Here is a 224,634-nt window from a genome sequence, read left to right as displayed (position 1 = left end):
TGGCGCCGCTCGTCATCGTGTGCCTGGTGGCGTTCACGCCCGACACCACGCTGACCGTGCCCACCACCCGTTTTTCGCTGCGCTGGTTTCGCGCGGTGTTCGATCACCCGAACTTCATGCAGGCGTTTCAGAACAGCCTGTGGCTGGCCTTGCTGTCGGCCACGATCGCCGTGTGCCTGGCCGTGCCGGCCGCCATCGCCATTACGCGTTACCGCTTCCCGGGCCGCGATGTGCTGAATGGCCTGTTCCTGTCGCCGCTGATGATTCCGCACCTGGTGCTGGGCGTGGCGCTGCTGCGCTTCTTCGCGCTGATGGGCATGGCCGGCAGCTTTTCGTGGCTGGTGGCCGCGCACGTTGTCGTCATCACGCCGTACGTGATGCGGCTGGTGATTGGCGCGCTGGTCGGCTTCGACCGTTCCATTGAACACGCGGCGCTGTCGCTGGGCGCCAGCCGCGCCACCGTGTTCTTCCAGATGACCTTGCCGCTGATCATTCCCGGCGTGTCCGGCGGCTGGTTGCTGGCCTTCATCAACAGCTTCGATGAACTGACCATGTCGGTGTTCATCACCGCGCCTTCCACCATCACGTTACCCGTGCGCATGTACATGTACGCCACCGAATCCATCGACCCGATGATGGCGGCCGTGTCGGCACTGGTCATCCTGTTGACCGCCGTCACCATGCTGCTGCTGGACCGCGTATACGGCCTGGACCGCGTGTTGGTGGGGCAGAAATGAAACCCTTGCCGTTGGCGAAAAGAGAGGCGCCGGCATCATGGCAATACTGAAACGCCTGGCGGAATCAGGCCGGCCCGCCGTCCCGTTCAGCTTGAACGGGCAAGCCTGTACCGCGCTGGCCGGCGACACCGTACTGACCGCCGTGCTGACCCAGGCAGACTGCGTGCGCCATTCCGAATTCAGCGGCGCCCCGCGTGCCGGTTTCTGCATGATGGGCGCCTGCCAGGACTGCTGGATGCAGCTTGAAGACGGCTCGCGCCTGCGTGCCTGCTCAACCTTTATCGAACCCGACATGCGCCTTTTGAACGTGCCCATGGCGCCCGCCGCCGTGCCGGGCACGCTGGCGGCGGCACCCTGGCCCGAGGACGACATCGCATGAGTATCGTGATGCCCGTCATCGTAGGTGCCGGCCCTGCCGGCGTGCGCGCCGCCCAGGCCCTGGTCGCGCATGGCCTGCGGCCTGTCATCCTGGACGAAGCGCCGCGCGCCGGTGGCCAGATCTACCGCCAGCCGCCACCCGGATTTCAACGCCCGAAGTCCGCGCTGTACGGCTTTGAACATCGCAAGGCCGACGCCGTGCATCGCGCCATGGCCGCCTTGCAGCCGCACGCCGACTATCGCCCCGGCAGCCTGGTGTGGAATGTGGAAGGCAAGACGCTGGACGTCGTGCAAGACGGCGTCAGCACCGCCGTGCCCTACACCCACCTGATCCTTGCCACCGGCGCCACCGACCGCGTGCTGCCCTTTCCCGGCTGGCTGACGCCCGGCGTCTACACCCTGGGCGGTTCGCAGGTAGCGTTGAAATTCCAGGGCTGCGCCATCGGGTCAAGCGTGGTCTTCATGGGCACCGGGCCGCTGCTTTACCTGGTGGCCTATCAATACGCCAAGGCCGGCGCCCAAGTGGCCGCGGTGCTGGACACCGCCCGCTTTGCAGACCGCCTGGCCGCGTTGCCCGGCATGCTGCGCGCGCCCGGGCTGCTGGCCAAGGGGCTGTACACCATGGCCTGGCTGCGCGCGCATGGCGTGCCGCTGCATAGCGGCGTGCGACCCGTTGCCGTGCACGGCAAGGACCGCGTGTCGGCCGTGACCTATCGCCAAGGCAAGCGCGATCACACCGTGCCCTGCGACGCACTGGCGTACGGCCTGGCGCTGCGTTCCGAAACCCAGCTGGCCAGCCTGGTCGGCTGCGAATTTGAATTCAATGCGCGCGATAGAAACTGGACGCCCCGCCGCGACGTTGCGGGGCGCGGCAGCGTGCCCGGCGTCTATGTCGCCGGTGACGGCGCCGCCATCGCCGGCGCCGACGCCGCCGAACTCGCGGGCGAACGCGCCGCGTTGGCGCTGCTGCAAGACATTGGCCAACCCATCGACGCGGCCCGCGCCCGCGTGCTGGAAGCGCGTTTGGCCGCCAATGTCCGCGTGCGCGCGGCACTGGAACGCGCCTTTCCCTTCCCCGAGGACTGGGCCGCAACCATCGCCGACGACACCGTCATCTGCCGCTGCGAAGACGTAACCGCCGGCACGGTGCGGCGCGCCGTCATCGACACGGGCGCGCAAGAGCTGAACCGCCTGAAAGCGCTGACACGCGTCGGCATGGGCCGCTGCCAGGGCCGCATGTGCGGCGCGGCGGCGGCCGAGGTGCTGGCGCAAGCCTGCGGCCTCAGCCCGGCCCAAGTGGGCCGCTTGCGCAACCAGCCACCCGTCAAGCCGGTGCCCGTGCGCGTGGTGTGCCTGGAGCGCCCGGACAAGGTGTCGGCATGACGCAGCGCATCGACACCGAAGTGGCCATCATCGGCGGCGGCATCGTCGGCGGCAGCGCCGCGCTCTTCCTGCGCCGCGCCGGCGTGCCCGTTGTGTTGCTGGAAGCCGCCCTGTGCGGCGCACGCGCCAGCGGCGTCAACTACGGCGGCGTGCGGCGGCAAGGGCGCGGGCTGGAACAGATGCCCCTGGCCCGACGCGCACACGAACTGTGGGGTCAACTGCCATCCCTGATTGGCATCGATGGCGAATACGTCCGCTCAGGCCACTTGAAACTGGCTGCTTCCGATGCCGACATGGTGCTGCTGGACACCTATCGGCAGCGCACGCGCGGCTACGGCATGCACCTGCAAATGCTGGACCGCCGCGACCTGGCGCGCCGCTTTGGCTGGCTGGGCCAGGACGTCGCGGGTGGGTCCTTCTGCCCCGAAGACGGCCACGCCAATCCCAGGTTGGTGGCACCGGCGTTCGCGCGCGCGGCGGCGGCGCTGGGCGCCGATGTGCGCGAAGGTGCGCGCGTCACTCAAGCCGACCACGACGGCACGCACTTCATCGTGCGCGCGGATGGGCTGGAAGTGCGCGCGCGCTTTCTCTTGAACTGCGCCGGTGCCTGGGCCGGCCGCTTTGCAGAGCACTTCGGCGAAGCCGTACCCGAAACGTCCATCCACCCTTTGATGATGGTTACTGAACCGCTGCCCGTCTTCATGGACGTCAGCCTGGGCATACAAGGCGGTGGCATCTACGCGCGCCAGGTCGCGCGCGGCAATTGCGTCATCGGCGGTGGCCGTGGCGTGTCCACCGACCCCGACTACGCACGACCCGGCCGCGCCGGCCTGGGCACGCTGATGGCCAACGCCACCCGGCTGCTACCCGTGCTGCGCGGCGCGCAGGTTATCCGCTTCTGGACCGGCGTGGAAGGCAACATGCCCGACCACAATCCCGTGCTGGGCCCCAGTGCCCGAGTCCCGGGATTGTTCCACGCCTTCGGCCTGTCCGGTGCCGGTTTCCAGATCGGCCCCGCCGTGGGCGAAGTGCTGTCCGACCTGGTCCTGCACGGCCAGTCCCCGATTCCTATCGATGCCTTTTGCATTGAACGATACGCGGCCGCCGCTCACGGCGCCGTGGCTCGGCCTGAACGTATTCGTGAGCAAACGCAGGAGTCACCATGATGCATAAGAAACAGGGCGCATCGCGCCTGAGCAAGGGGAAGCGGCTGCTGGGCGCGGCAACGTTGGCGTTGCTGTCCGCAGGGGCCATGGCGCAGCAGAAGACCTTGTACGTCGGCATGAACGGCGGCGACATGGAACGCGCCTTCACGCAATACGTTTTCCCCGATTTCGAGAAAGCCAACAACGTGAAGATCGTCGTCGTGCCCGGCACGTCGACCGACGTGCTGGCCAAGGCGCAAGCCTACAAAGACAACCCGCAGATGCACGTCATGTTCCTGGACGACGGCATCATGGCACGCGCCATTTCCATGGGCCTGTGCCAGCAGCTGAACGATGACCCCGTCCTGAAAGAGCTCTACCCCACCGCCGTGATGAAAGACCGCATGGCTGCCGGCATCGACATCGGCATGACCGGCCTGGGCTACAACACCAAGATGTTTGCCGACAAGGGCTGGGCTCCGCCCACGTCCTGGATGGACCTGGCCGACCCCAAGTACAAAGGCAAGGTCGTATTTCAGTCCGCATCCGGCAGCACCTTCGGCCTGCACGGTTTCCTGATGTTCAACCGCATCCAGGGCGGCGACGACAAGAACTATGAACCCGGCTTCAAGAAGTGGCCCGACACCATCGGCCCCAACGTGCTGGAATACATTCCCAACTCGGCCAAGCTGGCCGAAATGATCCAGTCCAACGAAGCCGCCATCTTCCCCCTGACCCCCACCGCCATCGCCCGCCTGAAAAAGCGCGACATTCCGGTGGAATACGCCCAGCCCAAGGAAGGCTCCGTCATCCTGATGGTGGGCGAATGCGTCATCGCCAAGAACAGCGAACCCGAACTCTCGCAAAAATTGGCGCTGTACCTCTTGTCCGCCAGCGCGCAGGCCAAGGCGCTGGAAATGGGCGGCCACTTCCCGTCCAACAAAAACGTCAAGGCGCCCGCCGACAGCGCCGACGCGCTCAAGCGCTTCCAGGGCTACATGGAAAACGCCAAGATCCTGGATTGGGACCAGATCAACACTGCGCGCCCCGCCTTCAACGCCCGCTGGAACCGCACCGTCGAACGTTGATAAGATCTTGCAGCGCGCGCCTGTGGATGAACCGCAAGCGCGCTCGCAAGCAAGCGCCTGCCAGCGTGCGCCCGGTACGCGCGTCTGCTACACGCGTCTGCTACGCGCGTCTGCTACGCGCGTCTGCTAACGCGCGTCTGCTAACGCGCGTCTGCTAACGCGCGTCCGCCAACAAGGAACCTCTGCATGCGGCTCATCATCAATTCCGGCGGCCCCGCCGCCATCGACGCGTGGCGCGCACAGTTCCACGCCTTCGCGCCGCAGTTGGACGTGGTCGGCTGGCATGAAGACGTCGCGCCCGACAGCGTCGATTACGCGTTGGTGTGGGCGCCCGAGGCCGGCCGCCTCGCCACGTTTCCCAACCTGAAGCTGATCATCAGCGCCGGCGCCGGCGTCGACCACATCCTGGCCGACGCCGAGCTACCCCGGCACCTGCGCATTGCCCGCATGGTCACCGCCCGCACCCAAACCGAAATGGCCGAATTCGTGCTGACGTCCGCGCTGATGCTCACGCGCGACATCAAGCGCGTGGTGAACAACCAGGCACGCCAACATTGGGAACTGTTCGACTCCCTGCGCGTTGCCGCGGACGTACGCGTCGGCATCATGGGCCTGGGCCACCTGGGCGTCGCCGCCGCGCAACTGCTGTCACGCGTCGGCTTCCCCGTCAGCGGCTGGTCACGCGGCGCCAGCCAACTCGACGGCCTGCCGTCCTATGCGGGCCAAGCCCAGTTCGGCCAATTCCTGGCCAACACCGACCTGCTGGTCTGCCTGCTGCCCGCCACCGAGGCCACCAAAGGCATCCTCAACGCCACCACGCTATCGCAACTGCCGCGCGGCGCCAGCCTGATCAACGCCGGCCGTGGCACGCATATGGTCACGCAAGACGTCATCGCCGCGCTGGACAGCGGCCAATTGCACCAAGCGGTGCTGGACGTTTTCGAACAAGAGCCGCTACCGGCGGATTCCCCCTTGTGGACGCACCCGCAGATCATCGTCACGCCCCATTGCGCGGCGATCCCCGACCGCAAGGAACGCGCCCGTCACACCGCCTGGCTGATCGAGGCCAACGAGCGCGGCGATGCGCTACCCAACATCTACGATCCGCTGCGCGGATATTGAGCGCACACCCAAGAGGCGTCCATCCCGGCCGGCCCGGGGCGGGCCCCGCAAGATTTTCCCGCGCACCACCACCGCCGCGCCTTGCGTCAAAAGAACCCCACAACAAAAAAAAAACCGCAAAATCCGCAAATCCCGCGAAGCTACATTGCCCTCCAAGGAGCAAGCATGAAGCCCGAAACCCGATCCCTCTATACCGACCGCCTGGACCCCGTCCTGCGCTGGCTTGCCGCCCACCCTGACGCCGACCCCGATCTGCACCAGCTGGCCGACCTGGCCTGCCTGTCGCCGTATCACTTTCACCGGGTCTACCGCGCCATGATGGGCGAAACGGTCAACGCCACCGTCCAACGCATCCGCATGCATCGCGCCGCCGCTGCATTGGCCGATTCCCAGGCGCCGTTAAGAGCCATTGCACAACGCGCCGGATACGATTCCGACGCGGCCTTCAATCGGGCATTCGGCAACTTCTTCGGCACCCCGCCCGGGCGCTACCGCGCCGCGCGTTCCCAACCCCTAGCCCTTCAGGAGCATGCCGTGTACCCCATCGCCATCGAAAACTTCCCCGGTGCCACCCTTGCCGTTCTGCCCCACCAAGGCAGCTATCAAGACATCGGCCCCGTCTTCACCCGCGCCTTCATGCTGGCCTACGGCCGTGGCATCGCCGACCCCGCAGCCCCCGGATTCGGCGTCTACTTCGACGACCCCGAACAAGTCCCCGAAAACAAATTGCGATCCCTGGCCGGCATGGCCGTCAACGTTGACGCCGACCTGGGAGAAGAACTGCAACGCCACATCATTGCCCCCTGCCGCTGCGCCATCCTCACCTACACCGGCCCCTACAACGAAATGGCCAAGCCCTACCAATGGATGTTCTCTGAATGGCTACCCGCCAGCGGCCATCTGCCCGCCGACATCCCCATGTTCGAGCAATACCTGAACGACCCCCGCAGCACCCCGCCCGCCCAACTGCAAACCCGCATCTGCCTGCCCCTGAAATAACGCAGGCGCACGGCACCACTCGCTACCCCAGCACGCCGGCCAGGTACTGCCTGAGCCACGCGTGCGCCGGGTCATCCTGATAGCGCTCGTGCCAGTACAACGACACCGTGATCTGCGGCAACGTCAACGGCACCTTCTGCGTTACGATCCGCGCCGCGCCCGACATCGCGCGTGCAACGCTCACCGGCATCGTCGCTATCAAATCCGACCCTTCAACAATGAACGGGCACACCAGATAACTCGACAACGTCGCCACGATCTTGCGGCTGCGGTTCTGCCCCATCAGAATGCGATCGATCGCCGTGCTGAAATAACGCGTGTGCGCGGCCAGGTCCAGATGCCCATAGCTCAGGTACGCGTCCAGATTCCAACGCTTGCGCAAACAAGGATGCCCCTCGCGCACGATGCACACCGCCGGCTCCTGGTACAGAAAACGCGTGCGCAGATCCGGCGCCGGGTCCGGGAAATAGCCCGCGATCAACTCCACATGATTCGTGTCCAGCATGCTCAAGCCATGTTGCGGCCGCGCCGGAACAATCTGCAATTGGAAGTGTGGCGCATCCACCGCCAACCGCGGAATCAACTTCGGCAGCAACGTGTATTGCACATAGTCCGTTGCATACAACGACAACGTGCGCGATGAATGCGCCGGGTCGAACGCCTCGCGCGTACGCGTCGCGCGATGCCAGCTTTCCAGCAAGGGCTTGAAGTTCTGATGCAGTTCCATCGCGCGCAACGTCGGCTGCCACGCACCGCCCTCGCGCACCAGCAACGGGTCGCCGAACAGTTGACGCAGCCGATTCATCGCCGCGCTCATCGCCGGCTGGCTGATGTTCATCGCCTCGGCCGCGCGCGACACGTTGCGGCACCCCATCAGCGCGTCGAAATGCAAAAGCAGATTCAAGTCCGGATTCTTCACGGCCGCGCACCTATAAATAGCGTTTATACAAATATAAACCCGCAGGGCTGCTGCCTTTGAAGCCAGAAGCCTAGGATGACCCTGTTGTTGCAGCGAACCAGGACCGGACACGCATGATCCGGCCACAAGGAAGTTCTATCAACAAGGGGAAACCAAGCCATGAACCAAGGGCTGATACGTCGTTGCTGTCGCATTGCCGCCGGACTCGTGATCTTCGCCACCGCCAGCGCCGCCCAAGCGGCCTGGCCAGACAAAGTCATCCGCATCGTCGTGCCGTTCGCGGCGGGCGGGTCCACCGATTTGATCGCGCGCAAAATCGCCGAAGGACTGGGCCAGCGCCTCTCGGCCAACGTCATTGTTGAAAACCGACCCGGCGCGGGCGGCACCGTCGGCACCGAATACGTCGCCCGACAGCCCGCCGACGGCTACACCATTTTGATGGGGTCGGTCAGCACGCACGGCAGCGCGCCCTGCGTGTATTCCAAACTGCCCTACGACGCCGTCAAGGACTTCACGCCACTGACCGTCATCGCCACGATTCCGAACGTGATGTCGATCAACCAGTCAGTGCCCGCCAACAACCTGCAAGAGTTCGTCGCGCTGTTGAAGAAGGAACCCGAGAAGTACTCCTTCGCGTCCAACGGCCAGGGCACCTCCAACCACCTGGCCGCCGAACTATTCAAGTCCACCGCCGCCGTCTCCATGGTGCACGTGCCGTATCGCGGCTCGGGCCCCGCGCTGATCGATTTGGTGGGCGGCCAGATCAACATGATGATGGACGTAGTGATGACGTCCTACCCCTACATCAAGGACGGCAAGATCAAGGCGCTGGCCGTCACCTCGCCGCAACGCTCCGCGCTGCTGCCCGATGTGCCCACCGTCGCGGAATCCGGCTACCCCGGCTACGAAGCCATGGTGTGGTTCGGCATGTTGGCGCCCGCCAACCTGCCCGAGCCGCTGCGCCAGAAACTCACCGACGGCCTGGTGCAGACCCTGCACGCACCCGCCATGAAAACGTACCTGGAACAACAGGGCGCGCAGGTGTCCGACGTGGCCGGCCCCGCCTTCGCCACGATGATCAGAAGCGAGATCAACAAATGGTGCGGCGTCGTCAAGCAGGCCGGCATTCGCCTGGACTGATCTTGCGCGACGAGTCCTTTTCTTTGGAATCAACGATATGTATCGCATAGGGATAGACGTCGGTGGCACGTTCACCGACTTCACGATGATCGACGAGGACGCGGGCGTCGTGCACTTTCACAAAGTGCCGTCCACCCCGCATGACCCTTCCGAAGCCATTGCCACCGGCATCGGACAGATGTTGGCGGACCACGGCGTGCCGCCTTCGCAGGTGTCGCACGTGGGGCACGGCACCACGGTTGCCACCAACCTCATCATCGAACGCAAGGGCGCACGCGTCGGCCTCATCACCACGCGCGGCTTTCGTGACGTGCTGGAGATCGGCCGGCAGACCCGCCCGCACCTGTACGACTACAGCGTCGGCAAGCCGCCCGTGGCGGTGCCGCGCGAGTTTCGCATTGAAGTGAGCGAGCGCGTCAGCGCATCGGGCGAGGTGCTGACCCCGCTGGACGAGGACCAGGTGCTGGCGGCCGCGCGGCAATTCGCCGCCGCCGGCATCGAAGCCGTCACCGTCTGCTTCCTGCATGCGTACCGCAACCCCGACCACGAACGCCGCGCCGCGAAGATCGTGGCGGAGGCCATGCCGGGCGCCTACATCAGCCTGTCGTCCGACGTGCTGCCTGAATTCCGCGAATACGAACGCCTGTCCACCACCGTGCTGAACGCCGCCGTCGGCCCAAAGATGGCGCGCTACCTGGAACGTTTCATGCAGCGCGTGCGCGACCTGGACATCCGCCATGAACCGCACACCATCCATTCCAACGGGGGGCTGATGTCGATCGGCACCGTGCGCCAGTATCCCGTACGCACTTGCCTGTCCGGCCCGGCGGCGGGCGTCGTGGGCGCGGCGGCCGTGGGCCGCGCCATCGGCAGCTTGAACCTTGTCACGTTTGACGTCGGCGGCACCAGCACCGATGTGTCCTTGGTATGCGAAGGCCGCCCGCTGTTCACCTCGCATCGGCATGTGGCCGGCTACCCCGTCAAGACCCCCATGGTCGATATCCACGTCATCGGCGCGGGCGGCGGCAGTATCGCGTGGCTGGACGATGCGGGCGCCTTGAAGGTTGGGCCACACAGCGCGGGCGCGGTGCCCGGCCCGGTCGGTTACGGCCGTGGCGGCCAGGAACCCACCATCACCGACGCCGAGATCGCGCTACAGCGCCTGAACCCCGTCGCCCTGCTGCGCGGCCGCATGCCCGTGCACGCCCAGGCCGCGCGCGACGTGATCGCGCAGCGCGTGGCGCAGCCGCTGGGCATGGAACTGGAAGCGGCGGCCGAAGGCATCCTGCGCATTGCCGCGGCCAACATGAGCCGCGCCATCCGCGCCGTGTCCACCGAACGTGGCTACGACCTGTCCAACTTTGCGCTGTACGCCTACGGCGGCGCCGGGCCGCTGCACGCGGTCGAGGTTGCCGAGGAATGCGGCATTCCCGTGGTCATCGTGCCGCAGGAACCCGGCACCATGTGTGCACGTGGGATCTTGCTCAGCGACATTTCCTTTGACTTCGTCCAAAGCGAAATCTCCTTGGCCAGCGAGGCCACCTGGCCTGCCATCACCGCCATTTTTGATGGCTTGCGTCAGCAGGCAGAGCGCTGGCTGGAGCAAGAGCGCGTCGACCCCGCGCTGCGCGTCTGCCACAGCGCCATCGACGCCCGCTACGAAGGGCAGAACTTTGAAGTGCAGGTCAGCGCCGACGGCATGGGCGCGGGTGGCTACGCGGAATTCGCGCGCCGCTTTGCCGAGGCGCACGAGCGCGAATACGGCTACACGGTCGATGACCGCAAGGTGCAGATCATCAACTGCCGCATGCAAGCCGTGGGTCAGGTGGTGAAAGCGCCATTGGCGCCGCGCCACATCGACGGCGCCCTGCAAGACGCCAGCCTGGGACGGCGCAAGGTCTACTTCGGACCCGTGCATGGCTGGCTGGAAACCCCCGTCTACGATCGCGACCGGGTGCCGACCGGCGCGCGCTTCGCCGGCCCCGCGCTGCTTGAAGAAATGAGCTCGACCACGGTGGTCGGCGTGGGCCATGAGGCCAGCGTGGACGACTACGGCAACCTGATCATCCGTTTGCAAGGAGGCTTGCATGGCTAAGCCCGACAACTTCACGCAGCACAATTTTCAGCCCGACACGGCTGACGCCGGCTTGGCGCTGGCCGATCCGATCGGCATGGAGGTCTTCTGCAACCGCCTGCTGTCCATCACGGAAGACATGAACAACACGCTGGTGCGCGCGTCGTTCTCCACCAACATCAAGGAACGCAAGGACTGCTCGGTGGCGCTGTTCGACGCCGCTGGGCGGCTGGTGGCGCAGGGCACGCAGATTCCGCTGCACCTGGGCTCGCTGGACGGCGCCATGGGTGCGATCCTGCGCACCTATCCGATCGACCAGATTCGTGAAGGCGACGTCTTCGTCTGCAACGACCCTTACCTGGCCGACGGCAGCCACCTGCCCGACATCAACATCGTCACGCCCGTGTTCTGGGACGGCGTACTGCGCTTTTTCGCCGCCAACATCGCGCACCATTCCGACGTGGGCGGCGCGGTGCCGGGCTCTATCGCGGGCGGCCTGAAGTCCATCTTCGAAGAAGGCATACGCATCCCCGCCTGCCGCATCGCCCGGCACGGACAAACGGACGAAGACCTGCTGCGCCTGATCTGCGCCAACACCCGCGACCCTGAAGAACGCGTGCTGGACCTGCGCGTGCAGATGGCCACCAACCGCCGTGGCGCCGCCGCTGTGCAGGGCCTGATCCGCCAGATGGGCCTTGAAGCCGTGCTGCGCTCCGTGGATGACGTCATTACGTACACGCGCCGCCGCCTGCTCAACCGCATCGCCGAATTGCAGGAAGGCAGCTACACCTTCCGCAGTGATCTGGATGACGATGGCATGGGCGGCGATCCGGTGCCGATCCAGGTCACGCTGACCGTGCGGCGCGACAAGCTGCATTTCGATTTCGAAGGCTCGGGCAAACAGGCGCGAGGCGCGATGAACCTGCCGTTCAACGCCTTGCGCGCCTGCGTGTACTACGCCGTGAAGGCGCTGCTGGACCCCGACCTGGCGCCCAACGCGGGCCTGTTCGATCCCATCACCTTGTCGGCGCCCGTGGGCACCATCACCAACCCAGAGCATCCCGCCGCGGTGGGTGCGCGGTCGATCACCGCGCAGAAAGTCGCGGGCGCGATATTCGGCGCGTTCCGTGGCCTGCTGCCGCCGCAAAAAACCATGGCGTCCAGCAATGATTGCTGCCCGGCCATTGTGTTCTCCGGCCGCTGGCGCGAGCGCGCCGGCCACTTCGTGTATCTGGAAACGCTGGGCGGTGGTGCCGGCGCGCGCTTCGATACCGATGGCATGGACGCCGTGCATGTGCACATGACCAACACGTCGAACCTGCCGGTGGAAGCGTTGGAAAACGAATACCCGCTGCTGATGGACGAGTACGCGATGATCCCGGATTCGGGTGGCGCGGGGCGCACGCGCGGCGGCATGGCGATAGCCAAACAGATACGCGCGGTGGGGCCGGGCATCGTGTTCTCCGCGCGGTCCGACAGCCACACGGTGGGCGTGGCGGCCGGCGTGGATGGCGGGGGAGACGGACGCCGCGCGCGGCTGGTGCGCAACTTCGGCACGCCGCAAGAGGAAGAGCTGTTTTCCAAAACCGCCAACATCGCGCTGGCGTCCGGCGAAAGCGTGCGCATCGAAACGCCGGGCGGCGGCGGCTATGGGCCACCCGCCGAACGGCCCCAGGCGCGCATCGAGCAGGACCTGGCCGACGGCAAGATCACGGCTGACGCGGCGCGCACGGCCTATGGCGCGCGTGGCACCAAGGCCGTCATCGCCACAAGCCAGCCTACGCCACGTTGAGCGTCATCGAATACTTCATTTTGTCGTGCGGGAAGGTGGTGATGGTGGCCAGCAGCAACAGGCCGCCTTCGCCGTAATAGCGGCGGGTGATGACAAAGCCCGCCGTCTTGGGCTCGACCTTGAGTTGCCTGGCCACCGTTGCATTGATGGGCGTGGCCGAGAACTCCTGGTTGACCTCCGTAATGCGGTCGCCGAAGTGATCTTCGATCAGCCGCAGCAGCGAGATGCGGGACTTGACCTCGACCTGCACATTCGAATGTTCGGGGTCGGCGTAGATCAGCGTGGTGGCGGCCGCCGTGTCGGCGTCGTCCAGCGTCTTGATGGAGTTGATATGCAGCCAGGTTTTATCGGCCGCGCAGCCCAGCGTTTCGGCCAGCCGCTTGGGCAGCTTGATGGTGCGCACGTCCTGCACCAGCAGCGCGGCATTGCGCGCGTATTGCAGCAGGTCGGGAAACTGCGAGATGCGCTGCGTGAAGCGGGTGCTGGCGCGGGCTGTTTCAACGCGGGTGCCCACCCCCGGGCGGCGCGACACCATGCCGGCCACGGTCAACATTCGGATGGCTTCGCGAATGGTGTGGCGGCTGGCGTTGAACTGGTCGCACAGCTCGTGTTCGGTGGGCAGCAGCGTCATGACGGGGTAGCGGCCGGTGCTGATGTCGTGCGACAACGCCTGGAAAATGCTCTTGTAGCGGGGGCCGCCGGCATCGCCCCCGGGCGCGGGCGATTCAGGTTTGCCACGCGCCTGCCGGGCTCCGGCGGGGCCGGCCGCGCGCTCGGAGGATCGGGTCATGGGGGTGCTCCTTGAATTGTTATATGGGGTTTGTACGGACAATAACCGATTGACAACGGTGTCTAGTCGGATTCATTATTTGTCCGGACATTCATGTACGGACAAAGTGTACCAACAATCGGGGGTTCTCATGGGCAAGGTACTTGCAGTGATCGCGGCGACGACGGTAGCCGTCGGGCTCAGCGCAAATGCAGCAGCGCAGCAGAAGTTGGTGGTGGCCGGCTACGGCGGCTCGTTCGAAGACATCATGCGCAAGGACATCTTCCCGCCCTTCGCCAAGCAGCACGGTATCGAGCTGGACTACGTGGCCGGCAACTCCACCAACACGGTGGCGCGCTTGCAGGCGCAAAAGAGCAACCAGCAGATCGACGTGGCGATCATCGATGACGGCCCCATGTACCAGGCCATCGCGCTGGGCTTTTGCGAGCCCATCAAGGGCCTGCCGGGCGACGACATCTACAGCACCGCGCGCTACAAGGACGACAAGGCCGTGGCCATCGGCATCGTGGCCACCGGCATCATGTACAACAAGAAGGCCTTCGACGAAAAGAAGTGGGCCGCGCCCACGTCGTGGAAAGACCTGAAGGACCCCAAGTACAAGAAGCAGCTGGTGGTGCCGCCGCTGAACAACACCTACGGCCTGCACGCGCTGGTGGAATACGCACGCGAAGGGGGCGGCGGCGAAAAGAAGATCGACGCGGGCTTCACCACCTTCAAGAACGAGGTCGGCCCCAACGTGCTGGTATACGAGCCTTCGCCCGGCAAGATGACGGAATTGTTCTCGTCTGGCCAGGCCGTGATTTCCGTGTGGGGCAGCGGCCGCGCCAAATCGTTCGCCGACACCGGCTTCCCGGTGGGCTTCGTGTATCCGCGGGAAGGCGCGTACGCGCTGCTGTCCTCGGTATGCCCCGTCGCCAAGCCGAAGACCAATCCCATGGCGCAGGCGTTCGTGCAGTACCTGGTGACGCCCGAAGTACAGGAAAAGCTGGCCAACGCCTATGGTTACGGGCCGGTCAACAAGAAGGCCAAGGTGACCGATGACCCGCGCGTGCCGCTGCCTATCGGCAAGCGCGCTGCCGATTTGATCGTGATCGACTGGGACACGGTCAACCAGAACCGCGACGACTGGAACAAGCGCTGGACGCGGGAAATCGAGCGCTGATACGCGTAGCCGGTAGTGCAATACGGGGCGGCGCGGCGCGTCGCCCACGGGAGCCTTCATGAGTTATCTAGTGCTGAACCGCCTGTGCAAGCGCTATGGCGACACGACCGCCGTGGAAGAACTGAGCCTGTCCGTCAATCGCGGCGAGTTCATTTCCCTGCTGGGGCCTTCGGGTTGCGGCAAGACCACCACGCTGCAAATGATCGCCGGCTTTGTCGAACCCACCAGCGGCAGCATTGTGCTGGACGGGCGCGACGTCAGCCGCGTGCCGGCCAACAAGCGCGGGCTGGGCCTGGTGTTCCAGAACTATGCCCTGTTCCCGCACATGACCGCCTTTGAGAACGTGTCGTTCGGCCTGGAGATGCAGCGCGTCAAGAAAGAAGAACGCGAGGCGCGCGTGGCCGATGCCTTGAAGCTGGTGGGCCTGTCCCATCTGGCGGACCGGCATCCGGCGCGCATGTCCGGCGGCCAGCAGCAGCGCGTGGCATTGGCGCGCGCGCTGGTGATTCGGCCCAGCGTGCTGTTGCTGGACGAACCGCTGTCGAACCTGGACGCCAAGCTGCGCGAGGAAATGCAGCTGGAACTGCGCAGCATCCAGCGCACGATCGGCACCACCACCATACTTGTCACGCACGATCAGTCCGAGGCACTGGCGCTGTCGGATCGCATCGTGGTGATGAACCAGGGGCGGGTCGAACAAGTGGCCGAACCCTTCCAGGCCTACGAGGGGCCGGCCAGCCACTTTGTCGGCGGCTTCCTGGGCAAGGCGAATGTGTTCACGCCCACGGCCGAGCAATATGAAAACGAGACGCGCGCGCGCATCGGTGAAGCGCATATCCCCATGGCCGGTGCGCCGGTGCCGCAGGGCGCGGTGATCGTGCGCCCGGAAAAAATCCTGTTCTCGGAACCCGCCGCCTGTGCGTTGCCCGGCCGCATGAAGACGCGCGTGTTCCAGGGCAACCACTGGCTGTGCCAGGTCGACACGTCGGTGGGCGAGGTGATGGTGATACGCCAGAACGATGGCGTGGCCGTGCCCGCCGAGGGTGAGCCCGTGCACTTGCGCTGGCGCGCGCAGGACATGTGCGAAGTCGCGGCAGCACCCAAGGGCCTGGCGTCATGAGCGCGCGCGCCAACCCGTGGGTGTTGAGCGCCCCGGCGCTGGTGGTCTACGCCACTTTCCTGGTGGTGCCGATGGCGCTGGTGTTCCTGATCAGCTTCTTCGATTTCCAGTTCTATGGCGGCATGCAGGTGACCTTCACCTGGAAGAACTACGTCGAGATATTCAGCGACGGTTATTACTACGAAATCTACGCGCGCACCTTTGGCGTGGCAGCGGCTGTGACGGTGGCCTGCCTGGTGCTGGGCACCGCCGAGGCTTACGTGCTGTCGCGCATGGCCAACCCGTGGAAGGGCTTGTTCCTGATGGTGGTGCTGGGCCCCCTGTTGATTTCGGTGGTGGTGCGCACGCTGGGCTGGGCGTTGCTGTTCGGCTCCACCGGCCTCATCAACAAGGCATTGATGGGCCTCGGGTTGATCAGCACGCCCGTGGACCTGATGTACAGCAACCTGGGCGTGGGCATTGCGCTGACGCACGTGCTGGTGCCCTTCATGGTGATCTCGGTGTGGGCGTCGTTGCAACGGATCAACCCCGCCACCGAAGCCGCCGCCCTGTCGTTGGGCGCGTCCCAGTTCACGGTGATCCGGCGCGTGATCGTGCCGCAGGTCATGCCGGGCATTTTGTCGGGCGCGATCATGGTGTTCGCGATGGCGGCCAGCTCGTTCGCCACGCCGGCCATCATCGGCGGCCGGCGCTTGAAGAACGTGGCCACGGCGGCCTACGACGAATTCCTGAACACGCTGAACTGGCCGCTGGGCGCGGCGCTGGCCGTGGTGTTGCTGCTGGCCACCGTCGTTGTGCTGCTGTCGGCCAACCGGATCATTGAACGCAAGTACGGCGCCGTCTTCAACCAGGCAGGAGGCTGACATGCAATTCCGTAACGGCCCGATCGGCCTGGTCTTCCACACGCTGTTCATTTTGTTCATCCTGGCGCCCATTGTCATGGTGTGCGCAGTGGCGTTCACGTCCGAGGGTTTTATATCTTTGCCCACGGGCGGCTTGTCCTTGCGCTGGTTCCGCGCCATCTTGGACAACCCGCGTTTTGTCGAAGCCTTCTGGTTCAGCCTGGGGCTGGGGACCTTGTCGGCGACGCTGGCCATCGGCTTGGCCGTGCCCAGCGCGCTGGCCCTGGCCCGCAACCGCTTTCGTGGCCGCGAGGCGTTGGTGGCGTTCTTCCTGTCGCCGCTGATGATTCCGCATGTAGTGCTGGGCCTGGCCTTCCTGAAGTTCTTCACCACCGTGGACCTGGCCGGCACCTATGTGGGTCTGGTGGTGGCGCACGTGATCCTTGTCATGCCGTATGCGCTGCGCCTGGTGCTGGCGTCGGCCACCGGCATCGACCCCGCGCTGGAGCGCGCCGCACAATCGTTGGGCGCGTCCAACTGGACGGCGTTCCGGCGCGTGGTGCTGCCGCTGCTGCTGCCGGGCGTGGTTAGCGGCTGGGTCATTGCATTCATCACCAGCTTTGATGAACTGACCATGTCGATCTTCATCGCCTCGCCGTCCACGACGACGCTGCCGGTGCGCATCTTCCTGCATATCGAAGACACCATCGATCCGCTCGTGACCGCCGTGTCGGCCGTGCTGATCTACGTGACGATCATCGCCATTTTCATTCTGGACCGCGTGGTCGGCCTGGAAAAGCTGTTTGTAGGAAAGGGACGCTAATGACGGACGAGAAAGAACTGGCGCCCCGCGCGCCCGTGCATCGCGGCATTTATGACGCCGCGGTGATCGGCGGTGGGCTGGTGGGATCAGCCATTGCCTATGGCCTGCGGCGCGAGCTGGACCATGTGGCCGTGCTGGACGAAGGCGACGTGGCCTACCGCGCCTCGCGCGGCAACTTCGGGCTGGTGTGGGTGCAAAGCAAGGGCATGGGCCTGCCGCGCTACGGCGTGTGGACGATGACGTCCGCGTCCGGCTGGCCGCGCCTGGCCGCGCAACTGCTGGAAGAAACCGGCGTGGACGTGCACCTGGAACAGCGCGGCGGCCTGCATGCGTTGCTAAGCGACGAAGAGGTGGAAGCGCGCGGCACGTTCATGAAGACCTTGCTGGCGCAGCCGGGCATGGCGCAATACGACTGGAAGCTGCTGGACCGCGCGGAAGTGGCCGACCTGGTGCCGGGCATCGGTCCCGATGTGCGCGGCGCGACATGGACGCCGGTCGACGGCATCGCCAATCCGCTCAAGCTGCTGCGCGCCTTGCACGCGAGTTTTGCACAGCGGGTTGTGGATTACCTGCCGCGCCGTCCGGCGCAAAGCATCAAGCAGCGCGATGGCGTGTTCGACATCGCCACGCCCTCGGGCACGGTGCGCGCGCGCAAGGTAGTGCTGGCATCGGGCTTGTCCAACAAGGAGCTGGGCGCACAAGTGGGCCTGACCGTCCCGGTGCGCCCGCAACGCGGCCAGATCGTGGTGCTGGAACGCACGCGCCGCCTGCTGGAAACGCCGCTGTCCACCTTGCGCCAAACCGATGAAGGCACGTGGCTGATCGGCGATTCGCAGGAAGAAGCCGGCTATGTGGATAACCTGGTGGGGCTGCCGATTCTGGGCACGCTGGCCGACCGCGCCGTACGTACGCTGCCCGCATTGCGCGATGTGCGCGTGGTGCGCAGCTGGGCGGCGCTGCGCGTGATGTCCAAGGATGGCTTTCCGATCTATCAGCAATCCGAAACGTGCCCGGGCGCCTTTGTCGCCACCTGTCATAGCGGCGTGACGCTGGCCGCCGCGCACGCCCTCAATCTGGCGCCCATGATCGTGGCCGGCAAGCTTGCCGACGACATGGCGCCCTTCTCGACCCGGAGGTTTCATGTTCAAGAGGCTTGATGAGGCGCAGCGCCAGACGCAAGGCGCGCCGGTGCGCGTGACGGTCAACGGGGTCGAGCTGCAATGCCGCCAGGGCGACAGCGTGGCGGCCGCCTTGTTCGCGGGCGGCGTGTCGGCCTGTCGCGACACCGCCGTGAACGACGTGCCGCGCGGACCCTATTGCATGATGGGCGTGTGCTACGACTGCCTGGTCACCATTGACGGCCAGGCGAACCAGCAGGGCTGCATGACGGTCGTGCGCGAAGGCATGAAGATCGAGCGCCAGCTGGGCGCGCGCAAGGTGCAGGCATGATCGAAACAACGCAATGCGATTTGCTGGTGGTGGGCGCGGGCCCGGCCGGGCTGGCGGCAGCGACGATGGCGGCCGGGCTGGGTGTGGACACCGTGCTGCTGGACGAACAGCCTGCGCCGGGCGGACAGATCTATCGCGCCATCACGACCACGCCGGTGACCGATCGCGGCATCCTTGGCGAAGACTACTGGCATGGTGCATCCCTGATTACGCCCTTCAAGCAATCGGGCGCGCGCTACGTGCCGGGCGCCACGGTGTGGGCGGTGGCCGAGCGCACCGCGCCGCATCCGGAAAAGGGGTTTGAAGTGGCGTATTCCGTCGCGGGCGAAGCGCGCATCGTCCATGCACGCCGCTTGTTGCTGGCGACGGGTGCGCAAGAACGCCCCTTCCCCATTCCGGGCTGGACGCTGCCGGGCGTGATCACGGCGGGCGCGGCGCAGATTCTGTTGAAGTCGGCCGGTGTGGTGCCGGCGGATCGCACCGTGCTGGCGGGCAGCGGCCCGCTGCTGTACCTGGTGGCGTGGCAATACCTGAACGCGGGCGTGAAGATCGACGCGCTATTGGAAACCACGCCGCCCGGACGCATGGGGCAGGCCTTGCCGAAGGTGTGGGGCTTTCTGCGTTCGCCGTATCTGGGCAAGGGCTTGAAGCTGCTGCGCGCGGTCAAGGCGGCCGTGCCGATCACACGCGGCGTCACTGCGCTGGAGGCGCAGGGCGACGGCAAGCTGCAAAGCGTGCGCTACACGGCGGGCGGCGTCACCAAGACCTTGCCCGCCGAACAGCTGATGCTGCATCAGGGCGTGGTGCCCAACGTGAACCTGTCGCGCGCCGTGGGCGCCGAGCATCGTTGGAACGACGCCTTGGACTGCTGGGAGCCGCAGGTGGATGAATGGGGCCTGACGACGGTGGAGGGCATCGGCATGGCGGGTGACGGCGCGGGTATCGCGGGCGCCCTGGCGGCGGAACACCGGGGCCGGCTGGCCGCCTTGCAGGCGGCGCATCTGTTGGGCCGCATCGACGCCGCGAAACGCGATAGCCGGGCCGTAGCGCCGCGCGAGGCGCTTGCCCGTGCCGTCAGAGGTCGCGAGTTCTTCGATGCGCTGTACAAGGCGCCAGACGCCTTCCGGCGGCCCACCGGCGACACCATCGTGTGCCGCTGCGAGGAAGTCACCGCCGCGCAAGTGCGCGAGACGGTCAAGCTGGGCTGCACCGGTCCGAACCAGATGAAGGCTTTCCTGCGTTGCGGCATGGGGCCGTGCCAAGGGCGCTTCTGCGGGCTGACCGTGGCCGAGATCATTGCCGAGGAACGCGGCGTGCCGACACAGGAAGTGGGCTATTACCGGCTGCGCTTCCCGACCAAGCCGCTGACGCTTGGCGAGCTGGCGTCGCTGCCGCAGACGGACGATTCCCGCCAAGCCGTTGTCCGCCTGAAAAAGTAATGCCATGACCGGTTCACCGCGGTCGGCGGCAGTCATCATCATCGGCGGGGGCCTGCACGGCAGCTCGGCAGCGCTGCATCTGGCGCGTGCCGGCGTGCCCGCCCTGGTGATCGAAAAGAACTACGTGGGTCGGCACGCGTCCGGCGTGAACGCGGGCGGGGTGCGCACCTTGTCGCGGCATCTGGCCGAAGTGCCACTGGCGCTGGCCTCGCGCGAACTTTGGTATCGCATCGGCGACCTGGTGGATGACGATTGTGGTTTCGAGCAGCACGGGCAGGTGCGCGTGGCCGAGAACGCCGCCGACGCCGAAACGTTGCGGCAACGCCTGCGCACGATGACCGATCACGGCTACACGCACGAAGCGTGGATCAGCGCCGAGGATTTGCGCCACATGATCCCCGCTATCGCGCCCACCATCCAGGGCGGGATGATCGCGCGTGAGGACGCGGCGGCCGATCCGTATCGCACGACGCTGGCGTTTCGCACCAAGGCCGCGCGCCTGGGCGCGCGCTTTCTGGAAGGCGTGCGCGTGGACCGCGTCTCGCACGACGGCGGCCAATGGCGGGTGGAGACGGATGCGGGTACCTATACCGCGCCGCAAGTGTTGAACTGCGCGGGCGCCTGGGCCGACCGCATCGCGGCGCAATGGGGTGAACCGGTGCCGCTCTTGGCCATCAGCCCGATGATGTTGGTGACGTTACGGATGGAGCACTTTCTGGACCCCGTCGTGCTGGGCACCGGGCGCGCGCTATCGTTCAAGCAGCGCGCGAACGGCACGGTGCTGATCGGCGGCGGGCGGCGTGCCTGGGTGGACCGCGACGCGGAGTGGACCGAGCTGGATTTCCGCTCGCTGGCGGAAGGCGCACGCACGGTCTGCGACCTGTTTCCACACATGCGTGACGCCATCGTGAACCGGGGCTGGGCGGGCATCGAAGCGGCCATGCCGGACGAGATTCCAGTGATCGGACGCAGCAGCCGCCACGAAACCGCGTTCCATGCGTTCGGCTTTTCGGCGCATGGCTTTGAACTGGGCCCCATCGTGGGCCGCATCATGGCCGATCTGATTACCACCGGCGCGACGGACATGCCGATCGCGCCCTTCCGGATTGACCGTTTTTCGGACGCGGCCAACGCGTCCGCCCCATCAGAAAAGGAGCAAGACGAATGAACGACGACATCGTGCGCAAGCAAACCAACCAGCGCCTGAGCCGCATCGTGATCCATGGCGATACGGTCTATGTGGCGGGCGTGACGTCTGCGGCCGAAGGCGGCATCGTGGCGCAGACGCGCGATGCGCTGGCCAAGATCGACGGCTATCTGGCCGAGGCGGGCACCGACAAGTCGCGACTGCTGTCGGTGCAGATCTGGCTGAAGGATATCGACCGCGACTTCGCGGGCATGAACAGCGTCTGGGCCGAGTGGGCGCTGCCCGATGCGATGCCCACCCGCGCCACCTGCGAGGCCAAGCTGGCCGCGCCGGAGCTGCTGGTGGAGATCATCGTGACGGCCGCCAAGCGGCCGCCGTATGTCAGCGGGCCGGTGTCTGAAAGCTGACCTGACCCGGGCGGCCCGGCAGGTTCAGGGTGGCGGTGGCGGGCGGCGTGGTGGCAATCACCTGCCCCGCGCGCAGCACCATCAGGCGGGTCGCGCGCAGGCGTAGCGCTTCGACGGGATCGCGCGCTTGCAACAGCACCAGGTCGGCGCGCTTGCCGACCGCGATGCCCGTGTCGTCCAGCCCCAGGATCTTGGCGGGCGTGGCCGTCACGGCGTCGAAACAGGCGCGCATGGCGTCCTGGCCCGTCATCTGGGCCACGTGCAGGCCCATGTGTGCCACTTCCAGCATGTCGCCCGAACCCAGGCTGTACCAGGGGTCCATCACGCAGTCATGGCCGAAGGCCACCGGCACGCCGGCCGCCAGCAATTCGGGCACGCGGGTCATGCCACGGCGCTTGGGATAGGTGTCGTGGCGGCCTTGCAGCGTGATGTTGATCAGCGGGTTGGCAATCGCCGCGACGCCGGCCTCGCGCATCAGCGGGATCAGCTTGGACACGTAGTAATTGTCCATGGAGTGCATGGACGTCAGGTGCGAACCGGTAACGCGGCCGTGCATGCCCAGGCGTTGCGTGTGGTACGCCAGCGTTTCGATATGGCGCGACAAGGGATCGTCGCTTTCGTCGCAATGCATGTCCACGCGCAGGCCCCGTTCGGCGGCCAGTTCGCACAGGATGCGCACGGATTCGGCGCCGTCCTGCATGGTGCGTTCAAAGTGCGGAATGCCGCCCACCACGTCCACGCCCATGTCGAGCGCGCGCTTCAGGTTGTCCAGCGCACCGGGCGCGCGCAGCACGCCGTCTTGCGGGAAGGCGACCAATTGCAGGTCCAGATAGGGTTTGACCTTTTCGCGCACGTGCAGCAGCGCCTCGGTGGCGAGCAGGCGCGGGTCACAGACATCCACGTGCGAGCGAATGGCCAGCAGGCCACGGGCAACGGCCCAGTCGCAATACGCCAATGCGCGTTCCACCAGGGCTTCCTGCGTCAACAGCGGCTTGAGTTCGCCCCACAGCGCGATGCCTTCGAGCAAGGTGCCGGACTGGTTCACGCGCGGCAGCCCGAAGGACAGCGTGGAATCCATGTGAAAGTGCGCGTCCACAAAGGGCGAGGACACCAGCTGACCGGCGGCATCGATCACCTGCCCGGCTTCGGCCTTCAGAGCAGGGTCGACAGCGGTGATGCGACCCTGCGCCACGCCAATGTCGATGTTCGTGCGCCCATCGGGCAGCGTGCAATTCTTGATAATCAGATCGAGCATGGGGTGATCCTAATGGAAGTTCAGTATTTCACAATGCCGCAAAATTACCCCGACATCGGGGTCGGACGGAGCCGGCTCCGCCGGTCCGTCGCGACGCCCCCTCTAGCGTTCGCCCTTGCGGTACGGCTTCATCAGCGCTTGGGGGTAGGCCGCGCGGCGCGCCATCACTACCAGGGCGAGGATAGACAGGATGTAGGGCAGCATCAGGTACACCTGATACGGTAGCTCGGGCAGGCCGGGCAAGGCCGCGCCGCCTTGTTGCAGGCGCAGTTGCAGCGCGTCGAAGAACGCGAAGATCAGTGCGCCAAGCAATGCCTTGCCGGGCCGCCAGGACGCGAACACGACCAGCGCCACGCACACCCAGCCCCGGCCGTTGACCATATTGAAAAAGAACGCGTTGAAGGCTGCCAGCGTCAGGAAGCTGCCGGCCACGCCCATCAAGGCCGACCCGGCCACAATGGCGCCGATGCGCAACCGCGTCACGGACAGGCCCTGCCCTTCGGCGGCGGCGGGGTTTTCGCCCACCATGCGGATACCCAGGCCGACCGGCGTGCGGTTCAGCACCCAGGCCAGAATGGGCACGGCGGCCAGCGCGATCAGCGTCATGGGCGTCTGCCCCGCCAACACCGGGCCGATCAGCGGAATGCCGTCCAGGAACTTCATTTCGGCAAACGGCGTGATGGTGGGCGGCGTGGTCACGCTGGGAAACGTCACGCGGTAAGCAAAGTAAGACAGGCTGGTGGCAAGCAGCGTCACGCCTAATCCCGACACGTGTTGCGACAAGCCCAGCGGCACCGTCAACACCGCATGCAGCAAACCGAACACGGCGCCGGCAAACGCCGCCGCCAACACGCCCACATACAGGGGCGCGCCCAGGTACACCACCAGCCAGCCGGTAAACGCACCGGCGGCCATGATGCCTTCGATGCCCAGGTTCAACACCCCCGCGCGCTCGCACAGCAGCACGCCCAAGGTGCCCAGAATCAACGGCGTCGCCAGGCGCAGCACGGCGACCCAGAAGGCCGAGGAACTCAACAGATCCATCCATTCCATGGCGTGCTCCTCAAGCCCGGTTGCGGCGCAGGCGGTACTGCGCAAATAGCGTCGCGACCAGCATGGCAAGCAACGAGGTCGCGACGATGACGTCGGCGATGTAGTTCGGCACCGCGATGGCGCGGCTCATGCTGTCCGCGCCCACCAACATGCCGGCGACGAAGATGCTGGCCAGGATCACGCCCAGCGGATGCAGCCCGGCCAGCATGGCGACGACCACGCCGGTGTAGCCATAGCCCGGCGACATATCCAGCGTGACGTAGCCGGTGCGGCCGGCCACTTCGATGGCGCCCGCCAGGCCGGCCAGCGCGCCGGACAACATCGCGGTGCCCAGCATCACGCGGGTGACTGGCAGCCCCAGAAAACGCGAAGCATGCGCGTTGGCGCCCACGGCGCGCATCTGGAAGCCGAACACGGTGTAGCGATTCAACAGCCACAATCCCAGCGCCAGGCCCGCGGCCCATAGCAGCCCGGTGTGCGCGCGCGTGCGTTCGATCAGCTTGCCCAATTCCAGGTCGCCGTTTAGCGCCACGGACTGCGGCCACCCCATGGCCATCGGATCCTTCATCGGGCCGTCCAGCATCATGGACACGAACAGCAGCACGATGAAGTTGCCCAGCAAGGTGGTCACCACTTCGTCCACGCCCAGGCGGGTCTTGAGCAGCGCGGGAATCAGCAGCAGCAAGGCGCCGGCCAGCGCGGCCGCCAGCATCATGCCGCCAAACAGCACGGGTACGGGCAGGTCAAATCCCGTGCCGTCGTGCAGTCCGCCGATGGCCACTGCCGCCAGCGCGCCCAGATACAGCTGGCCTTCGGCGCCGATGTTGTAGAAGCGCGCGCGAAACGCCACGGCACAGGCCAGGCCCGTCAGCATCAAGGGCGTGGCGCGGGTCAGCGTTTCAGACAGCGCGAAGCGCGAGCCGAACGCGCCTTCGAACAGCAGCGCGTAGGTGCGGCCCACGGGCGCGCCGGCCCAGGCGACCAGCAAGGTGCAGACCGCCAGGGTGAAGAGGATGGCCGCGATGGGGGCCAAGGCCAGCGCCAGGCGGCTGGGCTCGGGGCGGCGTTCCAGGATCAGTTTCATGCGAGTAATGCTCGGTAAAGGGGGGCGCGGGAGGCGCGGCGCGTGACGGTGCCGGTCGTCACGCGCGAGTTCCCGTCATGGCCAGGCCGACGGTGGCGGGCGTCCATTCGGCCACGGGTTTGACGGCCACCAGCTTGCCGCCGCACAGCACGGCGATGCGGTCGGCCAGCGCAAAGATCTCTTCCAGGTCTTCGGACACCAGCAGCACGCCGGCGCCGCGCGCGCGGGCGGCCAGCAGCTGCTCGCGCACATAGGCGACGGCGCCGATGTCCAGGCCCCAGGTCGGCTGGTCGGCCACGATGAAGCGCGGCTCGCGGGCCAGCGTGCGGCCCAGGATCAGCTTTTGCATATTGCCGCCCGACAGGCTGCGCGTGCGCACCTCCAACGAGGCCGCGCGCACATCGAACTGCTTGGCCAACTGCGCCGCGTACGCGCGGCCGGCGCGTGCGCGGATCAAACCGTAGCGCGCGAAGCGCTTGTCCTTCAGGTCTTCAACGATGGCGTTTTCCCAAAGCGGGCTGTCGCCGATCATGCCTTCGCCGTGGCGGTCTTCGGGGATGCGGCCGACGCGGGCCGCGGTCCAGCCGGCCGGTGTGGTGGGCGCGGCCGCGTGCTCCGCGCCCAGGCGGATCGTGCCGTCGCTGGGGTGGCGCAGTCCGGTCAACACCGACACCAACGCCTGCTGGCCGTTGCCGGCCACGCCGGCGATCGCCACGATTTCATGTTTGTGGACGGTCAGGTCCAGGCTGTCCAGGCGCGTCGTGCCATCGCGGCCGTCGCGCACGGTGACTTGCGACAAGGTCACGACCGGCGCGGCCTGTTCGGCGGCGGCCACGGCCTCGGCGCGCGGCATGACGACCTTGCGGCCCACCATCAATTCGGCCAATTCGGCGGGGCTGGTGCCGGCGGTGTCGCGTTCGGCCACCAGCTTGCCCTGGCGCAGCACGGCCACGCGGCGCGATACGGCCATGACTTCGTCCAGCTTGTGCGAAATGAAGATGACGGCCAGGCCGTCGTCAACAAAGCCGCGCAAGGTGGCGAACAGGTCCTGCACTTCCTGCGGGGTGAGCACCGCGGTGGGTTCGTCCAGGATCAGCACGCGCGCGCCGCGATACAGCGCCTTCAGGATTTCAACGCGCTGTTTTTCGCCGACGGACAAACCGCCTACGCGTGCATCCGGATCCACGCCCAAGCCGAAGCGCTGGCCCAGTTCAACCAGGCGGCGGCGTGCCTGGGCGCGGCCGGAGGCCAGCTTCCACAGCGATTCCGTGCCGACCATGATGTTGTCCAGCACGGTCAGGTTGTCGGCCAGGGTGAAGTGCTGATGCACCATGCCCACGCCCGCCGCCAACGCGGCGTCGGGCCGGCCGGGCGGCAGGGGTTTGCCAAAAACGTCGATGCTGCCGGCATCGGCCACATAGTGGCCGAACAGGATCGACACCAGGGTCGATTTGCCGGCGCCGTTCTCGCCCAGCAAGGCCAAGACCTCGCCCTGCCGCAGCGTCAGCGAGATATCGTCGTTGGCCGTCAGGCTGCCGAACCGTTTGGTGATCCCTGTCAGTTGCAGGGCGAGAGGCGCTTGGTTCATCGTGCCGAGGACTTGGGTTCTTTGTCGTTGACCTTGACGGTGAAGCTGCCGTCCAGAATGGCCTTCTGCTTGGCGTCGACCTTGGCGATGAGATCGGCGGGGATCTTCTTTTCGAAGGTGCCCAGCGGCGCCAGGGACGAGCCCTTGTGCTTCATCAGCGAATACTGGCCGTAGTCATCGGCCTTGAACGTGCCGGCCTTGACCTGCTTGAGGGCTTCGTCGATGGTGGGTTCCATGCTCCACAAGGCGGATGCCACGACGGTCTCGGGGTACTGCGGCTGGGTGTCGATGACGTTGCCGATGGCCAGCTTGCCGCGTTCCTTGGCGGCGTCCGACACGCCGAAGCGCTCGGCATACAGCACGTCCGCGCCCTTGTCGATCATGGCGAAGGCGGCTTCCTTGGCCTTCGGGGGATCGAACCACGAACCGATGAAGGTCACGGTGAATTCTGCCTTCGGGTTCACTTCCTTGGCGCCTTCGATGAAGGCTTGCATCAGGCGGTTCACTTCGGGAATGGGGTAGCCGCCCACCAGGCCGATCTTGCCGGACTGGCTCATGCCGCCGGCGATCATGCCGGTCAGGTACGCGGGTTCCTGGATGTAGTTGTCGAACACCGAGAAGTTGGGCTGCTGCGGCTTGCCCGACGAACCCATCAGGAAGGCGGTCTGCGGATAGTCCTTGGCCACCTTGCGCGCGGCGGCTTCCACGGCGAAGGCTTCGCCCACGACCAGCTTGTTGCCCTGCTCGGCGTACTGGCGCATGACGCGTTCGTAGTCGGCGTTGGTGACGTTTTCCGAGAAGGTGTAGTCGATCTCGCCACGGTCGCGCGCGGCGGTCAGCGCCTTGTGGATACGCGACACCCATTGCTGCTCGACCGGCACCGTGTAGATGGCGGCAACCTTGGTCTTGGCGGGGGCTTGGGCTTGCGCCGCGCCCGAGAACAGCAGCACGCCGGTGGCGGCGGCCGCGGCCAGCTTGAGCAGGCCACGGCGGGCAATGCCGCCTGCGGACGAGGGGGACAGGGATTTCATGCGGGTGACTCCTTCGCGGGGGATGGAAACGTAAGGGGATGGCAGCGATGCGGCGGCGGCACGGTCTGTGCGGGACGGCGCCGGGCACGGCCGGCAATGCGGGTGTCGCGCGGATTCGCGGTCCAGCGTTCCACGGTCCCGGCCGCCGGCGGACAAGCCGGGGCAATCGGACAAAAACGTGGGCGTGGGATCGGTCATCGGATGGGGGCGCCAGAAGGCGCGTCCCATCCACATGGTCGGGTTCGCTGCCAGTCCTGGCGAAGCAAGTTGTATGCCATGGGCTTGCCCCGCACTAGTCGGGGAAACCTGATGGCCGGGCGGAATTATAGGCACCCTGGCGGGCAAGCGTGGCACCAAATTGGTGCCTGCCGTCCCAGGGAACGGACAGGAGGTGTGGAAAATCCGCGTTTCGGCCTGTGCACGGCACGGCCAAGCGCCGCGCGGACGGCCCGCCCATTAAAATCGCCGCTTCAGCCGTGCGTGGCGCGGCAAGCTGGAAGATCCATGCAAGACATTCAATTGCTGCTCGAGCAATACGGCGGGTGGCTAGTGTTCGCCAACGTCCTCGTCGAACAGGCGGGCTTGCCCGTGCCTGCCTATCCCATGTTGATCGCGGCCGGTGCGTTGGGCGGCGCGGCGGGTTGGCTGGCGCCGTGGTTGGCGGCAACGTTTGCCTGCCTCCTGGCCGACACGCTGTGGTATGTGGCCGGCCGCCGGTATGGCGCGCGGCTGTTGGGCGTGGTTTGCAAGATGTCCTTGTCGCAGGATTCCTGCATCCGCCAGACGCAGCGCCTGTATCTGCGCATCGGCGTGCGGGCCTTGCTGGTGTGCAAGTTCCTGCCCGGCGCGGGCGCGCTGTCCACCGTCATGGCGGGCCTGACGGGCACGGCGTATCGGCGCTTCCTGGTTTACGACCTGGTGGGCGCGATGATCTGGGCGGGGTCCGCGCTACTGCTGGGCGGGCTGTTTCACAGCGTCATCAACGACGTGCTGGATGTGCTGGGCACCTACGGCCCGATGGGCCTGGGGGTGCTGGCGGCGGTGCTGGCGCTGTACATCGTGGCGCGCTTTTTGCGCCGCAAGATCCTGCTGCGCAGCCTGCGCGTCATCCCGCGCGTGTCGGTCGACGAGCTGATGCAATGGCGCCAGGACGGCCGCAACACGCTGGTCTTTGACGTGCGCCCCGACGCGCAAGGCGACGGCGCGCGCATTCCCGGCGCCATCGCCGTGGACCTGAAGGCGCCCCTGCCCACGCTGGACGCGCAGGCGCTGGACTCAGACATCGTGGTCTATTGCGCCTGCCCGAACGAAGTGTCGGCCGCACTGCTCGCCTCGCGCCTGCGCGCGGCCGGATATCCCAAGACGTGGGCGCTGCGCGGCGGCTACGAGGCGTGGATGGAGCGCAATCAAGAGGCTTGATGCGAAGGGGGCGACACGTGGGACCGATGACCCGTGGCATCCGGTTGCCCGGTCTAGTCCCTGGCCGACCGTCTTGCGCCATGTCGGAATCCGGCTTCCCCTGATACGCGCTATCAGACTCCTCCTATAGACCTGCCCCGCGTCTATTGCGCAAGATCTTCGCTTCGGGTTGAGGTCCAGGGCCCCGTGCATCTTGCATGCCGGCCTGGTTCCCGTCGACAAGGAGGTCTTGCATGGCAGCCCCTGTTGTCGGTGCGCTTATCTGGGGATATCGCGCCTATCGTGCTTACGCCGCCTACGAAACTGCGCAAACCGCCATCGAAACGGCCGAGACGCTGGCGCAGATCGGCCAGCGCAAGAAAGAGGTCCAGACCATCCTGAAAGATGCCATCAGCGGCATGAAGAAAGAGATCGACATCAAGAGCTCGACGTTCGTGCGCACTGGCGGCAACGTCACGGTGTCGCGCGGCCGCCGTGAAAACGTGACATACCGCCAGTACATCGAACGCAAGATCCCATTCCGGCCGGTGATCAGCATGGTGTGCCAGTGGGCGCTGAAGTCGCCGCTGATCGTGCCCAGACGGATACGCAAGAAGATCCCGGGCGACGTCATCGAAACCACGATCGATATCGCGCTCAAGCAGACAACGGCGTCGCTGGTGTTTGAAGCGGTGGATGACCTGCTGGCGTGGCAAAGCCCTTTGAAAGCGGAACCTAACTACAACGCCGCGTCGCGCGCGGCGATGCTGGGTGAGCCGGCGACGCGGCCCATGCGCATCAGTGAATATTTCCCCTTCTGGCCAAGGCCGAAAGGCAGCTTGGCGCCGGATTTGGTCATCGTGGAATACCGCCAGCAGCCGTTTGAGGTCGACAACGTGTTCGCGGCGGTGGAGATCAAGTTTCCGAACGACTGGGTCAAGGATGTGCAGATGCAGGACTATGTGAGGCTGATGAACAGGAATACCGACAAGGTTGCTTTGCTTCGCGTCCCGGAGGACTGCACCGGATTCCGCCCCGCAAAGGACTCCAGCGGCGCGCAGCCGCCAAGGAAAAGACGATGAGTACGAGCCATCGCTTGATTGACGACGATGACCTGTCCGGCATGATCGACGATCTAAAAAAGTGGCCGCACACGTCCATTGACTACAGTGACTTTGAACTGTCGACCACGCTGTTCTTGACGTTCTACTTGAGCTACGAGCCAGCGCACTGTCTTCAGACAACGCTGGCGATGATAGAAGTGAAGGAAGCGTTCGAAAAGTTGCTGGGCCACCCTTTCACAATCGCGACGCATCCCCAATCCGAACGTCCACACTCCTATGGATCAAAGCGGCTTGGCGACATACGGGAATGGGCGAGGTTGATTCCGGTCGAAAAGACGTTTTCAGCGAAGTTCACCGACGAAAAGAACCATCAAAGTTCGCCGCTTCATTCTGCGTACTTGTGGCGAACGGCCGACTGGCGCGATGGAGGAGAGGACTACTCATCAATCCAGTTTTATTACCGCTGGCAATGGTGGCTGGAGAACAAAGACGCGTGGCGGCGGTTCGTGCTTGATACTATCGGCCGCCTGAAGCCGGCCCAGGTCTACAGCGGCTTTTCAATGGGAAACCCGCTTGAATTCGGCATGCGTGCCGAAACAGCGGTATGGGATCGCGCGTTGGCGCCACACTTTTATGGCCTGGATACCGATTATCCGTTCGGCATGTCGCTCACGCCGCAGCTGCCCTCCGGCATCCGTCCACCCACCTGGGGCTTCTTCCTGTCCGACATCTGGCGCAATAAGGCGTCTCTTTCCAGCGAAGACGTGATCGCGCAACTTGCCGATCCGCGTATCCGTATCGACGCCCTCAGTGGCGGTCATTGGATCGAGCTGGGGCCGCAACCCGAGCTCTATCCGGTGGAAGACGGCGTGCCCGCGCTGCCCGTTTTGCTCAACCGGCTGCTGCGCAGAATTCGCCACCCGCAGCTGGATCTGGTTGGCTTCGGCGAATGGGACGGCGACCCGAACGAACGCTTCAACCGTCGCGACACTCAGCGTTGGCTGGCGCGGTTCGACGATGACAGCGATTGGCCCAAGCCGGAAATTCGTGGTCATGAACCGGGGGCGCCGGCGGTCGATCCCGTACCCACCCACGTCGTCGTGGGCAGCACGATTCCGTCTGAGGGCTGGTGGTACACGCTGGCGCAAGACCAGTCACGCCGCTACTTCAAGGCCGACGACGTCGCGCCACCCATCTCCCAGGACACCTCGCGCGGGCGCGTCATCTGGCAACGCGATATCGACCAGCGGGCGCCTGAACCTGAACCGGCGCGCCGCGCCGAAACGGGCCAGCTTGCCCCTCGCGCCGGTCAGTGGCGCGCGCACGAAGTGGCCGACGTCTTGTGCGTCGTGGCCAAGCATGAGCCCTTGCCGGCGTACCAAGGGCGGCCAATAACGTGGCGGTGGATGCACGAAGCCGTGGCCGCGCCCGCGGGCGCCGCGCACGGTCGGTCGGGCCAGGCCTGCCCCTATCCCGGTACATGGACGTGCCAGGAATTTGCCACGGGCCCCCAGACCTTCATGTATCAGACGATCTTCCCGCAGATCAATGGGCAGGACGTCACCTGGGTAATGGTGACATTCATGAAATAACCGGCCCAGGTTGGTGATCGGCCCTGCCACGCGTTGTAGACGTGCAGGCATCCTTCGGATGCACGCCGGGGTGGGCGAGGCTTCTTGCCAAGCGCATAATTCCAGTTCAGCCCGCAATACAGGCGGGCGGCTACAGGAGAGACGAATGCGGTTGTTGTTTTTGGGTGCCGGCGGCACGGGCGGATATTTCGGCGGGCGCGCCGCGCAGGCGGGCGCGGATGTGACCTTTCTGGTGCGCGAACCGCGTGCCGCGCGCTTGCGCGAACAAGGCTTGCGCATCAAGAGCCCGTTGGGTGATGCCACCCTGCATCCGAAACTGGCCACCCAGCAGACGCTGCAAGGCGCCTATGACGTGGTTGTGCTCAGCTGCAAGGCGTACGACCTGGCCAGCGCCATCGACGCCATCCGTCCCGCCGTCGGCCCGGACACCGCCGTGTTGCCCATCATGAATGGCGTGCTGCAATACGACGTGCTGGACCGCGAGTTTGATCCGCATCGCGTCTTGGGCGGGCTGTGCCAGATTAACGCCACGCTGGGCCAGGACGGCGAAGTCGTGCACCTGGGCAAGCACGCGAACATCGTCTTTGGCGAACGTGCGGGCCCGGCGCGCAGCGAGCGCTGCGTGGCGCTGGAACAGGCGCTGGCCGGTGGTGAATATGTCAGCCGCCTTAGCGAAGACATCCACCAGGACATGTGGGAAAAGTACGTGATGCTGACCACGCTGGCCGCCGCCACCTGCCTGATGCGCGGCTCGATCGGCCAGATCGCGTCCACCGATGACGGCATCGATATCCTGAAAAGCCTGCTGCAAGAATCGCAGGCCGTGGCCGCCGCGTCCGGCCATGCGGTGCGTCCCGAAGCTGATGCGTTTGTGCAGAACTTGATCAGCGACCGCACGCAGCCGATGACGGCGTCCATGTTCCGGGACTTGCGCCAGGGCCTGCCGGTCGAAGCCGATCACATCGTGGGCGACATGGTGCATCGCGCACACACGCTGGGTGTGGATGCCACCTATCTGCGCGTGGCGTTTTCGCATTTGCAGGTCTATCAAGCGCAGCGCGCGGCGGGTTGAATCCGTAGCGGGTCCAAATCGAGTCCCCGGTCGATTGATGCACGGATTGCAAAAAACTCGTCGCGATAATCGGGTTTTTTGTTCGGATTTGACCGAATAGTATGGATTGCCAGATTCGGGGCGGCAGGCGGCGCATCGTGCACCGGCTGCCGCCCCGCCCCTTTCCCAGGAGCAAGACCATGAAAATCGCATTGATCGGAATCACGGGCCGTGTGGGCTCGCGCGTGGCGGACGAACTGCTCAAGCGCGGCCACCAGGTAACGGGCATTGCCCGCAACCCGGCCGACGTCAACGTCCAACCCGGATTGATCGTCCAGCAGGGCGACGCCACCGACCCCGCCACCTTGACTCCCTTGCTTACCGGGCACGATGCGGTGGTCAGCGCCACGCGCTTCGTGTCGACCGACGCCAAGCCCCTGATCGCCGCCGTGAAGAACGCGGGCGTGCCGCGCCTGCTGGTGGTGGGCGGCGCGGGCAGCCTGCTGGTGGCGCCCGGCACGCTGCTGATCGATACCCCTGAATTTCCGGATGCCTACAAGCCCGAGGCGCGCGCCGGCGTCGTGTTCCTGGACACGCTGCGCCAGGAAAAGGTGCTGAACTGGACGTTCCTGTCGCCCTCGGCAATGTTCGAGCCGGGCGAGCGCACCGGCAGCTTCCGCCTGGGCGAAGACCACCTGCTGGCTGACGACGAAGGCAAGAGCTGGATTTCGATGGAGGACTACGCGATTGCGCTGGCCGACGAAATCGAAACTCCCCAGCATGCGCGCCGACGCTACACCGTCGGCTACTGAAGCGGCCGCCGGCCACTGCCGCCAAGGTACTTGGGAGCCCGTCAAGGGCTCCTTTTTCAATTGTGCAAGCCTGCCGGAACCCGCCGTTTTGTTTGTAAACTGGCAGGCCGCCAGCCGGCGTATCCAGAAGTTGTCCGTATGCGTATGAAGTGCAAATCCTTGGCCGCCTGTGTGCTGCTCGCGTCTCAAAGCCTGGCCTGCGTGCCGGCGCTGGCGGCCGCGCCGCAGTCGAACAAGGAGATCGTCGTTGCGTTTTTTCGCATGATGTTCCAGGACCGCGACATCGACGAGGCCGTGCGCCTGTACGTCAGCCCCAACTATGTGCAGCACAACCCGTACATGCGCGATGGCGTCAGCCCCATGGTTGATTTCTTTCCGCCTTATTTCGACCAGCATCCGCAGGCCATCGTCGACATCAAGCGGGTGATCGCCGAGGGCGATCTGGTGGTGATCCACAATCAGTGGCGTGATTCGCCTGAGGATCGCGGCCAGGCCATCGTTGACATTTTCCGGGTCGACAAAGGAAAGATCGTCGAACACTGGGACGTCAGCCAGGAAATTCCCGAGAACCCCGCCAATCAGAACGGCATGTTCTAACAAGGCCGCCATGTCACGCATCGAAGCCGTAGAGTTGCCCCGTTCCTACCTGCTGTTGAACCACGGCCCCACCGTGCTGGTCACCAGTGCCCATGGCGCATCGCGCAACGTGATGGCGGCCGCGTGGGCCATGCCGCTGGATTTCAATCCGGCCAAGATGCTGGTGGTGGTGGACAAGAACACCTACACGCGCGAACTCATCGACGCATCGGGCGAATTCGCGCTGTGCATACCCTCGCGCGCGCAAGCTGCCGCCACCTTGAAGGTGGGCTCTGAAACAGGCCGCGGCGTAGACAAATTCGAGCACTGCGGGCTGACCACATTTGCCGCCAGCAAGATCGGCGCGCCGCTGGTCAGCGATTGCCTGGGCTGGCTGGAATGCAAGGTGGTGCCCGAACCGCACAACCAGCAGGCTTATGATCTGTTCATCGGCGAGGTCGTTGCCGCCTGGGCCGCGCCCGATGTGTTCTCGCAAAACCGCTGGCACTTCCCCGAAGACGAGCGCCGTTCGATTCACTATGTGGCGGGCGGTTCGTTCTTTGCCACTGGCCAGCCCTTCAACGTTTCAGAACCGGAGTAGCCCCTATGCGCAGCGTGTATCTTGCGGGGTTCGAGGTCTTCCTGCCCGATGCCGTGGCGCATGGCCAGCGGCTCAAGGCCCTGTGCGCCACGTACGGCTTCGAGGGGCTTTTTCCCTTGGACAATACGGCGCCGCAAGACTTGTCGGGTGCGGCACTGGCACAGTGGATCTACCGCGAGAACGTCGCGCTGATCCGACGTGCCGACATGGTGATGGCCAACCTGAACGCGTTTCGGGGTACTGAGCCGGATTCGGGCACGGCCTTCGAAGTGGGCTACGCCATCGCCTGCGGCAAGCCGGTATGGGGCTATACCAGCCAGGCGGGCTCGCTGATCGATCAGGTGGCGGTCGGGGCGGCGGCCGATGACGGCGCCGCGCGCATGGTCGACGCCGATGGCTACACGGTGGAAGACTTCGGCTTGAACCTGAACCTGATGCTGGCATGCAGCGCGCGCATCGTGGTGGGCAAGGCTTCTGATTGCCTGGCCCGCATGGCGCAGGACGCCAGCGGGGGCCGGTAATAGGGCCAGTCGCGGCCGCTTACTTCGCCACCTTCTTGCGCGCCGCCTTCCTCGCCACCGGCGTCCCCAGATACCCCATCACCGCATCCACCACGGCCTCTTCCAGCTGCTTGGTGGAAAAGCCCGCGGGCGGCTCCAGCGCCGCCGCGTGCACCAGCGATTCCATGATGCGCAGCACCACATAGGTCGCCAGATCGCGATCCTGCTGTGCGATTTCGGCCCGGTGCAGTTCCAGCAGATGCCGCATGCGGCGGTGGATATCCTGATCGGCCATGCTGTGTTCGCGCGGCGTGTCGAACAAGGGAAATTCCCGTTCCAGCACGCGGTGCAGCGCGGGTTCCAGCAGGTGCGCGTGCAACATGGCCTGCACGATGGCGGCCACGCGTTCTTTCAGCGTCGCGGCGGGGTTGCTGTTGAGCACATCGTCGATGACGTCCAGCATCTGGTTGTCATGGCGCTGGTGCAGCGCCGCGATCAGCGCGTTCTTGTTCGGAAAGTACTGATACAGCGAGCCGACGCTGACACCCGCCGTTTCAGCGATCAGGTTGGTGTTGGTGCCCGCGTAGCCGTGCGTGGCCAGAACGCGAGCCGTCGCTTGCAGGATCGTATCGACGGTGTGCTGGGAACGGAGCTGGCGCGGCGATTTTCGGGGCTGGGGAATGGCGGTCATGGATGCGTTGAAAGGCGAGTATCAAACCTGAGCAATGGCTCATGGAATTTACGGCAGGCAATCTGGTTTTTTACCCGCAAGCGCGGATTATGCCATCGACAAATTCTGTCGCGATGGTGTCAGATCGCCACGCCCTTTTCACGCACTCTTTCTCAATGCCCGACGTCAGACCGTGGCGGCCATTTCCAGCACTTCGTCGTCCACGGGCTGTGTGTGACCGTCTTTCAGCAGTTGCAGGTGCTCGGCTAGTTCGGCGATGGTCAGCGCGACCAGGCCGTGCTGGGCAGCGTAGCGCTCAAGCGACGCGCCGCGCATCATGGTGCCGTCGGGGTTCATCAGTTCGCACAGCACGCCGGCGGGGCGCAGGCCGGCCAGCACGGCCAGATCAACCGAGCCTTCGGTGTGGCCGCGTCGCGTCAGCACGCCACCGGGCTGCGCGCGCAGCGGGAACACGTGGCCGGGGCTGACGATGTCTTCGCTTTGCGCGGTCGGCGAAATCGCCGCGCGGATGGTGGTGACCCGGTCCACGGCGGACACGCCGGTGCTGACGCCGTCGCGCGCCTCGATCGACACGGTGAATGCGGTGGCGAAGCGGCTTTGGTTGCGCGTGACCATGGGCGCAAGTTCCAGGCGGTCCAGCGTTTCGCCGGGCAGGCAAAGGCAGACGATGCCGCTGCCGTCGCGGATCAGTTGCGCCATGACCGGCACGGTCAGCTTGTCGGCGGCGACGATCAGGTCGGCTTCGTTCTCGCGATCGAAGTCGTCCATGAGGATGACGGGACGGCCCAGGCGCAGATGATGCAGCGCGCGCTGCAAACGGGCGGCGAACGGTTGCGAAGCCAGGCTGGGCAGGGACTGCGGGGTATTGAGGTTGGACATTGAAACGCTCTCGCAAAATGAAGGGGGCGAAAAACGTTTCAGGGCTAATCGACAGCCAAGCGCAATACAACGTTCCAGGCGCAAGCGCGCCTGGTGACGGGGTGTTGTGCCGGCACATCTTCTCTCATCCGGACTATGACCGTCGGCTCTGGCATCTCACCAGATCTGCTGACCCCGATGTCCGTGAAGGACGCCGGGCGCTCGCGGGCTTGCCACATTGCATGGCATACCGCCGGTGGGGAATTACACCCCGCCCTGAAGACGTACTGCATGTCGTGTTAACGACATCGGCGATTGTACGCCTGTCCGCGCGCGCGGTGGAACAGGCCGGGCGGGGCCGCGTACGAAGGCCTTCAGGGGACGGACTTGTCGGCCGGGGCCGCCTTGGTCGGGGCCTTTTTCGTCGTCTTCGTCGTCGTCGTCGCCTTTTTCGTCGTCGTCGTGTTCGTTGCCTTCTTCGCCGCCTTTTTCGCCGCCTTTTTCGGCAGCGCCAGCATCGTGCCTCGGCACGGCGGGGTGCCGCACAGGCAGCGGTAGCCCTCTTTCAGCGCCTTGGTGATGCGGCCGTCCAGCACCAGCCCGTAGTCATACGACAGCTCGGTGCCGCGCGGGATGTCCTGCAAGGCCACGATGTAGACGCGCTTGCCGTGCTTGCCTTCCTGCGCTTCGCAGTTGGGCTGACAGGAATGGTTGATCCAGCGCGCGTCGTTGCCTTCGTCGCCACCGTCGATCACGCGGCCGGAACTGAGCGCGAAGAAGAACGTGTGAAACGGATCGTCCGGGTTGGTCGGGTGGCGCCGGTCGGCTTCCTTGGCGCTGATGCGCGCGCCGCCGTACTCGATGATGCGCGTGCCCGCGGGGATCTTGCGAGCGGCGAAGACGCCGTTGCCATGCAACTTCGAGCGGCGAACGACGTGCCAGGGCTTGATCGGGGTGGCTTCGGTGGTCATGGAGGCGTGGGGCGAGACGGTGGGGGGATGAGACGAAACAGAATTATATCGACGCGCCGGTGACACGGATGACAGGCGTATAGTGAGCGCCGCCTTGTCTTTACTTGATATTCATCATGATCGTCCGTCCGCGGCCTTCCGCGTTGGGTTTGTTCTTTGTGTTGCGGGGTTCCATCATCCCGCGCATTCTCAGCAGGATCATCGTCATCACGCTGTTGTCCTGCGTGGTGGTGTGGATGTACCACCGCCAGTGGTTCTCGCCCGCGCACCTGACGGCGGTGCCGTTTTCGCTGTTCGGGCTGGCGTTGTCGGTGTTCATGGGGTTTCGCAACAACGTCTGCTATGACCGTTGGTGGGAAGCCCGCAAGCAGTGGGGCGACCTGATCGTGCAGGCGCGCAGCCTGGCGCGCGAAAGCGCGGTGCTGCTGGCCGCCAGCACGGCCAACCCCATCCAGGAACGGCTGGTACGGCGCTGCATCGGCTTTGGCTATGGCCTGGCGGCGCGGCTGCGCGGGCAAGACGTGGCCGATGCGGTGCGCCCCTGGGTGCAACAAGACGAGCTGGATACGCTGGCCGGTTGCCGCAACGTGCCCGACGCCCTGCTCATGGCCATTAACCGCGATCTGGCCGGCTGCCTGCGGCGCGGCGAACTCAGCGACATTCTTTACCAGGGCCTGACCCAACGCGTGGCCCAGTGCGCCGCCATCCAGGCCGCCTGCGAACGCATCAAGTTCACGCCCTGTCCGTTTGCGTATTCCTTGCTGCTGCATCGCACGGCATGGCTGTTCTGCCTGCTCCTGCCCTTCGGGCTGGTGGGCACGCTGGAATATCTGACGCCCGTGGCGGTCATCATCATTGCCTATACCTTCTTCGGGCTGGACGCGTTGGGCGACGAGCTTGAAGACCCCTTCGGCCTGGAAGAAAACGACCTGCCTTTGTCGGCGCTGGCCCGCGTGATCGAGATCGACCTGCTGGAAGGCCTGGGCGTGCGCCCGCTACCGGAACCGGCCGTGCCGCAGGACTACGTGCTGCGCTGACGACGCCTCAGCTGACCGGCCCGGTCAGCGGCAGCATCGTCTCTTTCAAGCGGCGCAGCACGAAGCAGGACTTGCTGTGGCGGATGCCAGGGATGCGGTACAGCTGTTCGCGCAGCAGCCGTTCGTAGTCGCGCGTATCGCGCACGGCGATGCGGATGTAATAGTCGTAGTCGCCCGACACCAGAAATGCTTCCAGCACTTCGGGAATGGCCGCCAGCGCGCGGCCGAACTCGTATAAGGTTTCTTCGCTGTGGCTTTCCAGCGTGACGTGGACGATGACCGTGTCCATGAACCCCAGGCTGGCCGGGTCGATGTCCACGGTGTACCCGCGGATGACGCCGGCGCCCTCCATCCGCTTGATGCGATTCCAGCACGGGGTAGACGACAGGCCCACCGCCGCACCGATCTCATTCAAGCTGGCGCGCGCGTTCTCTTGCAGCACCTTCAAAATGGCGAGGTCAAACTTGTCCAGGTTCATTTTCTTTGATTCCTCCAAATCAAAGATGAATTTACTCCGGCAGACCCGTATTCGTGGAAAAGAAGATAAAAATTCTGCGCGCCTACGAATAAGATAGATAGCATGAACGATCGCCTGCACCCCACCGCCGCCGCCGCGCTAGCCGCCACCGAAGCCCCTCTTGCGAACGGGGCCAAGATTCTGCTCGATACGCTGATTGCGAACGGGGTCGATACCGTGTTCGGCTACCCGGGGGGCGCGGTCCTGCCGCTGTACGACGCCCTGTACGCCGAGCCGCGCCTGCGCCACGTGCTGGTGCGCCACGAGCAGGCCGCCGTGCATGCCGCCGAGGGCTATGCCCGCAGCACCGGCCGCACGGGCGTGGTCTTTGTGACCTCCGGCCCCGGCATGGCCAACACCACCTCCGGCCTGCTGGACGCCATGTGCGATTCGATTCCGGTGCTGTGCATCAGCGGCCAGGTCGCTACCGCCGCGATCGGCACCGACGCCTTTCAGGAATGCGACGCCATCGGCATTTCGCGTTCCGTCACCAAATGGAATACTCAGATCCGCGCCGTGGACGACGTGGCCAACGTGGTGGCGCGTGCCTTTGAACTGACCCGCCAGGGCCGGCCCGGCCCGGTGCTGGTGGACTTTCCTAAAGACGTGCAGCTGGCCGTGCCGCGCGATGCGGACGACGACGTGCCCGGCCTGCCGTCGCAGCAAAAGCTGGCCGCGCTGCGAGCGCGCCGGCAGTCGGGCAAGCTGGCGGCCAAGTTGCCGCAGTCGGCCGTGCGCCGCGCCGCCGCGTTGGTCGCACAGGCCAAGCGGCCCATCTTCTACGGCGGTGGCGGCCTGGTGAACGCAGGCCCCGAGGCCTGCGAGGCCTTCACGGATCTGGTGCGCCACACCGGCGCGCCGTGCACCCTGACGCTGATGGGCCTGGGCGCCTTCCCCGCGTCCGACCCGCAGTTTGTCGGCATGCTGGGCATGCATGGCACCGTCGAAGCCAACCTGGCCATGCACAACGCGGATCTGGTGGTGTGCATCGGCGCCCGGTTCGACGATCGCATCACCGGCAAGCTGTCCGAGTTTTGCCCGCACGCGCGCAAGATCCATATCGACATCGACCCTGCTTCCATCAACAAGGTGGTGCGCGTGGACGTGGCGCTGGTGGGCGACTGCCTGCCGCTGGTGCGCGCGCTGCGTGCTGAACTGGGCGACGCACCGCTGGAGCCCGCGCGCCTGGCGCCGTGGTTCAAGCGCATCGAGGCCTGGCGTGCGCAGGACTGCCTGGGCTTCACGCCCGCCGCCGACGCCATCTTGCCGCAGCACCTGATGTCCAGCCTGAACGCCGCGCTGGCCGATCGCGACGCCATCGTGTCCACCGACGTGGGCCAGCACCAGATGTGGGCCGCGCAATACCTGCGTTTCGACAAGCCGAACCGCTGGTTGACCTCTGGCGGCGCCGGCACGATGGGCTATGGCGTGCCCGCCGCCATCGGCGCGCAGGTGGCGCATCCGGACAAGACCGTGGTGTGCGTCAGCGGCGATGCGTCGGTGCTGATGAACATCCAGGAACTGTCCACCGCCATGCAGCACCAGACGCCCGTGAAGGTGGTGCTGTGCAACAACGGCTACATGGGCATGGTGCGCCAATGGCAGGAACTGATCCACGGCGGGCGCTACAGCCACAGCTATAACGCGTCGCTGCCCGACTTCGTGGCGCTGGCGCGCGCGTTCGGCTGGGGCGCGGCGCGCGTGGATGATCCGGCCAAGCTGGACGCCGCGCTGGCCGAATGCCTGGCGCATGAAGGGCCGTACTTTCTTGACGTGGCCGTGACCGCGCAAGAGAACTGCTTTCCGATGATGCCGGCCGGCCATGGCCACCAGAAGATGATGCTGGCCGAAGGCGTCTGGTACCAGGACGAGACGACCTGATCGCCTAGAACTGGATCGACAGGCCGCCGTCCACCACCAGCACGTGTCCGTTCACGTAGGACGCGGCCGGTGACGCCAGGAATACCGCCGCGCCCGCGATTTCTTCCGGCTCGCCCCACCGGCCCGTTGGATTGCGCGCGGCGATCCGCGGGCCGAAGTTCGGGTCCGCCACCATGGCCGCGTTGGTTTCCGTGGCGAACGTGCCCGGCGCGATGGCGTTGCTGGTGATGTGCTGGCCACCAAATTCTGCCGCCAGCGCGCGCACCATGCCCGTCAGCCCCTGCTTGGCGGCGGGATAGACGGCGTCGCCCGCGCGCGCCAATTCCCCCACCACCGACGTGATCGCGATCAGGCGTCCGCCGCCCTGGCGCACCATGCGTTCGGCCGCGAACTTGGCCAGCAGTATGCCGGTCACCAGATCGGTGTCGATCAATTCGCGGATTTCGGCCGGCGTCGTGTCGCGCAACGTCTTGCGGTTGCGTGCGCCCACGTTGTTGACCAGCACGTCCAGCCGGCCATGTTCGTCGTCGATGCGCTGGAAGGCGCGCGCCATGTCGGCGTCGTTGCTGACGTCGAACGGCAAGGCATGCGCATCCAGGCCCGCGTCGGCGAGCTCGGCCACGGCGGCGTCCACCGACGCGCTGTTGCGGCCGTTGATCAACACGCGCGCGCCGCAGCCGGCCAACGCCCGCGCGATGCAAAAGCCCAGCCCGCGCGCGGACCCGGTTATCAGCGCCACCTGGCCCGTCAGGTCGAAGTTACGTAAATAGGGAAGAGTGCTCATCAATGCTGTCCCGAATTTTTCATGGTCATTCCCTGAACTCCGGCGCCCAATGCAGCAGCCGCCGTTCCAGCCAGGTCACACAATAAACCAGCGCGATACCGACGATGGACAGCAGCGTCACGGCCGCGAACATGTCGGTGGCGTTCAAGGTGGCCAGCGCGGTGATCATCAGATAGCCCATGCCCGTGGTCGACCCGACGAATTCGGCCAGCACCACGCCGATCAGCGCAAAGCTGATAGCGTTGGGCAAGGCGGCGAACGTCCAGGCCGCGGCGGTGGGTATGCGCACGCGCCACAGGATCTGGCGCGGCGAGCCGCCCAGCGTGCGGCAGAAGTCCACCAGTTCACGTTCGACGCTGCGGCCGCCTTTGTAGGTGTTGAAGAACACCAGGAAGAACACCACGAACCACGACGTCACCACCTTGGAGGCCAGCCCCAGGCCGAAGAACATGGTGATGAGCGGCACGAAGGCGATGCGCGGCATCGAGTTGAACGCCACGATGAACGGGTTGAAGACATCGGCCAGGAAGCGGCTGCGGCTAAGCGTCATGCCGACGATGAAGCCGCTGCCCACTCCCACCACCAGGCCCACCATCGTGGCTTGCAAGGTCAGCCAAAGATGCGGCCAGACCGAGCGTGGGCCGGGTTGCAGCCATTCCCACAAACGCACCGCCACGCGCGACGGCTGGCTGATGAAGAACGGATCGAACAAGGTGTTCTGCGTGAACCACGGAATGCGCGTCAGCGTTTCCCATGACCCAAGAATGATGGCAAGAATCAGCACCTGCCACAACGTGATGCGCACGCGGCGCTTGATGCCGGCGCGGCGGTCCAGCCGCAGCTGGTCCTGCAAGGAATTTGAGGTTTCAGTCGGAATCATGGGGCGGGAAGAATCAGGCGGCGGCGCGGAACTGCTGGCCCAGCACGCTCCAGAGGCTTTGCACGTGGGCCACGAATTGCGGCGTTTCGCGCAGCGTGAAGACGTCGCGCGGATGCGGGATGCGGATGCGTTCGTCCAGCAGCACGCGGCTGGGTGGGCCGGACAGCACCACCACCCGGTCCGACAGCAGGATGGCTTCGTCCAGGTCGTGCGTGACCATCACGATGGTCTGGCCCAGCTTGCGCCAGATCTCCATCAGCTCGCGATGCAGGTGCGTTTTGGTGTGCGTGTCCAGCGCGCCAAAGGGCTCGTCCAGCAGCAGGATGCGCGGCTCGACGGCCAGGCTCATCAATAGCGCCACGCGCCGCCGCATGCCGCCCGACAGCTGGTGCGGGAAGGCGTCGGCGAAGTCGGTCAGGTGGCCAAGCGCTAGCAGCTCTGCCACGCGCTGCGCGATCTTGTCGGCGGCCACGCCGTGAAACTTCAAGCCCAGCGCCACGTTCTTCCTGACGCTGAACCACGGCAGCAAGGTGTCTTTCTGAAAGATGTAGCCCAGCGCAGGAGGCACCTGCCCGTCAACTTGCCGGCCGTCCACGTGAATGGTGCCGGTGGTGGGCCGCAAGAAACCGGCGATCATGTTCAGCAGCGTGCTTTTGCCGCAACCCGAGGGGCCGACGATCGAGACGAATTCACCCGCTTCGATGCTCAGGCTGACGTCGCCCACCGCATGCGTCGTGCCCTGGCGTGACTGGTACGCCTTGCCGACCTTGTCCAGCGTAATCATCAAAGGCCCCGCGCTTTGCGCACGAAGCTCATGTCCACGCATTTGGCATAGGGCACGGTCTTGATTTCGTCATTGGAAAACTGGCGGCCGTCGCCCATGATGGCCGTCATGCGGTTGTACGCGTCTTCGGTGATGATGTTGTCTTTCAGGAACACCGTGTCTTTGTAGACGCCCAATGTCTTCTCAATGGCGGCGCGCGGGAACGCGCTGAGGTAGTCGTCGTAGATCACGTCGGCAATGCCCGAGGCCGGCGTGGCGGTGATGAAGTCCTGCGCCTTGACCATTGCGCTGACGAAGGCCTGCACCACTTCCGGGCGCTTCTGGATGGTGTCTTGCAGGGTCAGCGCGGCAATGCCGGGCACGTCGCCGCCCATGAATTCGTTCCACGACGCCTCGGTGGTGGCGTCGAAAATGGGCACGCCCCAGCCTTCCTGGCGGGCCTGTTCCATCATGGACATGGTGGCCATGCTGGCGGATACCGAGCCCGTCTTCAACGCGCCCAGCATCGTGGCCAGATCGCCCAGGGGGCGGATGTCGACCTTGTCCGCCACGCCGGCTTTCTGCATCAGGTACAGCGCCATCAGCCAGGTGCTGGACTGCGGTTGTGTGGCGCCGACGCGCTTGCCGGCCAGGTCTTTCAACGATTTGATCTTGCCGCTTTCGAAGTCTTCGCGGCGCACGATGATGTTGGCGTACGTCAGCTTGCGGTCAAAGCCGAACACCAGCGTGGCGGCCTTGCCGGCAATGGTCAGCGCGGGCGCGGCGGTGGCGGCGGTGGCGCCGAACACGATCTGGCCGGCCGCCAGCAATTGGTTGGTGCGCGGGCCGCTTTGCGAATTCAGGTATTCAACGTCCAGGCCGCCTTCGGTGAAGTAGCCCTTCTTCAGCGCCACGTAGCCGGCCGCGAAAAAGGGGTCGATGCTGCCCTGCCCGTAGACGACGCGGCCCAGCTTGGGCTGGGCAAACGCGACGCGCCCGTCAAGCAGGGCCACACCGGCCAAGGCGCCGGCGGAGGTCAGGATGCGGCGGCGCGTGGTGAAGCGGGGGCTGTGGATCATGTCGTCCTCGGATTGATTTTTGGGTGGCGCTGTTTGGCGTAAACAATACCCCAGCGTGTGCGGCCCAACAATGGAAAACGCCCGGGTTGTCCGGGCGTGGGTCGGCAAGGGGTGACCGGGTTGGGGACCGGGCGTGATCGGGGCGGATGGTTCCGCCCTTTTCGTCGCGCCGGATTCCCGCTACGAAGCGGTTTTCTTCGGCGCGGCCTTTTTGACTGCCTTTTTGGCGGCGGTCTTGGTGGCCGTCTTAGTGGCTGTCTTGGTTGCCGCTTTCTTCACCGCCGCCTTCTTGGCGGGCGCTTTTTTCGCTGCGGTCTTCGTCGCCGTCTTCGTTGCCGTTTTCGAGGCGGTCTTGGACGGCGCGCGGCCCGGCTTTTCAGGACGCGGCTCGAATTCGAAGCCGATCTTGCCGTCGGGCTGGCGCACCAGGAAAGCCTTGAACTTGCGGTTCGTGCGGCTGGACACAAAGCCGTCCAGCAGGTCGGTGCGGCCGGTGTTCAGCAGCTTGCCCATCTGTTCGGCCGAGATCTCCTGTTGCAGGATGACCTTGCCCGAGCGGAAGTCGCAGGTCTTTTCAGGCCCGACCGACTTCTCGCACACGTAGCTCATGCCGTGCTCGAACACGCGCGACTGGCACTTGGGGCAGGGGCCGACCGGCGTGTGGCCCGAGAAGTCCACCGCCTCGGTATCGTCTTCGTCGTTCTGACCGAAGTCGAACTCCAGCTTGTACTCGTCGCTGATGCGCAGGATGGCTGCAAACGGACGGCCCATCTTGCTGATGAAGCCTTGCAGCGGACCGATCTCGCGCTTGGCCAGCAGCTCTTCGACTTCCGGCAGTTCGAACGTGCGGCCGCCCGGGTGCTTGCCGATCGAGAAATCGCAGGCGGTGCAGGCGAAGCGGCGATAGTTTTCCTTGACCACCGCGCCGCACTTGGGGCACGGCGTTTGCAAGGTGGCGTAGTCGCCCGGCACCGTGTCGCGCTCGTATTCCTTGGCGCGCTTGACGATCACCTGGGTCATCTGCGCAATCTCGCGCATGAAGGCCTCACGGCCCAGGCCGCCCTGCTCGATCTGCTTGAGCTTGTGTTCCCATTCGCCGGTCAGTTCTGGCGAGGTCAGTTCGGTCACGTCCAGGCCCGACAACAGCGTCATCAGCTGGCGCGCCTTGGCGGTGGGCACCAGGTCGCGGCCTTCACGGCGCAAATACACCTCGTTGAGCAGGCCTTCGATGATGGCAGCCCGCGTGGCCGGCGTACCCAGCCCGCGTTCGGACATGGCTTCGCGCAGCTCTTCGTCGTCCACCAGCTTGCCGGCGCCTTCCATGGCTGACAGCAAGGTGCCTTCGTTGAAGCGGGCGGGCGGCTTGGTCGACAGGCCGACGGCTTCGACGTCTTCCGTGCGCACCGTTTCGCCGTCGGCAACCGGCACCAGGTTGGCGTCTTCGCCTTGGGCTTCCTTGCCGTACACGGCCAGCCAGCCCGGCGTGACCAGCACCTTGCCGTCGGTGCGGAAGCGATGCCCCTGCACTTCGGTCAGGCGGGTGGTGACGCGGTATTCGGCGGCCGGGAAGAACACGGCCAGAAAGCGCTTGAGCACCAGGTCGTACAGCTTGGCCTCGGCCTCGCTGAGGTCATGCGGGATTTGCAGCGTGGGAATGATGGCAAAGTGATCCGACACCTTCTTGTTGTCGAAGATGCGGCGGTTTGGCTTCACCCACTGCTGGCTGACGACGGTGTCCGCGTGGCGGGCCAGGCCGCCCACGGCGTTCGAGCCGCCCTTGGCCAGCGCGCGCATGGTTTCCTGCACCGTGGTGATGTAGTCCTCGGGCAGATAGCGGGAATCGGTACGCGGATAGGTCAGCGCCTTGTGGCGTTCGTACAGGGTCTGCGCCAGGGCCAGCGTGGTCTTGGCCGAAAAGCCGAAACGGCCGTTGGCCTCGCGCTGCAACGACGTCAGGTCGTACAGGGCCGGCGACATCTGGGTCGACGGCTTGGATTCTTCAGTGACGTTGCCCGGCTGGTCGCGGCAGGCTGCCACCACGCTCTGGGCGGCGGCGGCGGACCACAGGCGCGATTCGCGCTTTTCCGGGTCGCGGTCGTCTTTCTTGAATTGCGGGTCGATCCAGCGGCCTTCGTACAGGCCGGCGGCGGCGATGAAGGTGGCGCGCACTTCCCAGTAGTCGCGCGGCACGAAGCGGCGGATGCGCTCTTCGCGCTCGGCCACGATGGCCAGTGTGGGCGTCTGCACCCGGCCGACCGGCGTCTTGAAGAAGCCGCCGTCCTTGCTGTTGAAGGCGGTCATGGCGCGCGTGCCGTTGATGCCTACCAGCCAGTCGGCTTCAGCGCGCGAGCGGGCGGCCGCTTCCAGCGGCTTGAGCTGCACGTCGTCGCGCAGGTTGGCAAAGGCTTCGCGGATGGCGGCCTGCGTCATCGATTGCAGCCAGAGGCGCTGAATCGGCTTTTTCACGCCCGCATACTGAATGATGTAGCGGAAGATCAGTTCGCCCTCGCGTCCCGCGTCACAGGCGTTGATGATCGAATCCACGTCCTTGCGCTTGGCCAGGCGAACCAGCAGCTTCAGGCGCTCCGCCGACTTCTTGTCGGTGGGGCCCAGTTCGAATTCCGGCGGAATCACGGGCAGGTGCGCGAAGCTCCACTTTCCCTTGACCGGATCATTGGGCGCGACCAAGCTCAGCAAATGGCCGATGCTGGACGCGAGTACGTAACGTTCGCTTTCAAAATAGTCGCCCTCGCGCGCAAAGCCTCCCAAGGCGCGTGATATATCAAGGGCCACCGAGGGCTTCTCGGCAATAATCAGCGTTTTATTCATGTGTATCCAGTGGCGGTAGTCCCGCCTTAGTAGCGCGGATAATAAGATCGGAGATTCGCCAGATGCAAGTCGGCACTGAAAGGCAAGCGGGATCCGAACTGCACGCTTGGCGTCAATTCTTGGCGCGAAGCACCTTGTGGCTAGGCGTTTTGCTGCTGGGCAGCGCTGCGATTTGCTGGGTTGCCGCCAACTGGCAAGACATGACAAAAGTGCAACGCTTTGCCGGCACGCAGGGTTTGCTGGCGATCTCGGCATTGGCTGCGGCCTGGGCCGGTTTGCGCCTGCGGGCCTCGCCTGGCGTGCGGCGCAGCATCCCCGGCGCGCTTCTGGCTTTGGCCGGCATCTTGCTGGGCGCCTTGCTCGCGTTATTGGGTCAAACTTACCAGACTGGCGCCGATACCTGGGAATTGTTCGCCTGGTGGGCGGTTCTGCTGCTGCCCTGGGCGCTGGCCTCGGCCAGCCAGGCGGTGTGGCTGTTGTGGGCGCTGGTGCTGAATGTGGCGGCCGCATTGTGGTTGGGCGAACGCGTCTTCACCTGGTATGCCATCTATGACGGCTCGGGCCTGCCCAACCTCATCATGGCGGCGCTGAACCTGACGCTGCTGTTGGGCTGGGAACTGGCGGCGCGACGCTGGCGGGCCAGCACGCTGATCGGGCCGCGCGTCCTGGCCGCCATCGCCATCAGCGCCCTGGTGCTGTCCTTGATGTTCGGGGACTTCATCCTGCGCGGCGTCGGGTCCCTTAACGGCGTTGCCTGGTTGGCCGCGACGTTGGGGCTGGGCCTTTACTATCAGCGCGGTCGGCGCGACCTGGTCATTCTGGCGATGCTGGCGGCGGGCGTCATCTGCGTGTCGCTGCGTGTAGTGGGCGAATGGTTGCTGCGCCTGGAGCCCGGCGTGTGGGCCGCGCTGCCCCTGGCCGCCCTGCTCATGGCCGAGGCCGTGCTGGCCGCGCGCTGGCTGCGCAAGCTGGCGGCCGAACCCGGGGCCGCCGTGGTGGCCGCCGATGCCGAACCGGCCGCCGCATCGGCCGGCAACGCGGTCGAATCCGGCGATGCCGGCACCCCTGTCGTGCAGCTGGCCCCTGCCGCCAAGCCACATGCCGAACCGCCTTGGTACGTGCAATGCCTGCTGGGCCTGAGCGCCTGGCTGGCTACCCTGCTGCTGCTGGTGTTCGTGGCGTTCTCGGGCATCGTGACGTCGGAAGAAGGCGCGCTGGTGGCCGGGCTGGTGCTGTGCGGCGCTGGCGTGGCGGTGCTGCGCAGCGACGCCGGACCGTTCTGGCGCCAATGCGGCACCGCGATGGCCTTCACGGGCCAGATCCTCATCATCTACGGGCTGTCCAGTTCCACGTCGTTCACCAGCGCCTGCTTCTTTGTATTGCTGCTGGCGGCGGTGGTCTACGCGCTGGGCCCGGATGTGATCCTGCGCTTTTTGTCGGGCCTGTTGATCGCGGCGGCGGGCGCTGCCCTGATCTGGCGCGGGCTGTCGCCCGAGTTGATGCGCGACGACCTGCTGGACGCCTGGCTGTACTTCGACGCGGGCCGCGCCGGCTTCGTCTGGCTGCCGATTGCCGTGATCGGCGCCTGGGCCACGGCCGTCATCCTGACCTGGAGCCATCGCGTGGGCGGCAAGCGCGGCCACGCGATGGAGCCGCTGGCCTGGGCCTTCCTGCTGTCCGTGCAAGGCATGGTCTGGCTGGCGGGCGGCATCTCGGCCCTGCACCTGCCGGCCATGTGGAAGCTGAACCCCCAGGGCGCGTTCCTGGTGGTGGCCGGTGCGCTGTTGCCGGCCGCCGCCGCGCTGGCGGTGCTATGGCCGCGCCGCCACGTGCTGACGGGCGGCGTGACCTGGGGCGTGCCCATCGCCTTGCTGGCCCTGGCGCTTTTCTGGCTGCCCAGCCCGGGCGTGGGCTTTGCGCTGGCCTGGCTGTTGCTGGGCTTTGGGCTGAACCAGCTGCGGTTGGTCATCTTTGGCGTGTTGAGCCTGCTGGCTTATCTGGGCGTCTATTACTACCAGTTGGATGTGCCGCTGCTGCAAAAGGCGCTGTGGCTGGGCGGTGGCGCCGCGCTGCTGTTCGTGCTGCGCGGCCTGGTCTGGCTGGTGCCGCGCTTGATGCGTACGCAGGCGCCCGACCGGCGCGCGCCGCTGCCGCCGGTGTCAGGTCCGCTGCGCTGGCGCACGCTGGCCATTCTGGGCGGTCTGGCGCTGGTGCTGGTGGTGGCCAATGGCGGCATCTGGCAGCGCGAAAAGCTGCTGGCTACCGGCAAGGTCGTGATTCTGGAACTGGCGCCGGTCGATCCCCGGTCGCTGATGCAGGGCGACTACATGGCGCTGAATTTCGCCGCCAGCCGCGACATCACCCGGCTGCGCTTGGGTGGCGATCGCCTGGCGGACGAGGACTCCCTGATGGGGTTTGAGCCCGACGGATACGTGATGCTGCAAGCCGATGCGCGCGGCGTGGCCACGCCGCTACGCATCCAGCCGAACGCGCAGCCGCATGCGCCGGGCGAAGTGCCGTTGCGATACCGGGTGCGCGATCGCGGCGTGCGTATCGTCACCAACGCCTGGTTCTTCCAGGAGGGCGAGGCCAAGCGCTTTGAAGTGGCGCGATATGGCGAACTGCGCGTGGCGGAAAACGGCGAAGCCTTGTTGGTGCGGATGCTGGGCGAAGACCTGCAACCGCTGTAGCAGCGCGCTATTTTTGAAGGGATGGCAGCGGAAAGCGCCGCGCCCAGTGCGCGGTGGCCGCCGACAGGAATGCTTCCGGTTCCGCCGCCGAGATGGGCGCGAAACCCAAACCACGCCATGCTTCTTGCAGCGCGTTAAGGGGAGCGCCGATGTCGATGGGAGGCGCGCCGTTCTGCTTGGACAACTTCAAGCCGCTGGCCGCGTCCAGCATCAACGGCACGTGCAGGTAGCGCAGCGGTGGCAAGCCCAGCAGGCGGCCCAGCACGCGCTGGCGCGCGGTGGAACTGAGCAGATCCGCGCCACGCACCACATCGGTCACGCCCTGCTCCCCGTCGTCCACTACCACTGCCAATTGATACGCCCACAAGCCATCGGCGCGCCGCAAGGCAAAGTCGCCCACGGCGGCGGCCACGTCCTGCTCTTGCGGACCCAGCCAGCGGTCTTCGAAATGTTCAACGCCGTCAGGCACGCGCAAGCGCCACGCGCGCGCCTGCCGGCCGGGCGGCAAGCCGTGACGGCAGGTGCCTGGATACGGACGTTCACCGTCGGCGCCAGGCGCGGTCTGGCCGCGCAAGGCGGAATCGGCGATTTCACGGCGCGTGCAGCCGCAGCCGTAGATCAGGCCACGGGCGGCAAGCGAGTCAAACGCGGATTGATAGGCGGCGTTGCGCTGGGACTGCCACAGGACGTCGCCGTCCCAGTGCAAACCCAATGCGCGCAGTTGCGCCATGATGGTGTCGGCGGCCCCTGCGACGGTGCGGGGGGTGTCCACGTCTTCCATGCGCAGCAGCCAGCGCCCGCCGTGGGCGCGCGCGTCCAGCCAACTGGCCAGCGCGGCCACCAGCGAACCCGCGTGGAGCGGGCCGCTAGGGCTGGGGGCGAATCGGCCTACGTACGGCATGGCAACCGCTTACAGCAACCGCAAAAAACCTGCGCGCCGCTTCAATGCAACAACCGCACGCCCTCTTCGTCCAGCAGCTCTTCCAGGACCAGGTTGTCGATCTCGGCTTCCTGGCTCCAGAGAACCATGAGGGCGATGATCTTGATCTTGGATAGCGGCACGGGCGTTTCGGGCGAAGCGAGGCCTCGGTCGATGACGATCTCACGCAGGGGCGCCGGCAGCACGCCGGCCGATTCCAGGAAGGCGATGAAGCCGATGGATTCGGAGCCGAGCTGGCTGTATTCGTTGTCGGTGTAGATCCGGGTTCCGGTGTTGGGCGCCTGAGCGAGGTCGACACATCGTTCGGTGGTCTCGGCAAGGCCATACAGCCAACCGAGCGCGTCGTCGATGTCTTCGTGCTCGAAACCGGCGGCGGCTAGCCGCTTTGCGAGCACATCGGCCGCAGGACAGGCTTGCGGCGTGTAGTAATTCTCGAACAGATAAACCAGGATATCGAACATATGGCGCAGTGTTGTGCCTGTTTGCACAGTCGGCCCGCATATCGGCAGACCAGCAAACATGAATTTTACTTTACGCTGATTTATTTAGCCGGGCAACCGGCGAAAAGGCGGAATGTTGTATGGCGTCACCCTGTCGTGGACGGCCCCCATTCTGCCCTTATTTGCTGCCGAAATGCGCGATAGCGCAAAAGAAAACAGGGGCGGACAATCGGGTCCGCCCCTGTTTTTATCCCTTGCCGGACCGCGCCGGCAGAGCGGTTCTCAGGCTGCCTTGGCCGCATTCTCCAGCTTCAGTCCGGCAAACTGGCGGATGAACACCGGGATGCAGATGGCCAGCCCGATCACGCCGCTGGTCACCCCCGGCACGATCGTCAGCAACGCGCCCAGCGTGCACAGCCACCGTTCCCAGCTCTTCATGCCGACCAGCATGTAGCGCGAGAACGCCGCCGACAGCAGCACCAGGCCCACCATGCAGCCGATCAGCGTCACGAAGAAGTCGTACCAGGTGAAGCCCTGCACCGAAATCAGCAGCGACGGCGAAAACACGAACACGAACGGCACGATCAGCTTGGTGATGCCCAGCCTGAATGCCGTGTTGCCCGTTTGGAACGGGTCACTGCCCGCCATCCCGGCCGCCGCGTAGGCCGCTAGCGCCACGGGCGGCGTGATGTCTGCCAGGATGCCGAAATAGAACACGAAGAAGTGCGCCGCAATCGGCTGCACGCCCAGCTGCACCAGCGTGGGCGCGGCCACCGCCACCATGATCAGGTAATTGGCAGTGGTGGGAATGCCGCAACCCATCAGGATGCAGACAATGCCCGTCATGATCAGCGCGGCCACCAGCGTCAGCGACTGCGTATTCGCGATGGCCTCCGGAATCACCGCCGAGGCCACGCCGGCGATGGACTGCGCCGCCGAGATCACGATGTACGACACCTTGAAACCCACGCCCGTCAGCGTCACCACACCGATCACGATACCTACCGTGCCGGCAGCGGCCCCCACGGCCAGCGCGTACTTGGCGCCGGTCTCGAAGGCTTCGTACAGATCACGCCAACGCAAGCGCTGGTACGGATTGAGCAGCCCCACCAGGACGCAGCCGGTGATGCCCGCGAATGCCGCCAGATACGGCGTGCGGCCGCTGGCCAGCACGCCGATCAGCAGGAACAGCGGGATCAAGGTCGGCCAGCGCATCTTGAACGACTGCTTCAGCTTGGGCATTTCCTCGGCCGTCAGGCCGCGCAGCCCTTCGCGCTTGGCCTCGAAGTGCACCTGCATGAACAGGCCGAAGAAGTACAGGAAGGCCGGAAAGATACCGGCGATGGCGATCTGCTGGTACGGGATGCCCAAGAATTCGATCATCAGGAACGCCGCCGCGCCCATGATGGGTGGCGTGATCTGCCCGCCGGTGCTGCTGGCGGCTTCGACCCCGGCCGCGAAGTGGCGCGGATAGCCCACGCGGATCATCGCGGGAATGGTCAGCGACCCCACCGTGACCGCGTTGGCCACCGATGAACCGGACAACATGCCGAACATGGCCGAGCCAAACACCGACACCTTGGCCGGGCCGCCGGCATAGCGGCCGGCAACTTTCGAGGCCACGTCCAGGAACAACTGGCCAAGCCCGATGCGGGTGGCCAGCACGCCGAACAGCACGAAGTGAAATACGTAGGTCGCCACCACGCCCACCGCCACGCCGTACACGCCCTGGCTGGTCAAATACATGTGGTTGACGATCTGGGACCAGCTGTTGCCCGCATGTTGCAGCAGGCCCGGGAAGTACGGGCCGAACATGGCGTAGGCCATGAACACCAGGGCGATGATCGGCAGCGGCCAGCCCATGGCGCGGCGCGTGGCTTCCAGCAGGCCGATCAGCAGGATGGACCCCATGAACACGTCGATGGGCAACGGATTGCCCACGCGGAACGCCAGGTCTTCGAAGATGTACGGGATGTACATCACCGACAGCGCCAGCGCCACGGCGATGACCCAGTCATACAGCGGGATGCCGCCCGGCGCGTACCAGGTGGATTTCGGCTCGCGCTGATAGTGCGATTTCGAAAAACCGAACACCAGGAAAATCAGGCTGAGCACAAACGCCAGGTGCACGCCCCGATGCGTGGCTTCGCGCAGCAGGCCAAAGCCCGCGGTGTAGTAATGAAAGATCGAGAGCGTGACCAGCAGGCCCGAGACGATCCAGGTGGCGGTCTTGTCCAGCGGCCGGAAGCGGATTTCGGAATCGTATTTTTCCGCCAGCTGCTGGGTCTTTTCGTGGTCTATTTCCATCGACGTATTTCTCAGGTGAATCCGCAAACAGGGCCGCACGAGGCGGCCCTGCGCAATGCCGGCGCAGCACCGGGGGTACCCGGCGCGCCGGTGTATCGCCGTCGCGAGTACGGCTTGGGCTTACTTCAGCAGACCGATTTCCTTGTAGAACTTCTCGGCGCCCGGGTGGAACGGAATGCCGGCGCCCTTGATGGCGTTGTCGCGCGTGATCAGCTTGCCCTTGGCGTGGCCGTTGTCCAGCGTCTTGCGCGTGGCGTCGCTGTACAGCGCCTTGGTGACGTCATACACGACCTGTTCCGGCAGCTTGGCCGACGTGACCATTTGCGCGTTGACCGAGATGGTCTTGACCTCGCCCACGTTCTGGTAGGTGTTGGCGGCGATGGTGTCGGGCGTGAAGAACTCCTGCTTGGCGCGCAGCGCGTCGATTTCCGGGCCGACCAGCGGCACGATTTCGATGCCCCCGCCGCTGGAGGCCAGTTCGGCGATGGCGCCGGCCGGCGCGCCGCCCACGAAGAAGAACGCGTCCAGCCCGCCGTCCTTGAGCTTGTCGCCCGCCTGGTTCGGCTTCAGGTATTCGGCTTTGATGTCCTTGTCGGTCATGCCGTAGGCGCCCAGGATCAGGCGCACGTCAACCAGCGTGCCCGAGCCCGGTTCGTCCATCGAGACGCGCTTGCCCTTCAGGTCGGCCACGCTTTTGATGCCCGCGCCCTTGCGCGTCACCAGGTGGATGCTTTCGGGATACAGCGTGGCGATCAGGCGCAGGTCTTGCGCCTTGGGCTTGCCTTCGAACGTGCCCGTGCCGCTATAGGCCCAGTACGCCACGTCCGACTGCGTGAAGCCGGCTTCGAACGAGCCGCCCAGAATGCCGTTGATGTTGGCCACCGACCCGTTGGACGCCACGGCCGTGGCCACCAGCTTGCCCGGCTGCGACACGGCGTTGGCGATGATGCCGCCGATCGGGTAGTACGTGCCGGCCGTGCCGCCCGTGCCGATGCGGAAGAACTGCTGGGCCTGTGCGGAACCCACGGTGCCGACGGCGGCAACCGCGACGGTCAGGGCGGTGATCCAGTGTTTGAGTTTCATGCGAGCTTCTCCGGTGTTGTCAGGTAGGGTTCGTGTGACGGAAATCGTCTTGTCATTCCTGTGCCGGGCGGTTCCAGAAAAGCGCCGTCCGGGCACAAAAATGGGCCTCCCCTTGGGGGCCGTTTTCATGTTGAAATTCTGGCATGCGTGGCATCCGTAGCCAATGGTTACGGAGCTATCGTTTACCTGGGGGTGAATAAGCCTTGGGGTTATGGAAGGTCGTGCTTTAGTTATGGTGTGGCCGCTGGCGGTTACATCCCACGCGCTGTAGATCACGGAGTTATCCCGATGTCCCAGGAAGTCATACGCGGCATTGCGCTGCCCCCGCCGGCGCAGCCGGGCGATCCGTTGGCCCGCGTCGATACGCCCAGCCTGGTGCTGGACCTGGCGCCCTTCGAGGCCAACTTGCGCGCTATGCAGGGCTGGGCGGACCGCCATGACGTCGCCTTGCGCCCGCACGCCAAGGCGCACAAATGCCCCGAAATTGCGCGGCGCCAATTGGCCCTGGGCGCGCGCGGCATCTGCTGCCAGAAGGTCAGCGAAGCGCTGCCTTTCGTGGCGGCCGGCATCCACGACATCCACATCAGCAACGAAGTCGTCGGGCCGGCCAAGCTGGCCCTGCTGGGCCAACTGGCGCGCGCGGCCAAGCTGAGCGTCTGCGTGGATAACGCGAAAAACCTGGCGGACATTTCCCAGGCCATGGTGCAAGCCGGCGCCCAGATCGATGTGCTTGTCGAAGTCGACGTCGGACAAGGGCGCTGTGGCGTCTCGGACGACGCCCTGGTGCTGGCGCTGGCCCAACAGGCGCGCGATCTTCCCGGCGTGGACTTTGTGGGCCTTCAGGCCTATCACGGCTCGGTGCAGCATGCCCGCACGCGCGAAGAGCGCGCGCAGATCTGCCGCCAGGCCGCGCGCATCGCCGCGTCTTACGCCCAACTGCTGCGCGAAAGCGGCATCGCGTGCGACATCATTACCGGCGGCGGCACGGGCAGCGCGGAATTCGATGCGGCAAGCGGCGTCTATACCGAGTTGCAAGCGGGCTCGTACGCGTTCATGGACGGCGATTACGGCGCCAACGAATGGGACGGTCCGCTTACGTTCCAGAACAGCCTGTTCGTGCTGTCCACCGTCATGAGCGTGCCCGCGCCCGACCGCGTGATCCTGGACGCGGGGTTGAAGTCGACCACCGCCGAATGCGGCCCGCCCGCCGTCTTCGACGCGCCGGGCCTGACCTATGCCGCCATCAACGACGAGCATGGCGTGGTGCGCGTGGCGCCCGAGGCCGCTGCGCCGGCGCTTGGCGACGTGCTGCGCCTGGTGCCCTCGCACGTGGACCCCACGTTCAATTTGCATGACGGCCTGGTCGTGGTGCGCGATGGCGTGGTGCAAGACATTTGGGAAATCGCCGCGCGCGGCTTTTCGCGCTGATTCCCTTCCCATTACATCGCCAGGTTCGTCATCCCCAGGAATTGCCGCAATTCGGGGGTGGCGGGCGATGCGAACAATTCCTCGGGCGGCCCGATCTCATGCACGCGGCCCTGGTGCATGAAGACGACGCGGTCGCAGACCTCGCGCGCAAAGCGCATTTCGTGCGTGACCATCAACAGCGTCATGCCGTCGGCTGCCAGTTCCCGCACCACCGCCAGCACTTCGTTGACCAGCTCCGGGTCCAGCGCCGACGTGATTTCGTCGCACAACAGCGCCAGCGGCTGCATCGCCAACGCGCGTGCAATGGCCACGCGCTGCTGCTGACCCCCCGACAGTTCCTCGGGCCACGCATCAAACTTGTGTGCCAGGCCCACGCGCGTCAGCATGGCGCGCGCCATGTCGGCCGCGGCCGCCTCCGGCATGCGCTTGGCCACCATGGGCGACAGCATCACGTTGCGCCCCACCGTCAGGTGCGGAAACAGGTTGAACTGCTGGAAGATCATGCCCACCTTGAGCCGCAGCGCGCGCAGCCGCAATTCGTCGTCGCCCAGCTGCGCGTCGGCCACCATGATGGCGCCGCCGTCAATCTGCTCCAACCCGTTCACGCAGCGCAGCAGCGTGCTCTTGCCCGAGCCGCTCTTGCCGATGATGGCGATGACCTCGCCGGGTTCAACGCGTAGCGTCACCCCCTTGAGGACTTCGTTGTCACCGAATTTCTTGCGGACGTCTTCAAGGGCGATGAGGGGCATGCAACTTCCTTTCCAGCCGGAGGCTGAGGCGCGACAGGGGCCAGCACAGCGCGAAGTAGATCAGCGCGGCGCAGGCGTAGACGGTGAAGGGACTGAACGTGGCGTTGGTGATCACCGTGCTGGCCTTGGACAGCTCGGTGAACCCGATGATGGAGGTCAGCGCCGTGCTCTTGACGATCTGCACGGCGAAGCCGACGGTGGGCGCAATGGCGATACGCAGCGCTTGCGGCAGCACCACGTAGCGCATCTGCTGCACGTAGCCCAGCGCCAGGCTGGCGGACGCTTCCCACTGGCCTTTCGGAATGGCTTCCACGCAACCGCGCCAGATCTCGGCCAGGAAGGCGCCCGACCACAGCGTCAGCGCGGCGCCCGCCGCCAGCCAGGGCGGCACTTCCAGGCCCAGCAGCGACAGCCCGAAGAACGCCAGGAACAGCTGCATCAATAGCGGCGTGCCCTGGAACAGTTCGATATACGCCCAGCTGGCGCGGCGCATCAGCGCCACGCGCGACGTGCGCATCATCAGCGCCAGCATGCCCATCAGCGCGCCGCCCACAAACGCCACCAGCGACAGCACCACCGTCCAGCGCGCGGCCAGCAGCAGGTTGCGGACGATGTCCCACATTGAAAATTCAATCATCGCGCCGCCTTGCGAAACAGGCGCCGGCCCGCCAGGCGCAGCAACTGGCGCAGGACAATGGCCAGCGCCAGGTAGATGCCGGTGGTGACCAGGTACACCTCGAACGCGCGGAAATTGCGCGACTGGATGAAGTTGGCGGCAAAAGTCAGGTCTTCGGCCGCGATCTGCGAGCACACCGCCGAGCCCAACATCACAATCACGATCTGCGACGACAGCGCCGGCCAGATGCGTTTCAGGGCCGGTTTCAGCACCACGTGCCGAAACACCTGAAAGCGCGTCATCGCCAGGCTGGCGCCGGCCTCGTACTGCCCCTTGGGCGTGGCGTCGATGCCGGCGCGGATGATCTCGGCGCTATAGGCGCCCAGGTTCAGCGCCATCGCCAGGCAGGCCGCCTGCATTTCGCCCAGCTGCACGCCCAGCGATGGCAGGCCGAAAAACACAAAGAACAGCTGGATCAGGAACGGCGTGTTGCGTATCACCTCGACATAGGCGGCCACGGGCGCGCGCAGCCAGCGCGGCCCCTGCGTGCGGACCCAGGCGCAGGCGATGCCCAGCGCCACGCCCGCCACCGCGCCGAAGGCGATCAGTTCCACCGTCACGCCGATGCCTTTCACCAGCACCGGCGTGTAGTCGAATACCGACGCGAAGTCGTATTGGTAAGCCATGATGGCCGCCGTCGGAACTTACAGGTCCTTGGGCAGCTCGGCCCCCAGCCATTTCTGCGAAATCGCCGACAACGAACCGTCACGCTTGGCGGCGGCCAGGATGTCGTTGACCTTGGCGCGCAGCTTGGCTTCGTCTTTGTTCATGCCGATGTAGCACGGCGAATTCTTGATCAGGAATTTCGTCTCGGGCTTCTTGGGCGGATTGCGTGCCAGGATGGCGGCAGCCACCACGTTGCCCGTGGCAATCATCGGCACCTGGCCCGACAGGAAGGCCGTGATGGTGCCGTTGTTGTCCTCATAGCGCTTCAGGGTGGCAGAAGCCGGTGCGATCTTCGACAGCTCGATGTCTTCCACCGCGCCACGCGTGACGCCGATCGTCTTGCCGGCCAGGTCCGCCGCCGACGACACCTTCAAGTCCGCCGGGCCGAACACGCCATTGAAGAAGGGCGCGTAGGCATCGGAAAAGTCGATGGCTTTTTCGCGTTCCGCATTCTTGCCCAGGCTGGAAATCACCAGGTCCACCTTGCGGGTCTGCAAGTAAGGCACCCGGTTGGCGCTGGTGACCGGCACCAGTTCCAGCTTCACGCCCAATTGCTTGGCGATCAGCGCGGCCGTATCAATGTCGTAGCCCAGCGGCTTCATGTCGGCCCCCACCGAGCCGAACGGCGGGAAGTCCTGCGGCACGGCGATCTTGATGGTGCCGGCTTTGACGATGTCATCCAACGTGTCGGCGTGCGTCAGCGGCGCGGCCAGCAGGCTGGCGGCGGTGCAAAGGGACAACAACAGGGTTCTACGGTTCATGAGGAACTCTCCAGGGCGCGCATCGCCCGGGGCGGGTCGATGCGTTGCACACCGATTCGGTATACAAAGCTGGAAAAGCAAGTTCCGTGCCGTTTGGCGTGCGCCCGGCACGGCGTTGTAGCGCGTTTACGTTCGCCCTGATTTGGTGCGTGCCGTGCGCTCAATGCGGGATGAACGGCACCGGTTTGGGGGCGTGAATCCGTCAGCATCATGGCGGCCATATCCAGCATTGCCCACAAACGATCCATATGCCGCAAGTCGTGGTGATCGCCCACCCAGATGTCTCGCGTGGACGGTTGATCCGGCGTGTCGATGCGGCCAGCCCGTGGGGATTGGGTTGGCGTAGCGTCTTTCTGAGCAAGCTTCCCATCATCCTGCTTGCCGTTCCCGCCGCGCTCGATCAGCGCCGCCGTAAGCGTCGCCCTGGCCGGCGGGTTGTTCATCGCCATCGCGCCCGACGGCGCCAGTGCCCAAGACGGACGTTCGGCTTGGTTTTGCCGCGACCTCGGTGGCCATAAGCGTGGCGCTTGCTCTGGCGGCCGGGCTGGTCTGGAAGCGGCAGGCAACGGGAAAGACCAACCAAGCTTTGGCCGGCAAGTTGAGCGGGGGGCTGACGTTGCGGTGAAGTAAAAAAAGCCGCCCCGGGGAAGGAAAAAACCCCGGAACGGCTTCTCGGCGGCGCCTGGATGCTTAGTCCACCTGCGCGCCCGACTGCTTGACCGCGCGGCCCCACTTGTCCACTTCGGTGGCGATGAACTTGCCCGTGGCCTCGGGGCTGAGCGGCATCGGTTCGGCGCCCCGGTCACGCAGGAACTTCTGCATTTCCGGCGTATTCAGCGCCACGCCGATCTGACGGCTCAGGTAGTTGGTGACGTCGGCCGGCGTATCGCGCGGGGCCAGCACGGCGGCCCAGCCGATGGCCTCGAAACCCGGGTAGCCCGATTCGGCCACCGTCGGCACGTCCGGCAACTGCGGCAGGCGCTTGGCGGTGGTCACGGCCAGCGCCACGGCTTTTTTGTTCTGCACGTGCGGCAGGCCCGCGGTCACGGAATCCACCATCAGCGGCACCTGGTGTCCCAGGAAATCCGCCTGCGCCGGGCCACTGCCCTTGTACGGAATGTGGCGGATATCGATGTTGGCCGCAGCCTTGAACATCTCGGCCGACAGATGCTGCGTGCCGCCGATGCCGGCGCTGGCGTACGCCAGTTCGCCCGGATTGGCGCGCGCCTGCGTCACCAGCTGCGTCAGGGACGTGATGCCGGACGCCGGCGTGGCCAGGAACATCAACGGCACCGAGAACACGCCCGACACCGGCGCGAAATCCTTGGTCAGGCTGTAGTTGATGGTCTTGTACAGCGTCTGGTTGACGGCGGCGGCGCTGCCCGCGATGACCAGCGTGTAGCCATCGGCGGGGGCGCGCATGGCTTGTTCCATGCCGATGTTGCTGCCCGCGCCGGCGCGGTTTTCCACCACGATCGGCTGCTTGACGGCGGCGCCCAGCTTTTCAGCCAGCGCGCGGGCAAAGATATCGGTGGCCTGCCCGGGCGGGAACGGCACGATCAGGCGGATGGCGCGTTCGGGATACTCGGCGTGCACCGGCGCGCCGGCCGCCGCCAGCGCCAGGCCGGCGGCAAGACTGGAAAGAATACGTTTCATGATTGGTCAGTAAAAAGCGACAAGGGCTGCGCGCGAGGGGCGCGCCCCTTCTCATAAAATAGAGCGCCCGAACGGCGGCCCTTTTGAGGCGGCCCGGGGCGATTCGGCGGGGGGTGCGTCACGATAGCATCCCTCTGTCGGTGCTACATTTGCCTTTTCGCGCTTTGCCCGCGAAGTTTTTCCTTCACCGCTGTCCTTACCCCGCAGGAACCGCCATGGAATTCAGCCAGTTCAACGTCAACACCCTCATGGACATCACTTCCCGCCCGGACCTCGTGTTCGTCAGCGGCAAGGGCTCCTGGCTGGAGGATCATGCGGGCAAGCGATACCTGGACTTCGTGCAGGGCTGGGCGGTGAACACGCTGGGCCACTCGGCGCCGGAAATGCAGCGCGCGCTGGTCGAACAGTCGCAAAAGCTGATGAACCCGTCGCCGGCGTTCTACAACATCCCCTCCATCGAGCTGGCCCAACGCCTGACCGGCGCGTCGTGCTTTGACCGTGTCTTCTTCGCCAACAGCGGCGGCGAAGCCAACGAAGGCGCCATCAAGCTGGCGCGCAAGTGGGGCCAGGTCAAGAAGAACGGCGCCTACAAGATCATCACGATGAACCACGGCTTTCACGGCCGCACGCTGGCCACGATGTCCGCATCGGGCAAGCCGGGCTGGGACAAGATGTTCGCCCCGCAAGTCGAAGGCTTCCCCAAGGCGGAATTGAACGACCTGGAATCCGTGAAGAAGCTGATCGACGACAAGACCGTCGCCATCATGCTGGAGCCGGTGCAAGGCGAAGGCGGCGTCATCCCCGCCACCAAGGAGTTCATGCAGGGCCTGCGCAAGCTGGCCGACGAGAACCAGCTGCTGCTGATCGTGGACGAAGTCCAGACCGGCATGGGCCGCACCGGCAAGATGTTCGGCTACCAGCATTCCGACGTCACGCCGGACATCATGACGCTGGCCAAGGGCATCGGCGGCGGCGTGCCGCTGGCCGCGCTGCTGGCCCGCCAGGACGCCTGCGTGTTCTCGCACGGCGACCAGGGCGGCACGTACAACGGCAACCCGCTGACCACCGCCGTGGGCGTGGCCGTGTTCGACACCCTGGCCGCCCCGGGCTTCATGGACGCCGTCAACGCCCGCGCCAAGCAACTGTCCGAAGGCCTGCTGGCCCTGTCGGCCAAGTACGGCATGAAGGGCGAACGCGGCCAAGGCCTGCTGCGCGCCCTGGTCATGGACCGCGACGACGGCCCCGCCATCGTCGAAGCCGCCCGCAACCAGAACCCCCAAGGTCTGCTGCTGAACGCCCCGCGCCCCAACCTGCTGCGCTTCATGCCCGCGCTGAACGTCACGGCCGAAGAAATCGACCTGATGCTGACGCAACTGGACGCGCTGATCGCGCAGGTGCGCAAGGCTTGATTGATTCAGGCTGGCAAGAGTGAGCAAGGGCCGCGGATTCGCGGCCCTTTTTCTTGCGCGGACAGGCTCGCGGGGCGCGGAGACGGGGCTCGCACCTTCATCGTTAGCCTATAGTGCAGCAATCCCGCAAAAGCTGTTGCACTATAGGCTAATAGAATCTGCGGTTTTGCTGCGCTATAGGCTAATATTCTCCTAACTTATGACTGCGTATAGGCTAGGAAATGTCCCCCGAACTCAACCAACTTCGCTTGGAACAACTGCAGGCCGCGCTCTCTGCTTACGCAAACCTGTTGGGGCGAAAACCGCCTGCTAGCGGTTGGTTGAAGCTGATCCGTGAGTCGCTTGGCTTGACTCAGCGGCAGCAAGCCGAACGTTTGGGAATTTCGGCGCCCACGCTTCATAAATCAGAGCAAGCGGAAGCGGACGAACGCATCACGCTCAGGCAACTGCGCAAGCTGGCGGACGGGCTTGATTGCGAACTCGTTTATGCCTTGGTGCCTCGCAAGCCGCTTACGGATAGGGTTCAAGAGCGCGCCCGCGCTGTCGCGCTGGAAGAGGTCGGAGGCGTTGCGCACACCATGGGCCTCGAAGACCAGCGCCCAACAGAGGACCGGCTCCGTAAACAAGTAGAGCGCAGAATCGATGAACTGCTACGGGGCCGATGGTCCGAGCTATGGCGCTAGATCTTGACTATGAAAACGGCCAGACACCACTGGACCCCGATGATCGGGCGGGCCTCATCCCCGAGCACCTGAGCACCAAGGGCGACTTGAATGATTGGGAGCAGGAAAACCTGTTGCGTGCGGTGCGCTGGTTGAAAAGGGCTCGTTCGCCAGATGTTCTAAGCGAAGGATTCTGCCGAACGCTCCATTCCAAAATGTTTGACCAGACCTGGAGCTGGGCAGGGACCTTCCGTCGGTCAGACAAGAATATCGGTTGTGACTGGACGCAGGTCAGCACACGTCTATCGCAACTGCTTGCCAACACCCGTTGGGGAATCGAGCGTGGCGCCTATCAACCTGACGAAATCGCTGCCCGCTTTCACCGCGACCTGGTCTGGATTCACCCATTCCCCAACGGCAACGGGCGGCATTCCCGAATGATGGCTGACGCTCTTCTACGTAGCCTGGGGCAAGCGCAGTTTTCCTGGGGGGGCGCGGGAAATCTTGTGAACGCCTCCAACGCTCGGACTCGCTATCTCAACGCGCTACGCGCCGCGGACCAGGGCGAATATCACTTGCTGCTTGCGTTTGTTCGCAGCTAAAAGCGCCTTGCCCAACGGGCCGATCTGTCGCAGCACCCTGGACAAGCGGTAGCCCCCGACGTCAGTGCGACGACACATAGGTGGCGTCGGCAAACGACGCAGGAATCGCGAAGCTTTCGCGCATGCGTCTCGCCTCGGCCGCCGGCGTCAAGCCGAACAGCCGCTTGAACTCTCGGCTGAATTGCGATGTGCTTGTGTAGCCTACGGCGTGGCCCGCGGCTTCAGCGGTCAAGTCCTGGCGCACCATTAACAGCCTTGCCTGATGGAGCCGCGTCGATTTCACGTACTGCATCGGGGACACTTGCGTGACCGCCTTGAAATGGCTGTGGAAGCTGGGAACGCTCATGCCCGCCTTCTGCGCAAGCTGCGTCACATCAAGCGGTTCGGCGTACGCGGCATGAATATGCCGTAGCGACATCCCTATCCTGCCAAACTGCCCTTGCATCGCCAGTGCCTCGCGCATCGCCCCGCCTTGTGGCCCGGTCAACACGCGGAAGTACCGTTCGCGCAGCAGGCCCGGTCCCAGCACGGCGGCTTCGATTGGCTGGTGCATGGCTTCAAGAAAGCGCAGAACGCAGGTGCGCATCCTGTCGTCCATCCGAGTCGACATCATGCTCTTGGGCACCTTTGCCCCATCGCCCGTGCCTGCGTTGCCGATCTGCGCGGCCAGCTCGGCAGCCACCGTGAAATCAAGGTGCGGATAAAGCGCCAGCAACAACGTCGTCACGTCGATGGGCGGACACGTCACCATGCCGGGAATCGCGTACTACTGCGGCAGCAAATTCGCGCTGGAAGGCACAAGCCTCCGGCGCATCTATTGCTGGGCAGCGATGCGCTGATGCTGGTGCGAGCCAAGCTTGCTGCGTTGGATGACGAGTTTCGAGCGTGGGAGGCGACTACGGTGTCGACGGATGCCTGATACGCTGTAATCAAGACATGCCTTCATAGGAACCACCAGGAGAACCGCCGATGAGCCGACCGGAATTCATCAAGCACTGGACCGAACTCGAAGCGTCCGACGCGCATTCCTACCAGGGCGATACCGAAGCCATGGCGCTGGACGCGCCGCTTTCCGCGGCACTCGGCATCACACGCGTCGGCATTCATCACGTCAGGCTGTTGCCCGGTCGACGTACGTCATATCCGCACGCCGAAAGCACCGAGCAGGAATTCGTGTTCGTGCTTCAAGGCAAGCCCGATGTCTGGATAGACGGCGTGTTGCATCCGATCGCCGAAGGGGACTGCGTTGCGTTTCCCGCTGGCACCGGCATCTGTCATACCTTCATCAACAACACGCAGGACGAAGTCAGGTTGATGGTGGTCGGCGAACCGACACGCGCCGACAACCTTGTGCGCTTCCCGCTTAACGAAGCGTACGAACGTACCCGCGTGAACCGCTGGGTAGACTGGCCCGCCAGGCCGCTGGGCGACCATGACGGGAAGCCTGACTGAGTGGTCCCGGCAGATGCCCTCACACGCCGATAACGTTATCGCGCTCTATCAAGACCACGTAGCGGCGTCTGGCGGCGCCCGGGGCGGTGTTGATGTTCACCAGCGCGACGTCGCTGGGAGAAGCCATTGGCCGCTCGAAGGCAAGCCGCTTTATCACGGCGGTGTGGACCGCAATGAATATCGGCAACTGCTCAAGGCCTATGGGTTTACCATCCGCTACCCTGCTTCTGCCGCCACAATCCCCAGTTCCGCCGCATACCCCGCCAGCTGCGCGCCCACGTGCAGCTTCAACGCGTCCACGAACAACTTGATCTTTGCATCCACGAATTGTCGTGATGGGTACAGCGCATACACGTTGCGCTGGTTCGTGTAATAGCTGGGCAGCACCCGCACCAGCGTGCCCCGGCGCAGATCCTCGATTGCCGAGAAACCGGCAAGCAGGCCGATGCCCGCGCCATCGCGCAGGGCCGTCGCCATGGCGTCCATGTCGTTCACGCCGAAATGCGCGCCGGGCGGGCAGTGGGTGTACGTGCCGTTCGCGCTTTCCAGATGCCATTCGTCCGGGGCGTAGTCCACCGTGCTGAGCAGCACGCAGTCATGTTGCGCCAGGTCTTCGGGGGTTCGCACCGGCGGACGCTGTTCAAGGTAGGCGGGCGATGCGGCCAGGATGCAGTGGCTGACGCCGATTTTCTGGCTGACGTAGGTGGAGTCCGGCAAGGCGCGCGCGATCACGATTCCGACGTCCAGCTGTTCTTCCAGCAGGTTCGGCATGCGCTGCGATAGCAGCAGGTCAACGGAAACATCGGGGTATTCCTTTCTGTACGCGAGGGCCGCGCGGGTGACCAGGGTGCGGCCCAGGCCCGGCACGGCGTGAACGCGCAAGACGCCACGTGGCGAGATCGTTGCATGGCCTGCTTCGGCCTCCGCCCGTTCGACGTCGCCCAGGATCGCCACACAGCGGTCATAGAACCGATGCCCCACATCGGTGACGACCAGGCGGCGGGTGGACCGCTGGATCAGCCGGGCGTTCAGCCCTTCTTCCAGCGTCGTGACCGCGCGTGAAATGTTGCCGACCGTGGTGGAAAGGTGGTTGGCGACGGCAGTGAAGCTGCCCATTTCGACCACCTTCGCAAACACCGACATGTTGTAAAGCTTGTCCATCGTGGGTCCATTGTGTGGGGGCGACTTTCCCTCTGGCAGAGAAAGTCATTCCTTCGCCAAGGGCTAAATCCGCGCCTGTCTCGCGCCTAGACTTCGTTCCATGGTCAGGCCCCTGGCCCGGCAGGAAACGAACAATCTTATCGGAGTTTGCAGCCATGAACGGCAACTATGATCCGCTTTACCTCTTCATCAACGGCGAATGGATAGGCGCTGGCGAGCGCGACACCGCCGCCGTGATCAACCCGGCCACGCGCCAGGAACTGGGCCGCGTGCCGCTTGCGACGCCTGCCGACCTGGAGCGCGCGCTTGACGTGACGCAGCAGGCGTTCAACACATGGCGCACCGCCTTTCCCAACGAGCGTGCCCGGGTGCTCAAGCGCGGTGCGGAATTGATGCGCGAGCGGGCCGAGCACATCGCCACGCTGATGACGCTTGAAGAAGGCAAGCCGCTGGTTGAAAGCCGCGATGAAGTATTGCGCGCCGCCGATTACTTCGACTGGTTTGCCGAAGAAGCCAAACGCATAGACGGCCGCGTTGTGCCCGCCAACCGTCCCGGCGTGCAACAACTGGTGAAACGGCAAGCAATTGGGCCGGTGGCGGCTTTCACGCCCTGGAACTTCCCGGCCATCACGCCGGCACGCAAGCTGGCCGCCGCGCTTGCCGCCGGGTGCAGCGTCATCATCAAGCCGGGCGAAGAAAGCCCCGCCACCGCGCTGGCACTGGCCCGTGCCCTGGACGACGCCGGCCTGCCCAAAGGCGTGCTGCAAGTGGTTTTCGGCGTGCCCGACGACGTCTCGCGGCAGTTGATTGCGTCCCCGGTCATCCGCAAGGTGACGTTCACCGGGTCGGTGCCGATCGGCAGGTTGTTGTCGGCACGCGCCGCCGAAGGGGTGAAGCCCATCACGCTGGAGCTGGGCGGGCACGGGCCGGTTCTGGTGTTCAACGATGCCGACGTCACGCGCGCCGCGGTCGAAGGCGCGGCCAACCGGTTTCGTGGCACGGGCCAGGTCTGCATTTCGTCGACACGCTTTCTGGTTCAACGCGGCGTCTATGACGAATTCCGCGAACACTTCGTCAAGGCCACGCGCGCCCTGAAGGTGGGCAACGGGCTTGATCCGGCCACGCAGGTCGGCCCGCTGGCGAACCCGCGCCAACTTGAGAAGATGCAGGCCTTGATCGCGGATGCGGTGGCATGCGGGGCCACGGTGCTGACTGGCGGCAAAGCCATCGAAGGGGAAGGCTATTTCTTCGAACCAACGGTGCTGGCCGATGTACCGATGCAAGCCAGGATCATGCACGAAGAGCCCTTTGGCCCCATCGCGGTGCTGATGGCCTTTGATGAGCTTGCGGACGGTTTGCAGGAAGCCAACCGCTTGCCCTACGGCTTGTCCGCCTATGCGTTCACCCGTGATGCACGCACGGCGATCGACGTGGCCGATGGGCTGGAAGCCGGCATGATCGGCATCAACCAATATCGCATCGTCGCGACCGAGCTGCCGTTCGGAGGCATGAAGGAAAGCGGACACGGTTCTGAGGGCGGCGTTGAAGGTATCGAGTACTACCTCACGCACAAGTTCATCAGTCAGGCTTGAACCGGGAACAGCACATGTCCAACATCGATTTCAGCCAGCCGCGTGAGGCCGCGCGCGCCTTTACGCCCACGCTGTCGGCCTTCGTCGACAACACGCTTTACCCCGACGTCTGGGGCGACCCCGCGTTGGCGCCCCGAGACCGCAGCCTGGTCACCGTGGCCGCGCTGATTGCCGCCGGCCACGCGGACGAGCTGCCCGCGCATTTGCGCCGCGCCGTCAGTAACGGCGTGACGCGCGAAGAGCTGGCGGCCGCCATCACGCACCTGGCGTTCTATGTCGGCTTTCCCGCAGCAATCACCGCATCGGCGATTGCACAACACACACTGGCCGCATCATCCGAAAGCGGCGCGAAGGACAAGCAATGAAAGCGATTACTTTTGAACAGTTTGGCGAGGCCGACGTGCTTGAAGTGGCCGACGTTCCGCGGCCTGAAATGCGACCCGATGACCTTATCGTCCGCGTGCATGCCGCCGGCGTGAACCGCGCCGACCTGACGCACCGCCGGGGTGGCTATGGCCGCCCGGATTTTGGCGACTCCACCATCATGGGCCTGGAGATCGCGGGCGACGTGCTGCAAGCAGGAAGCGCCGTGCGTGGATTCAAGGTGGGCGACCGCGTGATGGGCGTGGTGGGCGGCGGCGCCTACGCGGAAGTGGCGCGGCTGGACTGGCGCATGGCTTTGCCCGTTCCCGACGCACTGGACTACGTGCATGCCGCCGCGATCCCCGAAGTGTTCGTCACCGCGCACGAAGCCATGTTGCACCTTGGGCGTTTGAAGGCCGGCGATTCCGTGCTGATCCACGCGGCGGCGGGCGGTGTCGGCTCTGCGGCAGTGCAGCTTGCCAGGGCGACGGGAGCCACCGTATACGCCACGGCCGAGGCCAGCAAGCTGGCGCAGGTCCAGCAACTGGGCGCCGATTGCGTCATCGACTATCGCACGCAGGACTACGCGCGGGTCGTGGCCGAACAGACGTCGAAGCGCGGCGTGGACGTGGTCATCGACTTCATTGGCGCGCCCAACTTCGCGCGCAATATCGCGTCGCTGGCCAACGGCGGGCGGCTGGTTCAGGTGGGCATCCTGGGCGGCGGAGGCCAGGTCAACATCGCTCTTGAGGACATCCTCTATCGCCACCTGCAAATTTTCGGCACCGTGATGAAGTCGCGCCCACAAGCCGAAAAGCACGCGATGGTGCAGCGCTTTCGCGAGCATTGGCTGGACCGCTTTTCCAGTGGTGCCGGGCTGGTTCCCGTCGTGGACAGCACCTATCCACTTGAACGCGCATCGGACGCGCATCGCCGGATGGAATCGTCTCAGAATGTGGGGAAGATCATCTTGACGATGGGGGCGTAGGGCCACAGCGATGGCGCGCGCGGGGCCGTGGCGCGCCAATCGGTTGTATTCTTTTGCCCGTCGTCATCATTCACGAGAGAACGCGCGTGCATTGTCAAACTTGTGGGGCGGCGCATCGCGGTCGGGGCCGTCTTTGCGACGAATGCAGCAAAACCTTGTCTGGCTTGTCGGACGCCAAGCAGGCGCCGCCGCCCTTGGGTGGCTTCGATGTGGAAAAGGAGCTGACTGCGCCCGCGTATCAAAAACCGCTCTCGCAGGAGGGCGGCTGGGATCGGCCGCAGCTCGTTCGCATGGACGTCATACCCATCGCGCTGGCGGGCCGTTCGCTACAGCGGGGATGGCTTACCGCGTTTGGCGCGGCGGGGCTGGCCGTCACCATTGGCGAAGTGGCTTTCAAGTGGGGCGTGTGGTGGTTCTGGTTTGTTGTGCCCAGCGCGATTGCGTTTCTGATCGGCCATGGTCTGATGAAGAAGCGGTTTGTACGGCTTGCCGGCTTGCTTAACTTCGAAGCCGATAAGTCGGGGCGGGTCTACCTCACCACGATGGGCGGAAGCTGCCCCGTCTGCAATGCGGAAATCAAGCTGAAAGACATCGGGCCACAGAAGCGCAGCAAGACGGTCATTCAGTGTGCGGACAACAAGACGCATCAATGGGCGTTCGACCCCAGGCAGCTGGAGTCGCTGTAGCCGGGTGGTTCATTCATCCACCGAACGCATGTCGCACGTCGTCTCGGCGGACGCCTCGGCGCGCATCGGTATTTCGGGCTTCAGGTTGGTGGTCCACCCCGAAAAGCCGCATGTGGCGGGGCTGGTGGCGTCCAGGCGGAAACGCTGGACGGGGCTTACGCGCCAACCACGGGCGGCAGCGTCAGCGCGGCAAGCAGCACAGGCGTACGTTGAACGGACATCGGGAATTACCGCTCAAGGCAGCTGCTGATGTCGGAAGTCAGCCGGGCCATTTCCTTGTCCACGCCCAGGTCCGTGCAATAAGCGCCCGCGCCGCGCAAAGACAGATTCAGGGTGGACGTCTTCTTTGAGACCTCGGCCCGCAGACGGAAGCCGCCGGTGTTGGGCGTGCTGTAATTTTTTGACTCCAGCACGCCGGATTGCGTGTCGCGGATGGCGTAGCCGCTGTCGAACAGCGCACTATGGTCTTTGCCGGAGACGCTTGCCTGATCGATGCAGGCGAACACCGCATCAACGGATGCGTTTTGCGGCACTGCGATCGACGCGCTTGTGCTGGGACCTAACGCGTCGCACATGCCGGAGGACATAGAACAAGCGCCCAGCAATGCGGCAATACCCAACGTCAATGCCAGGCGGCCCGATCGTTGCCAGCTTGCCCACGCCTTGCGATTGCAGTGCATATCCTTGATCTCCTGAAACGCCATGAAGTGCCATGAAGTGGCACCGTAGTTACCGTGTAGCAGCGATATTCGCGCGCCGCAACGAAGCGCGCAACGTGTGTTCCAGCTGGCCCAAACCCACATTGCCGCAGCCAACCAAGGTCAGTTCCTGCAAACGTCGCAACGTTGCCAGTACGCTGATATCCGCAATCCGCGCGCAGTACTGGATGTTCAGAAATTCCAACTTGGCAAGGGTCGCGATCGGGCCGATCGTATCGAGCAAGGGAAGGTTCTTCAGACGCAGCGAACGCAGGCCGGGCAGCTGTTCAATGCCGGATAGCGTTGTCAGGGTCCGCCCACCCAACAGGCCAAGCGCGACCAGCGGCAGCGGCGCCAGGCGATTGAACAGCGACGAATCGAACGGCACGTTCCACAGGTTCAGTTCTTTCAACGCCAGCTGCAACGCGCTATCCACCAACGCGCCGCGCCGATCGGGAATGGCCGATAGCGATATCAACGCGGGGAAGTCCTGTGGGTCCAAGCGCAGCGTTGCGCCGACGGTCAGGGATTCCAGGCGGGGCATCGGACCCGCCTGCCAGGTATAGGTGCCCGATTGGGGATGCATGGACAAGTGGCGCAGGCTGGCGGGCAGCATATCGGCGCGCAGCCCCTTTACGACGCTGGGCAGGATGACGCCCGGTCCAATCGACAAATGGACCAGCGAAGGCAGCCGGGCGATGAGCTCGGGCAGGCCTTGCAGGGGATCTTCGTGCGGCGCCCACAGGTGCACGTCTGTGATCTGGGCCAGCGTGGCCTCGTCCGGTGGCGCATCGTAGAACACGATGCGCGCATCGTCGCCGGGAAAGTGCGCGGACTGGCGGCTATGCATGAAGCGCCAAGTCTGATCCCGACCGGGCAGGGGCGTCGAAAACGGGATGGGCGACATGCGGTTTTCCAATGGAATTTGGATCGCCAGTTTACGAGGCGAATCAAGGCCGCGATCACCCATGTGTAGCGCGGCCTGGGCTCTTTGGACCTTAAGGGGCCGACCTGTCAAAAACGTGAACGACGCGAAAGCGCTCGCACACCAGCATCATGTCCGGCGAGTAACCGCCATTGCGTTCGAAGTAGGCAATGTGTTCGTCGCGCCAGACCGGGTACGGGCCTTCGCCTTCGGCGACGGCGAACGCTTCGTCGACCTGGTCAAAGCGCTGGATCAATACGCCGGTCGTCTCGATGACGCAGGCGGGGCGGCCCTGGCCGTCCAGCACGACATCGCGCCGGCCCGCTTGGGGTACGGGCTCTTCGTCGCCAAAGTGGTCAAGCGCGCCGCAAGTGGCGGTCTTGGTTCCGGCCAGCACAAGGGCCAGCAAGGCGTCGGCAAGTTCCGGCGAATCGCCGAATTGAAACGTCACGGCGTCTTCAAAGGGGGCGGGTGGTTTCATGGTTGGCATGGGTGCTGCACCTGATTCGGGTCGGGGATGGACGTTGTGCGGTCCACGGCCAGGCGCCACTTTTCAACGCGGGCCGAGTACGAGACTGAAACGTGATGATGGCATTCTAGTGACTTTGATGCGGGCGAGCGGTGACCCGCCGGCATGCCCATTACCTGCCACCGCCCAGAGGCCGCCCAGCCACCGCCCAGCCCCTACGCGCCTGCCGCCGCACGCGCGTGCGACCGTGACGTCAGGGTGGCCAGCATCGCCGCCACCAGCAGCACCACGGCGCTGACTGCAAAGGTGCTTCGATACCCGCTGTGGTCGAACAGCAGCCCCCCTATCGTCGACCCCAGCGCGATGGACAGCTGGATCACCGCCACCATCAAACCGCCCGCGGCTTCGGCGGACCGGGGCATGGCTTGTGCGACCCAACTCCACCAGCCGACGGGCGCGGCAGTGGCCAGCAGCCCCCACAAGCCCAAGAGTATCGCGACCTCGGTCAGCGAGGCGCCGAACGGGATCAGCGCCAAGGCGATGACCGCCATCAACACGGGGATGACGATCAGCGGCGGATACAGGCCCTTTCTGAGGACCGTGCCAATCAGGCCGGTGCCCACGACGCCCGCCACGCCAATGGCCAGCAAGACCAGCGACAACGACGACACGCCCACGTGCGTGACGGTTTCCAGGAAAGGCCGCAAGTATGTGAACAGCGCGAATTGCCCCATGAAGAACGCACCGCAAGCGGCCATGGCCAGCGCAACGAAGGGGCGCTTGAGCAGCGTGAATGCGTTGCCCGACGCTCGCGCGGGCGGCTCGGCTTGCATGGCGGGCAGGCTGACCCATTGCCACGCCAGCGCCAGTGCCGCCACCGGAACCAGGCACAGGAAGGCGCCGCGCCACCCTATCGCCGCCGCCAGGTAGCTGCCCAGCGGTGGCGCCACGACGGTGGCCAGCGCATTGCCGCCGTTGAAGATGGCCAAGGCGCGCGGCACCTGGCGCGCCGGCACCAGGCGCATGGCGGTCGCAGCCGACATCGACCAGAAGCCGCCGATGACCACGCCGATCAGCGCGCGGCCCACCATGTACACCGGGTAATTCGGCGCCAGCGCCACGGTGGCGCCAGAGACGGCCATCAATGCCGTCAAACCCAGCAACAGCGTCTTGCGGTTCATGCTGCCGGCCAGTCTTCCGATGGACAGGCTGGTCAGCACCGCGAACGCGCCCGAAATGGCAATGCCCTGCCCCGCCAGCCCTTCGCTGACTTGTAGGTCGGTGGCGATCAGGGTCAGCAGGCTGACCGGCATGAATTCCGAGGCGATCAGCGCAAAGACACACAACGTCATCGCGAAGACGCCGCCCCAATGCGCGGGCGCATCGGGGCCGACGTGCCGACTGCGGGGTGCGTCGTGTTCCGGCTTGCCGGCCGCCGTGGCCTGCTGCGTGGATGTGGTCATGACGCCTCCACGCGCCCCAGGTGCTTGTCGAAGAATGCGTTCAACGTCGCCCACGGAATCAGCGTGACGCGGTCGTAAAGGTCGACATGGCCGGCACCGGGAACGATGTGCAGGGTCTTGGGCTCGGCGGCCCGGCGATAGGCGTCTTCGCTGAACTCGCGCGAATGCGCCTGGTCGCCGGTGATCAACAGCAGCGGGCGGGGCGAAATCGTTTCAATGTCGTTGAACGGATAGAAGTTCATGAACTTGACATTGCTGGTCAGCGTGGGGTGCGTCGTCAACGCGGGTGATGAGCCGGCGGGCGTGAATTGCCCACGCGGCGTGCGGTAGAAGTCGTAGAACTCGCGGTCCACAGGCGTCGAATCGGCAGTCAGCTGATGCACGCTGCCGCTGGTGTACTTTCGTTCGCCACCGGCGAATTCCACATCGCGCTGTTGCGCGGCGTCGGCAATGATGGCCTGGCGTTGCGCGGGCGTCAGCGTGCGGTTCAACGCGTGGCGGTTGGCGGCGCCCATGTCGTACATGCTGACCGTGGCAATGGCTTTGATGCGCGGGTCGATCTTGGCCGCGCTGATGACGAAGCTGCCGCTTCCGCAAACGCCGATGGCGCCGACATTGTCCCGATCAACCAGGGGTTGCGCCCGCAGGAAGTCCACCGCCGCGCTGAAGTCTTCGGCGTAGATGTCCGGCGATACGGCGTTGCGCGGCTGGCCCGCGCTTGCGCCCCAGAACGACAGGTCCAAAGACAACGTGACGAAGCCCTGCTCTGCCATCTTGGTGGCATACAGGTTTGCGCTTTGTTCCTTGACGGCGCCCATGGGGTGGCCGACCACAATCGCGGGCGCTTTTTTGCGGCGGTCCAGATCTTTGGGGGTGAACAGGTTGCCAGCCACCTCCATCTGGTATTGGTTCCTGAACGTCACCTTCTGGACCGTGACGCGGTCGCTGGTGTAGAAGTTATCGGCGCCTTCGGGCGTTGCGCCTGCCGGTTGCGCGGCAGCGGCCCACGCGGCGGTGCCGGTGGACGACAACGCCCCGAGCGCTGCCATGCCGGTGCCGATGCCCGCGGCCTTTAGCAAGGTGCGGCGGTTGGCATCGGGTTGACTAGCCGGGTCGACGGCGGTGGTTTCAAAGGGGTCGGACGCTTGCATGGCGGCTTGCTTCACGGGAATGGACGGGATGGTCGCCATTTTGAAGATGAGCGATAAGCTAGACTAGGTAATGAATCCTTAATTGCCTTATTAGCCGGGCTAGTAAATCAAACGAGCCGCGCGCATGGCGAAACGCAACCTGAACGATCTGCTGGCCTTTGTTACCGTGGCGCGGGAACGCAGCTTCACGCGCGCGGCGGGCACGCTGGGCGTGACGCAATCGGCGTTAAGCCAGGCGGTGCGCGGCCTGGAAGAACGGCTGCAAATCCGGCTGCTGACGCGCACCACGCGCAGCGTGTCGCCCACGCCGGCCGGCGAGCGGCTGATGCAGGCCATTGGCCACCGCTTTGACGAAATCGAAGCCGAGCTGGATGCGCTGACTGAACTGCGCGACAAGCCCGCCGGCACGGTGCGCATCACCTGCGGCGATCACATCTTGCGGTCCGTGCTGTTGCCCCGGCTGGCGCCCGTGCTGCGCGACTATCCCGAAATCAATGTCGAGTTCGACGTCAGCTATGGGCTGCGCGATATCGTTGCGGACCGCTTCGATGCGGGCGTGCGCCTGGGTAGCACCATCGACAAAGACATGATCGCCGTGCCGATCGGGCCGGTGTTGCGCATGGCGGTGGTGGGCTCGCCCGACTACTTTGCCCGGCATGCGATACCGTTGACGCCCGACGACCTGACCGCGCACCAGTGCATCAATCAGCGCATGCCGACCTCTGGCGGTTTGTATGTGTGGGACTTTGAGCGACGCGGCCGTCAGGTGAATGTGCGCGTGGATGGGCAGCTGATCTTCAACACCGCACCGCCGCAGGTGGACGCGGCGCTGGCGGGGCTGGGCCTGGCCCTGCTGCCGGAAGACGAGCTGATGCCGCATATCGAAGCCGGCGAACTGGTGCGCGTGCTGGAAGACTGGTGCCCGACGTTCACCGGCTATCACCTTTACTATCCCAGCCGCCGGCAGCCCTCGCCGGCGTTTTCCCTCGTGTTGAAGGCGCTGCGACGCGGGTGATGCGTGATCGGCGCACATCCGCCGCCAGCTTGATGCTCAGGCCGATCAACGCCAGCCGACCAGCCGCGTCGCTACGGTCCGGCGCCGGCGCAGGGTGCCGACCGGCGTCGGCAAGCGAACTTGGCGTCCGCCCACTGCCGCCGATACGCGCCGTGCAGACCTCTGGTCGAACGCCTGTTCCTCTGGCAAACTTCCCGCCATGCTACGCATCGACAACCTCAGCAAGCGCTACGGCGACTACGTCGTATTCCAAGGCCTGACTCATACATTCGAGCCCGGCTGCATGGCGCTGTGCGAAGAAGACAGCACCGGAAAATCCAGCCTGCTGGGCATCATCGCTGGCGTGATCCCGCCTGATGACGGCGACGTCTGGATAGACGGGCATTCCCTTCGGCTTGCGCCGCAGCAAGCCCGGTTGCGCGTGGCCTATGTGCCGGACAACTGCCTGGAATTTCCCATGCAGACCGGACGCGAATTCCTGTTGAAGGCGGCGGCTCAAAAAAATGTCAGCCTGGACGACGGCGTGCTGGATCTGGCATCGCGCCTGGGGCTGGAACCGCATCTGGACAAACGCTTCGAGCAGATGTCCACCGGCACGCGCCGCAAGGTGTATCTGACGGCTGCCGCGCTGGGCGAGCCGGCCGTTATTGTCGCGGACGGCGCCAGCAACGGCCTGGACGCCCAGGCGCGCGGGGTGCTGGCCGACGTGTTTCAAACGTGGGCGCGCGACCGCGTCGTGCTGTTTGCCAGCCACGACCCCGAACTGGTGCAAGCCTGCAACGCGCGCATGCTTGACGTCGCCGATCTGCGCTAGGCAGCAAGGGGTTGCTGGCCGTTGCCGGTTGATTGCCGACTGTTGATGGTTCATCACCGGCCGCCACCCGCCTCGCTCCTAAAAACACATCAGCGCTTGGCCGCCTGCAAGACCTCGATGAATGCCTTGCTGAATGCGGGGATGTCGTCGGGTTTGCGGCTGGATACCAGCGTGCCGTCCACCACCACTTCCTGATCCACCCAGTTGGCGCCGGCGTTGCGCAGGTCGTCCTGTAGCGACGGCCAGCTGGTCATGGTGCGGCCGCGCACCACGTTCGCGGACACCAGCAGCCACGGCCCGTGGCAGATGACGGCCACGGGTTTGCCTGCGTCCAACATGGCGCGCACAAAGTCCTGCGCCTTGGGATGCATGCGGATCTCGTCCCCGTTCATCACGCCGCCGGGCAACAGCAGTCCGTCAAACACCGAGGGTTCCGCTTCGGCCTGCGTGAACGTCAGGTCCACGGGAAAGCGGTCGCCGGGTTTGTCGTGATGCATGCCTTGGATCGGCTCACTGCGGGCCGATATCAACACGGTGCGCGCGCCTTCTGCTTGCAGACGGTCGCGCGGACCGGTCAGTTCTACCTGTTCGAAACCATCCACGGCCAGAATGGCGATGGTCATGTCGTTAAGTGTTGCCATGATTGCTCCCTGTGCGGGGCCCCGCGCGAGCGACACGCGGCGGGCCGGGGCCACACCCGCCGAGTCGCTGGCGCAGCAAGTGCCATGCCGAGAGCGCGGGTGGACAGGGGGATATCCGGCGGAGTCCGCTCAGGCCACGTTGGCGAAACGCTTGTCCAGGTAGGCAATGATCTCGCTGGATTCATACATCCAGCGCGTGCCGCCGGCTTCTTCGATACGCAGGCAAGGCACCTTGACCTTGCCGCCGCCAGCCAGCAGTTGTTCACGCGCCTGCGGGTCGTTCTTGGCGTCGTGCAGCGTTACCGGCACGTTCAGGCGGTGCATGGCGCGCCGCGTCTTCACGCAGAAGGGGCAAGCGTGGAATTGATAGAGCGACAGCGCGGCGGCTTCCGCGTTGACGGTGGCCTGGCCTTGGGCGGATCGCTGTTGCGGGCGCGGACGAGTCAGCGCGTCGCCAATCACGATCAGTTGACCCAGGCCGACACGCAGGGCTTTGACTAGCATGGATGGGGGACTCGAAACGAAGGAAAGAGGCGGTCAGTCTACTCTTTCGCCGCGCGCCGCCTTTAGGTCCGCGCCGATTCGTGGCCGTGCAGGGTCTTGAGCCTTCGTAATTCCGGGAACCAGCGCATCCACAGCCCGGCAACCGCAATCGTGCCCAAGCCGCCCAGCACCACGGCGGGCACCGCGCCGAACAGCTCGGCCGTCAAACCGGATTCGAATTCGCCCAGCTGGTTCGACGCGCCGATAAACAAGGTGTTTACCGCGCTGACGCGGCCCAGCATGTGGTCGGGTGTGTTCAGCTGCACCAGGGAGGACCGCACTACGACGCTGACCGAATCGGCCGCGCCCAGCACGACCAGGGCCACCACGGACAACGGAATCGACGTGGACAAGCCAAATACGGTCGTCGCCAACCCGAACACGATCAGCGAACCGAACAGCAGGCGCCCCACGTTGTCGCCCAGGCTTAAGCGCGCCAGCGTCAAGGACATCAAGGCCGCGCCGCACGCGGGTGCGGCGCGCAAGGCGCCCAAGGCCCACGGCCCGGCATTCAGGATGTCTTTGGCGAACAGCGGCAGCAAGGCCGTTGCGCCGCCCAGCAGCACGGCAAACAGATCCAGCGATAAGGTGCCCAGCAGCAGGCGGCGTTGAAAGATGAAGGTGATGCCGGCAAACAGTGTGTGCCAGGTCGTGGGCTCCTTGCGCGGCGGCGCGCGTTCGATGACCAGCGTGGCAATGGACGCGAATGCCGTCAGGTACAACGCCGCCGCCACGCAATAGATCCACCCCGCGCCCAGGCTGTAGCCGATGCCGCCCAACGCGGGGCCGGCGATCTGGGCGATCTGCCCGCCCGATGAAGATAGTGCCGTGGCGCGCGGCAACCATACGCGCGGCACCACGGCGGGGATCAGCGTGGACAAGGTGGGGGCCTCGAAGGCGCGCGCCGAACTCATGATGATGATGGTGGCGTAGATCAGCGTCTTGCCGCCCACGCCATGCAGCGCGGCAATGGCCAGCACCAGGGTCGCCAGCGTTTCCATGGCCATGCACAGGGCAACGATCTTGCGGCGGTCGTAGCGGTCGGCCACGTGGCCCACCACCAACGTCAGCGCGGCCATGGGCAGGAACTGGGCCAGGCCGATCAAGCCCAGGTCCATGGCGCTGCCGGACAGCGCGTAGATCTGCCAGCCGACCGCTACCGAGACGATCTGGAACGCCAGCGAAGCGCTGACGCGGGCGAACAGGAAGTGCAGGAATGGCGGGCGGGTAAGCGGACTGGGGGAATCGGGGGCGGGCATGACAGCGTGCGCGGCAGGCGCGCGGGCGGCGCCGGAAGGCACATTCTAGTGACAGCCGGCTGACGCGAAACTAAAGCGCCAGCCGGCGGGGCGATGCGCGGCGGGTCATTGCGGCAGAGCGCGCCGCGATGGCCATGCCGACGGGGTTGCCATCGGGAAACTGCTTAGCGACATCGCGCCGCCCGTCCGCGCCACCACTCCGCGCCACCACTCCGCGCCACCCCTCCGCGACCGCGAGCGGCGACTCTTGCTTACGCGCCGATCGACACCAGCTCGGCGCCCTCGGTGACCTGGTCGCCCACGCCGTAGAACACTTCTTCCACCTTGCCGTCGGCGGGCGCGGAAATCGTGTGCTCCATTTTCATGGCTTCCATCACCAGAAGTGGCTGGCCCTTTTCAACGGTGTCGCCCGCCTTGACCGAGATCGAGATGATCTTGCCCGGCATCGGCGCGGTCAGGCCGCCGGCATGCTCGCCCTGCGTGTCCTGCGCGTGTGCCAGCGGGTCGTACAGTTCCAGCACGTGCACGCCGTTGTCGCCAAAGACGTGGGCGCGGTCGGCATGCAGCACGACGGTGCCGGCGTTTTCATGGCCGGCCAGCGTAATGCGCAGTCCGTAGGCCAGATTGGGATTCGCGCTGGCGTGCGCGCGCCACAGGAATGGCTGCGGCCCCGCGCCGGTGTCCAGCGTCCAGGCGCCGCCCTGGCGCGCAACGGTGACGCGGCGCGTCTCGCCGTTGTCCACCCATTGCAGGTGACGCTGATACTGGCCGCCCAGGCGCCAGCCGTCGCGTGCGTCCCAAGGGTCGGCGGGGCCTTTTCCGGCAGAGCTTGCGTTCGGCTGGGCCAGGCCCTGCCGCACCAGCACGGCGGCCGATGCCAGCGCCAGCGTGGCGGGGTCGGCTGGCTGCGGTTCGGGCAGCAGCGTGGCGCGCTGGCGTTCGATCAGGCCGGTGTCCAGGTCGGCGGCGGCAAACGCGGCGTCTTTCATCAGCCGCGACAGGAAGGCCACGTTGGTCTGCACGCCCACGGCCTGCGTTTGCGCCAATGCTTGAAGCATGCGCTGGCGGGCCTGGTCGCGGTCGGCGCCGTGCACGATCAGCTTGGCGATCATGGGGTCATAGAACGGCGTGATCGTGTCGCCCGTGCGCACGCCGCCATCGACGCGGATGTCGGCGTTGGCAAACGCGGTGTGCGGGGGCAGGCCCAGGTAGGCCAACGTGCCGATTGACGGCAGGAAGCCCTTTTCAGGGTTCTCGGCGTAGATGCGGGCCTCGATGGCGTGGCCGTTGATGCGCAGGTCTTCCTGGCGCGCCGGCAGCGGCTGGCCGGCGGCCACGCGCAGCTGCCATTCCACCAGGTCGTGGCCCGTGATCATTTCCGTGACCGGGTGTTCGACTTGCAGCCGCGTGTTCATTTCCATGAAGTAGAAGCGGCCGTCGGGCTCGGCGATGAATTCCACCGTGCCCGCGCCCACATAGCCCACCGCGCGCGCGGCGGCCACGGCGGCTTCGCCCATGGCGCGGCGGCGTTCTTCGGTCATGCCGGGGGCGGGGGCTTCCTCGATGACTTTCTGGTGGCGGCGCTGCACGGAGCAATCGCGTTCGAACAGGTAGACGCAATTGCCCTGCGTGTCCGCGAACACCTGGATTTCAATGTGGCGCGGTTTTTGCAGATAGCGTTCGATCAGCACGCGGTCATCGCCAAAACTGGATGCCGCTTCGCGTTGGCACGAGGCCAGCGCGTCCAGGAATGCACCGGAAGATTCCACGACGCGCATGCCCTTGCCGCCGCCGCCCGCGCTGGCCTTGATCAGCACGGGGTAGCCGATGCCGTCGGCCTGCGCTTTCAGGAATTGCGGGTCCTGGTTGTCGCCGTGATAGCCGGGCACCAGCGGAACGCCGGCTTTTTCCATCAACGACTTGGCGGCCGACTTGCTGCCCATGGCGGCAATGGCGGATGCCGGCGGGCCCACGAACGCGATGCCGGCCTTTTCAGCGGCTTCGGCAAAGGCTTCGTTTTCCGACAGAAAGCCGTATCCCGGGTGGATGGCGCCCGCGCCCGTGTCGCGCGCGGCTTGCAGGATGGCGTCGGCCCGCAGATAGCTGGCGCGCGGTTCCGATCCGCCGATGTAAACGGCTTGATCGCAAGCGGCCACGTGGCGCGCGTTGGCGTCCGCGTCCGAATACACGGCGACGGTGCGGATGCCCATGCGGCGGGCGGTGGCGGCGACGCGGCAGGCGATCTCGCCGCGATTGGCAATCAGCAAAGTGTCGAACATGAATGTCATCCTGGCTGTAATTCTTCTTGAACTGCAAGCGCTGGCGCTGCGGTAGGGGCGCGATCGGGGCCGATGCCCTACATGCGGAAGACGCCGAAACGCGTGTCTTCAATGGGCGCGTTCAACGCGGCGGACAACGCCAGGCCCAGCACGCGGCGCGTGTCGGCGGGCGCAATGATGCCGTCGTCCCAGAGGCGCGCGGTGGCGTAGTACGGATGGCCTTCGTGTTCGTACTGTTCGCGGATGGGGGCCTTGAACGCGGCTTCTTCGTCGGCGGACCACTGGCCGCCACGCGCTTCGATGCCATCGCGCTTGACGGTGGCCAGGACGCTGGCGGCCTGCTCGCCGCCCATGACCGAGATGCGCGCGTTGGGCCACATGAACAGCATGCGCGGGGAATAGGCGCGGCCGCACATGCCGTAGTTGCCGGCGCCGAACGAGCCGCCGATCAGCACGGTGAACTTGGGCACGGCGGCGGTGGCCACCGCCGTCACCATCTTGGCGCCATGGCGCGCAATGCCTTCGTTTTCATATTTGCGGCCGACCATGAAGCCGGTGATGTTCTGCAGGAACACCAGCGGTATCTTGCGCTGTGCGCACAGTTCGATAAAGTGCGCGCCCTTTTGTGCCGACTCTGAAAACAGGATGCCGTTGTTGGCGACGATGCCCACGGGCATGCCCTGGATATGTGCAAAGCCGGTCACCAGCGTGGGGCCGAAGCGCGCCTTGAATTCGTCGAACTCCGAGCCGTCCACGATGCGCGCGATGACTTCGCGCACGTCATAGGGCTTGCGCGTGTCGGCGGGAATGATGCCGTTCAGTTCGCTGGGGTCGTAGCGCGGATCGCGCGGCGCGATGGTGGCCAGTTGCGCGGGCTTCTTGCGATTAAGCCGCGCGACGGCGTTGCGCGCCAGTTGCAGCGCGTGCATGTCGTTGGCGGCCAGGTGGTCCACCACGCCGGACAGGCGCGTGTGCACGTCGCCGCCGCCCAGGTCCTCGGCGCTGACTTCTTCGCCCGTGGCCGCCTTCACCAGCGGCGGGCCGCCCAGGAAAATGGTGCCCTGGTTCTTCACGATGATGGATTCATCGCTCATGGCGGGCACGTAGGCGCCGCCGGCGGTGCACGAGCCCATCACCACGGCGATCTGCGAAATGCCCTGAGCGGACATCTGCGCCTGGTTGTAGAAGATGCGGCCGAAGTGTTCGCGGTCGGGGAACACTTCGTCTTGCTGCGGCAGGTTGGCGCCGCCGGAATCCACCAGGTAGACGCAGGGCAGATGATTTTGCGCCGCGATTTCCTGGGCCCGCAAATGCTTCTTGACGGTCATTGGGTAGTAGGTGCCGCCCTTGACCGTGGCGTCGTTGCAGACGATGACGCATTCGGTGCCGGACACACGGCCGATGCCGGTGATGACGCCCGCGCCGGGCGCGTCGCCGTCGTACATGCCATGCGCCGCCATGGGCGACAGCTCCAGAAACGGGGTGCCCGGATCGATCAGGTTTTCGACGCGGTCGCGTGGCAGCAGCTTGCCGCGCGCCACGTGCTTGGCGCGCGCGGCTTCGCTGCCGCCCAGCGCGGTCTGCGCCAGTTTCTGATTCAGATCATCCAGCTGCGCCTGCATGGCGCGCGCGTTATCGGTGTAGTCCTGCGACCGCGGATTGATGCGGGATTCGATGATGGGCATGGGGTTCCACCCGTCCTGCGTGATTGGAATTTGAAGGCGCTCTGGTCGAGCGGTTTGTCTCTGCTTCCCGGTGGGCCGGGCATTCTTGTCAAATGGGTTTTCGTTGCGCCTTTCCCGGCGCGCGCGGCTTGCCGTCGCGCCCGCAAGCCTTGTCGACAGGCGCAGCGAAAAACCAGGCTGGAAGACGGAACGCGTCCGTCTTCCAGGTACCGGCTTAGACCATTTCGATAGCCATCGCCACGGCTTCACCGCCGCCGATGCACAGCGTGGCAACGCCGCGCTTGCCGCCGGTCTTGCGCAATGCGCCGACCAGCGTGGCCATCAGGCGCGCGCCCGATGCGCCGATCGGGTGGCCCAGGGCGGTCGCGCCGCCATGGACGTTGACCTTGTCGTGCGGCAGCTTGAAGTCGTTCATGGCGGCCATGGTGACCACCGCGAAGGCTTCGTTAATTTCGTACAGGTCCACGTCCTCGGCCTTCCAGCCCGTCTTGGCGAACAGGTTCTTCAGCGCGCCGACCGGCGCGGTGGTGAACCAGCCCGGCTCTTGTGAATGCTGGCTGTGGCCAACGATGCGGGCCAGCGGTTTGACGCCGAGTTTTTCGGCGGTGGACGCGCGCATCAGCACCATGGCGGCCGCGCCGTCGGAAATCGACGACGAGTTGGCGGCGGTGATGGTGCCGTCTTTCTTGAAGGCGGGCTTGAGCGTCGGGATCTTTTCCGGCATGGCCTTGGTGGGGGCTTCGTCGGTGTCGATCACCGTGTCGCCCTTGCGGCCGGCAACGGTGACGGGCGCGATTTCCCACTTGAAGCTACCGTCTTCGGTGGCGGCGCGGGCGCGGCGCAGCGATTCCAGCGAGAAAGCATCCTGCTGTTCACGCGTGAATTCATACTTGGCCGCGCAGTCTTCGGCGAACACGCCCATGGCCTTGCCCTTGTCGTAGGCATCTTCCAGGCCGTCCAGCGCCATGTGGTCATACACGGTGTTGTGGCCGAAGCGGTAGCCCTGGCGCGCCTTGAGCAACAGGTACGGCGCGTTGCTCATGCTTTCCTGGCCGCCCGCCACCACCACCTGCGCGCTGCCCGCCGCCAACAGGTCGTGGCCGAACATGGCTGCCTTCAGGCCTGAACCGCACACCTTGTGGATCGTGGTGCATGCCACGCCCAGCGGCAGGCCGGCACCCAGCGCGGCCTGGCGCGCGGGCGCCTGGCCCTGGCCGGCTTGCAGCACGTTGCCCATGATGACTTCGTCGACCTGGTCCGGCTTGATGCCGGCGCGTTCGATGGCGGCCTTGATGGCCACCGAACCCAGCTCATGCGCGGCCAGGCCGGACAGGCTGCCCAGCATGCCGCCCATGGGGGTGCGGGCGATGGAAACGATAACGATGGGATCTGACATGACTAACTCCTGTGGGGGTCGGGACAGCGTCTGGGTGTCGGCGCTGCGCGGTCGCCAGAAAGGCGTGCCGGACGCAGGCGTCTGTCCGTATCGTAAGGGAAAAATTCTTCAATACGGCCCTGCGCCACTTGGGCGCGGCAGGCCTGCCACCAGTCCGGTTCCAGCAGGTCGGCATGGTGACGCATGAAGGCGCCGCGCACGCGCGCGTCGCCCAGCAGGAAGCGGCCGAATTCTTCGGGGAATACGTCGTTCGGTCCGATGGCGTACCAGGGTTCGGACGCCATTTCCGCTTCTTCGTTGGGGGCCGGCGGGATGCGCCGGAAATTCATCTCGGTCATGCGCTGGATTTCGTCGTAGTCATAAAAGACGACGCGGCCCAGGCGCGTCACGCCGAAGTTCTTGTAAAGCATGTCGCCGGGGAAGATATTGGCGGCGGCCAACTGACGGATGGCATCGCCGTATTCGCGCACGGCCGGGTCCAGCAAGGCGTCGGACGCCTGGCGCAGATAGATATTGAGCGGCGTCATCCGCCGTTCGATGTAGACGTGGCGGATGACGACCGTGTCGGCCGTTTCTTCGATCAGGCTGGGCACCAGGCGGCGCAGTTCGTCCAGCAAGGCGGGCGCAAAACGGCTGCGCGGCAATGCCACCTGTGAATACTCCCAGGTATCGGCCATGCGGCCCACGCGGTCATGCAGCTTGACCATCTGGTACTTGCGCCGCACGGTGGCGTGGTCCATGCCGTCTTTATCGATGCGGTCCTTGATGAGCTTGAACACATAGGGATAGGACGGCAGCGTGAAGACGCACATCACCATGCCCTTGATGCCGGGCGCGATGTCGAAGGCGTCGCGCGAATGGGCCAGGTGATGCAGGAAGTCACGGTAGAACAGCGTCTTGCCCTGCTTTTGCAGGCCGATCATGGTGTAGAGCTCGGCCTTGGGCTTGCGCGGCAACAGGCTGGCCAGGAAGTTCACCACGGCGGCGGGCGTTTCCATGTCCACCAGGAAATAGGCGCGTGTGAAGCTGAACAGCGTGCTCAGGTCGTCGGCGCCCAGCAGCAGCGCGTCCAGCGTGACCTGGCCGGCCGGGTTGCGCGTCAGCGCCACGGCAAAGGGGTAGACGGTGGTCTGGTTGATCAGGCGGCCGACGATGTAGGCGCCCTTGTTGCGAAAGAACAGCGAGCCCAGCGCATGGATCTGGCAATCGCTGGCGATGCGCCGACCCACATGGCGGGGCAGCAGCGTGCGCAATTGCGCGACGGCGGCGCGCGCCAGCATGCGCGTATCGCGCGGCAGGTCTTCGAAAGGCAGCGCCAGGCCGAAGTCGGCCACCATGCGGATCAGGCTTTTTTCCAGGCCGTCGGTCGCCGGGTAGTACACCCGGTACGACGGGGTGCTGCTGTCCAGGTAGTCGGTCGCAACCGCGGGCCGCACGAACAGGAAGTCGTTATGGAAATAGTCGCGGTGCAACAGGCGGCACGAGACGGAATTGAAGAAGGTCTCGGCGCATTCGGGCTGCTTGTGGTCGCCCAGCAGGCCCACGAATTCCTGCTTGATCTGTTGCCAGTAGGCGGTCTGCGCGTCGGTCAGGGCGGGTACGGCCGCGCCGTTGCCGTTGGCGTTGCCGTTGTGGCCGGGGATGTCGTTCAGCGCGCCTTCCGGGCGGCCGCGCAGCACCCCTTCCAGCTGCGTGGCGCATTCGCGCACACGCATGTCGTAGTACTCGATGCGTTCGCGCGACAGGTGCTGGATGCCATGCCAGTCGCCCGATTCGAACAACGCCTTGGCCCGTTGCGCGCTGTAGCGAAACAGCGCGTAGTGGCGGTCGAAACCGGCCAGGATGATCCGCGCCACGTCCAGCGCCGAGGGCCCCGGGGCGGGGGCCTGCTCGATATGCTGGACGTCGGACATGCGGATCATGGCGGGGCGCTCGGCCGGCGTGTCAGGCGGTTTCGTTGAACAGTTCGCGGCCGATCAGCATGCGGCGGATTTCGCTGGTGCCCGCGCCAATTTCATACAGCTTGGCGTCGCGCCACAGGCGCCCCACCGGATATTCGTTGATGTAGCCGTTGCCGCCCAGGATCTGCACGCCCTCGCCCGCCATCCATGTGGCCTTCTCGGCCGTGTACAGGATCAATGCGGCGCAGTCCTTGCGTACCTGGCGCACGTGTTCTGTGCCCAGCTTGTCCAGGTTCTTGCCCACCTGGTAGCAAAACGCGCGGCTGGCTTGCAGCGTGGTGTACAGGTCTGCCACCTTGCCCTGGATCAACTGGAATTCGCCGATGGCCTGGCCGAATTGCTTGCGGTCATGGATGTAGGGCACGACCACGTCCATCACGGCCTGCATGATGCCCAGCGGTCCGCCGGACAAGACGGCGCGTTCGTAGTCCAGCCCGCTCATCAGCACCTTGACGCCGCCGTTGACCTGGCCCAGCACGTTTTCTTCGGGGATCTCGCAGTCCTGGAACACGAGTTCACCCGTGTGGCTCCCGCGCATGCCCAGCTTGTCCAGCTTTTGCGCCACCGAGAAACCCTTGAAGCCCTTTTCGACCAGGAAGGCGGTGATGCCGCGCTGGTGGGCCTCGGGGTCGGTCTTGGCGTAGACCACCAGCGTGTCGGCGTCGGGACCGTTGGTGATCCACATCTTGGTGCCGTTCAACACGTAGCGGTCGCCCTTCTTGTCGGCGCGCAGCTTCATGCTGACCACGTCCGAGCCGGCGCCCGGTTCGCTCATGGCCAAGGCGCCCACGTGTTCGCCGGAGATCAGCTTGGGCAGGTACTTGGCCTTTTGCGCCGTGGTGCCGTTGCGGTTGATCTGGTTCACGCACAGGTTCGAATGCGCGCCGTACGACAAGCCGACCGAGGCGCTGGCGCGCGAGATTTCTTCCATCACCACCATGTGGGCCAGATAGCCCATGTTGGCGCCGCCATATTCTTCGTCGGCCGTCATGCCCAGCACGCCAAGCTCACCGAATTTGCGCCAGAGGTCCATCGGAAACTGGTCGCTGCGATCCACCTCGGCAGCGCGCGGAGCGATCTCGGCCTGCGCAAAATTACGCACGGCGTCGCGCAGCATGTCCAGGTCTTCGCCCAGGTCGAAGTTCAGGCCGGGAAGGTTCATCGATGTCTCCGTGATAGTGGGTGCTTACATTCTTATGAGCGCCTGTGGCCTGCGCCGCGCCGCCATCGTGTGGCTCATCATGCGCCGATCCGGTGTCGCCGCGCAATGATGCACCGCAAATATTACGTTTACGTAAACGTAAATTGGAGTCGGGTAATCCCTAGGAAATTGCCGCTTTCATGGGGAAGAACGCTGTTTACTATTCGCCTCTGTCCCCCGAATTAGCCTGATCGAAGCGGAGTGTGCCGTGCTTGAACTATCCAATCTGGACGAAATTGTGGCGCTGCGGCGCGATATCCATATGCACCCGGAGCTTTGCTACGAAGAGCACCGAACCGCCAAAGTAGTGGCGGACACGCTGCGTGGCTGGGGCATCGAGACGCATACGGGCATCGCCAAGACCGGCGTGGTGGGCGTGATCAAGCGTGGCACGTCGGACCGGGCCATCATGTTGCGCGCCGACATGGACGCCCTGCCCATGCAGGAAGAAAACCAGTTTGAACACCGCTCGCGCCATGACGGCAAGATGCACGGTTGCGGCCACGACGGCCACACCGCCATGCTGCTGGCGGCGGCGCGGCACTTGCAGGCGGCCGGCGGCTTTGATGGCACCGTGTACCTGTGCTTCCAACCCGCCGAGGAAGGCGGTGCGGGCGGCCGCGCCATGATCCAGGACGGTCTGTTCACGCGCTTCCCCTGTGAAGCCGTGTTCGGCATGCACAACTGGCCGGGCCTGCCGGCCGGGTCGTTCGGCGTGTGCGCCGGCCCCATGATGGCGGCGGCCAATGGTTTCAAGATCACCGTCAAGGGCAAGGGCGGCCACGCCGCCGCGCCGCAGGATTGCAATGACCCGGTGCCTGCCCTGTTCGCCATCGGCCAGGCGCTACAAACCATCCTGACCCGCAGCAAGCGCCCGCTGGACGCGGCCGTGCTGTCGATCACGCAGGTGCAGGCCGGCGGCAGCGTCATCAACGTCATTCCGAACACGGCCTGGCTGGGCGGCTCGGTGCGCGCGTATCGCACCGAGGTCGTCGACCTGATCGAACGCCGCATGAACGAAATTGCCGGCAACATCGCCGCCGCGCATGGCTGCGAAGCTGACGTGTTCTTCGAACGCCGCTACCCGGCACTGGTCAACACCGTGGCCGAAACGGAATTTTGCATGCAGGTCATGCGCGATGTGGTCGGCGACGACCGCGCGCTGACGATCGAGCCCGCCATGGCATCGGAAGATTTCGCGTTCCTGTTGCAGGAAAAGCCGGGTTGCTACGTCTTCCTGGGCAATGGCGACGGCGAACACCGCATGGCCGGCCACGGCCTGGGCCCGTGCATGTTGCACAACGCCAGCTATGACTTCAATGATTCGTTGATACCGGCGGGCGCGTCGTACTGGGTTCGCCTGGCGCAACGCTATCTGACGGCCTGACGGGCTGGTCCGCCTGACGCTTTACCTCACGCAGTGCTACGCAACATCACCAGGACAATATGAAAAAGAAGACTTTGCTGATCAAGGCCGCGGGGGCGGCCCTGGCAATCGTGGCAAGCGGCGCCATGGCCCAAGGCTGGCCCGCCAAACCCATCACGTTGGTGGTGCCGTACACGGCGGGCGGTAGCGCGGACGCCATCGGACGCCGTTTGGGCGACGTGCTGCGCAAGGAAGCCAACGTAACCGTCATCGTTGAAAACAAGCCGGGCGCGGGCGCCTCGGTGGGCACCGACTTCGTTGCGCGCTCGCAGCCGGACGGCACGACGCTGCTGCTGGCATCGACCAGCCCGCTGACGATCTTCCCGCATCTGGCCAAGACCAACTACGACCCGATGAAGGACCTGACGCCGGTGGCCAGCGTGGCCGTCGCACCCGTGGCCATCGTTGCCACCAAGGCCCTGCCGGTCAAGGACTTTGCGGGCTTGATCGACTACGCCAAGTCGCATCCGGAAGGCGTGCGTTACGGCACGCCGGGCCAGGGTACGGTGGCGCATATCGGCATGGCCGCCGTCACCAAGCAGACCGGCACGCAGATGCTGCATGTGCCCTATCGCGGCAACAGCCAGGCGCTGACCGACGGGCTGGGCGGCGTGGTGGAATTGCTGGTGGTCAATAGCGACGTGGTGCTGCCGCACGTGGCCAACGGCGCGTTGAAGCCGCTGGCGGTGATGGCGCCGCAACGCCTGGCCGCATGGCCCGACGTGCCGACGATGGCCGAACTGAAGTTGCCGCAAGCGCAGTACTACTCGAACTTTGGCGTGTTCGCGCCCGCCAACCTGCCGCCCACCGTGTCCCAGCCGCTGCTGGCCGCGCTGACGCGCGCGGTGGCCAGCGCTGATTTCCAGGACCTGCTGGCCAAGTCGTATCTGCAACCCGGCACCGCGACCGGCGAAGCCTTCGCCAAGCAGGTGCAGGCGGAATTCACCAACAACGCCCGCCTGATCAAAGAGGGCAATATCAAGGCCGATTAAGCCGTGGCTTGTGGGGCAGCCCGCGGTCGTCCACCGGCAGCCCCATCACCCGATAACGCATGGCGGCCAGCGATTTGGCGTTGGTGATGCGGGCCATGTGGGCGCATTGCGCGCACCAATGGCCCGCGCGAATCGACGCGAACGGCGCGTGCCAATCGTGGCCGCGATGGCATAGCCAGTGCATCTTCCGGGTGGTGTTCAAATACACGGACGTGAGGCATTCGCCACCGCGATCGCGGGCCGCCTGATGCGCGGCTTCGATGCCCAGCCGCTTGTTCAGGTTGGCGCACACGCCGCACCAACTGCCCAGCAGAACCTTGCCGCCGGTGGTCAGCCATTCGTGGCCGTCGGCGCAGCGGAATCGATACCGCACGCCCAGCCCGCGATAGGCATCCGACAGGCACAGGCCGCCGCGCTCTTTGGCCTTGCGTTGCAGCCGCGCCAGGCCGTCGGGATGCCGATAGCCTTCGACCTTGCGCAGGCGCGCGCATTCCGGGCACCAGGTTCGACGCAGCACATCCGCACCCGCCGCCTCCCATTCGTGCCCCGCGCCGCAGCGGAATTGGAAGCTCTTTTGCCCGCGCGGGCTGGCGGTATCCAGGCACTGTCCGCCGCGCGCGACCGCGGTCTTGTGGATACGCCCAAGCAGGTCGTCGCGCCGGCGTCGGTAGCCCGCGTCGCGCCCACACACGGCGCAACCGACACGTTGCAGCGCTTTGTTGCCCTTGCGGTTCCAGGCGTGGCCGGCGTCGCATTGAAAACGATGCGGTACATCCCAGCCCAGCCAGTGGGGTTCCAGGCACGTGACCCCATTCTTCTGCGCCAGTTCGCCCAGGCGGGCGAAGTTGGCGCCGGCCGCGCATAGCGGGCACTTGACTTGCAGCGCGCGGCCGAAAGTTTGCAGCGTCCGCTGGAATTGGTGGCCCACGTTGCATTGAAAACGGTACATCGCCGACAAGCCCCGCCAATGCGTATCCAGGCATTCAAAGCCGGCCGCATCGGCGGCGATGCGCAATTGCGGTTGGCGGTCGAGGATGGGGTGTTGGGGCTTCGTGTGCATGAGGAATCCTGTTGCCAGAGACACCGCCATTGACCACCGTGCGCCGCCGCAAGAACCCGGCAAGACAGAAGCAAAGCCGAAGGAAAGGCGCAAGGGCTTCGGGCGATCACGGCCGCGATGCAGCGGCGATGGCGATTGCCGATCTTGCCTTCCTGTCGGACGCAAAGATATTGGAAAAGTCTTATTTTTGGTCGGAACTTTCTGAGGCGGCGCCGGGGTTAGACCAGTGCCGCGCCAGGCCAGGCCACGCTTCAGGCCGGTCGGGGCCCGAACATGATCACAAGCATGCCGGCCAGGCACAGGCCGACGCCCAGCCAGTCGCTTGCGCTGGGCCGCAGGCCGTCCACTGCCCACAACCACATCAGCGCCATGCCGATGTACACGCCGCCGTAAGCCGCGTAGACCCGGCCGGAGGCGGCCGGGTGCAAGGTCAGCAGCCAGGCGAACAGCGCCAGGCTGGCCGCGGCCGGGGCCAGTAACCAGATGGAATGGCCCTTGCGTAACCACAGGTACGGGAGGTAGCAGCCGATGATTTCGGCCAGCGCCGTCAGGACGAACAGCGCAAGGGTCTGCAAGGCGGCCATGAGCGCGCCTTCAGGGTTTTTGCGCCAGCAGCGCGCGGCATTCGCGTTCCTGCTGGGCAATTTCCTGCAAGGTGTCTTCGATGTCGCGGCGCTGCTGTTCCAGCGTGTCGCGATGCTGTTCCAGCACGCTGAGGTACTGGCGCAATTGCACTTCGGTATCGCCGGGGCCGTCGTACATGTCGATCAGCGTCAGGATTTCAGACAGCTGCAATCCCAGGCGTTTGCCGCGCAGCGCCAGTTTCAGGCGCGTGCGGTCGCGCGGACCAAAGATGCGGTTGCGGCCCTCGCGCGCCGGGCTGACGATACCCTGGTCTTCATAGAAGCGGATCGTGCGGGGCGTGACGTCGAACTCGCGGGCGAGTTCCGAGATGGTCCAGGTTGACGAGGGCATGCGGCGTGTGGCAGTTTACGTAAACGTAAATTATGATGACTTGACGTCAACGTCAAGCGTGGAGCAAGAGGCAATGAACCCCAACGAACAGAAATTGCAGTACCCCTGGGCGGACTTCCAGCCCGAAGCCGGCCGGGCCCATGTGGTGGCGGAAGGCGTCAAGTGGATCCGGATGCCGCTGCCGTTCGCGCTGGATCATATCAACCTCTGGCTGCTGCGCGACCGCATCGATGGCCAGGACGGCTGGACCATCGTTGACTGTGGCATCTCGCGCGACGAGGTCAAAACGCTGTGGGAAGACGTCTTCAAGAACGAACTTGAAGGGCTGCCCGTGCTGCGCGTGCTGGTCACGCATATGCACCCTGACCACGTCGGCCTTGCCCATTGGCTGTGCGAACGCTGGAACGCACGGCTGTGGATGACGATGACGGACTTCATGGTGGCCTCGTTGTGGTCGTCGCGCCGCAACGAAGCGGGCGGTGGCCCGGGCGGCCAGTCCGCCGTCGAACACTTTGCGCGCCACGGCCTGACGGACCTGGACGCGCAAGAGCAGATCCGCCAGCGCGCCAACTACTACCCCAACCTGGTGCCGGCTGTGCCCGCCCGCTACACGCGCATCATGCACGGCGATCAAGTTCGCATCGGTGACCATGACTGGCGCGTGATCGTGGGTTACGGCCATGCGCCGGAGCATGCCTCGCTGTACAGCCCCGACCTGAACGTGTTGATCTCGGGCGACATGGTGCTGCCGCGCATTTCCACCAACGTCAGCGTGTTCGATTACGAGCCGGACGCCAACCCCTTGCCGCTGTACCTGCGGTCGCTGGACGGCTACGCCGGCCTGCCCCGCGACGCGCTGGTGCTGCCCTCGCACGGCCGGCCGTTCAAGGGCCTGCACGAGCGCATTGCGCAGCAGCATGAACACCACCGCGATCGTCTGGCTGAAGTGCTGGAGGCTTGCGCCGCGCAGCCGCGGTCAACGACGGACATCCTGCCCGTGTTGTTCAAGCGCAAGCTGGACCTGCATCAGCTGACCTTCGCCATGGGTGAAGCGCTGGCGCACCTGCATGCGCTGTATTTCGAAGGCAAGCTGCGTCGTGCCACCGGCGACGACGGCATCGTGCGGTTCACGGCTGCGTGATCGACAAGCGCGGCGGGTTCCTGGCAGGACCCGTCAGCGCGTCGCCGTGGCCAGTCTGACGGCCAGGCCCACGAACACCAGCGCGGCGATGCGATTCAACCAGCGCTTGGCCGTGACCGAGCGTTGCAGCAGTTCGCCGAACGCGCCGGAAAAGAACGCGATGGCGCCGAACACCAGCAACGTCGACACCATGAACACCGCGCCCAGCTGCATGACCTGCAAGCCGACCGGGCCCAGGGCGGGCGTGGTGAATTGCGGCAGGAAGGCAAAGAAGAACAGCAGCACCTTGGGATTGGTCAGGTTCATGACGATGCCGCGCCGGTACAGCGCGCCGGGCTTGAGCGGTTCGGGCCGCTTGCCGTCGTCCGATTCGACCGGCGCGCGCAGGATTTGCCAGGCCAGGTACGTCAGGTACGCCGCGCCCGCCAGCTTAAGCGCCGTGAACGCCATGGGCGACGCGGCAAACACCGCGGCAAGACCGAGCGCGACGGCGGCCGTGTGACCCAGCAGACCGGTGCACAGCCCCAACACCACCAGCATGCCCGCCTTGCGTCCCCAGATAGCGGACTGCATCAGCACGAACACATTGTCCGGCCCGGGCGTCAGCGCCAGCAGCACGGCAATGCCGAAAAAAGCGATCAGGGTGTCGAAGGGCAGCATGGGACGTGGCCTGGTGGAGGTGGGCGCCGGGTAGCCGGAGAATGGCATCATAAGGGCAATTTCCCCGCTGTTCAGCCTTGCCATGCAACCCCAAGGACAGAGAGAGACACACACCATGACGACAAACGCCGCGCAGGCATCCCAGGCATCCCAGGCATCCCAGGTATCTCAAACCGCTCGGGCGCAACATGCCACCCACGATGCAACGCAATCCGCGATGCACGACGACGCCGCGACGCATCCCGGCGACGCAACGCGCGCCGATGCCGCGCTGCAAGCCCTGCTGCTGGCGCGGCACAGCTGCCGCGCCTTCCTGCCCACGCCGGTGCCGCGCGACGTCATCGAACGCATCCTGACGCTGGCTCAGCGCACGGCGTCATGGTGCAACTGCCAGCCCTGGCGCGTCGCGGTGACCGAAGGCGCGGGTACCGAACGCTTGCGCGCCGCGCTGCTGGCGCGAGCGCAACAAGCCGATGCGCCGTCAGGCTTTACCCCCGACTTCCCCTTCCCCCGCGAATACCGCAACGAATACCTGGCGCGCCGTCGCGAATCCGGCTTTCAACTGTACGGCGCGGTGGGCGTGGCGCGCGGTGATCGTGACGCCTACCGCCGGCAGGAAATGCGCAATTTTCAACTGTTCGATGCGCCGCACGTGGCCATCATCACTACCGACGAAGCGCTGGGCGAATACGGCGCCATGGATTGCGGCGGGTACGTCGCCAACTTCCTGCTGGCCGCCCAGGCCAACGGCGTGGCCACGGTGGCCCAGGCGTCGCTGGCGATGTATCCCGAGGTGTTGCGCGACGTGCTGGGCATCGATGCCGACCGGCGCGTGGTCTGCGGCATTTCGTTCGGCTATGCCGATGCCGATCATCCCGCCAACAGCTACCGCACGCGCCGCGCCGACCTGTCCGAAACGGTCCGCTGGGTCACCGGCTAGGGACAGGCGCCGCCGCGCCTGATAAGGTTCAGCCTGTTCGCCCCGAGTCCGGCCCCTGTTCATTTCTCCAGCGTTCCTTCGAAGATGACCTCCAAACACATCGATACGGTTTTGCAGCACGCGGGCACCGCCCCGTTCGACCCCCAGACCGGTACCGCGCCCGTGCCGCTGCCGCCCATGCGCGCCAGCACCGTGCGCTTTCAGAACCTGGCCGCCCTGGAACAGGCGCAGCGCAGCAAGGCCGAAGGCGGCCGCGCCACGACCTATGGCCGCATGGGCATGGACACCCACGCCGCGCTGGAACAGGTCTTTACGCAGCTGGAGGGCGGCACGCATTGCTACCTGGCGTCGTCGGGCTTGTCCGCGATGACGATGGTGATGATGGCGCTGTGCTCGGCCGGTGACCACGCGCTGATCTCCGATTGCGTCTACGGCCCGATGCGGGAACTGGACGATGCCGTGCTCAAGCGCATGAACATCGACATCACCTACTTCGCGGCCGACGAAGACCTGGACGCGCTGGTGCGGCCCAACACAAAGTTGCTGTACGTCGAGTCGCCGGGCTCGCTGCTGTTTGAAATGCTGGACATGGGCGCCATGGCGGCCTTCGCCAAGCGCCACGGCTTGGTGCTGGCCACCGACAACACCTGGGGCTCGGGCTACATCTACCGTCCGTTGACGCTGGGGGCGCAGGTGTCGATCATTGCCGGCACCAAGTACGTGGGCGGGCACTCTGACCTGATGCTGGGCGCGGTGGTGACCAACGACGAAGCCATCGCCAAAAAACTGAACCGCACGCAGTACGCGATGGGCTATTCCATCAGCGCAGACGACGCCTGGCTGGCGCTGCGCGGCGTGCGCACGATGCCGATCCGCATGGCGCAGCACGCGCGCCATGCCTTGCAGGTGTGCGAATTCTTCAAAAGCCGCCCCGAAACCGTGCGCCTTTTTCACCCCGCATTGCCCGAAGATCCCGGCCACGCGTTGTGGCAGCGCGATTGTTCCGGGTCCAACGGCATGCTGTCGGTTGAGTTGCGGCTGTCGCCCGCTGCCGCGCGCGCGTTCGTGGACGCACTGACCTTGTTCGGCATCGGCTTTTCGTGGGGCGGCTACGAAAGCCTGGTGCAGTTGGTGTCGCCCAAGGATTTGTCCAAGCACCGCTATTGGGGCGAAGGCGAGAACGCGCTGGTGCGTTTGCACATCGGCCTGGAAGCGCCCGAGGACATCATCGCGGACCTGACCCAGGCGCTGGAAAAGGCGGCGGCGGTCAGCGCATAGCGACGCGCGCCACTGTGACGCCGCGGCGCCGCGGCGCCGGATGCGGCATGGCGGCGCCGGATGCCGCGACGCTGCGCCGGGCATCGCGGCGCGCGTAGTCCCCCTGCGTAGTCACCGGCGTAGTTTCCCCGGGCTTAGTCGCCCCGGCTTAGTCGCCCCGGCTTAGTCACCCGCGACCGTGCCGCGTATCCACGCGCCGATGCGCGCGGCAATGTCGTCGCTGTTGTCATCCATCATCGGCATGTGCGAATTGCCGGCGATACCCATGTCGGCCAGCCTCCACGTGTCTACCCGGGCGCCGTGGCCCGCCAGCGAGTCGGCGTAGTCCTGCCCGCTTGCGCACAGGCGTCGCCATAGCGGCGTGGCGTCCAGATAGTCGCCATAGACGAACAGGAACGGCTTGTTTGCCACGGCGGCGGCCGTGACGTCGGCGGAGTAGCCCGACGGTTCGATACCGATCACGGCGCGCACCAGGTCGGGCCGCGCGTGCAGCGCCCGGTAAGCGACCTCGCCGCCATGGCTGTGCGCCACGACCAAACAGGGCCCGATGCGATCCAGCGCCGCGCAGAAACCGTGCAATGCCGCCTCGTTGTTGCCCAGCCAGCGCGGCACTGCGTGTCGGATGAAATCGTCGAACGCACCCACCGGAAAGCGCTGGCCCGCGAATGCACGACGCGTCTCGAAATCCTCCGCGCGGCCCAGGCGAAACAACGACCAGCTTTCTTCGGCGGTGCGGATGATGGGCGCCTCGGGCCACACCTGCTCAAACGGCGCCCAGCCGGCGCGGCCGCGTTCGACGTTGTCCACGACATACACCGCATGGCCCTGGCGCAGAAAGTGCTGCATCCAGCCCGCCCGGCCGTCCGGCGTCTGTTCCCACATCGCTCCCGTCATCCCGCCGCCGTGCAGCAACACGATGGGCAGCGGATGCGCCAGCCGTGCCGGGACGAAATACTGCACATAGGCCTGCTCGAAGTGGTACAGGCCGTTAGGGTCATACGCCAGCGACGCGCTTTTTGTGAAGGCGATCTCGCGCTGCGGCAGCCCGGCCACGCGCACCGGCCTGCCGCCCGCGTAGAAGCTGCCGAAGTCGGCCAGTGTGACGGCATCGCCCCGGGGCTGCGCGCGCGGGGCAGCCCCGGTTTCAGGCTTGGGCCGCGTCATCGCTTGACCAGCGGGCATTGGCTGTCCGACAGCGGCCAGGCCAATGTGTCGCCGGGAATGCTGCGCACGATGTTGTAGTAGTCCCAGGGCGCCTTCGATTGCGCGGGCGTCTTCACCTGCGCCAGCATCATGTCGCGCACCACCAGGCCGTCTTCGCGAATGCGTGCATTCATGCTGAACGGGTCGTCGATGGGCAGCGACTTCATCTTGGCCATCACCGCGTCCGGGTCCGCCGTGCCGGCCGCCTTCACGGCTTGCAGGTAGTGCCGCACCTGGCCGTACACACCGGCTTGCAGGAAGGTGGGCGGGCGGCCGACGCGCGCCTCGAACTTTTTGGTGAAGGCGCGCGTGCCGTCGTTCATGTCCCAGTACGACGGCACGGTCAGGTAGGTCTTCTGCGCGGCTTGCAGCCCCAGGCTGTGCACGTCGGTGATCAGCAACAACATGGCGGCCAGCTGCTGTACACCGCCGATGCCGAATTCCGCCGCCTGCTTGATGGCCGAAATCGTGTCGCCGCCCGCGTTCGCAATGGCGATGATCTGCGCCTTGGAGCCCTGCGCCTGCAACAGGAACGAGGCAAAGTCCGACGCGTTCAGGGGGTGGAACACGGTGCCCACGATTTCACCGCCGTTGGCTTTCACGACGGTTTCCGTGTCCGCCGCCAACTGCTTGCCGAAGGCGTAGTCCGACGCCAGGATGAACCAGCGCTTGTTGCCTTCATTGACCACGGCGGTGGCGGTGCCGCGCGACAAGGCATAGGTGGTGTACGTCCACTGCACGCCGTAGGGCGAGCACTGCGCCTGCGACAGCGCGGTGGTGCCGGGGCTGGAGAACAGCACCAGTTTCTTCTTTTCGCGCGCGATGCCCTGCACCGCCAGCGCGACCGAGGAATTGGGCACGTCCACCACGACGTCCACGCCGTCGGTGTCGTACCACTTGCGGACCATGCTGCTGCCGATGTCGGGGCGGTGTTGGTGGTCGCCCGAGACCAGTGAAATCGGCTTGCCCAGCACCGTGCCGCCCATCTCTTCGATGGCCAGCCGGGCGGCTTCCACCGACCCCTTGCCGGTGGCGTCGGCGGTAACGCCCGCCATGTCGGTCAGTACGCCGATCTTCACGCCGTCCGCCGTATTGGCGTGCGTGGCAATGGCGGTCAATGCCAGGCACAGGCCCAGCGCTCGTGCCGCGCGTATGCGCAAAAATTGCTGCTTCATTTGTCTTCCACCCTTTTGATGCCGTCGTCGCGGCGAATTCTTGTGGCAAAAGTGTAGCCCCGGCACATCAGAAAGTTGGAAGACTTTCTCAACGATTTCCCAAAGAAAAACGCCTCGGCCATGTGGCCGAGGCGTTTTGCACAATGAAGCGAGATGAACGCGTGACTTACTTGTTGCGCGCCATCGGGATCAGCTTGTCGACTTCCTTCAGGGCGCCTTCGTAGCTGTTGCCCGCCATGACCGGCGAGGTCATGAACTTGCCGCCGACGGCAAACGACGGGGTGCCGTCGATGCGGTAGGCCTCGGCCAGCTGCGTGGCGCGCTGCACTTGGGTCTGCACGCTGAACGAGTCGAACACGGAATCGAACTTGGCGCGGTCCACGCCTTGCGAGGCGGCCCATTCGCCCATGGACTTCTTGTCGAACAGGCGCTTGTTTTCACCGTGGATGGCGGTGAAGAATTTGGCGTGCAGGTCGGGGCGTTCCAGGGCCATGAACGTGTAGTAGACCTGTTGCAGCGGCTTCATGCCGGCATTGAACGCAATGGGAACCTGCTTGAGCACGACGTCGGCCGGGGCGGATTTGGCCCAGGTTTCCACCATGGGTTCCATGGCGGCGCAGTGCGGGCAGGTGTAGGCGAAAAATTCCAGTACTTCCACTTTGCCCGGGGTGTCGGAGGGCAGCGGCGGGTTGATGGCCACGTAGGCTTGGGTGCCTTGGGCGTGGCTAACCGGGCTGAAGAACGCGGAGGCGGTCAGCGCGGCCGCGGCCATGATGCGTACGATCTTGGGGGACAACATGGATGAGAGGTTCCTGAGTAAAAAGTTACAGACAGGCCCAGGGCCGGATTAGTTCAATGAAAAAATGGCGCCGCATTGCGCTACTGGCGCACCACGGCGGTCTCGATCTTGTTTTCGCCCAGGCGGCCACGCGCCCGGTTCATGTCGTCCAGCCGCGCAAACGGGCCGACACGCACGCGGTTCAGCGGCTTGCCGTTCACTTCGGCCTTCTGCACGGCAACCGGCAAGCCCAGCAGAATAATGCGGGCCTTGAGCGATTCCGCGTCGTTCTCGCCCCGGAATGCGCCGGCTTGCAGGTAGTACGTGCCGGTTGCGGCCGGCGCGGCGGCCTTGGCGGCAGGAGCCGGCGTGGGCGCTGGTGCGGGCTTGGACAAAGGCGTGGGGGCGGTGCCGGGGGCGCTGGCCGCGGGAGCGGCAGCTTGCGGCTTGGCGGTGGACGGCAGCGTGGCGATCAGGGCGCCCAGGTCGTCCAGCCGGGACGGGGTCTCATCAGGCTTGGACGCGGTGCCCGAGCCCGTGCCGGCGCCCGGCAGCGGCGCCGGAGCGGTGGCGGTGGGACCGGTGGGCGGCGCGCCCGCCGCGCCGTCGCGGCCGTACAGGCCCGCGTTAGGGTCCGGCGCCTGACGCGGGTCGGGCAGCTTGCCGGGGTCGCCCTGACGGGTGGCCCGGTCCACGAACGGGATCGGGGCCTTGGTGACGTAGAAGGCCACGACGGCGGCCACGATCAGACCGATGAGCAGGCCGGCCAGCGCCCCGTAAAGGGTGCTGCCGCTTTCGCCAGAGGAACGGCGGGTGGTTTTGCGCTTTGTTGCCATGAACCGATGTTACATCCGCTCGGGCGCGGAAACGCCCATCAGCTCCAGGCCGTTGGCCAGGACCTGACGCGTGGTGGCGGCCAGGCGCAGGCGCGCCAGCTTCAGGGGCACGTCGTCCACCAGCACGCGCTCGGCGCTGTACCAGGCGTGGAAGTCCGAGGCGCAATCGCGCAGCCAGAAAGCGATGTGGTGCGGCGACAAATCTTGCGCGGCCAGTGCCACCACGTTGGGGAATTCGGCCAGGCGTTGCATCAGCGCGAATTCGGACGGCGCGGTCAGCAAGGACGTATCGGCAGCGGCCACGTCGGCAGCGGGCATGCCGGCGTTGTTGATCATCGTGCAGATGCGGGCGTGCGCGTACTGGATGTAATAGACCGGGTTTTCGTCGCTTTTCGACAAGGCCAGGTCCACGTCAAATACAAATTCGGTGTCGGCGCGGCGCTGGATCAGGAAGTAGCGCACGGCGTCGCGGCCAACCCAATCGATCAGGTCGCGCATGGTGACGTAGCTGCCGGCGCGCTTGGAGATCTTGACCTCTTCGCCGCCGCGCATCACCTTGACCATCTTGTGCAGCACGTACGACGGGTAGTCCTTGGGGATGCCCTCTTCCAGCGCCTGCAAGCCGGCGCGCACGCGGGCCACGGTGCCGTGGTGGTCGCTGCCCTGGATGTTCACGGCGCGATGAAAGCCGCGTTCCCATTTGGCCTTGTGATACGCCACGTCCGGCACGAAGTAGGTGTAGCCGCCTTCGCTTTTGCGCATGACGCGGTCTTTGTCGTCGCCCGTGCCCAGTTCGGTGGTGCGCAGCCACAGCGCGCCGCCTTCTTCGTAGGTATGACCGCCGGCAACCAGCGCCTTGACGGTGGCTTCGACGCGGCCCGACGTGTACAGCGAGCTTTCCAGGTAGTAGTTGTCGAACGCCAGGCCGAACGCCTGCAGGTCCAGGTCTTGTTCGCGGCGCAGGTACGCCACGGCGAAGACGCGGATGTCGTCCAGGTTGTCGATATTGCCGGTGGCGGTGACGGGTTCGCCGTCGGAGGGCTGGATGGTCTTGCCGGCCTGGAAGTCGCGCGCGATGTCGGCGATGTAGTCGCCCTTGTAGCCGTCTTCCGGCCAGTCAGGAGATTCTGTGGTGAGGCCACGGGCGCGCGCCTGCACGCTGATGGCCAGGTTGTGGATCTGGTTGCCGGCGTCGTTGTAGTAGAACTCGCGGGTGACGTCCCAGCCGATGGCGTCGTACAGGCGGCACAGGGCGTCGCCCAGCGCGGCTTGGCGCGCGTGGCCCACGTGCAGCGGGCCGGTGGGGTTGGCCGACACGAATTCAACCAGGATCTTCTCGCCGCTGCGCGGAGCGCGGCCGAAACTTGCGCCCTGCTCGGCCACGGCGGCGATGACGGCCTGGCGCGCGGCGGCGGTGATACGCAGGTTGATGAAGCCGGGGCCGGCGATTTCAGCGCTGTCGACCAGATCTCGGGCGCCGGGGGCGGCCATCAGCGCCTCCACGATGGCCTGGGCCAGTTCGCGCGGGTTGCGGCGGGCCGGCTTGGCCAGCTGCATGGCCACGTTGGTGGCGACGTCGCCGTGCGCGGCAACCTTGGGGCGCTCAAGCAGCACATTGGCCTGGGCGTCGGGAAGGCTCTGCGCAACGGCGGCCTGGATCAGGGAGATAAGCTGTTTTTGTTGCTCGGGGAGCATGGGCGTCTGAAGAAGTTCTGGGTGAGTGACCAAGGCGGGGATCAAACGGACGGTGTCCGGGCCGGCAGTGTCACGGGAATCATCCGGAATGATAGTTGATTTGGCGGCCCAACCGGGCGGATCGGGCAGGCAAACCGTCCGGCAAGCGTTCGGGCAGCGGGCGGAACTCTGAACAAAATCAAACGCCTAGACGGTGGCGCGCGTGCCCGGTGTCCAGGCCGTGTCGCGCGTGCGAGGGCGCCAGTTGGCATCGCTGGGGCGTTGCGGTAGTGTATGTAACGTATTCAATAAGGGAGACCGCAATATGCTGATTACCTTTCACTCCAAGGTCGTGGCCGAGGTCCTGATGCTGTCCGACCACGCCGGTCCCATTCTGCAGGCAGCGGGCAAACCCATCGGCGACAAGATCCCCGAACGCGGTGTTTTCACGGTGGAGCAACTGGGCCCCGCCATCGACGGCATCGAAAGCGCGATCGCGGATGCCGAGCCGCCGCTTGACGACGAAGACGACGAAGACAAGGCGCCCCGCGCCGCCATGGCGCGCACGGTAGGTTTGAAGGAACGCGCGTTTCCGTTGCTGGACATGCTGCGGCAGTCCCAGGCCGCGGGCGTTGAAGTCACTTGGGAAGCCTCGCGCGGGTGGTAGGCAATGTCGCCGGGCGGACAATCCGACCGGCGTCTTTTGCCTTACGCTTGCCGCCTGACGCCCTTTCAAGGAAACCCTTATGCGCAGCGACATCACCATTGTTTTCGACCCCCGCCGGTCGCTGGACCTGACCGCCACGGTTGAACCGTCCCCGCAACGCCAAAGCGACGCGCGCGATTGGTTTGACGGCGCCTGGGAAACCCTGGGCTGCGAACCTTTGCGGCCCAGCGGCAAAGTGCTGTTGCTGGACAAGGTGCTGGGCGTGGCCGATGCCTTGGGCTACGACACCCTGTCCACCGACACGAAGGAAGCCCGCGAGTTCGCGGAGCACCTGGCGCTGGCGTTAGAGCGCCCGCGCATCACGGTGGACCTGCCGGGGCTGACCGTCGGCTACTGACGGCACTGCGGCGGCCAGCGCCCAAAAAGCAAATCCCCGCTCAAGGCGGGGATTTTTTTCGGGTGCGCGGCATCAGCCCCACTGGGCACAGGCCACAGGCTACCGGATCCCCGCCCGCATGAACGACTGCACGAATTGCCGTTGGAACAGCAGGAAGGCAATCAGCAACGGCGCCGCCGACATCAGCGTGGCGGCGGTAATGACCGACCAGTCGATGCCCTGGTCCGTGGACGAGAACACCTGCAAGCCCACCGTCAGCGGCCGGGATTCCACCGAATTCGTGATGATGAGCGGCCACAGGAAGTTGTTCCAGTGGTGGCTGACCGACACCAGCCCGTACGCCACGTAGATCGGTTTGGCCAGCGGCACATACACCTTCCACAGGATCTGCATCGGACCCGCGCCTTCCATGCGCGCCGCTTCTTCCAGTTCGCGCGGCACCGTCTTGAAGGTCTGGCGCAGCAGGAAGATGCCGAACGCCGACGCGAAATACGGCAGGCCGATGGCGAACACGGTGTCCCGGATGCCCAGCTGGCTCATGGAGCGGTAGTTCTCCACCAGCAGCACGTCGGGCATGATCATCAGCTGTAGCAGCACCAGCATGAAGACGAAGTCGCGGCCCCGGAATTCAAAGCGCGCGAAGGCGTATCCGGCCAGTGTCGACAGCACCAACTGCGCCGCCAGCACCATCGTGACCAGCAGGAACGTGTTCAGGAAGTAGCGCGGAAACGGCGCCGCGTGCCAGGCACGCACGAAGTTATCCAGCGTCAACGGCGCGAACAGCTCGAAGCGGGTTGCATAGGCGGGCGGGTGGAAAGCCGCCCACATCGCGTAGGCCAGCGGCAGGATCCACAACAGGCCAAGCGCCCAGGCGCCCAGGGTATCTAGCTTGTCTTTCATTGATAGTGCGTCCTGCGATCCAGCCAGCGGAACTTGAACAGCGCGGTCAGCGCCAGTACCACCAGCAACACGACGGTCAGCGTGGCGGCGTAAGCCGTGTCCCAGAAACTGAAACCCACCTGGTAGATGTAGTACAGCAGCAAGGTGCTGGCGTTGTCCGGGCCACCGCGCGTCATGACCACCACATGGTCCACCAGGCGGAACGCGTTGATCAGCGCATTGATCAGCACGAACAGCGTGGTGGGCATCAACAGCGGCCACAGAATGCGGCGGAAATACTGCCAGCGCGAGGCGCCTTCCAGCATGGCCGCCTCGCGCAGCGACGGCGATACCGTCTGCAAGGCGGCCAGGTAGAAGATCATGAAGAAGCCGGCTTCTTTCCACACCGTGACCAGCATCAGCGCGGGCAAGGCGGTTTCGCGGTTGCCCAGCCAGTTCGGGCCGGGCGAACCGAACCACCCCATCACCTGCGCGATCAGCCCGTACTGCGGCGTGTAGAAGAACAGCCAGATGTTGGCCACCGCCACCATCGGCAGTACCGTGGGCGTGAAGTACGCCATGCGTAAAAAGCCGCGACCGCTCAGGTTGCGGTTCACCCACAGCGCCATGATCAGCGCAATGCCGATGGACGTGGGGATCGTGCCCAGCGCAAACCACAGGTTGTTCCACAGCGACTGCCAGAACACCGGGTCGTCACGCATGACGGCGTAGTTTTCCAGGCCCACGAAACGCGCCGGACGCGCGCCCTTGGGCGTGGAGAAAAAGCTGTGCCAAAGCGTCGCCACCGCCGGGTAATGCGTGAAGGCGGCGAGCAGCACGATGGCTGGCAGCAACAGCAGCCAGCCATAAAGCGCATGTAAAGAGCGGCTCATCGTGCTTGTCGGTCTATTTGTAGGAACGCAGGATGCGGTCGGCCTCGCGCTGTGCGTCGGTCAGCGCCTGCTGCGGCGTCTTCGAGCCCGTCAACGCCGCTTGCAGAGCGTCGTTCAGGGTCTTGGTGACGCGCTGGTTTTCATGCGTGGAAAATTCCGCCACGCTGACTTCCAGCTGGTCGCGCGCGACCGCGGCGGCCGGCACTTCCTGCGCGTACTTCTTCATCTTCTCGGTTTGCCAGGCCGCCGGCGTCACGGCGACGTAGCCGGTGGCGATGCTCCAGTCGGCCGCGCGTTCGGGCGTGGTGACCCACTGCGCGAACTTGAGCGCGGCCTGCTGCTGCGCCGGGGTGCCGCTCTTGAAGATATAGAAGTTGCCGCCGCCCGTCGGGCTGCCGCCGCGCTTTTGCTGCGGCATCATCGCCACGCCGAACGGGAAGTCGGCGTTCTTGCGGATGTTGGTCAGGTTGCCGGTGGTGGTCCAGACCATGGCCGCCTTCTTTTCCAGGAAGTCCTTGGGCGTGGTGCCCCAGTCGATGGTGCCGGTGGGCATGATCTTGTGCTTGGCCGACAGGTCGCGCCAGAACTGCGCGGCTTCCACCACCGCCGGCTTGTCCAGGTAGACCTCGTTGCCGGCTTCGTTCATCAGGATCGCGCCGTTCGGCGTGGTCAGCGCCTGGAACAGCCAGTACGCAAACGCGCCGCCCGACGGGATCTCGATGCCCCACTGCGTGGTGTTGCCCGAGGCGTCCTGCTTGGTCAGCTTCTTGCCGTAATCGACCAGCTCGGCCCAGGTTGCGGGCGCGCGTTCGGGGTCCAGGCCCGCTGCCTTGAACAGGTCCTTGTTGTAGTACATCACGATGGTCGAACGCTGGAACGGCACGCCCCAGGTGTGGCCGCCCGTGCGGCTGTTCTGCATGAAGGCGTCGTAGAAGCTGCCCAGCCACTTTTTGTCGGCGTCGCTTTTCGCCAGCGAATCGATCGGCACGATGGCGTCTTCATCGATCAGCGTGAACATGTCGGTGGACAGCAGCACGGCCAGTTGCGGCGGCGTGCCGCCCTTGAGCGCCGTCAGCGCCTTGGCGATCGAATCCTGATACGAGCCGGCGTAGATCGGCTTGATCTTGATGTCGGGATTTTCCTTTTGGAAGTCCGCGACCATGTCGTCGACGATCTTGGTGATCGGGCCGCCGACGGCGACCGGGTAATAGAACTCAACTTCGACGGGTTTGTTTTGCGCCTGTGCCGGCAGGGACAGGCAAGCGGCGGCCAGGCTGGCGGCCAGGGTCTTCAGTACGATGCGTCGCATGGTGGCGTTTCCTTTCCTGTGCAATGGGCGTCTTCTAGCGCCCGACGGTGTTGATCACCGCCGAATCGGCGGCAAAGAAATGCTGTTGCCCGTCCTGCCAGGACAGGTTCAGGGCTTCGCCGGCGCGGGCGCGCAAGTGGCCGCCCACTCGCACGGCCACACCGCTGGTGTCGCCGACCCGGCACACCACGATGGAGTCCGCGCCGAAGTATTCGACGCTTTCCACCACGGCCGGTATGCCGGTGCTGTCGATGCGGATATGTTCCGGACGCACGCCCAGCTTGACGGCGCCGGCCGGCGCGTTCGCAATCACGGGCCCTTGCGTGCCGGCGATGACGGCGGCGCCGTTCGCGGCGGCAAGCCCGATCAGGTTCATGGGCGGCGTGCCGATGAAACGCGCGGCAAACTCGGTGGCCGGCCTTGCATACAGGCCGTCGGGCGTGTCGTGTTGTTCGATCTGACCGCCGCGCAGCAGCACCACCTGGTCGGCCATGCTCATCGCCTCGGTCTGGTCGTGCGTGACGTACACCATCGTGATGCCCAGGTCCTGCTGCAAGGCGCGGATCTCACGGCGCATCTCGTGGCGCAACTGCGCATCGAGGTTGGACAGCGGTTCGTCCATCAGGCACACCGGCGCTTCGGATATCACCGCGCGCCCCAGCGCCACGCGCTGCTGCTGGCCGCCCGACAATTGCGAGGGCTTGCGGTCCAGCAGATGCTCCAGGCCCAGCAGACCGGCCACGCGCTGCAAGCGGCGGTCGAAGTCGCGCGCGGGTTCCTTGCGGACCTTCAGCCCGAACAGGATGTTCTCGCGCACCGACAAATGCGGGAACAGCGCGTATGACTGGAACACCATGGATATGCGGCGCTTGGCCGGCGGCAGTTGCGTAACGTCGCGATCGCCGATGCGGATGGTGCCCGATGTGGGCGTGTCCAGCCCGGCGATCATGCGCAGGGTGGTCGACTTGCCGCAGCCGGATGGGCCCAGCAGCACCGTAAAGCTGCCCGCCGGCACCGTGAAGCTCACGCCGTGGATGGCGGCGGCGCCGCCGTACTGTTTGGTGAGGTTATCCAGAACGATGGATGACATGCTGTCTCGACGATCTAATTGTTAGATCCGCATTGTTGCCTGTTATGAAAACCTTTTCATTGTGCAGCGCAAACATGACGGATTCGTGGCAAGCCAAACGGCTTCAAACAACGCTGCGCGCCCCTTTGGCGCAGCGCTCAGGCAAACGGATACGGGCCGGGATATTCCCCAAGCACCGCGTGGTGCGTCACCAGGTTCGTGCCTTGCCACCAATGCAGCTGGTAGCCCGGCGGTTCCATGATGTACTGCAACGTGGGACGCGGCCCCAGCTCCAGCGCTAACTGGTGCGCGGTGCCAGGGCAGGTAGACGCGATCGTGCCGCCGAAGCGCTGGAAGATGGTGCGGTGCAAATGGCCGCACAGCACCCGCTCTACATGGGGAAAGCGCGACACCACGCGTTCAAGCTCCGGTGCGCCGGCCAACAGGCCGATGGCGTCCATGTGTTCAATGCCGGTCAGAAATGGCGGGTGGTGCATCAACACCAGCGTCGGTCGGTCCGGCTGTTCGGCCAGGCGCGCGGCCAGCCAGTCCAGGCGGTCCTGGCAGAGTTCGCCATGGCTTTTCATCGGCACCACCGTGTCCAGCGCCAGCAGGCGCAGCGGATAGGTTTCGATGGCGTACTGGATGAACGGGCCGCCGCCTTGCAGGTAATCGTGGTCAGGAAAGGCTGCGCGCAATTGGGCGCGGTCGTCATGGTTGCCGGGCAGCAGGAAGTACGGAATCTCCAGCGCTTGCAGGTGGTCGCGCAGCACCTGGTATTCGTGCGGGCGGCCCAGGTCGGTCAGGTCGCCCGTGATCAGTACGCAGTCGGGTCGCGGCGCCAGCGCATTCAGCGCGCGCACGGCGGGCGCCAGGAATGCGGCGGGGTCGATGATGCCGTAGGCCTTGTCGCCCGGGGTGCGCATGTGCAGGTCGGTGATTTGGGCAATGAGCATGATGCGTGCGGTTGTCGGAATTGAAGTGGGGTCAGCGGCGTACGGACGCTGCGGTACCGCCCACCACGATGCAATGCGGCAGGCGATTCGATTGGGCCGGTTGGCCATGGATCTGCGCTAGCAGGTTCGAGCACGCCGTCTGGCCGATGCCGTCGCTGGGTTGTGCAACGGTGGTCAGCGGGGGCGTCAACAAGGCGCCGAACCGCATGCCGTCAAAGCCGCACACCGAAATGTCGGTGGGCACGCGCAAGCCCAGCGCCACCAGGTCGGCGATGACGGCGGTGGCCAGCAAGTCATTCGAGCAGAACAGCGCGGTAGGCGCTTGTTTACCGCGCAATGCGGCTTTAAGCACGTCGGCGTCGCTGCCGGTGTGCGAGCTCATCGCGATGTGCTGCACGGTGTCCAGATCCAGCTTCTTGGCGCAGGCGCGGGCGCCGGTCAAGCGGCGGCGGGCGCGGTCGGAGGCGGTCAGCGGGCCAGTCACCAGCGCGATGCGGCGGTGCCCCAGCGCGGCCAGGTGCGCCACCATGTCGCTGGCGGCCGCGCGGTTGTCCACCGACGCGAACGGGTGTGTGGATGACTCGTTATAGACCAGCACATAAGGCATGCCGGCGCTGTCCAGATCGTCCAGCGTGGCGCTTTTGTTGACGTCGGCCACGGTCAGGATCAAGCCGTCGACCTGATGGTCGATCAGGCCCTGGACGGCGGCGGATTCAACGGCGGGGTCATACCCGGTGGCGGTCAGCATGACGCTGTAGCCGGATTCGCGCGCACGGCGCTCGGCGCCTTCAAAGCACTCGGCGAACACGGGATTGGACAGCGTGGGCAAGATCAACCCGATGGTGCGGGTGCTGCCGGAACGCAGGCTGCGGCCAACGCGGTTTGGCCTGAACCCCGCGCGCTTGGCCACGTTGCGGATGTGCGCCAACGTGTCGGGATGGACGATCTCGGGTTGGTTGAACGCGCGCGAAACCGTGGCCGGCGATACGCCTGCCTTGCGGGCCACTTCGATGATGGAAAAGCGGGGCGACGGGCGCGTAGCCATACCGGGGTTACTGTCGATTTGCTGAAAACGTTTTCATCTTACAAGACAAATATGACCTTTGTGTTGCACGGGTTTGCGCTATGCTGGTGTGAACGCAACAACATAAAGCCTAGGCGCGGCGCAGTCGTTTTACCCGGGAAAACACGGTGTTTTTGGTGTTTTTCCTAATTGACGCGGCGCGCACAATGGCAGGGATCGGTCCGCATTGCCCACGGCGCAACAACGCCGCCGGTAACGCAAGGGCAGACCCCTCGGTCAAGGGGACCGGGTGCGTAATCAGCTGCCACGCCTGGCGCGGCGCCGGTAAAGAGGAAAGGAAAATGTCTACTGCCTTAAACAGCCTTGGCGCGGTTCAAGCCGCGCGCAAGCTGCAACGGCGCGAGTTAACCGCGGTGCAATTGGTACGGGCCTGTTTTGCCCGTATCGAGCAGCGCGAAAATACCATCCACGCCTGGACCGCCCTGCAAAAGCAGGCGGCGCTGGACGTTGCGCAGGCTTTGGACGATGGCCCTTTGCAAGGGCCGCTGCATGGCCTGCCGATCGGCGTGAAAGACCTGTTCGACACCGTCGATCTTCCCACCCGCTACGGCTCGCCAATTTATGAACGCCACCGCCCCGGCCTGGACGCCGCCGCCGTGGCGCTTTGCCGTGGCGCGGGCGCTGTCGTGGTGGGCAAGACGGTCACGACTGAATTCGCTACCTATCAGGCCGGTCCCACGCGCAATCCGCGCAACGAGGCCTACACCCCCGGCGGCTCGTCCAGCGGGTCGGCCGCCGCGGTTGCGGATGACATGGTGCCCTTCGCATTGGGTTCGCAGACGGCGGGTTCGATCATCCGCCCCGCTTCCTATTGCGGCATCGTCGGCTTTAAGCCCACGTTTGGCGCCATTCCCCGCGCGGGCGTCAAAAGCCTGGCCGAATCGCTGGACACAGTGGGCGGGTTTGCACGATCGGTGCCTGATGTGGCCTTGTTTGCGTCGGTGATGATGCGCGATGCCCGCATGCAGGACCTGTCCTACGACGCTAAACCGCGCGTGGGCATGTGCCGCACCTTGCAGTGGCGGCACGCGCAGGCAGAAACGAAAGAAGCGTTCGCACAGGCGGCAGCCACCTTGTCGCGCGCGGGCGCTACCGTGAAAGAGGTGCCGCTGCCGTCGCAGGACTGCATGCTGGTGCAGTTGCACGCCGACATCATGGCGTACGAAGCGTCGCAGTCGCTGGCTTTCGAGCGCCTGCAACACGCCGGCCAACTCAGCCCGAAGATCCAGGCGGTGCTGGAAGCGGGCGCGCAGATTTCGGCCGAGCAACACATCAAGAACCTGGCGCGCGCCGAAGAGTCGCGCATTCGGGTGAACAGCTGGTTTGACGACTACGACGTGTTGCTGGCGCCCAGCGCCGCCGGCGAGGCGCCGTTTGCAGACCTGGGCACCGGCGATCCGCAGTTCTCGCGGCCCTGGACGCTGTTCGGCCTGCCCTGCCTGAACCTGCCCTTTGCCACCGGCCCGCAAGGGTTGCCCGTGGGGTTGCAACTGATCGGCCAGCGCTATGACGACTACCGCACGCTGGCGATAGGCGCGTGGGTGCATGAGCGCCTGCTTGAGGCCAATGCGCCGGATGTCGGCGCGTCGGATATGTGGCCGCGAGGCTGAACGCGGCGCGCGTTCAACGTGTGACCACACGTCAAAAGCAGAAAGCCCGCCGATAAGGCGGGCTTTTTTTTTGCCGGTCGCGCCAGGAAGAGGTGTGTCCCTGGGTGTTGGCCAGCCCATGTTTCGGGCTGGCTTGGGGCGTTCAGTTCAGAAGGCGGGCGCGGATCACGCGGCCTCGGCGGCTTCCTGCTCGGCGGACGCCACGGCGCCCGCGTTGATGTGGCGGTTCACGGCGCTAAGGACTGCCTGGAACGAGGCCGTCACGATGTCGCGGTCGATGCCTACGCCAAAGCCCGTGGACGACTCGCCCACGCGCAGTTCGACATAGGACGCGGCGCGCGTGTCGGTGCCGGTGCCGATGGCGTGCTCGTGGTAGTCCATGATGCGCACCGGCACGTCCAGCGCGGCCACGAAGGCCGAGATGGCGCCATCGCCCTTGCCCGTTACGATGCGGCGTTCGCCGTTGTATTCGAGTTCGGCTTCGATGCTGAAATGCTGGCCTTCACCGGCCGACGGGTTGCCGTCGATGCGGTGGCGGATCAGCTTCCAGGGCGCCTTCTGTTCCAGGTATTCGCGGTTGAAGATGGTGTGCACGTCGTCGGCGGTGACTTCGCTGCCCGTCTCGTCCGTCACGCGCTGGATGGCGCGGCTGAATTCGATTTGCAGGCGGCGCGGCAAGACCAGGCCGTGTTCCTGCTCAAGCAGGTACGACACGCCGCCCTTGCCCGACTGGCTGTTCACGCGGATGACGGCGTCGTAGCTGCGGCCCAGGTCGGCCGGGTCGATCGGCAAGTACGGCACTTCCCAGACGGCGTCGGCCTGTTGCAGCGCGAAGCCCTTCTTGATGGCGTCCTGGTGCGATCCGGAGAACGCGGTGAAGACGAGATCGCCCGCATACGGATGGCGCGGATGCACCGGCAACTGGTTGCAGTATTCCGCGCAGCGGCGCACTTCGTCGATGTCGGAAAAGTCCAGGCCGGGATGCACGCCCTGCGTGTACAGGTTCAAGGCAAGCGTGACGAGGTCGACGTTGCCGGTGCGTTCGCCGCTGCCGAAGAGGCAGCCTTCGATGCGGTCGGCGCCGGCCATCACGGCAAATTCAGCGGCGGCCACGGCGGTGCCGCGATCATTGTGCGGGTGCACGCTAAGCACGATGCTGTCGCGGCGCGCCAGGTTCTTGTGCATCCATTCGATCTGGTCGGCGTACAGGTTGGGGCTGGTGGCCTCGATCGTGGCGGGCAGGTTCAGCACCATCTTGTGCTCGGGCGTGGGCTGCCAGACATCGGCCACGGCGTTGGACACTTCCAACGCGAATTCGGGCTCGGTGGTGCTGAAGACTTCGGGCGAATACTCGTAGCTCCATTTGGTTTCGGGGCGCTGCGAGGTGTATTGCTTGATAAGGCGCGTGCCGGTCGTGGCGATGCCCTTGATTTCGTCCTTGGACATGTTGAACACCACCTTGCGGAAGGCCGGTGCGCAAGCGTTGTACATGTGGACGATGGCTTGCTTGGCCCCCGCCGCGGCTTCCACCGTGCGGCTGATCAGGTCTTCACGCGACTGCGTCAACACGATGATGGTGACGTCGTCGGGGATGCGCTTTTCGTCGATGAGCTTGCGGACGAAATCAAAGTCGGTCTGCGACGCAGACGGGAAACCCACTTCGATTTCCTTGAAGCCGATCTTCACCAGTTGTTCAAAGAAGCGGAGCTTGCGCTCGACGCTCATGGGCTCGATCAACGCCTGGTTGCCGTCACGCAGGTCGGTGCTCATCCAGATGGGCGCCTTGGTGATGCGGCGGCTGGGCCACGTGCGTTCGGAGAAGTCGCGGGTGAACGGCGCGAAGGGGACGTATTTGGTGGCGGGGTTGGCAAGCATCATGACTACACCTCGATCGATCGGTTTCTTTTGAATCCCGTGAGCACTGAGTCTCGGCGGCGCTATGACCGGATGACGGTTTTGCGCGTGGGGTTGCCGTGATTAACCGGCAGGATTCACAACTAAAAGGGGGAAATCGCGTGTGGCAAACGTGGCTGCCGAGCTACCACGGGGACACTAGGCCCGGCAACCGATCGGTAGGTATAGCGATAGCGCGGCAGCGAAGAAGGAACGAGCGCGCAGGCCGGCGACCGGAGCGACGAAGCGTCCGGTGGCAATCGCGGGGAGGGTGCGGTGAGCGGCCATAGGGTGCTAGTCAAACATATTTTCTTTGCCAGCGCAAACGAAAACGTTGAAAAAAACGGGGGGCAGAGCGCGCTGCGATCTTTGATCGAAAGTGGCGCGGGCCGAAAAATCCGGCCCGCGCCGCACGTCGCGCGCCCACCTCCGTTGCCGCATTGCGCGGCGGGGCCGGGCCGGCCGCGGGCATGCGACTACTGCGTTTGCATGTGGCCGTTCTGCACGATCTTGCCCAGGCGTTCGCGTTCGCTGGCCGCGAATTCCACAAAGCTCGCGCGCGAGCCGCCACCGGGCTCGATGCTGCTCTGGCGCAAGGCGTCCTGCACTGCTTTGGTCTGGAGCGACTGCTCGACCGCCGCGTTCATCTTGTCCAACACGTTTGCCGGCGTGCCGGCGGGCGCGTACAAGCCCGCCCAGTGTCCGATGCGCACGGCGGGAAAGCCCGCTTCGGCCGTGGTGGGGATATCCGGCGCGCTGGCCATGCGCTTATCCCACGTGGTGGCCAGCGCCTTCAACTTGCCGCTTTGGATCAGCGGCAACGTCACGATGCTGGCTTCCGACGTGGCGTCGACCTGGTTGCCGATTACCGCCGTCACGCCTTCCGAGCCGCTTTTGTAGGCGATGGGCTCGATGGGCAGGCCCGTGGCCTCCTTGACCATTTCCGCCACGAAATGCGGCGTGCTGCCGTTGCCGGCGGTGGAAAAGGTGATGCGGTCGGTCTTGGCCTTCTTGGCGCGCTCGACGAAGTCCTTCAAGTCCTTCGCCGGGTTGGACGGGTTGGCCACGATCACCGAGGGCGTGATGGTCAACAGCGCCACGGGCGTCAGCTCGTCGTCCTTGTAGGGCTGGTCCGAGCGGATCAGGCTGTTGGTGACGGTGCCGTTGCTGCCCACCAGATAGGTGTAGCCATCCGCCGCGCTGCGAGCGACATGCGCGGCGCCCACGACGCCGCCGGCGCCGGGTCGGTTTTCCACAATGACGGACTGCTTCAGCGTCGTGCCCACTGCCTTGGCGATGATGCGGGCGACCAGGTCATTGGCGCCGCCCGCGCTGAATGGCGCGACGAAGGTGATGGGTTTGTCGGGCCATTCGGCCATGGCGGGGGTAGCGGCAAACGCGGCCGAGCAGGCCACGAGCAAACCGGCGGCATACCGGACGGGGGGGCGGAACATGGTTGTCTCTCCAGGGGCCGGCCGCGCATCGGCAGGTCTGGGCTGCCGTTATGGTTTTGCTGGGTCTGTTGCGCGGCCCGCGGTTGCGCGAGCCTGGATGCGCCAGTATAGAAGGCGGAGCTGGCGCCGGACTGAAACAAAAAAGGCCGCCTGGGCGGCGGCCTGTGTGGCAATGAAAAGGTCTGGCGCGGCGTTAGCGGGCCGGGCCGATGCGGGGTTCAACGTAGCGGTCGGTGCGAGTTTCGCCCCGGACTTCGGTGCGGGGGGCCCGGCGGCCGTCATCGCGCGGGTCGCGCGAGGGCGGGATGGCCGTGCCTTCCAAAATCTGCGCCTGTTCGGCCACCATGGCGATCTTGCCGCTGCGATTGTGGCGAATTTCAGACAGTGCGCGTCGCAAGTCGCCTACAGTGAAGGGCTCTTGGCGGTCGCCCCAGGTCCAGCGCAGCACGCCCAACGATTCTTCGGACAAGTTTGGCGCCAGATCGGCCAGTGTATCCGTGCCCACCGGCGTTGCCGCGCCCGAGGCCAGGCTGGCCGCAAACCAGGCACGGACCGAAAAGAAAACGATCAGCGTCCAGATGCCGGCAACGACCCACCAGATATAGGGATTGACCTTCTGCGCCATATCCTGGGTCGGCTGGCCCAGGGTATGCAGGAAGTCATAGTTCATGCGTTTGCCGAAATCCAGTATCCACGAGGCAACGAGATACCAAAGGACGACGGCGACGGCGATGACTATCGCGCGCACAACGATTCGGGGTAGCGCCAGTTTGAGCAGGGTCTGGCCGATAAGTCGGCTGTCCTGGCGAACGCTTGCGGGCGAAGTCAGATTCATCATGCAAAATATTGTACCTATGACCCGTCCAATTTTAGAACTGCGACCTGGCCAGCACCTGACGCTGACCCCTCAATTGCAGCAATCGATACGATTGTTGCAGTTGTCCACGCTCGACCTGGAAGCCGAGATCTCGCAAGTGCTTGCGGACAATCCCCTGCTGGAACGGGAAGACGACACCCCCGCCGCCGAGGCCCAAGCCGAATCCGAACGCGAATCCTCGGTGGACGACGACACTCCCGCAGCGGAGCGCGATGCGCCCGTCGAAGAAATGCCCGGTTCGGGCGGCGTGTATTCGGATGATGACTCCGGGCTGCCCGAGGCGGCGCGCCCGGACACGTTGCGCGAACACCTGCTGGGTCAGTTGATGCTGACGCGAGCGGCCCCGCGCGATGCCGCCCTGGCGGCCCTGCTGATTGATGAGCTGGATGAAAACGGCTACCTGGGCTCGCCGCTTGAGGAAATCCTGACCTGGCTGCCGCCCGAAGTGGAGCCCGATCTGGACGAGCTGCGGGCGGCGCTGTCGCTGCTGCAATCGTTCGACCCGGTTGGCATCGGCGCGCGCGACATGGCCGATTGCCTGGTGTTGCAATTGCGCCACCCTGACCTTGCGCGTTTGCCCGAAGCGGCCGATGCGGCCGTCCTGGCCTGCGCCCGCGAGATCTGTGCGCGCCATCTGCCCTTGCTGGCCACCGGTAACGCTGCGCGCCTGTGCGCCGCCGTGGGCTGCGACGAGGCGATTTTCCGCGCGGCCCACACCCTGATCCTGCGGCTGGAGCCCCGTCCCGGCCGCGCGTGGACCGTGCCGGCGGCCGACTACGCCGTGCCCGACGTCATCGTGCGCAAGGCGCGGCGCGGCTGGCAGGTCACGCTGAACAGCGCCGCCGTTCCCAGGCTGCAAATCAACGGGCTGTATGCGCAGATGCTGGGCAATCAAAAGGAATCCGCACACGCGGGCCTGCAAACCCAGTTGCAGCAAGCCAAATGGATGATTCGCAATGTCGAGCAGCGCTTCGACACGATCCTGCGGGTGGCGCAGGCCATTGTCGAACGCCAGACGGCGTTTTTCAGCCAGGGGCCATCGGCCATGCGTCCGCTTATCCTGAAGGACATCGCGGGCGAACTCGGGCTGCATGAATCCACCATTTCGCGCGCCACAACGCAGAAGTACATGCTTACTCCGTTCGGCACGCTGGAGCTCAAGCGTTTCTTCGGGACGGGGGTGTCCACGGACGGCGGTGACGCCACGTCGGCCACGGCGGTGCAGACTTTCATCCGCCAGATGGTGGCGGAAGAGAACCGGGCCAAGCCTTTGTCTGACAGCCAGATCATGCAGAAACTGGCCGATCAGGGGATAGTCATCGCCCGTCGGACGGTGGCAAAGTACCGCGAAGCGCTGCGTATTGCCCCCGCTACGCTGCGCAAGGCGCAAGCCTCGGCGCGTTGAAATAGGGGACGAATCTTTGAGGATTCGTCCTTTGTTTCAAGGGCTTGCGTGACAATTGCGCTACAAATTTTTTTGCGGTCAGGGCTTGTCATCCGCCGAATAATTTTCGATAATCATTCGCATGTACATTTGCGTATGTAATGCCATCACCGAACGCCAAGTCCGCGCCAGCGTGGACGGTGGCGCGACGACGCTGTCCGACCTGCAATTCGAGCTGGGCGTGGCCACGTGCTGCGGCTGCTGCGCGGCAACCGCCGCCGAATACCTGCCGGGCGGCCGCTGCTCCAGCGTGTGCGACGTTCGCTCCATCGCCGTTCCGGTCAATGCGCCCGCTACCCTGGTTGAATCGGGTTCGGCTGCCAACAACAGCAGCTTCCCGATTCCGCTGGTCGCCGCCGGCTAACGCATTGCCGTCCCCTCCGGCTCGCTGAGTTCTTCGGCGGGCCGCGCTGCTTTCCGGACGCAGCCATTTCCAAAATATTTGTCAACGCACCAGGGCGCGAGCAGAATGCTTGATCCCTGCGCCATGCGTGGCGTGCCGTTCTCTTGGACTCCCGATGAAGGCCACGCCCGCCACCTGCCCCCCGAACGCTCCTGCCGCCTCGGGTATCAGTTGGATGCCGATCGCCGCGTTCTGCTTTCTGTGGAGTTCCGCCTTCGCGGCGGCCAAGATCGCGGTGCGCGATTGCCCCCCATTGACCCTGCTGACCATCCGCTTCCTGATTGCGGGCGCGTTGATGCTGGGCATTGCCGCCTTCAGCCGCCGGGGCAGGCCACTGCAAGCGCGCGACATCGCCTCCCTCATCCTGCTGGGTGTCTTGAACAATGCGTTGTACCTGGGGCTGAGCTGGTCCGGCATGACGACCGTGTCGTCCGCGTTTACCGCCGTGCTGATCAGCACCAACCCCTTGTTGATCGGTGTGCTGGCCGGCCCTGTCCTGGGCGAGCGGCTGACGTGGCGAAAGCTGCTGGGCCTATGCCTGGGGCTGGCCGGGGTGGCCGTGGTGCTGCGGTCACGCCTGACTGGCATGCAGGAAGACATGCACGGCACGTTGCTGGTCACGGGTGGCCTGGTGGCGCTGGTGGCCGGCACGCTGCTCTATAAGCGGCTCAAGCCGGCGGCAGGGCTATGGACGTCGACCGGCATCCAATCCCTGGCAGCGGCCGCCACGCTGCTGCCATTCGCCCTGATGAATGAAAACCTGGGCGATGCGCGCCTGACGGCGAGCCTGCTGGCCAGCATGGCCTACATGATCGTGGCCGTGTCGATGGGCGGCTACTACCTGTGGTTCATGATCCTGAGCCGGGCCACTGCCACGTCGGCCAGCGCGCTGCATTTCTTGATGCCGCCGCTTGGCCTGTTGTTTGGCTGGCTGGTGCTGCGCGAACCGGTATCGTGGCTGGATCTGTTGGGCATCGTGCCTATCGCCTTTGGGATCTGGTTGACGACGCGCAAAGCGGGCTGAATCGCGCATTAAGCAAAATAGCGCTAATAAGGTTGCGGATATGCAACCTAATGGCATCAGTGATATTTCGATGGAATATCGTCCGTCCAAGACGGGCTTATCGACGCCATTCAAGAAAAGTGCCATGCGAATGCGGTAGTTGACTCAGCGCTACGCCGCATAGGGGCTGCCTTGTGTGCGCAAAGCATCACGCACGCATACTCATTCTCATTGGCTTGTCGCTTTCTGGTAGCGGTCCTAAAGCCGTTTACCAAATGCGGCGCAAGGCTAGGCGCGCCCCTGCGGCAGGTGGTAGTCTGCCGGGGTTGCGTACGCGCGGCATCGTGCGCTCCTTTGTCGCGATGCACTCGCGTCGCGCCTGACTGCAAGGAGTCCATTATGAAAGGCGACAAAACCGTCATCCAGTTCTTGAACAAGCAACTGACCAACGAACTGACGGCCATCAACCAATATTTTCTGCATGCCCGCATGCTGAACCATTGGGGCTTCGACAAGCTGGGCAAGCACGAATACGAAGAATCCATCGGTGAAATGAAGCACGCGGATCGCCTGATCGCGCGCATCTTCATGCTGGACGGCCTGCCCAACCTGCAAGACCTGCACAAGCTGCTGATCGGTGAAGACGTGCCCGAGCTGCTTTCCTGTGACCTGAAGCTGGAACAAGCCGCACACGCCACCGTCGTGGAAGCCATCGCCTATTGCGAATCGGTGCGTGACTATGTCTCGCGCGATCTGTTCCAGGACATTCTGGACGACACCGAAGAGCACATCGATTATCTGGAAACCCAGATCGATCTGATCGACAAGGTTGGCATCCAGAATTACCTGCAAAGCCAGATGTCCGTGCCCGAGTAATCGGCCGGGCCGCCAGGCAATAAAAAGGCGCCCCTTGGGGCGCCTTTGTCATACCCGCGTCAATAAAGCGCAGCGTATGGACGGTTATGTGAGACCGTTATTGCGGGCGGGCCGGGCATTCGGCCATCGTGCCCCAGGCGCGGTTCGGCGCACAGTATTTGTTGCGCGCGTTCCACGAGCATGAAGGCCGTTCGAAGAAGCCTTGCGTGGCGCATTGCGCCAGTTCGCGCTTGAGCGCGTCTTGCCAGCCCGGAGCACCCGGCGCGGGCGACGTATTGGGCGGGGGCGGAGGCGCTTGCACCATCTGCGGCGTACCGTAGCCGTTGGCCTGCATCTGGCCGCCGTTGATGGCGGTGGACGTGCCGGGCACCTGCAAGTCCATGGTGGTGACGTCCGAGGTGCCGGAAGGCAGCGGCACTTCCGAGGCGGCCGCGATTTCGCGGGCTTGCTCGGGGGTGATGCGTTCACGCGAAAGCTTCACGGCGGGATCGCTGACGGTGTCGAACAGCGACACCGTATTGACCTGCCATTGGCGGTCGGCCGGCTTGTCGGGAACCCCCAGTGTGCCGTCGATGCGCGGCTGCGGCGGCTGCGCCACATAAGGGCGTCCGTTGGCGTCCAGAACGGGCTGCTGCGAAGCTGCCGCGTCCTGACCAGGAGCCGGTGCCGCGGGCGGCGCATGCGCCACCAGCCAGTCACCCAATTGAATACCGCCCCAGGCCGACGCGCCAAGCGCGATCAGGAGCGTTGCGAATAATAAACGCCAAGACATTGCTACCCTCATCTGCCGTGCGGAACCCGAACGGGTCTACGCCTTGTCCCCGAAAACCTTGCCGCCGTGTTCGCGCATGGCATGGAATTTCACCTCGGGATACAGGTCCTCGGCCACGCGCAACTGCGCAGGGGAACTGATCAAAAACGCCGCCGCATCGACGACATCATAGGCGATATGAGCCGCATTGGCATCCATGAACTTGCGCAGCGCCTTGGGGTTTTCAGACGTAATCCAACGTGCCATTGTGTAGCGCGAAGCCAGCATTCTGGCGTCCGCGCCGTACTCGGTTTTGAGGCGGTGAGCCACCACTTCAAACTGCAGCTGACCGATGGCGCCCAGCAGCAAAGAGCCGCCCGCGGCTTCGGGGCGGAACACCTGAATCGCGCCCTCTTCGCCCAGTTGGGTCAGGCCGGTACGCAGCTGTTTGGTGCGCAGCGGATCCTTCACTTCAACCGCCTGGAACAGCTCGGGCGCGAAGAACGGCAGGCCGGTGAATTGCAGCGTTTCGCCTTCGGTCAGCACGTCGCCCAATTGCAGCACGCCGTGGTTGGGGATACCGATCACGTCGCCGGCATACGCCTCGTCCAGAAGCTCGCGCCGTTGCGACAGGAAAGACACCACGTTGTTGGGGCGCATTTCTTTGTTGGTGCGGGCCACCTTCAAACGCATGCCCCGTTCAAAGCGGCCCGAGCTGACGCGCACGAATGCCACGCGGTCGCGGTGGGCAGGGTCCATGTTGGCCTGCACCTTGAACACGACACCGGTGAACTTGGGTTCTTCGGGCAGCACTTCGCGTTGCAGGGCGACGCGCGGGCCCGGGGGCGGCGCGTGGTCGACCAGCGCGTCCAGCACTTCCTGCACGCCAAAGTTGTTGATGGCGGACCCGAAGAACACGGGCGTCTGCTTGCCGGCCAGGAACTGGTCACGCTCGAACGCGGGCGCGGCTTCGTTGATGAGTTCGATCTCGCCGCTGGCCTGTTCGAACGCCGAGCCGAATCGGCGGGCGATTTCAGGATTGCTCAGCCCTTCGATCACGTCATCATTGTCCGAGCGGCGTTCCTGCCCGGGGCGGAACACGCGCATGCGGTCGCGGCGGATATCGAACACGCCGCCGAACGACTTGCCCATGCCCACCGGCCACGAAAACGGCACGGCGTCCATGCCCAGGTGGCCTTCGATCTCGGACAGCAATTCCAGCGGCTCGCGCACTTCGCGGTCCATCTTGTTGATGAACGTGATGATGGGCGTATTGCGCGCGCGGCAAACCTGCAGCAGGCGGATCGTCTGCGGCTCGACGCCATTGGCGGCATCGATGACCATCAGGGCGGCATCCACCGCCGTCAGCACCCGGTAGGTGTCTTCAGAGAAGTCCTGGTGGCCTGGGGTGTCAAGCAGGTTGATGACGCAGTCGCGGTATTCCATCTGCATGACCGACGAGGCCACGGAAATGCCGCGTTGCTTTTCGATTTCCATCCAGTCGGACGACGCATGGCGAGTGGCCTTGCGCGCCTTGACGCTGCCGGCGATCTGAATCGCGCCTGCGAACAGCAACAGCTTTTCGGTCAGCGTGGTCTTGCCCGCGTCAGGGTGGGAAATGATCGCGAACGTTCGGCGCCGCGCTACTTCGTGAGGGATGTTCATGGTCGGGGGATTGTACTTAACGCCGCTTTTGGAGCCGGCGCGGTACGGCATCGTGCATGAAAAAGCCGTGGGGCACCCGCCGTCGCCAGCGAGCGCCCCAAGGCCGGAAAATTCAGGAATGGCGGCGGAACGACGCCAGGAAAACGCCCGCCAGGATGAACAGCGACCCGAAGGTACGGTTCATCCAGCGGATGTGCTTGGCATCGCGCAGCAAGCGCAACACGCGGGCCGCCAGCAGCGTGTACACGCCCATGGCGACCAGATCGGTAAATGCCAGCGTGCCGGCCAGCGCCATGTATTGCGGCGTCAACGCCATCGCCGGGTCCACGAATTGCGGCACAACGGCCAGCAGGAACACGGTGCCCTTCGGATTCATGGTGTTGATCAGGAAACCGCGCATGACGAGATCGCGGATCGACGCCTGCTTCGGGTCGCCCGCGTCTACCGCCACGGGCGCGGCGTCAGTACGAAACTGCCGCACGCCCAGGTAGATCAGGTAGGCCACGCCCAGGTACTTGACCACATTGAAGGCCATTTCGGACGTGGCCAGCACGGCGCCCAAGCCTACGGCCACCACGACGAACTGGAACAGGATGCCCATGATGAGGCCGGCCGTGTTCCAGTAGCCGCGTGCAAAGCCGTATTTCAATCCAGAGGACATCGCGGAAATCGCGCCCGCCCCGGGTGAGAACGAAATGGCCCAGGAGGCCAGGAAGAACGTCAACCAGGTGGATAAGGGCATGATGGCGCGGGTCCTAGGATCGCAGTATGGGGGTGCCGGGATATTACTCGCTTGGCTTTACTTGCCCAGCAACGCCGCGCGCGGACGGCCCGAACCGCCGTTGCCCGCCGGGCGCTGTGCGTTCTCGGGACGGCGCGGGGCCTGCTGCGGACGGCCATCGCCACGGCCGGCATGCGTCGGACGGTCGGCGGGCTTGGCGTCACGCTGGCCACCATTGCCACGGCCTTCGCCGCCGGCGCGAGCCGGTGCGGGGGCACGGCCGCCGGTGGCGGCGCGAGCCTGGCCTTGGGCCGGGCGCGAACGGCCGGCGCCGGCGTTGCCGCCACGGCCGGCGTTACCGCCGTTGCCACCACGACCGCCATTGCGATTGCCACCGCGCGGGCTGCGCGCGTCTTCATCGCGTTCCTGGCGTTCGAAGGCGGCGGCGCTGGTGGGCGACGGGGTCCAGCCTTCAACGGGCTTGCGCTCGATCGTCTTCTTGATCAGGCGTTCGATGTCCTTCAGCAGCTTGATTTCGCTGTTGTCGACCAGCGAGACGGCAGCGCCCGTGGCGCCGGCGCGGCCCGTACGGCCGATACGGTGCACGTAGTCTTCGGGCACGTTCGGCAGTTCAAAGTTCACCACTTGCGGCAGTTGGTCGATGTCCAGGCCGCGGGCGGCGATGTCGGTCGCCACCAGCACCGTCACGGTGCTGTCCTTGAAGCCGGCCAGCGCGCGGGTGCGGGCCGATTGGCTCTTGTTGCCGTGAATGGCGGCGGCGGTCAGGCCGTCCTTGACCAGCTTTTCAGCCAGGCGGTTCGCGCCGTGCTTGGTGCGCGTGAACACCAGCACCTGGTGCCAGCCGCTTTCACGGATGATGTGGCTGATCAGGTCGCGCTTGTGATGCTGTTCCACCATGTGCACCGTCTGGGTGACCAGTTCGGTGGCGGTGTTGCGCGGGGTGACGGACACTTCGCCCGGGTTGTTCAGGACGCCGCGCGCCAGCGTGCGGATTTCATCCGAGAACGTGGCCGAGAACAGCAGGTTCTGGCGTTGCTTGGGCAGCAGGGCAAGGATCTTGCGGATGTCGCGGATGAAGCCCATGTCCAGCATGCGGTCGGCTTCGTCCAGCACCAGGATTTCAACGCCCGACAGGTCTACCGTCTTCTGGCCGCAGTGGTCCAGCAGGCGGCCCGGCGTTGCCACCAGAATGTCCAGCGGCTTGCGCAGCGCGGAAATCTGGGGGTTGATGTTGACGCCACCGAACATCACCATGGACGTCAGCGAGGTGTACTTGCCGTACGTCTGCACCGATTCGGCCACCTGCGCGGTCAGTTCGCGCGTCGGGGTCAGGATCAGGCAACGGGGGCGGCCGGGCTTGCGCGCTTCGGGCTTTTGCTGCATCAGCAGATGCAGGATGGGCAACGTGAAGCCGGCGGTCTTGCCGGTACCCGTCTGCGCGGCGGCGAGCAGGTCGCCGCCTTTCAAAACTTGGGGAATCGCCTGGGCTTGAATAGGCGTGGGTGCGGTGTAGCCGGTATCGGCAATGGCGCGCAACAGGGAATCAGCCAGCCCGAGGTCGGCGAAAGGGGAAGAGGTAGTCAAAACAACTCCAGCGGCAGCCCGTCGCTCAAGTTGAGAGACTCCAATCCAGGCGGACGAATAAGGAGAAAAGGGAAGCGCCCTGATGGGCGAAGCTTGGCAGCGAAGGGCCATAGCGGACGTGTGCAGATTGGCAAAGCACACTCGGCGATTGTAGCTGATGTGGCGGTGCAGCAGCGGACAGCATTCCACTGTGCTGTATCGCTAAGTAACAACTTGCAGCGCTTATGAACCAAATACGTGTTTTCCCTAGGGCGCTCTCCCTATAATCGCTGCGCATCTATCCATTTGAAGAATAAAGGGTCGCTATGAAGAAATCGGCAATCGTGGGCCTCGTGGTCGTTCTGGGCGCGGCGTGGACCGGCACCGCCTGGTACACGGGCCAAAAGGCCGAGGCTTTCGTCAACCAGTCCATTGGCGAGGCCAATGTTGAACTGAAGAAGTTCAGCGATCAGTGGGGCATCGCCTCCGCTGTGGAGCTGGTGTCGTTCGAGCGCGGTGTGTTTTCGTCCACCGCCCGCTACCGCGTGAAGTTCACCACGCCGGCCGAACAAGGCAAGCCCGCGCAAGATCGCGACGTGCTGTTTGTGGAACACCTGTCGCACGGCCCCCTGCCGCTGTCGAACCTGAAGTCCGGCTCGTTCGCGCCGGCCATGGTTGCCAGCGACTTTGTCATTGAAGAGACGCCGACCGTCAAGGAATGGTTCGCCGCCACCAAGGGCGCAACGCCGCTGTCGGGTCACTACAGCGTCAGCTACGCCAAGAACATCACCGGCAAGTTCAACCTGGCCCCCGCCGACGTCACCAAGGGCGACACCAGCCTGTCGTTCTCGGGCATGACGGGCAACGTCGACTACACGACGTCGAACAAGCACGGCGTCTTCGACCTGAAGACCGACAAGCTGGTGCTGTCCGGCCAGAGCGAAAACAGCGACATCGTCAGCATGGCCCTGCAAGGCATTTCGCTGACCAGCGACATGACGCCGGCGTCCAACGACATGTACGTGGGCAGCCAGAAGCTGACGCTCAAGGACTGGACCATCACGTCCAAGGAAAAGCCGCCGGTTCAGTTCAAGGACACGTCGATCGCCGTCGACATGACCGAGAACGGCCCCGCCATGGGCGCCAAGATGGCCCTGGACTTCGGCATGATCAACGTGCAAGCCAAGGACGTTGCCGGCCTGAAGCTGGCGCTGGACGTGCAGAAGCTGGACTCCAAGGCGTTCAAGGCGCTGAACGACGTCTACGAAGCCGCCTCGCGTCGCATGATGCAAAGCAACGGCCAGGAACAACTGCCGCAGTTCACCGCTGAAGAGCAGCAGGTCATCAAGACCAACGTGGCGCAGATTCTGGCGGGCAACCCCACGCTGGCCGTGTCGCCGCTTGAAGTGCGCACCGCCAACGGCACGTCCACGTTCAACCTGAACCTGGACTTTGCCAAGCCGGCCTCGATGGACGGCGAAGTGGCCGACACGCTGACCGAAGCCGTGAAAAAGCTGGATGCCAAGCTGGTGCTGTCCAAGGGCAACCTGAGCGACCTGATGGCCGTTGAACCGCAAATGCGTGGCGTGCCGGCCGAACAAGCCGTGCAAACCGCCAAGGGCCAGGCCGAAATGGTCGGCACCATGGCTGCCGCGATGGGCGTTGCCAAGGTCGAAAACAACAACATCGTCACCTACGTGAACTACGCCGACGGCCAAGTCGACTTCAACGGCAAGAAGATGCCGGTTGAACAGTTCCTGATGATGGTGATGAGCGGCGCGATGGGTGGCGCGCGCTAAGGCGCACACCACGAGCACACGACCCCGGTCGTTGCCAAAGTAAAAAAGCCGCCGCGCCGTTGGGCGCGGCGGCTTTTTGTTGTCGTATCCGTGCCGGGATCAGAACGGCAACGCACCCGCCGCCAGTTCGCCGTTGCGCAGCACCGCCACGTGAAAGCGCTTGTCGGCCGCTTTCAGGATGTCTTCGGTCGGGTCGCCTTGCACCAGCAGCAGGTCGGCCACCTTGCCCTGGGCGATGACGCCGTGCTGGGTCAAGCCCATCAGGTCGTGGCCGCGCGACGTGCCGGCGATCAGCGCGTCGACTGGCGTCATGCCGAACTCCACCATGTACGCCAGCTCCATGGCGTTTTCGCCGTGCAGGTTGAACGGCGTGCCCGCGTCCGTGCCCATCGCAATGCGGCCGCCGGCCTTGTAGTACATCTGGAACGATTCCCGATGGCGTTGTTCCACCGCGCGCGCCTTCTCCACCGCGTACGCCGGAATGCCGTTGTCCGCGTTGGCGATGATGTTGCGCACGGCGGCGATGGTGGGCACCAGATAGGTTTCGGCTTCCAGCATTTCGCGCAGGCAATCGTCGTCCATGAAGATGCCGTGTTCGATGGAATCGATGCCCGCGCGCACGGCGTTCAGAATGCCCTGGGTGCCTTGCGCATGGCTGGCCGTGCTTTTGCGAAAGCGCTTGGCTTCGTGCACGCCCGCCTTCAGTTCATCGAAGCTGTAGTGCGCGTCCATCGGGCTGACCCCGGGCGTCATCACCCCGCCCGTTGCCATGATCTTCACCAGGTCACAGCCCGCGTGCACTTGTTCGCGCACGGCCTTGACCACGTCATCAACCCCATCGGCAACGCGGCCGATGCGGTTGCCGTGCCCGCCCGTCATGCAGATGATGCGGCCGGACGCCTTGATGGTGGGGCCGGGAAACACGCCGCGCGCAATCGCGTCGCGCACGCCGAATTCCAGGTAGTCCTTGCCGCCGCAATCCCGCAAGGCGGTCACGCCGCCCCGCAGGCTGGCTTGCGCGTTTTCCAGCGCGGTCAGCGTGATCTGCGCGGGCCCCTGCTTGCTGAGCAAGGCGTTGGGGTCGGCGCCGCCGGTGTAGACCAGGTGCACATGGCAGTCAGCCAGGCTGGGCATCAGCGTCATGCCGGTGGTGTTGATCTGCAACCCCGCATAGCCTTCGAACGCGCCGGCCGGCGCCACGCGCGCCACCTGCTTGTCTTCGACCAGCACGCCGTGGTCGCGCAATACCTTGCCCTCGCCATCGAATACCAGGCCGCCGATGAAAAGAGTCTGTCGTGTCGCCGTCATGTCTTGCTCCGGTTGCGCTTCGCCGTCAGCCTTCGACCACATCCAGCCCCTCGCGGGACATAGTTTGCAGGCGCGGCATCAGGCCAAGCAGGTGCTGGCTGTAGGGGTGTTGCGGCTGCTGGAAGAGCGTTTCCGTTTCCGCCACTTCCAGCAATTCGCCATAGCGCATGACGCCGACGCGATCGCACATCTGGCGAATCACCGGCAGGTCGTGGCTGATGAACAGCATGGTCAGGCCCAATTCTTCTTGCAGGTCTTTCAGCAGATTCAGGATCTGCGCTTGAATCGATACGTCCAGCGCGGACGTGGGCTCATCGCAGATCAAAAAGCGCGGGCGCGTGGCCAGCGCGCGGGCGATGCAGATGCGCTGGCGTTGACCGCCCGAAAATTCGTGCGGAAAGCGTTCGGCGGCGCGGTCGCCCAGGCCCACGACGTCCAGCAGATCCGCCACGATGCGGCGCGCTTCGGCCTCGGATGCCGCCAGCTTATGAAAGCGGATCGGTTCGGCAATGATGTCCAGCACGCGCATGCGCGGATTCAGCGACGAAAACGGGTCCTGGAAAATCATCTGGATCTGGCGGCGGAACGGGTTGAGTTGTTTCTCGCCCTTGAGCGCCGTCAGGTCGGTGCCGCCGAACGTAACCGAGCCTTCCGACGGCGTGTACAAGCCCGAGATCAGCCTTGCGACCGTGGACTTGCCGGAGCCGGATTCGCCCACCAGTCCGAACACCTCGCCTTCGCCGATGGAAAAGTTCACGCGCTTGACGGCGTCCAGCGTGCGTTGGTTGCGCTTGAGCAGCGCACTCTTGAGCACGAAGCGCATGGACAGGTCACGCACCTGCACCAAGGGGCCATCCGTTTGCGCGCCGAAGTCGCGCCGCTGCCCCAGCCAATGCGTGGCCAGGTCCAGCGGTTGCGACGGCGTCTTCACGTCTTCGATATACGTGACCAGCGGAAAACGCTTGAGCTTGATGTCCGGGCGCGGCACGGCCGATATCAGGCTGCGCGTGTAGGGATGATCGGGGTCGCCCAGGATCTTGGTGGTGGGGCCTTGTTCGACCAGCTTGCCGTGATACAGCACCGCCACACGATCGGTCACGTCGGCAATCACGCCCATGTCGTGCGTGATGATGATCATGCCGACCTGCTCTTCGCGGCACAGCTTCTTCAACAGCTCAAGAATCTGCGCCTGAATGGACACGTCCAGCGCGGTGGTGGGCTCGTCGGCGATGATGACTTCGGGTTCGCAGCACAAGGCCAGCGCAATCACCACGCGCTGGCGCATGCCGCCCGAGAACTGATGCGGATATTGCTTGACGCGCAGTTCCGGCTGGTCGATGCCAACCTGCACCAGCAATTGCACCGCCCGCTTCCTGGCTTCCGCATGCGTCAGGTTCAGGTGCACCTGCATGGTTTCCACCAGCTGGCTTTCCACCGTTTGCAGCGGGTCCAGCGACGTCAGCGGGTCTTGGAAAATCATGCCGATGCGGCGGCCACGCACCATGCGCTTTTGCGCGGGCGTCAGCGTGTCGATGCGTTCGCCGTTCAGCAGCACCGAGCCGCCGGCCAAGCGACCGGGCGCTTCCAGCAGGCCGATCACCGCGTTGCCGATGGTGGACTTGCCCGCGCCGGACTCGCCGACCACGCCCAGGATTTCGCCCTTTTCCAGCGATAGCGATACGCCGTCCACCGCGACCAGCGTGCCACGGCGGCTGGGGAATTCGATGCGGATGTCTTCAATGTTCAACAGGGCCATGACGTCCTCAGCGCAGCTTGGGGTTGAGCGCGTCGCGCAGCCAGTCGCCCAGCAGATTGACTGATAGCACCAGCGCAACCAGCGCAATGCCCGGAAAAATAGAAATCCACCACATGCCCGAAAACAGGTAGCTGTTGCCGATACGAATCAACGTGCCCAGCGACGGCGCCGTCGGCGGCACGCCCACGCCCAGGAACGACAGCGTGGCTTCCGTGATGATGGCAATCGCCAAATGGATGGTGGCAATGACCAGCACGGGGCCCATGACGTTGGGCAGGATGTGGCGGCGCAGGATGGTGATCGGGCCGATGCCGATCAGCCGTGCCGCCTGCACATATTCCTTGTTGCGTTCGACCAGCGTGGAGCCGCGCACGGTGCGCGCGTACTGCACCCAGCCCGAAATCCCGATGGCGAAGATCAGCACGTAAAGCGCCAGTTGATCGTGCATGTCGCGCGGCAAGACGCCACGCGCCACGCCGTCGATCAGCAGCGCCACCAGGATGGCCGGAAACGACAACTGCACGTCCGCGATGCGCATGATGAAGCTGTCGATGCGGCCGCCGGCGTAGCCGCTGATAAGGCCCAGCGTCACGCCCAGCACCATCGAAAACAGTACCGATGCAAACCCCACCAGCAGCGACACGCGCGAGCCGTACAACACGGCGGAAAGAATGTCGCGGCCCTGGTCGTCGGTGCCCAGCACGAAGTCCGGGCTGCCGCCCTCTTCCCAGGCGGGCGGCGTGTTGGCGTCCATGATGGACAGCGATGCCAGGTCGAAGGGGTTGTGCGGGGCGATGATGGGCGCGAACAGCGCGCCCAGCAGGATGGCCAGCGTCACGATGGCGGCGATGATGGCGCCTGGCGACCGCTTGAAGCTGTGCCAGATATCGCTGTCGGCCGCGCGGGCAAACAGGGGAGCGATGCGAGCAATCATGTTGATTCCTTTACTTGCTCTGCACGCGCAGACGCGGGTCCACGGCGAAATACAGCAGGTCGACGACCAGGTTGATGACCACGAACATGAAGGCGATCAGCACCAGATAGGCCGCCATCACCGGGATGTCCACCATGCTGATGGCCTGGATGAACAACAGCCCCATGCCTGGCCACTGGAACACGGTTTCGGTGATGATGGCGAACGCGATGATCGAGCCCAATTGCAGGCCGGTAATCGTGATGACCGGTACCATCGTGTTCTTCAAGGCGTGGCGAAAGTTGATCAGCCGTTCAGGCAGGCCGCGCGCCCGCGCGAACTTGATGAAATCAGCGCGCAGCACTTCCAACATTTCTGCGCGCACCAGCCGCATGATCAGCGTCATCTGAAACAGCGCCAGCGTGATGGCCGGCATGATCAACGCCAGCCATCCGGACTTGGTCAGAAAGCCGGTGGTCCACCACCCCAGGCTGACCACGTCGCCGCGTCCGAAGCTGGGCAGCCATCGCAGCTGCACGCCAAACACAAGAATAAGCAGGATGCCGATCAGGAAGGTGGGCAACGAGATGCCGGCCAGCGACAACGCCATGAACGCCTTGGACAGCACGCCGTGGCGGCGCAACGCCGTGTAGATGCCCATCGGAATGCCCAGCGCCAGCGCCATCACGGCGGACACGAAGGACAGTTCCAGCGTGGCGGGCATGCGCTCTTCGAGCAGCTCGCTGACGGGGCGGCGCTGCCGGTACGAAATGCCGAAGTCGCCGTGCGCGGCGTTGCCGACAAAACGGGCGAACTGCACGACAAAGGGGTCGTCCAGGCCCAGCTGTTCGCGCAACTGCGCGCGTTGTTCAGGGGTGGTGTCCTGGCCTACCATGCTGGCGATCGGGTCGCCCACATAGCGAAACATGGAGAACGCGATCAGCGCCACCGTCAACATCACCAGCACCGACTGGATAAGCCGTTGCGCAATAAAGGAAAGCATTATCGGGTGCCCTCGTTTGCAGATAACGCCGGGCCGCGTTTCCGTTGACAGCCGGAACCGGGGCTGGGCCGGGCGCGCCCGGACGGCTTGCGCCATCCGGGGCTCAACTAGTCAGATAGGTGTGGGTCAGGCGGTTACGGCAACACCACGTCACGCAGGTCAAGCACGTCGTCGGCGCGTTGGATCACCTTGATGTTGTCCTTCACGCCCCACGACATCGGCTGCTGGTGCAAGGGCAGATAGCCGTAGTCGCTACGCACGATCTCGAAGGCTTCCTTGATCATGGCGTTGCGCTTTGTCTGATCAGTTTCGACGCCGATCTTGTTGGTCAGATCGTCCACCTTTTTATTGCAGTAGCCGCCCAGGTTGAACTGCCCGGCCGCCGTCTTCGCATCGCGGCACGCCGCCAGATTCAGCAGCGCGTTGTGTGCGTCGGTGGAACTGGGCGTCCAACCCAGCATGTACATGCTGGTCTGGTTGCCCGCTTGCAGCAGGATCTTGCCGAAGTACTTGGACTTGGTCTGCGCCAGCAGATTGATCTTGATGCCCACGCGCGCCAGCATGCCGGCCACGGCCTGGCAGACCTTTTCGTCGTTGACGTAGCGGTCGTTGGGGCAATCCATGGTGACGGTGAAGCCCTTCGGATAGCCCGCTTCGGCCAACAGCTTCTTGGCGCGTTCGGGGTCGGGCTTGTACGGCGCGCCATACGAATCCGCGTAGCCGTTGATGGCGGTGGCGACCAACGAGCCCAGCGGCTTGGCCGCCCCGCGCATGATCTTGTCGTTGATGGCCTTGGTGTCCACGGCCAGCACGACGGCTTCGCGCACCTTGGCGTCCTTGAACGGGTTCTTGCCCTTGACGTCCGAGAACAGCAGTTCGTCGCGGTCCTGGTCCATGCCGATGAAAATGGCGCGCGCTTCGGGCGCCGTCAGCGGCTTGACGCCCTTGGCGTCTTCCAGGCGCTTCCAGTCTTGCACGGGCACAGGCTGCACCAAGTCCATTTCGCCCGAGATCAGCGCGGCCACGCGCGTGGCTTCCTGGGTGATCGGCTGGAAGATGACTTCATCGACGTTGGTCTTGATGTCTTTGTTCCAGTAGCCGTCATAACGCTTGAGCACCGTCTTCACATCGGGCTGGCGCGACACCAGCATGAACGGACCGGTGCCGTTGGCGTTCAAATTGGCGTAGTTGCCCTGGTTGTCGCCCTTGACGTTGGTGGCTTCGGTGGTCTTGTTCTTTTCCGCCCAGGTCTTGCTCATGATGTACAGAAACACCCATTCGCGCGGCAGGATGGGGTTGGGCGTGGGGGTGGTGACTTCGACGGTGTAGTCGTCGACTTTCTTGATGTCGGATGCCTTGGCGCCGTAGCCCTTCATGTCCGAACCGGGCGTCAGGCTGCGCTTCCAGGAAAAGATCACGTCGTCGGCGGTGAACGGCGAGCCGTCATGAAACTTCACCCCTTTGCGCAGCTTGAAGACCCATTTGGTGGGCTCGGGGTTTTCCCAGCTTTCGGCCAGCAGCGGTGTCAGTTTCAGGTTGCCGTCATAGCCGGCCAGCGTTTCGTAGATGTTGCCCTGGAAGCCCAGCGTGAACGTCTCGTTCAGCGCCATCGGGTCCATCGAGGTGGCGTCGCCCTGGTACGCCCAGTGAAAGGTCTTGGCGGCCGCGCCGGCGCTGAACGCCAGTGACGCGGCAATGGCGGTCGCCAGCGCAGCTTGCTTCAAGTGAGGAAAAGTACGCATAGCCCTCATGCTCCGTGTGGTGCGCGGATTGCGCGACAGAAGTGACAGGGCCCCAGCCCCAACGGGTTCCGGGGCATGGCGTTGCTGCTTACGACGAAAGGCGGTGCGGGGTGGCGCGGCACGCGGGGCGTACCGCGCGCAGGCCGTGAAAGGCGATGCCGGGAATCACTGCAGAGGACTTCGACTTCACGATAGATCCAACCCCTTGTGATTGTCATGGCGGGGGCAGGCCCGCGCCGATGCAGATCGAATCTTATAGACGCATTCGTTTAAGCGTCAATCGGTTTGGATTGGGGTTAGTCCGCGCTTGCCGTCCGCCTGGAATGGTGCACTTTCGCGGTGCAAATGGGGGCGCCGCGCACTGCGCAATGACGGGCTATTCGATGGCCGGGCCGGACGATGCGGCAGATGCGGCAAGCGTGCGCGCCAGCTCATGGACCGTGCGTTTGCGCCGGTCGCTGTCTTCGTAATGCTTGCCCAGCGCGGACCATTCCGGACGGCTGCGCGCTTCCTTCAAGGCTTCCGGCAAAGGGCCCTTGCGCCAGGCCTCATCATCCGGAAGGGCTAGTTTCAATGGCTCGCGCGCGGCGTGTCCGCGACGTTCCAGCGCGTCGATCAATTGGCGCTGGCGCAGCGCCAGCAAGCGCAGCACGGCATCGTCGACGCTGATCTCGCGCCAGCCGCGCAGCTTGCCGGCCACGCGCTTGCCCAGCTTTTCAACGCCCTGCCACAAGCCGCCCGCCGCCGCGCCGATCAGCATGCCGGTGCCCAGGCTCAGGCCCGCGCTAAGCAAGTCGACCGCCGCGCCGGCCATGGCACCGGCGGCAGCGCCCATGCCCACCTGTACGCCCATGTCCTTGAGCGCCTGGGGGTGGAACAGGTCCATGCCCCAGCGTTCGCCTTGCAAGGGCAAGGCGTCGTCGGTGAAGTCAGCGGCGCGAAAGTTGTAGAGCGCCAGCAGCGCGTTCACGCAGGTCTGTTCGCGTTGGCGCACGTGGTCGCGCAACTGGCTGGACGCAGCGGCCAACGCGGTGTCGTCGCTGGGGCTTGCCAGGCGCAGCGCCGCCACGTCGATCAGCAGATCGGCCAGTAGCTCGTAGGCGGCGGCATGGCGTTCGCGGCGTTGCGCGGACAGGCTGTCGGACAAGCGCGCCAGCGCACCGGCATGGCGGTCCAGTAGCACGCCTAGCTTGGCGTACAGCTGCTGCTCGCCATCCAGCGGCGGGGCCACTGTGTCGAATTCCACAACCGCATGCAGGCCCAGCCGCGCCATGGCGCCGCGCCATTCATCCGCGCGGTGGGCGGGCGCATTCACGAAATTAAGCACCGGCAGCAAGGGCCGCCCGCAGGCCGCAAGAATGGAGAGCTCGTCCCGATGCTTGCCCAGCACGGGGTCGCGCGCGTCGATCACGTACAAGGCCGCGTCGCACTCCAGCATCTTCGTCAGCACGCGCGCTTCCTGCTCGAAGCGGCCGTGCGCCTCGGGTGTATCCAGAAAACGCCGGATGCGCGCCGGACCGTCCAGCCGTTCATCGGGCCGGTCCAGGCGTTCCAGGTATTCCAGCAGCGCGATGCTGTCTTCCATGCCGGGGGTGTCGAACCATTCCAGCACGGCGCGGCCATCCAGGCGCAAACGCGCGCCTTCGACGTGGCGCGTCGTGCCGGGGCTGTCGGCCACTTCGCCAAAGGTCGTGTCGCGCGTCAGGGTGCGCAGCAGCGAGGTCTTGCCGGTGTTGGTGTGGCCGACCAGCGCGATCTTGATAATGTCGTCAGCCATGGTGGGCCTGTAGCCACGTCAGCGGCGCGTTGGGCGTTTGCAAGATGGCGTCGGCGGGCAGGCCAAGCGCCAGCAGGCGTTCACGCCACAGTGCGGCGCGGGTGTTGTTGTTGGCGTTATTGCGGCTGGCGTCGCTGCCGCCTTCGGAATTGTTATTGCCATCACCGCCGTCTTGATCACCGCTTGCGCGCGGAGCGATAAGCCAGACGGCCGTATGGCCCGCGTGGGCGGATAGTTCGGCGATCAGCGACAGGGTGCCGCGATCCGGCGTTTGCCGCGCGTCGCAGGCGATCAGCAAACGCGATGCGGCCGCTTGGGCCAGCGCGTCCAGCACGCGATTGCGCTCTTCGCGCGTGTCCAGGTTGCCCGCCATCTGCACGGCAGCGGGCAGGTTGGCGGGCGGCCAGGCCACGTCGCCCGGCAGTTCCAACCCCAACAGCACGGGCTGCCCCGCCAGGCCGGACAGCGGCGCGGACTGCATTCGCGGTTGGTGCAGCGCATCCACCGGGCGGTCGATGCCGGTGGACTGGGCGGCGGGTTCCAGGCGGTCGCGCAAGGGAGAAAAGCCTGCCAGCAAGGGGTCGATGCGCAAGCGACCCAGCGCCCGCAGCGTGGCGGCCACGCAAAGCGCGGCAGCCAGCAGCCGAGGCAGGATGCCGTAGACCACGACGACGCCGATCAGCCACAACGACCATTGCACCTGCGCGTCGGCGGACAGCGTCTGGCTGCCGTCGCTGGCGCGGATGACCGTCGCGTCCGGCATCGCAAAGCCCAGGTGCGCCGGCAACCAGCCGATGGCTTGCGTCAGCCAGACGAAGGTGTCGGGCGCCAGCAGCGTGGTGGCCCAGACAAAGCGGTAACTGGCGGTGGACAGCACCACCAGCAAGGCGGCCAGCGCGGCGCATAGCGCGGTCAACCACAGCAGATGGCTGACCGCGCCGAACAGCCAGCGCAAGGCGCCCGCGCGCGCCAGCAGATTCAAAAAGGCCTGCGGCACCAGCGCGCTGTCGGGGCCGCGCGCCAGCTTGCGGGTGGCCCACAGCCATAGCCGCCCCAGGCCGGTGGCGGCGGTGGGCTTGAGCAGAAAGCTGCCCAGCCACAGCAGGAAGGTCAGCGCATGCAAGCCCAGCAATGCGCCCAGCGCCCACAGCACATTGACCGGGCGCGTGCCGTCGCCCAACGCGCCCAGCGCCACGGCGATGCCCGACATCAGGGCCAGCACGAACAACGCCGCCAGAATCGCCTGCGCGCTGCGGCGCCAGCCATCCACCAGCGGGCCAAGATTCTCGCGCTGTGCAAGCAGGTCGGCGCGGGCCAGGATGCGCGCAGGCAGATCGGTGTCCAACTGCCGTACGCGGCGCACGGCATCGGCGTCGTCCAGCGGACCCCAATGGGTTTCGCGCAGGCGGATGAGTTCGGCCAGCCAGTGCGCGCGCAACGGGCGGTGGCCGGCAGAGCCGGTCGGCAGGTCAAAAGCGCGAGAGGTCGAAGGCGGCATCGCGTTGGTAGGCGGCGCGGACGGACCGCGGTGTAAGGCCGCAAAGGGCGATGCGACATTGTAGACCTGCACCCTTGGCGCACCTGGCGCATTCGGCGCACTCCATCGGCCCGTAAGGTCCGGCGACGCCGGTTCAGTGCTGGCGCCGGGCCTGCCGGTATTGGCCGGGCGTGACGCCGACGGCCTCGCGAAACACGCGTGACAGGTGGCTGGCATTGCCAAAGCCGCTGGCCTGGGCAACGCCGGCCAGGTCGCCCTTGCCGCTTGCCAGCAACCCGCGCGCATGCGCCAGCCGCCGCGCCCGCACCCATGCATGCGGCGGTTCGCCGAACGAGGTGTGGAACATGCGGGCGAAATGGTAGGTGGACAAGGCGGCCACGCCCGCCAGCTCGTCCAGCGTCAAGGGCGCATGCAGGTGCGCGTCGATGTAATCCATGATGCGCCGGCGCACGGCCGGGGCCAGCCCGCCGCGCGAAGGCTGCACCGTCTTGCGCGCCACGCCTTGTTGCAGCAGATGGTGCAACACCGTTTCGGCCGCGCTGCTGGCGGCCAGGCGGTCGGCGGGCTGCGCCCAGTCGGTGCCCAGCAGTTGCCGGCAGACGTCGATCAGCGATTCGTCCTGGATGTAGGTGCGGTCGCGCAATTCCAGCGTGCGCGGCTCGCAATCCAGGCGCATGACGGCTTCGCGTGCCAGGCGTTCGGGCGCAATGTACAGGTGCAGGAAATGCACGGTGTCGTTCATGCACCAGCGCGAATAGTGTTCGGCCGGCAGCACGCAGAACTTGCCGGCGCCGCCGTGCAGCGTGTCGCGGCCTACACGGAACGATTTGTCGCCGCCATGCAGGTATAGCGACAGCGTGTGGTGGCCGGGGGTGTCGTAGCCCAGCGTTTCGCGCGCGCTGCGGGCCCATTGCGAAATGGCGATGCCTTCGCCCAGGGCGGCGGCGCGTTCCAGCGTGGCGGTGGAACGCGACAAGGTGCGAAAGACGGAGAAGTCGGCCGGGGCCGAAGCGACGATTCCCATAGAAGCGAAATGCTACTGCGATCCCGCGCGCGCCGCGCGCGAGGCGGCATAAAAACCGCAAGATCCGGCAATCTCGCCATCCGCCGCCGGCGCACACTGGCGGCCAGACAAGCGGCCATCGCCGCGCGTACCGCGTCCCTTTTTCCTTGCCGATTGCACCGTGAATCTCTTCCTGTATTTCCTGACCGTCGTTATCTGGGGCACGACCTGGATCGCCATCAAGCTGCAATTGGGCGTGGTGGCCATTCCGGTATCGATCTTCTACCGCTTCGCGCTGGCGGCCCTGGTGCTGTTTGCGATGCTGCTGCTGAGCCGCAAGCTACAGAAACTGGATCGGCGTGGGCATGGGCTGTGCGTGGGCCAGGGGCTGTGCCTGTTTTGCTTGAATTTCCTGTGCTTCTACACGGCTACGCAGTGGATTCCCAGTGGTCTGGTGTCGGTGGTGTTTTCGGCGGCTACGCTGTGGAACGCGTTGAACGCCCGCCTGTGGTTCGGCACCCGTGTCGCGCCGCGCGTGATGCTGGCCGGCGCCATCGGCTTTTCGGGTCTGGTGCTGCTGTTCTGGCCCGAGCTTGCCGGTCAGGAGGCCAGTCACGAAACGCTGTTGGGATTGGGTTTTGCGCTGTTGGGCACGTTCTGCTTTTCCACGGGCAACATGCTGTCGTCGCTGCAACAACGCGCTGGCGTGCGGCCGTTGACCGGCAACGCCTACAGCATGTTCTACGGGGCGACGATCCTGCTGGCGGGTTGCTTGTTGGCAGGCCTGCCGTTTCGGTTCGACACGTCCGAGCAGTACGTCGGCGCCCTGCTTTACCTGGCGATTCCGGGGTCTGTGATCGGCTTTACGGCGTACCTGACCCTGGTGGGGCGCATGGGGCCCGCGCGCGCCGCGTACTGCACGGTGCTGTTTCCGGTGGTGGCGCTGGGCGTGTCCACGGTGGCCGAGGGCTACCAGTGGACGCCGCCGGCGCTGCTGGGGCTGGCGCTGGTGATGGTGGGCAACCTGCTTGTATTCACCAAGTGGACGCCGTTCATGCGGCGCGTGGCGGGATGAAGGCTGAGGGGTAATCGTTGGGGGTCCAGGTCCAGGTCCAGGCCCTGGCCCAGGCGCTACGGCGCCGCGCGCGCCACGTCGCGCAGGGCGTCCAGCAAGCGATCGATCTCGTTGTCGCTGGTCAACGGGCTGACCGACACCCGCGCAATGTGAGCCAGGCCACGCGCCTGCATGTCCAGCGGCGTGTACGGCACGCCATTGCTGCCGATCGTCACGCCTGCTGAAGCCAGCGCGCGCTGAACGTCGGCGGCGTTTCGCCCTTGCAGGTTGAACGAGATCAGGCTGGATTTTTCACGCCCCTGGTCCAGCACCGTCAGCCCCGGGATGGCGGCAAGTTCGGTGCGCAGGCGCTGGGCGGTGGCGTCCAGCGTGGCGCGGATCGAACCCAGGCCCAGCGCCAGTGCTTCTTGCAACGCATTGGCCAGGCCGCAACGCAGCGCCAAGGAGTTCTCGGCCGATTCCAGGCGGCCGGCGTCGGCGCGCAACACGGGGCGGCCGTCGGCATCCAGCGGCGCGGAATAGGTGTCGATGAAGGCGGGCGTCAACTGGTCCAGGAAGCGGCGCCGCACATACAACAGGCCCGTGCCTCGGGGGCCGCGCAACGCCTTGCGCCCCACGCCGCTCAAGACGTCACAGCCTACCTCGGCGACATCGATGGGCAATTGCCCGACTGCCTGCGCGGCGTCCACGAAGTAAGGAATTCCGTGCCGGCGCGCTACGCGGCCGATGGCGGCGGCCGGGTTGATCAGGCCACCATTGGCGGGCATCCAGGTCAGCGCGATCAGGCGCACGCGGTCGTCCACCCTGTCAGCCAGCGCGTCGGGGTCCACGCAACCGCTGTCATCCGACGCTATGGTTTCGAGCACAGCGCCCGCACGTTCGGCGTGCAGCCGCATGGCGGCCAGGTTGCCCCCCCATTCATGACGACCAACCAGGATGCGGTCGCCGGGTCGCCATGGGCCAAGCGCCGCGAAGGCCGCGCCCCAACCGGCGGAATTGCCGGTGGTCAAAGCAATTTCATCGGGCTGCGCGTTCAATAGCTGCGCGGCAAGCGTGCGCGCGTTTTCGGTCAACGCGCGCGAGGCCACCCCTGCTTCCATGGGGCCAAGCGTGGCCTCGCGTTGCAGGTGCTCGTGGATGGCGTGCAACGTGCCGGAGGACGGCAGCGACGAGCCGGCGTGATTGAAATGGACGCTGGTTTGGACGCCCGGCGTCTGGGCGCGCAGGGACTGGATGGTGGCGGCGGTCAGGGGGGCGGACATGGTCGATTCCGTTGGGCGCGGAACTCAGGCGGGGGTCAGGGCGACGACGGCTTCGATTTCCACCGACACGCCTTGCGGCAGGGACGCCACGCCCACAGCGCTGCGCGCATGGCGGCCGGCGTCGCCGAACACCTCGACCATCAGGTCGGAGGCGCCGTTTGCGATGGCGCTTTGGCGGTTGAAATCCGGCGTGCTGGCCACGAAGACACCCAGGCGCACGATGCGCGCCACGCGGTCCAGGCGGTCGCCCGTGGCGGCGGCGATCTGCGCCAGCAGCCCCAGGGCGGACAAGCGGGCCGCTTCGACGCCGTCGGCATCCGACACTTGGTTGCCCAGCTGGCCCAGGTATTGCGGCTTGCCACCCTTGCGCGAAATCTGGCCCGAGATGGTCAGCAGATTGCCCTCAAGGACGAAAGGCACATAGTTGGCGGCGGGCGCGGCGGCGGCTTCCAGGGTGTAGCCCAGTTCGGCCACGCGGCCGGAGATCGTACGGGTCATAGCGGATGTCCTGTGAAATGTCAGAGAGTCAAAAGCGGGAAGCCCCAAACCGCTGGACTCCAAGGCCGCTTTAAAAGCGTAACGCAGGCCCTGATGCTATCGGCCGCGCCGCCGCCTGACCAATCAATTCTTGTCGGCGACACATGAGTAAAACTAATGCGTCGCGAGGAAAGCCGGCTCGTCCGTTTGCGCCGCGTCCGTCAGCCAGTCGCGCAAGGCGGCTGCGGCGGGCTGCAACGCGCCACGTGGCGCGACAAACCACCAGCCGATGCGCGGATCTTCCAACATCGCGCCGGGCAGCGCCTGCACCAGCGCGCCGCTGGCCAGGTGCGGTGCGATCAGTCGGTGCCGACCCATGGCCAGCCCCTGCCCCGCCAGGGCGGCTTCCACCACGATGTTGTAGTCATGCAAGCGCACCGTCTGGGCACGGCCCAGGTCCATGCCGAAGCGGCGCGCCCACGCATCCCATTCAAAAGGCTGTTTGGCGTGCGAGGTCAGCAGCGGATGGCGCAACAGATCTTCAGGCGTGCGCGGGCGCTTGCGGCCGGCGATGCGCTGGGGGGCGCCAACAACCGACAGTTGCTCGGTCATGAGCAGGCGCGAGGCCACGCCGGGCCAAGAGCCGCGGCCATAGCGTATGGCCACGTCCACGTCGCCGCCGGCCACGTCGGCCAAGCCGATGTCGGGCAGCAACTGCAATTCAATGTCGGGATGCGCGGCGGCGAATGCGGGCAGGCGAGGCGCCAGCCAACGCGTGGCGAACGAGGCCAGCAAGCCCACCTTCAGCGTTACGCGCGCGGCGGCGGGCGCGCGTAGCTGGTCCGTACCCTGCCGCAACAGCTCGAAGGCCGCGTGCACGTGTTCAAAATAGGCCTGGCCAGCGGGCGTCAACGCGACGGCTCGCGTGCGCCGCTCAAACAGCGCCACGCCTAACTCGCTTTCCAGCCGCTGGATGTGATGGCTGACCGCGCTTTGCGAGACGAACAGTTCCTGCGCGGCCAGCGAAAAGCTCAAGCGGCGCGCGGCCGCTTCAAAAGCGCGCAGGGAAACCAGGGCAGGCAGGGATCGCGTGGATCGCATGGTGGGGCAAGACAAGGCCGTCGACAGGGATGCGCGATTATCCTACGCGCTCTTGGCTCAGGCATGCAGACGGCACGCCCCAATGCAAAAAGCCCGCAAACAAGTTGCGGGCTTTTTTAGGGGTACTGCAAGCGGTGCGGATACGGCATGCACTGCTGAAATTTTGGCTCCCCGAGCTGGGCTCGAACCAGCGACCTGCGGATTAACAGTCCGTCGCTCTACCGACTGAGCTATCGGGGAACAGGTAGAGGGGCCGAATTATGCACAAAAAATCGAAAGAATGCAAAGCGGCCACAGAAATTCTGTTCAAGCGTGCTGAATCGCGTGGGCGGTGCGCAAGAGTTGCGGCACGATATCGCGCAGCAGGCGGTCGCCGGGGTAGTCGTGGCGCGGCGCGCTGACGCTGATCGCGGCCAGCGGCACATCACGCGCGTCGCGTAACAGCACGGCCGCCCCAACCTGGTTTTGCAGCACCTGGTCTTCGGTCAACGCGTAGCCGTCAGCGCGCGCCTGGCGGATCAAATTCAGCAAGGCGGCCGGGTCGGTCACTGTGCGCGGCGTAAACGCGCGCGGCGGCGCCTGATGCAACGCCCGCAAGATGGTGTCGTCGTCCTGCTGGGTCAGCAGCATGCGCCCGCCGCTGTTGCACCAGGCGGGCATGCGGCGACCCGGCAGCATCTCGGCCAGCGTCAGCTGACGGCTGGGCAGGCGCAGCAGATAGATCATGTCGGTTGCAACCAGCACGCTCATGTGCACGGCCAGCCCACAGCGATCGCGCAGCGCCACCAGATGCGGCGCGGCCATCGACACCAGCCGGTCGTTGCGCAAGAAGAAGTAGCCCAGCTCAACCACACGGGGACCCAGGCGATAGCGGCGAGATACCGGGTCCCTGGCCAGATAGCCCAGGCGTTCCCAGGTGTGCACGAAGCGCTGTGCGGCGCTTTTTCCCAAGCCGGTCAACGTGGCGATATCGGTCAACCCCAGGGAATCCGTGGCGTCCCGAAAGGCGTCCAGCACGCGCATTCCTTTTTCCAACGACGCGACAAACAGCGGGTCGTCCGCGTCGGGCGTGGCAGTGTTGGTCGGGTGTGCGATGCGTGTCGTCATGGCTGAGATCGGGGGGAACGCGGGCGAGAACGGGCAATGGCGCGCGGGCCCGGCAAGGATTCAAGACGGGTCCGACGCTAGTTTCCCCGAATTGTCCGGGGGGCGAATAGCCACTATAAAGTTGATTATTCAATACTTTGTATCGCATAGCAATACACATGAACGCCCACACTCCACGTCGTTTTCCTTCCCCATGACGCATTCTTCATCGCTCTGCGAGGTGAGCGCCGTAGCGCTGCGCGCCGAAATCGCCGCCGGCCACGCCAGCGCGCGTGACGTCATGGCGGCCCACCTGGCGCGTATTGATGCGTGCAACCCCCACGTCAACGCCATCGTGACCGTGGACGCGGAAGAAGCCATGGCTCGCGCCGCGCTGGCGGACGAACGCCAAGCCCGGGGGGACGCGCTGAGTTTGCTGCACGGCCTGCCGATCGTGCACAAGGATTCGTTTCTGACGGCCGGCATGCGCACCACTTACGGCTCGCCGCTGTACCGCGATTTCGTGCCTGAGCGCGATAGCTTGATCGTCACGCGGGAACGCGCCGCCGGGGCCATCACGCTGGGCAAGAGCAATCTGCCGGAGTTCGGCGCGGGCTCGCAGACCTTCAATGCGGTGTTCGGCATCACCCGCAACCCTTACGATTTGCGCATGACGGCGGGCGGCAGCAGCGGCGGCGCGGCTGCTGCGCTGGCCGCGCGCATGACGCCGCTAGCCGACGGCACGGACATGGGCGGCTCGCTACGCAACCCCGCGTCCTTCTGCAATGTGGTCGGCCTGCGTCCTTCGCCCGGCCGCGTGCCGCAATGGCCCACGGCCAGCCCTTATAACGCGTTGACGGTGGCGGGCCCCATGGCGCGCACGGTGGCCGATGTGGCCTTGCTTTTGGCGGCCACGGCCGGACCGGACGCACGCGATCCCTTGGCGGTCGATCAGGACCCCGCGCGTTTCCTGGCCAGCCTGGAGCGCGACTTCAAGGGCGTGCGCATCGCGTACGCGCCCAGGTGGGGCGGTCTGCCCGTGCAGCGCGACGTATTGCAGGTACTGGAAAGCCAGTTGCCGGTCTTCGCGGATCTGGGTGCGAAGGTTGAGCAGGCCTGCCCCGACTTCACTGGGGCCAACGACGCCTTCCAGGCCTTGCGCGCCCAGGTCTTCGCGATCGGCTACGAGGCCGCGTTGCGCCAGCATCGGCATCTGCTCAAGGACACGGTGATCTGGAACATCGAACTGGGCCTGACCCAAGCGCCCGCCGTCGTTGTGCAGGCCGAACGCGACCGCGCGGCCCTGTTCGCCCGCATGCACGCCTTCATGCAGACGCATGAATTCCTGATCGGCCCGGTCAGCCAGGTGGTGCCCTTTCCGGTGCAAGAAGAAACGGTCAGCCATATCGACGACACGCCGATGCACAACTACATCGACTGGATGCGGTCCGGCTATTACCTGTCGCTGACCGGCCACCCGGCGATTTCAGTGCCATGCGGCTTTACCGAAGAGGGCTTGCCGGTAGGCATCCAGATCGTTGGACGCTATCGCCAGGAACACGCGCTGCTGCAACTGGCGCACGCCTTCGAATCCGCCACACAGCATTGGCGCCGCGCGCCGGTGCTGCCCGACTGAGCAATTCAACAATACAAGGGGAAATCCATGAACAAAACGATATCGCGCGCGCTGGCCCTGTGCGTCCTGGCCGCCACGCCGCTGTTAGCCACGGCCGACACGTATCCGTCCAAGCCCATCACCTTGGTGGTGCCGTTTCCGCCGGGCGGGTCCACCGATGTGATCGGCCGCCTGTTCGCGGCCAAACTCGGTGCGCGCCTGGGCCAGACAGTGGTCATCGAGAACAAGCCCGGCGCCAACACCAGCATCGGCGCGGTGGCCGTGGCACGCGCGGCGCCCGATGGCTACACGCTGATGATCACTGGCGCGCCCACCTTCACGCTGAATTCGCTGCTGTATTCAAACCTGAACTACGACCCCGTCAAAAGCTACGAATACGTCGCCGTGGCGGGCAGCACGCCGTTCGTTATCCTGACCAATCCGCAATCCGGCATCGGCACGGTGGCGGACATCACCAGCAAGTCGGCCGCGCAGGCGCTTAGTTTCGGTTCGTTTGGCAATGGGTCCACGCCGCATATCGCCGGAGAATCGCTGGCCCAACGCACGGGCGCCAAGCTGTTGCACGTGCCCTATCGCGGCAGTGCGCCGGCGATGACGGATTTGATCGGCAACCAGATCCCGCTGTCGATCGACACGCTGGTAGCCAGCCTGCCGCAGATCAAGGCGGGCAAGGCGCGAGCGGTGGCGTTGACGGGCAGCGCGCGGTCAACGCTGGTGCCCGAGGTGCCCACCGTCGCGGAAAGCGGCGTGTCGGGCTATGACTTCGAAACCTGGTTTGGTGTCGTCATGCCCAAGGGCACGCCCGCGCCCATCGTCAATCGGATGTCCAAGGAGATCCAGGCGGTGATGGCCGAACCCGATACCCGCGCCAAGCTGCAAGAGCTGGGTTTCGACGCCACGTACCAGGATCCGGCGGCGTTCCGCGCCAAGGTCGACAGCGAACTGGCGCGCAATGTCGCGGTCATCAAGGCGGCGGGGATCAAGCCGGACTGAGCGCTGGGGCGCGGCAAGGCGCGGGGCGCGCGGCTTGCCGATCCCTTATCATGGCACCCAGAAGGTTCGCGACCTCTCTCGTCTTTACTGGGTTAATCCATGTCTTCGTTTGACATTCAATTGCTGCTCACCGCCCTGGTGAGCGTCTTGGTGCTGGTCGCCCTCATCGTCTCGCGCATTCGCATGCATCCGCTGCTGGCGCTGTTGATCGTTTCGATCGGTGTGGGTTTTGCAACGGGCATGTCGCCGGTTGCCATCGTTAAAAACCTGACCGACGGCGCCGGCAAAACGCTGGGCGCGGTGGGCGTGGTGATCGCGCTGGGTGCGATGCTGGGCAAGATCCTGGCGGATTCCGGCACGACGGAACGCCTGGCCAACGCCATCTTGCGGCGCACTTCGGTGCGCTTGATTCCGTGGGCCATGACGCTGGTGGCTTTTGTCATCGGCATTCCCATGTTCTTTGAAGTGGGTCTGGTCGTCATGCTGCCGCTGATCTTCAGCGTGGCGCGCAAGCTGGAAAGCCAGGAACGCTTCAAGGGGTCGGCTTACGTCTATGTGGGCGTGCCCGTCATTGCCGCGCTGGCCGCCATGCACGGCATGGTGCCGCCGCATCCCGGCCCGCTGACCGCCATTGCAACCCTGAAGACCACCGTGGGCCCCACGATGATCTACGGCTTTCTGGCCGCGCTGCCCGCGATGGTGCTGGGCGGCCCGCTATATGGGGCTTTCATCACGCCCCGCATGACGACGCGCCCCGATGAGGCGCTGCTGGAACAGTTCACCGTCACGCCGGAAAATGGCTCGGCTACCGCTGCGCCCAGCGTGGGCCTGGGCGTGCTTGCGGCCCTGCTGCCCGCGCTGCTGATGCTGGTGCACGCCCTGGCCGAGATGCTGTTGCCCAAGGATTCCAGCCTGATGCACGTAGCCGCCTTCCTGGGCAATCCGTTGGTGGCCATGCTGTTGGGCGTATTGTTCGCCGCGGTCACGCTGGTGTTCATGCGTGGCGGTGACGCCGAGAAATTGCGCGACGGCCTGGGCAAGAGCCTGAAGCCCATTGCCGGCATCATGCTGATCATCGCGGGCGGCGGCGCCTTCCAGCAGGTGCTGACCAGCGCCAAAGTGGGCGACGCCATCGTGCACCTGACACACCAGTTCGCCTTCCCGCCGCTGATCCTGGGCTGGCTGATCGCCATGCTGCTATCGGTATCCACCGGCTCGGCAACCGTCGGCATCGTGGGCGCCGCGGGCCTGCTGGCCCCACTGGCCGGCGCCGACCCCACGCTGAACCTGCCCCTGCTGGCGCTATCGATCGGCTGCGGTTCGCTGTTCTTTAACTACGCCAACCACGCCGGCTTCTGGATGGTGAAGGAATCGTTCGGCATGACGATGGGCGAAGCGACAAAAACGATTTCGGTCGTGCAGTCGATCGTGGCGGTGGTGGGCCTGCTGATGGTGCTGCTGTTCAACATGCTGCCGCCGCTGGGATAGGGGGCGGCGTTTCCTGGCGCCCGGAATAAAAAAACCCGACGAGAGATCGTCGGGCTTTTTTTGGAAACTACAGGGTGTTCATGGTGCCGGTGAAAGGAATCGAACCCTCGACCTTCTCATTACAAGTGAGCTGCTCTACCAACTGAGCTACACCGGCACGGCGTGCCGGGGCACGCGCAGGGACTGCATTGTAATGAATATTGCCGCGTTTGTAAGGTCAGCGGCCGGCTCATGGATATCGGCTCGCCGACCGCCCTTATCGCGCTATGTCCTGAGGCTGGCCGTGGTGCAGCGATGCCGTGACGGCGCGGGCAATACGGGTTGCTTCGGTGGCGTCTTGCAGCGACAGCGGCGAGATGGCGCCCCTGCGGCAGGCATCCACGAACGCCGCGAGCTCGTGCCGGAAGGCGTCCGAAAACCGTTCGAAGAAATCGCCTGTGGCCTGATGGCGGACGCCTTGCCCATCGCTGCGCACGATGTGGTCGCGCGGCGCGCCTTGTCCAATGAGAAGCTTGCCCTGCGTGCCGATGATTTCGGTGTGTTGTTCGTGTCCATGCAGGAACGTGCGCGAGGCATAGAACACCGCACGGGCGCCACCCTCGAATTCGACAATGGCCATACCGTTGTCCACATCGCCCATGGCGGCCAGGCCCTCGTGAACCGCGATGGTGCCGCTGGCGAACGCGCGCGTGGCCTTGGGATTGCCCAGCATCCAGCGCGCCAGATCGATGTCATGCACACTGCAATCCATGAAAATCCCGCCCGACGTGGGCGCAAAGGCAAGAAAGGCCCCGTCCGGGTCAAGGCGGTCGCAGGTTTGAGAGCGCACGAGAAAAGGCCTGCCGATATCGCCCTGCTGAACACTGTCGAAGGCGCGGGCATGGCTGGGGTCGAAGCGCCTGACGAAGCCCACCATGGCGATCAGATCGGGCCGGGCCGATGCGGCCGCTTCGACCCGCAGGCAGTCCGCCACATCAAGCGCCAGCGGCTTCTCGATGAAGACATGTTTGCCGGCCTGGAGCGCGGCAATGGCTTGGTCCGCATGCATCGACGTGGGCGTGACCAACACGATGGCGTCCACATGTGGGTCGCGCAAAAAGGCGTTGAAATCGCTGTAAGTTTTTTGTACGCCGAGCTTGGCGCCGGCAAACGCGCGTTCGGCTTGGACGGGGCTGCACGCGGCCGTCAAGACGCAGTCAGGCGTATGAAGCGCCAGGTTTTCGGCGTGTCTGCGCCCAAGCCGGCCCAGGCCGGCGATACCGACACGCAAAGCGGCTGTTGCGGTGCTCATGGTGGGTCTCTTAAAGTGCGACCGGCTGGCCGGTGGACAGGGATTGCGCGGCGGCATCTGCAAGCCGTTGCGCGGCGACGCCATCGGCGATCGTGGTACTGATCGAACCGCCCGTGCTCAGCTGCGTGAAGAAATGGTCCAATTCCAGGCGATAGGCTTCGCGGTAGCGTTGCAGGAAAAAGGGTTCGGGCAAGTCATGGTTGAGGCCCGCTGCCGTCCAATGCGCGACCTCGGTGGGGCGATGGTTGCCGCAGGCCAGCAAGCCGTCGGACCCCAGTATTTCGAAGCGCTGGTCGTAGCCGTAGGCGGCCCGGCGCGACGCGTTGATCTGGCACAGCTTGCCGCTCGCCGTGCGCAGTGTCACCGCGGCGGAATCGATATCGCCGGCCTCGGCAATGCGCGGGTCCGTCAGGCAGGAGCCGGTTGCGTGGACCATCGTGGCCTCTTCGCCGAACAACCAGCGAAAGACGTCGAAGTCGTGGATCAGCATGTCGCGAAAAATACCGCCCGATTGCCTCACATAAGAGGGGCTGGGCGCGCCGGGATCGCGACTGGTGATGATCAGCATTTCCGGCGTCCCGATCGCCCCGTTCGCCAGGCGATCGCGGGCAGAGGCGAAGGTGGGATCGAAGCGGCGTTGGAAGCCGATCATGCAACGGACATTTGCCGCTGCCACGGCGTCCTGGCAGCGAACCGCGCGTTCGGTGGACAAGTCCACCGGCTTCTCGCAAAACACGTGTTTGCCGGCCTGCGCGGCACGCATGATCAGGTCGCTGTGCGTGTCGGTGGATGAGCAGATCAGCACTGCCTGGATGTCGGGGTCGCGCAAGGCATCTTGTTCGCTTGCTCGGCGCGCGCCATGCCTGTCGGCCAGCGCATCCGCCAGGCCCGTGGCGGGATCGCACACCGTCGCCAATGTCAGGCCTGGCATGGCGGCCAGGTTGGCGGCGTGGATGGCGCCAATACGTCCAGCGCCAAAAAGTGCGACTTTCATTGTGCAACCTCCGCGAAAAGGGTCAGGGGCTGGCACGCGCTTGCGCGGCGCCGGTTTCGCTGGCGTCAAACCTCAATTCCAGTTTGTACGCCAGCGCGATAAACAGGGATTGCACCAGGCTCATGGTGCTGGTCAGGGACCGAAACCCGAACGTGGAACTTTCCTGAACGACCAAGGTGGCGGTGGCCGCCTGCGCGATCGGGCTCATTTGACTGTCGGAAATGGCGATGACGCGAGCGCCGCGGGCCACTGCTTCCGTTACGGTGGCAACGGTTTCATCGGCATAGGGGATGAACGAAATGGCGATCATCACATCGCGCGCGCCCAAGCCGCGTAGCTGGCCTTCCTGCATGTGGCCCACTCCGCTCATCCAATGCACCGCCTTGCTAGTGTGTTGCAGCGCATAGGCCAGATACGCGCCCACCGGAAATGAGCGCCGCGATGCCACGATCCACACGGCGGGCGCTTCTTCCAGCAGGCTTACCGCCGCGTCGAAGGCGCGCGGGTCCAGGTCACGCGACAGGGCTTCCAGGCTGGCGATGCCCCCGCCGATGACCTCGTGCGACAAGGTCGACAACGAGAGTTTTTCGGGCGTGGATTCAATCAGGTCTCGGATTCGGTCCTGATAGCTGCGGCCCGGCGCAATTTGCTGCGCCATGCCATCGCGAAACAGCTGCTGCATGTCCGTGAATCCGGAAAACCCGAAATGCTTGGCGAACCGAACGATCGCCGACGGTTGCGCCAAGCATCGCTCTGCCATGTCCTGGATGCGGTCCAGGGCGACATGGTCGCGATTTTGCTCGATGTACCGGCCCACCGCCTTGAGTTGTCGACTGAGGCTTGGATATTGCTGCGAGATATCGCTAAGGAATTGTGCAACGGTGGTGTACGGGCAGGTCTTGGGCACGGATTTCGGCATGGCGGCTCGGGCGGGGTCTTTGAGGCGAGGCGATAGAAAGAATTATAGAAAGCGCTAAGAATATTTAGAAAATTATTTCCATAGGGTTTTCGATGACAAATTAATTTCTATCCTGGCCTATCATGGCTCGCACATTGATCGGCCAGACGCCGGACGGGACGGGTTTGACAACACAAGCCCGCCCTCTTGCCGCAACGCCGCACGGAGAAGACAGATGACGTACCCGCGACCGACGCTGCACCGCAGGCTCAAACTCACCCTGAGCGCCTTCATGTTCAGCGCAGTGCTGGCGGGCGCCACGCCAGCGGTGGCCGACAAATACGTCTTGATCAGCCATGCGCCTGACTCCGATTCCTGGTGGAACGTCATCAAGAACTCGTTGAAGCAGGCGGGGGACGATTACGGGGTGCAGGTGGATTACCGCAATCCCGCCACCGGGGATATCGCTGAAATGGCGCGGCTGATCGAACAGGCGGCCGCCGCCAACTATGACGGCGTGATGGTGACCATCGCTGACTTCAACGTACTGCAGCGCGCGTTGGAAAAAGTTCGCGCCAAGCGCATTCCGCTTATCACCATCAATTCCGGGTCGGCGGAACAGTCCGAGCGGCTGGGCGCCATCATGCATGTAGGGCAACCCGAGTACGACGCCGGTCACGCCGCGGGCCTGCGTGCCAAAGCGGCCGGTGTACAGCGTTTCCTTTGTGTCAACCACTACGCCACGAACCCGGTGTCCTTCGAGCGTTGCAAGGGCTTTGCCGACGCAATCGGTGCTGATTTCCGCGCCAGCACGCTGGATACGGGTGGTGTCGATCCCAGCGCGGTGGAGTCCAAGGTGTCCGCGTATCTGCGCCAACACCCCGACACCCAAGGCATTCTGGCGTTGGGGCCCGATGCCGCAGGCCCCACCCTGCGTCTGCTGGAAAAGGCCGGCCTGACGAACAAGATCTGGTTCGCCACGTTCGATTTGTCCGACGATATTGCTCGCGCCATCAAGGCCGGCACCGTGCAGTTCGCAATCGATCAGCAGCCCTTTCTGCAGGGTTACATCCCCGTGGCGGTGATGGTGAGGATGAAGGCGGATCGCGCGCGAGGCGCCGCTACGGCGGATTCGGTTCAAGCGGCGCTAAAGGCTGATCCGAAGGCCGCCGCGCGCTTTGAGGAATACGGCGTGACGCCCGTGTACGGGCCCCGCCACATCAGCTCGGGCCCCGGCTTCATCACGGCAGGGAATCTCTCGAAAGTGGAGAAGTACGCCGGTCAGTATCGCTAAGCGCAAAGGAACACGACATGACAGAAAGCTCGGCAGCGATGGCGTCACCGGCCGACGAACGCGTGCAATCCCTGGCCTGGCCGCAGCGGCTACTGGGCCGCCCGGAAGCGGCGTCGGTGTCCGGGACGGTGGCGGTCTTTCTCATCTTCGGTCTGGTGGCCGGCAACTCCGGCATGTTCAGCGCCGAAGGCATTGTCAACTGGGCGACGGTGGCGGCCTTCATCGGCATCCTGGCCACAGGCGCTGCCTTGCTGATGATTGGCGGCGAATTTGACCTGTCCATCGGATCGATGATCGGCTTCGCGGGCATGGGGCTGGCCATCCCGGTGCTGTACTGGGGGTGGCCTCCTTGGCTGGCGTGTCTGTTCCTGTTCGGCCTTTGCATGGCCATTGGTGCGCTCAACGGGTTTCTGGTCATCCGCACGGGTCTGCCGTCTTTCATCGTCACGCTGGCGTTCTATTACATCCTGCGCGGGTTGACGCTGGCGTTGTCCACCCTGTTCACCGGCAAGACCATCATCAGCGCCAATGGGCCCTTGATCCTGCGTGACTTGCTGGAAGCGGACTGGCTCATGCAGACGCTGTTCCAGGGCTATTTGCTGACAGGCCTGTTCGACGGCCTGGCGACAGTAGGGTGGATCGATGCGCGCGAAGGAGGCGGTGCGCTGGCCATCGGTCTGCCCAAGGTCGTCGCATGGTGGCTTGGCGTGGCGGCAGTCGGCGCGTTTGTGCTGGCCCGCACCCGATTTGGCAACGCGGTGCTGGCCGCCGGCGGGCACGCCACGGCGGCCAAGAACATGGGCATCCCCGTTGCGCGGGTCAAGCTCATCCTGTTCATGATCATGGCGTTCTGCTCGGCCTTGTTCGCTGTCCTGCAAGTCATGGACGCCGGCTCGGCGGCGGCCGACCGCGGCCTGCAAAAAGAGTTCGAAGCCATTATTGCGGCCGTCATCGGCGGCTGCTTGTTGACGGGCGGCTTTGGCTCGGTCATCGGGGCGGCGTTTGGCGCGGTGATATTCGGCGTCGTACAGATCGGCATTGGCTACACCAGCATCGACAACAACTGGTATCGCGTCTTCCTGGGCATCATGCTGCTGCTTGCGGTGGTGTTCAACAGCCTTGTGCGCCGCCGTGTCGCCGTGGCCGCGCGGTAAAGGAACCGCCATGAGCGAATACATCATTGAACTGGAAAGCATACGCAAGACGTTTGGCTCGGTGATTGCACTGAACGGCGTGACTTTTCAACTGCGTGCCGGTGAAGTGCATTGCCTGCTCGGCGACAACGGCGCCGGCAAGTCGACGCTGATCAAGACGCTGGCGGGCGTACACCCGCCGGATGAAGGACGCTACCTGCTGGATGGCAAACCCGCCCGCTTCACCTCGCCGCGCGATGCACTGAACGCCGGTATCGCCACGGTCTACCAAGACTTGGCGCTTGTGCCATTGATGAGCATCGCCCGGAATTTCTTCATGGGTCGCGAGCCCACGCGCCGTTGGTTGGGCCTGCTGCCGGTAATGGATCATCGCGGCGCGGCGAACACGGCGCGCGAGAAGCTGAGTGAAATGGGGATACGGGTGCGCGACCCGCATCAGGCCGTGGGCACGCTGTCGGGGGGTGAAAAGCAATGCCTGGCGATTGCGCGCGCCATGCACTTTGGCGCCCGGGTCCTGATTCTGGATGAGCCCACCGCGGCGCTCGGCGTCAAGCAATCAGCCAATGTGCTCAAGCTGATAGCCACGGCGCGCGAACGCGGCATCGCGGTCATTTTCATCACGCACAACGTCAATCATGCCTACCCCGTCGCCGACCGGTTCACGCTGTTGAATCGCGGCCGTTCGTTGGGTTCATACCGAAAAGACGCCATCTCCAAGGAAGAGGTTCTGGACATGATGGCGGGTGGGGCCGAGATGAAGGCCCTGATGCGTGATCTTGAAGGCGTGATCGTCTGAGGGTGCCATGAACCAACTATTCTTTCCCGAAGGACGCCGCTTTGACCTGGCTTGCCTGGGCCGTCTGGCGGTGGATTTGTATGCGCAGCAGATCGGATGCGCGTTGGAAGAGGTCTCGAGCTTTGCGAAATACCTGGGTGGCTCGTCTGCCAACATCGCCTCGGGCGCGGCGCGCCTGGGGCTGAGGTCCGCGATGATTTCCCGCGTGGGCGACGAACAGATGGGCCGCTTCCTGCTTGCGCAATTGGAAGGCGAAGGATGCGATGTCAGCCAGGTGCGCAAGGATCCGCAACGGCTGACGGGACTGGCGATGCTTGGCATCAAGGATCGCGATACGTTTCCGCTGCTGTTCTATCGCGAAAACTGCGCCGATATGGCGCTTGACTCGGACGACATCGACCCAGGATTCATTGCGCAATGCCGCGCGTTGCTGACCACGGGCACGCACCTGAGCACAGCAGGGGTGCGCCAGGCGTCCGTGCGCGCGTTGCAACTGGCGGCTCGGCATCGCGTGACACGCATCCTGGATATCGACTTTCGCCCGGTGCTATGGGGCTTGGCCGCCCGGGGCGATGGAGAACGCCGCTACGTGCCGGACGCTGACGTCAGCGTTCAGTTGCAGGCAATGCTGGCGCATTTCGATTTGATCATTGGTACCGAAGAGGAATTCCTGATCGCCGGCGGCGCGCCGGGAGACCTGATGGCCTCGTTGCGGACGGTGCGCGCACATTCGGCGGCCGTGCTTGTGGTCAAGCGGGGGCCTTATGGCTGCGCCATCGTGGTGGGCGACGTACCCGAGCATCTCGACGCCGCCCTAGTGGCCGAGGGTGAAAACGTGCAGGTTCTGAATGTGCTGGGGGCAGGCGACGCCTTCGCCGCCGGCCTGATGGCGGGCTTGCTGCAAGGCCGGGGCTGGCAGGAGTCGGCGCGCATGGCGAACGCTTGCGGGGCCATCGTGGTGTCGCGGCACGGCTGCGCGCCGGCGATGCCGACGCAAGCAGAACTGGACTACTGGCTGTCGGGCAATAAGTCTCGACGCCCGGACACGGACGCCACGCTGTCGCATCTGCATCGCGTGACCACGCCGCGTCCGGATTGGCACGAACTCTACGTGCTGGCGTTTGATCATCGGTCGCAATTCTACGAGCTGGCCGCTCACCACGGGCGTACCCATGAAGACGTTGCTGCGCTCAAGCGTTTGATCGTGCGCGCGGTCGATGTGGTGGCCGAGGCCCCCGCCGTGCAAGGCCGCATTGGGGTACTGATCGACGACGTCTACGGCGACCAAAGCCTGCACGACTCCACCGGCCGAGGCTGGTGGGTGGGCAGGCCCATCGAACTGCCGGGCTCGCGCCCGCTGCGTTTTGATGGCGGCCGATCGCTGGCATCGCGCCTGCGGCAATGGCCTCGCGAACACGTGGTGAAGTGTCTGGTGCATTACCACCCCGATGACGATGCGCTGTTGCGCGTCGAGCAAGAAAACCAATTGCGGCACGTCTGGGAAGCCACGCGCCATAGCGGCCACGAACTACTGCTGGAGATCATTCCCCCCGACGAAATGCTCATGGGCGAACCGGCGGATGACGCCGTGCTGCGCGCGGTGCGGCGCTTGTACAACCTGGATATCCGCCCGGAATGGTGGAAGCTCGGCATGATGGAACCCGAGTCCTGGGAGGCGCTGGACCAGTTGGTGACGCAACGCGATCCGCATTGTCGGGGCGCCGTCATCCTGGGCATGAACCTGCCGGTGCCGGCCTTGCTGCACGGTTTCTCAGCGGCACGGGCACAAGTGGTAAAGGGCTTCATGATCGGCCGCAGCGTCTGGTACGAGCCTGCCGCAGCGTGGCTGCGCGACGAGATTGACGACACTGAATTGGTCGAGCGCGTGGCCGCGGGCTTTCGCGCGTTGATCGCCGGGTGGCAACAAAGCCGTGCCGCCGTCGGCAGGGCGGTGGACGTGGGCGACGATCCCGCCTCGACGCCAGCCGAGAGGGCGGCGTCATGAGCGCCCGGCAAACCGTGCGCCTGACGATGGCGCAAGCACTGACACGCTATCTGGCCGCATTGCGCGTCCAAGAGCCGGATGGCTCGCTGACCCCGTATGTAGGGGGCGTATGGGCCATCTTCGGTCATGGCAATGTGGCGGGCATGGGCCAGGCATTGGCGGATACGCGCGATGCGTTGCCTGTCATGCGGGCTCACAACGAGCAGGCGATGGCGCATGCGGCCATCGCCTATGCCAAGGCGCATATGCGCCGACGCATCATGGTCGCCACCACGTCTATCGGCCCGGGCGCCACCAACATGGTGACTGCCGCGGCGCTTGCGCATGTCAATCGCCTACCGGTCTTGTTGCTGCCCGGCGATACCTTTGCCTCGCGCGCGCCCGATCCCGTCCTTCAGCAGATCGAGTCGTTTGATAGCGGCGATACAACGGCCAATGACGTGTTCCGTCCCGTGTCGCGCTACTTCGATCGGCTGGTCAGGCCCGAGCAGATCCTGACCGCTTTGCCGCGCGCCATCCAGGTCATGACGGATCCCGCCCAATGTGGACCCGCCACGCTGGCTCTGCCGCAGGATGTACAGACGCAGGCGTTCGATTGTCCGACTTCATTCCTGCAACCCGCACCCTTGCACTTCCTGCGTCCGCCCCCGGACGCGGGCGCGCTTCAACGCGCGGCGCAGGCCGTTCGCGGCGCCCGCCGTCCGCTGTTGGTGGTGGGGGGCGGTGCGCTCTATGCGCGGGCATCGCAGACGCTGGCCGCGTTTGCCACGACCTGTGGCGTACCCGTGGCAGAGACGCAAGCCGGCAAGGGCACGCTGGCATGGGACCATTCCTTGAACCTGGGCGCCATCGGCGTTACCGGGTCCCCCGCGGCGAACGCCGTTGCCGAACGCGCGGACCTGATCATCGCGGTGGGCACGCGCCTGCAGGACTTCACAACCGGCTCGAACGCGCTTTTCGGTGATACGCCATTGCTGTCCATCAACGTGCAGGCGCTGGATGCCGGCAAGCGGCGTGGCCAGGCTCTGGTGGCGGACGCTGCGCTGGCCCTGGCCCAATTGGGCCAGGCGTTGACGGGCTGGCGCGCCGATACCGACTGGACTGCTGATGCCCGACGGCTTGCTGCGCAATGGCGTGATCGGGTCCTGGCATTGACGACGGCGGTGCCTGAGGGCTTGCCCTATGAGGCCGACGTGATCGGTGCGGTGCAGTCCTCCGATGCGACATCGGCAAGCGATGACATTGTCGTGAGCGCCGCCGGCACGCTTCCCGCCGAGCTGCACAAGCTGTGGCGCAGCAGCCAACCCGGCGGCTATCACGTGGAATACGGCTATTCCTGCATGGGATACGAAATTGCCGGAGGCCTTGGCGTCAAGCTGGCCCGGCCTGGCAAGGAAGTCATCGTGCTGGTGGGCGACGGATCCTACTTGATGATGAATTCCGAAATCGCCACAGCGGCCATGTTGGGGATCAAGCTGATCATCGTGGTACTGGATAACCGGGGCTTTGGATGCATCAACCGCCTGCAGCGCGCCTGCGGCGGCGAAAACTACAACAACTTGTTGGATGACTGTGTCTTGCCCGCGGGCGTCGCGCCACGCATCGACTTCGCAGCGCACGCCCGCAGCCTGGGCGCACATGCCATGCACGTGCACGACGTGGCCGAACTCACGCAATGCTTGCGCGAGGCGCGCGCCAGTCCACACAGCACGGTATTGGTCATTGACACGTCGGCCTCGCGCACCACATCGGACGGCGGTTGCTGGTGGGAGGTGGCAGTGCCCGAAGTCTGCGACCGTGTTCAATCAAGGGCGGCCCACGCGGCTTACGTGGCCGATAAACGCCGACAGGAAATTTGAAGGAGCTGGCAACGTGAATGCAGAGACCACCTGGAACGTGCGCATTGGCGTCAATCCCATATCGTGGAGCAATGACGACCTGCCTTCCTTGGGCGGTGACACGCCGCTTTCCACCGCGTTATCTGAAGGCGCCAGAATCGGTTACGCGGGCTTCGAGCTGGGCAACAAATTTCCGCGGTCGCCACAGCACCTGAAAGCCGTGTTGGCCCGGCATGGCGTGGTGTGCGTGTCTGGCTGGCATTCCGGCAGACTGGCGCATCAGGGGCTGGACGCCGAAATCCGCGCCGGCGCGGTGCATATGGAAAAGCTGCGGGCGCAGGGTTGCAACGTGGTGGTCTATGGCGAGGTCGCCGATTCGATCCAGGGAAACCGCGGCACGCCGTTGGCCCAGCGGCCACGCTGGCGTTGCGACGCTTCATGGAACGACTATGGCAAGCGCTTGAACGCCTATGGCGCGCACCTGAAAGCGAACTACGGTCTGACCCTGGCGTATCACCATCACATGGGCGCCTATGTTGAAACAGCCGATGACGTCGATCGATTGATGGCGGTCACGGACGAGAACGTCGGTCTGTTGTTCGACACAGGACATTGCTATTTGGCGGGAGCCATCGCCGGCGAGGACATCGATGTGGTGGCTCGGTTGGCGCGGCATGCGGATCGAGTCGTGCATGTGCATTGCAAGGATGTGCGGCCCGGCATCGCAAGAGCGGCGCGCAACGAGGGCTGGTCATTCCTGGATGCGGTGATGAACGGCGTGTTCACCGTGCCCGGAGACGGGTGCATCGACTTTGGCGCGGTATTGGCGACGTTGCGCAATGCGGGGTACGAAGGCTGGCTTGTCGTTGAGGCCGAGCAGGACCCCGCCGTTGCGCCTCCCTACCAATATGCAAAGCTGGGCTATCAAACCCTGTCCGCCGTTGTGCGCGACCTTCAAGGAAATCAAGGATGAGCTTATTGATCAAGGCCAACGCGGAGGGCCGGCAAATCGTGGAAGTCACGCCGGCCAGCGCGGGGTGGAAGCATGTGGGGTTTCGCGCCGTGCGCATGCTGCCGGGCGAGGAAGAGCTGTTCAGTACGGACGCGCGCGAATGCTGCATCGTGGTGTTGGCGGGCGAAGTGGACGTAAGCGTTGGCGCGCATTGCTATCGGGCACTGGGCAGCCGCGCGTCCGTGTTCGAGCCCGTGTCGCCATATGCCGTGTACGTGCCGCCGGGCAGGGGCGTGTCGATACGCGCCGTTGCCAATGCCGAACTGGGAATTTGCTTTGCCCCGGCGCTCGGGCGTCACCCTCCGCGCGTGATCGAGCCGATGGCGATGCAACGCAGGGTGCGTGGGCAAGGCAGCAATGCGCGGCACGTGTGCGACATCCTGCCTGAAGCCGATGTGGCCGAACGCCTGCTGGTGGTTGAAGTGGTCACGCCGGCCGGGCATGCTTCAAGCTATCCGCCGCACAAGCACGACACGGCAGGCGTGGGCGAAACGCAATTGGAAGAGACGTACTACCACCGCCTGAATCCGCCGCAAGGGTTCGCGTTCCAGCGCGTGTACACAGATGATCGCAGCCTGGACGAGGCGATGGCGGTCGAAGACCATGATGTCGTGCAGGTGCCGCGCGGCTACCATCCTTGCGTCGCGCCCCATGGCTACGATCTTTACTACCTGAACACAATGGCGGGTCCGCGTCGAGAGTGGGCGTTTCGCAATGACCCCAGGCACGAGTGGCTCCTACAGACGTAAACCGGATCCGCTTGGTTGAATGGCGCCCGTGGCCGGACGCAGCTCTACGCACCCCTTCCGCCGTTGCGTGGGATGCCTTGAATCGTGGATGTATCGGAAAGCAAAGACGGCGTGCCAGGCACGCCGTCTTTGGGTAGCGGATGCTATTTGACGATGGTCAGGCGCGGACGCTTGGGTTCGTCGTCGTTGCCGCCGTCGTCGCCGGTCGGGGCGTCGGATTGGGCATCGGAGCCTTCGGGGGCGGCGGGTTCCGCCGCGCCCTGGGCGCCGGCCTCCGGCGGTTCATAGGGCTGAACTTCAAAGCCCATGCCCGCGCCGGTTTCGCGTGCGTAGATGGCGCTGACGGCGCCAACGGGAACGTAGACGTTTTCGGTCACGCCGCTGAAGCGGGCTTGGAATTCAATGAATTCGTTGCCCAGCACCAGACGGTTGGTGGCCAGCGTGCCGACATTCAGTGTGATCTGACCGTCACGCACATGCGCGACGGGCACCATGGTGTGCTCATCGACCTGTACGGTGATGTACGGCGTGTAGCCGTTGTCGGTGCACCACTCGTGCAGTGCGCGGATCAGATACGGTTTGGTCGAAGTTTCACCCATCACACAACCAGCCTTAACGACGCATCACTTTTTCCGAAGGCGTCAGCGCTTCGATGTAGGCCGGGCGCGAGAAGATGCGTTCGGCGTACTTTTGCAGCGGAGCAGCGTTCTTGGGCAGTTCAATGCCGTAATGGTCCAGGCGCCACAGCAGCGGAGCCACGGCCACGTCCAGCATCGAGAATTCCTCGCCCAGCATGTACTTGTTCTTCAGCAGCATCGGGGCCAGTTGGGCCAGACGGTCGCGAATGTTCTGGCGCGCGTTGGCCAGCTTCTTCTCGTCGGGCTTGGCGCTGCGGTCTTCCAGCGTCGAGACGTGAACAAACAGTTCTTTCTCGAAGTTGTACAGGAACAGGCGGGTGCGGGCGCGCATGACGGGGTCGGCCGGCATCAGTTGCGGATGCGGGAAGCGCTCGTCGATGTACTCGTTGATGATGTTGGACTCGTACAGAACCAGGTCGCGTTCGACCAGGATGGGCACTTGACCGTACGGGTTCATCACCGCGATGTCTTCGGGCTTGTTGTACAGGTCGATGTCACGGATCTCGAAGTCCATACCTTTTTCGAACAACACGAAGCGGCAGCGTTGCGAAAACGGACACGTGGTTCCGGAATAGAGCACCATCATGGTGAAAGTCCTTTATGAAAAACGAAAGGCCAGCGCCTAAATCTAGCAGGCGCTGGCCCCAATTGCCAGACGGGATAGGCGTACGGCCCTATCCTCCGTTGCCGTCCCTTATTAAGAATAGGTAGCGGCTTGCATGCCTGGCGGGGCGTTGCGGTTAGCGCACGTGTTTCCAGTACGAGGCGTTCAAGCGCCACGTAACCAGGAAGAACAACAGCAGGAACAACATGACGCCAACGCCGAGACGGACGCGGAAAGTCTGGACGGGCTCTGCCATCCAGGACATGAACGCGGTCAGGTCTGCGACGTCGTTGTCGTATGTTGCGACTTGGGCCGGGTTGGCGGCCTTAAATTTGGCATCAAAGGTGGCATGGCCCCGGTAATCAGCTACCGGTTCGGCCTTGACCGTGGAAAAACCTTGAGCATCGTACACCGTCGTGACGCGTTCCCAGGTTTTGGGTGCGCCTTCCTTGGCATCCTTCACTTCCACTTCGTGCATGGCCGTGGTGGTCAGCTCGCGCGGGCCCTGGCGTTCCCAGAGCGCGTGGGGCATGCCCACGGCCGGGAAAACCAGGTTGTTCCAGCCCGTCGCGCGCGACGAGTCACGGTAGAAGGTGCGCAGGTAGGTGTAGATGTAGTCGGCGCCGGACGGGCCGGCGTTGACCGATTTGGCACGGGCGATGACGGACAAGTCCGGGGGCGTCGTGCCAAACCATTTCTTGGCGTCCTTGGGTGACATGGCAACCGTCATCATGTCGCCCACCTTTTCGCCGGTGAACAGCAGGCTTTCCTTGATTTGCTGGTCGGTCAGCCCGATGTCCTTGAGCTTGTTGTAGCGCATCGAGGACGCGCTATGACAGTTCAAGCAGTAGTTGACGAACAACTTGGCGCCGTTTTGCAGCGACGACATGTCGTTGACGCGGTACGGCGCCTTGTCCAGCGGGAAACCGCCTTCGGCGGCAAATGCGGTGGTACACGTGAGCATCAAGGCCACGGCACCAATCAGCTTCTTGATCATGGTTAATCCGTTATCTGGTGGGCTCAGTGGGCGTGGAACGTAACGCGATCGGGCACTTGCTTGAAGGTGCCAAGGCGGCTCCAGACCGGCATCAGGAAGAAAAATGCCAGGTACAGCAGCGTGCCGATTTGCGACGTGATGTTCAACGGCGGACTGGGCGGCTGCGTACCGATGTAGCCAAGCACCAGGAAGTTGACCATGAAGATGCCGTAGATCCACTTGTGCCACGTGGGGCGGTAGCGGATCGACTTGACCGGGGAATGGTCCAGCCAGGGCAGGAAGAACAGGATGACGACGGTGCCACCCATGGCGACCACGCCCCAGAACTTGGCGTCGATCACGCGCAGCAGCACGGCCACGGCGATCAGGATGCCCGGGACCACAAAGCGCAGGATGCCGCGCATATTGCTCTTGATCAGCAATACCAGCGCACCCAGCACCGATGCACCCGCCAGCACCCACGTGAATTCGTCGGTGGTGGCACGCAGCATCGAGTAGAACGGCGTGAAGTACCAGACCGGCGCGATGTGCGGAGGCGTCTTCAGCGAGTCAGCAGGAATGAAGTTGTTGAACTCGAGGAAGTACCCGCCCATTTCCGGCGCGAAGAACACGATGAACGCGAACACGAGCAAGAAGCCCGCCACGCCCATCAGGTCATGCACCGAATAGAACGGGTGGAACGGAATGCCATCCTTGGGCCGGCCGTACTTGTCCTTCGGGCCCTGCTTGATCTCGATGCCGTCCGGGTTGTTCGAACCGACTTCGTGCAGCGCAACCAGGTGGGCCGCGACCAGGCCGACCAGCACCAGCGGAATCGCGATGACGTGGAAGGCGAAGAAGCGGTTCAAGGTGGCGTCCGACACGACGTAGTCGCCGCGGATCCAGATCGACAGCTCGGGGCCGATGAACGGAATGGCGGCGAACAGGTTCACGATCACCTGGGCACCCCAGTACGACATCTGGCCCCAGGGCAGCAGGTAGCCGAAGAAGGCTTCCGCCATCAGACAGAGGAAAATCGCCACGCCGAAGATCCACACCAGTTCGCGCGGCTTGCGGTACGAACCGTAAAGCAGCCCGCGCAACATGTGCAGGTAGACGACGACGAAGAACATCGATGCGCCGGTTGAATGCATGTAGCGCACGAGCCAGCCCCAAGGGACCTCGCGCATGATGTATTCAACGGATTGGAACGCGCGTTCGGCGTCCGGCTTGTAATGCATGACCAGGAAAATGCCGGTCACGATCTGCAGCACCAGGACCAATAAGGCCAGAGAGCCAAAGAAATACCAAAAGTTGAAATTCTTTGGTGCGTAGTACTCGGACAGATGGGCTTTCCAGGTGGATGTCACCGGAAAACGCCGGTCCAGCCACCCCAACAGGCCTGTTGTCTCGACGGTTTTCTCGCCAGCCATGTAACGGCTCCTTCTCTAATACGTGGCGTATTTGTTTTACTTACGTAATCGGGAAAAAAGCGCGACGCGAGCGTCAGGCCTTGTTGTCTTCATCGACGCCCACAATGATGCGGGTGTCGCTCAGATACTGGTAGGGCGGTACTTCGAGATTATCGGGAGCAGGCTTGTTCTTGTAGACCCGGCCAGCCAGGTCGAACGTGGAGCCGTGGCAGGGGCAGAGGAAACCGCCTTGCCAGTTGGCGCCCATGCCGCCACCGCCGCCCGTTTCGAAGTGCGAGGTGGGCGAGCAGCCCAAGTGGGTACAGATGCCGACGCAAACGAAGATCTCGGGCTTGCGCGAACGAGCCTCGTTTTCGGCGTATTTGGGAGTGAAGCCAGGCCGCTTGGAGTCGGGATCGGCCAGTAAAGGGTCTAGCGTCTTGAGGGCGGCGAGCTGTTCGGGAGAACGGTGAATGATCCACACCGGCTTCCCACGCCATTCCACGGTTTTCATGGTGCCGACGGGTATGTCGCCGATATCCACTTCAACGGGGGCCCCGGCCGCGCGGGCCTTTTCAGAGGGAGAAAACGTGCTCACAAGCGGCACTGCCGTTGCGACACCTGCTACGCCACCCACAGCACAGGCGGTGGTAACCCAGAAACGTCGCGAAGGATCAGGTGGCAGGTTGGGATCAACCGCACCGTCATCATCGTGTACCAGCGTATCCTGACTCATCTTCCTATCCTTGTTGATGCGCCCGCTCTACGAGTAGCATCACTTCTGCGGCATCGGGTTCGCGGGAATATGTAACAACATAGCAACCGCGTATTATAGCGCCAGCCCACTCAAGGGCGTATCACGAAGGGAGTGCTTTTATGAGCAAAAAGACTGGTTTCGTCAAAGAATTCCGAGATTTCGCTGTAAAAGGCAACGCAGTTGACCTAGCTGTTGGTGTGATCATCGGTGCGGCGTTCGGCAGGATCGTCGATTCGTTGGTTAAAGACATCATCATGCCGCTGGTCAATTTCATCCTGGGTGGCTCCGTTGATTTCTCGAACAAATTCCTGGTGCTGTCGATGCCTGCCGGCTACAACGGCCCGATGACGTATGCCGACCTCACCAAGGCGGGCGCCAATGTGTTCGCATGGGGTAATTTCGTCACCATCATCATCAACTTCGTGTTGTTGGCGTTTGTGATTTTCTGGATGGTCAAAGCCATCTACAAGGCCCGCACCAAGGCCGAGGAAGCACCGGCCGCGCCGGCCGCAACGCCCGAAGACGTGGCGCTGCTTCGCGAAATTCGCGACCTGCTCAAGAAATAAGACACCGCACCAGCCCGTGTGGCCCATGCGCCACGGGCTTGCTGCCCGCTGGGTAATGTCCGCGGCGGGCGTCACCGCTTTATGCCGGTTTAGCTTTATGCCGGGTTATCAAGGTCGATGAATTCGACCTTGATGCCGAAGTGCTCGGCCACCGCCTGGCCCAGCGCCTGTGCGCCGTATCGTTCGGTGGCATGGTGGCCCGCGGCAATGAAGCCCACGCCGGTCTCGCGCGCCAGATGCACGGTGGATTCGGACACTTCGCCGGTGATGTAGGCGCTGGCGCCGGCATCCACGGCGTCGGCCAGCATGCCTTGCGCGCCGCCCGTGCACCAAGCCACGGTGGACAAGGGCTGGTCAGGGTTGCCCACAACCAGCGGTTGCCTGCCCAGGCGTTCAGCCACGCGTTCGCCCAACTGCCCCAGCGTTTGCACGCCGGCGGCCTCGCCCAGCCACACCAGATTGTCTTGCCCGCAGGTGCGCGGGGAACCGTCGTCGCGGCGCGCGGGCGCAAGGCCCAGCACGCGGGCCAGCTGCGCGTTGTTGCCCAGCGTGGGGTGCGCGTCCAGCGGCAAATGATAGGCGTACAGGTTCAGGTCGTTCTTCAGTGCCAGCGCCATGCGCGTGCGGCGCGTGCCGATGATGCGACGGTCTTCGTTGCGCCACATCCAGCCGTGATGCACGAGCACCGCGTCGGCGCCCCGCTCAACGGCCGCGCGCAGTAACGCTTCGCTGGCGGTGACACCGGTGATAATGTGTCCGACTTCGGATCGGCCCTCCACTTGCAAGCCGTTCGGACAGTAGTCCTTGAAGCGCGCGGCTTGCAGGGTGTCGTCCAGCCAGCTGGCCAGCACGTGGGAGTCCACTTTTTTCATTGCTTGTCCTATCAGAATCATGCGCCGATATTGGCTGATATTTGCTCAGGCCGTCACGGTCTGCCTGGCTATTCTATTCGTGGTCACGACCTTGCGACCCGACCTGCTGCGCCTTGCCGGCCCAGGCGCGGCGGCGCCTGCCGCCGCGACGGCCGCCCGGCCCCCGGCCGGCACCGGGATGGGCCCCGTGTCTTACGCCGATGGCGTGGCCCGCGCGGCGCCGTCCGTGGTGAACGTGTACACCACCAAGCACGTCAATGTGCCGTTGGTGCCGCTGCCCGATGACCCGGTGCTGCGCCAGCTGTTCGGGCAGGTGCCCGGCATGAGCCGGCGGCAGGCCACGACCAGTTTGGGGTCGGGAGTTATCGTCAGCCAGGACGGCCATGTGCTGACCAACTACCACGTCGTGCAGGCGGCCGACGCCATCGAGGTGGCGCTGGCGGACGGCCGGCGCGACACGGCAAAAGTGGTGGGCGCGGATCCGGACACGGACCTGGCGGTACTGAAGCTGAGCTCGTTGCGCACCTTGCCGGTGGCCACGCTTGCGGCCGACCGGGGCTTGCGCGTGGGCGACGTGGTGCTGGCGATAGGCAACCCGTTTGGCGTGGGCCAGACCACCACGCAAGGCATTGTGTCGGCGTTGGGGCGCAACGGGCTTGGGCTGAACACCTACGAGAACTTCATCCAGACCGATGCCGCCATCAACCCCGGCAATTCGGGCGGTGCGCTGGTTGACGCGCAAGGCAATCTGGTGGGGATCAACACGGCGATCTATTCGGAATCAGGCGGGTCGATGGGCATCGGCTTTGCCACGCCGGTGGAGATTGCGCGCAAGGTCATGGACGACATCGTCAAGACGGGTTCGGTCAAGCGCGGCTGGTTGGGCGTGGAGCCGCAGGACGTGACGCCCGAGCTGGCGCGCGCGTTTGAGCTCAAGGGCGAGACGCGGGGCGTGATCATTGCCGGCGTGATGCGCGATGGCCCCGCCGCGCGCGGCGGCCTGCGCGTTGGCGATATCGTGCAATCGGTCAATGGCAAGCGCATGGCCGATACGTCGCAGCTGTTGCCCGAGATAGCGCAGCTGCCGCCCGGCCAGCGCGCCACGCTGGGCATCTTGCGCGCGGGCAAGCCTGCCGAAGTGGCGGTGGTGGTGGGCACGCGCCCGGGCAAGCCGCGCTAGCCATGGCGCCAGCTACAACGCTAGCCATTGCGCGACTTATCCGCTAACAGTCGAACCACCGACAGCACGGCCCGCTTCGTGGTGTCGGGCTGGTGTTGCAGGATGGCGCCGATTTCGGCGCAGTAGCCGTCCACCACGGGCTTGCACGACTTTGGCATGGCGGGCGGCTGTGAGCCGTACCCGGGCGGCAGGCTGCTGGCGCCCGATTCCGTGGGGCCCAACACGCCGTCGCTCAGCCAGGGCACGCTGGTGTCCAGCGCTTTGGCCAGACGTAGCAGCGTCGTGCGGGACGGCGAGTAATCTTCCCCACGCGTTAGGATCCGATGGATGCAGGATTGCGGCACGCCGGAAAGGCGCGCCAACTGGTTTTGACTATGGATGCCACGCCACCGCATCAGGGCGCGTAGCCTTTGAGCAGGCGACATGCCTGCAATGTAGAGTCGCGCGCGGCAGCCCACAAGGGTGAAACAGTCCTATACCGGCCCCCTTCGTGCGATGCGCGAAGCAAAAACGCAAAGGGCCGCCGAAGCGACCCTTTCAGACGATGCCATGCCAGCCGGTGTCAGTGCCGTTCGGTTAGCGAATCGGACACGGCGTCGTCGGCCGCGCCGGGCTTGGGCTGCACCATGCGGGCGCAGATCAGCCCCACTTCGTAAAGCAGGCAAAGCGGCACGGCCAGCATGAACTGGCTGACCACGTCCGGCGGCGTGACCACCGCCGCGATGATGAAGGCGCCGACCACCACGTAACCACGCGCGGCCCGCAGCTTGGACAGCTCGACTATGCCCATCTTCACCAGCAACACCACGGCCACGGGCACTTCGAACGTGATGCCGAATGCCATGAACATCGTCATGACGAAGCTGAGGTAGGCCTCGATGTCCGGCGCCGGGGTGATGGACTGCGGCGCGAACGTGGCAATGAAATGGAACACCGTGCGAAACACGACGAAGTAGCAGAACGCCATGCCCGCGATGAACAGGAACGTGCTGGAGACGATCAGCGGCAGCGCCAGGCGCTTTTCGTGGCGGTACAGACCGGGCGCCACGAAGGCCCACGCCTGGTACAGCACCACGGGCAGCGCCACGATGAAGGCCGCCATCATGGTGACCTTGACGGGCACCATGAACGGCGTGATGACGCCCGTGGCGATCATGCGCGTGCCTTCGGGCAGCGAGGCCAGCATCGGCGCGGCCAGCACGTCATAGATGGCCGAGGCGCCGGGGTAGATGAACAGCACGATGAACACGGCCACGACGGCGCCCACGGCGCGCAACAATCGGGTCCGCAATTCGACCAGGTGAGAGATGAAGGTCTCTTGCTGGCCTTCTTCTTGAGAGGCGTCCTGGGTCACGTCGGTGTTCCGGAGGGCGGGACGGGCTTGGCGGCGGGCGCGGCGTCGTCAGCCGTGGGCGCGCGGGGCGCCGGGGCGGGTTGTGATGGGATGGGCGCGGCAGGCGCCGTGGCGGTATCGGCCGCCGGCGGCAAGTCCAGGTCCAGGCTGTGGTTCTGGCTGGGCGGCGCGATGGTGCGGGCGGGCTCGGTGGCGGCTGCCAGCGGGGCTGCGGGCGTGGCGGCGGCGGCGGGCGCATCGCCCACGATCACCGGCGCGACCTTGCCATTGGCCTCGCGGGCCACTTCGTCCAGTTCGGCACGGAACTGCTGCACCGGTTCCTGCAAGGACGCGTGTGTTTCGTTCAGCGACTGCTGCACGCCCTGCGCGGCGTCTTCCATTTCGCTTTTGAATTTGCGCAGCTCGTCGATTTCGATTTCGCGCTGGATATCGGACTTCACGTCGTTGACGTAACGCTGCGCTCGCCCCAACAGGTGACCGACGGTGCGGGCAACCTTGGGCAGGCGTTCGGGGCCAATGACGATCAAGGCGACGACGCCGATCACCATCAGTTCAGTGAGGCTGACATCAAACATTCGACGGCCGCTCGGGAATTGAAGCAATAAGGGCCGGCCCCGTTGGGGGCGGGCCCGGGAGACGAGCCGGGGGCTCAGGAGTTGGTCTTTTCCTTGGCTTGCACGTCGATGGTTTCACCGGACACGCGCTGTTGCGCGATCGGGTCGGCGGGCTTGTCGCCGTTGGCGTCCTTCATGCCTTCCTTGAAACCCTTCACCGCACCGCCCAGATCCGAGCCGATGTTGCGCAGTTTCTTGGTGCCGAAAATCAGCGCCACGATGACCAGAACGACCAACCAATGCCAAATGCTGAAACTACCCATGATGTTTCTCCGAATTACGCGGTGGGGGCCACGCGTCCTTTCCAGGGTCGCGAGCCGCCGATGATGTGGAAATGCAAATGCGGGACTTCCTGGCCGCCTTCGACGCCAGAGTTGATCATGATGCGAAATCCGCCATCAGGGCCCGGACGGCAACCGTTTTCGGCTGCTAGCCGCGGCGCCAACGACATCATTCTACCCAACCAACCTGCGTCCTCGGCCGTAATATCCTGCATGGATGTGACATGACGTCGAGGGATCAGCAGCAAATGTACCGGTGCTGCCGGATTGATATCGTGAAATGCAACAAAGTCCTCGTTCTCATAGACCTTCTTGGACGGGATGTCGCCAGCGGCGATCTTGCAAAAAAGACAGTTGTCGCTCATTTTCCGGGCTCCGGGGTCAGTCTTTGGGGCGGCTGGCTTTTTCCGCCAGGCCCGACAGGCCTTCGCGGCGGGCCAATTCGGCCAGTACGTCTTCCGGCCGCAGCTTGAAGTGCGTCAGCGCGACCAGGCAGTGAAACCACAGGTCGGCCGTTTCGCTGACGATGCGATCCGGCACGCCGTCTTTGGCGGCCATGACCAGTTCCGTGGCTTCTTCGCCGATCTTCTTCAGGAAGGAATCGGGGCCCTTGGCCAGCAGCTTGGCGGAATAGGACGCGGCCGGGTCGCCGCCGTTTTCGGGGCGGCGGGTTTCCAGCGTGTCGGCGATGCGTGCCAGGATATCGGCGGCGCTTAGCGTTTGATCGGTCATTTGTAGATCAGTTCGGGGTCTTTCAGCACCGGGTCAACCGTGACCCAGGATGCCTGGTCCGTCGGCCCTTCCAGGCGGCGGAAAAAACAGCTGGCGCGCCCGGTGTGGCAGGCGATGCCGCCTTCCTGGTGCACTTTCAGCAAGATCACGTCGCCATCGCAATCCAGGCGCAATTCGTGCACTTCCTGCACGTGGCCCGACTCTTCGCCCTTGCGCCACAGGCGCTGGCGCGAACGCGACCAGTACACGGCGCGGCCGGTGGCGGCCGTTTCGGCCAGGGATTCGCGGTTCATCCAGGCGACCATCATGATCTGGCCGTTTTGGGCATCTTGGGCGATGGCGGGGATCAGGCCGTTTTCGTCAAAGACGACGTCGGCCATCCAGGCGGGTTCGGTGCTCATAGTTAATCCAACCGTACGGTAATGCCTTGTTCGGCCATGAAGCGCTTGCACTCGCCAACGGTGTGCTGGCCAAAGTGGAAGATGCTGGCGGCCAGCACGGCGCTGGCGCGGCCGGTGGTGACGCCATCGGCCAGGTGTTGCAGGTTGCCCACGCCACCCGAGGCGATGACGGGCACCGGCACGGCGTCGGATACGGCGCGCGTCAATTCCAGGTCAAAACCGGACTTGGTGCCGTCGCGGTCCATGCTGGTCAAGAGAATTTCGCCCGCGCCGTAGGCGGCCATGCGGCGCGCCCAGGCCACGGCGTCCAGCCCGGTGGCCTTGCGGCCGCCATGGGTGAAGACTTCCCAGCGCGCGGGTTCGCCGTCGGCCGACACGCGCCGCGCGTCAATGGCCACCACCACGCATTGCGAGCCGTGGTAGTCGGACGCGGCGCGCACCAGTTCGGGGTTGGCCACGGCGGCGCTATTGATGCTGATCTTGTCGGCGCCGGCATTCAGCAGGCGCTGAATGTCGGACACCTGGCGCACGCCGCCGCCCACGGTCAGCGGGATGAAAACCTGCGACGCCACCTGCTCGATAATGGGCAGGATCAGGTCGCGGCCGTCGCTGGTGGCGGTGATGTCCAGGAACGTCAGTTCGTCCGCGCCTTGCTCGTTGTAGCGGCGGGCGATCTCGACGGGGTCGCCCGCGTCCAGCAGGTTGACGAAATTCACGCCCTTGACGACGCGGCCGGCGGTGACGTCAAGGCAGGGGATGATGCGGCGGGTCAGCGCGCTTGCTACGGGCGCGCCGGCCTCGGTGCTGCTGGGAGAGAGGGTCATTTTGCCAATTCGTCGGCGCGCGCCTGCGCGGCTTGGAAATCAAGCGTGCCTTCGTAGATGCTGCGGCCCAGGATGGCGCCTTCGACGCCCTCTTCCTCGACGGCGCACAGGGCTTCGATGTCCTGGATGCCGGCGATGCCGCCCGAGGCGTAAACGGGGATGCGCACGTGTTGGGCCAGGCGCACCGTGGCTTCGACGTTGACGCCCGACAGCATGCCGTCACGGCCGATATCGGTGTAGATGATGGCTTCGCAACCGTAATCTTCGAACTTCTTGGCCAGGTCCAGCACATCGTGGCGGGTCAGCTTGCTCCAGCCGTCGGTGGCGATCTTGCCGTCGCGGGCGTCCAGGCCAACGATGATCTGACCGGGGAAAGCACCGCAGGCGTCTTGCAGGAAGCCCGGGTTCTTGACCGCGGCGGTGCCGATGATCACGTAGGAGATGCCGGCATCAAGGTAGCGTTCGATGGTGTCGAGGTCGCGAATCCCGCCGCCGATCTGGACGGGGATGTCGTCGCCGACGGCTTCCAGAATGGCCTTGATGGGCGCTTCGTTCTTCGGCTTTCCGGCAACGGCGCCGTTCAGGTCGACCAGATGCAGGCGACGCGCGCCTTGGTCGAGCCAACGGGTGGCCATGGCGGCGGGGTCTTCGGAGAACACCGTTGCATCGTCCAGGTCACCCTGGCGCAGGCGCACGCAGCGCCCGTCTTTGAGATCGATGGCGGGGATCAGCAGCATGGTGGGCAGCAAAAAAGAAAGAGGGGTTGAATGGGCTGGCGCTGTCGGCTCTATGCCTACGGCTGCCAGTCTACAAAATTGCGATACAGGCGCAAACCGTGCTCGGCGCTCTTTTCGGGGTGGAACTGCACCGCGAAAATGTTAGCCGCCGCCACTGCGCAGGTAAAGGCGACGCCGTAATCGGTTTCACCAACTGTCAGGCCGGAATCGTCCGGATCGGCGTAGTAACTATGGACGAAATAGAAGTGCGTGTCGTCCGGAATGCCGTCCCAGATGGGATGAGAGCGCGTCTGGCGGACTTTGTTCCATCCCATGTGCGGCACTTTGAGCCGTTCGGGGCGGGTGTCGGCCAGGCCCGCGTCGCCGGTGTCTGCCAGGCAGGCTTCGTCATCGGCGGGGATCAGGTCGGCGAAACGGGGGCCGGAAAAGCGGCGTACCAGGCCGGGGAACAAGCCCAGGCACGACGTGCCGCCTTCTTCGCTGGAATCAAACAACATCTGCTCGCCCACGCACACGCCTAACAGGGGCTTGTTGCGGGCGGCGCGCACGACGGCTTCGCGCAGGCCGGATTCATTCAGGGTCCGCATGCAGTCCGCCATCGCGCCCTGCCCGGGAAACACCACGCGGTCGGCCGCGTCGATGTCTTTGGGCTGGTTGCAGATGCGGACGTCCGCGTCGGGGGCGGCGAACTTCAGGGCGCGTGCGACGGAATGGAAATTGCCCATTCCGTAATCGACGATGGCGATAGTGGTCACTTCTTTTGCCTGCTGCGGTGGGGGTTGGCGAACGTTACAGCACGCCCTTGGTGGACGGCACCACGTCGCCCATGCGCGGATCGACTTCCATGGCCATGCGCAGGGCGCGGCCACAGGCCTTGAACACGGTTTCAGCCTGATGGTGGGCGTTGAAGCCGCGCAGGTTGTCGATATGCAGGGTGATGAGGGCGTGGTTGACCAGCCCCTGGAAGAACTCGCGCGTCAGGTCTACATCAAAATTGCCGATGTGGGCGCGCGTGAACGGGATGTGATATTCCAGGCCGGGGCGGCCCGAGAAGTCCACCACGACGCGCGACAGCGCTTCGTCCAGCGGCACATACGCGTGGCCGTAGCGGCGCAGGCCGGCCTTGGTGCCCACGGCCTTGGCAATCGCCATGCCCAGCGTGATGCCGACGTCTTCCACCGTGTGGTGCGCGTCGATGTGCAGGTCGCCCTCGGCCTTGATGTCCAGGTCGATCAGGCCGTGACGCGCGATCTGGTCCAGCATGTGGTCCAGGAAAGGCACGCCCGTGTCGATCGTCTGCTTGCCGGTGCCGTCGATGTTGATGGCCACGCGGATGCGGGTTTCGTTGGTGTTGCGGGTGATTTCTGCGGTACGCATGTTAAGCACTCAAAATCTCTTGCAGGGCAGCCAGCAAGGCGGCGTTCTCGGCCGGGGCGCCCACCGAGATGCGCAGGCAGTTCGCCAGGAGCGGATGGGCGTTGGAAAAGTTGCGAATCAATATTTTGCGCGTTTTCAGCGCAAGATGCACGGCGTTGCCGTCCAGCTTGCCGGAAAAGCGGGCGAGTACGAAGTTGCCGGCGGAAGGGAATACCCTGACGCCCGGCAAGGCGGCCAGCGCGTCGGCCAGCGGTGCGCGGTCGGCGCGCAGGCGCGCGGCCTGTGCGTCCAGCACGGGCTTGTGGCGCAACACCGCCATCAACGTGGCTTGCGTCAGCACGTCCAGGTTGTAGGGCGGGCGCAGCTTGTTCAGTTCGGCGATCCAGTCGGGGTGACCCGCCAGGTAGCCAAAACGCAGGCCGGCCAGGCCGATCTTGGACACCGTGCGCATCACGACCACGTTCGGCGCATCCAGCACCCGCGGCATCCAGGTGCGGTCGGCGAAGGGCTGATAGGCCTCGTCCAGCACCACCAGCCCGGGTGCGGCGGCGATGATGGCCTGCACGTCTTCGTCGGACCACAGGCCGCCGGTGGGGTTGTTGGGCACGGCCAGGAACACCACCTTGGGTTGGTGTTCGCGAATGGCGGCCAGCATCGCCGGCAGATCCAGGGTCAGGTCTTCGGTCAGCGGCACGCCGACAAAGCGCGCGTGGTCAAAGCGCGCCGCCATGTCGAAATAAACGAACGACGGCCACGGCGACAGCACCACGTCGCCCGGATTGCAGCAGGCCTGCACGACGATGTGGATCAGTTCGTCCGAGCCGTTGCCGAACAGCACGTCGGCCGCGCCGGGCACGCCGAACGCGGTCTTCACCGCCTGTTGCAAGGCAGAGAGGTCGGCGGCGGGATAGCGGTTCAGCGGGGTGTCCCGCACGGTGCGGGCGATATCGTCCCGCACCACGTCGGGCAATTCATACGGGCATTCCATCGCGTCCAGCTTGATGCAGCCATCCGCGTGCGCGACCGGGTAGGCGGCCAGCGCGCGGATGTCCGCGCGCACGGTGCCGTCGATGCAGCCAGCGACGCCTGCCGCCGGGGCCGCGCTCATGGTTTGTCGACCCGGTACTGGGCGCTGGCGGCGTGCGCTTGCAGGCCTTCGCCCAGCGCCAGTTCGGCGGCGATGCGGCCCAGCGTTTGCGCGCCCTGGTGCGACACCTGGATCAGGCTGGAGCGCTTTTGGAAGTCGTACACGCCCAGCGGCGACGAGAAGCGCGCGGTGCGGGACGTGGGCAGCACGTGGTTGGGACCCGCGCAGTAGTCACCCAGCGCTTCCGAGCTGAAACGGCCCATGAAGATGGCGCCGGCATGGCGGATCTTGGCGGTCCAGATTTCGGGCTGTTCGGTGGAAATTTCCAGGTGCTCGGGCGCGATGTCGTTGGCGATCTGGCAGGCTTCTTCCAGGCTTTGGACCTGGATCAGCGCGCCGCGATTGGCCAGGCTGACGCGCAGGATGTCGGCGCGCGGCATCGTGGGCAGCAGGCGCGCGATGGCGGCTTGCACTTCTTCGATGAACGCGGCGTCCGGGCACAGCAGGATGGACTGCGCCAGTTCGTCGTGCTCGGCTTGCGAGAACAAATCCATGGCGATCCAGTCGGCAGGCGTCTTGCCGTCGCAGATGACCAGGATTTCGCTGGGGCCGGCAATCATGTCGATGCCGACCACGCCGAACACGCGGCGCTTGGCGGCGGCCACATAGGCATTGCCCGGGCCGACGATCTTGTCCACGGCGGGCACGGTGTCCGTGCCGTAAGCCAGGGCACCCACGGCTTGCGCGCCACCGATGGCGAACACGCGGTCCACGCCGCTGATGGCGGCGGCCGCCAGCACGATGGGGTTGCGCACGCCGTCGGGCGTGGGCGTGACCATGATCAGTTCCTGCACGCCCGCCACCTTGGCGGGAATGGCGTTCATCAGCACCGACGACGGATAGGCGGCCTTGCCGCCCGGCACGTACAGGCCCACGCGGTCCAGCGGCGTGACCTGCTGGCCCAGCAGCGTGCCGTCGGCTTCGGTGTAGGTCCAGGTTTCAGCGCGTTGGCGCTCGTGGTAGGCGCGCACGCGGTCGGCAGCGGCTTCCAGCGCGTTGCGTTGCGCGGTGGGCAGCGTGGCCAACGCGGCGTGCCAGTCGGCCTTGGGGATTTCCAGCGTGTCGGCCGATGCGCCGGGCATGCGGTCAAAGCGCTGGGTGTATTCCACCAGCGCGGCGTCGCCGCGCGCGCGCACATCGGCCAGGATGCCGGCCGCGGCGCGGTCGATGGACTCGTCCTCGGTGGCCTCGAAAGCCAGCAGCTTGGACAGGGCGGATTTGAATCCGGGATCGCGGGAATCAAGACGATTGATCAGGGCCATGGCGTCATGCAGCAAAGCGAATAGCGGCCGCCGCGGTATCGCGGCGGGCGGAGGTCAGGCGTTGCGGGAGGCGGCTCTTTCGAAGGCGTCCAGCAAGGGTTGCAGGCGGGCGCCGCGAGTTTTGAGCGCGGCCTGGTTGACGATCAGGCGCGATGAAATCGGCATGACGTCTTCGACCGCGACCAGGTCGTTGGCGCGCAGCGTGCCACCGGTGGACACCAGGTCCACGATGCAGTCGGCCAGGCCGACCAGCGGCGCCAATTCCATCGAACCATACAGCTTGATGATGTCCACGTACACACCCTTGGCCGCGAAGTGTTCACGGGCTGAGTGCACGTATTTGGTGGCGACGCGCAGACGCGCGCCCTGGTGCACCGCGCCTTCGTAGTCAAAGCCGTTGCGCACGGCCACGGCCAGGCGGCACTTGGCGATGTTCAGGTCGATGGGTTGGTACAGGCCACCGGGCTGTTCCTTGGCGTGCTCGATCAGCACGTCCTTGCCCGCGATGCCCAGGTCCGCCGCGCCGTACTGCACGTAGGTGGGCACGTCCGAGGCGCGCACGATGATCAGGCGCAGGCCGGGGTCGCTGGTGGGCAAAATCAGCTTGCGCGAGCTTTCCGGGCTTTCCGTGACTTCGATGCCGGCTTCGGCCAGCAACGGCATGGTTTCTTCAAAAATCCGGCCCTTGGACAGCGCCAGGGTCAGGGGCTTCATCGTGGTGGCATTGTTCATTGCCGGGCAGCCTCAAAATGAACGGACCCACTCGGGGGGCAGCAAGCCGAAGGCGCAGCGTGGGGGCTACTACATTTCATGCCTGTTCCTTGCCGGTCACGCGTTGGATGTTCGCGCCCAGGGCGCGCAGTTTGACTTCCATCTGGTCGTAGCCACGATCCAGGTGGTAGATGCGGTCGACCAGCGTGTCGCCATCGGCGGCCAGGCCGGCGATGACCAGGCTGGCGGACGCGCGCAAATCGGTGGCCATGACGGTGGCGCCCGACAGGCGCTTCACGCCACGCACCACGGCGGTGTGGCCGTCGATGTCGATGTCGGCGCCCATGCGGCGCAGTTCCTGCACGTGCATGTAGCGGTTTTCGAAGATCGTTTCGACGATGACGGACGTGCCTTCGGCCACGGCGTTCAGCGCCATGAGCTGGGCCTGCATGTCGGTGGCGAAGCCGGGATATTCATGCGTGCGGAACCCGACGGCCTTGGGGCGGGTGGACATCGCGCCCCGGATCCAGTCGGGGCCGGTTTCGATGGTCAGGCCGGCGTCGGCCAGCTTGTCCAGCGTGGCGCCCAGGATGGCGGGGTCGGTGTTGGTCAGGCGGATGTCGCCACCCGCCGCGCCCACGGCACACAGGAAGGTGCCGGCTTCGATGCGGTCGGAGATGACGCGGTGCTCGGCGCCATGCAGGCGCTCAACGCCGTCGATCACGATACGGCCGGTGCCGTGCCCCTGAATGCGGGCGCCCATCTTGATAAGCAGTTCGGCCAGGTCCACCACTTCCGGTTCGCAAGCCGCGTTTTCCAGCACGGTCTGGCCCTCGGCCAGCACGGCGGCCATCAGCAGGTTCTCGGTGCCGGTAACGGTGACCATGTCGGTGCGCACCGACGCGCCCTTCAAGCGCTTGGCGCGCGCGACGACGAAGCCGTGTTCGATGCTGATTTCCGCGCCCAGCGCGGCCAGGCCCTTGATGTGCTGGTCCACCGGCCGCTGGCCGATGGTGCAGCCGCCCGGCAGGCTGACGCGGGCTTCGCCGAAGCGGGCCAGCAACGGGCCCAGCACCAGGATCGACGCGCGCATCGTCTTGACCAGGTCGTACGGCGCTTCCAGCTTGTCGACGCGGTCGGCTTGCAGCGTCACCACGCCGTCGGTGCCGCGCGTGGCTTGCATGCCCATGCGCGCCAGCAGGCGCAGCATCGTGGCCGTGTCATTCAGGTGCGGCACGTTGGTCAGCGTCAGCGCGTCGGCGGTCAGGAGGCCGGCGCACAGAATCGGCAGGGCCGAATTCTTGGCGCCGGAAATCGAGATCTCGCCGTGCAGGGGCGTACCGCCGATGATGCGCAGCTTATCCATTACTTGCCTGCTTGCTGGTATTCGTCAGGTGTCAGCGTGCGCATCGACAGCGCGTGGATCTCGGCCTTCATGCGGTCGCCCAGCGCGGCATAAACCATTTGATGACGCTGGATCAGGCGTTTGCCTTCAAAGGCCGCGCTGACGATGACGGCGTCGAAGTGCGAGCCGTCGCCTTGCACGTCAAGATGTTCACAGGACAGGCCGTCCGCGATGTATTGGCGGACTTGCGCGGGAGTGGGAAGCATGGACGTCAGTTCCTGAGTTTGTAGCCGCTGGCCAGAAGCCGCAGCGCGTAAAGCGAGAGTGCCAGGAATACCCCCGTCACCACCGCCAGGCTGCGCCAGGGCGAGACGTCCGACACCGAGAAGAATCCGTAGCGGAAGCCGTCGATGGCGTAGAAGATGGGGTTCCAGTGGGACACGGCCTGCCAGAAAGGCGGCAGGGTGTGTATGGAATAGAACACGCCGGACAGGAACGTCGCGGGCATGATCAGAAAGTTCTGGAAGGCGGCCAGCTGGTCGAACTTTTCGGACCACAGGCCCGCCACCACGCCCAGCACGGCCATGATGCCGCAGGACAGCACCGCGAACACCAGCAGCCACAGCGGGTTGGCCGGCACCAGCGACACAAAGCACAGCGCGACGAACCACACGAACACGCCCACGGTCAGGCCGCGCACCACGGCCGCCAGCACGAACGCGCCGAAGATGTCACGGTGCGACAGCGGCGGCAGCAGCATGAACACCAGGTTGCCCGTGATGCGGCTTTGGATCAGCGACGAAGATGGGTTGGCAAACGCGTTCTGCAACATGCTCATCATCATCAGGCCGGGAATGAGGAACGCGGTGTACGGCACGGTGCCATACACCATCAGGCGCCCTTCCAGCACGTGCGCGAAGACCAGCAGGTACAGCAGTGCCGTGATGACGGGCGCGGCAATGGTCTGGAAACCCACCTTCCAGAAGCGCAGCAATTCCTTGCGCAGCAGGGTCGGAAAGCCGGAGCCCGCGTCCAGGCGGGGCTGCACCAGCGGCTGGCTGGCGGTCGCGTTGGGCTGCGTCATGACGAGATCTCTTCGGGTTGCAGGGCGGGCGCGGCGGGTTCATCACCCTGGTGCATGATGCGCACGAACGCGTCTTCCAGGTCGACGCCGCCCACGCGCGCCATCAGCGCCTGCGTGGTGTCCAGCGCCACGATGCGGCCGCGCTTGAGCATGGCGATGCGGCCGCACAGGGCTTCCGCTTCTTCCAGGTAGTGCGTGGTCAGCATGATGGTGTGGCCAGCCTTGTTCAGGCGCGAGATGAACTCCCACAGCGTGCGGCGCAGGTCAACGTCAACGCCGGCGGTGGGTTCGTCCAGCACGATGACCGGCGGCCTGTGCACGAGGGCCTGCGCCACCAGCACGCGGCGCTTCATGCCGCCCGACAGCGCGCGCATGTTGTTGTCGGCCTTGTCGGCCAGGCCCAGGTTGAACAGAATTTCGTCGATCCAGTCGTCGTTGTTGCGCAGGCCGAAGTAGCCGGACTGGATGCGCAGCGTTTCGCGCACCGTGAAGAACGGGTCGTAAACCAGCTCTTGCGGCACCACGCCCAGCGAACGCCGCGCCGACTTGTAGTCGGCGACGACGTCGTACCCACAGACGCTGGCGCGCCCCGACGTGGCATGCGCCAGGCCGGCAAGAATGGAAATCAACGAGGTCTTGCCCGCGCCGTTCGGCCCGAGCAGGCCGAAGAATTCGCCGTGCTCGATATTCAGGCTGACATTGTCCAGCGCTTGAAAGCCGGCGGCGGGCTTGCGCCCAAGCAACTTCTGCCAGCCGCGCACACGCGGCGAGTAGATCTTGGAGACGTTTTCTAGACTGACGGCTGACATGACGGCGGGGGGGTGCCCGAAAAGAGCGAATTGATCATTATATAAGCGCGCCGTGACGGCAAGCGCCTATGGCCCCGGAGGGCCTGGGGGGATGGCGGTTTTATCCGTCCCCGAAATAATCGGCCCGGCGGGCCACAAAGGCGCGCCGGGCCGAAGACAGCCGGAACCCGAAATTACTGGTTGCGCTGGTTCAGGGCCTGGATCAGGCCGTCGATGCCGTTCTGGTTGATCTGCTGCGCAAACTGGTTGCGGTAGTTTTCGATCAGCCAGATGCCTTCGACGTTCATGTCGTAGATCTTCCAGCCTTGGGGCGTCTTTTCCAGACGGTAATCCACGCCGGTGGGCTGGCCGTTGGACTGGCTGATCAGCGTGCGCACGACCACATCGTCGGCCTTGGGGTCGCCACGGAACGGCAGTGCCTTGACGGACGTGCTGGGCGTCACGCGGGTCAGCGCGCCGCTGTAGGTGCGAACCAGCGTGCCACGGAAGGCGTCGGCCAGCGCTTTCTTCTGCTGGTCGGTTGCCTGGCGCCAGAAGCGGCCAGCGGCCAGGCGCGTGGTCTTCTGGAAGTTGACGTAGGGCAGGATGTGCTGGTTGACCACTTCGTTGATCCGGGCGGTGTTGCCGGCCTTGACCGCGCCGTCGGCCTTCAGGACATCAAGGGCTTCGTTGGCGGTGGCCAGCACGAACTGGTCCGGCGCGCCGTTGGGATCGGGCTTGGCCTGGGCAGCGCCGGCCACGGCAAGGCCCAGAAGGCCCGCGAAGGCCAACCGTTGCATCAGGGAAAGAAAAGCAAATCGCATCAAAACTCCTTACGGTACCGATGAACGCAAGCCTAGAGCTTACTTGGTGGCGGGCACGGGTGCCGGGGCAGCCTTGCCGGCGGCAGGGGCATCGTCCTCGTCGTCTTCGTAGTTGGGCAGCGAACCTTCGTCGTCAACCCGGTGGCCCATGACCATGGCGTTGCGGCGTTGCAGGTAGGCGTCGCGGATGAAGCTGTACGGGTCCAGGGCAACGCGGTCGATCGTGTCGGTGGCGTTCAAGAGGCTGGCGCGCGTGTCGACCAGGCGCAGGCCCCACAGGGAATTGCGCAGGCGCACGTTGTCGATGGCGTCGATGCCCATGTAGCCGTAGGTGGTGCCGGCAAGGTCGCCGGCCAGGCCGACGCCGTCACGCACGCTGGACGAACCGAAGATCGGCAGCACCAGGTACGGGCCCTGGCCAAAACCCCACACGCCCAGCGTCGTGCCGAAGTCGTTCGGAATCTTGCGCGCGCCGTTGGCCGAGGCAACGTCAAAGCAGCCGCCCACGCCCATCGTGGTGTTGAACAGGAAGCGGCCCAGCGTGTTCACGAAGTCGTGGCCACGGCCTTGCAGGAAGCTGTTCGTGCCGGACCACAGGTCCGTCATGTTGCTGAAGATGTTGTGCACGCAGCTGCGCACGGGCTGCGGCGTGACATAGGTATACGCCTGGGCGACCGGCTTGAATACCGCGCGGTCCACCGTGTCATTGAACTTGTACACGCCCCGGTTGAAGCCTTCCCACGGATCGCGCGGGTCGGGGTTCTGCGGCGCGGCGCAGCCGGCCATCAGGACACCCGCCGCCGCGATGGTGGCAATTCGGGAAAATGCGTTCTTGTTCATGATCAGGAGATCCCTATCAACGATTCTTATGTTATTGCGATGTCGAGGCGTGACGCCGTTACAGCGTCTTTCGCATCGTCTTTAATTTGGCGCTTTCGCGGCGGGCTCGGACGACGAAGCGCCCTGCTTTTCAGCGGAGCCGTACAGGAACTGGCTGATCAGCTGCTCCAGGACAACCGCGCTCTGTGTATAGCGGATTTTTCCGCCGTCGGTAAAGTTCTCTTCTTCGCTGCCCGCCGTCAGACCCAGGTATTGCTCGCCCAGCAGGCCGGAGGTGAGAATCGAGGCCGAGGAATCCTTCGGAAACTGGTATTCCTTTTCCAGATTCACCGACACGACCGCCTGGAAGGTCTTGTCGTCAAACGTGATGCTGGACACGCGGCCCACCACGACGCCGGCGCTTTTGACGGCCGCGCGCGGTTTCAGGCCGCCTACGTTATCGAAATTGGCCGAAAGCGTATAGGTGGGGGCAAAGGAAAAGGTGCTTAGGTTGCCGGCTCGCAACGCCAGGAACGCCAGAGCGACCGCGCCCAGCAGTACAAACAGGCCTACCCAGAAGTCGGTTTTTTCGCGTGACATGATCAATCCGTTTCAATTTCCAAACATCAAGGCGGTGAGCAGGAAGTCCAGCCCAAGTACCGCCAGGGAACCCACGACCACCGTGCGCGTGGTGGCCCGCGCCACGCCTTCCGGCGTGGGCTTGGCCTGCCAGCCTTCGTAAAGCGCGACCAGCGTGACCGTGATGCCGAACACCACGCTCTTGACGACACCGTTGGCCACGTCGTTCCAGACGTCGACACCGTTTTGCATCTGCGACCAGAAGGCGCCCGCGTCCACGCCGATCATTACGACGCCGACGACCCAGCCGCCCAGGATGCCCACCATGGAGAACACAGCGGCCAGGATGGGCATGGCGATGATGCCGCCCCACAGGCGCGGCACCAGCACGCGGCGGATGGGGTCTACGGCCATGACTTCCATGGCCGACAGCTGTTCGCCCGCTTTCATCAGGCCGATCTCGGCCGTCAGCGAAGTGCCCGCCCGGCCCGCGAACAGCAGCGCGGTGACGACAGGGCCCAATTCGCGCACCAGCGACAACGCCACCAGCAGGCCCAGGGCCTCTTCGGAGCCGTAGCGGTTCAGCGTGTAATAGCCTTGCAGGCCCAGCACAAAGCCCACGAACATGCCGGACACGGCGATGATCAGCAGGGAATAGTTGCCGATGAAGTGGACTTGTTGGGACACCAGGCGCGGCCGCGAGAACACGATGCCGCTGCGCGCCAGCATGCCGCCAAAAAAGCGGGTGAAAAAGCCGATGCCCGAGATTTGCTTGCGCACCCAGCCACCCAGCGCGCCGACCACGTTGTTGGAACCGCTCATGCTTTGCGCCCTTTCTGTGCGGACAGCCACTTCTGGAAAGCAGGCGTGTCGGGATACTGGAACGCGACCGGGCCGTCAGGTTCGCCTTTCAGGAATTGCTGCACGTAAGGGTCTTGCGACGCCGACAACGATTCCGGCGTGCCGGCAGCGGCCAGCTTGCCCTGGCCCACCAGATACACCTGGTCGGCGATGGAAAAGGACTCCTGGACGTCGTGCGTGATCAGCACCGAGGCGCAACCCAGCCGGTCGGCCAGGTGGCGGATCAGGCGGGCGGTGATGCCTAGCGAGATCGGGTCCAGGCCCGCGAAGGGCTCGTCGTACAAAATCAGTTCGGGTTCCAGCACGACGGCGCGGGCCAACGCCACGCGGCGCGCCATGCCGCCGGATATTTCGGCCACCTTCAGATGCGCGGCGGCCCGCAGGCCGACGGCGTCCAGCTTGTCCAGCACCCGGTCGGTGACTTCGGCTTCGGACAGGCGGGTGTGTTCGCGCAGCGGAAACGCCACGTTTTCGAACACGTTCAAATCGGTGAACAACGCGCCTTGCTGGAACAGCACGCCCATGCGCTTGCGCAGGGCCTGCAACTGCGCCGGGGTGACCTGGCCCAGGTCCTGGCCAAACGCCTCTACCCGCCCTTGCTGGGCCAGCAACTGGCCGGTGGCCGCGCGCAATAGCGTGGTCTTACCCGAGCCCGAGCCGCCCATGATGGCGACCACTTCGCCTGCGCGCACTTCCATGGAGATATCGCGCAGGACGGTGAAATCACCGTAGCCGAGCGCTACACCGTCCAGGCGCAGGGCGAATTCCGGGGTGCTGCTTGATTGAGCGGGCATGGGCAACGAAAGAGTGTTTCGGTGGCGGAGCTAGCCCTGCTGGCTTGTCGGCGCGCGGGGCGGATAACCGGGCTGCGCGGGCAAGACAGGCTGCGGCGGGAAGCGCCCGGTTACTCAGGTGCCGGGGCAAAACAGGCGATGGGCCCCAGCGGCGAGGCGCCATTGTAGCTCGACGCTTTGCAATGACAACGCAGGGGCCCGCCCGTGGAACAGTGTTTTCGGTGGCAGGGACAATCCGGGTCGCGTTTGAAGCCAGCGGGCGGCGCTTTCAGGCCGGCCGGGGCGCATCAGCGGCATCAGTCGCCCCAGTCGCCCCAGTCGCCCCAGGCGCCCCAGGCGCCCCAGGCACCCCAGGCGCCCCAGGCACCCCAGGCGCCCCAGGCACCCCAGGCGCCCCAGGCACCCCAGGGCCTGCGGCTACGTGCGCCGTCCCAGCCGCGTCAGGAGCGGATCAGGAGCGATGTCGGACGGCGGCCAGTTCGCGCGCCAGCCGGGCCACCAGCTCGGCCGTGCTTTCGCGCCGGGCCAGCGGTGCGGCCTGTCCTGCCCACAGGGACAGCACTTCAGTGTTGCCGGCCTTGCCGCCCTCGGTGCGCATGGGCCGCGTCAAGGCGTTTTGCAGCGGATACGGCAGGATGTCGGCGGCAATGGCGTCGGCGTCCCGCATGAACGTGTTGGCGATGCCGCGAGCCGGGCGGCCGGAAAATGCCCGCGTCACCCGCGACTGCTCGGACCGCGAGGCGGGCAGCAGGGCCTTGTAGGGCTCGCTGATGCCCGATTCGTTCGTCGTCAGGAAGGCCGTCCCCATTTGTGCCACGTCGGCCCCCAAGGCCAGCGCGGCTGCGATGCCACGCCCGTCCATGATGCCGCCCGAGGCGATTACCGGGATGGATACCGCGTCCGCAATCTGCGGCACCAGCGCCATCGTGCCAATCAGGGATTGTTCGAAGTCGTCCAGGAACGTGCCGCGATGCCCGCCCGCCTCCGCCCCCTGGGCTACCACCGCGTCCACGCCATCCTGCTCCAGCGTCACCGCCTCGCGCACCGTGGTGGCGGTGCCCACCGTCAGAATGCCCAGTTCGCGGCAGCGCGCCAGGACATCGCCGGCGATGCGGCCGAACGTGAAGCTGAACACCGCGGGGCGCAACCGCAGGATGGCGTCAATCTGCTCGGGCAACGGGTCCGCCTGGGGGCCGGGCGCAGCCGGGGCCGGCAGGCCCAGCTGTTCGTGGTACCGGGCCATCAACGCCAGCATGCGGTCGGTGTCACCCTGCATGGGCCGCGCTGGCACGCTGGCGAACAGGTTGATGCCGAACGGGCGGTCGGTGCGGGCACGGATGCTCTGCGCGGCGGCCTCGATCTGTGCGGGCGTCATGTAGGCCGCCCCAAGCGACCCCAGGACGCCCGCCTTGGACGCTTCGGACACCAGCTCCACCGTCGTCGCCCCGCCCGCCATGGGCGCTTGGATGACGGGAAGGTCCAGCTTCAGCAGGTCTAGCAATCGGGCGGCCATGGGGTGACTCCTTCAGGTTATTGAAGCTGGATGTTTCCAGCCTTGATGACGTGGGCCCACTTGTCGGTTTCGCTCTTGATGAAAGCCGCGAATTCCTCGGGCGTTCCGCCGCCGGCCTGGCTGCCGGTGTCGGCAATCGCCTTTTGCACATCCGGCTCTTTCAGGATGCGGTTGAACTCGGCGTTCAGCTTGGCAATGATCGGCGCGGGCGTGCCGGCCGGGGCCACAATGCCCTGCCAGTTGTAGGACTCGAAGCCGGGCAGGCCGGACTCGGCCATGGTGGGCACGTCGGGCAGCACGGCCAGGCGCTTGGCGGACGTGACCGCGATGGGGTGGATCTTGGCGCCCTGGATGGCCGGCAGCGCGGAATAGCCCATTTCGAACATCATCGAGATGTGCCCGCCCATCAGATCGGTGGCGGCCAGGCTGCCACCCTTGTAGGGCACGTGCACGATGTCGATCTTGGCCTGTTCGCGGAACATTTCGCCCGACAGGTGGTGCGCGCCGCCCACGCCGGACGAGCCAAACGACAGCTTGCCCGGCTGTTTCTTGGCCAGCGCGATCAGGTCCGCCAGCGTCTTGACCGGCAATTCGTTATTCACACTCAACACCAACGGGCTGTTCTCGATCAGCACGATCGGGGCCAGATCCTTCTGCGGGTTGTAGGGCATTTCCTTCATCAGTGACGGGTTCACCGCCATGGGCGCCAAATTGCCCGTGCCGATGGTGTAGCCGTCGGGTGCGGCCTTCGCGATCAGGTTGGTGCCGACCACGCCGCCCGCGCCCGCCTTGTTTTCCACCACGATGGGCTGGCCCAGCGATTCGCCCAGCTTGCGCGCCAGCAGACGCACGCGGGTGTCGGCAAAGCCGCCCGGCGCGTAAGGCACGATCATGGTGATGGGCTTGGCGGGCCAGTCGGCGGTCTGGGCTTGCGCGGCGCCGCTAAAGGCGGCAACGGCCGCCAGGGCAGCGATCAGGGGGCGCAGTGATTTCATGCTGGTGACTCCTCTTTCTTGTCTCTAATGTGTACAGCCCTGCGGGCCGATCGCATTATGCCCAGCGCCTTTGTCTTCTGTCGTGATTTTTCCCAAGCGCCATGCCGACACGGCCAGCAGCGCGGCCCCGCCGCCCAGCACTTGCGGCAGGCCGGCGCCCCAGTGGCCGGCCCACGATGCCAGGAGCGGCCCCAGGATCTGCCCCGCGGCAAAGGCGGCGGTCATGATGGCGGCGGCGCGGGGGGCGGCGGCGCCGGCCATGCGCCGCGCGGTCAGCATGCCGGCCTGCGTAATCACCATGAACGTGCCGCCCACCAGCAGCGCCGCCACGATCACGGCGGCGATGTGGTGCCACAGCGCGGCAGCCAGCATGCCGGCGGCCATCAGCGCCTGCGCGGCCTGCCAGACGCGCTTTTCATCGCGGGCCCGTGCCAGCCGGGGAACCAGCAGGCACGATACGGCAGCGGCCAGCCCGAACAGCGGCCATGCCCAGCCGAACACGGCGGGGTTGGCGATGACCTGCTTGGCCATGGCCGGTAGAAAGGTGGCGGGGATGATGTAGCCGATGCCGAAGACGCCGTAATGCAAGGCCAGCCGGGCGGTGACGCGGGGCACACGCGCCGGCGGGCCGGCGTGCGGCGTCGATGAGGTGGCAGGCGACGGCCGGTTCAGGCCCGGCCAGGCGATGGCGGACAAGGCCAGCGTCAGCCCGCCCAGCGCCAGCCAGGTGCCATCCGCCCGCACGCCCCAGGCCATCAGCGACAGGCAGGCCAAGCCGGTCAGCGCGATACCGGCGCCCACGCCCGCATAGGTCAGCGCCGACGCGGCCGGTTCCCGGGGATCGCCCGGCGCCACCGTCCGGCCCGCCGCGACGCAGATGAACGCGCTGGCGCTGGCATAGCCGGCGGCTAGGCGCAGGGCGCACCACAGCGCCACGTCATGCGTCAGGGGCATGGCCAGCGTCAACAGCGCCACCGCCAGCAGGCTGATGGCAAGCTGCGCGCGTACCTGACGTGCATGGCGTACGGGCCACGCCACGGCCGCCAGCGCGCCCAGCAGATACCCGGCGTAGTTGGCCGATGCAATCCAACTGCCCTGTGCCAGAGACAAACCGCCTTCCTCGGCCATCAGGGGCCAGACGGGGGTGAAGGCAAAGCGGCCGATGCCCATGGCGGCAGCCAGGGCCAGGGCGGCAGGCCAGGCCAGGCTGAGCGCGCTGCGGGTATCGGCGGCGGACACGGAATCGGAAACGGAAGGGTAAGCAGGCGTTGACATGGGCCTACTCTACGGCTGTACTTATATCTTTAATAGTGAATTATTAAGAACATAGGTTCTTGAAATGAGAAACTTGGATCTCGATGCGTTGCAGATTTTCAAGGCCGTGGCCGACCAGGGTGGCGTCGCGCGCGCGGCCCTGCACCTGAACCGGGTGCAGTCCAATGTGTCCACGCGCCTGAAGCAGTTGGAGGCTTCATTGAACGCCCCGCTGTTTCGGCGCCAGAATCGCCGGCTGGTGCTGTCGGACCAGGGCCGCGTGCTGCTGTCCTATGCCGACCGGCTGCTGCGATTGTCGGACGAAGCGCAAGCCGCCGTGCGCGACGGCGCCCCGCAGGGCGTGCTGCGCATCGGCACCATGGAAAGCACAGCGGCCGCGCGCCTGCCGCCGATCCTGGCGTCCTATCACGCGGCGTGGCCGCAAGTGGGTATTGAACTGGTCACCGGCACGTCGGGCGCATTGGCCGCGCAGGTGCGCAATTACGAAATTGAAGCGGCGTTTGTTGCCCAGCCGTTTCCGGCAGAGGGTCTGTCTACCCTGGACGCCTTCCAGGAAACCCTGGCATTGATATCGCCCCTGGCATGGGGGCCCATCGGCAACGCGCGCGACCTTGGCGACCGCACCGTCATCGCGTTCGCGGCAGGGTGTTCGTACCGCCGCATCCTGGAATCGTGGCTGCACCACGAAGGCGTGGCGCCGGGCAGGGTGATGGAGTTTGCGTCGTATCACGCCATCGTGGCGTGTGTGGCGGCGGGCTCGGGCGTGGCCATCGTGCCGCGCTCGGTCTTGGCGGTGCTGGGGGCGGAGCATTCCGTCCACGTCAGCGCACTGACGGGCCCTTACGCTACCGCCGTGACGCAGCTGGTCTGGCGCGCGGACGACGATACGCCCGCGTTGCAGGCCTTGCGCCTGCAATTGCAGACGCCGGGCCGCACAACAACATCCGCTTAGAAGCGGTAGCCGACGCCCAGCGTCGCCACCCACGGGTCGATGCGAGCCGTGCCGATGTGTTGGCCGTCCAGCTTCACCTTCGACTTGATGTCGATGTAGCGGATGTCGGCGTTCATGAACCAGCGTTCGTTGATCTTGAAGTCCGCGCCCAGTTGCGCGGCCACGCCCCACGAATCGCCCATCTTCAGGTCGGAACCCTTCAGCGCGCCTTCGGCCTTGGTGTCGAAGAAGTGCGTGTAGTTGAGGCCCACGCCGATGTACGGCTGGATCATGCTGTCGGGCAGGATGTGCCATTGCAGGCTTAAGGTCGGGGGCAGTTGCTTGCTGGAGCCGATCTTGCCCAAACCGCTGCCGCTGACGTCGTGCTGGAACGGCCATGCGCCCAGCAGTTCGATGCCGATGTTGCGCGTCACCATGTAGCCCAGCGTGAAGCTCGGGCGCACGTTGTTGTTCGCATCCAGCTTGACGCTGCCGTCCAGCACCGTGCCGTTGTTGGAAGAGGGCCGCACCTGCGTCACGCCCACTCGGAACAGCACGTCGCCCGCTTCGTGCGCATGCGCCGGCGTGGCAAGTGCGCCGGCGGCGGTCAGTGCGGCGATGGCGGTGGCGCGGATACGCCCGTTCAGCGAAAACATTTTTCTTCTCCGATCTTTCCGTAAGGTGAGACCACAGGTTCTCAGACCCGGCCCAAGGCCAGATTGATGTGTGTCAAACCGTTAAAAGATGCGGAACCCGCCGTGGTGGCGCGGCAACAGCGGGGCGCTGTCGATGCGATGTCGTTCGGCGTTTTCAATAGCATTCGCCGCCTTGGCGCAAAGGGCGCGAAGGCGGCGAATGGGTCGTGCGTGGGGCCCGCGAGTGTCTTGCGATGCCGGAAGATCAGCGCGGCAGTTCGGTGCTGCCCATCAGGAACTCGTCCACCGAGCGCGCGCACTGGCGGCCTTCGCGGATGGCCCAGACCACCAACGACTGGCCCCGGCGCATGTCGCCCGCGGCAAAGATCTTTTCGACGTTGGTGCGGTAGTCGTCGGTGTTGGCGCGCACATTGCCGCGCGCATCGCGATCCACGCCGAACGCATCCAGCACCGTTTGCACCGGCGATACGAAGCCCATGGCCAGCAGCACCAGATCCGCCTTGATCTCGAATTCCGAGCCCTCGACTTCGCGCATCTTCATCTGGCCGGTGGCTTCGTCCTTGAACCACTCGACGCGCGCGCCGACCAGCTTTTCGACCTTGCCGTTGCTGCCCTTGAGCAGCTTGGTGGTCACGGACCAATCGCGCTCGCAGCCTTCTTCGTGCGAGGACGACGTGCGCATCTTCAGCGGCCAGTACGGCCACGTCATCGTCTTGTTCTCGGACTCGGGCGGCTGCGGCATCAACTCAAATTGCGTGACCGATGCAGCGCCATGGCGGTTGCTGGTACCCACGCAATCCGAACCGGTATCGCCGCCGCCGATCACGACCACGTGCTTGCCCTTGGCCAGCGTCTGGTTCGTCAGGCGGTCACCGGCGACTGCCTTGTTCTGCTGGCGCAGGAAGTCCATGGCGAAATACACGCCCGACAGCTCGCGGCCGGGAACCGGCAGGTCACGCGGCGTTTCCGAACCGCCCGTCATGACGATGGCGTCGAATTCCGCCTTCAGCGATTCCGGCGTGCGCACCGTCAGGCCATCGGCCACGGGGTCTTTCGGATTGCCGATGTAGGTGGACGGCGCGAACTCAACGCCTTCCGCTTCCATCTGCGAAATGCGGCGATCGATCTGGTGCTTTTCCAGCTTGAAGTCGGGGATGCCGTAACGCAGCAGGCCGCCGATGCGGTCGCTCTTTTCGAACAGCGTCACCGAGTGGCCGGCGCGCGCCAGTTGCTGCGCGCACGCCATGCCGGCGGGGCCGGAGCCCACCACGGCGACCTTCTTGCCCGTCTTGCGGGCCGGCACTTGCGGCGCCACCCAGCCTTCTTCCCAGCCCTTGTCGATGATCGCGTGTTCGATGGACTTGATGCCCACGGCGTCGCTGTTGATGTTCAAGGTACAGGCGGCCTCACACGGGGCCGGGCAGATGCGGCCCGTGAATTCCGGGAAGTTGTTGGTGGAGTGCAGCACGTCCAGCGCGCGGCGCCAATCCTGCTTGTACACCAGGTCATTCCAGTCGGGGATGATGTTGTTGACCGGGCAGCCGTTGTTGCAGAACGGGATGCCGCAGTCCATGCAGCGCGCGGCTTGCTGCTTGGCCTGATCATCGGTCAGGTGCAGCACGAATTCGCGCCAGTTCTTCAGCCGCTTCTGCGGGGCCTCGGAGGCCTCTTGCAGACGCTGAAATTCCATAAAGCCAGTTATCTTTCCCATGGTATCCCTCACGCAGCCAGTTGTTGCTGGTTGGCTGCACGCCACATTTCACCCAATGCGCGACGGTAGTCCGTCGGCATGACCTTTACGAATTTGCCGCGCGAGGCTTCCCAGTCGCCCAGGATCTCGCGGGCGCGGTAGCTGCCGGTGTAGCGGAAGTGGTCTTCCACCAGGCGGCGCAGGATGGTTTCATCCGTCTCGCGTTCGCCACCGCGCTGCGCGCTGTGCCAGATGTCGATGTTGTTCAGCGCTTGCTGTTCCGAGTGCGGCGCCACGCCTTCCAGTTCAACCATCGACAGGTTGACGCGATGCTTGAGCGTGCGCTCGGGGTCCCACACGTAGGCCACGCCGCCCGACATGCCGGCCGCGAAGTTGCGGCCCGTGGCCCCCAGCACAACGACCGTGCCGCCCGTCATGTATTCGCACCCGTGGTCGCCCGTGCCTTCGACAACCGTCGCCGCGCCCGAGTTACGCACCGCGAAACGTTCGCCGGCCACGCCGTTGAAGAACGCCTCGCCCGCCAACGCGCCGTACAGCACGGTGTTGCCGGCAATGATGTGGTCGGGGCCGAAGCCGCGGAAGTCATTGGGCGAGCGCACGATGATGCGGCCGCCCGACAAGCCCTTGCCGACGTAGTCGTTGCCTTCGCCCACCAGGTCCATCGTGATGCCGTGCGCCAGGAACGCGCCGAAGCTTTGGCCGGCGGTGCCGTTGCACTGGATGTGGATGGTGTCGTCGGGCAGGCCGTCGTGGCCGTAGCGCGAGGCCACGGCGCCCGACAGCATGGCGCCGATCGTACGGTTGCGGTTGCGCACCGGCACGATGAACGACACCTTTTCGCCGCGTTCCAGCGCGGGGCGGCTGCGGTCGATCAACTGATGATCCAGCGCGCCGGCCAGGCCGTGGTCCTGCTCTTCGGTCTGACGCACGTCGGCGTCGGATTGCGTTTGGTGGAACACGCGGGCGAAGTCCAGTCCTTGCGCCTTCCAGTGCTCAACGCCCGAACGCATGTCCAGCAGATCGGCGCGGCCGATCAGGTCGTCGAACTTGCGGATGCCCAGCTGCGCCATGATTTCGCGCACTTCTTCGGCAATGAAGAAGAAGAAGTTGACGACGTGTTCCGGCTTGCCCTGGAATTTCTTGCGCAGGACCGGGTCTTGCGTGGCCACGCCCACCGGGCAGGTGTTCAGGTGGCACTTGCGCATCATGATGCAGCCTTCGACAACCAGCGGCGCGGTGGCGAAGCCAAATTCATCGGCGCCCAGCAGCGCGCCGATGACGACGTCGCGGCCGGTCTTCATCTGGCCGTCGGCCTGCACGCGGATGCGGCTGCGCAGGCGGTTCAGCACCAGCGTCTGCTGCGTTTCGGCCAGGCCCAGTTCCCAGGGCGTGCCCACGTGCTTGATGGACGACACCGGCGATGCGCCCGTGCCGCCGTCATGGCCGGCGATCACAACGTGATCGGCCTTGGCCTTGGCGACACCGGCGGCCACCGTGCCCACGCCCACTTCGGACACCAGCTTGACCGACACCGACGCCTTGGAATTCACGTTCTTCAGGTCGTGGATCAGCTGGGCCAGGTCTTCAATGGAATAGATGTCGTGGTGCGGCGGGGGCGAAATCAGGCCCACGCCCGGCACGGAATAACGCAGCTTGGCGATGTATTCCGACACCTTGTGGCCGGGCAGCTGGCCGCCTTCGCCGGGCTTGGCGCCCTGCGCCATCTTGATCTGGATCTGGTCGGCGGACGACAGGTATTCGGCGGTCACGCCGAAACGGCCCGAGGCCACCTGCTTGATCTTCGAACGCAGCGAATCGCCCTTCTTCAACACGACATCGGCTTCGATGCGGTCCGAGCCCAGCAGCGAGGCCAGCGTGTCGCCGTCCTTGATGGTGCTCTTGCCTTCGCGCATTTCGGCGCGGTAGCGCAGTTCGTCTTCGCCGCCTTCGCCGGTGTTGGACTTGCCGCCGATGCGGTTCATGGCCACGGCCAGCACCGAGTGCGCTTCGGTCGAGATCGAGCCCAGCGACATGGCGCCGGTGGCAAAGCGCTTGACGATGTCCTTGGCGGGTTCGACGTCATCCAGCGGGATGGCGCGCGACGGGTCGAAGCGGAATTCGAACAGGCCGCGCAGGGTCATGTGGCGACGGCTCTGGTCGTTGATGATCTGCGCGTATTCCTTATAGGTGCGGTAGTTGTTGGCGCGCGAGGCGTGCTGCAACTTGGCGATGGAATCCGGCGTCCACATGTGCTCTTCGCCGCGCACGCGATAGGCGTATTCGCCGCCGGCTTCCAGGTCGTTGGCCAGCACCGGGTCGGTGCTGAACGCCGCGCGGTGCTGACGCAGCGCTTCTTCGGCCACCTGGAAGATGCCGATGCCTTCAATGTTGGACGAGGTGCCGGTGAAGTACTTGTTCACCAGGTTGCTTTGCAGGCCCACGGCTTCGAAGATCTGCGCGCCGGTGTAAGACATGTAGGTCGAGATGCCCATCTTGGACATGACCTTGTTCAAGCCCTTGCCGATGGCCTTGATGAAGTTCTTCACGGCCTTTTCGGGGTCATTCATCTTGCCCAGCGATTCCAGCGCCAGGTAGGGGTGAATGGCCTCGGCACCGTACCCGCCCAGCAGCGCGAAGTGGTGCACTTCACGCGCGGACCCGGTTTCCACGACCAGGCCGGTATTGGTGCGCAGGCCGGCGCGGATCAGGTGCTGGTGCACGGCCGACGTTGCCAACAGGGCGGGGATGGCCACGCGTTCGCTGTCGACCAGGCGGTCCGACACGATCAGGATGTTGTAGCCGCTTTGCACGGCATCGACGGCGCGCGCGCACAGCGCGGCCACGCGGGCTTCAATGCCCTCGGGGCCCCAGGCGGCGGGGTACGTGATGTCCAGTTCGAAGCTGCGGAATTTCTTGCCCGTGACCTGCTCGATGTCGCGGATCTGCGCCATGGCGGCAAAGTCCAGCACCGGCTGGGACACTTCCAGGCGCAGCGGCGGGTTGACGTTGTTGATGTCCAGCAGGTTGGGCTTGGGGCCGATGAACGACACCAGCGACATCACCAGCTGTTCGCGGATGGGGTCGATGGGCGGGTTCGTGACCTGCGCGAACAACTGGCGGAAATAGTTGTAGAACGGCTTGGCGCGGTCGGACAGCACGGCCAGCGGGGCGTCATTGCCCATCGAGCCGATGACTTCCTCGCCGGTGGACGCCATGGGTTCCAGGATGAACTTGTAGTCTTCCTGGGTCCAGCCGAATGCCTGCTGGCGGTCCAGCAACGACACGGACGACTGCGTGGCGACGGCGGCCTGGCGCGGGGCCGGCAGCGATTCCAGCTTGATCTGCAGGCGCTCGATCCATTGGCGGTACGGGCGGCTGTTGGCCAGTTGCAGCTTGATTTCGGCGTCGTCGATGATGCGGCCCTGTTCCAGGTCGATCAAGAACATCTTGCCCGGCTGCAAACGCCACTTCTTGACGATGCGGTTCTCGGGAATCGACAGCGTGCCGGCTTCGGACGCCAGGATGACCATGTCGTCATCGGTGACCAGATAGCGGGCGGGGCGCAGGCCGTTGCGGTCCAGCGTGGCGCCGATCTGGCGGCCGTCGGTGAACGCGACGGCGGCGGGGCCGTCCCACGGCTCCATCATGGCGGCGTGGTATTCGTAGAACGCGCGACGGGACTCGTCCATCTGCGTGTGCTGTTCCCAGGCTTCCGGGATCATCATCATCATGGCGTGCGCCAGGGAATAGCCGGAATTGACCAGCAGTTCCAGGCAGTTGTCGAACGTCGCGGTGTCCGACTGGCCTTCATAGACGATGGGGTACAGCTTTTTCAGGTCGTCGCCCAGCACGGCCGACTGCATCATGCCTTCGCGGGCGCGCAGCCAGTTGAAGTTGCCCTTGACCGTGTTGATTTCACCGTTGTGCGCAATCATGCGGTACGGGTGGGCCAGCGGCCAGGCGGGGAACGTGTTGGTCGAGAAGCGCTGGTGCACCAGCGCCAGGGCGGACACCGTGCGGGTATCGGCCAGGTCGCGGTAGTAGCGGCCCACCTGGTCGGCCAGCAGCAGGCCCTTGTAGACCACCGTGCGCACCGATGCGGACGGCACGAAGTATTCCTTGCCGTGGGCCAGATGCATGTTCTGGATGGCGTGGCTGGCCGTCTTGCGGATCACGTACAGCTTGCGTTCCAGCGCGTCGGGCACCATCACGTCGGCGCCGCGGCCGATGAACAGCTGGCGGATGACCGGTTCGCAATCGCGCACCGTGGGTGACATGGGCATGTCGACGTCCACCGGCACATTGCGCCAGCCCAGCACCACCTGGCCTTCGGCGCGAACCGAGCGTTCCAGCTCTTGTTCGCAAGCCAGGCGCGAGGCGGTTTCCTTGGGCAGGAACACCATGGCCACGCCGTATTCGCCCGGGGGCGGCAGGATGATGCCTTGCTGGCTGAGCTCGTCGCGATAAAGCGTGTCGGGAATCTGGATCAGAATGCCCGCGCCGTCGCCCATCAGCTTGTCGGCACCGACAGCGCCGCGGTGGTCCAGGTTTTCAAGGATCTTCAGACCCTGCTGGATGATCGCGTGGCTTTTCTTGCCCTTGATGTGTGCAACGAATCCGACGCCACAGGCGTCATGTTCGTTCTTGGGGTGGTACAGGCCCTGAGCTGCCGGGAAACCAATGCGCGAAGCATCGATCGGGGTGGCCTTGGGCGTGGAACAGGATTCGGGGGGGGTAATTTGGGGCATGGCGCGCTCCGCAGTGGGCCTGCGTCGTAATGTTGCAGTGCAGGAGTCGGACAATACCCCCGCCGCCAGTAGGGCGCAACAGAAACATAGGGGGTGCGACCCTATTTATATCGATGCGCCGTCATAGGGCACAAATATAGGGACGCTTCAACGCCCGCGCCGTTATTGGCCTGGCAGGGGGCGGTATAGAGGAGGCGTTTCGAGCATGCACCTGAATTGGGCAAAATCTCGTTATGTGTCCCCGTTTATCGGCTGCGATGGCCTGGGGAAATCGGGCTGAGGCGTGGTGTGGAAATCGCACTTTCGCGTGTCGCAAAAAGTGCACAAGGGCAGCCTGCGGCGCACGGGCGGCCCACAAGAAAAAACCCGCCGGGTAGCGGCGGGTTCGTTTATCAGGAAGAGCTTTGCCCGGAACCGGGTGGCGGCGGCGGGGACGGCGTGTCCGACTCTGTCGTTGTTGCGGGCTTCTTGCGCGGCCGACCGCGCTGGCCGGGGGCCACGCGTCTGCTGGCCGTATGCGCCAGGCTGGCAATGAAGCTGGGGCCGCCCAATGCCCATTGGCCAGAGACGGCCTGATCGATGCGCTGCGATTCTTCGCGCGACAGGCCGTCTTGCAAGCGCTTGCGGTAATTAGCCTGACGGTCGAAGGGCGTGTTGCCGCAAGCCCAGTAGTCAGCGTGATCGGACTGCCACTGCGCCGGCGCGGCATGGGTATTGCCCGTATGGCTGGACGCGGACGACCAGGGCCAGGAATCCGGATCTTGCGATGCGCCGCTGCGCACGGGATACGTCTCCAGCCAGACCAGCGCGGGCAGCACCCACGCGCCCGGTTCCAGCAGCGCGGATCGGTAACGCCCCGCGAAGACCCGGCCGCCGCGCAGCCGCGCCGCCAGGTTGCGGCCCAGCGTCTGCATCAAGCGCGGCAGGCCTTCTTCGTCAGCGGGAGTGGCCAGCAGCAGGATGCGGTCATTGGCCAGCAACCAGCCATGAACCGACACCCGATGGCGTTGAGCAGATTCGCCCAGCCAGGTGGCCAGTTGGTTCAGGATATCGGCCGGGGCGGGCTGAGACGGCGCCGCCAACGGCGAAATGAAATTGGCCTGCACCAGTTGGGGCAGCCCAGGGGCGTACAGACGGGGCAGACGGGCCATAGTGTCAGGGCTTGCGTATCTGGAAGAACGGGTTGTCTTCGCTCACGGTATATAAATAGTGCCACGGTGGGCGCTGGTCAAGTCCCGTGATCACAATATGGGCACGGATTCGGGTTTTTTTGTCGTCCGGCCTGTATGCACAGCAGGTTAACATTCGGCGACGGAACGTCGTACCGTGGATATACCCTAACCCGTCGACGAATTTTTCATCCCCCGACCGGAGAACGTCCATGCCCGTGGCCCTGGAGCTTATTTCCCAGCATCGCTGTTTTGGCGGTACGCAGCGGTACTACCGCCACGAGTCCACGCAGATCGGCCTGCCGATGCGATTTTCGGTCTTCGTTCCGCCGCAAGCGGATGCCGGCCCCGTGCCAGTACTGTTCTATCTGGCGGGTCTGACCTGCACGGAAGAAACGTTCATGATCAAAGCCGGGGCCCAGCGGCTGGCCGCGGAACTTGGCGTCATGCTGGTTGCGCCCGACACCAGCCCGCGCGGCGCCAACGTGCCCGGCGAAGAAGAAAGCTGGGACTTGGGCACCGGCGCGGGCTTCTATGTCGACGCCGTGACGCCGGCCTGGCGCGATCACTACCGCATGTACAGCTACGTGACCGACGAACTGCACGCCATCGTCACGGGCGACACGCTGCCCGGCGATGCATCGCGCACCGGTATCTTTGGCCACTCCATGGGCGGCCATGGCGCGCTGGTGCTGGCGCTGCGCAACCCCGGCAAGTTTCGCTCGGTGTCAGCCTTCGCGCCGATCGCTGCGCCCAGCCTGTGCCCCTGGGGCAAGAAGGCATTCGCCGCCTACCTGGGCGGCAACGAAACGGATTGGGCCGCCTATGATGCCTCGGTCCTGATGCGCGGCTTGAAGCAGCCTTTTCCCGCCGGCATCCTGATCGACCAGGGCGAATCAGACCAATTCCTGGTCGACCAGTTGTATCCCGAGGTATTTGAAGCCGCCTGCGCAGCGGCCGGCCAGCCCCTAACGCTGCGTCGCCAACCGGGCTACGACCACGGCTATTACTTCATCTCGACGTTCATCGAGGATCACATCCGGTTTCACGTCGAACGCCTTGGAAAACCGGCGGCTTAAAGCCACGCTTTTATACTGAAAGGCCCGCTGCGGTGGGCTCGCGGCGCCCTGCGCGCGTCGGGCTGTAACCTGCGGCGCCCCATAGGAACCCGTCATTTGATCAACGGCCTCGCCCCTTTTGTCTGGATTTTGCTGGGCGCCGTCGTCGTCCTGCTACCCGGCCTTGTCATGCTGCTTGGACGGGGCGGACCCCGCGACGAGCGCGGCCGCAAGGTCTTCCAGTTCCGGCCGGTGCGCCGGCTGTTCGGCCTGATGCTGGTGCTGCTGGGGTGTGTGTCCGGGCTGCTGGCCCTGTCGCTGGTGCAGTTTTTCAGGCTGACCGCGGACGAATCCGTGGCCCGCGTTGAAGTCCGGCAGCAGGCCGAGGGGCAGTTTCAGGTCACCACCGACGCGCCCGGCGTGGGCCCCAAGCAGTACGTTCTATATGGCGATCAGTGGCAGATCGATGCCCGCGTCGTACGCTGGCGTCTGCCGGCGTTGATGGCAGGCGTACCGCCGCTGTATCGCCTGGAGCGCTTGTCGGGAAGATATAGCGACGTCGCCCGCGAGGTCTCGGCCACGCGCTCCGTCCACGCCTTGGACGACTGGCCCGCGCCTGATTTGGGGTCGCTGAAAAAGAGTTTTCCGAACTGGTTCCCCTTTGTGGATGTCCAATTCGGAAGCGGCGCATACATGCCCCTGTTCGACGGCGCGAAGTACCAGGTGTTCATGGACCCGCGCGGCGCCTTGTTCATCCGCCCGGACGGCGACGCCACGGCCGAGGGCTTGAAACGCCTGGGCTGGTAGTACCCGCCCCGCCGCCCTTGCTGCGGAAACAAACAGGGACGGGTTTCAAAGTGGAAACTTTGATGCGTCGCAATAGTCGAATTAGCACTCCCTTTACTAGAGTGCTAACATCGAATCCATGTCGTTACCCCTTCGCTTTCCGGAGACCCCCGCTATGAAACAACCCAGTACCTCGTTGGCCGCTTCCGGCAACGCTCTGGCGTTGGCCATTGCCAATCCGGGCGCACTTGGCACGATCGACGCGTATATTTCTTCGGTCAACCGCCTGCCGGTACTGTCGGCCGAGCGTGAAACCGAGCTGGGCCGTCGCCTGCGCGACCAGGAAGACCTGGGCGCTGCGCGTGAATTGATTCTGTCGCACCTGCGCCTGGTGGTGTCGGTGGCGCGCCAATACCTGGGCTACGGCCTGCCGCATGCCGACCTGATCCAGGAAGGCAACGTTGGCCTGATGAAAGCCGTGAAGCGTTTCGACCCCGAGCGCGGCGTGCGCCTGGTGTCGTTTGCCGTGCACTGGATCAAGGCCGAAATCCACGAATACATCATCCGCAACTGGCGCCTGGTGAAGGTCGCCACCACCAAGGCGCAGCGCAAGCTGTTCTTCAACCTGCGCAGCATGCGTCCCGATGGCCAGACGCTGGACCCCGATCAGGTTGACCACATCGCGCGCGAACTGAACGTGCGTCGCGAAGACGTCAGCGAAATGGAAGTGCGTCTGTCGGGCCGCGAAATGTCACTGGAAAACCAGGACGACGATGACGACAGCTATGCGCCCATCGCCTACCTGTCCGACGACGGTCGCCAGGAACCCACGCGCGTGCTGGAACGCGCCGCGCGCGACGAGCTTCAAAGCACCGGTTTGAACGGCGCGCTCGAGGCGCTGGACGCCCGCTCGCGCCGCATCGTCGAAGCCCGCTGGCTGCAAGATGACGGTGGCGCCACGCTGCACGAACTGGCACAAGAGTTCGGCGTATCGGCCGAACGCATTCGCCAGATCGAAGCCGCCGCGCTGAAGAAAATGCGCGGCAACCTGGCTGCCTGATCCGCCGGTGCTGCATACAAAGGGCCGCTTATGCGGCCCTTTTCTTTTGCGCGGCGCCTGGCATTCACGGCGCCGCCACTGCGACGGTGCCCGGCCTGCAAAATAACTTGATACAAATTACCCGCTGAATTTCGGGGTCTTCCAGAAACTTAATAAAGCGTGCGCCGACTAACTTCATGTAGACCGCGAACTTTGGTTAGCAGTCTTGCCATCCGTCTCGGCTTCTCCTCTTTCCCCTCCCCTATGAGACGGATGCTTGCGGGGCACCACATATATTCGTATATCTGGTGCCCCGATTTTTATGCGGCCTGCGCGTTATCCGCCGCAAGGGCCGTATGCCACAGCGCGTCCTGCACGCGACGCACGCCGGTGGCCATCGACCCGTCCTGATAAAGCTTGATCCAGCGATAACCCGGCGCCAGGTTGTCCACCACATGCTTGCCGTCGCGGATGCTGAACTGAAAGCAGGTCGACGGCGTGGCCAGCATGCGCAGGTTGTGACGACGACGGTCGAATTCGTGATGCACGTGGCCCCACAGCAGCACGCGCGCCTGTGGCCATCGGGTCAGGCGCTTGAATAGCGCCTGCGGGTTGTCGATCATCATCGAGTCATGCCAGTGGCTGTCCATCTGCATCGGGTTGTGATGCATGGCGATCAAGGTGTGGCGTCCGGGCGCCTCGGCAAGCGCGGCTTCCAGCATGTCCAGCTGGCTGTCGGGAAGATGGCCGGCATTGGAGCCGGGCACGGTGGTGTCCAGTGTGACGACGCGCCATGCGCCCACGTCCGTAACCGGTGTGGACCATTGGGGCAGTTCCTGCCGCATCACGGCGGGCTGGTCGTGATTGCCCGGCAGGCAGCGGATCTGCGCGCCGGACAGCACGCTTGCGTGGCTCAGAATCGCCGCAAACCGCCGATAAGCCGCGGCCTCGCCGTCCTGGGACAAGTCGCCCGTGGCCAGCAATAGATCAGGGCGTTTGCCGTCGGCTTCAATCTGGCGCAGCACGGCGCGCAGGCTCGCGTCGGTATTGACGCCCAGCATCGACGTGTCGGGCTCGCCGAACAGATGGCTGTCGGTCAACTGGACAAGCATGGCGGGCGCGTCGTGACGCCGGGCCAAAGAATGGACGCGTGGCAAGTGCCGCTCCTGTGGGGGTTTTGCACGTTTGAACATTACCCAAAAAACATGGCGCGACGCGTTTCTGCCTACGCAAGCCGGGTAACGAAACGTGCATTCTCTACGATTCCCTACAGGTTCCTGCCCGGTGTCTGCCGAAAATGCCGCTATTCTTGTGAAACTTTTCACTGTTTGCGACTCGGCGCCATCCATGGATGTAGGTTTTCTTGTGTTCGGCCTGGCCGGACTGCTCACTCTGGTTTGCTTCATGCCGCCGTTGGCGGGCCGCCTCAAGCTGCCCTACTCGGTGCTGTTGGCTATCGTCGGTTGCTTGTTGGGTATTGTGATCCACGTGCACGGCTGGGCGCCCAGCTGGATCGCCGACTTCCTGGATTCGCTGGAACGCTTCGAGATTTCGTCCGAAACCTTCCTGATGGTGTTCCTGCCGGTACTGTTGTTCGAAACCGCGCTGTCCATGAACGTGCGCCGGTTGATGGACGACATCGGACCCATTCTGATGATGGCCATCGTGGCCGTCGTGGTGTGTACCGTGGTGGTGGGCGTGACGCTGGACGCGATCTCGCCCTACGGCCTGGTGGTATGCCTGCTGCTGGGCGCCATTGTGGCCACCACCGACCCGGTTGCCGTGGTTGGCATTTTCCGAGAGGTGGGCGCGCCCAAGCGCCTGACCACACTGGTCGAAGGCGAAAGCCTGTTCAACGATGCCGCGTCCATCGCCCTGTATTCCGTGCTGCTGGCGGTTCTGAGCGGTCACGGCGAGCTCACCGTCAGCGGCATCTTCAACGACTTCATCGTGCACTTCATCGGGGGCGGCGTGGCCGGCTTTGCGATGGGGCGGCTGGCCTGCTTCCTGTTTGCCTGGTTGCGGGGCTTCCCCACGGCCGAAATCACGCTGACGTTGACGCTGGCCTACTTGTCCTTCTTCATTTCGGAACACTATCTGAACGTCTCGGGCGTGGTCGCGACCGTGATCGCGGGGCTGGTCGTGGGGTCCACCGGCCGCACACGCATGTCGCCCACCACCTTCGAATACCTGTCCAGCGCGTGGGAACAGTTCGGCTTCTGGGCCAATTCCCTGATTTTCCTGTTCGCGGCCATGCTCATCCCCAAGCTGATGGCGGCCGCCGATTGGCAGGAACTGGTGCTGGTGGCCGTGGTGTTCGTCGCCACCCTGGTGGCGCGCGCCATTGTCGTATTCGGCCTGTTGCCGCTGCTGGGGCTGACCCGGCTGGGCACCAAGGTCAGCAACCCCTACAAAGTAGTGATGTTGTGGGGCGGGCTGCGCGGCGCCGTGTCGCTGGCGCTGGCGCTGGCCGTAACCGAGCAGACCGGCGTGCCCGAAGAGGCGCGCCAGTTCATCGCGGTGGCCACCACCAGTTATGTGCTGCTGACGCTGTTCATCAACGGCATCAGCCTGCGGCCGCTGATCCGCATGCTGGGCCTTAACCAGCTGTCGCCGGTGGAACGCACCATCCGCAACCAGGCGCTGGCCGTGGCCCTGGAGGACCTGCAAGGCAAGACGGAGGAAGTCGCCAAGACCGAGCACATCGGCACGGAAGTGCGCGACCGCATCCGCGCCGTGTTCGACGCCAGCCTGACCAGCGTGCACGACGGCCAGGTCAGCCAGATGAGCGACGAGCAGCGCGTGTCCGTGGGCCTGGCCATCGTGGCGCAGCGTGAAGAGGAAATGTTCTTCGACATCCTGAAAGCGCAGATCGTGGATTGGCGCATGGCCGAAACGTTGCTGGCACGGGCCGAGCGTCTGGAAGACGCCATCCGGCTGGGCGGTGTGCCCGGCTTCGAGCGCGCCATCGTGCAGGACGTGCGCTATTCCACCGGCTTCCGGCTGGCGTTGCGGATGCACTATCTGTTTGGCTTCCAGGGCTGGTTGGCGCGCGAACTGGGGCAACGGTTCGCCAACTTGATGAGCAAGCGTTCGGTGGCGCAGCGGCTGATCGTTTTTGCGCGCGAACAGATCACGCCCCTGTTGGGCGAAGAGGCCACGCAGCGCATCGTGGCGCTGCACCAGCGCAGGCTGGACCTGGTCGAAAGCGCCATGCAGGCGCTGAACCTGCAATACCCGTCGTATGCGCAATGGTTGCAGGAAAGCTATCTGGGCCGCGTCGCGCGGGAGCTTGAACGCATCCGCTATCGCGACATGCTTGAGCAGTTTCTGATCAGCGGCGAGGTCTACGCAGACTTGATGGCGCAGTTGAAAAGCCGTTGGGCGCACATCGACACGCACCCGCCCCTGGATATTGAAATGAGCGCGGCCGAACTCATCAAACGCGTGCCGCTGTTCGAGGGCCTGTCGCCCGATTCGCTGCGCGCCATCAGCAAGCTGCTCAAGCCGCGCCTGGCGCTGCCCGACCAACGGGTGCTGACCAAGGGCCGGCATGGCGAGGAAATGTGCTTTGTGGCGTCGGGCGCCGTGGCGGTGCACCTGCCCGACAACACCATGATCGAACTGGGCAGCGGCGAGTTCTTTGGCGAACTGGGGCTGCTGGGCGAACAGCAGATCACGCCCGAAGTTACGTCGCTGGGCTACAGCAAGCTGCTGATGCTGACATCGCGCGACTTCCACGCCCTGCTGGCGCGCGATGAGCATCTGCGCGAGCGGATCCAGGTGGTCGCCAAGCAGCGGCTGCGCGCCATCGAAGTGTGGAAGCAGTTCTCGCAGGCGTCTCAGGCAGCGGCCACGCCATCGCCCGCGCCCGCTTCGGCACCCAGCCCGGCGCAGGCGGCTGAAGCGGCCGAGGCGGCCGGCGCCGCCCGCGAAGCACGCCAGGATGATGAGGCCGGCATGCGCATGCCGGGCGAACCGGCGGCCGATGCCCCCGGGGCCGCGTCCCGCTAAGCCAGGTCAGATCTGGCCGGCGGCGCGGCGTTGCATGATGTCTTCGACAATCACCAGCGCCGCCTCAAGCGTGAATTCGCCTTCTTCGACCTGACGCAGCACGGTGGCCACATCCAGCGTGGCAATGTCCATGACTTCGCCGTCCCGGTTGGCGGGGCGTGCATCGGCGGCCAGCACGCAGGTGCTGGTCAGCACGTCTTCCACCTGATAGCCCTCGGGCAGCCGGCGGTGAATGCGCAGGATGGTGCGCAGCGGCGTGCGCCTGGCCAGATGGTGCGGGTCCAGGCCGGCTTCCTCGCCGCATTCGCGCACCAGCGCCAGCTCCAGGTCTTCGCCGCTACCGGCCAGCCCGCCGACCAGGGTGTCCCACATACCGGGATCGGTGGACTTGCTTAACGCGCGTCGCGCGACCCACATGCGGCCGTCCGGCGTCCACGCGCTCAGGTGCACGGCGTGCGTCAGCAGGCCCAGCGGGCGCACCGCCGCCCGTTCGATCACGCCGACGGGTTCGTTGCCGTCCATCACGTCCAGCAGTTCGTCGCGCCAGCCGCGCAAGCAGTTGGCTTGACGCAACAGTTGTGCGGTGTTTTCCAGCACGGCGTTCAACTCCGCGCCGGGTTTCAGGTGCGCGCCGATGTGCAGCGCGGCCTCGTCGCAGACGACGCCGGGGGCATCGCGCAAGGCATCGCAGGCCGCATGCGTGGCCCAGCCGCAGCGCCGGCCCGCCACATATAAAACGTGCGCGCCGTCGGGGGCGGGTTGCTGTGCGCGGGCGCACAGGTCGGCATACAGATCGGACAACTGCTTGGGCATCGTGGCGTGTCGTGATGAGGGTGGCGACGATTTTATGCCACACGGTTTGCAGCGCGCGTCAAGGGTCGAACGCGGGGCGAGCGCAGATGGGGGCAGGCCCCTTTTATTCAAGAGGCTTGTCTTACATCTATTTGCGTGTCCGCTATAATCCGCCAGTTTCTTTGTGATTTCGAGTGGGAACGCGGGGGCCGCTCTATCTCCCTGCTTAACCCTGCCATCTAATAATTGCGCGTAGTCCTGTTGAAGTGACACTCGTGCCACTAGGCGACAAGGGCCCTCGCGCCGTGTTTCGAGGTAAGCATGAAGAAGTGGAGAGGGATACTGGGGGCTTGTGCGATGCTGATTGGCAGCGTGGCCGGTGCTCAGGTGCAAGACATGCCCGGCGGCCCGAAGGTCAATCAGCTGAACCTGCATGAAGGCGTGACCGCAATATCACGCGACATCATGTGGCTGCATTGGATGCTGCTCACGATCTGTATCGTGATCTTCATCGGTGTGTTCGGGGTGATGTTCTATTCCATCTGGGCGCACCGCAAATCACGCGGGCACAAAGCGGCGACCTTCCATGAGCATCTGGGCGTGGAAGTCGCCTGGACGGTCATCCCTTTCATCATCGTCATCGCCATGGCCTTGCCGGCCACCAAGACGGTGGTGGCCATGAAGGACACCTCAAGCGCCGACCTCACCATCAAGGTCACCGGCTATCAATGGAAGTGGGGCTACGAATACCTCGACGGTTCCGCCGCCGGGGTCAAGTTCCTGTCCACGCTGTCCACGCCCCGCGCGCAGATCGAGAACCGCGAGCCCAAGGGCGAGTTCTATCTGATGGAAGTGGACAACCACATGGTGGTGCCGGTGGACAAAAAGGTCCGGGTCGTGCTGACCGCGGCCGACGTGATCCACTCGTGGATGATCCCGGACTTCGGCGTCAAGCAGGACGCCATCCCCGGCTTCCTGCGCGACGCCTGGTTCCGTGCCGACACCCCGGGCATCTACCGGGGTCAGTGCGCCGAACTGTGCGGCAAGGACCACGCCTTCATGCCCATCGTTGTCGAAGTCCTGGCGCAAGCCGATTACGATAAGTGGGTTGAAGACCAAAAGAAGAAAATGGCGGCAAACGCCGACGATCCTAATAAAGAGTGGACGGAAGCCGAATTGGTTGCCCGTGGCGAAAAAGTCTTCGCCGCCAATTGCGTAGCCTGTCACCAGGCCAACGGCAAGGGCATCCCGGGCAGCTTCCCACCGCTTGACGGAGACAAGGTTGTTCTGGGTCCCAAGGCGGACCAGATCAATACCGTGCTCAAGGGCAAGCCCGGCACCGCGATGGCGGCATTCGGCGGGCAGCTCAATGATGTCGAGATCGCAGCGGTCATCAGCTATACACGCCATGCCTGGAGCAATGCAGGCAAGGGGCAGGACCCGACGGTTCTACCGAAGGACGTTGCGGCCGCGCGTTGATCGCGCAGCCCTACGCCCTACACCGATAGAACCGGTTCCGTTTAGTTAGAGATACCCTGCCGGTCCCGTGGATCGGGGCCGGCACTCAGCAGGAAGGAGTCCATCATGAGCAGCGTCACTGTAGACCACGTGTCGCCGGGCCACGGCCACGGTCACGATGACCATCACCACGCCATGCCTTCGGGTTGGCGTCGCTGGCTTTTCGCCACGAACCATAAAGACATCGGGACGATGTATCTCATCTTCTCGTTTGCCATGTTGCTGGAAGGCGGCACGCTAGCCTTGCTGCTGCGTACCGAATTGTTCGAGCCGGGCCTGCAGTTCTTCCGCCCCGAATTGTTCAACCAGTTCACCACCATGCACGGCATCATCATGGTGTTCGGCGCCATCATGCCGGCCTTCGTGGGCTTTGCGAACTGGATGATCCCGATGCAGATCGGCGCATCCGACATGGCGTTCGCGCGCATGAACAACTTCAGCTTCTGGCTGCTGCCGGTGGCCGCGATCATGCTGACGGCGTCGTTCTTCGTGCCGGGCGGCGCCACCGCCGCCGGCTGGACGCTGTACGCGCCGTTGTCGTTGCAGATGGGGCCGGGCATGGACCTGGGCATTTTCGCGATGCACTTGATGGGCGCGTCCTCGATCATGGGCGCGATCAACATCATCGTGACCATCCTGAACATGCGCGCGCCCGGCCTCACGCTGATGAAGATGCCGCTGTTCTGCTGGACCTGGCTGATCACCGCGTTCCTGCTGCTGGCCGTGATGCCGGTGCTGGCCGCCGCCATCACCATGGTTCTGACCGACCGCCACTTCGGCACGGGCTTCTTCAACGCCGCCGCCGGTGGCGACCCGGTTCTGTACCAGCACGTGTTCTGGTTCTTCGGGCACCCCGAGGTCTACATCATGATCTTGCCGGCGTTCGGTATCGTGTCGGCCATCGTGCCCGCGTTCGCCCGCAAGAAGCTGTTCGGCTACGCCTCGATGGTGTACGCCACTGCGTCGATTGCCGTGCTGTCGTTCATCGTGTGGGCTCACCACATGTTCACGACGGGCATGCCGGTGACGGGCCAGCTTTACTTCATGTACGCCACCATGCTCATCTCCATCCCGACCGGGGTGAAGGTGTTCAACTGGGTCGCCACCATGTGGCGCGGTTCCATGACGTTCGAAACGCCGATGCTGTTCTCGATCGGCTTCATCTTCGTGTTCACCATGGGCGGCTTCACCGGCTTGATCCTGTCGGTGGCGCCCATCGACATCCAGGTGCACGACACCTATTACGTGGTGGCGCACTTCCACTACGTGCTGGTGGCCGGTTCGCTGTTCGCGCTATTCGCCGGCGCTTACTACTGGGTGCCGAAGTGGACGGGCCGCATGTACAGCGAAAAGCTGGGCAAGCTGCACTTCTGGTCCACGCTGATTTCCTTCAACGTGACTTTCTTCCCCATGCACTTCCTGGGGCTGGCGGGCATGCCGCGTCGCTACGCCGATTACGCCGCGCAATTCACGACCTTCCACCAGATGGCCACCATTGGCGCGTTCTGGTTCGGCCTGTCGCAGCTGATCTTCCTGTGGGCGATCATTCGTTGCTACATGGGCAAGGGTGAACCGGCGGCCGCCAAGCCATGGGAAGGTGCCGAAGGGCTGGAATGGACGGTGCCTTCGCCCGCCCCGTTCCACACCTTCGAAACCCCGCCCGAAGTGAAGTAAACCGTCTTCCACGATCCAGGTAGCACAGCAATGACTCCCGAGCAGCGCCGCCGTAACAAGATTGCAGGATGGGTCCTCGTGGCCTTTGTCATTGCCGTGTTCGGCTGGACCGTGTTTCGCGGTTCGGCGCTGCTGACGGGCAACGCGGTCGGTTAGGCCCCTCCATGAGCGACGACCTGCACGAAACCTCACGCCGCAAGCTCAGTTTCCTTCAGACGATGAAGGCGGTGGCGTGGGGGTTCTTTGGCGTACGCAAGGGCGCGGGCTACCGGGAAGACAGCGCCAAGCTGAACCCGGTGCACGTGATTCTGGCTGGGCTGCTGGCGGCGGCAATCTTCGTGACTGTGCTGGTATTAATTGTGCGTTGGGCCGTTTCCAGCCTGACTTGAATCACTTAAATCTAAATCTGTACCAGGGAGAAAGCCATGAGTGCAAGCCACTCGGTTCAAGGTAAAGAGGCACCGTACTACTTTGTGCCCGCCGACTCGGGGCACCCCGTGCGTACGGCGGTGGCGCTGCTGTTCATGGGGCTGGGCGCCGCGGCCTGGATCAACGGCGTCAGCTGGGCAAAATGGTCCGTGCTGGCGGGCTTTATCGGTTTGATCGTGGTGCTGTATTACTGGTTTGGCGACGCCATCCAGGAATCCGAAGCCGGCCTGAACAGCAAGCGCATCGACGGCTCGTACCGCTGGGGCATGAGCTGGTTCATTTTCTCGGAAGTGATGTTCTTCGCGGCGTTCTTTGGCGCCCTTTGGTACACCCGAACCGTCACCACGCCGTGGCTGGGCGACATCGACCACCGTCTGATGCTGTGGCCCGACTTCAAGGCCGCGTGGCCCAACTTCGGACCGGCCGGCGTAGTCGAAGAGTTCCAGACGGTTGGCCCGTTCTGGCTGCCCACGATCAACACCGCGCTGCTGCTGTCCTCGGGCGTCACGCTGACCATCGCCCACCATGCGCTGCGCGAAAACCATCGTGGCAAGACGATGTTCTGGCTGGCCGCCACGGTCATCCTGGGCTTTATCTTCGTGGCCTGTCAGGCCGCCGAATACCATCACGCCTACACCGAACTGAACCTGAAATTCAATTCGGGCGCGTACGGTTCGCTGTTCTACATGTTGACCGGTTTCCACGGCTTCCACGTGATCCTGGGCGCCACCATGCTGACGGTGATCCTGGTGCGCCTGATGCGCGGGCACTTTACCGCCGATCATCACTTCGGCTTTGAAGGGGCCGCGTGGTACTGGCACTTTGTGGACGTGGTGTGGCTGGGCCTGTACCTGTTTGTGTACTGGTTCTAGGCCTGCGGCGCCGCAAGTTGGGCGCCGCGCGGGAACTCCAGGGCGATAACCCTGTCGATTAACGCGCGGCGCCCGATTCCTTTTCGGGGCTTGCCGCACGCCATGGGCCGCGCGTCAGCGCAGGCCCGTGCTCTCGATCCAGCCCATGTGGTGGGCGAAAAGCACAAACAGAAACAGGGCAACCGATAGCCCGATGCGCACGGTCAGCGCATTGACGGTGCGGCTGGTGGACCCTTTGTCCCGCATCAGATAGACCAGGGCGGATGCCAGACTGGCCAGAATTCCGATGAAGGCCAGTACGACGAAAACGCGCATGGTGGTCTCCGGACAAAACAGAGTTAGCAACGATACATGGCCCGACCGCATTCAACCCGCAACACCATTGCCGCCTTGATCTTGCTTGGCATTGCCGTGGTGATTCTGGCGTCGCTCGGGCAGTGGCAGTTGCGTCGCAGCGATGAGCGACGCGCCATTCTGGCCGCTATCGAAGCGGGCCGCAAGCAAGCGCCGGTGATGCTGACGCCCGCCACGCCGTCCGATGACCTGACGCCGTGGCGTGTGGCGCAGGCCACGGGCGCGTGGCTGCCGCAATTCAGTGTACTGCTGGACAATCGCAACCACGAAGGGCGGCCGGGCTACTGGCTGGCTACCCCGCTGCTGCTGGATGGGGCGTCGCGCCAAGCCGTGCTGGTGCTGCGCGGCTGGCTGCCCCGCGTCATGCCGGGCCAGGGCGAACCCGCGCTGCCCGCTACGCCTCAGGGCTCGCAGACCATCACCGGCGAAATGGCTGAACGCGTGCCCCGCATGTTCGAATTGTGGTCGCTGGGCGGGCAGGACCAATCCGCCCTGCCCGCCACGTGGTCCGTCACGGGCGGCAAGTTGCCGCAGGTCCAGAACTTGCCGCTGGATGCCTATGCCCGCGCGACGGGGCTGCACCTGCTGCCCGTCGTGCTGACCCAGACCGGCCAGAACGGCGCCGACGGCCTGGTGCGTGACTGGCCGCAGCCGCCGGTGGATTTTCAGAAAAACACGTCGTACGCCGTGCAGTGGTTTGCGTTTGCTTCAATTGCCGCCATCGCATGGCTGGTGGTGCTGGGGGGCGCCATCAAGCGCATGCGCCAGCGCGCGGGACAAGGTCCAAAGCCTTGAGCGCGCATCAATGAAAGACTTTTCCAGGATATAAAGTGGCTCGCGACATTTCATCCCGTCCGCCCGCGCGCAAGCGCTCGTTGATGCCCATGGTGCTGGTGTTCCTGTGTTCGCTGGCGCCCATCGTGGCCGCCTTCGTCGTCTACATGAACCCGCAGTGGTGGCCATCAGACTCCAGCAACTACGGCGCGCTGGTCTCGCCCCAGCGGCCCATGCCCGCCGCCGCCGACCTGAAGCTGACCACCCTGGACGGCAAGCCCTTCGACCTGCAAAGCCTCAAGGGCAAATGGCTGCTGGTGGCCGCCGACGGCGCGGCCTGCCCGGAAAGCTGCGCGCGCAAGCTCTACATCACGCGCAACACGCATGCCAGCCAGGGCAAGAACGTGGACCGCCTGGCGCGCGTCTGGTTCATCACCGACGATGCCCCCGTGCCGGAAAAGGTGCTGGAAGCCTATCAGGGCACCGTCATGCTGCGCGTGAACCCGGATCAGCTTGCCCGCTACCTGTTGGCCCGCGATAGCGCCGCCGGGCAGCCGCCGTTGCAGGACCCCATCTGGGTGATCGACCCGCTGGGCAACCTGATGATGCAGTACCCTGCCGATGCCGACGGCGTCAAAGTCCGCAAGGACATCAGCAAGCTCGTCTATAACTCGCGCATCGGTTGATGGATTTCTGCCGACGGGCGCGGGCATTTCCTTTTTTTCCTGGTTGACATGGAACGCATCAAAGCGCGTTATCGCAAGCTCGTATTCTTCACCTGGTTCCTGACGCTGGACCTCATCATGTTTGGCGCCTTCGTGCGCCTGACGGATTCCGGCCTGGGCTGCCCCGACTGGCCCGGCTGCTATGGCAGCGTGACGCCGCTAGGCGCGCAGGGCGACATCCACCAGGCGTCGCAAGCCATGCCGTTCGGCCCCGTGACCATGTCCAAGGCCTGGATCGAAATGATCCACCGCTACGTCGGTTCCATCCTGGGCATGCTCATCATCGGCATCGTCTACATGGCGTGGCGCTATCGCCGTGAATTGGGCCGATCGCCCGCACTGGCCGTGACCACCCTGGTGGCCGTGTGCGTGCAGGGCGCGTTCGGCGCGTGGACCGTCACGCACAAGCTGATGCCCGCCGTAGTGACGGCGCATCTGGTGTTTGGCTTGTCGGTGCTGGCGCTCATGACCTGGTTGTCGGCGCGTGAACGCCCGCACGTCGCGATCGCGGCGGCGGCCAGGCGCTGGAAGCCGTGGGTGGCGGTGGGCTTTGGCCTGCTGCTGGTGCAGGTGACGCTGGGTGGCTGGGTCAGCACCAACTACGCGGCGCTGGCCTGCATGGACTTTCCCATGTGCCACGGGCAGTGGGTGCCGGACATGGACTTCCACGGCGGCTATTCGGTGATCCGTGGCCTGGGTGAATTGCCATCGGGCGAAATGATCTCGCAGCCCGCGCTGACCGCCATTCACTGGGTGCACCGCAATTTTGCCTTCGTCGTGTTCCTGTACCTGGGCACGCTGGCATGGCGGTTGCGCGCCGAACCGGGCCTGCGCGGCCCGGCCACGCTGATGTTGGCGCTGTTGGCAGCGCAACTGTTCACGGGCCTGACGACCATCTTTTTCCAGTGGCCCCTGCTGATCGCGGTGTTGCACAATGGGGGCGCGGCCGGTTTGACATTGGCCGCCGTGGTGCTGATGGTGCGCTTGTCCACGGCGGGAAGCGCGCCGGCAGGGGGCTATGGCCCCAATTCGGTGCGCGTTTAAAATAGGGTCCACTATGACCAGTCTTGCCGCTCCTCAACCCGGATTGCTCCGCCAATACCTCGTCCTCACCAAGCCGCGCGTTACGCAGCTGGCGGTGTTTTGCGCGGTCATCGGCATGTTTCTCGCCGTGCCGGGCGTACCCGATATGCGCCGCGTGCTGTTCGGCACCATCGGCATCTGGCTGCTTGCCGCAGCCGCCTTCGCCATCAATTGCCTGATCGAACAGGAAGTCGATGCACGGATGCTGCGCACGGCGCGGCGCGCCACCGCGCGCGGCACCATTTCGGCTTTCCAGGTATTAAGCCTGTCCGGCTTGCTGGGCGGCGCGGGCATGTTCGTGCTGTACACGCTGGTGAACCCGCTGACCATGTGGCTGACGTTTGCCACCTTTGTGGGCTACGCCGTTATCTATACCGTCATCCTCAAGCCGCGCACGCCGCAGAACATCGTGATCGGCGGCCTGTCGGGCGCAATGCCGCCCGCCCTGGGCTGGGCGGCGGTGGCCGATGCGGTTCCGGCCGAAGCCTGGGTGCTGGTGCTGATCATCTTCATCTGGACGCCGCCGCACTTCTGGGCGCTGGCGCTGTACCGCAACCATGACTACGCCAAGGCCGGCCTGCCGATGCTGCCGGTCACACACGGCAACCAGTTCACGCGCCTGCACATCCTGCTCTATAGCGTGGCGCTGGTGGCAACAACGCTGTTGCCCTACGCCATCCGCATGAGCGGCGCGCTGTATCTGCTGTCGGCGCTGGTGTTGGGCGGCATGTTCGTGTCGTATGCGTGGCGGTTGTACCGCGCCTATAGCGACGAACTGGCGCGCAGCATGTTCCGCTTTTCCATTCTCTACCTGGCGCTGCTGTTCGGCGCCCTGCTGGTGGACCACTGGGTCGGCCTGCTGCGCTGACCCCTGGAGGTTGTTGATGTCCGTGTTTTCCGCCAGCCGCCGGCAGGGCCTGCGCCTTGCCGCTGCCACCGCCCTGACGGTTCTTGCCGGCGCGCTTGCCGCTTGCGGCGACGCCGCGCCCAAGTTCAAGGGCAGCGACATCAGCGGCACCCAACTGGGCCGTGGCATGGAACTGACCGACACCAACGGCAAGAGCCGCCAGTTGTCCGACTTTGCCGGCAAGGTCGTGGTGGTGTTCTTCGGGTTCACGCAGTGTCCCGACGTGTGTCCCACGTCGCTGGCAGAGCTGACCGAGGTGATGAAAAAGCTGGGACCGGACGCTGAGCGCGTGCAGGTGCTGCTGATCACGGTGGACCCGGAGCGTGACACGCAGGAAGTGCTCAAGCAATACGTGACGGCATTCGACCCGCGCTTTTTGGGCCTGACCGGCACGCCGGATCAGATCAAGAAGGCGGCGGCTTCGTTCAAGGCGTACTACGCCAAGGCGCCCACCAAGGACGGCAACTACACGATGGATCACACCGCCGCGTTCTACCTGATTGATGGCAAGGGTGAATCGCGCGTGCTGGCCAACAACAACCTGGGCGTGGACGCGCTGACGCACGATATCCAGGCGCTGCTGAAGAACTGAGAGGGGTAGCGCCCGCGAAGGATCCGGGCAACAGTCCACCCACGGATCCACAAAAAATTCAGCGGGCCGTCGCGCCCGCCGCAGCCCAGCCGGCCAACGCCGCCTGGGCTTTTTCATTCAGTTCGGCAACCGAGATGTCGTGGCGGTGCGAGATGATCATCAAGGCATAAGGCGTGGCCAGTGCCGCCGCTTCCGGGCACAGGCGCGATTCGTCGCCGACCGACGGCGAGACGTTGCGCCAGTAGTTGATTGCCTGTTCGAGCTGGGGCAGGGAAATGGAATCCATCCGCCTATTGTCCACGAATGCACAAGGCTGTCCACCGGCGCGGAACGCGCTGCAACGCCTGCAAAGAAGCGTCACCATCGCAACATGCCGAAACCGCGCCCGGGTGCTATACCGATGCCGGTTAGTTACGATGGAGCATCGTCATGAATACATCCACCCGAATTCAAAGCCCGCGCAGCGGCTTGCACCCACTGGTTGCGGCAGCCGCCATCGCCGTGATCGTCATGTGCGCCGTGGGCGTGGCTGCGGTGATGGGCTGGTTGCCGTCGCCCTCGGCCAATCCGCACGCTGATACGCCCGTGGCGGAAGCCGGCCCCGAGAGCGCCAACCTGGCGCCCGCGCCAGAGCCCGCCCCGGCGCCGCCGACGCGCCAGGCGCAGCAAGCCGTACCCGCGACGCAGCAGGCCCGCCCGGCGTCCGCCTCGGCTCCCCGCGCACCCGCGCCCGCCCCGGCGCAGCAGGCCTGCCAGAGCTGCGGCGTGGTGGAAACCATCCGCCAGGTGCAGGTGCCGGTCAAGGACAACAGCAGCAATCTGGTCGGCACCATTGGTGGCGGCGTGGTGGGCGGCGTAGTGGGTAATCAATTTGGCGGAGGCAACGGCAAGACGGCGCTGACGGTGCTTGGCGCTGTGGGCGGTGCTTTGGCAGGCCGCGAAGTTGAGCGTAATATCAGACAGCAACAAACGGTGACGCACTATGAGCTGACGGTCCGCATGAGCGACGGCAGTGCGCGCCAGTTTCGCAGCGCGCAACCGTTTGCCTTTGCGTCCGGCGACCACGTGCGTGTGGAAAACAACCAGCTGCTGCCCGGGTAACCCGCGGCCGGCGGCAATAGTCTTTGGGGAGACCTGGCATGAGCGACCAATTCACGAACCCGTTCGTCCTTCCTGGCATGGGACAGAATTCCGATCTGTCGGGCAACCCCTTGCTGGCCAGCATGGAAATGATGCGCCAGGCCTGGGCGGGGTTGACCGGCCCGGGTGGGCTGGCCAGCAGCTTGCCGATGGCGCCTCCCATGAATCTTGAAGACCTGGACCGCCGTATCGCTGAACTGCGCTCGGTCGAGAACTGGCTGCGCATGAACCTGTCGATGCTGTCCTCCACTATCCAGGGCATGGAAGTGCAGCGATCCACCATCAGCACGCTGCGCGCGTTTGTGGACAGCGCCGCCAGCATGGACATGAACGCCGTGCGCGATAGCGGCGCGGCCTCGCCGCTGGAAGTGGTGCTGGGTTTGAAGCCCGCGCCGAAGTCCGCCGCCAAGCCGGCATCGTCGTCCGCATTCAGCGCGCGTGACGACAAGCCTCAAGATGCCCCGCCCGCGGATGCCGCCGCGGACGCCACCAACGCCACCCACGCGTCCGAATCGGCCGGGCCGGGAATGACCGAACAGATGGGCGCCGCCGCCCAGTCCGCGTCCAAGGCCTGGTGGGACCTGCTACAGCAGCAGTTCAACCAGATCGCCGCCGCCACCGCCGCGTCCATGCCGACCAACCCCGCCGCGCCGACGGCCGGTGACGACGCCGGCCAAACCAAACCCAAGGACACCAAGGCCGCCGCCAAGTCCGAGCCCAAGGCTTCCAAGCCCGCCGCCCGCAAGACCGCGGCCAAGTCCGCTTCGAAGAGCGCCGCCAAGACCGCTCCTCGGGCATCCAAGAAAACCGGGCCTGCCGACGGCAAGCCCTGATCTCCTTCCAATCGACTCGCATCGGCCGCAAGGCCGTTTGCGCCGTCTCTTAACCTATCTGAACCTATGCTTAATGTAGTGATCCTCGCCGCCGGACTGGGCAAACGCATGCAGTCCAACCTGCCCAAAGTGCTGCACACGCTGGCCGGCAAACCCATGCTGGCTCATGTGCTGGACAGTGCGCGGCAATTGAAGCCCGCGCGCATCATCGTTGTGGTGGGCCACGGCGCGGACCGCGTCAAACAGGACTTTGAGGGCCAGCCGGATCTGCACTTCGTGTTGCAGCAACCGCAGCAAGGCACCGGCCACGCCGTGCAGCAGGCGGTGCCGCTTCTTCAGGAAGGCAGTGGCAAGGACGACGTGACGCTGGTGCTGTACGGCGACGTGCCGCTGGTGCAGCCCGACACGCTGCAACGCCTGCTGGATGCGCGCGGCGCGGGTGCCGCCGTCCTGACCGAAGTGCTGGACGATTCCACCGGCTATGGCCGCATCGTGCGCGATGACAAAGGCAACGTGTGTCGCATCGTCGAACACAAGGACGCGTCGGAAGCTGAACATGCCATCAAGGAAGTGAACACCGGCATCCTGACCGCGCCGACCGCCAAGCTGAAAGACTGGCTGACCCGCATCGACAACAAGAACGCGCAAGGCGAGTACTACCTGACCGACGTGGTGGGTCTGGCCGTGGCCGATGGCGTGCCCGTGGGCGCGGCGCAACCGGGCGCCGGCTGGGAAACGCTGGGCGTGAACAGCCGCGTGCAGCAAGCCGAACTGGAACGCCGCTGGCAGGGCGAGCAGGCCCGCCGCCAGCTTGAAGCCGGCGTCACGCTGGCCGACCCCGCCCGATTCGACGTGCGCGGCACGCTGTCTTGCGGGCGCGACGTGTTCATCGACGTGGGCTGCGTATTCGAAGGCAACGTCACGCTGGCGGACGGCGTGCGTGTGGGCCCGCATTGCGTATTGCGCGACGTCAGCGTCGGCGCGGGCACGCAGATCGAGGCGTTCAGCCATTTGCAGCAGGCCGAAGTGGGCCGCGATGCGCGCGTTGGCCCGTATGCCCGCCTGCGTCCGGGCGCCGAATTGGGCGACCGCAGCCACGTGGGCAACTTCGTCGAAATCAAAAAGAGCGTGCTGGGCGCCGACAGCAAGGCCAACCACCTGGCCTACATCGGCGATGCCGACATCGGCGAACGCGTCAACGTGGGCGCGGGCACCATCACCTGCAACTACGACGGCGTGAACAAGCACCGCACCGTCATCGAAGACGACGCCTTCATCGGCTCGGACACGCAACTGGTGGCCCCGGTGCGCGTCGGCCGTGGCGCAACACTGGGTGCCGGCACCACGCTTACCCGCGATGCGCCGGCCGACAAGCTGACCGTCTCGCGCGCCAAGCAGCTTACCGTTGAGGGTTGGCAGCGTCCCGCGAAGAAGTCGTGATGGCGCAGAAAGACCCTGCCCCGGACAGCGCCTCGGCCGGCCCCCGGGGCGCTTCCAACGGCAGCGCCAACAGCAGCACAAAAAGCGCGCTGCCCGACGGCTTGCCGGCGCCGCGTCGGTACTGGGCGGCCGCCACCGTCATGACAGGGATCAGCCTGTCGGTGCTGGACACCACCATCGCCAACGTGGCCTTGCCCACGATTTCCGTCGACCTGAACGCCTCGCCGGCGCAGGCCGTGTGGATCGTCAACGCCTACAACCTGGCGGTAGTGATGGCGCTGCTGCCGCTGTCGGCGCTGGCCGAACGCATCGGCTTTCGCCGCATGTTCACCTTTGGCCTGATCCTGTTCACGCTGGCATCGCTGGGCTGTGCGCTGGCCGGCACGCTGTGGCAGCTGACCGCCGCGCGCGTGTTCCAGGGCGTGGGCGCCGCCACGCTGATGTGCATGTTCGGCGGCCTGGTGCGCAACATCTATCCGCTGCACATGCTGGGCCGGGGCATCAGCATCAACGCCACCACGGTGGCCGTGATGTCGGTGCTGGGTCCCACGATCGGGTCCGCCATCCTGTCGGTGGCGCCGTGGCCCTGGATCTTCGCCGTCAACCTGCCGATCTGCGTGCTGGCCATGTTCGGCCTGCGCCACCTGCCCGAAGTGCCGCGCAACGACGTCAAGCTGGACTGGATCAGCGCCTTGCTGTGCATGGCGACGCTGGGCGTCTTCATTTCGGGCGTCGACATGATGGGGCAGGATCTGCTGCGCGGTATCGGCCTGGTGGCCATCGCGTCCGTGGCGGGTCTGGTGCTGGTGCGCCGCGCGCGCAAGCAGCCGGCGCCGCTGGTGCCGGTGGACCTGCTGCGCATCCGGCCGCTGGCCTTTGCCGTGGGGGCGTCCGCCTGCACGTTCGCCGCGCAGATGGCGTCGTATGTATCGCTGCCGTTCTATTTCCAGCAGGTGCTGGGCCGGCCCTATCTGGAAGTGGGCATGTTGATGGGCGCCTGGCCCGTGGGCACGGCCATCATCGCCCCGCTGGCGGGCCGCCTGTCCGACCGCTACTCGGCCGCAACCCTAAGCGGCGTGGGGGCGGCGACGATGGTGATCGGCATGCTGTGGCTGACCTTGTTGCCGGCCACGGTGTCCAACTGGACCATCGTGGCGGGCATGTTCGTGGCGGGCGTCGGCTTCGGCTTCTTCCAGACGCCGAACAACCGCGCCATGCTGTCGGCGGCGCCCCGCTCGCGCAGCGGCGCGGCGGGCGGCTTGCAGGCCACCACGCGCGTGTTTGGCCAAAGTTTCGGTACCGCGCTGGTGGCCATCGCCTTCAGCGTCAGCCTGGCGCATGGCCCCGGGCTGGCGTTGGTGCTGGGCACCATTTGCGCCGCGCTGGCGGTCGTGGTGAATACGGTGCGGTTCAACAAACTGCGTGCCTAGCGGCCGTTGCGCCCCTGGGTCCCGGCCGCTTCTATAATGGCGGCCGGCGCCTGCTTCCCTTTGCCAGGCGCGCGAAATTCCTTATTTGAAGGCGTGCAGGCATGAAAATCACGGTCGTGGGTACCGGTTACGTTGGGTTGGTGTCGGGAGCGTGCCTGGCCGACATGGGCAACGACGTCATGTGTCTGGACCTGGACGAGGCAAAAATCGCCCTCCTGCGCCAGGGTGGCATCCCGATCTACGAGCCCGGCCTGGAAGACCTGGTCCGCCGCAACGTGCAGGCGGGCCGCTTGCAATTCACGGACGACGTCGCGCAGAGCGTGGCCTTTGGCGACGTGCAGTTCATTGCCGTGGGCACCCCGCCCGGCGAAGACGGCTCGGCCGACCTGAAGTACGTGCTGGCCGCCGCGCAGAACATCGCCCGTCACATGACGTCGCGCAAGCTGATCGTGGACAAGTCCACCGTGCCGGTGGGCACCGCCGACAAGGTGCGCGCCGTGGTGGCCAAGGAACTGGACGCGCGCGGGGTCGACATCCCCTTCAGCGTGGCGTCCAACCCCGAATTCCTGAAGGAAGGCGCGGCCATCAATGACTTCATGAGCCCCGACCGCGTGATCGTCGGCGCCGACGACGACTACACCGTCGGCGTCATGCGCCGCATCTACGAGCCCTTCCAGCGTACGCACGACCGCCTGATGGTGATGGACGTGCGTTCGGCCGAGCTGACCAAGTACGCCGCCAACGCCATGCTGGCCACGCGCATCTCGTTCATGAACGAGATGGCGAACCTGGCCGAAGCGCTGGGCGCCGACATCGAGCAGGTGCGCCGTGGCATCGGCGCCGACCCGCGCATCGGTTACCACTTCCTGTACCCGGGCGCCGGCTATGGCGGTTCTTGCTTTCCGAAAGACGTGCAGGCGCTGGTCAATACGGCCGCCGAAAATGCACTGCCCATGCGCGTCATCGAAGCGGCCGAAGCCGCCAACCACGCGCAGAAATTCCGCCTGTCCGAAAAACTGGTTGCGCGCTATGGCGAAGACCTGCGCGGCCGCAGAATCGCGTTGTGGGGCCTGTCCTTCAAGCCCAACACCGACGACATGCGCGAGGCGCCCAGCCTGACGGTCATCGCCGAACTGACCCGGCGCGGCGCTGAAGTTCGCGCCTACGACCCGGTCGCCATGCACGAGGCCGCGCGCGTGATGGTCGGCCAGCCCGGCATCAGTTTCGCCACCGATATGTACGACGCGCTGGACGGCGCCGACGCGCTGCTGATCGCCACGGAATGGAAAGTCTTCCGCGCCCCGGACTTCGACCGCGTGAAGGCCCTGTTGAAAACGCCGCTGATCATCGACGGCCGCAACCTCTACACGCCGGCCGACGTGCGCGGCATGGGCTTTGAGTATTCCGGCATCGGACGCGCATGAAGATCCTGCAACTGAACTTCGAAAAAGGCTGGCGTGGCGGCGAACGGCAGACGCTGTATTGCATGCGCGCGTTTCGCAAGGCCGGCCACGATGTCGAAGTGATGTGCCGGGAAGGCGCCCCGTTGGCGGAACGCGCGCGGCAAGAAGGGTTTGTGGCGCATACGCGGCGCAACGTGCCGGGGCAGCTGGCGTTCCTGGCCGGCGCGGGCCGCTATGACATCATCCACGCGCAAACCGCCAACACCATTACGTGGGCCGTGCTGACCAAATGGCTGCATCGCCGCCGCGTGGTGTTCTCGCGGCGCACGTCGTTCGTGGTCAAGCCCGGCGACGAATGGAAAACCGGTTTCAAGTGGCGCCACGCCGACCTGTTCGTGGCCATCAGCGAGATGGCCGCCAGCGAACCGCGCCGCCTGGGCATTGAGCCCGTCATCATCCGCAGCGCGGTCGAACCGCACGCCATCAACGCCGACAACGTTGCCAACCTGGTGCGTGAATTCGACCTGACCGGCAAGAAGGTCATGGCCACGTCAGCCGCGCTGATCCGCGACAAGGACCCCGTGACGCTCGTGCGCGCCGTGGGCGAGTTGGCCAAGACCCGCCGCGATTTCGTCTTCCTGCACTTCGGCGCCGGCGGCGACCGCGAACAGCAGGCCAAGGACGAAGCCCGCCAACTGGGCATCGAAGACGTCTACCGCTTTGCGGGCTTTCGCAAGGGCGTCGAAGACTTCTACAGCATCCTTGACGTCTTCGTCATGAGCTCCGAAGAAGAAGCGCTGGGCAGCAGCGTGCTGGACGCCTTCTTGCAGCACGTGCCGGTGGTGTCCACCGATGCCGGCGGCCTGAAGGAAAGCCTGGCTGACGGCCGTGGCGTGCTGGTGGCCGTGGGCGACCACCAGGCCATGGCCGCCGGCATGGCCCGCTGCCTGGATGACGCCGCCTTCCGCCAAGACGTCACGCAACGCGCGTACGAGTACGTGAAAAGCGAACACGACGTTCAAAAGATGGGCAACCGCTATCTGGCGCAGTTCGAGCGCTTATTGGGTCGGGCCTAGTCTCTTGCAGGCGGACGCCGGCTTCGTAGCTGGCTCGACCGATAAACTCGGGCTCCAACTCTATGAACAAGCTGGCTAAAAGCGCCCGGGAAGCATTGGGGGACAACATGGCGTCCGCGCCGATGCCGCTTCACCCCCTGACATCAATCCGCGTTTCGAATTTTGCCCGGTGCACCGAAAAGAACGTGCGCACGTTGCGTACGTTCGCCTGGGCGGTGAACGCGCGGTGGACCAGCGCGTGGTAGGCGGGCATGTCTTTCACCTGGGCGATCACCACGAAATCCGGTCCGGGGGATACCCGGTAGCACTGCAAGACGGCGGGTTCGGTCAGCATGCTTTGCTCGAATGCGTCCAGGCTTTCGGCGGCCTGGACGTCCAGGGTGATTTCGACGATGGCGGTCAACGTGCTGCCCAGCTTCTCGGCCGCCAGGATGGCGACTTGGCGGGCGATGACGCCTTCATCCACCAGGCGTCGCACCCGGCGCAGACACGTGGGGGGCGATGCATGCACCCGCGCGGCCAGGTCCTGATTCGTCAGTGAACTGTCCAGTTGAAGCTGCTCAAGAATACGCAGGTCCAGGTCGTCCAGCTCCGGCTGCGGCAAAGCGGGGTTCGGCGGTTGATTTTGCATGATTAATTCAAAAACATCGTTTTGACGAAAGATAATTTAATCACAAATACGTAAGTAAATTAAATTCCAAACGGTGGCCTATTAAGAAATCATATTTCTTCGCGCCTCGCGCACAATGCGTCGGTACCCGAACTTAAGTGGAGTTTTCCTATGTGCGGCATTGTTGGCGCCGTCGCCCAGCGCGACATCACCCCGATCCTGGTTGAAGGCCTGAAGCGGCTGGAATATCGCGGCTACGACTCTTGCGGCGTCGCCGTGTATGCGGACGGCCACCTGCGCCGCACGCGCAGCACGCAGCGCGTTGCCGAGCTGGCCGACCAGGTTGCCCAGGACAAGGTCCAGGGCTTTACCGGTATTGCGCACACGCGCTGGGCAACGCACGGCGTGCCCGCCACGCACAACGCCCACCCGCACTTTTCGCACCTGGGCAACGAAGAGCCCCGTATTGCGCTGGTGCACAACGGCATCATCGAAAACCACGACGAACTGCGAGCCGAACTGCAAGCCGTCGGCTATGTGTTCGAAAGCCAGACCGACACCGAAGTCATCGCGCACCTGGTGAACCACCTGTACGCGGGCGACCTGTTCGAAGCCGTGCAAAATGCCGTGCGCCGCCTGCATGGCGCCTACGCCATTGCCGTGTTCTGCCGCGACGAACCGCATCGCGTCGTGGGCGCTCGCCAGGGCTCGCCGCTGGTGGTGGGCGTGGGCCAGAACGAGAACTTCCTGGCGTCCGACGCGCTGGCGCTGGCCGGCACCACGGACCAGATCATCTATCTGGAAGATGGAGACGTTGTCGACCTGCAACTGTCGCGCGTGTGGATTGTGGACGCCAACGGCAAGAACGTGGACCGCGAGGTGCACACCGTGCACGTGCACACGGGCGCCGCCGAACTCGGCCCGTACCGCCACTACATGCAAAAGGAGATCTTCGAACAGCCGCGCGCCGTGGGCGATACGCTGCAAGACATCGAATCGATCACGCCCGAGCTGTTTGGCGACGATGCCTACAAGATCTTCAAAGACATCGATTCGCTGCTGATCCTGGCTTGCGGCACCAGCTACTACGCCGGCCTGACCGCCAAGTACTGGATCGAGTCCATTGCCAAGATCCCGGTGGCCGTGGAAATCGCCAGCGAATACCGCTACCGCGACAGCGTGCCGAACCCGCGTTCGCTGGTCGTCACGATTTCGCAGTCGGGCGAAACCGCCGACACGCTGGCCGCGCTCAAGCACGCGCGATCGCTGGGCATGGACAAGACGCTGACCATCTGCAACGTGTCCACCAGCGCCATGGTGCGCGAGTGCAAGCTGTCGTACATCACGCGCGCCGGTGTTGAAATCGGCGTGGCCTCGACCAAGGCCTTCACCACGCAGCTGACCGCGCTGTTCCTGTTGACGCTGGCGCTGGCGCAAGTGCGCGGCCACCTCAGCGACGAGCAAGAAGCCGACCACCTGAAGGCGCTGCGTCACCTGCCGGTGGCCATCGGTTCGGTGCTGGCGCTGGAACCGCAAATCATGGCGTGGGCCGACCGCTTTGCGTCCAAGGAAAACGCCTTGTTCCTGGGCCGCGGCATGCACTATCCGATCGCGCTGGAAGGCGCGTTGAAGCTCAAGGAAATCAGCTACATCCACGCCGAAGCCTACCCGGCCGGCGAACTCAAGCACGGCCCGCTGGCCCTGGTGACCGAGCACATGCCCGTCGTCACTATCGCGCCCAAGGACGAGCTGCTTGAAAAGCTGAAGTCCAACATGCAGGAAGTGCGGGCGCGTGGCGGCGAGCTGTATGTGTTCGCCGATGCCGACAGCAAGATCCAAAGCGCCGAAGGCATGCACGTGATCCGCATGCCGGAAAACTACGGCAAGCTGTCGCCCATCCTGCACACGATCCCGCTGCAACTGCTGTCGTACCACACGGCATGCGCGCGCGGCACCGACGTGGACAAGCCGCGTAACCTGGCCAAGAGCGTCACGGTGGAATAACCGGTCGGGTCGTCTTTCAGGTTCGTCTTTCAGATCAAGCACTTGGCCCACCGTATGCGGTGGGCCAAGTGCTTTTGATCAGGGTGATTTCAGGGGCATTATCCAGGCGATTATGACAGGCATGTACACCACGATTTTGCAATATGGAATTATTGCTTTAGGCTATTAATAAATCCCGGCTGAACGGGTATTATGTTTTTCAGTATGGTTAAACAAGAATAAGAAATACGCTTTTTAATATTCATTAACAAGTGCCCGACCATCCTGTGTTGCGGTTTGTGTAATGAATGTAATTATTTGAGGGAAATCCCGGGGTTTATTACGGGCACCCTGACTCATTTCCACAGCAATAAAAATTTTTAGAAAGAATATTGCTGTCGGCCGCATCTACGATTCGTTGGCTCATCAAGAAACGGGTATGTATACGTTTCGAGCCGTAACTTTCCTTAAGCAATAAGTCCGCCCAGTGGGGACAGTCGTATATCGATTTTGAATCGAATACGTGTCCTCGGGCGTCGATTTCTAGTGTCCACGACACGACGAAAACAGTGAGGCCCCCGTGGTAAAGAGAATCGCAGTGTGTGGCCTTGGATATGTCGGCCTGCCCGTAGCAGTCGCATTTTCCAAGCGCTTTGATGTCATCGGCTTTGATGTGGATAAGCGGAGAATCGCACGACTGAAAGAGGGACACGACTGGACCGGCGAGATAGAAGACGACGCCCTGCGTGCCTCTGCCATGACCTTTACCGACCAGATCTCTGAACTGGAAGGGTGCGACTTTTTCGTGGTTGCCGTTCCCACGCCCGTCGACGAAAAGAACAACCCCGATTTTTCCTTGCTGGTGCGCGCATGCCAGTCCATCGGACCCGTGCTGCGCCCGGGCTGCATCGTGGTGTTTGAATCCACCGTCCACCCCGGCGCCACCGAGGAAATCTGCGGCCCCGAGCTGGAAAAAGTGTCCGGCCTGCGCTGCGGCATCGATTTCAAGCTGGGCTACAGCCCCGAACGCATCAACCCGGGCGACCGCGAGCATCCGCTGGAAAAGATCGTCAAGATCGTGTCCGGCCAGGATGAAGCGTCGCTGGAAATCATTGCCGGCGTGTACGAGAAGATCATTGACGCCGGCGTGCACCGCGCCTCGTCCATCAAAGTGGCCGAAGCCGCGAAGGTGCTGGAAAACACCCAGCGCGACATCAACATCGCGTTGATGAACGAGATGTCCAAGATCTGCGATCTGGTCGGCATCCGTACCTCGGAAGTCTTGAACGCCGCCGGCACCAAGTGGAACTTCCTGAAGTTCTCGCCCGGTCTGGTGGGCGGGCACTGCATCGGCGTGGATCCGTACTACCTGACGTCCAAGGCGCAGGAACTGGGTTACCACCCCGAAGTGATCCTGTCGGGCCGCCGCATCAACGACGGCATGGCCAACCACGTCGCGCAACGCATCGTGCAGACGCTGGCCCGCAATGGTCGCCTGAATGCGTCCACCCGCGTTGGCATCCTGGGCATGACGTTCAAGGAAAACGTGCCCGACATCCGGAACTCGAAGGTCGTCGATCTGTACAAGGCGCTGGGCAGCTACGGCATCACGCCGGTGGCCTGCGACCCGATGGTCGACCCCGAGCAGATGGAACATGAATACGGCATCAAGCTCGTCCCCCGCGCGGAATTCGGCGGCATGGACGTGTTGATTCTCGCGGTGCCCCACCGCGAAACCATGGAGACCATCTGGGAAGACATCCCCGGCCTGGTCAACAGCGGAGGCATGGTGTGCGACTTGAAGTCGGTGCTGGATAGCAAACGCCTTGCCCCCGACCTCTTGTACTGGACTCTTTAAGTTCAGGCTCGCTATCCATCACTACAGGAGAGACCCTGGATGACTGCATTTACTATCGCTCCGATCGGCACCTGCCGGATCCATACGCCGCTGCGCGATGCCGTGGGACGCTACCCGATCAAGCTGCAACTCGGGCGCAACTACGGTTTTGTGCACACCAGCGCCGAGGCGCTGCAACAGGCGCGCTTCATGTTCGGCCAGGCCGACATTCCGGCCGACGTACAGCGCCTGATCTTCCGCCCGTCCAATGGCGAGCAAGCTCGCCGTGGCACGCATAAGCCGGCTGACCTGTACATGGTTGAGCTGTCTTCGCGCAAGCTGCTGACCATCGACGGCCATCCCATTCAATCGAACTACCTGGTTCGCTACTTCAGCGAGTTCTTCGCCGACCGCGCGCGCACCCGGATGTTCTGGCAGCTTGCCAGCACCGATCGGCTTGCCGAACGCCGTGCGCAGCTGGACCAGGACGCGGTCTTCAAGAGCCTGTCGCGCGAAGACCAGGAACTGTTGTCGCGCATCGTCAAGCGCGACCAGACCGATGAAGAAATCGAAGCCGAAATGCGCGAGCTGGTCGCGCTGCTGGGCCATGAAAAGGTGGTGTTCGTCACCCACGTCAACGCGCTTACGCCGGACAACGTGCCGATCGAACAACGCGCGCAGCTGATCGCCACGGTGGCCGCCGGCGCGCAGCACATCGGCGTGCCGTGCTACGACCCCACGCCGCTGATGAGCAAGATCGGCCAGGCCGAGGCGATGGAAGACGGTGGGCTGGACCTGACGCACTACACGCAGGTCTTCGCAGAACGCCTGTGCCACGAATGGTTCAAGAACTACATGCGTCCGCGCATGAGCGCGTCCACCACGCAGGTGGCCGTGCCCAAGCTGGGCGCCGACGACAGCGCCGAACGCATCGAAAAGATCTGGGACGCCGGCGACCTGCGCGAAGCATCGCGCCGCGTGCGCGACGTGCTGCGTCGCCACCCCGGCCTGCCCGAGCACACGCTGCTGTTTGCACGCATCCAGGAAGAACTGGGCGACTACGAAGGCTCGCTCGCACTGCTGGGCAGCGCCGACGGCGCCCTGGCCACCGGCAGCAAGGCCGAACAGATCCTGATGCGCAACCACTTCAAGCTGGGCCGTCACGACTTGGCGTACTCGCTTGCCGCCGGCCTGCTGGGCGACGAAATCGAAACCCCTGAAATCGTGCGCATCGCGGCGGTTTCCGCCGGCCAGCTGGGTTACGTGGACGAGTCGCTGGGCAACTGGAAGCAGCTGTTCCGCATCTCCTCGCCCACCGACGCCACCGCGGTGGAAGCGGCCGACACGGTGCTGTCGCTGTTGCAGACCAGCGGCGACATGGAAGCCGTGATTCGCTGGGTCAATGAAGTGCGCGAAGCCATCCCGACGTATGGCCGAGGCTTTGCCGTGCTGTGGCGTGACCGCCTGTTGGCTGGTGACCGCGCCGGCCTGCGCGCCCTGGCAGCCGAATCGCCCGCGTTGGAAGACGTGGACGCGCTGGAACTGGTCAAGGAAGCCTCGTGGCGCGGCTGCATCATGGCCGCCGCCGCGCTGGCCGCCTCTTGCGGCCTGGCTCACAGCCAGCACGAAGACATCAGCGCCTGGCTGCAATCGCAGTCCACCGCATGGGCCGAGGAAGGTACTCGCGCACTGGAAGACGGTCGTCTGCGTGACGCCGCCGAACGCATCTGCGCACACCGCCTGCTCAACCCCGACGCCCTGACCGCCGTGCGCGCGCAGCGCGCGTTCGAACGGGCGATGCGTCTTGGCGTGCGCGCCGCGCTGCTGGCCGGCAACCACAAAGAAGTGATTGACCTGACCGACGTCGCGTTGGACACGCAGCTTGATTTCCCCGAGCTGGACACGATGCGTGGCCGCGCCGCCGATGCGCTGGGCGACAAGCAAACCGCCATGCGCCATCTGGAACAGGCCGCCGCCGACAAGGCCGCGCCCTTGAGCACGCAGCTGTACTTTGCCCGCGTGGCCTTCAACGGCGGCTGGTTCGGTGAAGCCATCGACGCCTACCAGGCGGTGCTGGCCAACGCCTCGGCCGACCAAGGCGCCAAGGACGAAGCCGAACGCCAACTGGGCAGGCTCGGCCCGCGCGCCATTCGCGGCGCCCGCGAACTGCTGGCCGCCGGCGATCATCGCGCCGCGTGGAACCTGCTGGAACGCGTCGCCCAGTCGTGGCCGCAGATGACGGAAGTCGAGCACGAAAAGCGCCGCATCATCGCCGTGCTGTACGCCGAAGCGCGCGCGCTGGATCCGGCCAGCACCACCGAGCGCCTGGCGCTGGGCGAACGCATCGTGGAACTGGTGCCCACCGACGCCATCGGCCTGCGCCTGGCCGCCGTCGGCGCCATGCGTTTGCATCGTTTCGAACAGGCCCTGCCGTACTGGCGCCGC

Annotated in this window: 209 protein-coding genes, 2 tRNA genes, 2 pseudogenes and 1 riboswitch (2 of these 214 running past the window's edge); of the genes and pseudogenes, 92 read left to right on the top strand and 121 right to left on the bottom strand. The window is 64.9% G+C overall.

Annotation, left to right across the window (positions count from 1 at the left end):
- The 7 genes from V6F88_RS10045 to V6F88_RS10015 all read left to right on the top strand — a co-directional run.
- On the top strand, positions 1–737 hold the 3' portion of the coding sequence (locus V6F88_RS10045) for an ABC transporter permease (RefSeq protein ID WP_332609251.1). It extends 58 nt beyond the left edge of the window; only the last 737 of its 795 coding nucleotides appear in the window; its start codon lies beyond the left edge, outside the window; the stop codon is at positions 735–737.
- 37 nt (positions 738–774) lie between these two features.
- Positions 775–1,116, top strand: coding sequence for a (2Fe-2S)-binding protein (locus tag V6F88_RS10040; RefSeq protein ID WP_332609250.1), 342 nt, complete (start codon positions 775–777; stop codon positions 1,114–1,116).
- Complete coding sequence (locus V6F88_RS10035; RefSeq protein ID WP_332609249.1) at positions 1,113–2,498, top strand: FAD/NAD(P)-dependent oxidoreductase; 1,386 nt, start codon at positions 1,113–1,115, stop codon at positions 2,496–2,498. Before V6F88_RS10040 ends, V6F88_RS10035 begins: the two co-directional genes overlap by 4 nt.
- Positions 2,495–3,664, top strand: a complete 1,170-nt coding sequence (locus V6F88_RS10030; RefSeq protein WP_332609248.1) for an NAD(P)/FAD-dependent oxidoreductase — start codon at positions 2,495–2,497, stop codon at positions 3,662–3,664. Before V6F88_RS10035 ends, V6F88_RS10030 begins: the two co-directional genes overlap by 4 nt.
- A complete protein-coding gene (locus V6F88_RS10025) occupies positions 3,661–4,731 on the top strand; it encodes an ABC transporter substrate-binding protein (RefSeq protein ID WP_332609247.1) in 1,071 nt (356 codons plus the stop codon). The genes V6F88_RS10030 and V6F88_RS10025 overlap by 4 nt, the downstream gene beginning before the upstream one ends.
- A 186-nt stretch (positions 4,732–4,917) precedes the next feature.
- On the top strand, positions 4,918–5,853 hold the full coding sequence (locus tag V6F88_RS10020) for a 2-hydroxyacid dehydrogenase (RefSeq protein WP_332609245.1): 936 nt from the start codon (positions 4,918–4,920) through the stop codon (positions 5,851–5,853).
- A 165-nt stretch (positions 5,854–6,018) separates the two neighbouring features.
- Complete coding sequence (locus V6F88_RS10015) at positions 6,019–6,852, top strand: AraC family transcriptional regulator (protein ID WP_332609243.1); 834 nt, start codon at positions 6,019–6,021, stop codon at positions 6,850–6,852.
- 22 nt (positions 6,853–6,874) lie between these two features.
- Here V6F88_RS10015 and V6F88_RS10010 read toward each other — a convergent pair whose 3' ends face one another.
- Positions 6,875–7,756 carry a LysR family transcriptional regulator gene (locus tag V6F88_RS10010; RefSeq protein ID WP_332609242.1) on the bottom strand — a complete coding sequence of 294 codons (882 nt, stop codon included), beginning with the start codon at positions 7,754–7,756 and terminating at the stop codon, positions 6,875–6,877.
- Positions 7,757–7,930: 174 nt separating this feature from the next.
- Here V6F88_RS10010 and V6F88_RS10005 point away from each other — a divergent pair, with 174 nt between their 5' ends.
- The 3 genes from V6F88_RS10005 to V6F88_RS09995 are packed head-to-tail and all read left to right on the top strand — an operon-like array spanning position 7,931 to position 12,777.
- Positions 7,931–8,911, top strand: coding sequence for a Bug family tripartite tricarboxylate transporter substrate binding protein (locus V6F88_RS10005; protein WP_332609241.1), 981 nt, complete (start codon positions 7,931–7,933; stop codon positions 8,909–8,911).
- 37 nt (positions 8,912–8,948) lie between these two features.
- On the top strand, positions 8,949–11,006 hold the full coding sequence (locus V6F88_RS10000; protein WP_332609239.1) for a hydantoinase/oxoprolinase family protein: 2,058 nt from the start codon (positions 8,949–8,951) through the stop codon (positions 11,004–11,006).
- Complete coding sequence (locus tag V6F88_RS09995; RefSeq protein ID WP_332609238.1) at positions 10,999–12,777, top strand: hydantoinase B/oxoprolinase family protein; 1,779 nt, start codon at positions 10,999–11,001, stop codon at positions 12,775–12,777. Before V6F88_RS10000 ends, V6F88_RS09995 begins: the two co-directional genes overlap by 8 nt.
- Here the strand turns inward: V6F88_RS09995 and V6F88_RS09990 are convergent.
- Entirely contained in the window at positions 12,764–13,567 is an 804-nt protein-coding gene (locus V6F88_RS09990; protein WP_332609237.1) for a GntR family transcriptional regulator, read from the bottom strand. The genes V6F88_RS09995 and V6F88_RS09990 overlap by 14 nt on opposite strands.
- A gap of 130 nt (positions 13,568–13,697) precedes the next feature.
- On the opposite strand from V6F88_RS09990, the gene V6F88_RS09985 reads away from it, so the two are divergent.
- The 9 genes from V6F88_RS09985 to V6F88_RS09945 are packed head-to-tail and all read left to right on the top strand — an operon-like array spanning position 13,698 to position 21,956.
- Entirely contained in the window at positions 13,698–14,729 is a 1,032-nt protein-coding gene (locus tag V6F88_RS09985; protein WP_332609236.1) for an ABC transporter substrate-binding protein, read from the top strand.
- A gap of 58 nt (positions 14,730–14,787) precedes the next feature.
- On the top strand, positions 14,788–15,849 hold the full coding sequence (locus V6F88_RS09980; protein ID WP_332609234.1) for an ABC transporter ATP-binding protein: 1,062 nt from the start codon (positions 14,788–14,790) through the stop codon (positions 15,847–15,849).
- On the top strand, positions 15,846–16,712 hold the full coding sequence (locus tag V6F88_RS09975; RefSeq protein WP_332609233.1) for an ABC transporter permease: 867 nt from the start codon (positions 15,846–15,848) through the stop codon (positions 16,710–16,712). Before V6F88_RS09980 ends, V6F88_RS09975 begins: the two co-directional genes overlap by 4 nt.
- A gap of 1 nt (position 16,713) precedes the next feature.
- Entirely contained in the window at positions 16,714–17,514 is an 801-nt protein-coding gene (locus V6F88_RS09970) for an ABC transporter permease (protein WP_332609231.1), read from the top strand.
- A complete protein-coding gene (locus V6F88_RS09965) occupies positions 17,514–18,671 on the top strand; it encodes an NAD(P)/FAD-dependent oxidoreductase (protein ID WP_332609230.1) in 1,158 nt (385 codons plus the stop codon). Before V6F88_RS09970 ends, V6F88_RS09965 begins: the two co-directional genes overlap by 1 nt.
- Complete coding sequence (locus tag V6F88_RS09960) at positions 18,655–18,963, top strand: (2Fe-2S)-binding protein (protein WP_332609229.1); 309 nt, start codon at positions 18,655–18,657, stop codon at positions 18,961–18,963. Before V6F88_RS09965 ends, V6F88_RS09960 begins: the two co-directional genes overlap by 17 nt.
- Complete coding sequence (locus V6F88_RS09955; RefSeq protein WP_332609227.1) at positions 18,960–20,402, top strand: FAD/NAD(P)-dependent oxidoreductase; 1,443 nt, start codon at positions 18,960–18,962, stop codon at positions 20,400–20,402. The genes V6F88_RS09960 and V6F88_RS09955 overlap by 4 nt, the downstream gene beginning before the upstream one ends.
- A gap of 4 nt (positions 20,403–20,406) precedes the next feature.
- A complete protein-coding gene (locus V6F88_RS09950) occupies positions 20,407–21,570 on the top strand; it encodes an NAD(P)/FAD-dependent oxidoreductase (RefSeq protein ID WP_332609225.1) in 1,164 nt (387 codons plus the stop codon).
- Complete coding sequence (locus V6F88_RS09945) at positions 21,567–21,956, top strand: RidA family protein (protein WP_046804009.1); 390 nt, start codon at positions 21,567–21,569, stop codon at positions 21,954–21,956. The genes V6F88_RS09950 and V6F88_RS09945 overlap by 4 nt, the downstream gene beginning before the upstream one ends.
- Here the strand turns inward: V6F88_RS09945 and V6F88_RS09940 are convergent.
- The 5 genes from V6F88_RS09940 to V6F88_RS09920 form a co-directional block, all read right to left on the bottom strand.
- Positions 21,931–23,211 (bottom strand): amidohydrolase family protein, encoded by a 1,281-nt coding sequence (locus V6F88_RS09940; protein WP_332609223.1) that lies wholly within the window; start codon positions 23,209–23,211, stop codon positions 21,931–21,933. The genes V6F88_RS09945 and V6F88_RS09940 overlap by 26 nt on opposite strands.
- A gap of 102 nt (positions 23,212–23,313) precedes the next feature.
- Entirely contained in the window at positions 23,314–24,264 is a 951-nt protein-coding gene (locus V6F88_RS09935; protein WP_332609221.1) for an ABC transporter permease, read from the bottom strand.
- 10 nt (positions 24,265–24,274) lie between these two features.
- Positions 24,275–25,348 (bottom strand): ABC transporter permease, encoded by a 1,074-nt coding sequence (locus V6F88_RS09930; protein WP_332609220.1) that lies wholly within the window; start codon positions 25,346–25,348, stop codon positions 24,275–24,277.
- A 58-nt stretch (positions 25,349–25,406) separates the two neighbouring features.
- The gene (locus V6F88_RS09925; RefSeq protein WP_332609219.1) at positions 25,407–26,936 is read right to left on the bottom strand and encodes an ABC transporter ATP-binding protein; all 1,530 of its coding nucleotides are present in this window, start codon (positions 26,934–26,936) and stop codon (positions 25,407–25,409) included.
- Positions 26,933–27,967 carry a BMP family protein gene (locus tag V6F88_RS09920; RefSeq protein ID WP_332609218.1) on the bottom strand — a complete coding sequence of 345 codons (1,035 nt, stop codon included), beginning with the start codon at positions 27,965–27,967 and terminating at the stop codon, positions 26,933–26,935. The genes V6F88_RS09925 and V6F88_RS09920 overlap by 4 nt, the downstream gene beginning before the upstream one ends.
- Positions 27,968–28,471: 504 nt before the next feature.
- Here V6F88_RS09920 and V6F88_RS09915 point away from each other — a divergent pair.
- The 8 genes from V6F88_RS09915 (at position 28,472) to V6F88_RS09880 (ending at position 35,582) form a co-directional block, all read left to right on the top strand.
- Positions 28,472–29,386 (top strand): DedA family protein/thiosulfate sulfurtransferase GlpE, encoded by a 915-nt coding sequence (locus V6F88_RS09915; protein ID WP_332609216.1) that lies wholly within the window; start codon positions 28,472–28,474, stop codon positions 29,384–29,386.
- 197 nt (positions 29,387–29,583) lie between these two features.
- On the top strand, positions 29,584–30,447 hold the full coding sequence (locus V6F88_RS09910; RefSeq protein WP_332609215.1) for a VRR-NUC domain-containing protein: 864 nt from the start codon (positions 29,584–29,586) through the stop codon (positions 30,445–30,447).
- Between the two features lie 14 nt (positions 30,448–30,461).
- Positions 30,462–32,021, top strand: a complete 1,560-nt coding sequence (locus tag V6F88_RS09905) for a type VI immunity family protein (RefSeq protein ID WP_332609213.1) — start codon at positions 30,462–30,464, stop codon at positions 32,019–32,021.
- A gap of 145 nt (positions 32,022–32,166) precedes the next feature.
- A complete protein-coding gene (panE, locus tag V6F88_RS09900) occupies positions 32,167–33,093 on the top strand; it encodes a 2-dehydropantoate 2-reductase (protein WP_332609212.1) in 927 nt (308 codons plus the stop codon).
- A gap of 179 nt (positions 33,094–33,272) precedes the next feature.
- Positions 33,273–33,884 carry an NAD(P)-dependent oxidoreductase gene (locus tag V6F88_RS09895; RefSeq protein WP_332609211.1) on the top strand — a complete coding sequence of 204 codons (612 nt, stop codon included), beginning with the start codon at positions 33,273–33,275 and terminating at the stop codon, positions 33,882–33,884.
- Between the two features lie 138 nt (positions 33,885–34,022).
- Positions 34,023–34,481, top strand: coding sequence for a nuclear transport factor 2 family protein (locus V6F88_RS09890; protein WP_332609209.1), 459 nt, complete (start codon positions 34,023–34,025; stop codon positions 34,479–34,481).
- A 10-nt stretch (positions 34,482–34,491) separates the two neighbouring features.
- On the top strand, positions 34,492–35,061 hold the full coding sequence (locus V6F88_RS09885) for a flavin reductase family protein (protein ID WP_332609206.1): 570 nt from the start codon (positions 34,492–34,494) through the stop codon (positions 35,059–35,061).
- Positions 35,062–35,066: 5 nt separating this feature from the next.
- Positions 35,067–35,582, top strand: a complete 516-nt coding sequence (locus V6F88_RS09880; protein WP_332609205.1) for a nucleoside 2-deoxyribosyltransferase — start codon at positions 35,067–35,069, stop codon at positions 35,580–35,582.
- A 19-nt stretch (positions 35,583–35,601) separates the two neighbouring features.
- On the opposite strand, the gene V6F88_RS09875 is transcribed toward V6F88_RS09880, so the two are convergent.
- The 3 genes from V6F88_RS09875 to V6F88_RS09865 form a co-directional block, all read right to left on the bottom strand.
- Complete coding sequence (locus V6F88_RS09875) at positions 35,602–36,252, bottom strand: TetR/AcrR family transcriptional regulator (protein ID WP_332609203.1); 651 nt, start codon at positions 36,250–36,252, stop codon at positions 35,602–35,604.
- A 165-nt stretch (positions 36,253–36,417) separates the two neighbouring features.
- Entirely contained in the window at positions 36,418–37,131 is a 714-nt protein-coding gene (ribB, locus tag V6F88_RS09870) for a 3,4-dihydroxy-2-butanone-4-phosphate synthase (RefSeq protein WP_332609202.1), read from the bottom strand.
- Positions 37,132–37,243: 112 nt separating this feature from the next.
- Positions 37,244–37,398, bottom strand: a riboswitch (FMN riboswitch).
- Between the two features lie 86 nt (positions 37,399–37,484).
- Entirely contained in the window at positions 37,485–38,081 is a 597-nt protein-coding gene (locus V6F88_RS09865; protein ID WP_332609199.1) for an SET domain-containing protein, read from the bottom strand.
- A gap of 116 nt (positions 38,082–38,197) precedes the next feature.
- Between V6F88_RS09865 and V6F88_RS09860 the strand changes: the two genes are divergently transcribed.
- Complete coding sequence (locus tag V6F88_RS09860) at positions 38,198–39,118, top strand: bestrophin family protein (RefSeq protein ID WP_332609198.1); 921 nt, start codon at positions 38,198–38,200, stop codon at positions 39,116–39,118.
- A 7-nt stretch (positions 39,119–39,125) separates the two neighbouring features.
- On the opposite strand, the gene V6F88_RS09855 is transcribed toward V6F88_RS09860, so the two are convergent.
- Positions 39,126–39,596, bottom strand: coding sequence for an Lrp/AsnC family transcriptional regulator (locus tag V6F88_RS09855; RefSeq protein WP_332609197.1), 471 nt, complete (start codon positions 39,594–39,596; stop codon positions 39,126–39,128).
- Positions 39,597–39,689: 93 nt separating this feature from the next.
- Here V6F88_RS09855 and ilvB point away from each other — a divergent pair, with 93 nt between their 5' ends.
- Positions 39,690–41,516, top strand: a complete 1,827-nt coding sequence (gene ilvB, locus V6F88_RS09850; RefSeq protein ID WP_332610233.1) for a biosynthetic-type acetolactate synthase large subunit — start codon at positions 39,690–39,692, stop codon at positions 41,514–41,516.
- A gap of 4 nt (positions 41,517–41,520) precedes the next feature.
- Here ilvB and V6F88_RS09845 read toward each other — a convergent pair whose 3' ends face one another.
- The 5 genes from V6F88_RS09845 to V6F88_RS09825 form a co-directional block, all read right to left on the bottom strand.
- Positions 41,521–42,300, bottom strand: coding sequence for an SDR family oxidoreductase (locus V6F88_RS09845; protein WP_332609196.1), 780 nt, complete (start codon positions 42,298–42,300; stop codon positions 41,521–41,523).
- Between the two features lie 25 nt (positions 42,301–42,325).
- Complete coding sequence (locus V6F88_RS09840; protein ID WP_332609195.1) at positions 42,326–43,180, bottom strand: ABC transporter permease; 855 nt, start codon at positions 43,178–43,180, stop codon at positions 42,326–42,328.
- 13 nt (positions 43,181–43,193) lie between these two features.
- Positions 43,194–43,964 (bottom strand): ABC transporter ATP-binding protein, encoded by a 771-nt coding sequence (locus V6F88_RS09835; RefSeq protein ID WP_332609194.1) that lies wholly within the window; start codon positions 43,962–43,964, stop codon positions 43,194–43,196.
- A complete protein-coding gene (locus tag V6F88_RS09830; RefSeq protein WP_332609192.1) occupies positions 43,964–45,022 on the bottom strand; it encodes an ABC transporter substrate-binding protein in 1,059 nt (352 codons plus the stop codon). The genes V6F88_RS09835 and V6F88_RS09830 overlap by 1 nt, the downstream gene beginning before the upstream one ends.
- A 180-nt stretch (positions 45,023–45,202) precedes the next feature.
- A complete protein-coding gene (locus tag V6F88_RS09825; RefSeq protein WP_332609191.1) occupies positions 45,203–47,851 on the bottom strand; it encodes a DNA topoisomerase III in 2,649 nt (882 codons plus the stop codon).
- A gap of 62 nt (positions 47,852–47,913) precedes the next feature.
- Here V6F88_RS09825 and V6F88_RS09820 point away from each other — a divergent pair, with 62 nt between their 5' ends.
- Positions 47,914–50,541, top strand: coding sequence for a GDYXXLXY domain-containing protein (locus tag V6F88_RS09820; RefSeq protein WP_332609190.1), 2,628 nt, complete (start codon positions 47,914–47,916; stop codon positions 50,539–50,541).
- Between the two features lie 7 nt (positions 50,542–50,548).
- On the opposite strand, the gene gluQRS is transcribed toward V6F88_RS09820, so the two are convergent.
- The 4 genes from gluQRS to V6F88_RS09800 form a co-directional block, all read right to left on the bottom strand.
- Positions 50,549–51,442 carry a tRNA glutamyl-Q(34) synthetase GluQRS gene (gene gluQRS / locus V6F88_RS09815; RefSeq protein WP_332609188.1) on the bottom strand — a complete coding sequence of 298 codons (894 nt, stop codon included), beginning with the start codon at positions 51,440–51,442 and terminating at the stop codon, positions 50,549–50,551.
- Between the two features lie 41 nt (positions 51,443–51,483).
- Positions 51,484–51,942: a DUF494 family protein gene (locus tag V6F88_RS09810; protein WP_006216709.1), complete on the bottom strand. Its 459-nt coding sequence runs from the start codon at positions 51,940–51,942 to the stop codon at positions 51,484–51,486.
- A 261-nt stretch (positions 51,943–52,203) separates the two neighbouring features.
- Positions 52,204–54,228 carry a TRAP transporter permease gene (locus tag V6F88_RS09805; RefSeq protein ID WP_332609187.1) on the bottom strand — a complete coding sequence of 675 codons (2,025 nt, stop codon included), beginning with the start codon at positions 54,226–54,228 and terminating at the stop codon, positions 52,204–52,206.
- Between the two features lie 120 nt (positions 54,229–54,348).
- Positions 54,349–55,311, bottom strand: coding sequence for a TAXI family TRAP transporter solute-binding subunit (locus V6F88_RS09800; protein WP_332609186.1), 963 nt, complete (start codon positions 55,309–55,311; stop codon positions 54,349–54,351).
- Positions 55,312–55,599: 288 nt separating this feature from the next.
- Between V6F88_RS09800 and V6F88_RS09795 the strand changes: the two genes are divergently transcribed.
- Positions 55,600–56,739 (top strand): DSD1 family PLP-dependent enzyme, encoded by a 1,140-nt coding sequence (locus V6F88_RS09795; RefSeq protein ID WP_332609184.1) that lies wholly within the window; start codon positions 55,600–55,602, stop codon positions 56,737–56,739.
- An 11-nt stretch (positions 56,740–56,750) separates the two neighbouring features.
- Here the strand turns inward: V6F88_RS09795 and V6F88_RS09790 are convergent, their stop codons facing one another.
- The 6 genes from V6F88_RS09790 to V6F88_RS09765 all read right to left on the bottom strand — a co-directional run bounded on the left by V6F88_RS09790 (position 56,751) and on the right by V6F88_RS09765 (position 61,247).
- Positions 56,751–57,488, bottom strand: coding sequence for an amino acid ABC transporter ATP-binding protein (locus V6F88_RS09790; RefSeq protein WP_332609182.1), 738 nt, complete (start codon positions 57,486–57,488; stop codon positions 56,751–56,753).
- On the bottom strand, positions 57,469–58,125 hold the full coding sequence (locus V6F88_RS09785) for an amino acid ABC transporter permease (RefSeq protein WP_046803982.1): 657 nt from the start codon (positions 58,123–58,125) through the stop codon (positions 57,469–57,471). The genes V6F88_RS09790 and V6F88_RS09785 overlap by 20 nt, the downstream gene beginning before the upstream one ends.
- Positions 58,122–58,790, bottom strand: a complete 669-nt coding sequence (locus tag V6F88_RS09780) for an amino acid ABC transporter permease (RefSeq protein WP_332609181.1) — start codon at positions 58,788–58,790, stop codon at positions 58,122–58,124. Before V6F88_RS09780 ends, V6F88_RS09785 begins: the two co-directional genes overlap by 4 nt.
- Before the next feature lie 18 nt (positions 58,791–58,808).
- Positions 58,809–59,591, bottom strand: a complete 783-nt coding sequence (locus tag V6F88_RS09775; protein WP_332609180.1) for a transporter substrate-binding domain-containing protein — start codon at positions 59,589–59,591, stop codon at positions 58,809–58,811.
- Positions 59,588–60,040 (bottom strand): hypothetical protein, encoded by a 453-nt coding sequence (locus tag V6F88_RS09770; protein WP_332609179.1) that lies wholly within the window; start codon positions 60,038–60,040, stop codon positions 59,588–59,590. Before V6F88_RS09770 ends, V6F88_RS09775 begins: the two co-directional genes overlap by 4 nt.
- 241 nt (positions 60,041–60,281) lie before the next feature.
- Positions 60,282–61,247, bottom strand: a complete 966-nt coding sequence (locus V6F88_RS09765) for a Bug family tripartite tricarboxylate transporter substrate binding protein (protein ID WP_332609177.1) — start codon at positions 61,245–61,247, stop codon at positions 60,282–60,284.
- Between the two features lie 215 nt (positions 61,248–61,462).
- Between V6F88_RS09765 and V6F88_RS09760 the strand changes: the two genes are divergently transcribed.
- The 3 genes from V6F88_RS09760 to V6F88_RS09750 all read left to right on the top strand — a co-directional run bounded on the left by V6F88_RS09760 (position 61,463) and on the right by V6F88_RS09750 (position 63,920).
- Positions 61,463–62,656, top strand: a complete 1,194-nt coding sequence (locus tag V6F88_RS09760; RefSeq protein ID WP_332609176.1) for an acetylornithine transaminase — start codon at positions 61,463–61,465, stop codon at positions 62,654–62,656.
- Positions 62,657–62,877: 221 nt separating this feature from the next.
- A complete protein-coding gene (locus V6F88_RS09755; protein ID WP_332609175.1) occupies positions 62,878–63,339 on the top strand; it encodes a mobile mystery protein A in 462 nt (153 codons plus the stop codon).
- Positions 63,330–63,920, top strand: a complete 591-nt coding sequence (locus V6F88_RS09750; RefSeq protein WP_332609174.1) for a mobile mystery protein B — start codon at positions 63,330–63,332, stop codon at positions 63,918–63,920. Before V6F88_RS09755 ends, V6F88_RS09750 begins: the two co-directional genes overlap by 10 nt.
- A gap of 61 nt (positions 63,921–63,981) precedes the next feature.
- Here V6F88_RS09750 and V6F88_RS09745 read toward each other — a convergent pair.
- Positions 63,982–64,635, bottom strand: a pseudogene (locus V6F88_RS09745) (helix-turn-helix domain-containing protein); the annotation flags it as partial.
- Between the two features lie 7 nt (positions 64,636–64,642).
- On the opposite strand from V6F88_RS09745, the pseudogene V6F88_RS09740 reads away from it, so the two are divergent.
- Together V6F88_RS09740 and V6F88_RS09735 are read left to right on the top strand one after the other, a co-directional pair.
- Positions 64,643–64,839: pseudogene (locus V6F88_RS09740) on the top strand (hypothetical protein); the annotation flags it as partial.
- Between the two features lie 50 nt (positions 64,840–64,889).
- On the top strand, positions 64,890–65,372 hold the full coding sequence (locus V6F88_RS09735) for a cupin domain-containing protein (RefSeq protein ID WP_332609173.1): 483 nt from the start codon (positions 64,890–64,892) through the stop codon (positions 65,370–65,372).
- Between the two features lie 216 nt (positions 65,373–65,588).
- On the opposite strand, the gene V6F88_RS09730 is transcribed toward V6F88_RS09735, so the two are convergent.
- Positions 65,589–66,533 carry a LysR family transcriptional regulator gene (locus V6F88_RS09730; protein ID WP_332609172.1) on the bottom strand — a complete coding sequence of 315 codons (945 nt, stop codon included), beginning with the start codon at positions 66,531–66,533 and terminating at the stop codon, positions 65,589–65,591.
- Positions 66,534–66,688: 155 nt separating this feature from the next.
- Between V6F88_RS09730 and V6F88_RS09725 the strand changes: the two genes are divergently transcribed.
- The 4 genes from V6F88_RS09725 (at position 66,689) to V6F88_RS09710 (ending at position 70,162) form a co-directional block, all read left to right on the top strand.
- On the top strand, positions 66,689–68,125 hold the full coding sequence (locus V6F88_RS09725) for an NAD-dependent succinate-semialdehyde dehydrogenase (RefSeq protein ID WP_332609171.1): 1,437 nt from the start codon (positions 66,689–66,691) through the stop codon (positions 68,123–68,125).
- Positions 68,126–68,139: 14 nt separating this feature from the next.
- A complete protein-coding gene (locus V6F88_RS09720; RefSeq protein WP_332609169.1) occupies positions 68,140–68,490 on the top strand; it encodes a carboxymuconolactone decarboxylase family protein in 351 nt (116 codons plus the stop codon).
- Complete coding sequence (locus V6F88_RS09715) at positions 68,487–69,476, top strand: NAD(P)H-quinone oxidoreductase (protein WP_332609167.1); 990 nt, start codon at positions 68,487–68,489, stop codon at positions 69,474–69,476. The genes V6F88_RS09720 and V6F88_RS09715 overlap by 4 nt, the downstream gene beginning before the upstream one ends.
- Before the next feature lie 155 nt (positions 69,477–69,631).
- A complete protein-coding gene (locus V6F88_RS09710) occupies positions 69,632–70,162 on the top strand; it encodes a hypothetical protein (RefSeq protein ID WP_332609166.1) in 531 nt (176 codons plus the stop codon).
- Between the two features lie 227 nt (positions 70,163–70,389).
- Here the strand turns inward: V6F88_RS09710 and V6F88_RS09705 are convergent, their stop codons facing one another.
- From V6F88_RS09705 to V6F88_RS09685, 5 genes are all read right to left on the bottom strand, one after another.
- Positions 70,390–70,842 (bottom strand): hypothetical protein, encoded by a 453-nt coding sequence (locus V6F88_RS09705; protein WP_332609165.1) that lies wholly within the window; start codon positions 70,840–70,842, stop codon positions 70,390–70,392.
- A gap of 49 nt (positions 70,843–70,891) precedes the next feature.
- A complete protein-coding gene (locus V6F88_RS09700; protein WP_332609164.1) occupies positions 70,892–71,767 on the bottom strand; it encodes a leucine-rich repeat domain-containing protein in 876 nt (291 codons plus the stop codon).
- 91 nt (positions 71,768–71,858) lie between these two features.
- The gene (locus V6F88_RS09695; RefSeq protein WP_332609163.1) at positions 71,859–72,266 is read right to left on the bottom strand and encodes an ASCH domain-containing protein; all 408 of its coding nucleotides are present in this window, start codon (positions 72,264–72,266) and stop codon (positions 71,859–71,861) included.
- A gap of 203 nt (positions 72,267–72,469) precedes the next feature.
- Positions 72,470–73,606, bottom strand: coding sequence for an MFS transporter (locus V6F88_RS09690; RefSeq protein WP_332610231.1), 1,137 nt, complete (start codon positions 73,604–73,606; stop codon positions 72,470–72,472).
- Between the two features lie 107 nt (positions 73,607–73,713).
- Positions 73,714–74,766 (bottom strand): alpha/beta hydrolase, encoded by a 1,053-nt coding sequence (locus V6F88_RS09685; RefSeq protein ID WP_442880303.1) that lies wholly within the window; start codon positions 74,764–74,766, stop codon positions 73,714–73,716.
- Positions 74,767–74,992: 226 nt separating this feature from the next.
- On the opposite strand from V6F88_RS09685, the gene V6F88_RS09680 reads away from it, so the two are divergent.
- Positions 74,993–75,883, top strand: a complete 891-nt coding sequence (locus V6F88_RS09680) for a LysR family transcriptional regulator (protein WP_332609161.1) — start codon at positions 74,993–74,995, stop codon at positions 75,881–75,883.
- Positions 75,884–76,082: 199 nt separating this feature from the next.
- On the top strand, positions 76,083–76,697 hold the full coding sequence (locus V6F88_RS09675) for an ABC transporter ATP-binding protein (RefSeq protein WP_332609160.1): 615 nt from the start codon (positions 76,083–76,085) through the stop codon (positions 76,695–76,697).
- Between the two features lie 89 nt (positions 76,698–76,786).
- On the opposite strand, the gene V6F88_RS09670 is transcribed toward V6F88_RS09675, so the two are convergent.
- The 8 genes from V6F88_RS09670 to V6F88_RS09635 form a co-directional block, all read right to left on the bottom strand.
- Positions 76,787–77,338, bottom strand: a complete 552-nt coding sequence (locus V6F88_RS09670; RefSeq protein ID WP_332609159.1) for a type 1 glutamine amidotransferase domain-containing protein — start codon at positions 77,336–77,338, stop codon at positions 76,787–76,789.
- Positions 77,339–77,467: 129 nt separating this feature from the next.
- Positions 77,468–77,842: a glutaredoxin family protein gene (locus V6F88_RS09665; RefSeq protein WP_332609158.1), complete on the bottom strand. Its 375-nt coding sequence runs from the start codon at positions 77,840–77,842 to the stop codon at positions 77,468–77,470.
- Positions 77,843–77,904: 62 nt separating this feature from the next.
- The gene (locus V6F88_RS09660; RefSeq protein WP_332609157.1) at positions 77,905–79,140 is read right to left on the bottom strand and encodes an MFS transporter; all 1,236 of its coding nucleotides are present in this window, start codon (positions 79,138–79,140) and stop codon (positions 77,905–77,907) included.
- A gap of 251 nt (positions 79,141–79,391) precedes the next feature.
- Positions 79,392–81,419: an acetyl/propionyl/methylcrotonyl-CoA carboxylase subunit alpha gene (locus V6F88_RS09655; protein WP_332609156.1), complete on the bottom strand. Its 2,028-nt coding sequence runs from the start codon at positions 81,417–81,419 to the stop codon at positions 79,392–79,394.
- Between the two features lie 77 nt (positions 81,420–81,496).
- The gene (locus V6F88_RS09650) at positions 81,497–83,104 is read right to left on the bottom strand and encodes a carboxyl transferase domain-containing protein (protein WP_332609154.1); all 1,608 of its coding nucleotides are present in this window, start codon (positions 83,102–83,104) and stop codon (positions 81,497–81,499) included.
- Between the two features lie 214 nt (positions 83,105–83,318).
- Positions 83,319–84,500, bottom strand: a complete 1,182-nt coding sequence (locus tag V6F88_RS09645) for an acetyl-CoA C-acetyltransferase (RefSeq protein WP_046803956.1) — start codon at positions 84,498–84,500, stop codon at positions 83,319–83,321.
- A gap of 2 nt (positions 84,501–84,502) precedes the next feature.
- Positions 84,503–86,422, bottom strand: a complete 1,920-nt coding sequence (gene aceK / locus V6F88_RS09640) for a bifunctional isocitrate dehydrogenase kinase/phosphatase (protein ID WP_332609153.1) — start codon at positions 86,420–86,422, stop codon at positions 84,503–84,505.
- Positions 86,423–86,444: 22 nt separating this feature from the next.
- Entirely contained in the window at positions 86,445–87,623 is a 1,179-nt protein-coding gene (locus V6F88_RS09635) for an isovaleryl-CoA dehydrogenase (RefSeq protein ID WP_332609152.1), read from the bottom strand.
- Between the two features lie 247 nt (positions 87,624–87,870).
- Here V6F88_RS09635 and V6F88_RS09630 point away from each other — a divergent pair, with 247 nt between their 5' ends.
- Together V6F88_RS09630 and V6F88_RS09625 are read left to right on the top strand one after the other, a co-directional pair.
- A complete protein-coding gene (locus V6F88_RS09630) occupies positions 87,871–89,049 on the top strand; it encodes a M20 aminoacylase family protein (protein ID WP_332609151.1) in 1,179 nt (392 codons plus the stop codon).
- Positions 89,050–89,108: 59 nt separating this feature from the next.
- On the top strand, positions 89,109–90,080 hold the full coding sequence (locus tag V6F88_RS09625; protein ID WP_332609150.1) for a Bug family tripartite tricarboxylate transporter substrate binding protein: 972 nt from the start codon (positions 89,109–89,111) through the stop codon (positions 90,078–90,080).
- On the opposite strand, the gene V6F88_RS09620 is transcribed toward V6F88_RS09625, so the two are convergent.
- From V6F88_RS09620 to V6F88_RS09610, 3 genes are all read right to left on the bottom strand, one after another.
- Positions 90,067–91,140, bottom strand: a complete 1,074-nt coding sequence (locus tag V6F88_RS09620; protein WP_332609149.1) for a hypothetical protein — start codon at positions 91,138–91,140, stop codon at positions 90,067–90,069. The genes V6F88_RS09625 and V6F88_RS09620 overlap by 14 nt on opposite strands.
- Positions 91,141–91,391: 251 nt before the next feature.
- Entirely contained in the window at positions 91,392–91,724 is a 333-nt protein-coding gene (locus V6F88_RS09615) for a YnfA family protein (protein WP_332609148.1), read from the bottom strand.
- Positions 91,725–91,734: 10 nt separating this feature from the next.
- Positions 91,735–92,115 (bottom strand): MerR family transcriptional regulator, encoded by a 381-nt coding sequence (locus V6F88_RS09610; RefSeq protein ID WP_046803951.1) that lies wholly within the window; start codon positions 92,113–92,115, stop codon positions 91,735–91,737.
- A gap of 73 nt (positions 92,116–92,188) precedes the next feature.
- Between V6F88_RS09610 and V6F88_RS09605 the strand changes: the two genes are divergently transcribed.
- The gene (locus V6F88_RS09605; protein ID WP_332609146.1) at positions 92,189–93,256 is read left to right on the top strand and encodes an MBL fold metallo-hydrolase; all 1,068 of its coding nucleotides are present in this window, start codon (positions 92,189–92,191) and stop codon (positions 93,254–93,256) included.
- 33 nt (positions 93,257–93,289) lie between these two features.
- Here V6F88_RS09605 and V6F88_RS09600 read toward each other — a convergent pair whose 3' ends face one another.
- On the bottom strand, positions 93,290–93,916 hold the full coding sequence (locus V6F88_RS09600) for a LysE family translocator (protein WP_332610230.1): 627 nt from the start codon (positions 93,914–93,916) through the stop codon (positions 93,290–93,292).
- Between the two features lie 217 nt (positions 93,917–94,133).
- On the opposite strand from V6F88_RS09600, the gene V6F88_RS09595 reads away from it, so the two are divergent.
- Together V6F88_RS09595 and metC are read left to right on the top strand one after the other, a co-directional pair.
- On the top strand, positions 94,134–94,856 hold the full coding sequence (locus tag V6F88_RS09595) for a nitroreductase (RefSeq protein WP_332610229.1): 723 nt from the start codon (positions 94,134–94,136) through the stop codon (positions 94,854–94,856).
- Between the two features lie 84 nt (positions 94,857–94,940).
- Complete coding sequence (metC, locus tag V6F88_RS09590) at positions 94,941–96,134, top strand: cystathionine beta-lyase (protein WP_332609145.1); 1,194 nt, start codon at positions 94,941–94,943, stop codon at positions 96,132–96,134.
- 162 nt (positions 96,135–96,296) lie between these two features.
- Here the strand turns inward: metC and V6F88_RS09585 are convergent, their stop codons facing one another.
- From V6F88_RS09585 to argS, 5 genes are all read right to left on the bottom strand, one after another.
- Positions 96,297–97,316, bottom strand: coding sequence for a hypothetical protein (locus tag V6F88_RS09585; protein ID WP_332609143.1), 1,020 nt, complete (start codon positions 97,314–97,316; stop codon positions 96,297–96,299).
- The gene (locus tag V6F88_RS09580) at positions 97,295–98,512 is read right to left on the bottom strand and encodes an ABC transporter substrate-binding protein (protein ID WP_332609142.1); all 1,218 of its coding nucleotides are present in this window, start codon (positions 98,510–98,512) and stop codon (positions 97,295–97,297) included. Before V6F88_RS09580 ends, V6F88_RS09585 begins: the two co-directional genes overlap by 22 nt.
- Before the next feature lie 166 nt (positions 98,513–98,678).
- On the bottom strand, positions 98,679–99,311 hold the full coding sequence (locus V6F88_RS09575; RefSeq protein ID WP_332609141.1) for a thiol:disulfide interchange protein DsbA/DsbL: 633 nt from the start codon (positions 99,309–99,311) through the stop codon (positions 98,679–98,681).
- A gap of 80 nt (positions 99,312–99,391) precedes the next feature.
- Positions 99,392–100,126, bottom strand: a complete 735-nt coding sequence (locus tag V6F88_RS09570; protein ID WP_332609140.1) for an SPOR domain-containing protein — start codon at positions 100,124–100,126, stop codon at positions 99,392–99,394.
- A 9-nt stretch (positions 100,127–100,135) separates the two neighbouring features.
- Complete coding sequence (gene argS / locus V6F88_RS09565; protein WP_332609139.1) at positions 100,136–101,821, bottom strand: arginine--tRNA ligase; 1,686 nt, start codon at positions 101,819–101,821, stop codon at positions 100,136–100,138.
- A 304-nt stretch (positions 101,822–102,125) separates the two neighbouring features.
- On the opposite strand from argS, the gene V6F88_RS09560 reads away from it, so the two are divergent.
- Complete coding sequence (locus V6F88_RS09560; RefSeq protein ID WP_332609137.1) at positions 102,126–102,467, top strand: DUF1840 domain-containing protein; 342 nt, start codon at positions 102,126–102,128, stop codon at positions 102,465–102,467.
- 79 nt (positions 102,468–102,546) lie between these two features.
- A complete protein-coding gene (locus V6F88_RS09555; protein ID WP_046803941.1) occupies positions 102,547–102,864 on the top strand; it encodes a hypothetical protein in 318 nt (105 codons plus the stop codon).
- A 99-nt stretch (positions 102,865–102,963) separates the two neighbouring features.
- On the opposite strand, the gene V6F88_RS09550 is transcribed toward V6F88_RS09555, so the two are convergent.
- The 6 genes from V6F88_RS09550 to V6F88_RS09525 form a co-directional block, all read right to left on the bottom strand.
- A complete protein-coding gene (locus V6F88_RS09550; protein ID WP_332609135.1) occupies positions 102,964–103,764 on the bottom strand; it encodes a carbohydrate ABC transporter permease in 801 nt (266 codons plus the stop codon).
- Positions 103,761–104,636: a carbohydrate ABC transporter permease gene (locus V6F88_RS09545; protein ID WP_332609134.1), complete on the bottom strand. Its 876-nt coding sequence runs from the start codon at positions 104,634–104,636 to the stop codon at positions 103,761–103,763. Before V6F88_RS09545 ends, V6F88_RS09550 begins: the two co-directional genes overlap by 4 nt.
- 13 nt (positions 104,637–104,649) lie before the next feature.
- Positions 104,650–105,945 (bottom strand): ABC transporter substrate-binding protein, encoded by a 1,296-nt coding sequence (locus tag V6F88_RS09540; protein WP_332609133.1) that lies wholly within the window; start codon positions 105,943–105,945, stop codon positions 104,650–104,652.
- A 34-nt stretch (positions 105,946–105,979) separates the two neighbouring features.
- On the bottom strand, positions 105,980–107,035 hold the full coding sequence (locus V6F88_RS09535; RefSeq protein WP_332609132.1) for an ABC transporter ATP-binding protein: 1,056 nt from the start codon (positions 107,033–107,035) through the stop codon (positions 105,980–105,982).
- Positions 107,036–107,172: 137 nt separating this feature from the next.
- Entirely contained in the window at positions 107,173–107,970 is a 798-nt protein-coding gene (locus V6F88_RS09530; protein ID WP_332609131.1) for a phosphodiesterase, read from the bottom strand.
- Positions 107,971–108,001: 31 nt separating this feature from the next.
- Positions 108,002–109,015 (bottom strand): substrate-binding domain-containing protein, encoded by a 1,014-nt coding sequence (locus V6F88_RS09525; protein ID WP_332609130.1) that lies wholly within the window; start codon positions 109,013–109,015, stop codon positions 108,002–108,004.
- Positions 109,016–109,335: 320 nt separating this feature from the next.
- Between V6F88_RS09525 and V6F88_RS09520 the strand changes: the two genes are divergently transcribed.
- Complete coding sequence (locus V6F88_RS09520) at positions 109,336–110,664, top strand: amidase (protein WP_332609129.1); 1,329 nt, start codon at positions 109,336–109,338, stop codon at positions 110,662–110,664.
- A gap of 165 nt (positions 110,665–110,829) precedes the next feature.
- Here V6F88_RS09520 and leuA read toward each other — a convergent pair whose 3' ends face one another.
- From leuA to V6F88_RS09505, 3 genes are all read right to left on the bottom strand, one after another.
- Positions 110,830–112,542, bottom strand: coding sequence for a 2-isopropylmalate synthase (gene leuA, locus V6F88_RS09515; RefSeq protein ID WP_332609128.1), 1,713 nt, complete (start codon positions 112,540–112,542; stop codon positions 110,830–110,832).
- Between the two features lie 491 nt (positions 112,543–113,033).
- Positions 113,034–114,011, bottom strand: a complete 978-nt coding sequence (locus V6F88_RS09510; RefSeq protein WP_332609126.1) for a tripartite tricarboxylate transporter substrate binding protein — start codon at positions 114,009–114,011, stop codon at positions 113,034–113,036.
- Positions 114,012–114,204: 193 nt separating this feature from the next.
- Entirely contained in the window at positions 114,205–114,849 is a 645-nt protein-coding gene (locus V6F88_RS09505) for a hypothetical protein (protein WP_332609125.1), read from the bottom strand.
- Positions 114,850–114,865: 16 nt separating this feature from the next.
- Here V6F88_RS09505 and rpoN point away from each other — a divergent pair, with 16 nt between their 5' ends.
- The 4 genes from rpoN to bfr all read left to right on the top strand — a co-directional run bounded on the left by rpoN (position 114,866) and on the right by bfr (position 118,614).
- Positions 114,866–116,293, top strand: a complete 1,428-nt coding sequence (gene rpoN, locus V6F88_RS09500) for an RNA polymerase factor sigma-54 (protein WP_442880268.1) — start codon at positions 114,866–114,868, stop codon at positions 116,291–116,293.
- A 121-nt stretch (positions 116,294–116,414) separates the two neighbouring features.
- Entirely contained in the window at positions 116,415–116,696 is a 282-nt protein-coding gene (locus V6F88_RS09495) for a (2Fe-2S)-binding protein (protein WP_006216781.1), read from the top strand.
- Positions 116,697–116,850: 154 nt separating this feature from the next.
- On the top strand, positions 116,851–117,759 hold the full coding sequence (locus V6F88_RS09490; protein ID WP_442880267.1) for a DMT family transporter: 909 nt from the start codon (positions 116,851–116,853) through the stop codon (positions 117,757–117,759).
- A gap of 378 nt (positions 117,760–118,137) precedes the next feature.
- Positions 118,138–118,614 carry a bacterioferritin gene (bfr, locus tag V6F88_RS09485; protein ID WP_332609122.1) on the top strand — a complete coding sequence of 159 codons (477 nt, stop codon included), beginning with the start codon at positions 118,138–118,140 and terminating at the stop codon, positions 118,612–118,614.
- Between the two features lie 97 nt (positions 118,615–118,711).
- Here the strand turns inward: bfr and V6F88_RS09480 are convergent, their stop codons facing one another.
- The 4 genes from V6F88_RS09480 to V6F88_RS09465 form a co-directional block, all read right to left on the bottom strand.
- On the bottom strand, positions 118,712–119,398 hold the full coding sequence (locus tag V6F88_RS09480; RefSeq protein WP_104144683.1) for a hypothetical protein: 687 nt from the start codon (positions 119,396–119,398) through the stop codon (positions 118,712–118,714).
- Positions 119,399–119,422: 24 nt separating this feature from the next.
- Positions 119,423–121,030, bottom strand: coding sequence for a peptide chain release factor 3 (locus V6F88_RS09475; protein WP_332609121.1), 1,608 nt, complete (start codon positions 121,028–121,030; stop codon positions 119,423–119,425).
- A 112-nt stretch (positions 121,031–121,142) separates the two neighbouring features.
- Complete coding sequence (locus V6F88_RS09470) at positions 121,143–121,772, bottom strand: LysE family translocator (RefSeq protein WP_332609120.1); 630 nt, start codon at positions 121,770–121,772, stop codon at positions 121,143–121,145.
- 57 nt (positions 121,773–121,829) lie between these two features.
- Positions 121,830–123,356, bottom strand: a complete 1,527-nt coding sequence (locus V6F88_RS09465; RefSeq protein WP_332609119.1) for a DEAD/DEAH box helicase — start codon at positions 123,354–123,356, stop codon at positions 121,830–121,832.
- A gap of 305 nt (positions 123,357–123,661) precedes the next feature.
- On the opposite strand from V6F88_RS09465, the gene V6F88_RS09460 reads away from it, so the two are divergent.
- On the top strand, positions 123,662–125,134 hold the full coding sequence (locus tag V6F88_RS09460) for a YdgA family protein (protein ID WP_332609117.1): 1,473 nt from the start codon (positions 123,662–123,664) through the stop codon (positions 125,132–125,134).
- Between the two features lie 99 nt (positions 125,135–125,233).
- On the opposite strand, the gene V6F88_RS09455 is transcribed toward V6F88_RS09460, so the two are convergent.
- The 8 genes from V6F88_RS09455 to V6F88_RS09420 all read right to left on the bottom strand — a co-directional run bounded on the left by V6F88_RS09455 (position 125,234) and on the right by V6F88_RS09420 (position 136,155).
- Entirely contained in the window at positions 125,234–126,442 is a 1,209-nt protein-coding gene (locus V6F88_RS09455) for a metal-dependent hydrolase family protein (protein ID WP_332609115.1), read from the bottom strand.
- A gap of 25 nt (positions 126,443–126,467) precedes the next feature.
- Complete coding sequence (locus tag V6F88_RS09450) at positions 126,468–128,198, bottom strand: ABC transporter ATP-binding protein (RefSeq protein WP_332609113.1); 1,731 nt, start codon at positions 128,196–128,198, stop codon at positions 126,468–126,470.
- Between the two features lie 7 nt (positions 128,199–128,205).
- Complete coding sequence (locus V6F88_RS09445; RefSeq protein ID WP_332609111.1) at positions 128,206–129,132, bottom strand: ABC transporter permease; 927 nt, start codon at positions 129,130–129,132, stop codon at positions 128,206–128,208.
- 10 nt (positions 129,133–129,142) lie between these two features.
- Positions 129,143–130,114, bottom strand: a complete 972-nt coding sequence (locus tag V6F88_RS09440; RefSeq protein ID WP_046803920.1) for an ABC transporter permease — start codon at positions 130,112–130,114, stop codon at positions 129,143–129,145.
- A 134-nt stretch (positions 130,115–130,248) separates the two neighbouring features.
- The gene (locus tag V6F88_RS09435) at positions 130,249–131,856 is read right to left on the bottom strand and encodes an ABC transporter substrate-binding protein (protein WP_332609109.1); all 1,608 of its coding nucleotides are present in this window, start codon (positions 131,854–131,856) and stop codon (positions 130,249–130,251) included.
- 376 nt (positions 131,857–132,232) lie between these two features.
- The gene (locus tag V6F88_RS09430; protein ID WP_332609108.1) at positions 132,233–133,633 is read right to left on the bottom strand and encodes a GTPase/DUF3482 domain-containing protein; all 1,401 of its coding nucleotides are present in this window, start codon (positions 133,631–133,633) and stop codon (positions 132,233–132,235) included.
- Complete coding sequence (locus tag V6F88_RS09425) at positions 133,626–135,131, bottom strand: DUF2868 domain-containing protein (protein WP_332609106.1); 1,506 nt, start codon at positions 135,129–135,131, stop codon at positions 133,626–133,628. The genes V6F88_RS09430 and V6F88_RS09425 overlap by 8 nt, the downstream gene beginning before the upstream one ends.
- A 133-nt stretch (positions 135,132–135,264) precedes the next feature.
- On the bottom strand, positions 135,265–136,155 hold the full coding sequence (locus tag V6F88_RS09420; protein ID WP_332609104.1) for an AraC family transcriptional regulator: 891 nt from the start codon (positions 136,153–136,155) through the stop codon (positions 135,265–135,267).
- A 160-nt stretch (positions 136,156–136,315) separates the two neighbouring features.
- Between V6F88_RS09420 and V6F88_RS09415 the strand changes: the two genes are divergently transcribed.
- Entirely contained in the window at positions 136,316–137,209 is an 894-nt protein-coding gene (locus V6F88_RS09415; protein ID WP_332609103.1) for a DMT family transporter, read from the top strand.
- A gap of 56 nt (positions 137,210–137,265) precedes the next feature.
- Here the strand turns inward: V6F88_RS09415 and V6F88_RS09410 are convergent, their stop codons facing one another.
- The 5 genes from V6F88_RS09410 to V6F88_RS09390 all read right to left on the bottom strand — a co-directional run bounded on the left by V6F88_RS09410 (position 137,266) and on the right by V6F88_RS09390 (position 141,156).
- The gene (locus V6F88_RS09410) at positions 137,266–138,471 is read right to left on the bottom strand and encodes an aminotransferase class V-fold PLP-dependent enzyme (RefSeq protein WP_332609102.1); all 1,206 of its coding nucleotides are present in this window, start codon (positions 138,469–138,471) and stop codon (positions 137,266–137,268) included.
- A gap of 24 nt (positions 138,472–138,495) precedes the next feature.
- On the bottom strand, positions 138,496–138,969 hold the full coding sequence (locus V6F88_RS09405) for a RidA family protein (protein WP_332609101.1): 474 nt from the start codon (positions 138,967–138,969) through the stop codon (positions 138,496–138,498).
- A gap of 153 nt (positions 138,970–139,122) precedes the next feature.
- Positions 139,123–140,049 carry a LysR substrate-binding domain-containing protein gene (locus V6F88_RS09400; protein WP_332609100.1) on the bottom strand — a complete coding sequence of 309 codons (927 nt, stop codon included), beginning with the start codon at positions 140,047–140,049 and terminating at the stop codon, positions 139,123–139,125.
- Positions 140,050–140,213: 164 nt separating this feature from the next.
- Positions 140,214–140,289 (bottom strand) — tRNA-Asn (locus V6F88_RS09395).
- Between the two features lie 66 nt (positions 140,290–140,355).
- Positions 140,356–141,156 carry an IclR family transcriptional regulator gene (locus tag V6F88_RS09390; protein ID WP_332609098.1) on the bottom strand — a complete coding sequence of 267 codons (801 nt, stop codon included), beginning with the start codon at positions 141,154–141,156 and terminating at the stop codon, positions 140,356–140,358.
- A gap of 193 nt (positions 141,157–141,349) precedes the next feature.
- Here V6F88_RS09390 and V6F88_RS09385 point away from each other — a divergent pair, with 193 nt between their 5' ends.
- The 3 genes from V6F88_RS09385 to V6F88_RS09375 all read left to right on the top strand — a co-directional run bounded on the left by V6F88_RS09385 (position 141,350) and on the right by V6F88_RS09375 (position 145,252).
- A complete protein-coding gene (locus V6F88_RS09385) occupies positions 141,350–142,771 on the top strand; it encodes an amidase (RefSeq protein WP_332609096.1) in 1,422 nt (473 codons plus the stop codon).
- Between the two features lie 27 nt (positions 142,772–142,798).
- Positions 142,799–143,764: a Bug family tripartite tricarboxylate transporter substrate binding protein gene (locus tag V6F88_RS09380; RefSeq protein WP_332609095.1), complete on the top strand. Its 966-nt coding sequence runs from the start codon at positions 142,799–142,801 to the stop codon at positions 143,762–143,764.
- Between the two features lie 99 nt (positions 143,765–143,863).
- Positions 143,864–145,252 (top strand): GntP family permease, encoded by a 1,389-nt coding sequence (locus tag V6F88_RS09375; protein WP_332609094.1) that lies wholly within the window; start codon positions 143,864–143,866, stop codon positions 145,250–145,252.
- An 81-nt stretch (positions 145,253–145,333) separates the two neighbouring features.
- Here V6F88_RS09375 and V6F88_RS09370 read toward each other — a convergent pair.
- From V6F88_RS09370 to V6F88_RS09355, 4 genes are all read right to left on the bottom strand, one after another.
- Positions 145,334–145,409: transfer RNA gene (locus tag V6F88_RS09370), tRNA-Thr, on the bottom strand.
- Between the two features lie 99 nt (positions 145,410–145,508).
- Positions 145,509–146,600, bottom strand: coding sequence for a Gfo/Idh/MocA family oxidoreductase (locus V6F88_RS09365; RefSeq protein WP_332610226.1), 1,092 nt, complete (start codon positions 146,598–146,600; stop codon positions 145,509–145,511).
- Positions 146,554–147,537, bottom strand: coding sequence for an inositol 2-dehydrogenase (iolG, locus tag V6F88_RS09360; RefSeq protein WP_332609092.1), 984 nt, complete (start codon positions 147,535–147,537; stop codon positions 146,554–146,556). The genes V6F88_RS09365 and iolG overlap by 47 nt, the downstream gene beginning before the upstream one ends.
- A gap of 22 nt (positions 147,538–147,559) precedes the next feature.
- Positions 147,560–148,456, bottom strand: a complete 897-nt coding sequence (locus V6F88_RS09355; RefSeq protein WP_332609091.1) for a MurR/RpiR family transcriptional regulator — start codon at positions 148,454–148,456, stop codon at positions 147,560–147,562.
- Positions 148,457–148,727: 271 nt separating this feature from the next.
- On the opposite strand from V6F88_RS09355, the gene V6F88_RS09350 reads away from it, so the two are divergent.
- Genes V6F88_RS09350 through iolB form a run of 7 tightly spaced genes read left to right on the top strand, consistent with a single transcriptional unit; the run spans position 148,728 to position 157,283 of the window.
- Positions 148,728–149,729 (top strand): sugar ABC transporter substrate-binding protein, encoded by a 1,002-nt coding sequence (locus V6F88_RS09350; RefSeq protein WP_332610223.1) that lies wholly within the window; start codon positions 148,728–148,730, stop codon positions 149,727–149,729.
- Between the two features lie 17 nt (positions 149,730–149,746).
- Positions 149,747–150,883: an ABC transporter permease gene (locus V6F88_RS09345; RefSeq protein ID WP_332609090.1), complete on the top strand. Its 1,137-nt coding sequence runs from the start codon at positions 149,747–149,749 to the stop codon at positions 150,881–150,883.
- 10 nt (positions 150,884–150,893) lie between these two features.
- Positions 150,894–151,679, top strand: a complete 786-nt coding sequence (locus tag V6F88_RS09340; protein ID WP_332609088.1) for an ATP-binding cassette domain-containing protein — start codon at positions 150,894–150,896, stop codon at positions 151,677–151,679.
- Positions 151,680–151,686: 7 nt separating this feature from the next.
- The gene (locus V6F88_RS09335) at positions 151,687–153,684 is read left to right on the top strand and encodes a bifunctional 5-dehydro-2-deoxygluconokinase/5-dehydro-2-deoxyphosphogluconate aldolase (protein ID WP_332609087.1); all 1,998 of its coding nucleotides are present in this window, start codon (positions 151,687–151,689) and stop codon (positions 153,682–153,684) included.
- A complete protein-coding gene (iolD, locus tag V6F88_RS09330) occupies positions 153,681–155,543 on the top strand; it encodes a 3D-(3,5/4)-trihydroxycyclohexane-1,2-dione acylhydrolase (decyclizing) (RefSeq protein WP_332609085.1) in 1,863 nt (620 codons plus the stop codon). Before V6F88_RS09335 ends, iolD begins: the two co-directional genes overlap by 4 nt.
- 13 nt (positions 155,544–155,556) lie before the next feature.
- Positions 155,557–156,495, top strand: coding sequence for a myo-inosose-2 dehydratase (gene iolE / locus V6F88_RS09325; protein ID WP_332609084.1), 939 nt, complete (start codon positions 155,557–155,559; stop codon positions 156,493–156,495).
- On the top strand, positions 156,492–157,283 hold the full coding sequence (gene iolB, locus V6F88_RS09320) for a 5-deoxy-glucuronate isomerase (protein ID WP_332609082.1): 792 nt from the start codon (positions 156,492–156,494) through the stop codon (positions 157,281–157,283). Before iolE ends, iolB begins: the two co-directional genes overlap by 4 nt.
- 143 nt (positions 157,284–157,426) lie before the next feature.
- On the opposite strand, the gene V6F88_RS09315 is transcribed toward iolB, so the two are convergent.
- The 5 genes from V6F88_RS09315 to petA all read right to left on the bottom strand — a co-directional run bounded on the left by V6F88_RS09315 (position 157,427) and on the right by petA (position 161,649).
- Positions 157,427–157,882 (bottom strand): ClpXP protease specificity-enhancing factor, encoded by a 456-nt coding sequence (locus V6F88_RS09315; RefSeq protein WP_319308883.1) that lies wholly within the window; start codon positions 157,880–157,882, stop codon positions 157,427–157,429.
- A 13-nt stretch (positions 157,883–157,895) separates the two neighbouring features.
- Positions 157,896–158,507 (bottom strand): glutathione S-transferase N-terminal domain-containing protein, encoded by a 612-nt coding sequence (locus tag V6F88_RS09310; protein WP_006216817.1) that lies wholly within the window; start codon positions 158,505–158,507, stop codon positions 157,896–157,898.
- 154 nt (positions 158,508–158,661) lie between these two features.
- Positions 158,662–159,522, bottom strand: coding sequence for a cytochrome c1 (locus V6F88_RS09305; protein WP_332609081.1), 861 nt, complete (start codon positions 159,520–159,522; stop codon positions 158,662–158,664).
- A 23-nt stretch (positions 159,523–159,545) separates the two neighbouring features.
- On the bottom strand, positions 159,546–160,934 hold the full coding sequence (locus V6F88_RS09300) for a cytochrome b (protein WP_332609080.1): 1,389 nt from the start codon (positions 160,932–160,934) through the stop codon (positions 159,546–159,548).
- Between the two features lie 73 nt (positions 160,935–161,007).
- A complete protein-coding gene (gene petA / locus V6F88_RS09295) occupies positions 161,008–161,649 on the bottom strand; it encodes a ubiquinol-cytochrome c reductase iron-sulfur subunit (RefSeq protein WP_332609078.1) in 642 nt (213 codons plus the stop codon).
- Positions 161,650–161,789: 140 nt separating this feature from the next.
- Between petA and mscL the strand changes: the two genes are divergently transcribed.
- Complete coding sequence (mscL, locus tag V6F88_RS09290; protein ID WP_332609076.1) at positions 161,790–162,236, top strand: large conductance mechanosensitive channel protein MscL; 447 nt, start codon at positions 161,790–161,792, stop codon at positions 162,234–162,236.
- A 95-nt stretch (positions 162,237–162,331) separates the two neighbouring features.
- Here the strand turns inward: mscL and V6F88_RS09285 are convergent, their stop codons facing one another.
- Entirely contained in the window at positions 162,332–163,108 is a 777-nt protein-coding gene (locus V6F88_RS09285; RefSeq protein ID WP_332609074.1) for a Nif3-like dinuclear metal center hexameric protein, read from the bottom strand.
- 19 nt (positions 163,109–163,127) lie between these two features.
- On the opposite strand from V6F88_RS09285, the gene V6F88_RS09280 reads away from it, so the two are divergent.
- Positions 163,128–164,288, top strand: coding sequence for a trypsin-like peptidase domain-containing protein (locus V6F88_RS09280; protein WP_332609072.1), 1,161 nt, complete (start codon positions 163,128–163,130; stop codon positions 164,286–164,288).
- A gap of 20 nt (positions 164,289–164,308) precedes the next feature.
- On the opposite strand, the gene V6F88_RS09275 is transcribed toward V6F88_RS09280, so the two are convergent.
- The 26 genes from V6F88_RS09275 to V6F88_RS09150 form a co-directional block, all read right to left on the bottom strand.
- A complete protein-coding gene (locus V6F88_RS09275; protein ID WP_332609070.1) occupies positions 164,309–164,713 on the bottom strand; it encodes a helix-turn-helix domain-containing protein in 405 nt (134 codons plus the stop codon).
- A 137-nt stretch (positions 164,714–164,850) separates the two neighbouring features.
- Positions 164,851–165,642, bottom strand: coding sequence for a twin-arginine translocase subunit TatC (gene tatC, locus V6F88_RS09270; RefSeq protein ID WP_332609069.1), 792 nt, complete (start codon positions 165,640–165,642; stop codon positions 164,851–164,853).
- Positions 165,639–166,217 (bottom strand): Sec-independent protein translocase protein TatB, encoded by a 579-nt coding sequence (gene tatB / locus V6F88_RS09265; protein WP_332609068.1) that lies wholly within the window; start codon positions 166,215–166,217, stop codon positions 165,639–165,641. Before tatB ends, tatC begins: the two co-directional genes overlap by 4 nt.
- A gap of 74 nt (positions 166,218–166,291) precedes the next feature.
- Positions 166,292–166,519: a Sec-independent protein translocase subunit TatA gene (tatA, locus tag V6F88_RS09260; RefSeq protein WP_046805260.1), complete on the bottom strand. Its 228-nt coding sequence runs from the start codon at positions 166,517–166,519 to the stop codon at positions 166,292–166,294.
- Positions 166,520–166,533: 14 nt separating this feature from the next.
- Positions 166,534–166,902, bottom strand: coding sequence for a histidine triad nucleotide-binding protein (locus V6F88_RS09255; RefSeq protein WP_332609065.1), 369 nt, complete (start codon positions 166,900–166,902; stop codon positions 166,534–166,536).
- 16 nt (positions 166,903–166,918) lie between these two features.
- Complete coding sequence (locus tag V6F88_RS09250) at positions 166,919–167,269, bottom strand: phosphoribosyl-ATP diphosphatase (protein ID WP_046805262.1); 351 nt, start codon at positions 167,267–167,269, stop codon at positions 166,919–166,921.
- Positions 167,266–167,670 (bottom strand): phosphoribosyl-AMP cyclohydrolase, encoded by a 405-nt coding sequence (gene hisI / locus V6F88_RS09245; protein WP_332609064.1) that lies wholly within the window; start codon positions 167,668–167,670, stop codon positions 167,266–167,268. Before hisI ends, V6F88_RS09250 begins: the two co-directional genes overlap by 4 nt.
- A 2-nt stretch (positions 167,671–167,672) precedes the next feature.
- Positions 167,673–168,494 carry an imidazole glycerol phosphate synthase subunit HisF gene (gene hisF / locus V6F88_RS09240; protein ID WP_332609063.1) on the bottom strand — a complete coding sequence of 274 codons (822 nt, stop codon included), beginning with the start codon at positions 168,492–168,494 and terminating at the stop codon, positions 167,673–167,675.
- On the bottom strand, positions 168,491–169,231 hold the full coding sequence (gene hisA, locus V6F88_RS09235) for a 1-(5-phosphoribosyl)-5-[(5-phosphoribosylamino)methylideneamino]imidazole-4-carboxamide isomerase (protein ID WP_046805342.1): 741 nt from the start codon (positions 169,229–169,231) through the stop codon (positions 168,491–168,493). The genes hisF and hisA overlap by 4 nt, the downstream gene beginning before the upstream one ends.
- A 56-nt stretch (positions 169,232–169,287) precedes the next feature.
- On the bottom strand, positions 169,288–169,986 hold the full coding sequence (locus V6F88_RS09230; RefSeq protein ID WP_104144701.1) for an imidazole glycerol phosphate synthase subunit HisH: 699 nt from the start codon (positions 169,984–169,986) through the stop codon (positions 169,288–169,290).
- A gap of 34 nt (positions 169,987–170,020) precedes the next feature.
- Positions 170,021–170,608: an imidazoleglycerol-phosphate dehydratase HisB gene (gene hisB / locus V6F88_RS09225; protein WP_006216836.1), complete on the bottom strand. Its 588-nt coding sequence runs from the start codon at positions 170,606–170,608 to the stop codon at positions 170,021–170,023.
- A 1-nt stretch (position 170,609) separates the two neighbouring features.
- A complete protein-coding gene (gene hisC, locus V6F88_RS09220; RefSeq protein WP_332609058.1) occupies positions 170,610–171,716 on the bottom strand; it encodes a histidinol-phosphate transaminase in 1,107 nt (368 codons plus the stop codon).
- On the bottom strand, positions 171,713–173,017 hold the full coding sequence (hisD, locus tag V6F88_RS09215; RefSeq protein WP_332609057.1) for a histidinol dehydrogenase: 1,305 nt from the start codon (positions 173,015–173,017) through the stop codon (positions 171,713–171,715). The genes hisC and hisD overlap by 4 nt, the downstream gene beginning before the upstream one ends.
- A 54-nt stretch (positions 173,018–173,071) precedes the next feature.
- The gene (hisG, locus tag V6F88_RS09210) at positions 173,072–173,749 is read right to left on the bottom strand and encodes an ATP phosphoribosyltransferase (protein ID WP_100853529.1); all 678 of its coding nucleotides are present in this window, start codon (positions 173,747–173,749) and stop codon (positions 173,072–173,074) included.
- A 76-nt stretch (positions 173,750–173,825) separates the two neighbouring features.
- Complete coding sequence (gene murA / locus V6F88_RS09205; protein ID WP_332609056.1) at positions 173,826–175,094, bottom strand: UDP-N-acetylglucosamine 1-carboxyvinyltransferase; 1,269 nt, start codon at positions 175,092–175,094, stop codon at positions 173,826–173,828.
- Positions 175,094–175,339 carry a BolA family protein gene (locus V6F88_RS09200; protein ID WP_046805270.1) on the bottom strand — a complete coding sequence of 82 codons (246 nt, stop codon included), beginning with the start codon at positions 175,337–175,339 and terminating at the stop codon, positions 175,094–175,096. The genes murA and V6F88_RS09200 overlap by 1 nt, the downstream gene beginning before the upstream one ends.
- A gap of 5 nt (positions 175,340–175,344) precedes the next feature.
- Positions 175,345–176,157, bottom strand: coding sequence for an ABC transporter permease (locus tag V6F88_RS09195; RefSeq protein WP_332609054.1), 813 nt, complete (start codon positions 176,155–176,157; stop codon positions 175,345–175,347).
- Positions 176,154–176,966 carry an ABC transporter ATP-binding protein gene (locus tag V6F88_RS09190; RefSeq protein ID WP_332609053.1) on the bottom strand — a complete coding sequence of 271 codons (813 nt, stop codon included), beginning with the start codon at positions 176,964–176,966 and terminating at the stop codon, positions 176,154–176,156. The genes V6F88_RS09195 and V6F88_RS09190 overlap by 4 nt, the downstream gene beginning before the upstream one ends.
- Before the next feature lie 173 nt (positions 176,967–177,139).
- Positions 177,140–177,769, bottom strand: a complete 630-nt coding sequence (locus V6F88_RS09185) for an MlaC/ttg2D family ABC transporter substrate-binding protein (RefSeq protein ID WP_332609052.1) — start codon at positions 177,767–177,769, stop codon at positions 177,140–177,142.
- A 39-nt stretch (positions 177,770–177,808) separates the two neighbouring features.
- Positions 177,809–178,609, bottom strand: coding sequence for an MlaA family lipoprotein (locus V6F88_RS09180; RefSeq protein WP_332609051.1), 801 nt, complete (start codon positions 178,607–178,609; stop codon positions 177,809–177,811).
- 81 nt (positions 178,610–178,690) lie between these two features.
- The gene (gene mlaD / locus V6F88_RS09175) at positions 178,691–179,188 is read right to left on the bottom strand and encodes an outer membrane lipid asymmetry maintenance protein MlaD (RefSeq protein ID WP_046805343.1); all 498 of its coding nucleotides are present in this window, start codon (positions 179,186–179,188) and stop codon (positions 178,691–178,693) included.
- A 12-nt stretch (positions 179,189–179,200) separates the two neighbouring features.
- The gene (gene mlaE / locus V6F88_RS09170) at positions 179,201–179,989 is read right to left on the bottom strand and encodes a lipid asymmetry maintenance ABC transporter permease subunit MlaE (RefSeq protein ID WP_332609048.1); all 789 of its coding nucleotides are present in this window, start codon (positions 179,987–179,989) and stop codon (positions 179,201–179,203) included.
- Positions 179,986–180,822 carry an ABC transporter ATP-binding protein gene (locus V6F88_RS09165; protein ID WP_332609047.1) on the bottom strand — a complete coding sequence of 279 codons (837 nt, stop codon included), beginning with the start codon at positions 180,820–180,822 and terminating at the stop codon, positions 179,986–179,988. The genes mlaE and V6F88_RS09165 overlap by 4 nt, the downstream gene beginning before the upstream one ends.
- A 451-nt stretch (positions 180,823–181,273) precedes the next feature.
- The gene (locus tag V6F88_RS09160) at positions 181,274–182,335 is read right to left on the bottom strand and encodes an NAD(P)H-dependent flavin oxidoreductase (protein ID WP_332609046.1); all 1,062 of its coding nucleotides are present in this window, start codon (positions 182,333–182,335) and stop codon (positions 181,274–181,276) included.
- A 17-nt stretch (positions 182,336–182,352) separates the two neighbouring features.
- Entirely contained in the window at positions 182,353–183,330 is a 978-nt protein-coding gene (locus V6F88_RS09155) for a Bug family tripartite tricarboxylate transporter substrate binding protein (RefSeq protein ID WP_332609045.1), read from the bottom strand.
- Between the two features lie 24 nt (positions 183,331–183,354).
- Positions 183,355–184,605, bottom strand: a complete 1,251-nt coding sequence (locus tag V6F88_RS09150) for a YbfB/YjiJ family MFS transporter (RefSeq protein ID WP_332609044.1) — start codon at positions 184,603–184,605, stop codon at positions 183,355–183,357.
- A gap of 64 nt (positions 184,606–184,669) precedes the next feature.
- On the opposite strand from V6F88_RS09150, the gene V6F88_RS09145 reads away from it, so the two are divergent.
- A complete protein-coding gene (locus tag V6F88_RS09145) occupies positions 184,670–185,557 on the top strand; it encodes a LysR family transcriptional regulator (RefSeq protein WP_332609043.1) in 888 nt (295 codons plus the stop codon).
- On the opposite strand, the gene V6F88_RS09140 is transcribed toward V6F88_RS09145, so the two are convergent.
- The 4 genes from V6F88_RS09140 to V6F88_RS09125 all read right to left on the bottom strand — a co-directional run bounded on the left by V6F88_RS09140 (position 185,554) and on the right by V6F88_RS09125 (position 193,802).
- Positions 185,554–186,192 (bottom strand): OmpW/AlkL family protein, encoded by a 639-nt coding sequence (locus V6F88_RS09140; protein WP_332609042.1) that lies wholly within the window; start codon positions 186,190–186,192, stop codon positions 185,554–185,556. The genes V6F88_RS09145 and V6F88_RS09140 overlap by 4 nt on opposite strands.
- Before the next feature lie 244 nt (positions 186,193–186,436).
- On the bottom strand, positions 186,437–187,903 hold the full coding sequence (locus V6F88_RS09135) for a glutamate synthase subunit beta (RefSeq protein ID WP_332609040.1): 1,467 nt from the start codon (positions 187,901–187,903) through the stop codon (positions 186,437–186,439).
- A gap of 8 nt (positions 187,904–187,911) precedes the next feature.
- On the bottom strand, positions 187,912–192,651 hold the full coding sequence (locus V6F88_RS09130; protein ID WP_332609038.1) for a glutamate synthase-related protein: 4,740 nt from the start codon (positions 192,649–192,651) through the stop codon (positions 187,912–187,914).
- Positions 192,652–193,043: 392 nt separating this feature from the next.
- On the bottom strand, positions 193,044–193,802 hold the full coding sequence (locus V6F88_RS09125) for a hypothetical protein (protein WP_332609036.1): 759 nt from the start codon (positions 193,800–193,802) through the stop codon (positions 193,044–193,046).
- A gap of 230 nt (positions 193,803–194,032) precedes the next feature.
- Between V6F88_RS09125 and fghA the strand changes: the two genes are divergently transcribed.
- The 3 genes from fghA to rpoH all read left to right on the top strand — a co-directional run bounded on the left by fghA (position 194,033) and on the right by rpoH (position 196,724).
- Positions 194,033–194,899 (top strand): S-formylglutathione hydrolase, encoded by an 867-nt coding sequence (gene fghA / locus V6F88_RS09120; RefSeq protein ID WP_332609034.1) that lies wholly within the window; start codon positions 194,033–194,035, stop codon positions 194,897–194,899.
- A gap of 96 nt (positions 194,900–194,995) precedes the next feature.
- Entirely contained in the window at positions 194,996–195,685 is a 690-nt protein-coding gene (locus tag V6F88_RS09115) for a hypothetical protein (RefSeq protein ID WP_332609032.1), read from the top strand.
- A 118-nt stretch (positions 195,686–195,803) separates the two neighbouring features.
- Positions 195,804–196,724, top strand: a complete 921-nt coding sequence (gene rpoH / locus V6F88_RS09110; RefSeq protein ID WP_442880265.1) for an RNA polymerase sigma factor RpoH — start codon at positions 195,804–195,806, stop codon at positions 196,722–196,724.
- Between the two features lie 299 nt (positions 196,725–197,023).
- Here rpoH and cpdA read toward each other — a convergent pair whose 3' ends face one another.
- Complete coding sequence (gene cpdA, locus V6F88_RS09105; protein ID WP_332609028.1) at positions 197,024–197,860, bottom strand: 3',5'-cyclic-AMP phosphodiesterase; 837 nt, start codon at positions 197,858–197,860, stop codon at positions 197,024–197,026.
- Positions 197,861–198,050: 190 nt separating this feature from the next.
- Here cpdA and V6F88_RS09100 point away from each other — a divergent pair, with 190 nt between their 5' ends.
- Positions 198,051–200,717, top strand: coding sequence for a cation:proton antiporter (locus tag V6F88_RS09100; RefSeq protein WP_332609027.1), 2,667 nt, complete (start codon positions 198,051–198,053; stop codon positions 200,715–200,717).
- Positions 200,718–200,723: 6 nt separating this feature from the next.
- Here the strand turns inward: V6F88_RS09100 and V6F88_RS09095 are convergent, their stop codons facing one another.
- A complete protein-coding gene (locus tag V6F88_RS09095; RefSeq protein ID WP_332609026.1) occupies positions 200,724–201,530 on the bottom strand; it encodes an NUDIX hydrolase in 807 nt (268 codons plus the stop codon).
- A 300-nt stretch (positions 201,531–201,830) separates the two neighbouring features.
- On the opposite strand from V6F88_RS09095, the gene coxB reads away from it, so the two are divergent.
- The 5 genes from coxB (at position 201,831) to V6F88_RS09070 (ending at position 206,002) form a co-directional block, all read left to right on the top strand.
- Complete coding sequence (gene coxB / locus V6F88_RS09090; protein ID WP_039882609.1) at positions 201,831–202,988, top strand: cytochrome c oxidase subunit II; 1,158 nt, start codon at positions 201,831–201,833, stop codon at positions 202,986–202,988.
- 105 nt (positions 202,989–203,093) lie between these two features.
- Entirely contained in the window at positions 203,094–204,701 is a 1,608-nt protein-coding gene (ctaD, locus tag V6F88_RS09085) for a cytochrome c oxidase subunit I (RefSeq protein WP_046805293.1), read from the top strand.
- 30 nt (positions 204,702–204,731) lie between these two features.
- On the top strand, positions 204,732–204,857 hold the full coding sequence (locus V6F88_RS09080) for a cytochrome oxidase small assembly protein (RefSeq protein WP_046805294.1): 126 nt from the start codon (positions 204,732–204,734) through the stop codon (positions 204,855–204,857).
- A gap of 8 nt (positions 204,858–204,865) precedes the next feature.
- Positions 204,866–205,090 carry a DUF2970 domain-containing protein gene (locus V6F88_RS09075; RefSeq protein ID WP_006216869.1) on the top strand — a complete coding sequence of 75 codons (225 nt, stop codon included), beginning with the start codon at positions 204,866–204,868 and terminating at the stop codon, positions 205,088–205,090.
- A gap of 36 nt (positions 205,091–205,126) precedes the next feature.
- Positions 205,127–206,002 (top strand): cytochrome c oxidase subunit 3, encoded by an 876-nt coding sequence (locus V6F88_RS09070; protein WP_332609025.1) that lies wholly within the window; start codon positions 205,127–205,129, stop codon positions 206,000–206,002.
- A gap of 114 nt (positions 206,003–206,116) precedes the next feature.
- On the opposite strand, the gene V6F88_RS09065 is transcribed toward V6F88_RS09070, so the two are convergent.
- Positions 206,117–206,317, bottom strand: a complete 201-nt coding sequence (locus tag V6F88_RS09065; RefSeq protein ID WP_006216871.1) for a twin transmembrane helix small protein — start codon at positions 206,315–206,317, stop codon at positions 206,117–206,119.
- A 36-nt stretch (positions 206,318–206,353) separates the two neighbouring features.
- Here V6F88_RS09065 and V6F88_RS09060 point away from each other — a divergent pair, with 36 nt between their 5' ends.
- From V6F88_RS09060 to V6F88_RS09040, 5 genes are read left to right on the top strand one after another with little or no spacing between them, the layout of a single operon-like run.
- Positions 206,354–207,151, top strand: a complete 798-nt coding sequence (locus V6F88_RS09060) for an SURF1 family protein (RefSeq protein WP_332609022.1) — start codon at positions 206,354–206,356, stop codon at positions 207,149–207,151.
- A gap of 35 nt (positions 207,152–207,186) precedes the next feature.
- Positions 207,187–207,816 (top strand): SCO family protein, encoded by a 630-nt coding sequence (locus tag V6F88_RS09055; protein ID WP_332609020.1) that lies wholly within the window; start codon positions 207,187–207,189, stop codon positions 207,814–207,816.
- 48 nt (positions 207,817–207,864) lie between these two features.
- Positions 207,865–208,899, top strand: a complete 1,035-nt coding sequence (locus V6F88_RS09050) for a COX15/CtaA family protein (RefSeq protein ID WP_332609018.1) — start codon at positions 207,865–207,867, stop codon at positions 208,897–208,899.
- A gap of 13 nt (positions 208,900–208,912) precedes the next feature.
- Positions 208,913–209,806 (top strand): heme o synthase, encoded by an 894-nt coding sequence (gene cyoE / locus V6F88_RS09045; RefSeq protein WP_332609016.1) that lies wholly within the window; start codon positions 208,913–208,915, stop codon positions 209,804–209,806.
- 16 nt (positions 209,807–209,822) lie between these two features.
- Positions 209,823–210,437: an SCO family protein gene (locus V6F88_RS09040; protein ID WP_332609015.1), complete on the top strand. Its 615-nt coding sequence runs from the start codon at positions 209,823–209,825 to the stop codon at positions 210,435–210,437.
- Positions 210,438–210,495: 58 nt separating this feature from the next.
- On the opposite strand, the gene V6F88_RS09035 is transcribed toward V6F88_RS09040, so the two are convergent.
- Entirely contained in the window at positions 210,496–210,723 is a 228-nt protein-coding gene (locus tag V6F88_RS09035; protein WP_332609014.1) for a DUF3717 domain-containing protein, read from the bottom strand.
- A gap of 143 nt (positions 210,724–210,866) precedes the next feature.
- Between V6F88_RS09035 and V6F88_RS09030 the strand changes: the two genes are divergently transcribed.
- The 6 genes from V6F88_RS09030 (at position 210,867) to V6F88_RS09005 (ending at position 217,759) form a co-directional block, all read left to right on the top strand.
- On the top strand, positions 210,867–211,538 hold the full coding sequence (locus tag V6F88_RS09030; protein ID WP_332609013.1) for a glycine zipper 2TM domain-containing protein: 672 nt from the start codon (positions 210,867–210,869) through the stop codon (positions 211,536–211,538).
- Positions 211,539–211,576: 38 nt separating this feature from the next.
- The gene (locus V6F88_RS09025) at positions 211,577–212,410 is read left to right on the top strand and encodes a PhaM family polyhydroxyalkanoate granule multifunctional regulatory protein (RefSeq protein ID WP_332609012.1); all 834 of its coding nucleotides are present in this window, start codon (positions 211,577–211,579) and stop codon (positions 212,408–212,410) included.
- 66 nt (positions 212,411–212,476) lie between these two features.
- The gene (gene glmU / locus V6F88_RS09020) at positions 212,477–213,850 is read left to right on the top strand and encodes a bifunctional UDP-N-acetylglucosamine diphosphorylase/glucosamine-1-phosphate N-acetyltransferase GlmU (protein ID WP_332609011.1); all 1,374 of its coding nucleotides are present in this window, start codon (positions 212,477–212,479) and stop codon (positions 213,848–213,850) included.
- A complete protein-coding gene (locus V6F88_RS09015; RefSeq protein WP_332609010.1) occupies positions 213,850–215,280 on the top strand; it encodes an MFS transporter in 1,431 nt (476 codons plus the stop codon). Before glmU ends, V6F88_RS09015 begins: the two co-directional genes overlap by 1 nt.
- Before the next feature lie 101 nt (positions 215,281–215,381).
- On the top strand, positions 215,382–216,704 hold the full coding sequence (locus tag V6F88_RS09010; RefSeq protein ID WP_332609009.1) for a UDP-glucose dehydrogenase family protein: 1,323 nt from the start codon (positions 215,382–215,384) through the stop codon (positions 216,702–216,704).
- Positions 216,701–217,759: a glycosyltransferase family 4 protein gene (locus V6F88_RS09005; RefSeq protein WP_332609008.1), complete on the top strand. Its 1,059-nt coding sequence runs from the start codon at positions 216,701–216,703 to the stop codon at positions 217,757–217,759. Before V6F88_RS09010 ends, V6F88_RS09005 begins: the two co-directional genes overlap by 4 nt.
- A 130-nt stretch (positions 217,760–217,889) precedes the next feature.
- On the opposite strand, the gene V6F88_RS09000 is transcribed toward V6F88_RS09005, so the two are convergent.
- On the bottom strand, positions 217,890–218,390 hold the full coding sequence (locus V6F88_RS09000) for an Lrp/AsnC family transcriptional regulator (protein ID WP_332609007.1): 501 nt from the start codon (positions 218,388–218,390) through the stop codon (positions 217,890–217,892).
- 150 nt (positions 218,391–218,540) lie between these two features.
- Between V6F88_RS09000 and glmS the strand changes: the two genes are divergently transcribed.
- From glmS to V6F88_RS08985, 3 genes are all read left to right on the top strand, one after another.
- The gene (glmS, locus tag V6F88_RS08995; protein WP_332609006.1) at positions 218,541–220,373 is read left to right on the top strand and encodes a glutamine--fructose-6-phosphate transaminase (isomerizing); all 1,833 of its coding nucleotides are present in this window, start codon (positions 218,541–218,543) and stop codon (positions 220,371–220,373) included.
- Between the two features lie 577 nt (positions 220,374–220,950).
- Positions 220,951–222,210, top strand: a complete 1,260-nt coding sequence (locus V6F88_RS08990; protein WP_332609005.1) for a nucleotide sugar dehydrogenase — start codon at positions 220,951–220,953, stop codon at positions 222,208–222,210.
- 39 nt (positions 222,211–222,249) lie between these two features.
- Positions 222,250–224,634, top strand: the 5' portion of a protein-coding gene (locus V6F88_RS08985; protein ID WP_332609004.1) for a hypothetical protein. Its footprint extends 96 nt past the window's final position; the window shows 2,385 of its 2,481 coding nt (coding positions 1–2,385); it begins with the start codon at positions 222,250–222,252; the stop codon falls past the right edge of the window.

This window comes from Achromobacter sp. ESBL13, assembly GCF_036668755.1.
Taxonomy (GTDB): Bacteria; Pseudomonadota; Gammaproteobacteria; order Burkholderiales; family Burkholderiaceae_B; genus Achromobacter.
This window is presented reverse-complemented; position numbering and strand designations above follow the sequence as displayed.

Bases quoted from the DNA above. Each gene is read 5' to 3' on its own strand.
- V6F88_RS10040 (WP_332609250.1), top strand. From the start codon at position 775: ATGGCAATACTGAAACGCCTGGCGGAATCAGGCCGGCCCGCCGTCCCG.
- V6F88_RS10035 (WP_332609249.1), top strand. From the start codon at position 1,113: ATGAGTATCGTGATGCCCGTCATCGTAGGTGCCGGCCCTGCCGGCGTG.
- V6F88_RS10030 (WP_332609248.1), top strand. From the start codon at position 2,495: ATGACGCAGCGCATCGACACCGAAGTGGCCATCATCGGCGGCGGCATC.
- V6F88_RS10025 (WP_332609247.1), top strand. From the start codon at position 3,661: ATGATGCATAAGAAACAGGGCGCATCGCGCCTGAGCAAGGGGAAGCGG.
- V6F88_RS10020 (WP_332609245.1), top strand. From the start codon at position 4,918: ATGCGGCTCATCATCAATTCCGGCGGCCCCGCCGCCATCGACGCGTGG.
- V6F88_RS10015 (WP_332609243.1), top strand. From the start codon at position 6,019: ATGAAGCCCGAAACCCGATCCCTCTATACCGACCGCCTGGACCCCGTC.
- V6F88_RS10005 (WP_332609241.1), top strand. From the start codon at position 7,931: ATGAACCAAGGGCTGATACGTCGTTGCTGTCGCATTGCCGCCGGACTC.
- V6F88_RS10000 (WP_332609239.1), top strand. From the start codon at position 8,949: ATGTATCGCATAGGGATAGACGTCGGTGGCACGTTCACCGACTTCACG.
- V6F88_RS09995 (WP_332609238.1), top strand. From the start codon at position 10,999: ATGGCTAAGCCCGACAACTTCACGCAGCACAATTTTCAGCCCGACACG.
- V6F88_RS09990 (WP_332609237.1), bottom strand. From the start codon at position 13,567: ATGACCCGATCCTCCGAGCGCGCGGCCGGCCCCGCCGGAGCCCGGCAG.
- V6F88_RS09985 (WP_332609236.1), top strand. From the start codon at position 13,698: ATGGGCAAGGTACTTGCAGTGATCGCGGCGACGACGGTAGCCGTCGGG.
- V6F88_RS09980 (WP_332609234.1), top strand. From the start codon at position 14,788: ATGAGTTATCTAGTGCTGAACCGCCTGTGCAAGCGCTATGGCGACACG.
- V6F88_RS09975 (WP_332609233.1), top strand. From the start codon at position 15,846: ATGAGCGCGCGCGCCAACCCGTGGGTGTTGAGCGCCCCGGCGCTGGTG.
- V6F88_RS09970 (WP_332609231.1), top strand. From the start codon at position 16,714: ATGCAATTCCGTAACGGCCCGATCGGCCTGGTCTTCCACACGCTGTTC.
- V6F88_RS09965 (WP_332609230.1), top strand. From the start codon at position 17,514: ATGACGGACGAGAAAGAACTGGCGCCCCGCGCGCCCGTGCATCGCGGC.
- V6F88_RS09960 (WP_332609229.1), top strand. From the start codon at position 18,655: ATGTTCAAGAGGCTTGATGAGGCGCAGCGCCAGACGCAAGGCGCGCCG.
- V6F88_RS09955 (WP_332609227.1), top strand. From the start codon at position 18,960: ATGATCGAAACAACGCAATGCGATTTGCTGGTGGTGGGCGCGGGCCCG.
- V6F88_RS09950 (WP_332609225.1), top strand. From the start codon at position 20,407: ATGACCGGTTCACCGCGGTCGGCGGCAGTCATCATCATCGGCGGGGGC.
- V6F88_RS09945 (WP_046804009.1), top strand. From the start codon at position 21,567: ATGAACGACGACATCGTGCGCAAGCAAACCAACCAGCGCCTGAGCCGC.
- V6F88_RS09940 (WP_332609223.1), bottom strand. From the start codon at position 23,211: ATGCTCGATCTGATTATCAAGAATTGCACGCTGCCCGATGGGCGCACG.
- V6F88_RS09935 (WP_332609221.1), bottom strand. From the start codon at position 24,264: ATGGAATGGATGGATCTGTTGAGTTCCTCGGCCTTCTGGGTCGCCGTG.
- V6F88_RS09930 (WP_332609220.1), bottom strand. From the start codon at position 25,348: ATGAAACTGATCCTGGAACGCCGCCCCGAGCCCAGCCGCCTGGCGCTG.
- V6F88_RS09925 (WP_332609219.1), bottom strand. From the start codon at position 26,936: ATGAACCAAGCGCCTCTCGCCCTGCAACTGACAGGGATCACCAAACGG.
- V6F88_RS09920 (WP_332609218.1), bottom strand. From the start codon at position 27,967: ATGAAATCCCTGTCCCCCTCGTCCGCAGGCGGCATTGCCCGCCGTGGC.
- V6F88_RS09915 (WP_332609216.1), top strand. From the start codon at position 28,472: ATGCAAGACATTCAATTGCTGCTCGAGCAATACGGCGGGTGGCTAGTG.
- V6F88_RS09910 (WP_332609215.1), top strand. From the start codon at position 29,584: ATGCCGGCCTGGTTCCCGTCGACAAGGAGGTCTTGCATGGCAGCCCCT.
- panE (WP_332609212.1), top strand. From the start codon at position 32,167: ATGCGGTTGTTGTTTTTGGGTGCCGGCGGCACGGGCGGATATTTCGGC.
- V6F88_RS09895 (WP_332609211.1), top strand. From the start codon at position 33,273: ATGAAAATCGCATTGATCGGAATCACGGGCCGTGTGGGCTCGCGCGTG.
- V6F88_RS09890 (WP_332609209.1), top strand. From the start codon at position 34,023: ATGCGTATGAAGTGCAAATCCTTGGCCGCCTGTGTGCTGCTCGCGTCT.
- V6F88_RS09885 (WP_332609206.1), top strand. From the start codon at position 34,492: ATGTCACGCATCGAAGCCGTAGAGTTGCCCCGTTCCTACCTGCTGTTG.
- V6F88_RS09880 (WP_332609205.1), top strand. From the start codon at position 35,067: ATGCGCAGCGTGTATCTTGCGGGGTTCGAGGTCTTCCTGCCCGATGCC.
- V6F88_RS09875 (WP_332609203.1), bottom strand. From the start codon at position 36,252: ATGACCGCCATTCCCCAGCCCCGAAAATCGCCGCGCCAGCTCCGTTCC.
- ribB (WP_332609202.1), bottom strand. From the start codon at position 37,131: ATGTCCAACCTCAATACCCCGCAGTCCCTGCCCAGCCTGGCTTCGCAA.
- V6F88_RS09865 (WP_332609199.1), bottom strand. From the start codon at position 38,081: ATGACCACCGAAGCCACCCCGATCAAGCCCTGGCACGTCGTTCGCCGC.
- V6F88_RS09860 (WP_332609198.1), top strand. From the start codon at position 38,198: ATGATCGTCCGTCCGCGGCCTTCCGCGTTGGGTTTGTTCTTTGTGTTG.
- V6F88_RS09855 (WP_332609197.1), bottom strand. From the start codon at position 39,596: ATGAACCTGGACAAGTTTGACCTCGCCATTTTGAAGGTGCTGCAAGAG.
- V6F88_RS09845 (WP_332609196.1), bottom strand. From the start codon at position 42,300: ATGAGCACTCTTCCCTATTTACGTAACTTCGACCTGACGGGCCAGGTG.
- V6F88_RS09840 (WP_332609195.1), bottom strand. From the start codon at position 43,180: ATGATTCCGACTGAAACCTCAAATTCCTTGCAGGACCAGCTGCGGCTG.
- V6F88_RS09835 (WP_332609194.1), bottom strand. From the start codon at position 43,964: ATGATTACGCTGGACAAGGTCGGCAAGGCGTACCAGTCACGCCAGGGC.
- V6F88_RS09830 (WP_332609192.1), bottom strand. From the start codon at position 45,022: ATGATCCACAGCCCCCGCTTCACCACGCGCCGCCGCATCCTGACCTCC.
- V6F88_RS09825 (WP_332609191.1), bottom strand. From the start codon at position 47,851: ATGAATAAAACGCTGATTATTGCCGAGAAGCCCTCGGTGGCCCTTGAT.
- V6F88_RS09820 (WP_332609190.1), top strand. From the start codon at position 47,914: ATGCAAGTCGGCACTGAAAGGCAAGCGGGATCCGAACTGCACGCTTGG.
- gluQRS (WP_332609188.1), bottom strand. From the start codon at position 51,442: ATGCCGTACGTAGGCCGATTCGCCCCCAGCCCTAGCGGCCCGCTCCAC.
- V6F88_RS09810 (WP_006216709.1), bottom strand. From the start codon at position 51,942: ATGTTCGATATCCTGGTTTATCTGTTCGAGAATTACTACACGCCGCAA.
- V6F88_RS09805 (WP_332609187.1), bottom strand. From the start codon at position 54,228: ATGGAAATAGACCACGAAAAGACCCAGCAGCTGGCGGAAAAATACGAT.
- V6F88_RS09800 (WP_332609186.1), bottom strand. From the start codon at position 55,311: ATGAAACTCAAACACTGGATCACCGCCCTGACCGTCGCGGTTGCCGCC.
- V6F88_RS09795 (WP_332609184.1), top strand. From the start codon at position 55,600: ATGTCCCAGGAAGTCATACGCGGCATTGCGCTGCCCCCGCCGGCGCAG.
- V6F88_RS09790 (WP_332609182.1), bottom strand. From the start codon at position 57,488: ATGCCCCTCATCGCCCTTGAAGACGTCCGCAAGAAATTCGGTGACAAC.
- V6F88_RS09785 (WP_046803982.1), bottom strand. From the start codon at position 58,125: ATGATTGAATTTTCAATGTGGGACATCGTCCGCAACCTGCTGCTGGCC.
- V6F88_RS09780 (WP_332609181.1), bottom strand. From the start codon at position 58,790: ATGGCTTACCAATACGACTTCGCGTCGGTATTCGACTACACGCCGGTG.
- V6F88_RS09775 (WP_332609180.1), bottom strand. From the start codon at position 59,591: ATGAACCGTAGAACCCTGTTGTTGTCCCTTTGCACCGCCGCCAGCCTG.
- V6F88_RS09770 (WP_332609179.1), bottom strand. From the start codon at position 60,040: ATGGCGATGAACAACCCGCCGGCCAGGGCGACGCTTACGGCGGCGCTG.
- V6F88_RS09765 (WP_332609177.1), bottom strand. From the start codon at position 61,247: ATGAAACGTATTCTTTCCAGTCTTGCCGCCGGCCTGGCGCTGGCGGCG.
- V6F88_RS09760 (WP_332609176.1), top strand. From the start codon at position 61,463: ATGGAATTCAGCCAGTTCAACGTCAACACCCTCATGGACATCACTTCC.
- V6F88_RS09755 (WP_332609175.1), top strand. From the start codon at position 62,878: ATGTCCCCCGAACTCAACCAACTTCGCTTGGAACAACTGCAGGCCGCG.
- V6F88_RS09750 (WP_332609174.1), top strand. From the start codon at position 63,330: ATGGCGCTAGATCTTGACTATGAAAACGGCCAGACACCACTGGACCCC.
- V6F88_RS09735 (WP_332609173.1), top strand. From the start codon at position 64,890: ATGAGCCGACCGGAATTCATCAAGCACTGGACCGAACTCGAAGCGTCC.
- V6F88_RS09730 (WP_332609172.1), bottom strand. From the start codon at position 66,533: ATGGACAAGCTTTACAACATGTCGGTGTTTGCGAAGGTGGTCGAAATG.
- V6F88_RS09725 (WP_332609171.1), top strand. From the start codon at position 66,689: ATGAACGGCAACTATGATCCGCTTTACCTCTTCATCAACGGCGAATGG.
- V6F88_RS09720 (WP_332609169.1), top strand. From the start codon at position 68,140: ATGTCCAACATCGATTTCAGCCAGCCGCGTGAGGCCGCGCGCGCCTTT.
- V6F88_RS09715 (WP_332609167.1), top strand. From the start codon at position 68,487: ATGAAAGCGATTACTTTTGAACAGTTTGGCGAGGCCGACGTGCTTGAA.
- V6F88_RS09705 (WP_332609165.1), bottom strand. From the start codon at position 70,842: ATGCACTGCAATCGCAAGGCGTGGGCAAGCTGGCAACGATCGGGCCGC.
- V6F88_RS09700 (WP_332609164.1), bottom strand. From the start codon at position 71,767: ATGTCGCCCATCCCGTTTTCGACGCCCCTGCCCGGTCGGGATCAGACT.
- V6F88_RS09695 (WP_332609163.1), bottom strand. From the start codon at position 72,266: ATGAAACCACCCGCCCCCTTTGAAGACGCCGTGACGTTTCAATTCGGC.
- V6F88_RS09690 (WP_332610231.1), bottom strand. From the start codon at position 73,606: ATGACGTTGTGTGTCTTTGCGCTGATCGCCTCGGAATTCATGCCGGTC.
- V6F88_RS09685 (WP_442880303.1), bottom strand. From the start codon at position 74,766: ATGGCAGCGCTCGGGGCGTTGTCGTCCACCGGCACCGCCGCGTGGGCC.
- V6F88_RS09680 (WP_332609161.1), top strand. From the start codon at position 74,993: ATGGCGAAACGCAACCTGAACGATCTGCTGGCCTTTGTTACCGTGGCG.
- V6F88_RS09675 (WP_332609160.1), top strand. From the start codon at position 76,083: ATGCTACGCATCGACAACCTCAGCAAGCGCTACGGCGACTACGTCGTA.
- V6F88_RS09670 (WP_332609159.1), bottom strand. From the start codon at position 77,338: ATGGCAACACTTAACGACATGACCATCGCCATTCTGGCCGTGGATGGT.
- V6F88_RS09665 (WP_332609158.1), bottom strand. From the start codon at position 77,842: ATGCTAGTCAAAGCCCTGCGTGTCGGCCTGGGTCAACTGATCGTGATT.
- V6F88_RS09660 (WP_332609157.1), bottom strand. From the start codon at position 79,140: ATGCCCGCCCCCGATTCCCCCAGTCCGCTTACCCGCCCGCCATTCCTG.
- V6F88_RS09655 (WP_332609156.1), bottom strand. From the start codon at position 81,419: ATGTTCGACACTTTGCTGATTGCCAATCGCGGCGAGATCGCCTGCCGC.
- V6F88_RS09650 (WP_332609154.1), bottom strand. From the start codon at position 83,104: ATGCCCATCATCGAATCCCGCATCAATCCGCGGTCGCAGGACTACACC.
- V6F88_RS09645 (WP_046803956.1), bottom strand. From the start codon at position 84,500: ATGTCAGATCCCATCGTTATCGTTTCCATCGCCCGCACCCCCATGGGC.
- aceK (WP_332609153.1), bottom strand. From the start codon at position 86,422: ATGATCCGCATGTCCGACGTCCAGCATATCGAGCAGGCCCCCGCCCCG.
- V6F88_RS09635 (WP_332609152.1), bottom strand. From the start codon at position 87,623: ATGAACCTTCCCGGCCTGAACTTCGACCTGGGCGAAGACCTGGACATG.
- V6F88_RS09625 (WP_332609150.1), top strand. From the start codon at position 89,109: ATGAAAAAGAAGACTTTGCTGATCAAGGCCGCGGGGGCGGCCCTGGCA.
- V6F88_RS09620 (WP_332609149.1), bottom strand. From the start codon at position 91,140: ATGCACACGAAGCCCCAACACCCCATCCTCGACCGCCAACCGCAATTG.
- V6F88_RS09615 (WP_332609148.1), bottom strand. From the start codon at position 91,724: ATGGCCGCCTTGCAGACCCTTGCGCTGTTCGTCCTGACGGCGCTGGCC.
- V6F88_RS09610 (WP_046803951.1), bottom strand. From the start codon at position 92,115: ATGCCCTCGTCAACCTGGACCATCTCGGAACTCGCCCGCGAGTTCGAC.
- V6F88_RS09605 (WP_332609146.1), top strand. From the start codon at position 92,189: ATGAACCCCAACGAACAGAAATTGCAGTACCCCTGGGCGGACTTCCAG.
- V6F88_RS09600 (WP_332610230.1), bottom strand. From the start codon at position 93,916: ATGCTGCCCTTCGACACCCTGATCGCTTTTTTCGGCATTGCCGTGCTG.
- V6F88_RS09595 (WP_332610229.1), top strand. From the start codon at position 94,134: ATGCACGACGACGCCGCGACGCATCCCGGCGACGCAACGCGCGCCGAT.
- metC (WP_332609145.1), top strand. From the start codon at position 94,941: ATGACCTCCAAACACATCGATACGGTTTTGCAGCACGCGGGCACCGCC.
- V6F88_RS09585 (WP_332609143.1), bottom strand. From the start codon at position 97,316: ATGCCCGCTGGTCAAGCGATGACGCGGCCCAAGCCTGAAACCGGGGCT.
- V6F88_RS09580 (WP_332609142.1), bottom strand. From the start codon at position 98,512: ATGAAGCAGCAATTTTTGCGCATACGCGCGGCACGAGCGCTGGGCCTG.
- V6F88_RS09575 (WP_332609141.1), bottom strand. From the start codon at position 99,311: ATGTTGTCCCCCAAGATCGTACGCATCATGGCCGCGGCCGCGCTGACC.
- V6F88_RS09570 (WP_332609140.1), bottom strand. From the start codon at position 100,126: ATGGCAACAAAGCGCAAAACCACCCGCCGTTCCTCTGGCGAAAGCGGC.
- argS (WP_332609139.1), bottom strand. From the start codon at position 101,821: ATGCTCCCCGAGCAACAAAAACAGCTTATCTCCCTGATCCAGGCCGCC.
- V6F88_RS09560 (WP_332609137.1), top strand. From the start codon at position 102,126: ATGCTGATTACCTTTCACTCCAAGGTCGTGGCCGAGGTCCTGATGCTG.
- V6F88_RS09555 (WP_046803941.1), top strand. From the start codon at position 102,547: ATGCGCAGCGACATCACCATTGTTTTCGACCCCCGCCGGTCGCTGGAC.
- V6F88_RS09550 (WP_332609135.1), bottom strand. From the start codon at position 103,764: ATGAAAGACAAGCTAGATACCCTGGGCGCCTGGGCGCTTGGCCTGTTG.
- V6F88_RS09545 (WP_332609134.1), bottom strand. From the start codon at position 104,636: ATGAGCCGCTCTTTACATGCGCTTTATGGCTGGCTGCTGTTGCTGCCA.
- V6F88_RS09540 (WP_332609133.1), bottom strand. From the start codon at position 105,945: ATGCGACGCATCGTACTGAAGACCCTGGCCGCCAGCCTGGCCGCCGCT.
- V6F88_RS09535 (WP_332609132.1), bottom strand. From the start codon at position 107,035: ATGTCATCCATCGTTCTGGATAACCTCACCAAACAGTACGGCGGCGCC.
- V6F88_RS09530 (WP_332609131.1), bottom strand. From the start codon at position 107,970: ATGCTCATTGCCCAAATCACCGACCTGCACATGCGCACCCCGGGCGAC.
- V6F88_RS09525 (WP_332609130.1), bottom strand. From the start codon at position 109,015: ATGGCTACGCGCCCGTCGCCCCGCTTTTCCATCATCGAAGTGGCCCGC.
- V6F88_RS09520 (WP_332609129.1), top strand. From the start codon at position 109,336: ATGTCTACTGCCTTAAACAGCCTTGGCGCGGTTCAAGCCGCGCGCAAG.
- leuA (WP_332609128.1), bottom strand. From the start codon at position 112,542: ATGATGCTTGCCAACCCCGCCACCAAATACGTCCCCTTCGCGCCGTTC.
- V6F88_RS09510 (WP_332609126.1), bottom strand. From the start codon at position 114,011: ATGTTCCGCCCCCCCGTCCGGTATGCCGCCGGTTTGCTCGTGGCCTGC.
- V6F88_RS09505 (WP_332609125.1), bottom strand. From the start codon at position 114,849: ATGATGAATCTGACTTCGCCCGCAAGCGTTCGCCAGGACAGCCGACTT.
- rpoN (WP_442880268.1), top strand. From the start codon at position 114,866: ATGACCCGTCCAATTTTAGAACTGCGACCTGGCCAGCACCTGACGCTG.
- V6F88_RS09495 (WP_006216781.1), top strand. From the start codon at position 116,415: ATGTACATTTGCGTATGTAATGCCATCACCGAACGCCAAGTCCGCGCC.
- V6F88_RS09490 (WP_442880267.1), top strand. From the start codon at position 116,851: ATGAAGGCCACGCCCGCCACCTGCCCCCCGAACGCTCCTGCCGCCTCG.
- bfr (WP_332609122.1), top strand. From the start codon at position 118,138: ATGAAAGGCGACAAAACCGTCATCCAGTTCTTGAACAAGCAACTGACC.
- V6F88_RS09480 (WP_104144683.1), bottom strand. From the start codon at position 119,398: ATGAGGGTAGCAATGTCTTGGCGTTTATTATTCGCAACGCTCCTGATC.
- V6F88_RS09475 (WP_332609121.1), bottom strand. From the start codon at position 121,030: ATGAACATCCCTCACGAAGTAGCGCGGCGCCGAACGTTCGCGATCATT.
- V6F88_RS09470 (WP_332609120.1), bottom strand. From the start codon at position 121,772: ATGCCCTTATCCACCTGGTTGACGTTCTTCCTGGCCTCCTGGGCCATT.
- V6F88_RS09460 (WP_332609117.1), top strand. From the start codon at position 123,662: ATGAAGAAATCGGCAATCGTGGGCCTCGTGGTCGTTCTGGGCGCGGCG.
- V6F88_RS09455 (WP_332609115.1), bottom strand. From the start codon at position 126,442: ATGACGGCGACACGACAGACTCTTTTCATCGGCGGCCTGGTATTCGAT.
- V6F88_RS09450 (WP_332609113.1), bottom strand. From the start codon at position 128,198: ATGGCCCTGTTGAACATTGAAGACATCCGCATCGAATTCCCCAGCCGC.
- V6F88_RS09445 (WP_332609111.1), bottom strand. From the start codon at position 129,132: ATGATTGCTCGCATCGCTCCCCTGTTTGCCCGCGCGGCCGACAGCGAT.
- V6F88_RS09440 (WP_046803920.1), bottom strand. From the start codon at position 130,114: ATGCTTTCCTTTATTGCGCAACGGCTTATCCAGTCGGTGCTGGTGATG.
- V6F88_RS09435 (WP_332609109.1), bottom strand. From the start codon at position 131,856: ATGCGTACTTTTCCTCACTTGAAGCAAGCTGCGCTGGCGACCGCCATT.
- V6F88_RS09430 (WP_332609108.1), bottom strand. From the start codon at position 133,633: ATGGCTGACGACATTATCAAGATCGCGCTGGTCGGCCACACCAACACC.
- V6F88_RS09425 (WP_332609106.1), bottom strand. From the start codon at position 135,131: ATGCCGCCTTCGACCTCTCGCGCTTTTGACCTGCCGACCGGCTCTGCC.
- V6F88_RS09420 (WP_332609104.1), bottom strand. From the start codon at position 136,155: ATGGGAATCGTCGCTTCGGCCCCGGCCGACTTCTCCGTCTTTCGCACC.
- V6F88_RS09410 (WP_332609102.1), bottom strand. From the start codon at position 138,471: ATGTCCGCCCCCCTGACCGCCGCCACCATCCAGTCCCTGCGCGCCCAG.
- V6F88_RS09405 (WP_332609101.1), bottom strand. From the start codon at position 138,969: ATGACCCGTACGATCTCCGGCCGCGTGGCCGAACTGGGCTACACCCTG.
- V6F88_RS09400 (WP_332609100.1), bottom strand. From the start codon at position 140,049: ATGCGATCCACGCGATCCCTGCCTGCCCTGGTTTCCCTGCGCGCTTTT.
- V6F88_RS09390 (WP_332609098.1), bottom strand. From the start codon at position 141,156: ATGACGACACGCATCGCACACCCGACCAACACTGCCACGCCCGACGCG.
- V6F88_RS09385 (WP_332609096.1), top strand. From the start codon at position 141,350: ATGACGCATTCTTCATCGCTCTGCGAGGTGAGCGCCGTAGCGCTGCGC.
- V6F88_RS09380 (WP_332609095.1), top strand. From the start codon at position 142,799: ATGAACAAAACGATATCGCGCGCGCTGGCCCTGTGCGTCCTGGCCGCC.
- V6F88_RS09375 (WP_332609094.1), top strand. From the start codon at position 143,864: ATGTCTTCGTTTGACATTCAATTGCTGCTCACCGCCCTGGTGAGCGTC.
- V6F88_RS09365 (WP_332610226.1), bottom strand. From the start codon at position 146,600: ATGCCGCCGCGCAATCCCTGTCCACCGGCCAGCCGGTCGCACTTTAAG.
- iolG (WP_332609092.1), bottom strand. From the start codon at position 147,537: ATGAAAGTCGCACTTTTTGGCGCTGGACGTATTGGCGCCATCCACGCC.
- V6F88_RS09355 (WP_332609091.1), bottom strand. From the start codon at position 148,456: ATGCCGAAATCCGTGCCCAAGACCTGCCCGTACACCACCGTTGCACAA.
- V6F88_RS09350 (WP_332610223.1), top strand. From the start codon at position 148,728: ATGTTCAGCGCAGTGCTGGCGGGCGCCACGCCAGCGGTGGCCGACAAA.
- V6F88_RS09345 (WP_332609090.1), top strand. From the start codon at position 149,747: ATGACAGAAAGCTCGGCAGCGATGGCGTCACCGGCCGACGAACGCGTG.
- V6F88_RS09340 (WP_332609088.1), top strand. From the start codon at position 150,894: ATGAGCGAATACATCATTGAACTGGAAAGCATACGCAAGACGTTTGGC.
- V6F88_RS09335 (WP_332609087.1), top strand. From the start codon at position 151,687: ATGAACCAACTATTCTTTCCCGAAGGACGCCGCTTTGACCTGGCTTGC.
- iolD (WP_332609085.1), top strand. From the start codon at position 153,681: ATGAGCGCCCGGCAAACCGTGCGCCTGACGATGGCGCAAGCACTGACA.
- iolB (WP_332609082.1), top strand. From the start codon at position 156,492: ATGAGCTTATTGATCAAGGCCAACGCGGAGGGCCGGCAAATCGTGGAA.
- V6F88_RS09315 (WP_319308883.1), bottom strand. From the start codon at position 157,882: ATGGGTGAAACTTCGACCAAACCGTATCTGATCCGCGCACTGCACGAG.
- V6F88_RS09310 (WP_006216817.1), bottom strand. From the start codon at position 158,507: ATGATGGTGCTCTATTCCGGAACCACGTGTCCGTTTTCGCAACGCTGC.
- V6F88_RS09305 (WP_332609081.1), bottom strand. From the start codon at position 159,522: ATGATCAAGAAGCTGATTGGTGCCGTGGCCTTGATGCTCACGTGTACC.
- V6F88_RS09300 (WP_332609080.1), bottom strand. From the start codon at position 160,934: ATGGCTGGCGAGAAAACCGTCGAGACAACAGGCCTGTTGGGGTGGCTG.
- petA (WP_332609078.1), bottom strand. From the start codon at position 161,649: ATGAGTCAGGATACGCTGGTACACGATGATGACGGTGCGGTTGATCCC.
- mscL (WP_332609076.1), top strand. From the start codon at position 161,790: ATGAGCAAAAAGACTGGTTTCGTCAAAGAATTCCGAGATTTCGCTGTA.
- V6F88_RS09285 (WP_332609074.1), bottom strand. From the start codon at position 163,108: ATGAAAAAAGTGGACTCCCACGTGCTGGCCAGCTGGCTGGACGACACC.
- V6F88_RS09280 (WP_332609072.1), top strand. From the start codon at position 163,128: ATGCGCCGATATTGGCTGATATTTGCTCAGGCCGTCACGGTCTGCCTG.
- V6F88_RS09275 (WP_332609070.1), bottom strand. From the start codon at position 164,713: ATGTCGCCTGCTCAAAGGCTACGCGCCCTGATGCGGTGGCGTGGCATC.
- tatB (WP_332609068.1), bottom strand. From the start codon at position 166,217: ATGTTTGATGTCAGCCTCACTGAACTGATGGTGATCGGCGTCGTCGCC.
- tatA (WP_046805260.1), bottom strand. From the start codon at position 166,519: ATGGGTAGTTTCAGCATTTGGCATTGGTTGGTCGTTCTGGTCATCGTG.
- V6F88_RS09255 (WP_332609065.1), bottom strand. From the start codon at position 166,902: ATGAGCGACAACTGTCTTTTTTGCAAGATCGCCGCTGGCGACATCCCG.
- V6F88_RS09250 (WP_046805262.1), bottom strand. From the start codon at position 167,269: ATGACCGATCAAACGCTAAGCGCCGCCGATATCCTGGCACGCATCGCC.
- hisI (WP_332609064.1), bottom strand. From the start codon at position 167,670: ATGAGCACCGAACCCGCCTGGATGGCCGACGTCGTCTTTGACGAAAAC.
- hisF (WP_332609063.1), bottom strand. From the start codon at position 168,494: ATGACCCTCTCTCCCAGCAGCACCGAGGCCGGCGCGCCCGTAGCAAGC.
- hisA (WP_046805342.1), bottom strand. From the start codon at position 169,231: ATGCTGCTGATCCCCGCCATCGATCTCAAAGACGGGCGCTGCGTGCGC.
- hisB (WP_006216836.1), bottom strand. From the start codon at position 170,608: ATGCGTACCGCAGAAATCACCCGCAACACCAACGAAACCCGCATCCGC.
- hisC (WP_332609058.1), bottom strand. From the start codon at position 171,716: ATGAGCGCGGCCCCGGCGGCAGGCGTCGCTGGCTGCATCGACGGCACC.
- hisD (WP_332609057.1), bottom strand. From the start codon at position 173,017: ATGGCCCTGATCAATCGTCTTGATTCCCGCGATCCCGGATTCAAATCC.
- hisG (WP_100853529.1), bottom strand. From the start codon at position 173,749: ATGAACAATGCCACCACGATGAAGCCCCTGACCCTGGCGCTGTCCAAG.
- murA (WP_332609056.1), bottom strand. From the start codon at position 175,094: ATGGATAAGCTGCGCATCATCGGCGGTACGCCCCTGCACGGCGAGATC.
- V6F88_RS09200 (WP_046805270.1), bottom strand. From the start codon at position 175,339: ATGCTTCCCACTCCCGCGCAAGTCCGCCAATACATCGCGGACGGCCTG.
- V6F88_RS09195 (WP_332609054.1), bottom strand. From the start codon at position 176,157: ATGACGCAGCCCAACGCGACCGCCAGCCAGCCGCTGGTGCAGCCCCGC.
- V6F88_RS09190 (WP_332609053.1), bottom strand. From the start codon at position 176,966: ATGTCAGCCGTCAGTCTAGAAAACGTCTCCAAGATCTACTCGCCGCGT.
- V6F88_RS09185 (WP_332609052.1), bottom strand. From the start codon at position 177,769: ATGCGATTTGCTTTTCTTTCCCTGATGCAACGGTTGGCCTTCGCGGGC.
- V6F88_RS09180 (WP_332609051.1), bottom strand. From the start codon at position 178,609: ATGAACAAGAACGCATTTTCCCGAATTGCCACCATCGCGGCGGCGGGT.
- mlaD (WP_046805343.1), bottom strand. From the start codon at position 179,188: ATGTCACGCGAAAAAACCGACTTCTGGGTAGGCCTGTTTGTACTGCTG.
- mlaE (WP_332609048.1), bottom strand. From the start codon at position 179,989: ATGAGCGGTTCCAACAACGTGGTCGGCGCGCTGGGTGGCTGGGTGCGC.
- V6F88_RS09165 (WP_332609047.1), bottom strand. From the start codon at position 180,822: ATGCCCGCTCAATCAAGCAGCACCCCGGAATTCGCCCTGCGCCTGGAC.
- V6F88_RS09160 (WP_332609046.1), bottom strand. From the start codon at position 182,335: ATGGCCGCCCGATTGCTAGACCTGCTGAAGCTGGACCTTCCCGTCATC.
- V6F88_RS09155 (WP_332609045.1), bottom strand. From the start codon at position 183,330: ATGAAATCACTGCGCCCCCTGATCGCTGCCCTGGCGGCCGTTGCCGCC.
- V6F88_RS09150 (WP_332609044.1), bottom strand. From the start codon at position 184,605: ATGTCAACGCCTGCTTACCCTTCCGTTTCCGATTCCGTGTCCGCCGCC.
- V6F88_RS09145 (WP_332609043.1), top strand. From the start codon at position 184,670: ATGAGAAACTTGGATCTCGATGCGTTGCAGATTTTCAAGGCCGTGGCC.
- V6F88_RS09140 (WP_332609042.1), bottom strand. From the start codon at position 186,192: ATGTTTTCGCTGAACGGGCGTATCCGCGCCACCGCCATCGCCGCACTG.
- V6F88_RS09135 (WP_332609040.1), bottom strand. From the start codon at position 187,903: ATGGGAAAGATAACTGGCTTTATGGAATTTCAGCGTCTGCAAGAGGCC.
- V6F88_RS09130 (WP_332609038.1), bottom strand. From the start codon at position 192,651: ATGCCCCAAATTACCCCCCCCGAATCCTGTTCCACGCCCAAGGCCACC.
- V6F88_RS09125 (WP_332609036.1), bottom strand. From the start codon at position 193,802: ATGGCCCGTCTGCCCCGTCTGTACGCCCCTGGGCTGCCCCAACTGGTG.
- fghA (WP_332609034.1), top strand. From the start codon at position 194,033: ATGCCCGTGGCCCTGGAGCTTATTTCCCAGCATCGCTGTTTTGGCGGT.
- rpoH (WP_442880265.1), top strand. From the start codon at position 195,804: ATGTCGTTACCCCTTCGCTTTCCGGAGACCCCCGCTATGAAACAACCC.
- V6F88_RS09100 (WP_332609027.1), top strand. From the start codon at position 198,051: ATGGATGTAGGTTTTCTTGTGTTCGGCCTGGCCGGACTGCTCACTCTG.
- V6F88_RS09095 (WP_332609026.1), bottom strand. From the start codon at position 201,530: ATGCCCAAGCAGTTGTCCGATCTGTATGCCGACCTGTGCGCCCGCGCA.
- coxB (WP_039882609.1), top strand. From the start codon at position 201,831: ATGAAGAAGTGGAGAGGGATACTGGGGGCTTGTGCGATGCTGATTGGC.
- ctaD (WP_046805293.1), top strand. From the start codon at position 203,094: ATGAGCAGCGTCACTGTAGACCACGTGTCGCCGGGCCACGGCCACGGT.
- V6F88_RS09080 (WP_046805294.1), top strand. From the start codon at position 204,732: ATGACTCCCGAGCAGCGCCGCCGTAACAAGATTGCAGGATGGGTCCTC.
- V6F88_RS09075 (WP_006216869.1), top strand. From the start codon at position 204,866: ATGAGCGACGACCTGCACGAAACCTCACGCCGCAAGCTCAGTTTCCTT.
- V6F88_RS09070 (WP_332609025.1), top strand. From the start codon at position 205,127: ATGAGTGCAAGCCACTCGGTTCAAGGTAAAGAGGCACCGTACTACTTT.
- V6F88_RS09065 (WP_006216871.1), bottom strand. From the start codon at position 206,317: ATGCGCGTTTTCGTCGTACTGGCCTTCATCGGAATTCTGGCCAGTCTG.
- V6F88_RS09060 (WP_332609022.1), top strand. From the start codon at position 206,354: ATGGCCCGACCGCATTCAACCCGCAACACCATTGCCGCCTTGATCTTG.
- V6F88_RS09050 (WP_332609018.1), top strand. From the start codon at position 207,865: ATGGAACGCATCAAAGCGCGTTATCGCAAGCTCGTATTCTTCACCTGG.
- cyoE (WP_332609016.1), top strand. From the start codon at position 208,913: ATGACCAGTCTTGCCGCTCCTCAACCCGGATTGCTCCGCCAATACCTC.
- V6F88_RS09040 (WP_332609015.1), top strand. From the start codon at position 209,823: ATGTCCGTGTTTTCCGCCAGCCGCCGGCAGGGCCTGCGCCTTGCCGCT.
- V6F88_RS09035 (WP_332609014.1), bottom strand. From the start codon at position 210,723: ATGGATTCCATTTCCCTGCCCCAGCTCGAACAGGCAATCAACTACTGG.
- V6F88_RS09030 (WP_332609013.1), top strand. From the start codon at position 210,867: ATGAATACATCCACCCGAATTCAAAGCCCGCGCAGCGGCTTGCACCCA.
- V6F88_RS09025 (WP_332609012.1), top strand. From the start codon at position 211,577: ATGAGCGACCAATTCACGAACCCGTTCGTCCTTCCTGGCATGGGACAG.
- glmU (WP_332609011.1), top strand. From the start codon at position 212,477: ATGCTTAATGTAGTGATCCTCGCCGCCGGACTGGGCAAACGCATGCAG.
- V6F88_RS09015 (WP_332609010.1), top strand. From the start codon at position 213,850: ATGGCGCAGAAAGACCCTGCCCCGGACAGCGCCTCGGCCGGCCCCCGG.
- V6F88_RS09010 (WP_332609009.1), top strand. From the start codon at position 215,382: ATGAAAATCACGGTCGTGGGTACCGGTTACGTTGGGTTGGTGTCGGGA.
- V6F88_RS09005 (WP_332609008.1), top strand. From the start codon at position 216,701: ATGAAGATCCTGCAACTGAACTTCGAAAAAGGCTGGCGTGGCGGCGAA.
- V6F88_RS09000 (WP_332609007.1), bottom strand. From the start codon at position 218,390: ATGCAAAATCAACCGCCGAACCCCGCTTTGCCGCAGCCGGAGCTGGAC.
- glmS (WP_332609006.1), top strand. From the start codon at position 218,541: ATGTGCGGCATTGTTGGCGCCGTCGCCCAGCGCGACATCACCCCGATC.